Here is a 172437-nt window from a genome sequence, read left to right as displayed (position 1 = left end):
ATTCAGTCGGTTTAGTTCCAGAGCCATCTGCACTTGCTATCTTAGGTCTTGGTCTTATTGGTCTAGGTTTACGTCGTAGAAAATTAGTTTAATAATTTAAACTCAAGTTTTTTGAAGCCCGCTATATGCGGGCTTTTTTGTGCACGCAATCAGATGCCGTTTTTAAACTATTCAATGCTTAATACTTGTTGAATCGTAACCAGTATTTATAGGTTTACAAATCCAACGAGGTATAACCCAAGCGTTTTTCGATTGCCTAATTGGGAAGCTACAATGTTGTTATAAGTTGATGAGGTAAATTCTGCAAAGTAAAACTAATTCATAAAAAGTGGAAAAATATCGCTGAACGTAAATCCAATAATCAATCAAACTTGAGCAGGGTTTTAGTCGTGTGCCTATTAGTTAAAGCTTCGCGAGGAAGTGGTGTATTGACCTTTCCTATTCTTAATATCCACTGTATTTCTTCAGATGTACCTAGATAATTTCTTTGTGTTTGTATCTGTTGTTCTAGCGTGTTTTGCAGCATTTTGGCTGCACTAGCTATATTTAAAGTTTTAAGGGGAATATTAAGCAGCTCAGCACTCATAGTTGAAGGTTGGAATACATATCCACCTTGGGAAAGAGTTAGCAAAACATGCATCATTTGTTTACAGGCTTTGGTTTTTTGTTCTCTGCTTAAATTAGAGTGATAAGTAAAGACAAGAAAGCTTTTACTGGATAACCATAACTTTCTTTGGAGGTACGTCATTAGAAACTTTGCACCACAATACTTAAGTACATTAAAAAGCCAATCGTAGCGCTGTATCGCTTTAATAAGTATAGCGTCGGATTTTTTTACGCCTAAGTTTCGCCAAGGCAACCCAGTAGGGCTTTGGGGATCAAAAGCTACTGCATCCATAATATCCTTGCCAAGCGGCTTAGAAAGCCAAATAGAGCTATCGCACTCAGCAAAAAAGTTTAACGTTTCTTTTGGTGCATTGGTAAATAATTTACAAGTGCTGTAAGTCAGAAGCTCATTTAGAGGAGCTATAGAAATGTCTATTGTTTCTGATCCAAGGTAGGATCTTCTGTCGGTAAACCGTTGTTTTAAAACACTGAATAGTGAAATGCTGTTTGTTTGATTGGGTTGTTTATTAACAGTCGCCAAACAAATACTAAGTTTATCTTCGTAGGGTGAGAAGTTTTCAAAATCAAATGCTAACTCGCAACTGTACAAGTATTCCTTAAGTGAAATCTCTAAGTATTCTAATAAACTACCAAGCGTTAGCAGAATAGTATAATCATCATATACAAAGGTATGTTTAGCTTGTTCAGCGATATAATCAATATGGAAGGTTTGTGTGGCAATGTTAAAGCGATATCTAAATGGCTGGCAGTTATCACCACTCATATAAAAGCGTGCAGTATCAATTACTTTGGTCGCTAATTGTTTGTCCATAATTTCTCCGCTAGTCAGACAATACGATCTTTTTGGCAATATGAAATTTGAGTTTTTGCCATAGGCCTCTATTCCCGAATGGACACCAAGTTTTTACCATTTTATTTTTATAGGCGTCAAAATGAATTCCGTATGGCGCAGCGATAACCTTGCCACGATTCAAAAGAATTTTTAATACATAAGTGCCAGCCATTCCCGCACAAAAATCAACAGACATGGGAGTAGAGGGGCCTTTTCTAGCTTTGAAGTCAGCTTTGGTTTCGTCTACTAAATATGAACGTTGTAACATGCTAGGAGATAATCCTATTAAAAACTGGATGAATTGTTCATCTTCGGTTTTAGCATCTTCAAAGCGAAAATATTCTTCATAGTTCATCTGGCCAGGTTGAAAACAAACAAAGGCAACACCCATCCCCAATGGTGCGGCAATTACAACAGGAATGCCTTTTTCATTACATTTACTTAAAACGGTTTTTCTAGCTTCTAAGGCGAAGAAATCAAGGCTATCGACATATATATCAACACCTTCTAAAAATGCATCGATGTTATGTTCAAACACACCCTCTGGAAACGTTGTAATTTTACTTTCTGGATTAATGTCTTTAGCCATTGATTCCATAACTGCGCACTTCTCTTTTCCGATTGTAGACATGAAGGCACCAGCTTGGCGATTAAAGTTATGCACTTCAAACTCGTCGAAGTCTGATATGTTAAAATTTGAAATTCCAAGTCTTGATAGCGTTAGAAGGTGTACGCCGCCAACACCACCACACCCCGCTATGGCGACTTTTTTGTTTCTAAGTAATTGTTGTTCTGAATCTGTTACCCAGCCAATATTTCTAGAGAACGCGTTTTCATAGTTAAAATGTGACATTTCTGGTACCTCCTTGCTAAAGCGGGATTATTTATCAAAAGCTGCCTGTACTATTTTTTTGAAGAGTGATTTAGGGATTTTCTGATATCTTTTAACATCACTTGAAAACCTGGGGTTAAGTTTTCCATTAATAGCGAAGGGTTAATGTAATAAGGTGCTCTTTTCCCATGGTAGTCAACCGCAGGGCCAATTTGTTCAAATTGAATGCCTATAAAGCTCATGCTTCTTGCCAATCTCGGCTCCATCATAACAAACGTATGTTTTATGTTGTTTTCGATTACAATAGATGCGGCAGATAGATATAAACCAACTGCAATAAATGGGAAACAACGTAATTCATTTTCTGAGTATATTTGCTGGTTAATGACACCTGTCGCAGCGCCTTTGAAATTATCTGTTTGTCTCTTTCTAAATTCTTTCGGAACGGCTAGTCTGGAAATTTCACAAATTTCATGGGGAGCAAAATCCTTGGGGTTGATTTTGTCCTTGGCAATTGATTCTGAACAATATTTTTGAAGTGGGAGTGAGTGCTGATTGGTTTCGGGCCTAACCACTCTCACCGTTCCTGAAAAGCGATTTGTTGGCCTATGCTGAATTAAACAATGGGTTGAGTAACTGTCAAAATCATCAACTTCTAATCCATCTCGTCCAGTGTCTAAAAAATTTAATTCATCACAGTATACGTCATTCCGTATTCGGTATGATTCGTTACAAAGTTCAGAAGTCTCGGCAATTAAAGGGTGCAAATACGTGGAAAAATGACGAGCAACGGTTTTGACTTCGCGATTTATTGCAAAATCCATCACTTTTTTAACTAGTGGACCAATTACTGGTTTGTTTGCGTATTTTTTTAAATTTTTCACGTTTTTTGACTCGCCACCATGTTTTCTTCTACTGCAATCACCTTAGAGACACTGTCTAACCTCTTGGGGATAAATTCTAGTGCCGTTTTATATCCTATTTCATACAATGCTTCTTTCTCTTGAAGTGTCATATTAAAATCAACAGGTGAAAGCTTCCCTGTATTCACGATTATAGTATTTTTCCAATATTGATCATGCACATACTCCCTAGACATAGCCGTCATAAAAGTTCTAATTAGCATCATCACATATTGCACTAGAGGTAACCAACTTTTTTTAAATGGCTTGTCTGTCACTTGGTCGCTTTTTAATCTAAAGCAAATGGCTGGGGTTCCATTGCCTGCCCAGTCGTTAAAAATAGCATCTTCTGAGAGGATCGCCCCATCCACCAAAATGTGATCTTTGTACGATTTAAAACTAAAAAATATGGGGATCGACATTGAGAATCGCACTGCCTTGGATATTTTGAGAGCTGGCGAGTTTTCTTTATTGAAAACTATGGGGCCCCCTCCATTTACATCGGTTGCTAAAATATGTAAATTTTTAGCTATATCTTTAAAAGTTTTACCTTCTAACTTTTCATCCATCCAACGTTCGAAAATGTCACCAGAACTAAGCCCTCCTTGCAATAAAAGTGTAATTAAACTGAATCCTCTGAATTGTTTGAAATTTGTCTCTATTGCTAAAGTTTTTATGTCATTAAGCGGCATCCCAGTGCAATATAACGCTGAAATTATCGAGCCACCCGAAACTCCAACTATGTGTTGAAAGTCGATATTAAGTGTATTTATCGCGTCCAATATTCCAATGTGGGCAGATAATTTGGTACCACCGCCGGAAAAAATTGGAACTATTTCACTCACTGGGCACTTCTCCTTACGTAACCTTTCAACCTTGAATATAGTTGGGCAACTCTTTTATTTTATTGCTCTTTATCGGATATATCTTTGATAAATCAAGCCTAAATATTCATGAATAGCTCTTTCACTTCTGTATAGACTAGCAGCATTCGGCAAACCGACAACTGGCATTACATTTATTCTACTAAAATGCTCGACTGGAATGGGAAGTACTTGAATATGCTTTTCTTCGAAGTAAAAAACAGCTCTGGGTAAATGACTAGCCGAAGTGACAAGGGAAATATGCCTCCCATTGAGTATGCTTGCTAATGCCTCCACTTCAGTTTCTGTATTGACCCCTTTAGGAATAATATATATGTCTTTGCTGTCTACCCCCATTTGCTCAAAAAAATATTTGTTGTGGCTTGCCTGAGAATTTTTGTCATGACTGCCTAATATATCTCCTGCTAGAAAAATAGGCATAGGGTGTTCACGGTACATCAGAGCTGCTTGCAAGTTTCGCTGCATTGAACAGTTAGGCCACCGTGATACAAAGGGGAGTTGGTCATCTTCAAAATAGTTGCATGCCAAAACTACAATCGCTTGGGTTTGGCGCCATTGCTGAGATTCAATAGGAACAACAGGATACTTTTCTTCAAGTTTTTTTATTAATAATACGCTTGGATACGTCAAGGAACATATCACTAGCCATAAAAGTGACAAAACAGAAAGGAAGCTAAAAAATAAGGGGATGAATTTGGTACGACTTAGTATTCTGAAAATCACAAAAAGTGTTAAAGAATGAACTAAAGGAGAGCTGAAAGTAGAAGCAATCGACGCCAACATCAGTGTCAGTACCTATGTTAGAAAATAGTATTTAAGTGCCGTAACTCTCACGCACCACAATTTATAGTAGTCTATTTGCTGTAAAATGAGTGATACCAAGTAACAAATTGACGAATTCCAGTAGCCAATTCGGTTTTTGGCGCATACCCCGTATCCTTGGTTAGCGCTGAAACATCTGCGTAAGTATCCGGTACATCTCCTGGTTGCATGGGTAACATTTTCTTGACTGCCTTTTTACCTAATGCATCCTCTAAGGTTTCAATAAATTTGAGCAGGTTAACTGGATTATGCGCGCCTATATTATAAATTTTCCAAGGCGCTTTACTGGAACTCGGATCAGGATTTTTTCCATCCCACTCTTTATTGCCTGCAGCTACGTTATCTAGTGAGAGAATAACGCCACTGACAATATCATCAATATACGTAAAATCTCTATGATGGTTTCCATAGTTGAACACTTCAATAGGTTTGCCATTTAGGATAGATTCTGTAAATTTAAATAACGCCATATCCGGTCGTCCCCAAGGGCCATAGACTGTAAAAAACCTAAGGCCGGTTGTAGGGAGTTGATAAAGGTGGCTATAGGTATGAGCCATTAATTCGTTAGCTTTTTTACTGGCAGCATAAAGTGATACCGGGTGATCAACATTGTCTGTTACAGTAAAGGGGGTTGATTCATTTGACCCATAAACAGAGCTTGACGATGCATAAACTAGGTGTTTTATTTTATTGTGTCGGCATCCTTCGAGTATGTTCATAAAGCCAACTAAGTTACTGTCAACGTAGGCATGTGGATTTTCTATTGAATAACGCACTCCTGCCTGGGCTGCAAGGTGCACTACTTGGTCGAAAGCAGACTCTGCAAACAGTTTTTCAGTTAATTGCCTGTCAGCCACATCCATTTTTATAAATGTAAAGTTATCTGACAGTGTATGCTCTGCAATGGTATTTAAACGCCCCTCTTTCAGTTTTACGTCGTAATAATCATTGATGTTGTCTATGCCGATTACGGTATCGCCACGTTCCAGTAATTGCTGTGTTACATGAAACCCAATAAAGCCAGCAGCCCCAGTTACTAATACCTTCATAAAACAAACCCTATGTAATCATTATTCAAATTTAATTGGAAGAGAACTTCAATATTTGTGATTATAACCAGATAAGTAATAATAAAAATATTTAATGTCTATGTTTATCAATAAGTTTTACTCGTTATGTACGCTGTTTGTAGGGCTATTTACTTATATTTCTGAAGCAAGTTGTCATTCAATTGTAGACGTAGTTGCCAAGGTAAAACCTTCAGTAGTGGGTGTTGGACTTTATGATGCAATGGGGGCACAAACCCATCAATTGCGCGGCAGTGGTTTCGTTTTTGGTGATGGCAGTTTTGTGGCCACCAATTATCATGTTATTTCAAAAGCACTGGACCCTCAAAAAGTTCAGTACCATATCGTCTTTTCGGGTACAGGACGAAAGCCACAAATTCATAAGGCTGAAATTATCGCTAAAGATCGCGAACATGATTTGGCCATCCTTAAACTTCCGACGACGTTAACGCCAGTCGAATTAGCTGCGCCAAACTATGTAGACGACGGTACAGAAGTTCTTTTAACCGGTTTTCCAATTGGAGCGGTACTTGGACTTTACCCCGCGACACATAGAGGTATTGTGGCCGCCACTACTCCGGATGTGATACCCACTGCACATTCGAGCCGGTTATCTATAAAAATGTTAGATAGGCTTGATAAAAAATTCATGATTTACCAATTAGATATAACAGCCTATCCAGGTAATAGTGGCAGTCCACTGTATGCCGCTGACAGTGGAGAAATAGTGGGTATTCTGAACAAGGTATTTGTGAAAGAATCCAAGGAAAGCGTGCTAGAAAAACCATCAGGTATTAGTTATGCGATACCTGTTAAATATCTATTAGAACTTGCTAAACTCAAAGGCATAACTGTAAAATAGTATTATATAAAATTTAGTGTCACTATTTTTTACAAAATCTGATTTATTTATATTATTTATTGTTAAATTTCAGTTGGTTAGATTCTGGCTTGAAATTTGCTTTCGTTATTTTATTCTTAAGTCTCATGAATTCGATGGGGACTTTAAAATTTAGGGCTTTTTAGGGGATACAGATGGACAATAACGAAGAGATGCAATCCGAACACGGAAGTCATAAAAAATCAAATTCTCGCAGAAAGATTTTAAAGCGCGCATCTGCAGGGGTAGTTTTAACGTCGTTGCCAGCTCAATCTGTGTGGGGAGCTGTATGTACTTTGTCTGGTGCGCAATCAGGAAACATGTCAGGTATTGAGCGTCATAAAGACTGTGATAAACCTGTATTATCTGGGGGACGTTCTCCAGGAAGTTGGAAAGTTTTGGCAGCAGGTCAGCTTGAAAATCCAGATAAATTACGTTCGATATTTATCAACTCTCCACAATCCAAGCAACAGGGTGACTACAGTAGTCATGATAAATTGATTCGTAATTGTTATATAAGCAAGATTAAGGAAGTCGCTGAGTTTAATAGCATGGTTCGGCCAGAAAACGTTAATGATCTCATAACAAGTGATTTTAAGAATGATTTGTATAGTGCACTTGGTTTAGGGGGGGGATACAAGCCAGGAGGTCTTGACTACAATATGGCTGCGGTATGGCTAAACGTTTATTTTGGATTGTACGACAATTCCGCATATCAACGTGGAGATGCCGATTCTGCTTCTGCGGTTGTTGAACAATTTCTTTCTTATCTTATGATTCAGCATAATTCCGGTTTAGGTGGAACGATAACCGACGATGATTATGGGTTTACCGGTGGTACTACTAACTTCACTATATCTGAATGTGATTATTTACCAGAACCGGATCCGACTGTGCCAGTAGAAGAACCTGATTGTGAAAAATACAAGAATGGTCGGAAGAAAGGGCAATGTAAGAATTGATTGACTCTCTTCAGAAGTTCGCAAAAAATCAGTGAACAAGTATCGCTTACATCCCAAGGCCTCAAATGCGGTCATGGATGATGAAAGCGGTATCGCTTTATATAGCGAATGTAGTGGTCGTTCAGCTTTCTTAAAAAATCAACATCAAAAACTAGCCATTGAGATGGTATCAAATAAATTACTCGACACCTTTTCAAGTATTGATATGCAAAGCTGGTTAAATATTGACAATGAGGAACTATATAAATTAGAAAATTGGTTAGTTGAAAATAAATTCATAGTCAAACACTCGTAATAGGAAATGCCATTGGTTGTTAATACTGGATTATATGCCTTCAACGTGACCTGTGCGTATCGACAAATCATCCCAACAATTGACTCTATATACGGAGATGCAACACCTCCTAAAACTCCAGCGGATTTTGAAATCAAAGTCGCGTCGCCTTCTTTTGCAAGACGTTTTTTCCGGCCTCAAGTCTCTTTTTATTGTGATCAGCACAGCCCTTTTAAACCATTACCTTTAGCGCAGGCTTACGCATTACTAGAGTGGGGAATGAATTGGTGTATTGCCACCCATGATCATACTCAGTTATTAATCCATGCAGCAGTGTTGGTCAAAAACAATCAAGCTATCATATTTCCAGCTGTTCCTGGATCAGGGAAAAGTACCCTTACAGCCTTTATGGCTATGTCTGGATGGTCTCTATACTCTGATGAAATGGCCATAATTAATTTAGATTCTGGTTTAGTTTCGCCTTTATATCGTCCGATATGCTTAAAGAATGACTCCATTGATTTGGTAAAAGAGTGGTTTCCTGACTCCATTTTTACGTCTACGTGGAAAGATACTCATAAAGGAGATGTTGCGCACCTTAAAGCGTCAAGTTGGAAAGAATATATTCAATGTAAACCTACCGAGATTGTGGCGATTGTATTTCCTAAATTTGTAGCAAATAGCGAACTAAAGATTTATTCACTAAATCAATTGCAAGCATTCGAAACTCTCAGTAAGAATGCTTTTAATTATGGCGTGCTCGGAAATTTAGGCTTCAATGTTATTGATAAAATTATCAAGCGGGCTGCATTGTTTGAGATTGAATTTGGAAAGTTAGGTGAAGTAGAAGCTTTTTTGTTAGAAGACATTATTGAATGAGCCAATTCACGAATCAACAACTAGCTAATTTCTTAACTAAACCAGAGAGTGCAATTGACCTCCCTCTAGAGCTATGGGCCAAGTTAATTTTAATTTTTCGAGAAAGTAAACTCCTTGCTAGCTTCTATCATGTATCGAAAGCTAAAAAATGTTATGAACTTTACCCTAAATATGCCCGAAAGCATCTATATGCCGCGTTTATTCATGCCCAAAGGCAGAATGCACAGGTCTTATTTGAAAGTGAAAACGTTCGAGTTTTGCTTGCTAAAATCGATGTGGAACCTATTTTTTTGAAAGGTGCCAACTACATTCTACGCGAAAGTGAAAATAGCCGTGGAAGAATTGTTTCAGATATCGATGTTTTAGTGAAAAAGGAAGATCTTGATAAAGTTGAGTGGACACTTAAATCTGCACTTTGGCAGTCTGAAAAACTATCAGATTATGATGAGAAGTATTACCGAAAATGGGCGCACGAAATTCCCCCTTTATTTCATTTGCTCCGTGAAACTGTGCTAGATGTTCATCATAATTTTTATTTGCCTGTAAGTGGACGTTCACCAAATGTTGCTCTATTGGTTTCTAATGTAGAGACTTCAAAAAGTGGCTGTTTGGTGTTAGGCAACGCAGAAAGTGTTTTACACAGTATTATTCATTTATTTATGAACGAAGACTTCACCAATGCGTTTAGAGACTTATTTGATATACATTTGTTAATCAAGCAATATGAAAGTTACGATTTCTGGAAAAATCTCGAAGTTTTGGCAGAAAAAACCAAGTTTCAAAAGGAGCTTTACTATTGTCTGATTTTATTAATGAAAATATTTGGTTCACAAGAACCACCAATTCTTGCTAACTTAAATTTACGTTACAAAACGTTGAGAAGAGATTTCTTCATCAATACAATACTGTTTAACAGTTTAACGCCAAAGCACAGCCTACTTAATAATTACTTAAATAGTACATCTAGATTTCTTATCTTTATTCGAGGCCATTGGCTTAAAATGCCCATCCATATATTGATTGCCCATTTAGCTATAAAATCTTACAAGGGTACTCTGGAGTTTTTCTTTGGAAAGTATTTTTTAGATGAGAAATAAAATTTGGAGACTACTGATGTTGTAGCCACACAACTGTTATTTCGGTGTTGCGAGGCTACCTTAGAGTTTTAATTGAACACTAGTTTTTTATTTTCTGCTCTCTTCGCATGGCATGTAGCAACGGCTCAGTATAACCACTAGGTTGTTCCTTTCCTTTGAATATCAGTTGTTTAGCAGCTTGATAGGCGATAGAAGATTCGGTATTAGGTGTCATAGCAACATATTCACTATCGTCGGCGTTTTGGTTGTCGACTAATTTGGCCATGGTTTGCATTGATTGCTCAACTTGCTCTTTTGATACCACTTCATGCATTAACCAGTTTGCGATATGTTGACTCGATATTCTCAGAGTGGCTCTATCTTCCATTAAACCGACGTTATTAATGTCAGGTACTTTTGAGCAACCTATTCCCTGATTTATCCATCTTACAACATAACCTAGAATGCCCTGTACGTTATTATCCAGTTCTCGTTGAATTAGCTCAGGTGATAATTTTTCATCGTTGAGTAGCGGGATATCTAACATTTTTTCAAGCAAATTATCCTCTTGGATAGCCATCTTGGAGCGGATGTCAAAAACATTTTCTTGGTGGTAATGCAAAGCATGTAACGTTGCTGCGGTAGGTGAGGGCACCCAAGCAGTATTTGCTCCAGAGCGAACATGGGATATTTTCGCCTGTATCATCTCAGCCATATGGTCTGGTATAGGCCACATGCCTTTACCTATTTGTGCCTTACCCGACAAACCAGCGTTGATTCCAGTTACTACATTGGATTGTTCATAAGCGTTCAACCATGGTCTGGTTTTGATTGTAGCTTTGGTGGCGAATGCCCCGAGGTGCATTGATGTATGTATTTCGTCGCCAGTGCGGTCTAAGAAACCTGTATTAATGAATACCACTCTATCTTTTGCTGCTTTTATACAGGCTTTTAGATTCAGACTAGTGCGTCTTTCTTCATCCATTAAACCTATTTTAAGGCTATGTTCGGGTAAATCTAGAACCGCTTCTATTTTGCTAAATAGTAAACTGGCATAAGCAACTTCTTCAGGGCCGTGCATTTTAGGCTTAACAATATAAATACTGCCAGCTTGGCTATTTTTAAAAGCGCCGTTATCAAGCAAGTCATGTTTAGCAATTAAACTGGTGACTAGTGCATCCATAATGCCTTCATAAATAGGTTTGTCATCAAATAAAATGGCACCGGTTGTCATTAAGTGCCCAACGTTGCGGATAAACATTAAACTTCTTCCCAGGAGGCTGAACGATTCTCCGGTTGATGATTGATAGTGTCTGTCTTGGTTCAAGGTTCGAGTGATTGCTTTGTTACCATTACTGATGATGGCAGCTAAATCGCCTTTTATTAGGCCTAACCAATTTTTATAGACTAAGGTTTTGTCGTCTGCATCGACTGCAGCAACAGAGTCTTCACAATCCATAATAGTAGTCAGCGCTGACTCTAAAAATATATCTTTGATGTTCGCGGTGTCTTGTTGTCCAATTACACTGTGCTGGTCAAATTGAATTTCAACGTGGATATTATTATGCTTAATAAGAATGCAAATTGGCTGTTCGTGCGAGCCCTGAAATCCAACAAATTGCTGCGGGGTTTTTAAGCCAACTTTTGTATCGTTAGCTAAAGTGACCGTCAATACGCCCTCATTAATAGCGTAGTCTTTACTGTTGCTATGACTGCCCACTTCTAGTGGCGCAATGATGTCTAACCACTTTCTAGCATAGTCTATTACTTTTTGTCCTCTAGTCGCATCATAGCCTTTGCTAGTCGCACTTTGAGATTGCTCAATAATATCAGAGCCATAAACAGCGTCGTATAGACTGCCCCATCTAGCATTGGCTGCATTTAAGGCGAATCTAGCATTGTTTATAGGTACAACTAACTGTGGACCGGCCATGGTGGCAATTTCAGGATCTACATTGTGGGTGTTGATTTCAAAGTCTTCTGGCGGCGCTTGCAAATAACCAATTTCGTGTAAAAACGTTTTGTATTCTTGAACATCGAGCGTTTCTTTTGAGCGGCAATATTCATCTATTTGTTGTTGTAGGTGCTCTCTGTTTTGTAACAAGCCTTGATTAATTGACATCAGTTCCGGAAGCGCGTCGGCAAATTTATCCCAAAGCTCTTCTGCTGACACCTGTACCCCAGGTAAAACATCTTGGGTAATAAACTGATCTAGTTGTTTGGCAACTTTTAATCTGCCCTTTTGAACGTACTGAACTTGCATAAATCGCTCTCTGGTAATTCTCAATGAGACAATTTTACTCTTTCAGTATTATATCTATTAATTTATGTTGATTATTCCTTTCATTCACAAAAGAAATGATGGGGTTTAAGTTGTTAATTCTGTTCCTACTTCTGTAATTAGTCGTCTTAACCAAATATGACCAGCATCATGTTGAAGTAGGGCGCTCCACGCCATTTTTAGGGCAATAGGTGGAATATCAAAAGGAGGTACTACTATTTCAAGCCCAGGATCGTCACTATACATATTGGCTGCTTTGGTGGGTAAGGTCGCAATTAAGTTTTGAGCCTTAGCCAATTGTAAAGCGACATGGTAGTGACGAGTAAACACTCTAATATCTCGTTTCTTTCCAATTTTAGTTAACTCTGCATCTACCCACCCTAGTTTTTGAACTTCATTGGGGTCGATGCCAACGCCTACACCAAAACCGGTTTTACTGACCCAAATATGTTTGTGGTTCAGGTACTGCTCTAAATTAAAGTTTTTTACGATTGGATTGCTACTATTCACAACACAAGAAAATGTGTCATACCAAACGACCTTTTGGTGAAACGACAAAGGTAATTCTTCAAAACGGTTGATGGCCATATCTACTTTACCTTGTTCGACATCATGAAATGTCACATCACTTGGCGTTATCAAATCAAGGGTGATATTTGGCGCTTGTTTATTTAATCTTCCGATCACTTCCAATAACAAAGTCGATTCTGCGTAATCACTCGCCATGATCCTAAAAGTGCGTTCACTTTTAAGTGGGTTAAAATCAGTATCGGGTTGAATAGTCGTTTCGAGTTTTGATAGTACGTCTCGGATAATAGGTTTTAACTCTAAGGCTCTTTTAGTAGGTGTCATTCCGTCACTGGTGCGCACTAAAAGAGGATCTTTAAACAAGTCTCGCAATCTTCTTAAACCATTACTCATAGCAGGTTGTGTAATACTCAATTGGTTCGCGGCTTTTGTTACGCTGCCTTCTCTTAGCAATACATCTAAATAAACCAATAGGTTTAAATCCACTTTGGCAATATTCATTATTATTATCTCGCACTAATATTTAATATGTTTTTAGAATGTTATCAGTATTTTAAATCTTTTCCATAACTTAAATAATACTTATAAAACAGTTGGTTATTGAAAATTTTGGGAGGGGGAATAATTAGATTTTGTTATTTGGTTGCAAATGTCATTAGTTTCTTGAATGATATTGATAGCTCACAGCGTATTGCTGAAAGCTATCAATTAATGATTACTTACTTGCTACTAGGCAGCATCGAACTGATTCATTGTATTGTCTTCACCTGACGCTTTAAGCGCTTGATCCCCAGAGAAGTATTCTTTATGGTCATCTCCCATATTAGATCCCGCCATAGCTTGGTGTTTAACACATGCTAGACCTTCTCTAATTTCTTTACGTTGTACACCCTTAACGTAGGCCAACATTCCTTCATCACCGAAGTAGCCCTTAGCTAGGTTATCTGTAGACAGAGCTGCTGTGTGGTAAGTTGGTAAAGTAATAAGGTGATGGAAAATTCCAGCTTCTCTGGCCGCATCAGCTTGGAAAGTCTTGATTTTTTCATCTGCTTCTAGAGCTAATTCAGAGTCATCATAATTCACTGACATTAGGTCATCCCTAACATAGTTGCTGGTGTCTTTACCGGCTTCTGTCCAAGCATCAAATATTTGCTGGCGGAAGTTTAAGGTCCAATTGAAAGAAGGTGAATTGTTATACACCAATTTAGCGTTAGGGATCTCATTTCTAATTGCTCGCACCATGTCACCAATTTGCCCAACATGGGGTTTTTCTGTTTCTATCCACAATAGATCTGCACCGTTTTGTAAAGAGGTAATACAGTCAAGTACCACGCGGTCGAACCCAGTGTTTTCTTTAAATTTATACAAGCCGTTAGGTAAACGCACCGGTTTTACTAACTTACCATTTTGTTTAAGCACAGAATCGCCGTCTGCGAGCTCGTCAATTGAGGTTACATCGCTAACATCAAGAAAGGCATTGTATTGTGCGGCCAAATCACCAGAGCTCTGTGAAACAGGGATTTTCTGAGTTAAACCAGCACCAAGAGAGTCGGTACGAGCAACTATGACTCCGTCATCCACACCTAATTCTAAAAAGGCGTAACGCACAGCGTTAATTTTTGCTAAAAAGTCTTCATGTGGCACGGTCACTTTACCATCTTGGTGTCCGCATTGTTTTGCATCAGATACTTGGTTTTCTATTTGAATACAGCAAGCTCCGGCTTCAATCAATTTTTTTGCAAGTAAATAAGTGGCTTCTTCGTTCCCAAATCCAGCATCAATATCAGCAATAATGGGCACTACATGTGTTTCATAGTTATCAATTGAAGCTTGGATTTCTTTAGTATCTTGACCTTGTTGTTTGGCTTCATCTAATTCTCTAAATAGATCACCAAGCTCTCGAGCGTCTGCTTGGCGCAAGAACGTGTAAAGCTCTTCTATTAATGCTGCAACTGTTGTTTTCTCATGCATAGATTGGTCAGGAAGCGGGCCAAACTCTGAACGTAAAGCGGCTACCATCCACCCAGATAAGTACAAGTAACTCTTATCTGTTGTGCCTTGATGTTTTTTAACTGACAACATTTTTTGTTGACCAATAAATCCATGCCAACAACCTAATGATTGGGTATATTGGCTTGCGTCTGCATCATATTCTTGCATGTCTTTACGCATGATAGCTGCGGTGTATTTTGCAATATCTAATCCCGTTTTAAAGCGATTTTGTGCTTTCATGCGGGCAGCATAATCTGGGTCGATCGCGTTCCAAGTACCAGATTTAGTAGATTTTAGTTCTGCAATCTGTTTAACATCGTTTTGATATTGTGACATTTGAATATTCCTATAACAGTAAGGGAAAAAATAAAACAACCGATAACTTGTGGTGGGTTGCTGTTGTTAATCATCCTATATAGGAAATTTTCATATTAATAATCTATATAAAGTATTTTCATCATCATTATTGTGAATATAGGCCTCAGTAACTAAAGTGTTTATTAGGAAATACTTTTTTCAAGTGTCTTATATTGATATTGTGGGTAGGTGTACTATTACCAGTTTTATAATATTGAATAATTCATCCAGAGAGCTTGCATGTCAGAGTTAATGTCTTCAGTTGATCAGCGTACTAAACTAGTCGGTGAAAATAGACTTGAGTTACTCATGTTCAAAATGGGTACTAGGCACACATTTGCATTGAATGTATTCAAGATCAGAGAAGTCATAACTATACCTTTCATGAATCAAATTCCAGGTTCTCACGCCAACCTTAAAGGAGTCACTAACTATAGGGGGGCGTCCATACCCGTAATTGATCTGCGGGCTGCGATTAAAATGCGCGCTAAAGAAGGGGAGTATGATGCAGCCAATGTGATCATTACTGAATACAATAGAAGTGTACAAGGATTCTTAATCGGAGAAGTGATACGTATTATCAATACTTCATGGAGTGATATTCAGCCTCCACCTTCTTCTGCCGGCAAAAATAACTACTTAACTGCTATTACACAGATTGATATTAACGGTACTATCGAACTTGTTGAAATCATTGATGTAGAAAAAGTGTTGTCGGAAATTGTGGAATATGACACTAGCATCTCTGAAGATGTGTTGGACAAAGAGGTCGCAGTTCATCTCAAAGGCAAGAAAGTACTGATAGTGGATGACTCCTCTACGGCGCGTTGGCAAATGCGAGAGACTCTCAACCAGTTGGGTCTTGAAATTATTGAACAAAATGATGGACTGAAAGCCTTGAACCTTTTAAAGGGATGGGCGGATGAAGGCAAAATTGTTACCGACGAAATCTTGATGATGTTTACCGATGCAGAGATGCCTGAAATGGATGGTTATCGCCTGACATCGGAGGTTAGGCAAGATCCTCGAATGAATAATCTATTTATCGCATTAAATACTTCATTAAGTGGCAGTTTTAATGATGCTATGGTAGAAAAAGTTGGCTGTGACCGATTTATTTCTAAGTTCCAACCCGACTTGTTAGTCGATGTTGTACAGCAGAGGATGCGAGAGTTATTAAACTCAGAAAGTTAATTTTTATTGTAATAAAATGGGTTACCTTCACTTTTTGTTCATACGTATAATTTACACTTAATTTCTTCTTAATATCTAACATTTAATTCCGCAGAATTTTATTTTACTTTTTCATCAACGGAGACCCGATGAAGCAAATAACGACACTATTATTAGCCGTGTTATCACACTCTGTAGTCGCTGCTAATACACCTAAAAATATTATCATGATGGTTGGTGATGGCATGGGCCCAGCATATACTACCGCCTATCGTATGTATGCAGACGACCCAAGTACACCTGAAGTGGAACAAACTGTTTTTGACAGGTTGTTGGTTGGTATGGCTAGTACACATCCCGACAAGGACTCAGGCTTTGTTACAGACTCTGCGGCAGGAGCGACAGCTTTGTCAGCTGGAGTGAAAACTTATAATGGTGCGATTGGTGTTGATGCTAATAAAAAACCTGTTCAAACGGTTTTAGAGTTTGCCAAAATGAAAGGGCTCAAAACAGGTATTGCTGTGACTTCACAGATCAATCACGCTACGCCTGCCAGTTTTGGTGCACACAATGAAAGCCGTCAAAATTATGATCAAATCGCCGACAGTTATTTTGATGAAAAAGCTGACGGGAAATTTGTGTTTGATGTGATGTTAGGGGGCGGATGGAAATATTTTATTCGGGAAGATCGCAATTTAGTTGAACAATTTAAGTCAGCTGGATATCAATATATCGATAAGATATCGCAACTAAACACGGTATCAACAGGTAAGCCTTTGTTAGGGTTGTTTGCGGATTCAGGTATGTCTTGGGCGCTAGACAGCATTAATAAAATGCGTCTACCGGCTCTAACCAAGGCAGCTATCCGTCAGCTAGAAAATGATCAAGGGTATTTTTTACTTATAGAAGCAAGCCAAATCGATTGGGCAGGTCACAGCAATGATATTGGCTCAGCTATGGCGGAAATGCATGATCTTGCAGTGACATTAGAATGGTTGGAATATTACATTGCAGGTAACCCTGACACACTGATGGTACTTACCGCTGACCACAGTACCGGAGGACTGACTATAGGTGCTAATGGTAATTATAGTTGGAACCCGAAATGGTTGAGAAATCTAAAAGTGTCACCCACTGAAATAGCTAAACAATTAGTGTTAGAAAAAAACAAAGGGACAGTCGCTTCTGATTTATTGGGATTTGAACTCACAAATGAAGAAGTAACCAGTTTAAACGTTATTGATTCAAATGAACCAAAACCCTTTTACAAGGCTATTTCTAAAATCTTAGACGAGCGCTCAGATACTGGTTGGACTACTTCTGGTCACACCGGAGTTGATGTTCAGATATTTGCAAAGGGAAAGGCCAGTGAGCGTTTTAACGGTCATTTGGACAATACACAAATCGCACAAACTTTGTTTGAGTTGCTGGGTAAGAAATAAAAGCTATTTTATGTCTGGTAGGTTTAATGAATACTCTGGGCTGGTTATTAGTACCAGCCAATGTGCTGTTAATTTAGTCAACCCCATTCTCATCAGGTTAACCTAAAATCATCGTTCCTGCATCGATATATGCAGCAGTACTCTGATTTTATTACCGAGTTAGCATGTTGTTTAAATATCTGCTAAAAAGTGTTCTAAATCTTCGCCGGTTAGTTTTTTGATTTGCGAAAAAATGTACCACAACGCTGTAATCAACATCAGCATACTGGGGATGACGATCACTGGATAACTCAACGCTGTCATCCTACCTAATTCTTCAGTATATGCTGTTGTGCCAGGTGGGCTCACCAATATTACCTTAGCTAAAATGTAATTGAGTGCTGCAGACAAGAAAAATGACGCGGCGACAATATAAGAGCTGATTGCCATTTTTTTCTCAAATTCATTGCTTTTCCCAGAGTTTTTTAGTGATTGATTGAGATTATCCCAATTAATTATCTGTTCACTCAAAACGAATACTTTCAACAATGGTTTACTGGTTTTCTGAGTAAACAGCACCGCAATACCTATAATTGCTGGGATAGTGGCTTCTTTGATTGCAATGTATTCGGCGGGGAGTTCTAACAAGCTGATACCGCCAGTTAAGAAAACACTAACAATTCCCAATACTGAAAAAGGATTGATTTTGGATGTTTGTTTAAGATCCCAAATACCAAAACCTATAGGGAAAATAAGTGCTGCAACAATACTCCACGCAGGCCCTAAATATTCATCACCGCTGAGGTTTGTGAGAATTAGTACAGGAATTATGATGTTGAACGCTAGGTTACCTAACAAGCCCGATTGTTTTTTTGGTTTTGAATCTGACATTAATTTTCCGTTATCTTAGATGTAAAATTGCTTAAGGGTATTATATTCGTATTAATCTTCTAGGGTGAAGGTTTTGCCCACAATTTTGCACCGGCTAAGCCAACAATAAAACCAAAAAGGTGAGATTCCCAAGAAACAAAGGGAGTTGAGGGTAAAACGCCTAGAATTAAGCCGCCGTAGAAAAATGCCACTAAAATAGAAATAATCATGAGTTTAAATTTACCGCTTAAAAACCCCGCCAACACAAGGTAACCAAAATAACCGTAAATAACGCCACTTGCACCAATATGTGTGGCTGGGCGACCAAATAGCCAAACCAACAATCCGGTTATAACAACTATCCATAAGGTTATTTGCATGAATCGTTTTAAGCCATATTGCAGCAATAGAAAACTAAATATGCACAATGGAATAATATTCGAAAAATAGTGCTGTAAACTGCCATGTAAAAACGGGCCTAAAATTATGCCTCTAAGTCCAGGGACGTAACGAGGAATATTTCCTAAATGATTCAGGACTCTTCCCGAAAGAAAATTAATTATTTCTATGGCAGTGATCACCAAAAATATCACTAATACTAAGCGAATCTGTTGTTTGGTTGTTGACGCTTTGTTTGTTGCTTGAATCATCTAAATTAAACTGTGATATAAAATATTAGAGAATAGTGTGGCTTATACATTCAGCAAATGTCATGTCAAATTGTCACAAAATAATATGTGGCAAATAGCGAGACATATCTTGAGTGATAGGAGATGAGTCTTCCCGCAATGAAATCCCCGCGGCTCGATCATCCACTAACCATGATCCGATTAAGGTATGATTATTTCCAAATTGTGGCAGCGGATGGTAAGCCTGATAAATAAAGCCTTCTTCGCCGTAGGGACCATCAGCGTGTAACACGGTTTTACCTTTATCAATCACGCTAATATTGGCACCTTCTCGAGAAAAAATAGGTTTCTTAACTAGCTTGGTTTCTTTAGCTTGGCTTAATTCATCTTCAAAATAAGCAGCCAATAAATTCGGATGATTAGGAAATAGTTTCCAAAGCATAGGCATCAAGGCTTTGTTAGATAAAATCGACTTCCAGATAGGCTCAAGCCAATTCACTTGAGCATTTTTAATTGACTGACCAAATTCTTCCCTTTGCATAAATTCCCACGGATAAAGCTTAAACAAAGTTTCAATTTTATGGTCTTGCAAATCACTAAAACTACCACATTCAGCTAGGCCAATATCTTCTATAAATACAAAGTCACTTTGTAACCCCGACTCCTTAGCGCAGTCTTGTAAATACTGCACTGTGCCGCGGTCTTCATCGGTATCTTGGCAACACGCAAAATGCATCTGGTCAATATCGTAGTGTTTGGCAATAGCGGCTAACCTGTGTACGAGTTTTTCTTGTAGCGAGTTAAACTGATCTGCTTGCTTAGCTATTTTTCCTTCATTGACCTGTTCTTCTAGCCATAACCATTGCCAGAATCCTGATTCATATAAAGAGGTGGGAGTATCAGCATTATTTTCGTATAACTTCGCAGGTCCTTTACCGTGATAAGCAAAGTCTAAACGGGAATAAAGACTGGGGTCTTGCTTATGCCAAGAGTCCGCTATTTGTTGCCAAAACAGTTCTGGGATTTGAAATTTTTCTAGTAACTCCTGCGAGTTAACAACTTTGTCTACTACCTCTAAACACATTTGCTGAATTTCTTCAGTGGGTGCCTCAAGGTCGTTTTCAATTTGTTCCAGAGAAAATTGATAATAAGCCGATTCGTCCCAATAAGCTTCACCATACATGGTATGGAATTTAAAGCCGAATTCTTCGGCTTTTCTTTTCCAATTGGCTCGTTCAGGTATAGCTACTCTTAACATAAATGGCGAGCTATAAAACGTCTAAAACAGGGGTTAACCACCCCAACCACCTTTTTTAGAACTACTGCCCCAACTTGATTTAGCTCTTACGCTGCTACCAAAACCGCCTCGACTCATGGTTTTAGTCACAGTAGGTTTAGGCTTTAGAGCTTTTTCATTCACTCGCATATTCCGGGTACGTTGATCACCAAAATCGTAACCATCGGCGCCAATCCATCGATTACGATACGGTGAATACCGAGAATACGAAGTGAACATAGGTTGCGAGTAATATCCTCGAGGCGACATAATATTACTTAACATGTAGCCCGCCATAAATGGCATGAAGAAAGAACCTGAATCCCGTTGTACAACTCTACATTGGTTGTTACCGAACTCCGATTCACAATCACTTTGAGTGTTGTATTTGGGTCCAGTTCGTTCCGCTTCTAGTAACGCTTCTTCGTAGGCGGTTTTGCATTGTTCTGCAAACTCTGGATTCGCATTGGTACACTCATCTACACTTGTAAATACCGTCGCTTCTTGCTCGTCGCCACAAGCCGAAAGAAAGATTGCGGCAACGCCTAGTGCTAAAGGTTTAACACTAAAGCTTTTGCGCATATTGCTCAGATTGATCGACTTTGAACGCTTAATTTTATGGGATTGCATCGGGCTCTCCTAATAACTCATACAAGCAGCGTTAAGCAGCCCAACAGAAATAGAAACTGCCGCTAAAATTGTCCCTGCAGATATTTCATTTTTGTCAATTCTATCAGCAATTTTTGGCATAAAGGTAAAACGCAATAAGGCAAAAGCGAGAGACTGCGCTATTATCGCCACTACCCCCCAGACTACAAAATCAATCAAAAATTCTGAATTAGCCACTGCTCCGGCTAGGGCAATACTAAAACCTATCATGGCTCCACCAAACCCTATAGCAGCCGCTTGGTTTTTGTGAACCTTGACCAATGCCCATTCGTCGTGAGGGGTCACAAAGGCGTACACCACTTTAAACACAAATAACAACAAGATTGAAACTGCAAAATACAGTGCAAAGTTTCCTAAGCCTGATATTGAATTTAATACTGCGTCCATTATTTTTCCTTTTTACTAGGTTGTATTTAATTACGTAAATAATAAAAATTAATCGTTAGCCATTAATCGTAATATCTGCCTGGCCAATATTAAAGCCTGTACTGATCACTAAGCAACGGTCAAAATTATTATTCACTAGTTTTTCTTCAGCCGTCACTAATAATGTCTCAGTTTCCTCACCCTCAAGTTGACGTTCATATAACATCACAAACTGATCGGTTTCGCTGGTATCGCCATCTTGTTCATAAGTTTTTTCTGTCATAGCCACGGGAGGTGATTCGTCACCAACTGCATCCCATACTCGCTGATATTCAGCATCTTCAAGTTGATAGGTCGGTTTGGATATACCTGACGCAATGGTTTGTTTCCATTGAGAGTCGGTGCCTATGGTTTTAGTTTCGTAGAAGTACCATAGCTTTACATCTGTAATGTGATTTTCGGTATCGCCACCATCTAATATTACTTGTAAAAAGGCATCGTCGTCTGTGTAAAAGCGTAGTATTTTTCCGCCGGTATCTAAATTTACTTCACCTACCGCTTGGATCAGGTGTTGGCTCGCGGCTTCTTCAATCATTAACTCGGGTTCAATTAAACGCAGTTTAAGCGGGTCGAGTTCAAATGAACCTCCCAAGTACAATCCCATAATCTCGGGGGCTTTTGGTGTTGTCTGAGTTTCTTTTTTACCAAATAATTTACTGAACATTTGCGCGCCTATTTAATTATCTACAAAATCATCCCATTGAAATCTGATTATGCGTTCATCCGCGATATAAAAAATCTTGTCACCGGGGGAGAGCATTAAATCTAAATCTGGATTCACTTGAATATTTAACTTGTCGTCTGCTTTGACCATACCTATCAAAGTAGCGCGATATTTACGTTTAAGAGTTTCAAAAATACTTTCAATTTTTAATGGTGGAATATGTGCGGGAATGCTGACTGAGTATTGCGCCTGTCCATGATTGATATCTAAAAGATCATGATGTAACAAACTTGAGCCGGGATCAAACGCTGACTTAGCTAACATTTCAACAGCAACACTTGGGGTACATTCAACATTCGGGCAGTGTTTTTGCAATAATCCCACTAAGCTCTCGTCATTAAAATAGGCCACCATTTGTGCATTTGGATTACGCTGGCTGCAATATAACGCCGTAGTCATTGTAAGGTCATCTTCTGGGTTATCCATCAACACGACACTTGCTTTGTCCACGCAAGCTCTGTCCATATCTGAGTCGTTACTAAAGGTAGTGACTTTGACAAATTCAATTTGGCCAGGCAAAGGATTACTGATGTCTGCCCTTACACACAGCACTATAGCGGGATCGTTTTCAAATGATGTACGTTCTCGAATTAATAATTCCAATAAGCGAATCGTGCGATGGCCATTCCAACCCAGCACAAGAATGTGATCTTCAATATTTAAACTTTTCAAACCTCTTGCTCCTTTTTGCCACTGATTCGATACCCAACTCGCAATACGCCCTAAAACAAGGGCAAAAATACTCAGACCTAAAGGGATAATGTAAAAGGATACTAAGTATTTACCGGCAGTTGTACTAGGTGATAAATCACCGTAACCAACGGTTGAACCTGTAACGACTAACCAATAAATAAAATCAGCTGAATTTGTTAAGGAATCTTCACCAGCTAGGGTTAATAAAATCCAACTCGTCAATCCATAAAAAAGAAGCGCCAGTACAATACTGTACCAGCGCATCTCGGCAAACACTCGACTCAACATCTTGCGTATTTTTATAAACATCATTTGCCTTATTTCACTTCACAAGCCAACGAATTATTTGCCTAGTATTCGACTAAGTTCGTCATCTGCAGATGCACTACCACCTGCTATACCTGCTTCGGCTAAACGTTTGCTTAAGTCATCACTCGACTCTTCAGTTGCAAGTTCTTCTGCAGCTTGCAATTCAGCGTTACGTAAGTTTTGTTTGTCTTGGATTCTTGACAAAGATTCGGTCGCTGTTTTCATCTTGCTATTTGCACCTAAATGTCGAGATGACACCGCTACCTGAGCCTTTTGTACGGACTCAGTGGCCTTTACCATATCAACTTGTTGCTCTAATCGCTTCAAGTTTGATTTGGCTTGGCTGATGTTCGCAGCAAGTTGTTTTTCTGACTGCTTAAACTGGTCAAGGTATTTTTGCTCAGCTTCTTGTTCAGCACGCAAATCGCCAACTTTTTGAGCACAATCCAAGGCTAACTGACGATCTGTATCCACTGCCTTACGCGCATGAGCTTCATATTGCTCAATTGACGCTTGTAAACTGTCTACTTTTTGCTGAGCAAGTTTACATTTGGCTAAAATCTGAGTTCTAGCGTGATCAGACTTACGTAATTCGTCTTTGGCTTCACGAATTTCTTGCTCAAGAATACGAATTGCCTGACTATCGGCTACAGACTGTGCTGCTTCAGTTGCGCCGCCTTTTACTGCCGTGATTAATTTTCTCCAAACTGACATATTAACTCTCCTCGATTACTACAAGTGATCTTGATAAGCATCTAAAAATGCTTCTACATTTTGAAACAGAGTGGCTAATTCAATCGTAACGCTCTCAGCTTTCGACTGAGAACTTAGCGAACCAAACGCCGTGTAATACTCTTCACCAGCGACTTGCGATATCCCTACAGTTGTTAATGGGAATAGCATGTGGGTTTTTAAAATTTCTTCGTTCAATAGCGCGCAATCTTTGACTTCGTTCTTGGCAAACAATAATGATTCAACCAAAATCTGTTCACCACTAATGGCTAACCAGGCGTCTATTCCATCGGTATTTGCGACTAATAAACAATTTTCTTCTTTAGTGACAACCAAATCTTGATTGTCTGATAAAAGGGTCTCAAGTTGGTTAAGATCCCAAGTCATGGCTACTCTCCTGTAAGGCTAATGACTAATGTGTAATTCAAAGATGATAGCCATCGTTGATATTACGTGTCACAGTTTAGTCAGTTTAAAGTTAATATGTCAAATTATATTTTCAATATTTGATATTTATATGTTTTAAATGTAAATTATAGTTCACGTTTGGTTATTTGGTAAAAGCTAATATTATGTCCAGAAATAATGATAGAACAACTGACACTACGGTACCATCGCTAGCGGCCGATTGGCGACAACTGGTTCAGCGTTTGCTAAAGGCCGAAATGTCGAAACGCGGTACTAAGTATCAAGACCTCAGCGACAGACTATCTAATATAGGCATACATCAAAGCGCAGACAACCTAAGAAATAAAGTCAACAAGGGTATAATGGGGGCAGATTTGTTGTTACAAATCATGTACGTGCTAAATATGCGTAAGATAGAGCGAGATGAAATTATTGAAATTTTTACCGATTTAGGCAGCCCTTTGGAATAAAGAGATATTCAAAGTTTCTTTTGAAGTTGAAATAAGTTTCATCAAATTAGAAATTGATTTGCCAATACAAATACGAAAACTGTCAGTACTTCCCTATAAACACTTGTAAATCGCAACAGTACGGTTGCGGTGTTTTAAGTTTGAAGCAAAAAAAAGCCCAGTGCATTAAGCTAATGCACTGAGCGAACAACAGTTTGGGAGAAAACGTCAATAATCTAACTGTGGCTTCATGATAATTCAGTGGAATTTATGTGCAATATAATTAGGGTATGCATACTTGATTGCAGGTATTAAAAAAGATACGTAAAATGCCGAGCAAATAATGTTGAGACTACTATGAAACTATCCGACTTCCATTTCGATCTGCCAGAAAATCTAATCGCCCGTTATCCTACTCAGAAGCGTAGTAGCAGCCGTTTGATGCACCTCAACGGTGGAAACGGTGTGGTTTCACACAAAAAATTCGCTGAAATAGTCGACTTAATTGAGCAAGGTGATTTGCTTATTTTCAATAACACCCGAGTCATTCCCGCAAGGTTACTAGGCCAAAAAGAGTCCGGTGGAAAAGTCGAAGTCTTAATTGAAAGGGTATTAGATGAACATCGTGTATTAGCGCATGTTCGAGCTAGTAAGTCTCCTAAAGTTGACAGTAAACTAATCTTAGAAGGCTCTGTAGAAGTACAGATGGTGGCCCGACAAGGTGCCTTATTTGAGTTGAAGTTTTTGAGTGAAGAGCCAGTGTTAAGTTTGCTAGAGCAATTTGGTCATATGCCTTTGCCACCTTACATTGATAGACCTGATGAGGACTCAGATAAGGAGCGGTATCAAACTGTTTATAACCGCGTTCCAGGTGCTGTTGCTGCGCCTACCGCTGGATTGCATTTTGATGACGAGATTTTGCAAAAACTTAAAGACAAAGGTGTACAGTCGGCATTTGTCACTCTGCATGTTGGCGCAGGTACCTTTCAACCGGTTCGTGTAGATAATATTCTTGAACATCAAATGCATTCAGAGTACGCGGAGGTGTCGCAACATGTGGTAGAGGCTATTTTGGCCACTAAAGCTGCTGGCAAGCGAGTCATCGCCGTGGGTACGACATCGGTTCGTTCAATCGAGTCTGCAGCCCAAGCGTCGTTAAAGGCTGGCACACAATTAAGCCCTTTCTTCTCAGATACGGATATTTTTATCTACCCCGGCTACGAATTCCAATTAGTTGACGCCATGTTAACTAACTTTCATTTATCGGAATCTACATTGTTAATGTTAGTCAGCGCGTTTTGTGGCAAAGCAAATATCGAAAATGCATATCAACAAGCCATAGAACAACAATATCGATTTTTTAGCTACGGTGATGCAATGTTTTTGGAGAAGCAAAATAATTAATGTATTTATTCGATTTGGTCGCAACATTTGACAGTAAATTTCAATAAGAATACGTCTAAGGATTAGATCGAATATAAAAGTGTCACGTATTGATAGATTCATAAAACATCGATAACAAAGTTGTAAACTAGCAGATAGGTCCGCGCGCACCTTTTCAGTTCCGATATTTTCGGAATGTTATGGTAATTTATGTCAGTAATTTTTACACCTTTCTAATTTTTCAATTTTAAACTTCAACCAATCATCTCTAACATTTTGATCGTTAAATAGATTAATTTACCGGAATAGAATTTGCGTAATTTTCTTCGCCATTTACAAGCACCAATGTAGAGTGGCGCTCATTCCAGTAGTATTGAATTTTAACCTTCAGAAAATGCTTTTATTTAGTGTTGTTTTAACTGAGGACTACCAAACCGGAGAACAATGATGTTCAGAAAAAAAGTAGTTTTATCTTTATGCAGCAGTTTGTTTTTATTTTTTAGTTATTCTTTCTCGGCAAATGGGAGCTTGTTAACTGATCCCGACGGCCTAAACGTTAGTTTATATAGTGACGGTTTTCTTAGCGATAATGAATTTGGTCCGATCAGTGTCACTATGGGTTATGAACCTTTATCCGATGGCAATATTCTACCTGCCGGAATGAATGATGGTTCTGAAATGGAAGTTAGCTTTTTCGCTAATTCAATTTCGTTTATTCAGGAAGTAACCACTGGTTTACCCGATCCAATTACCACCTTGGGTTGGACCATGACTATAGATGATATAGATTGGCCAATCGGGCAGGAAATTACTTCGGTAGGCATTATTTCTAGTACCTATTTGACCAATTTTTCGGTAGATTTTACCGCAAACACTTTGATTGTTCGATACGATGGCGGTGACGCTATTGACACCGGTGATGTATGGCAAGGTGCCATTACTTTTGCTACTGAACAAACAGATGTTGCAGTACCTCCAATAGTGAGTCTAATATTGCTAGGCTGTTTAGGTGTTTGTTTTAGACGATATGCTAGCTGAGCTTTGCTAGACTTCTAAACTTGGCGGACTGGTAAAGGTTACCAGTCCGAAATTTCTGGAAAATAGGGCCTATGATTTTAAGCATTATTAATCAAGCTCCCACAATCAATTAAAAGAACACTTGTCATCGATTTACAATCACACTCTTTTTTCTTGCACTAGAACATCTAGCACATTACTTCTTGAGTAGAGAGAGCGAGCCTATTCACCTTCCTAAATTGTTATTAATTTGGATAATTAGTCGCTAGATAGTGATTGTTTAGCCTCAGAGTAGTTTCCTACACAAGGGCCCACACTAAAGGCGTACCCTAGAACTGAATCATCTTTGGTGACCAGTAAAATCAAATTTTCGTCTATCGGTAAACTGCGCTGTTCGGGGCGTTTTACACAGGCTGATTTTGGATAGGTTTCAAAATGATATATAAATCCTGCAATGACATTGTCTAACCATTTTATCTTGCCGCTTTCATCTACAGGTAGAATAAATTGGTTTCTATTTAATGTGAGTTTGATATTTTTCGATTCTGACTCACTCAATACTATTTTATCGTCAATTTTATCACTCGTTTCGTCTAGTGAATTAGCATCCTCCGATGACTCTTCTTTGATCAGTGCCATAGGCTGATCAAACAATTCGATTTGTTCAGCATATGGAACTGCAATATAGAAAATCGACATAATGACATAAGGTATCAATACCAGTCGCAATACCATGGTCACAATAACAAATACTCTGTCTTCCCAATGTACCCTAACCTTGATTTTTACCAGACGTAATAACACACCGACGATTAACCAAAGGTTTCCTGCTACCAAAGCGACAGAAAAAAACATTATGGAGCTCATTAGCAACCAAAACGGCAGCATAATTAAAGTGGCAAAGCCCAAGGTGAAAACAAAAGGGCCAGGTTCGATACCAGTGATAATATTGATTTTAAGTGCTGAAATCGCGAAAGCAAAATTGGCAGTCGCAGCGTACAAAACTAAGACAAGGCCTTTACCTAACATGTGCTCCCAGGTACGAATAAATACGTGCCAAAGCTCTCTAACAAGTCCTATACCGGCTATCGTTCCAACCCACAACAATCCAGTATCTTTTTGGATATCTTCATCTGCATGGATCATTAACATTAAAAATGCGAAAAAATACATCCATTGCGAAAGTGTTAATTGTGAAAACCTAGAACGCAGAGTAGGGATAATTTGTTTAGGCGAGCGCAACCAAAATTTCTTTGAAAAAAACTGATTGCTCTTCGTTTGTGGTGTTTCTTCAGTGTTGTCGAAGTGCTGTAACTTATTGTTTGACAAATAACTATACCGAATTTGAGAGTGAGTGATGCACCGAATGGCATTAATATAATCGATTTTTAATCAGTATGTTAGTAGCGAAGCAAAAGGTACTCATTGCGAGCAATTCTAAAGGGGGAGGTCGAGCACTAGGGCTTTCAGAGGACACTAATCAACGATTTATCTGTAGTGGTTCATTTAAGTTATCAAATCAAGCTCAAATTATCGTTGATATGTTTTTAAACCTTAAGACGATTCGTATATAATCTCGCATCGTTTTTAAGCAGGGCTTGTAAATTTGAGTATAGCGTTCAGTCGCTTTGCACACTTTTTTGCAATCTAATTTCGCCATCGGACTGTTTTCCGGTAAGCAGAGATAAATAAATGAAATTTGAATTAGATAATACAGACGGTAAGGCTCGCCGAGGCCGTTTGATTTTTGACCGTGGAGTAGTAGAAACTCCCGCGTTTATGCCTGTAGGTACTTACGGTACGGTAAAAGGAATGACGCCTGAAGAATTAGATGAAACAGGTGCTCACATCTGTTTAGGCAATACCTTCCATTTAATGTTGCGCCCCGGTACTGAAATCATCAAACAACACGGTGATCTCCATGACTTTATGCATTGGGATAAACCTATTCTGACTGATTCTGGTGGTTTCCAAGTCTTCAGTTTGGGTGATTTACGTAAGATAACCGAAGAAGGTGTGACCTTCCGTTCGCCGATAAATGGCGAAAAAATTCTTCTTACTCCAGAAAAGTCCATGCAAGTGCAACGTGATTTAGGTTCAGATATCGTGATGATATTTGACGAATGTACACCTTATCCGGCCACCGAAAGCGAAGCACGAGTGTCTATGGAGTTATCACTTCGTTGGGCTAAACGTAGTAAGGCTGAACACGGAGATAACCCTTCAGCATTATTTGGCATTATTCAAGGTGGTATGTACGAAGGATTGCGTGACGTATCTTTGGCTGGTTTAGAAGACATTGGCTTTGACGGTTATGCCATAGGCGGCTTGTCGGTAGGAGAGCCAAAAGAGGAAATGATCAAAGTACTGGATCATACCACTGACCAAATTCCAGCAGATAAACCTCGTTATCTCATGGGGGTAGGAAAACCAGAAGACATAGTTGAAGCCGTGCGACGTGGCATTGATATGTTCGATTGTGTTATGCCTACTCGAAATGCCCGTAATGGTCACATGTTTGTTACCAATGGAGTGGTCAAAATTCGTAATGCAGCACATAAAACCGATACCGGTCCATTGGATGAAAAATGTGATTGTTACACTTGTAAAAACTATTCTAGGTCATATTTACATCACTTGGATAAATGTAATGAGATACTTGGCGCACGGTTAAACACTATCCATAACCTGCGTTATTACCAGCGTGTTATGCAAGGTTTGCGGGAGGCTATTGCTGCAAACAAGCTTGATGCGTTTGTGACTGAATTTTACACACAAAAAGACTTACCAGTGCCGCCGTTACAAGACTAACTGGCACTAATACAATTAAAACTTACAAAAATTAGGGGAAATTATGAGTTTATTTATATCCAATGCGTATGCACAAGATGCAGGCGGAGCAGCTGGTGGCGGGTTTGAGATGTTAATCATGCTAGGCGTGTTTGGTTTGATTTTTTATTTTATGCTTTATCGTCCGCAAGCGAAACGTGTTAAAGATCACAAAAATTTAGTCTCGTCGCTGGGTAAAGGTGATGAAGTGTTAACACAAGGCGGCATGGTTGGGAAAATTGTTAAAGTGACCGAAGAAAAAGATTTCATAGAAATTGCTTTAAACGATAGTACAAACATAGTCATTCAAAAATCTGCAGTTTCTGCAGTATTGCCTAAAGGCACTATGAAGGCCATCTAAACATAGATAGCGACAGGGGCTCAGCGGCCCCTTTTTATTGAAAGATTGGAAGGAAATTCTTGTGTTAAATCAAACTCCGCTATGGAAGTACTTATTGGTGATTGTAGTGATCGGCCTTTGTGCTTTATATGCTTCGCCGAATTTGTATGGTGAAGATCATGCCGTGCAAATATCAGCGGGCAAAAATGCTGTTATCAATGCTGAAGTCGTCGACAAGGTGACAGCTGAATTGGCAACTGCAAATATATCTAGCAAAAGTATAGTCATCGAAAACGACCAAATTCTTGTGCGTTTGAATGATTCTGATAGTCAACTTATGGCTCGCGAAAAAATCGAGAAATCCTTAGGTGATGATTATTTTGTGGCGATGAATCTGGCCCCTGACACCCCTGCTTGGTTAGAAGGTTTAGGTGGTACCCCCATGAAGCTTGGCCTTGATTTGCGAGGTGGCGTGCACTTTCTAATGGAAGTGGATATGAAATCGGCTTTATCTAAAAATCTGCAAGATATGGTAGGCGATTTCCGTACCGCATTACGCGAAGAGGGTATTCGTTATCGTACTGTGAAACAAGTGGATGATGGAGTCGAAATTTATTTTCGCGACCAAGAAACCTTAGATTCAGCCGAGTTTTTCCTTAAAAATCGAAACCGTGATTTAGTCTTTGTTGAAAGAAACGATTTAGTTATTTTTGCGAGTATGTCGGACCAAAAACTTGCTGAAACTCGTGATTATGCTGTAAAACAAAATATCACCATTATTCGTAACCGTGTGAATCAACTAGGGGTCGCTGAGCCTACCGTACAAAAGCAAGGCCCAGACCGCATTGTGGTGCAATTACCGGGTATTCAAGATACCGCAAAAGCAAAAGAAATTTTAAACGCTACAGCAACCCTTGAGTATCGTGAAGTCGATTTAGATCATGACGTGCGTGACGCCGTAAATGGTCGTGTGCCTGCAGGTTCTGAATTGTTACCTTATGAAAAAGGTGGTCCGCAACTACTTAAAAAGAAAGTGATAGTTGCGGGTAGTTCTATAATCGATGCCAACAGTGGTGTTGATCAGTATGGCATGCCAAAAGTTTCGATTTCTCTTGATTCTAAAGGTGGAGCTAAGATGCTTAACTTCACCAAACGAGCCGTGGGTAAACCAATGGCAGTGGTGTTTATTGAGTTTAAGGCCACCGGTGAACGCGACAAAGATGACAAACTTATTTTTGAAGAAGAAAGACGCGTCATTAGTGTGGCAACGATTAATGGTGTATTTGGTAATCAGTTTGAAACCACTGGGTTAGATTCACCACAAGAAGCTTACGATTTAGCTTTGTTATTGAGAGCCGGCGCCCTTATTGCTCCTATTCAAATTATTGAAGAACGTACAGTTGGACCCAGTCTAGGACAAGAAAATATCGACTTAGGCACCAAAGCTATTGTTTATGGTTTTATTGCCGTACTCATCTTTATGTTGGTTTATTATAAAAAGTTTGGTTTGGTGGCCAATGTAGCGCTGACTCTAAACTTAGTGATGATCATTGGTATTATGTCAATGATTCCTGGGGCGACACTCACTTTGCCAGGTATGGCAGGTATAGTATTAACTGTTGGTATGGCAGTAGATGCTAATGTTTTGATATTTGAGCGAATACGTGAAGAAATTAACGATGGGCGCAGTCCACAACAAGCTATTCATCATGGTTATGACAGTGCCTTTTCAACTATTTTAGATGCCAATATTACGACTTTCCTAGTTGGTTTGATTTTGTTTGCGGTCGGCACCGGACCAATTAAAGGTTTTTCTATTACCTTAATGATTGGGATCATCACTTCAATGTTCACCGCTATCATTGTGACTCGTGTCATCGTTAATGCATGGTGGGGCGGTAAACGTCTGACCAAGTTGTCAATTTAGGAGCGCCAACATGCAAATATTAAACATGAAAGAAACCGTCGCCTTTATGACGTTGAGAAAACCAGCAGCTATATTGTCGGTGTTGCTATTGGTAGGTTCACTGACGTCATTGGCAATTAATCAATTGAATTGGGGACTAGATTTTACAGGTGGTACTCAAATTGAAGTGGGTTACGCAAATACCGCTGATTTAGAACAGATCCGTAAACAACTTGAAGCGTCGGATTTTAAAGATGCCGTGGTTCAAAATTTTGGTAGTAGCCAAGACGTATTGATCCGCCTCGCTTCTCGAGAAGGGGTGAAACCTTCTGAATTAGGTGATGCGGCAATTAAGGTGTTACAAGAAGCTGATAGCAGTGCAGAAATGCGTGGCAGTTCTTTTGTGAGCTCCAGTGTTGGCGATGAACTTACCGAACAAGGCGGATTGGCGATGTTGGTGGCGCTAATTTGTATCCTTATCTATGTAGCACTGCGTTTTGAATGGCGCTTTGCATTAGGTTCGGTAGCAGCGCTGACTCATGATGTAATCATCACTTTGGGATTATTTTCAATCTTACAGTTAGAGTTTGATTTAACCGTTTTGGCGGCTGTATTAGCAGTGATTGGTTATTCATTGAACGATACAATAGTGGTTTGTGACAGAATTCGTGAAAACTTCCGAAAAATTCGTAAAGGTGATTCCGAAGAAATTATTAATATTTCTCTTACTCAAACCTTGAACCGAACCATCATTACCTCTTTGACGACTATTTTAGTTTTACTGGCTTTGTTTTTTGTTGGCGGTGCAACTATTCATGGTTTTGCGACAGCGTTGCTGTTTGGGGTAATAATAGGCACCTATTCTTCAATTTATGTGGCAAGCTTAGTGGCTCTGACGCTAGGTATCAGTAAAGAAGATTTGATGCCTACTGAAATTGAAAAAGAAGGGGCGGATCAAGACGCGGTAATGTAGGTTACTTTGGTTCAAACTATTTAATCATACAAAAACCATATGCTCTAAGGCGCAGTTCAAAAACACTATATCATTGGTGTTCTTTGTTCTGCGCTTTTGTTGTATTGGGTGGTCGATAATATCCTCTTTTAAAACACACTTTCTAACAGTCTTTATAACCACTCGTGAACGTAAATAGGGTATATTCCACGGCATGAGATTTTTTAAATTATAACATCAGGAATTTTTATGACTTCAACGTCTCGACGCCAGTTTGCAGGGGCTTTATGGATCAGCGCGATTATATTGCTTAATGCTTGTGGTTCAACTGACTCTGGAAAGTCTGTGGTCATGTCGACACAACCCGATCCCCAAAGTGAAATTGTAAAAAGTCCTATCGATAATCGAGAATATGCCTCAATTGTATTAGATAACCAACTTGAGGTGATGTTGGTATCAGATCCTAGTATTGAAAAATCAGCCGCCGCTCTGAGTGTTGCCGTGGGGTCATTACAAGAGCCTAAAGAGTTTGGTGGCTTGGCACATTACTTAGAGCATATGCTGTTTTTAGGTACCACTAGTTATCCAAATGTGGGCGATTATAGCGAGTTTATAAGTCGCAATGGCGGTAGTCAAAACGCCTATACTGAGCTTGATCATACTAACTATATGGTGGCAGTTAATAACGATGCTTATGATGAAGCTTTATCGCGTTTTAGTGGCTTTTTCTATGAAGCCATTTTAGATGAAAATTATGCGGATAAAGAGCGAAATGCAGTGCATTCAGAATGGACCATGAAAAGCCCCAACGACTGGGTGATTTTACAACAACTCAATGGTACAACCTTAAATCCCGAACACCCTATTTCACAGTTTAACTGGGGAAATTTAGACTCCCTAGTAGATAAAGAAAACAACAAGTTGCAAACTGCATTAGAGACGATGTACAACAAATATTATTCTGCCAACTTAATGAAAGCAGCAATGGTGAGTCATTTACCTATCGAAGAAATGAAAAAACTCGCTCAAGCACACTTTAGCAAGATCCCTAACAAAAATACTCCTAGACCTCAAATGACAGTTTCGGTCGCTAAACCTGAGCATTTAAAGAAAGTTGTGCATTACATTCCACAGACTGACATGAAACAGGTACGAATTAATTTTGTCATTAAAAACAATGCTCAGCAATTTGCGGTTAAACCCAATGGTTATGTGAATTATTTGCTTGCCAACGAAATGCCAGGCACTTTAGCATCGGTTTTAAGGGATCAAGGTTTAAGTGAAGCAGTATATTCAAACTTTGATGCCAACGAATATGGTAATGCTGGTAGTTTTACTTTGTATATCGACTTAACTGAAACGGGTGTACAAAATCGCGATAAGGTGATGGGCGCAGTTGTTAAATATTTAGCTTTGTTACGCCAAGATGGGGTAAATCCTCGCTACTTCACAGAAATCAAACAATCCCTTAGTAATAGTTTTCGTTTTAAAGAAAAAACCAATGACTACAGTTATGCCATGAAAATTGCCGCCAATCTGCAGCATATTCCGGCGGAGTATGTTTTAAGCAGCGCTTATGAGTACCAGCGTTTCAATCCAGCAGTTATCCAAGACGTACTCGACCAGCTCATTTTGGACAATGCTCGCATCTTCTACATAGATAAACAGCAGCAAGGCGATCAAGATATGCAGTACTTTGCTGGGAAATACAGCGTGCATGATATCAACTCAGAATTAGAGCATAAGTGGCAAAAATTGTCGCAGCAGTTTGCATTGACGCTGCCAAGAGCCAACAGTCTGATGCCTGATAGCTTTGAATTAGTGGATGCGAAATATACTGATAAACCTCAGCAACTTGTGGCAGAAAAAGGTCACTCTGTTCACTTAGGTCATTCAGCTTTATTTCAACAGCCAAAGGGGAGGCTGACCCTTGACCTAAATACTGGATTAACCAAAACAACTGCGAAGAATCATGTTTTAGCCAGTTTATTAGGCAGAGGGTTAGGGCAAAAACTAACAGAGCTGCAATCCGAAGCGGGGGCTGCAGGTATGGGATTAAACACTAGTTTGTCGAACGGCTTGTCGCTAACCACCAGTGGTTTTACGGATAAACAAGGCTTACTAATAACGCGAGCATTGAATCAAATATTGAACTTAGACATTAGTGAGAGTGAATTAGCTAACCTCAAAGCGAGTTTTAAGTCAGATATTGAAAGCAGTAAACGTCAGATTCTTCTTAATCAGTTATTTCCTAAATTTAGCCAAGTATCGAAGTTAGATGCATTTAGTGATGAAGCTTTGCTCGCTGAAGTCGATGCAATCGTACCCGCTGATATTAAGCTATTTAGAGACCAACTGCTAAAACAGGGGAACTTGAGAGTGTTTGCTTTTGGGAATTACTCTGAACAGCAAGTACTCGAAATGTCTAACTTGGTTTTGAAGCGTCTTCCCGAAGACCGAGAAATAGCTGATGTCTATCAAACTCCACTATTGGTAGTCGCTCCCGGCACTACCTATAACTGGCAAGAAGACGTAGCAATGACTGATATAGGTTTGATTGATGCCCACTTGGCCCCTCGAAATGATGCTGACCTAGCTGCCGCTAGAGTGTTATCACAAATTATACGGCCTGCTTTGTTTAAGCAAATAAGGACAGAAGAACAACTGGCTTACGCAGTAGGTTTTTTTGGTCAAACCTTTAGAGAGCAGATGTTAGTGGCCTATTATATTCAGTCTCCAGCTAAAGGATTAGCAGAAGTGAATGAGCGGATCGCGTTATTCCGCAAACAGTTTTCTCAGCAGTTAGCTGCTGTTACGCCAGAAGAATTTGCGACAACCAAAAATAGTATCCTAATTACGCTGAATCAGCCGGCCAAAAACTTGTCTGAAGAAATGGGAGAATTCACCGGCGATTGGCGTGATCAACGCTGGAGTTTTGATAGTCAAGATAAGCTTATCGCCGCCATAGAAAAAACGACTTTAGGCGACGTAATAAATCTGTATCAACGAATACAAGGTGGTAAGGATTTTGGTCGTGTTCTCATACAAATGCGAGGTACCAAATTTGCCGATAGAGATTTTATTGAACCCAAGGGAGCCATTAAAGTCGAAGATATCGATAGCTTCCATCAACAACTTAAATAGACAATAATTTAGGATTGACGCGCAAATATTAGGAGTGAGGCTTTGTGATTCAAACATTGAGATATATATGAAATTGGTTGAAGTTACTCTGTTATGTAGTTTGGTTTTAACAGCAAATGGTTGTACCGTTTTGGGATTTGCTACCGACCTCGCGCTGTCTTCTGCTAGAGCCGATGACAGAGATGATAACGCTAGTCAGAACCAACTTATCTTTACAACTGAAGGCATTAAACATGATGCTAAGTTCATCAAACAACTCGTAACTGATGCAATCAAATCTCGCGACACTCAATCGGACAATGAGTCGCTTGTTGCAGAAAGCGCTAATAGTAAAACGTCGATGTGTGAAAATGTGCAAGGGGGGCAACAGCAGTGTTACCCACCTGAATATTACGAAGATATGTACATTAAAGTCGATACCAAAAACGAGCAAAAGACGACCTCGACAGAAAATTAATCTCCAAGAGGTCGCCGATTTACGCCAATTAAATTTCAATGCCTCGTTAACACTTGAGCATTGGCGCCCGTGTTACGGTTGATTTGCCGTAACCAAAGGCAAGCCCTCATCTATCCAACCGGTAATACCGCCAATCATTTTTTTTACAGGGCGGCCTAGTTCAGCTAACTTAATTGCACCTTTTTCTGTGCCGTTGCAATGGGGACCTGCGCAATACACTACAAACAATGTATCGTCCGGGTAAGCTTTCAACGTGTCTACTGTGAGTTTCTTATGTGGAATATTGATGGCTTGCTCAATATGACTTTGTCCAAATAACAATTCGCTTCTCACATCTACCAACACAAAGTCTTGACGATTATTGCTAATTGCAAAATGTACGTCCCAACAATCGGTTTCGAATTGCAGTAGTTTTTGAAAATGAGCTAAAGCTTGTGAGCTTGGAGCGGCGGTAACTCGTGATACAACTGAAGACATAAAATTTCCTTACTTGGTTTCGATTTTGAGTAAATTGCAGGCTCTAGTGTGCGTTAATCAGAAATGTTTGGCTGGTGGTAGGCCGGTCAATTATCGATAATAACAAGACAGGATGGTTAATATCTGCAAGGCAAAAAATGTTAGGCACAAAAAAAGCGAGCAAATGCTCGCCTTTTGACTCTATTTAATTAGTTACTTTAGTTGTTTAACTAATATCTGTACGACTTTAGGGCTACCGGCAACAATATCACCTCTTTGCATCGGGTCATTACCACCCGCAAAGTCTGTTACTAGACCACCAGACTCACGTACCAATAATTCACCAGCAGCAATATCCCAAGGTTTAAGACCACTCTCCCAGTAGCCATCATATCGACCCGCTGCGACGTAAGCTAAATCCAATGCTGCAGAGCCACTACGACGAATATCGCCTGCTTGCATAAAGATCTTATTAAAACCTTCTTGGTACTTAGGTAAACTGGTTTTGTTTTTAAAAGGAAAAGAGGTGGCTAGAATAGTTTGACTCAATTCTTTGGCTTTACTGGTACGAATTCGGAAACCATTTAACTGAGCTCCGGCTCCTCTACTTGCTGTGAATAGTTCACCACGGATAGGATCAAAAACTACGCCTTGGTCGAGGCGACCTTTGTGCATCAAGGCAATTGAGACGGCAAAATGAGGAATGCCTTTAATAAAATTAGTGGTGCCGTCTAAGGGATCAATTATCCATTTAAAATCGTTGTCACCTTCAACTACGCCGCCTTCTTCGCCCACAAAACTGTGTTCTGGGTAAGATTGTTTAATTTTGTGAATAATTGCCTGTTCGGCTTCTTTATCGACACGTGTTACGTAGTCGTTGTCGCCTTTTGCTTCAATTTGCAATTCAGCCTGATTTTCAAACCCTTTAGCAATAATGTTGCCCGCAGTCCGTGCAGCACGGATCGCTATATTCAGCATAGGATGCATAGTTAACCACCAATTTTAAAAGAACATTAAATATAGTCCAGCAAACAATAAATACCTGTATTAAAGCAATACCATTTTTCTGAACAAAAAATCGCCGCGCAGTTTAACAAAATAGCTAAATTAAGCAATCGGAATATCACTGAGGACAACATATTTTATCCCTTTAAGTCAGTTCATTTTTGTGAAATGTACGTTTTGAGGTGTTATGGGGATATGTTATTATCCGCGCCCTTTAATTGGCTAACGAAATAAAGATACGGTTCATCATGTTAGATAATATTCGCATAGTGTTGGTTAATACTTCCCACACTGGCAACATCGGCTCTGCAGCTCGGGCCATGAAAACGATGGGATTGAGTCAGTTGATTTTAGTTGATCCCGTTGCACCACCGGATGGTAAGTCCAGTGCGTTAGCTGCTGGGGCAGGTGATGTGTTAGCAAGTGCTAAAACGGTTGCTACTTTGGCTGAAGCAGTGGCCGATTGTGGTCTAGTGATTGGCACGAGCGCCCGTTCTCGGACGTTATCCTGGCCAATGTTAGAACCTCGTGGATGTGGTGAGAAGTTAATTAATGAAGTCTCTAAGTACCCTGTTGCCTTAGTTTTTGGACGTGAAAACAACGGCCTAAGCAATGATGAGTTACAACAGTGCCATTTTCACGTATGCATTCCCGCTAATCCTGACTATAGCTCGCTAAACTTAGCTGCTGCTGTACAAACTTTGTGTTACGAAGTGCGTATGGCTTATTTGAATGTCACTCGAAATTCATTTCCTGATAACAATCCTGAAGATGCAGAGTACCCTTTGTCTCAAGATCTAGAAGGTTTTTATAGTCATTTGGAACAAACCCTTATTAAAACGAATTTCATCATTGCCAATCATCCGGGTATGGTAATGACTAAGTTACGTCGCTTGTACAATCGCGCTCGCCCTGAAACTGCAGAATTGAACATATTACGTGGCATTTTGTCATCGGTAGATAAAGTCTTTAAAAATCGAGAAAAGTAGACTAATAGCCTTAGTTTGGGATAAGAAATGTTCAGCAGAATAAGAGAAGATATAAAAAGTGTTTTTCATCGTGACCCTGCGGCACGTAATACCTTTGAAATACTCACTAATTATCCCGGTTTACACGCCATTTGGATCCATCGCCTTAGTCATAAACTGTGGAATGCGAATTGGAAATGGTTAGCGCGTTCTATTTCAACTTTTTCTCGCTGGTTAACTGGAGTTGAAATTCATCCCGGAGCCACACTTGGACGACGCTTTTTTATCGATCATGGTATGGGGGTGGTGATTGGCGAAACCGCTGAAATTGGTGACGATGTGACCCTGTATCATGGTGTAACCCTTGGGGGAACTAGATGGAATGCAGGTAAGCGGCATCCTACTTTGGAAGATAATGTAGTAGTGGGCGCTGGTGCTAAAGTATTAGGACCGATCACTATGCATAAAGGTGCAAAAGTGGGCTCCAATTCAGTAGTAGTACGTGATGTACCAGCAAATGCCACTGTTATAGGGATCCCCGGTCGGGTTGTTGTACAACAAACCAAACCTGAAGCACCGACTAATGGTGATAGAGAAAGAATTGCAAAAAAATATGGTTTTGATGCCTATGCGGTAGCGACTGATAACCCTGATCCCATCGCTCATGCTATAGGTGTGATGGTAGATCACGTACATTTGGTTGATACCAAAGTAGAGGAAATGTGCAAAGCCATCAATAAGATGGGGGGAGATGTCTGTGGTAAATCACTCCCAACTTTAGAGCTAGATGATTTCGCGGATAACGAATTAGCTAGCGATATAAAAAAGGCCTGTGATGCCTTTGACCCTCAGATATAATACCCGACTAAAACACTAGGTTAAATACTTGACTAAATTAGTCGGGTATGTGAAAATTCGACTCAAGTTTGGTAGGGGATAGATTACTATGAAATTGACATCTAAAGGTCGTTACGCGGTAACAGCGATGTTAGACGTGTCGTTACATTCACAACGTGGACCTGTGTCTTTAGCTGATATATCCGAGCGCCAAGAAATTTCTTTGTCATATCTTGAGCAATTGTTTTCACGTTTACGTAGAGAACAATTAGTCGATAGTGTACGTGGTCCTGGTGGTGGATATAAATTGGGCCGTGAAGCGTCTGAAATATCTATCGGTGAGGTAATTCGAGCCGTAAATGAATCTGTTGATGCAACTAAGTGTCAAGGTCAAGGTGGTTGCCAAGGCGGTGAACGTTGTTTAACCCATAACTTGTGGGAAGGACTAAGCGATAGAATTAGCGTATTTCTGGACGGTATTACATTAGGTGAATTAATGCTTCAACATGACGTGAAGCAAGTAGCAGAAAGACAAGACAAACATAAACATCATAATCAAATAGCTGCAAACGACATCAGTATTAGCTTGCAGCTTTAGTGGAGTAACAAATGAGCGAATTAAAGCTTCCGATCTATCTGGATTATTCTTCAACAACACCGGTAGATCCCCGTGTCGCAGCCAAAATGGCCGACTGTTTAACGACTGAAGGTGTATTCGGTAACCCCGCTTCTCGTTCTCACAAATTTGGATGGGTTGCTGAAGAAGCGGTTGATATTGCTCGTAATCAAATTGCTGATTTGGTCAATGCGGATCCAAGAGAGATTGTATTTACGTCTGGCGCGACTGAGTCAAATAACTTAGCTATCAAAGGCGCGGCGAATTTTTACGGTAAGAAAAACAAGCACCTTATTACTATCAAAACTGAGCATAAAGCAGTTTTAGATACTATGCGTCAGCTAGAGCGTGAAGGATTTGAAGTTACCTATCTTGATCCTGAACCAAATGGTTTGGTTGACTTAGAAAAATTAAGTGCGGCTATTCGTCCGGATACTATCTTGATCAGTGTTATGCACGTCAACAATGAAATTGGTGTGATCCAAGATATCGCTGCTATCGGTGAAATGTGCCGTGAACGCAAGATTTTATTCCACGTAGATGCGGCTCAAAGCACCGGCAAAGTGCCAATCGATTTACAAACTATGAAAGTCGACTTGATGTCGTTTTCTGCTCATAAAACTTATGGGCCAAAGGGTATAGGTGCATTGTATGTACGTCGTAAACCGCGGATCCGTCTTGAAGCACAAATGCACGGTGGCGGTCATGAGCGTGGCATGCGCTCTGGTACTATGGCGACTCACCAAATTGTAGGTATGGGCGAAGCATTTAGAATCGCCAAAGAAGAAATGGCTGCTGAAAATGAACGTTTGATGATGCTACGTAATAAATTATGGAACGGCATCAAAGATATGGAAGCTGTTTACCTAAATGGTGATATGGACAGCCGAATCGCTGGTAACCTAAATGTAAGTTTTGCTTATGTTGAAGGTGAGTCTTTGATTATGGCGCTAAAAGATATGGCAGTATCGTCTGGCTCGGCTTGTACCTCTGCTAGTCTAGAGCCTTCCTATGTACTGCGTGCATTAGGCTTGAATGACGAACTAGCTCACAGTTCAATTCGTTTCACCATGGGGCGTTTTACCACTGAAGCAGAAATTGATTATGTAATTGATGTCATCCGTAACGCAATTGAAAAGTTACGTGACATGTCGCCACTTTGGGATATGTACAAAGAAGGTATAGATTTAAGCACAGTAGAATGGGCTCATCACTGAGTTCTCAAGCAATAAATTGCTGAATTAATATTAATGTGCTGTGGAAACAAACTTAGCAGCACATAACTAAAGGTAAAAGATCATGGCTTACAGCGAGAAAGTAATCGACCACTACGAAAATCCACGTAACGTAGGTGGTTTTGATAAAAACGATCCTAGCGTAGCAACAGGAATGGTTGGCGCACCGGCATGTGGAGACGTAATGAAATTGCAACTTAAAATCGATGCAGATGGCATTATTGAAGATGCGAAGTTTAAGACCTACGGTTGTGGGTCGGCGATTGCCTCTAGCTCATTGGTAACTGAATGGGTTAAAGGTAAGTCTATCGATGAAGCAACAGCCATTAGCAATATGGATATAGCGGAAGAATTAGCGTTACCACCAGTAAAAATTCACTGCTCTATTTTGGCTGAAGATGCCATTAAAGCAGCAGTAGAAGATTATAAAAGTCGTCAAACTAAGTAAGAGTTAAAGTAGGAGTAGTCAGTGGCAATTACCGTATCCGACACCGCAGCACAACGAGCCAAAACCTTTCTTGAAAATAGAGGTTCGGGTATAGGGCTGCGTCTAGGTGTCAAAACCACAGGCTGCTCTGGTTTAGCGTATGTACTTGAATTTGTTGACGAGGTGAATGCCGACGATAAATTGTTTGAAGATAACGGTGTGAAAATTATTGTTGACGGTAAAAGCTTAGTGTACCTCGATGGCACCCATTTAGACTTTGCGAAAGAAGGCTTAAATGAAGGTTTTCAGTTTACCAACCCAAACGCCAATGGCGAATGTGGTTGTGGCGAAAGCTTCAACGTTTAGTGCTATTTTTGTTATTCAACTCTTCAGTTAAAATACAGCAAACCTAAGTTAAATCAGATGAATTATTTCGAACTTTTTAAAATCCCTGTGTCATTTGATGTAGATTTGTCTGTGTTGCCACAAACTTATCAACAACTTCAGCGCTTAACCCATCCAGATAAATTTGCTAGCGGTAGTGAGCAGCAAAAGTTAGTGGCACTTCAAAAAAATGCCCAAGTCAATGAAGCATACTCGGTGCTCAAATTCCCTTTATCTAGAGCTGAATATTTGTTGAGTTTGCGCGGTATTGATTTACAACATGAACAACAAACCATCAAAGATACTGCCTTTTTGATGCAACAAATGGAATGGCGTGAAGAGTTGGCTGAAATAGATGAGCAGGCTGACCCTCTAAGTGCGTTATCAAGTTTGGAACATGAAATTCAACAAAGCGTTAAACATGACTTAGCTCGGTTGAGAGAAAATCTTGAAAGTGAGCAACTTGGTGCCAATGAAAAAGCTGCGGATATCATTCGCCAGCTTAAATTTTTATACAAGATGTTAGCTGAGATTGAACTTAAAGAAGACGCGTTGAGTGACTTCTAACCTTATTCATTGCAACTATAAAGAAACGAATTAGACATGGCATTACTGCAAATATCTGAACCCGGTCAAAGCGCCGCTCCACATCAACGTAAATTAGCAGTTGGAATAGACTTAGGTACGACCAATTCTTTAGTAGCTTCGGTACGAAGTGGTGAGGCTCTCACCCTACCTGACTCTCAAGGTCGGCATTTATTACCCTCAGTTGTGAGATATTTAGCCGACTCTGAAGTGGTAGGTTATGATGCTAAACAGCAAGCAAGCCTAGACCCTAGCAATACTATTGTTTCAGTTAAACGATTTTTAGGCCGCTCAGTTGCGGATATTCAAACCACCTACCCGAATTTACCTTACCAATTTACCCAGTCTCAGTCGCCAGTGATGACTGTTACTTCAGGTGACGTCAACCCAGTGCAAGTATCAGCAACAATCTTAGCTGAACTTAAAACGCGAGCCGAACAAACTTTAGGTGATGAGTTACAAGGCGCTGTTGTGACTGTCCCAGCGTATTTTGATGATGCACAGCGCCAAGGAACGAAAGATGCCGCTGCATTGGCTGGATTGAAAGTGTTGCGTTTGTTGAATGAGCCTACAGCAGCCGCTGTTGCTTATGGTTTGGATTCAGGACAAGAAGGCGTGATTGCTGTTTATGATTTAGGTGGAGGTACCTTCGATATATCTGTTTTACGGCTTAGTAAAGGGGTGTTTGAAGTGTTGTCTACCGGAGGTAATTCAGCTCTCGGTGGGGACGACTTTGACGCATTACTGGTTGGGTTTATTCGTGAAAATAGCGAACTAAATGGAGATTTGTCGAAAAGTTTACACCGTACTCTTTTAGACAAAGCCAAAGAAGCCAAAGAAATTTTAAGTCGCGAATCCGCTTGTACAGTGGAATTTGAAGACGATAGCGGTCAGCAGCATTCAGTCATTATCTCTGTAGAAAAATTTGAGTCCTTAATTGCGCCTTTAGTTAAAAACACCTTGAGAGCGTGCAAGCGAGCCTTAAAAGACGCAGGGCTTGAAAAAGAGCAAGTCATTGAAGTAGTGATGGTGGGTGGATCGACCCGAGTGCCGTTAGTTTGCCAACAAGTAGGTGAATTTTTTGGGCGTACACCTTTAACTTCAATTGACCCTGATAAAGTTGTCGCGGTGGGAGCTGCGATTCAAGCTGATATCTTAGTGGGTAACAAACCCGAAAGTGACATGTTATTGCTAGACGTATTGCCGTTATCGCTAGGTATTGAGACCATGGGAGGCTTGACAGAAAAAGTGATCCATCGCAATACCACTATTCCGGTGGCCAAAGCCCAAGAATTTACCACTTTCAAAGATGGTCAAACCGCCATGATGGTGCATGTGGTGCAGGGCGAAAGAGAGTTGGTTAACGACTGTCGCTCCTTAGCAAAGTTCGCGCTACAAGGCATACCACCTATGGCGGCTGGCGCTGCTCATATTCGCGTCACTTTCCAAGTAGATGCTGACGGATTATTAAACGTAAGTGCCATGGAAAAGTCTACCGGGGTGCAAGCGCAAATACAGGTTAAACCTTCTTACGGATTGGAAGATAGCGAAATAGCCGAAATGCTCAAAGCGTCAATGGATAACGCCGAAGAAGATATGCAGGCGCGCATGCTTAAGGAGCAGCAAGTTGAAGCCGCCAGAGTGCAAGAAAACCTACAAGCAGCCTTAGATGCCGATGGCGCGACTCTACTTGAACCAACTGAAATTCAAACGATAGTAGGTGGTTTAACTAAGTTAAACGAGTTGGCTAAAGGCACAGACAAAGAAGCGATTAAAACTGCTATTGAACAAGTAGACAAACTAAGCGAAGCCTTTGCTCAAAAGCGCATGGATCAATCCATTAAAAGTGCGTTTTCTGGGCAATCGGTTGATCGTATTTAAACCGAATCATAATACTGAATAATAGGAATTGAGCTATGCCACAAGTAATCTTTTTACCCCATGATGAGTTGTGTCCAGACGGCGCTGTTTTAGAAGGTGAAAAAGGCACTTCTGTATTAAACCTAGCATTAAAAAATGGTATCGGTATTGAACATGCCTGTGAAAAAGTCTGTGCTTGCACTACTTGCCATGTCATTGTCCGAGAAGGTTTTGATTCGCTAGACGAGGGCGACGAGTTGGAAGAAGACATGTTAGATAAAGCATGGGGGCTTGAACCTGAGTCGAGACTAAGTTGCCAAGCGATTATTCAAGACGAAGATCTCGTAGTAGAAATTCCTAAGTATACAGTTAACATGGTAAGTGAAGGGCACTAATCGCTATCACTGTAAGTAACCTAAGAGTTTAATCGTTAACCAAAAACCAGCATCTAGCTGGTTTTTTATTGCCTGCAAGCTAGACTATTTTGGATAATAATTGTAATTTAAACTGTTTAAATATACAGTGGTTGTGTTAGTCTTATCCAACAAAGTGAATCAAAAGAGAGCAAATTATGGCAGTCATTACACGTTATGTTGTTGAACACAAAGGGGTGGAGAAGTTTGTGAGCGCAGATAAAAAAGAAGCGGATCAGTACGACAAGATGTTAGATGTAGCTGATAACCTTTGTGAATATATAGAAGGCAAAGGCATCAAGCTAGAAGCCGATGTATTAGAAGACTTAGCTATTATGTTATCTAAAAATAAAGATTCACTAACCAAACTACTTAAAGGCACTGCGGCTGATACTTTGCTTAGTGACGAAAAAGCTGAAGTGGTTAAAATTGAAAAGAAAAAAGCCTAACTGGCTTTTTTTTTGAGTTGAAAATCCTAACTCTAGTAGAGGTTTACCATTATGGAGTTTTGTTGTGTATGCTTGACCATTAGCTTAATGGTTTCGACTTTTTTCTACGAGCATTAGTCACGCTAAGTGTAATTACCCAAATACAGACTTTGTCTATAAATTATTGGCTTTACTGCGATTATAGCCACTCGACACTTCGGACTTAATTGAACACTTTGTGCCAAGAGCCAACATAGAAACCAAGTATTGAATTGGTTCAATCAATCTATGGCGGTCATTATGTGCCTGTAAACAAGGTAACTCGGATAGAGTAAACATAACATCGCAACACGCGATTTATTTTTATATATGAAACATCCCCCCGCGTCATCCTTGCGAAGGCAAGGATCTACAGCACACTAAACTAAATGCAAAGCCATCCTTCTCAACTAATATTGTATTTTAAGTGCTCAATTGAAAAGGAATTCAATGACAATGAAACGGCCAAGTGTTTACATCATAACAAACCGTCACAATACAATCTTGTATATTGCTGTAACCAATAACTTGATTAAACGTATTTACCAACACAAATCGACTGGTATAGGGTTTTAGCGCTCAGTATAACCTTGATAATCTGGTTTAATCTGAGCGCTTAGAAGATATGAAAAATGCTATCACTGGTGGAAAACGATAACAGGTTGGATTTTGTATGCTTTTGGGGAGGTCCTTGCCTTCGCAAGAATGACGGAGAGGTTGTTTTGACCAAAATGACGTATAAGTTGTTTCAAACATAGTTAACCAATAAATGTAATGTCTGAGTAATTCCCATAAGAATGACTGATGTAAATATCAGCCTTCCACTCAAAAGAGAATATCAACCTGCAAAACAACCCACGACCTCAGAACTATTATTTTTGTTCTTGAATCAATTTTATCAAATTAGCTCGGCGTGTTTTATAAGCATTATTTTCAACATTTTCGCTAATACTTTTTTGGATAACGAGGTCGCGCATTTCTAATGCTTTATCTAACTGGCCATTGGCTTCAAACCCATCTGCCAAACTGTCGTAGGCATCGGCTTTGTTTGGAAAGCGTTTAACATTGTCCTTGAATATGGCTATGGCGCTAGTGAAGTCTTTTTGCTGCAATGCTTTGTAGCCCAAACTATTAACGGCACGGTAACTGGGTTTTATTTCGTAACCGTAAACTGCAGATTGTGTTTTGTAGAATTGTTTAATCGCTGCCATACCTTGGTCAATCACATCTTGTGGTGCCTGCAATGATGCGTACAAACCGCGATAGGCTAATGCTTGCCCCGCCAATGCAGTAGAGCCATGAGTTTCTGAGGTATCTAGGTCTGCATTGTATCTAAAACCTTTGGGGGCATGTGCTTTTAGTAATGCCGTATAGCGCTCATAAGAACTCAGCATATCGCCGTCTTCGTTACCCATATTAGTGTAAAGGTAATTATGCAACTCAGGTATATTGCTAAAGAAGTCTTCAGCCTGTTTAAAAATCACCTGATCGTGCCACCATAAGCTTGGACTAAAAGCAAAGTGAGCCTGAAATAGTTGGGGCCTAGACTGCAAAGCATATACAGCTAATAACCCCCCTAAAGAGTGGCCAGCCAATATTTTAAAATTGTTGGTTCGATAGTTCTTAGCCACATAGGGGATAAGTTCTTTCTCTATAAAATCTAAGAAGTTATCTGCACCACCCGATATGCCCCATTGGTTGTAACTTTGATCATAAGTTGGGGTGAAATCACGGGTGCGATGGGTGTTGTTAATCGCCACAATGATCATCTCTTGGGCTTTATTATCTTGGTTGAGTAAGTCTAAGGTGCCTGCCGTATGCCGCAGATTTCTTTGTCCATCGAGTAAATACAGCACAGGGTATTGTCGAGTAGTATGTTGGTGATAATTGTTGGGTAGATGTATCAGTAAATCACGCTGTTCATTGAGTATTTTTGACTGTAAAGCGTCAACTGTAGTGCTGCCTCTTATCCCAGCTTTCACCCCACTGGCATGTATCATTACTAACATAATGGTGACGAACGTTAATTGTCTGAACTGTTTGAACATAAGCTAATCCTCGTATTTTTGTTGTATCAGTATGTGCAACTAGGGTTAACTTTTTGTGTAAGAATGTAATGAAATTAAAGGGAAAAAAGATGATAAAAAGGTGAATTCAGATAAATTTGTATATTTTTCTAATTAAAAAAGTAGTGTGTTAAGCTCTTGTCCACACTGCATTATTCAAAACCTAGTACTCATTCTCTATGAAGCAATTTGGTTCATTTATTCTTGACCATGATCAATCACGGCTATTACACAAAGGTTCTAAAGTTGAAGTAGAGATAGATCATAAACTATTCGAATTACTCTCGTTGTTCGTTCAACAGCCTAATACCATTATTTCTAGGCAGACTATTTTGGATGAGCTGTGGGCGGGCTCAATTGTTACCGACAATGCCATCAACAAATTGATCGCTAATTTGCGTAAAGTACTGGAAGACGATGCAAAACGGCCTCGGTATATTCAAACAGTTCCGAAAAGAGGCTATCGCTTGATAAGCGACGTTACCTTACTTGCAAACCCTGAAAATGTGAAACCGCAATCCATAGGCTTAACCCCGTTAGACCTAGATAAAAACCTTACAGTCATAAAGAAAAAAACGTTATTCAAAAAGGTCGCTAACTACAGCATTATTAGCTTACTTTTGGTCTTGGTCGGTTTTTATATTTGGCAAACACTCAGTAACAAAGATAAATTTGATAGTCACTATTCTGTCGCCTTAACTCGTGCTGCAGGTGCCGAGCAGTCAGCCCAAATGCATCCAAATAATCAGCACCTGTATTACCTTAAAAACAATGAAAAAAGTACGCAGAATACACTGTGGGTAAAAAATATTCACACCTCAATAACCAAGCAAGTCGAAACAGGTGATGCACGTATAAGCGACTTAATTGCTTTAATTGACGGCAAAGCGAATACCTCAACCCTTTTGTATCTCGATAAAAGTCCTAATGGTTGTGGTGTGTACCAAGTGGCCTTTTCGGTGCCAAGTTATACAATACAAACGCACCACAAGTTATTTGATTGTGCTGATAAACGTATTAAAGATATTGCGTATAATGCTCAGCAACACACCCTTTACTACAGTGCTCAGCCTAAAAATTTTTGGCCAAATCAAGTCTACGCTTTTAACTTAAAGACTAAAGAACAGCTCTTAATCACTCAAGCAGAGCCAAAAGGCTGGGGTCATCACAATATTGATGTTTCTCCAGATGGTAACAAGTTATTAATTTTGAGTACCAATAGCGACTACAAAACTCAAGCACTGTCGCTAAATTTATTAAATAACAAAATTACCGCAGGAGTAAAGTTTAGTAATCCAGTCACGGAAGCGATTTGGCACCATGATTCAAAACAAATCTATTACTACGCCTCTGAGCCTGCACAACAAATAATAAAAAGTGAGTTCAACGGTGATAATGCTGTTGCAGTGGTGAGTGTATCAGAAGCTTTGTCGTCTAAGATGTCGCGTTTTCCAGATGGAAAAAACATACTCTTTAGTACCGAAATTAAAAACCTTAATAACCGTTGGTTAACACCTGCGAATCACCTTGCCAGTATTGATAATTCTACTGTTGCTGATACTTACCCCGGATTATTTCATCACAGTGAACAGTATCTATTTATTTCCAAGCGCAGCGGGCGCAGCCAGCTTTATCTAGCCGATTACGAAACAAACCAAGCCAAGATTGTCACTAATTTCTCTAAGGCTCATTGGCTCGGTTATCTCGTTGTAGCAGCTGATGATAAGAGTGTTTTATTGAATGTGGATAATAAGGTTTACCAGTTATCGATTAAGCAGTTAAATGTTGATCACCCACTTACCTCAATTGCAGATGCCCAGCTTGTTTATAGCAGTCAAAGCCCTATCATTGCAATCGACTGGTTAACTACAGATAAAGTTGCTGTGACCGCAGTGAAAAATGCGAATCCAGAGTTAGTGATTATTAACTTATCTGATAAGACTCTTGAGCAAATTAAGGGGATGTGGGCCTACGGGCTTAGCGATAGTGCGCAACCCCAGCAGTCTTTCTTAATTGAGCAGCATAGTAACCAATTATATCGTGCTAACTCACTCATTTCAGAAAATGATACGTTCGAGGCGCAACGTAAGTTTGCCGACACACACATCACCTTACCTAAAGGTTTTTATCACGTAAAAATAGACGCCAATACTTTGTATTATGTGACCACTGAAAACGACCAAGAATACTTACACGCAGTGTCATTAAGTAGTGACCAACGCATTAACCAAGGGATACGTAAATATCGATTAAATACCTTTTCTAGCTATGACGTAAGCAAAGGGAATATTATTCTCAGTGATATGGACAAGTTAGAAGGTGATATTCATCGTACCCTGCTTTGACTATCGGTTTGAAAACCCAGAACAACGGTGAGCATAACGTAAGGGCGAGTCATGCTTTAAAGCCCTCAAAATTACAAACTGACCACGATTTGTTATTTGTTATTGGCTTGCAGTTAGCTCTAATGACTACAGCATCAAAGTGCGGCTGTCCAATCAAGCTGCAATAATTGCGCTAAAAAGTGACAATAGATTCCTTTCTATTCAATTAATCTGAGTTACCACAGCTATCTTTGCTTATTGTTGGCATTAAAACAATGTCTAAGAATCGAGTGCCTCACACAAATGTTTTTTAAGTAGCACTTGTTCGTTATGAGTGAGAGGTTGGTCTTGCTCATTGCTAATAATAAATAAATCTTCGGCGCGCTCCCCAATGGTGGATATTTTCGCTTGGTGCAATTTGAAATTATGGGCAATAAATTGTTCACTGATATTCGCAAGTAGCCCCGGAGCATCTAATGCTTCGAGTTCAACCAAGGTCACATTGGTTTGGCTTGAGTAAAACCTAACCTTGGTTTTGACATCCAACTGCTTCATTTGTCGCGACATTTTGCGCTTGTTGACATGCTCTTCACCGGGCTTATTTAACTGAGTTTCAACTGCTTCTTTCAAACTATTTAAACGTGATACTGAGGTGATCCTATCACCGTTATGTTCAAAAATAATAAAACTATCAAACATATAACCATCATGGGTACGCATAATTTGCGCATCGTGGATGGAGCAGTTTCGACTGTCTAATACTGAGGCTATTTGCGCGAACATCATGGGTTTATCTTTGCCGTACACTATTAGCTCAGCGCCTGACTTAGAGGTGTTTGCGCTTGTGCCAACAAGTAAAAAGTCATCAGTCATAGGGTGGGCAGCCAAAATAACATTGGCGTGCCACGCTATTTGTGCGGGTTTAAAACGAGTAAAATAATCGTCGCTGAGGCGTTGCCAAAATTGCGATATTTGGGACTCGTTCATGCCGTTTTCAAGCATTGCTGTCATGGCTTTGGTTTGGTGTTCACTAATCCTATCTTGCAACGCAACTTTGCACTCTAAGCCATTATCTAACGCTTTTTGGGTCAGTAAATATAACTCACGTAATAGTGTAGATTTCCAATCATTCCATAGATTGTCATTGGTTGCCCTGATATCGGCTAGCGTCAGCACGTAAAGGTGATTCAAATTATTGTGAGTACGAACAGATTGTGCAAACTCGTTGATGACAGCCGGATCGTAGATATCTCGTCTTTGGGCAATAACAGACATTAACAGGTGACTTTCTACTAACCATCTAATCAGTTCAGTCTCTTGAGTATTGAGACCGTGGCGTTCGCAGAATTCTTTTACATCGATCGCTCCTAATTCGGAATGATCTCCGTTTCTTCCTTTACCAATATCATGAAAAATAGCGGCTATGTACAGTAGCTCTGGCTTATCTAGGTTTTTTACAATATTTCCACAGCGGGGAAATTCTTTATTTTCCGGTTGTGAATATTGATGGATATTTTTTACTAGTCTATGGGTATGCTCGTCGACCGTATAGGCATGAAATAAGTCAAATTGCATCATGCCTACTATGTGATCCCATTGCGGAATGTAAGCCTGCAAAACACCGTGTTTATGCATAATGTCCCACCCGAGAGAAAAAAAGTTAGGGTGTTTCATCAACAACAAAAATAACTCTCGGCACTCCTCTCGTTCCACATAATATTGTTTTCGAAATGCCCTTCGTGCAATACGCAATTGACGTAAACAACTCGAGTGTAAATCTTGAATATCAGGAGTGTCAGCCAATAATAGTAGAAACTTCAAAATCGCTTCTGGCGATGTAAAAACGTTGTCGTGAGTAGGAGCAATATAACCGTCAAGCAATTCAAAGTCGGCGTTGATCTTGATTTGTTGTTTAACATTGAGGCTCAACACGTCTTGACTAAAACGTTGCATTAACATCTTATTCAGTTCACTGATCCGTCGAACCGTTCTAAAAAAGATCTTCATCATTTTTTCAACGGATTTTTTCCCGTCGTCGCCATAACCTAATCGTGTCGCCACATCAGCTTGGTAATCAAAAAGCAAACGATTTTCACTGCGCCCTGCGACTATATGCAGCGCAAATCTAATTCTCCATAGAATCTCTCGACATTCTATTAATTCATCAAATTCTTGCTGATTAAAATAACCATGTTCAAGCAAATCTTTGCCATCAGTCGCATTAAAGTGTTTTTTTGCTACCCAACCAATAGATTGGATATCTCGCAGACATCCTGGACTTTCTTTTACATTAGGTTCTAAGTTGTATGAGGTGTCTTTAAATTTTGCGTGGCGTGCTTTTTGTTCGTGATCTTTTGCCACAAAAAAATCTTTACTGCTCCAATATCCCCGACCGTTTAGTTTTTGTTGTAAATCATCGAACGTTGTTTGACAGCCGTTTAATATCCGCGCTTCCACCAAATTTGTTGCGATCGAGACGTCTTGTTTCGCAAGTTGGAAGGTTTCTTTTATGGTACGTACAGATTGACCCACATCTAAACCAATGTCCCATAACAGAGTGATAAATCGGCTTATGTGTTCTTGTTGTTTGCTAGATAGAGATTTTTTGCTTAGTAATAATAAATCAATATCTGAATAGGGTTGAAGTTGGCCTCTTCCGTATCCACCCACTGCGACTAAGGCTAAATTTTTCTCTTTATGCAGCTCCATCAATTGCCAAATGTGTCTGAGTAAAGTGTCAACTAATGTGGCTCTCCCTAAAACCAAACCTGTTACTTCACCAGAGCCTAATTCGCTATCAAGCCACTCATAGCTATTCGAAACTATTGTTTTAAAGGCGGTAATATTATCTGTGCTGTTAATTAGTTTTATTTGGCTAAGTAGGCTTTGTAAAGACAATATAAATACCCTTTATGCGTGGATGGTTGATCTATAGACACAAATTACGTGAATATTGGATTATGACAAATAACTATTTGCCGTCAGCAATAATTATTTATCATAAGGTTTGAATGTACTAACTCAGATTAACCACTGAAATTAGTGGTTAATGATACGGTCTATCTCTTCGTCATCTCGTAAAGTTAATATTTCAACGCCGTTGGCGGTGACCAATAATGTATGTTCCCATTGGGCACTCAGACTGCGGTCTTTGGTTACAACAGTCCATTTGTCTGGCAACACTTTTGAGAACCGTTTACCGGCATTAATCATAGGTTCAATGGTAAAACACATACCTTCTTCAAGTGTTTCGCCTGTATTAGGCTTACCATAATGCACTACTTGCGGTTCTTCATGGAAGTTAGCGCCTATACCATGGCCACAATATTCACGAACAATTGAATAATTATGGCCTTCCGCATATTCCTGAATGGCATGACCGATGTCGCCCAAACGCACGCCGGGTTTGACCATTTTTATGCCTTTATACAACGACTCTTGAGTCACCCTTATTAGTCGCTCAGTCAGAATTGACGGTTTGCCTACCACAAACATTTTAGATGTATCACCGTGATAGCCATCTTTAATGACAGTGACATCAATATTCACTGAGTCACCATCTTTAAGTTGTTTATCGGAAGGAATGCCATGACAAATAACATGGTTTACTGAGGTACAAATGGATTTAGGAAAAGGAGGATTGCCGTAATTAAGAGGGGCAGGGATGCAATTTTGTACATCGACAATATAATCGTGACAAATTTGGTTCAGTTCGTTGGTAGTGACACCTTTTTTGACATGTTCACCGATCATTTGCAATACATCCGCTGCAAGACGACCAGCGATGCGCATTTTTTCAATTTCAGAGGCTGTTTTAATAGTGGCTGACAAGGTTATTTCCTAAATTTCAGTACGATTTATCAATTCCACTCATTGTATCTTTTCAGTTCAATTCTCGCTAGGGCTGAATAAATATCCGCTGCGAATTCTATGCTGTTTTGTTTTAGATATAGCCTGTAGTTCTTACTCAAGGTGTGCATTTTTTTCTTAGTCAATCGATGCCCAAAATTGTTCCTTTATAGCTTTTCTAATAAATAACCATAAAAAACAAATGGTTACCTTGTTGGCATGATGTTGGCTTTTACCAAAGCAGACAATTAACCAATTGGAGTACTTATGGAAATCTTTCAAGCTTTAAGAAAAGATCACGAAAAACAGCGATTACTAATGAAAATTTTAGTCGAAACATCAGGTGATACTGAAACACGAAGAGCATACTTTTCTGAATTAAAAGAGCAGCTCAGCCAACATGCTGTAGCTGAAGAAAGGCACTTTTACTCACCATTAATGGAATCTGACAAAACCATCGAGGATTCAAGACACGGCATAGCCGAACATCACGAAATTGATGAACTAGTAGAAAAATTAGATGAAACCGATATGAGCTCATCGGCATGGTTGCATCATATGAAATCCTTGCAAGACCTTGTGTTACATCATTTGGATGAAGAAGAGTCTGAGTTTTTCCAACATGCAAATAAGGTGTTGAGTCACAAACAAAAAGACCAGTTAGCGGACCAATATGAAAAAGAGATGCAGCAAGGGTAATTAACCTATTTAAGTGATGGCCAACCACGATTCAATGCCTCTGTGAGTTCATTGCAGCTGACAGGTGTATTGCCGCTTAGTCACCAAGAATAAGGATAATAACCCTTTAAAAATCAAAAATACGGAGAAACCAATATGCAAAATACAAAATTAGGAGCAGGAGAAAGTTTTCCACAAATTAACGTCAAAACTGCGGATGGGCGCGCAGTACCTTTATTTGACGGACAAGCTCAAGTAGCCACAGGTCGATGGACACTGATTGTGGTCTACAGAGGCCAACATTGTCCCATTTGTTTAAAATATCTTAACGAGTTAGCCATGCTTTCTGGTCGTTTTGAAGCACTCAATGTTGATATTGTTGCCGTTTCAGCGGATAACAAAAAACAATTAGAACAATTTAAAATTAATGGATTAGAGGTGGGCTTTCCTGTCCTACTCGAATTGCAAACTGAAGACATGAAAAAACTAGGGTTATATATATCAGATCCTACCAGCGATTCGGAAACCGACCATGTGTTTGCGGAACCAGGATTATTTTTAATTAATCCAAAAGGTCAAACGGCTATGTTGGAAATTTCAAATGCCCCCTTTATACGTCCCAATATCGACCAATTTGTTACTGGGTTAGAGTACGCGATGGAGAATAATTATCCTATCCGTGGTACTCATAGGTATTGATGTTCAGCGGTGAGACGTGAGTCTTACCGCTATTTTTCGGCTCGCATAGTTAAAGTATGGAAAAGGCCTATGACCAGCGCGCCTGTCATGATTAATATTACATCGTCACTTATCCATGGCTGCAATAATGCGTAAATGCCTCCTAATGCGAGCAAAACATATCCCACCACTGTATTAGCTGAGGCCACGTAACTTGTTCGTTTATGTCCTTGGGCAATGTCTAACATATAGGTTTTACGACCCGTCCTTATGCCTGCGTAGCCAAGATTCAACAGAAAAAACAACGCTATATTTAGCTTCCAATTATTGCTATCAGTGAAAATATAGAAACTGACAGATGCCAAAACACAGACTAAGGTGGCGATGAATAATGTCTTGATCGCATTCTTGTCTGCCAACTTCCCCAACAAATAAGAACTTAAAAAGGATGCAAAGGCACTGGCAATAATAAAATAGGGTAATTGAAAACTGTCACTATTGGTGGCTGCACCACTGACAAAAAATGGCGCTATCAGTGCCCCATGTAATAATAAACAACGACTAATAATGAGGTTTCTTAAGTCAGCTTGTTCATAAAGCGTTTTCCAGAGCCCATATTGGTTATCTATACCTTCATCATCGCTGCTTAACTGTGCTCTGAGACTACGGGAAAACAGCAAACTAAATATCATTAACGCTATTGCAAGAGCAACGAGGAGTATAATTGTAGCGCTACTTTGTTGTTCGGGTGCCATGATCATCAATACCGCGGTTAACAATGATAACAGTCCGGAAATAGATGAGGCGATACCCACTAGCTTACCTCTTTGGCCTTTTTTTACGTTTATCCCCTGAATATCTTTCATGCTTAAAGACGCTAACGATCGACCTAAACTTAGAACTAACAAAGCGCTGAGAATTAATAACCCAGCGATAAGCTGCTTGCTAAATATAGACACTAATAAAATACCGCCAATAGCAGCGGCCTGAATGACAATACCCCAGCGCCACAGAGAAACGCGGTTTTGCACATTTTGGGTTTGGCGCTTAATCGTCCATTGAGGTATCAAAGATCCAGACTCACGTATGGGCACTAATAATGAAATAATCCAAATAGGCGCACCTAAGCTAGTCAGTAACCAAGGTAAAGTGGTTTTAGCCGAAATAAGTAAGTCGGCGAGTTTTGTAAAAGTTGCGATGGCAATCAGTTGAAAAAATGTTTTGTCTTGCTGATCGTTCAAAATGACGTCCAATTTGTTGATTTTTACCATAAATTCCCCCGCTCCACTTGAACAGAGCTTAGCCTCATGCTATAAAGCGCACCGCTGAAATTAATGAAGGTGGAAACCTTTTTTAATTATCGCGAAGAGGCTAACTAGATTAGCGTAAATATCACACATACATCGACACATTTTTCGGGGTGTCTGCGTAGTGTTTCTTATTCTGAAATTACTAAGTGGATCGAAAACTGGGATGTATGGAGGCCTAACCCCATATTGAGGAATCTTTATAATGGCAAATGTATCTATGCGCGACATGCTTCAGGCAGGCGTACACTTTGGACACCAAACTCGTTACTGGAATCCAAAAATGAAACCTTTCATTTTTGGCGCACGTAACAAAGTTCATATCATCAATCTTGAAAAAACTGTTCCTATGTTTAACGAAGCTCTTAACTTTGTTGGTAGCGTTGCTGCTAAGAAAGGTAAAATCCTTTTCGTTGGAACTAAGCGCGCAGCAAGTGATGCAGTGAAAGAAGCCGCAGACAAATGCGACCAATTCTATGTTAATAAACGCTGGTTGGGCGGAATGTTAACAAACTGGAAAACTGTTCGTCAGTCAATCAAACGTTTAAAAGAACTTGAGCAACAAAGCCAAGACGGTACGTTCGAAAAATTGACTAAAAAAGAAGTACTAATGTTAACTCGTGAAATGACTAAGCTTGAAACTAGCTTAGGTGGTATTAAAAACATGGGTGGTTTACCAGACGTGTTGTTTGTTGTTGATGCTGACCACGAACATATTGCTATCACTGAAGCGGGCAACTTAGGTATTCCAGTTGTGTCAATTGTTGATACTAACTCTAACCCAGATGGTGTTGATTATATCGTACCTGGTAACGATGATGCGATTCGTGCGGTTCAATTATATTTGAACTCAGCTGCAAACGCAGTGATTGAAGGTCGTGATCAAAATCTTGAAGCGCAAGCTGAAAAAGGTGAGTTCGTAGAAGCTGCTGAGTAATTAACTTAGCGTTGAGCGACATTTTAGATAACAAAATTTTTGTTATCTAACACGAATTAATTTAACAGGGGCTAGCGCCCCTGTTTTTAAATGTATAATTTCAAATAATTTGATCAAATTATTTTGACGAGGAAACGAAAATGGCAGTGACTGCAGCCCTAGTTAAAGAATTGCGTGAGCGTACAGCCGCCGGTATGCTTGATTGTAAAAAAGCCTTAGTTGAAACTGATGGTGACATTGAGCTAGCAATTGAAAATATGCGTAAAAATGGTCAAGCGAAAGCCGCTAAAAAGGCTGGTCGTATTGCCGCTGAAGGTGTGATTTTGACTAAAGTTGCTAACGGTGTTGCAACTATGATGGAAGTGAACAGCGAAACTGACTTTGTTGCTCGCGACGATGGCTTTATCAAGTTTGGTCAGCAGTTAATTGAAGTCGCTTCTGCGAACAAAATTAACGATATGGACACATTAAATAACACTGAAGTTGACGGTGTTAAGATCAGTGACATGCGTGACACCTTAGTTGCTAAAATCGGTGAAAACATCAGCCCACGTCGTGTAATCTCGGTTGAAGGTGATAACCTTGGCGCATATGTTCATGGCGCACGTATCGGTGTTATTGCGATTTTACAAGGTGGTGATGAAGAATTGGCAAAAGATATCGCTATGCACATTGCCGCTTCAAGCCCACAGTTTGTGAAGCCTGAAGATGTACCTGCAGAAGTGGTTGCTAAAGAAAAAGAAATTCAGCTAGATATTGCAATTCAGTCTGGTAAACCAGCTGAAATCGCTGAAAAAATGGTTTCTGGCCGTATGAAAAAATTCACTGGCGAAGTCAGCTTGACTGGTCAGCCTTTTGTGAAAGATCCTTCTATGCTAGTTGCTGACTTGCTTAAATCTAAAGATGCCGATGTGATTAACTTCGTACGTTTTGAAGTTGGTGAAGGTATCGAGAAAAAAGAAGAAGATTTTGCAGCTGAAGTTGCCGCTCAAATGGCAGCTGCTAAAAAATAAAAATGCCTTTTAATGATGTTTGGGTATAATACTGGCACCTCAAAATGAGGTGCTTTTTTTTATATGCCTATGTTGTTTTGAATCTACGACTTTGAGACAACAAAGACATATATAAAATAGGCTAATTGGCCTTTTATCGTCGCCGCCTTTTATCACCTTAAGGAACTATCAATCTATGAGTATCGCACCTAAGTCCGCTTATCGAAGAATTCTATTAAAGTTAAGCGGTGAAGCATTAATGGGAGACGAAGGTTTTGGCATCGACCCTAAAGTGTTAGAACGTATGGCTCAAGAAATTAAAGAGCTCGTTGAGTTGGGTGTTGAGGTCGGTCTGGTTATTGGTGGTGGTAACCTTTTTCGAGGAGAAGGTTTGGCCAAAGCGGGCATGAATCGTGTAGTCGGAGATCACATGGGGATGCTGGCCACTGTTATGAATGGTTTGGCTATGCGTGATGCTTTGCACCGTGCTTTTGTCAATGCCCGCCTTATGTCTGCTATTCCTCTCAATGGTGTTTGTGACGCTTACAACTGGGCAGAGGCGATTAGTTTACTCAAATCAGGTCGAGTGGTGATTTTTTCTGCGGGTACAGGTAATCCATTTTTTACTACTGACTCTGCTGCTTGCCTACGAGGCATAGAAATCGAAGCCGATGCGGTATTGAAGGGCACCAAAGTTGATGGTGTTTACGATGATGATCCAGCGAAAAATCCGGAAGCCAAATTATTCAAAACCTTGACCTATGACGAAGTCTTAGATAAAGAACTAAAAGTGATGGATTTAGCTGCCTTCACCCTAGCTCGTGACCATAATGTGCCAATTCGCGTTTTTAACATGAATACACCTGGGTGTATGAAGGCTGTTGTGATGGGCGAAGATGTCGGCACGTTAATCTGCCACACTGAAGAAATAAAGCAATAATAGGAAAACTACTGTGATTGACGAAATTAATGATGACGCGCGTCAGCGTATGGAAAAAAGTATCAGTGTATTAAAGGGCCAGCTTTCAAAAATTCGTACTGGTCGGGCACATCCTAGTTTACTTGATAGCATAGTGGTACCTTATTATGGTACTGATACTCCACTTAAGCAGTTAGCTAATATTATTGCAGAAGACTCTCGTACCTTGGCTTTAACTGTGTTTGATAAAAGTTCTGCTAAGGCAGTTGAAAAAGCCATAATGCAGTCGGATTTGGGGCTTAACCCTATGAGTGCCGGTAACGTTATGCGAATTCCTATGCCAGCCTTGACTGAAGATCGCCGTAAAGATCTGATTCGAGTGGTTCGTGCTGAAGCTGAGCAAGGAAAAGTGGCGATTCGTAATATTCGTAGAGACGCGAATAGCGATATTAAAGAGTTACTGAAAGAAAAAGAAATCAGTGAAGACGATAGCCGTCGTGGTGAAGACGACGTACAGAAATTAACCGATGCTTTTGTCAAAGAAGTAGACGAAATTTTGGTAGCGAAAGAAAAAGACTTAATGGAAGTGTGATTGAGTTATATCTGATAAATGAATGCTTCTGAACAATTAGTCGAAAAAAACATCCCACAGCATGTTGCTATCATTATGGATGGCAACGGGCGCTGGGCTAAGAAAAAAGGCAAAATTCGTACTTTTGGACATCAATCCGCAGTCAAAGCTGTAAGAGCCTCGGTATCCTATGCATTAAAAAACGGGGTGCAAGTCCTAACACTTTTTGCTTTTAGTAGCGAAAACTGGAACCGACCAGCTGACGAAGTCGGGGTACTCATGGATCTGTTTAACATGGTACTTGGCAGCGAAGTTAAAAAACTGCATAAAAACAAGGTCAGGCTGAAAATCATAGGTGATACCAGTCGATTTGACAGTAAATTAGCGGATAAGATACATCAAGCCGAAGCTTTGACTGAAAATAACGACAGTTTGGTTTTGAACATTGCCGCTAACTATGGTGGCCGTTGGGATATAGTTAACGCAACTAAAGCGCTCTTAGAGAAAGTGCAAGCTGGGGAACTGGCTATAGCAGATATAAACGAAGAGTCATTTACTAGCGAAACTAGTACTGCCGGCTTACCCCCAGTCGATTTAATGATCCGCACCGGCGGGGAGCAAAGGATTAGTAACTTTTTATTGTGGCAAATTGCCTATGCAGAATTATTTTTTTCTGACACTTTTTGGCCCGATTTTAACGAAGACTGTTTCCAAACCGCAGTGGACGCCTTTGCCGATAGGCAAAGACGTTTCGGAAAAACTTCCGAGCAGGTAACCTAATGATATACCTAGTCAACAAAAACAAATATAAGGGGCTAGTGTGTTAAAACAGCGAATTATTACGGCGCTTATTCTTGCTCCTCTAGCATTATTTGCCATTTTATATTTACCACTATTTAGTTTTGAAATCATGATTGCGCTAGTCATGGGGCTAGGTGCTTGGGAATGGTCAAGCATGTCTGGAATGACACGCACTTTTACCAAGAGTGCTTATGCTGCTCTGGTAGTCGTCATATGTATGATCTTGTCTTTTTTGTTACCAACGGATTTGATCTGGTATCAAGGACAATTGAATAGTCTATACACCTATATTCTCTCGGTAGCAGCGATTTGGTGGGTTGTATCATTGGCAATGATTATTGCTTACCCAAGTTACACTTCGGTTTGGTACACCAGTAAAATACTTCGCGGCATATTTGGTTTTTTAACCCTTATTCCTACTTGGGTGGCAGTAGTGTCGCTGCGAACAAGTTTATACGACGTAGACCCCTATTACGGTGCATCCCTTATTTTTTATGTGCTGGGCATTGTCTGGGCCGCCGATATCGGGGCATTTTTTGTCGGGGTTAAGTTTGGAAAACACAAGTTACGCCCAGAAGTTTCGCCGGGTAAAACTTTTGAAGGACTGATGGGAGGAGTTTTTGCCTCTTCCGCAATTATTGCTTTTGCTGCCTTGCACTATCAAGTGGACCCGTCACGAATTTGGTTGCATATATTAGTAGGAGCCTTAACTGTAGGTGTCTCTGCGCTAGGAGATCTAAACGAAAGTATGTTTAAACGCTGCGCAGGTATCAAAGATAGCGGAACCTTACTGCCAGGCCATGGTGGTATTATGGATAGAATTGACAGTTTGACTGCCGCTTTCCCCGTTTTTGCATTCTGTTATGTCATGTGGATGGCGTAATGCAAAAAGTGCAAAAAGTGCAAAAAGTGCAAAAAATTAGCATTCTAGGCGCTACCGGTTCTATTGGTAAGAGTACAATTGATGTCATCACTCGACATCCCGAGCGCTTTAGTGTTTTTGCGCTAACCGCTAACAGCAACATTGAATTACTACTGCAACAATCCTTAATCTGTTCCCCTGAATATGTGGTCATAGCTGATTCGCAACAATTTCTGCATGCCAAAAAGTTATTCGCCGAGCAAAAACTCAGCTGTGAGGTGTTAGCGGGCCACGAGGCATTGCTACAAGTCGCTAGTGCAGAAGACGTTGACATTGTGATGGCTGCTATAGTGGGTGGCGCAGGATTATTACCCACATTGGCCGCTGTAAAAGCGGGTAAAAAAGTATTACTAGCCAATAAAGAATCCTTAGTGATGTCTGGTGAACTGTTTATCCAAGCAGCCAATCAACATCATGCTCAGTTATTACCAATAGACAGTGAGCATAATGCTATTTTTCAATGTCTTCCCAATGATTTTAAATATGGGGAGCTATGTTCTTCAGGTATTAGTAAGATTCTTCTGACAGGGTCAGGCGGGCCGTTTTTAAATAAACCACTAAGTGAACTGCATCACGTCACACCAGACCAAGCATGTGCTCACCCTAATTGGGATATGGGACGCAAGATATCGGTAGATTCGGCAACTATGATGAATAAAGGTTTAGAATTTATTGAGGCCAGATGGTTATTTGGACTCAAGGCGTCTGACATTGATGTTGTGTTGCATCCACAAAGTATCATCCATTCTATGGTCCAATACCTGGATGGGTCTGTTTTGGCGCAAATGGGTAACCCTGATATGCGTACTCCTATTGCTCATGCTCTAGCCTATCCACAAAGAATTGAATCTGGTGTTGCTGCGTTAGATTTTATGCAATTGGCTGACTTTAGTTTTAGTCAGCCAGACACTGCTCGATACCCTAACTTGGATCTAGCGATGCAAGCGAGTAACGCTGGCCAATATGCGACCACCACCCTTAATGCCGCAAATGAAGTGGCAGTGGACGCATTTTTAAGTGGGCAACTGGGGTTTATGCAAATAGCGCAGGTGAATGAAGAATGTTTGCAACAAACATCGAATCATCACTTAGGCAGTATTGAAGCGGTTCTTGAATGTGATCGACGAGCTCGCAGTTTGACTACAAATATTATTGATAGTCTTCGTCTAAGTAATACTCGGAAGGTTGGCTCGTGAGTTTTTTGATTAGTGCAGTTTCTTTTATTGTTGCTTTAGGTATTTTAGTTGCAGTGCACGAATGGGGGCATTTTTGGGTTGCTCGCAGGTGTGGTGTCAAGGTCGAACGTTTTTCTATTGGCTTTGGTAAGGCATTATGGCGCAGGACTGACAAGTTAGGTACCGAATATGTCATAGCCGCTATTCCACTAGGAGGTTATGTAAAAATGCTCGATGAAAGGGTAGATGAAGTCTCAGAACAAGATTTACCTTATGCTTTTAATCGCCAGCATGTGTTAAAACGTATTGCAATTATTGCAGCGGGCCCTGGAGTGAATTTTCTTTTCGCTATTTTTGCGCTGTTTGTTATGTATTTAATCGGATTACAGACGATTAAACCTGTAGTCGGAAATATCGAACCCGAAAGCATTTTTAGCCAAAGTCACATTTCATCAAACGCAACATTGACCCAGATTGGGGAAAGAAAAGTGGTTGATTGGGAAGATGTCGCTTATGAGTTTATGTCGTTTATCGGCCGTGATGAAATGTTAATTAAGTGGACCGACGAAAAAAGTAGCTATGAAAAAAGTGCCACAATTAATATCAGTCAATGGCAATTTGACCCAGATAAAACCTCTGTTTTTGAGAGTTTGGGACTCACTCCCTACCGCCCTAAGGTACTGACAGTCTTGGGAAGTGTAGAAAATGGCTCTGCTGCACAACAAATTGGATTACTACCAAATGACAAAATTGTCAGTCTAGATGGAACTAGTATGCAAAATTGGGAACAAATAGTGGGTTATGTTTCCTCTAGACCGAATCAACCCGTTGAGGTTGATGTGCTTAGAAATGGCCAGGTTGTCAATTTAAAAGGAACGATTGGCAGTAAAACTGAAGCTCAAAAGACTAAAGGATATATGGGATTTACTCCCACTTTGGAACCATGGCCAGAAGGCGTGGTGTTTGTGCATCAATATGGTTTAGGCAAAGCTTTAACCAAAGCAATGGACAAGACATGGCGTTTAATGACATTGAGTATCGAGATGCTTGGAAAACTGATTACTGGAGATGTATCAGTCAAAAATTTAAGTGGTCCGATTGCCATTGCTCAAGGAGCAGGGTCTAGCGCAAGTTTAGGGTTAGTGTATTTTTTAGGCTTTTTAGCATTAATTAGTGTTAATTTGGGCATAATTAACCTTTTACCTCTGCCAGTACTTGATGGTGGGCACTTACTCTATTATTTTATAGAGCTTTTAAGTGGACGGCCTGTGCCAGAATCAGTCCAAGAAGTAGGGTTTAAAATTGGTGGCGTTTTGCTGCTGCTATTAATGAGCATCGCGATAGTAAATGATATTGCGCGTTTATAATTTTTATCAGTCGATGTGACTATGCACACCACATATTTTGTGCGTTTAGGAAGAATATTAATAAATGAAGTTTAAACAGTTAGTTGTTGCCGGATTATTGTTATCCATTGCTAGCTTAGCAAAAGCAGCCCCAAGTAGTGATTTTATCGTTCAAGATATTAAAGTTGAAGGTTTGCAGCGTGTTGCCTTAGGTGCAGCTTTAACTTATTTGCCAGTAACAGTTGGCGATGAGATGAATAGTTTTCGAATTTCGCAACTTATTCGGTCGATGTATTCCTCTACTCATTTTGAAAACATCAAAATCTATCGCGATGGTAATACACTATTGGTACGAGTGACTGAGCGGCCGACTATCAGTAATATCGTATTTGAAGATAACGACGATATTAAAGACGAACAATTACAAGAAAGCCTCAATGACGCCAATATTGTAGTAGGTGAACCACTCGATAAAACGGTGTTGACCTCAATAGAAAATGGCTTGAAAGATTTCTTTTATAGCATAGGTAAGTATAACGCAGACGTTACCGCGATTATTACTCCGTTACCTAGAAACCGGGTCGACCTTAAATTGTTATTTGAAGAAGGTGACTCTGCAAAAATCCAACAGATCAACATAGTAGGTAATGAAACCTTTAGCGATTTCGAGTTGTTAGACCAAGTTGAATTGCAATTTGATACCCCTTGGTGGGACTTTTTATCAGAAACCCGCTATCAGAAACAGACTCTGACTGGGGATATGGAAACTATAACCAGTTACTACAAAGACCGTGGATATTTACGGTTTAATATTGATTCAACTCAAGTATCAATGACACCTGATAAAACTGGCATATATGTCACCCTCAACGTTGCTGAAGGCGAGCAATATACCATTTCTGAAGTTGAGTTAATTGGCGACTTGTTGGGGTACGAAGACTATATCAAACTAGTCCTTCCGCTAACCAAAGGCGAGTTGTACAACCAAGCCGAAGTGACTTATACAGAAGAGTTTATCAGTAAGTACTTAGGCCGATATGGCTATGCATATCCTACAGTGACTACTATCCCTGATATCAACGAAGAAGACAAAACCGTGAAGTTAGTGTTGTCTGTTGACCCAGGTAAACGTATTTACGTACGTCGAATTAATTTTTCTGGGAACGTGAGCACCGCCGATGAGGTGTTGCGACAATCTGTATCTCAAATGGAAGGCTCATGGCTATCGAATGCCACGCTAGAGTCATCGAAAAATAGTCTTTCACGCTTAACTTATATGGAAAACGTTGATTTTGAAACTGTTCGACTTCCCGGTGAAGAAGACAAAGTAGATGTGAATTTTACCGTTAAAGAGCAACCATCTGGTGCGTTTAACGCAGGTATAGGTTACGGTGATCGTACTAAACTTAGTTTGCAAGCGGGGATTCAGCAAGATAACTTCTTGGGCACAGGTAAACGTATCGCATTTAATGTGAGTACTGTTTCTTATCAAAAAAGTGTACAGCTGTCTTATACCGACCCCTATTTTACCATTGATGGTATCAGTTTAGGTGGATCAGTATCTTACAGTGAATTTGACGGTAGTTCCGCCAACTTGATCCAATATAACAGTAAGCAGTTTTCGGTAGGCAGTAACGTTGGTTATCCTATAGACCAATTTAATCGAATTAATTTTGGATTAACCTATAGCGTCGTCGAGCTGTTCCAAAATCAGCCTTATGTGCAAACTACTCGTTTCAATAATCAATTTGTTGATGAAAGTAATCCAGATGCAGCGATAAAGTACGATAGTTTTTTAGCGTCGATAGCCTGGTCGCGAACCACCCTAAATCGAGGTGTTTTTCCAACCGCAGGTTCGTCACAACGTGCCTCATTTGGTATCACTACGCCTAATTCAGATGTGAACTATTTTAAAACTGAAATTGATGGAAAATGGTATTTTCCACTTTCTCGTAACCAACGCTGGTCATTTTTAGCAAGATTAAAAATGGGATACGGCAACGGCTATGGAGATGTTGGAGGTATCGACCAAATCTTACCTTTTACTCAACATTTTACGGCGGGTGGATCTGATTCTTTAAGAGGTTTTGAAAACAATACAGTGGGCCCTCGTGGATTACGCGTGTCACCGTCACAAATAGTCACAGACCCTAACGGCCAAGTAATCTTAGGGGATGAGTCCAACAATACATTCTCTGTTTCTAGTCGTTCACTTGGTGGTAATGCTATGGTGCTTGGTGGCGTAGAATTGATAGTGCCAACACCTTTCGTAGAGGTAGATTTTGATAACTCAGTGCGCACTAGCTTATTTGTCGATGTGGGTAATGTGTGGGATACCGAGTTTGATTACGATCGTTATAAGCTCTTGAACAACAACTTTTCACTCAGTAATGATGAATTAATTGATTATAGCGATCCAACACTCTATAGAGCATCGGGCGGAGTTTCTGTACAATGGCTATCACCTATGGGGCCAATGGTGTTTAGTTTCTCGAAAGTAATACAAGAAAGAGAAGGTGATGATTCGAAATTCTTCACTTTTAACATTGGTCAAACATTTTAATATATGGTTGGTATCACCCAACCTTAGAACAATAAGAAGTAGGAGTTCCTTTTGAAAAAGTTTACTAAAAGTTTAATTGCAGGTGCATTGTTAACTTCAGCTATGGCGAGTTCAGCTGTATTTGCGGAACAAAAAATTGGTGTTGTGAATGTTCAAGGAATATTCCAATCAATGCCTCAGGCTGCGTCCATTCAAGATGCCATTGCTGCACAATTCAAAGATAAAACTGAAGAAGTGAGCCGTTTAGAAAAAGACATTAAGTATTACCTTGAAAAAAATCAGCGTGATGCAGCGACAATGAGCGCTAAAGAAAAAACAGAACTTGAAGGCAAAATTATTGCTTTACGTGAAGAATACACTTCAAAAGCTCAACCTTTACAACAAGAAATTCAAAACCGTTTAAAGGAAGAACAAAACAAGTTATTAGGTTTAATTAAGCAAGGAATTGATACAGTCGCTGCTAAAGAAAAATATGACATGATTTTAAATGCCAATTCAGTGGCCTTTATTAATCCTGATCTAGATGTGTCTGAAATGGTGCTTGAGCAAGTTTCTAAAATCAAATAAGTCGCTTTAGTTGTAATGTGGGAGGTGTTTTGAGTCACGCAATCAGTCTTATTCAATTGGCACAAAGCATCGGTGCAGAATTGCGCCTAGCAGGCACCGATACTCAAGATACCCTCGTTAGCGGTTTATCTACCTTAGTCAAAGCAGGTGATGGCCAGGTTTCATTTTTGTCTAATAAAAGGTATCGAGGCCAGCTGCAAAGCACCAAAGCTCAGGCTGTTATTTTGCATCCAGACGAATTACCCCATTGCAGTCGTTCCGCGTTTGTTATGAACAATCCTTATGTGGGGTTTGCTAAAGCCGCACAACTGCTCGATACCACACCGAAACCTGCCCATGACATATCTGTTCATGCTGTTATTGGTGAAAATGTTGAGTTGGGCAAAAATGTTAAAATTGCTGCCAATGCGGTCATAGAAGCGGGCGCGATACTCGGCGACAATGTTATAATTGGAGCGGGATGTTTTGTAGGTAAAGGCGCGCATCTTGGTGAAAATACAAAATTATGGGCCAATGTCAGTATTTATCATGATGTAAAAATGGGTTCAGATTGTTTAGTTCAAGCTAACACTGTAATAGGTAGTGACGGCTTTGGGTATGCTAACGAAAATGGGCAGTGGATTAAAATCCCGCAACTTGGCAGTGTGGTCATTGGTAACCGAGTAGAAATTGGTGCAAGTACGACTATAGATCGTGGCGCCTTAGACAATACTATTTTGGCTGATGGCGTAATTATCGATAACCAATGTCAAATTGCTCACAACGTAGAGATCGGTGAAAACACAGCAATGGCTGCATGTTCTGTCATTGCAGGTAGCACCGTTATTGGTAAAAATTGCAGTATTGCAGGTCTAGTTGGCATAAATGGTCACATTAGCGTTTGTGATAACGTGGTTTTTACCGGCATGAGCATGGTCACTAAAAATATTACAGAACCCGGCATGTATTCGTCAGGCATACCGGCAGAAGCCAATCGAGAATGGCGCAAAAATATGGTAGCATTGCGAAATATTACTAGCCTTAATCAGCGCGTTAAATCATTGGAAAAAAGCCAGCAGCAGTAGTGATTTGACTACTAACTGGTTTGTTTAGGAGAACACCTTTTGGCTAACAAAATTAACACTCTCGAAATAGAAGATATCATGGAATTGCTTCCTCATAGGTATCCTTTCTTATTAGTAGATAGAGTGACAGACTACACAATTAATGAGTCTATATCGGCATATAAAAATATTACTTTTAATGAACCTTGTTTTACTGGGCACTTCCCAGGTAAACCGATTTTTCCTGGTGTCATGATCTTAGAAGCGTTGGCCCAAGTAGCTGGAGTGTTAGGCTTCAAGACAGCGGGTAATTCAGATGACTTATACCTATACGCAGGGGTAGATAATGCCCGCTTTAAATTACCCGTAGTGCCGGGTGACCGTATGGATATGGAAGTTAAATTAATAAAAGAACGTCGTGGAATTTGGAAGTTTCATGGTTTAGCCAGCGTGGATGGAAAAGCCGCGTGTGAAGCTGAGTTCATGTGTGCTATGAGGAAAATGTAACTGGTGATACATTCTACTGCCGTTATCCATCCTTCCGCTAAACTAGGTGAAAATGTCTCAATTGGCGCTTTTTGCATGATTGATGCAGACGTTAGCATTGGTGATAACACTGTGCTTGAATCTCATGTGGTTGTCAAAGGTAAAACCAGTATAGGTAAAGGCAATCATATATATCAGTTTGCGTCTGTGGGTGAAGATTGTCAGGATAAAAAGTACGCTGGTGAGCCAACTGAATTAATCATTGGTGATAATAATGTGATCCGTGAATCGGTGACTATCCATCGTGGCACCGTCCAAGATCAAGGCGTAACAAGAATTGGCTCAAACAACTTATTGATGTGTTTTGTACATGTTGCTCATGATTGTGTCATCGGTGATAACAGCATTTTGGCCACTAGTGCCATACTTGCTGGGCATGTGCACATAGGTGATTGGGTGATTATGGGAGGTGCGACAGCCTCTCATCAATTTTGCAAAATTGGTGATCACAGTTTTATCGGTGGGGGCGCGATAATTTTAGCCGACGTACCACCTTTTTTAATGTTAGGAAATGACAGCAAGCCTCGAGGTATCAATGCGGAAGGTTTAAAACGTCGTGGTTTTGATAGTGATACCATATTACAAATCAAGCGAGCCTATAAAGTATTATACCGCCAAGGCAATAGAGCTGAAGAGGCGGTTGAACTGCTGCTAGCCATGCCTGGTAACACTCCTGAAGTAAAACTCTTGGCCAATTTTGTTGCTAATTCCTCTCGCGGTATTGCGCGCTAACTCATGAGCGACAAAATCTTGAGGATTGGTATTGTGGCTGGTGAAGCGTCTGGCGATATCCTTGCAGCAGGTCTCATTAAACAACTCAAAAAACGTTTTCCCAATGCTACTTTTGAAGGTATCGCCGGTCCTAAAATGCAGGCTCAAGGCTGTCAAACGCTATTCGATATGGAAGAGCTGTCAGTGATGGGCTTAGTTGAGGTATTGTCGCGGATTCGTAGATTGATGTTTGTACGTAAGACTCTAGTCAATCATTTTCTAGCTAACCCACCAGATGTGTTTATTGGGGTTGATGCACCTGATTTTAACTTAGGAGTAGAACTCAAGCTCAAAAACCACGGAATTAGAACGGTTCAATATGTTAGCCCTACCGTTTGGGCATGGCGTGAAAACCGCATTTTTAAAATTGCCAAAGCGACTCACATGGTTTTGAGTATTTTTCCGTTTGAAAAACAAGTGTACGACAAATACCAGATACCTTGTGAATTTGTTGGTCACACCATGGCTGATGATATTGCGATCAAACCCGATCAACAAAAAGCCCGCGAAGCGTTAAAAATTAAGGAAAATGAGGTCGTTTTAGCGCTGCTTCCTGGTAGTAGGAAACGCGAAGTTGAAACGTTGTTTGATGTCTTCATCCAATCGTGTTTATTGCTAAAAAGTGATATCAAAAAGTTTAAAGTGTTAATTCCAGTGGTTAATCGTCAACGTAAAGCTCAAGTTGACGAGTATATCCAAACACGCAAACCAGATTTAGATATTCAGGTGGTTATCGGCCATGCCAGAGAGGTAATGATAGCCTCTGATGCTGTGTTACTTGCGTCTGGAACGGCCACGCTAGAAGCCATGTTATGTAAGAAAAACATGGTAGCAGCTTATAAACTTAGTGGTTTAACTTATCAAATGATGAAATGGTTATATAAAGCCAAATACTTTGCGTTGCCCAATGTACTAGCGGGAGAAAAAATCGTACCTGAGTTGCTTCAAAATGACGTGACACCTGAGGCGATTAGTCAGTTGTTGGTGCCTATGTTGACCCAACAAAATACCGAAGCGCAACAGCTGCTTATTCGAAAGTTTGAAGCTTTGCACGAATCATTAAAAAAAGACGCTGACGTTCAATCCGCGGCAGTTGTCTCTAGCTTAATTGGGCAGCCTCTATGACTGAATTGATAGCGGGAGTAGATGAAGTCGGCCGTGGACCTTTAGTGGGAGATGTAGTCACTGCTGCGGTTATTCTTGATCCTCGACATACAATTAACGGATTGGCCGACTCCAAAAAATTATCTGAAAAGAAACGAAATATTTTAGCGGCTGAAATTAAGGAATATGCATTAGCCTGGTCGATTGGACGTGCAAGTCCTCGAGAAATAGATGAACTTAATATTTTGCATGCCACAATGCTGGCGATGACTCGAGCGGTACAAGAATTGTCAATCCAACCAACTCACGTAATGGTTGACGGAAATCGTTGTCCGAATTGGCACTATTCGTGTGAATCTGTGGTCAAAGGTGATGGCTTAATTGCCGAAATTTCAGCCGCTTCAATTATTGCTAAAGTCACACGAGACCAAGAAATGTTGGCTTTAGATCAACAACATCCAGAGTATGGCTTCGCTAAACATAAAGGTTACCCCACCGCATTTCATTTAGCTAAGCTCGCTGAGCTTGGGCCACTTTCTCAATATCGAATGAGTTTTAAGCCAGTGCAGCAATCTCTTGCGTTGCATGATGGTCAATTAGCAGGCTCTTAAATGACAGAACAAACTCAACAAGCCGCGGTAAATTTTGTACATTTACGGGTACATAGTGATTTTTCCATGTTAGATGGGTTAAATAAGGTCAAACCTCTTATTTCTCATGTCAAGAAACTGGGAATGCCTGCTGTTGCTATTACTGATCAAATGAATATGTGTGGCTTGGTCAAATTTTATCGCCAAGCTCATGATAACGGCATCAAGCCAATTATAGGTGCAGATTTTTGGGTCTGTGGTGATGAACTTGAAGGGACTTTGTTTCGCCTTACATTGTTAGCTTTGGATAATATAGGCTACAAAAATATCACCCTTTTAATCTCCAAAGCTTATTTGCGCGGAAGTATAAACGACAGAGCCGTAATAGACCGAGCATGGTTAGCAGAACACAGCCAAGGTGTACTTGTATTATCGGGTGGTAAGTCAGGCGATTTAGGTATGTTATTGACTAAGGGCAATATGGATATTGCTAACAACGTCACAGAGTTTTATCAGCAACACTTTCCTAATCGTTTTTATTTGGAGTTGACCCGAACAGGTCGAATAGGCGAAGAAGATTACATTCATCGCGCGGTAGATTGGGCGCAACAATATGACTTACCAGTGGTAGCCACCAACGAAGTGTGTTTTGTTGATAAACAATACTTTGATGCGCATGAAATTCGTGTAGCGATTCATGACGGTTTTACCTTGGGAGATCCTCGTAGGCCAAAAGAATATTCTGAACAGCAATACTTGCGTACTGCTGAAGAAATGATGGAATTATTTTCTGATATTCCTGAAGCAATTCAAAATACTGTTGAAATCGCAAAGCGCTGTAATGTTACGGTTCAACTAGGTACATACTTTCTACCTGATTTTCCTACAGAAGGTATGGATATTAAAGATTATCTGGTTAAGGTCTCGGAAGAGGGACTAGAGCGAAGATTGGCATTTTTGTTCCCAGACGAACAAGTTCGTTTAGAAAAACGACCAGAATACGATGACAGGTTAGCGATTGAGCTTAAGGTTATTAACCAAATGGGGTTCCCAGGTTATTTCTTGATCGTGATGGAGTTTATTCAATGGAGTAAAGACAATAATATTCCAGTAGGTCCAGGGCGCGGGTCGGGTGCGGGGTCACTTGTGGCTTATGCGCTAGATATAACCGATCTTGATCCACTAGAATACGACCTATTATTCGAGCGATTTTTAAATCCTGAACGGGTATCCATGCCAGACTTTGACGTGGATTTTTGCATGGATAGGCGTGATGAGGTGATTGATCATGTCGCTGAAATGTATGGGCGCGACGCGGTATCTCAAATTATCACTTTCGGTACTATGGCAGCAAAAGCGGTAGTGCGAGATGTGGGGCGAGTGTTGGGTCACCCATATGGTTTTGTTGATAGGATCTCTAAGCTTATTCCTGCTACTCCCGGTATGACATTAGAAAAAGCCTTTGTCGAAGAACCGCGGTTGCCTGAGTTATATAACCAAGACGAAGAAGTCAAAGATCTCATAGACATGTGTCGTATCTTGGAAGGTTGTACTCGTAATGCGGGTAAACATGCTGGTGGCGTAGTAATAGCGCCGACACTTATCACGGATTTTGCTCCGCTATATTGTGATGACGAAGGTAAAAATCCAGTCACTCAATTTGATAAAAACGATGTTGAAACGGCAGGTTTAGTTAAATTCGACTTCTTAGGATTGCGCACGCTGACTATTATTCAGTGGGCGATGGATATGATCAAATCGGGTAAAGGCATCGATATTAATATTGCGGCTATCCCGCTAGAAGATCCAAAATGTTTTAGGTTATTGCAAAATGCCGAGACCACAGCAGTATTTCAGCTCGAATCTCGTGGCATGAAAGAGTTGATAAAACGCCTAAAACCAGATTGTTTTGAAGATATTATCGCACTAGTGGCACTTTTCAGACCAGGTCCGCTGCAATCGGGCATGGTAGACAACTTTATTGATCGTAAGCATGGACGAGAAGAGGTTTCTTACCCTGATGCCCAATATCAACATGAATGTTTGAAGGAAATTTTGCAGCCCACCTATGGCATTATTTTGTATCAAGAACAGGTTATGCAAATTGCACAGGTGATGTCTGGTTATAGCTTAGGTGGCGCAGATTTATTACGTCGTGCTATGGGTAAGAAAAACCTAGAAGAAATGGAAAAGCAGCGGGAATCATTCGAGTCCGGTGCAAAAGAGAACGGAATTGATCCAACGCTAGCAATTAAAATTTTTGACCTTGTTGAAAAATTTGCAGGTTATGGTTTTAACAAATCTCACTCCGCAGCTTATGCATTAGTATCGTACCAAACTTTATGGCTTAAAACCCATTACCCCGCAGAATTTATGGCCGCTGTCATGTCAGCCGATATGGATAACTCCGACAAAATCGTCACTTTGGTTGATGAATGTAATCGTATGGGATTAACTATCTTGCCTCCGGATGTGAATGCCGGCAGCCACAAGTTTACAGTTGATGCAGAAGGACGCATTGTTTACGGTATTGGTGCGGTCAAGGGGGTGGGTGAAGGGCCAATTGAGGCGATTATTGAAGCTCGGGAGGAATCTGGAAAATTTAGCGATTTATTCGATTTTTGCGCCAAGGTGGATTTAAAACGCATCAATAAGCGTATTTTAGAAAAACTGGTTTTGGCTGGTGCATTAGACAATTTGGGACCACATCGCGCTTCATTAATGCATTCGTTACCTAATGCTTTAGCGGCAGCTGGACAGCATGCTAAAGATAAGAACTCGGGACAATCAGATATGTTTGGGTTATTGACCACTGAACCCGAGGAAGTACAACAAGCCTTTGCTGATGTTAAACCATGGCCAGAGAAAGTCTGGTTAGACGGTGAAAAGACCACATTGGGACTTTATCTTACTGGTCATCCTATCAATCAGTATCTCAACGAAATTAAGTATTATGCGCCTTGCCGTTTGGTTGATCTAAAACCTACTAATAGAGATCAAACTGCTTTTGCAGTAGGGTTAGTGTTAGGGGTAAGAGTGATGACCAATAAAAGAGGACGTCGCTGGGCCTTAGTAACATTAGATGACAAAAGTGCCAGAGTAGATGTTAGGTTTTTTCCTGATATGCTTGAGCAATATGAAGAATTGCTGCAAGAAGACAAAATATTGGTAATAAGCGGACAGGTCAGCTTTGATGAATTCTCTGGTGGCAATACAATGTCCGCCCGCGATGCAATGGACTTAGTACAAGCCCGTGAAAAAAATGCGAAAGGGTTGCAAGTGCATTTGGAATCGAGCTGGTGTAATCCTTCTACTGTCTCTAAACTGCAGTCAGTTTTGCAGCCTTATCAAGGCGGTAGTTGCCCTGTTCAGATACGTTATGTGCATCCAGATGCAAAAGTTGATTTAACCTTGGGCGCACAGTGGTATGTTACACCCCAAGATGAGTTACTATATGACTTACAACAGCTGTTAGGAAAACCTCAGGTTGATTTGGAATTCCATTAACTCGTTCAAACAAGCGAAAGATTGAAAAGCTGTAAACAATTATTATTAGGTGTTCAATGAGTGTAAATTTTTTAGAATTCGAAAAACCCATCGCTGAATTAGAAGCGAAGATTGAAGAGTTAAGGCTAGTCAATCAAGGGGGAGAATTTGATGTCAATATTGAAGAAGAGATCACTAAACTGCGAGAAAAAAGCGCAGAGTTAAGCCGCAAAATTTTTGCAGACTTAGGCGCTTGGCAAGTGTGCCAAATTGCGCGTCACCCAATGCGCCCGTATACCTACGATTACATAGAACATATTTGTAGCGAATTTGACGAGCTAGCGGGCGACCGAGCATTTGCTGACGATAAAGCCATAGTGGGTGGTTTAGCTAAAATTGATGGACAACCTGTGATGGTTATTGGTCATCAAAAAGGTCGCGATACCAAAGAAAAAATAAAACGTAATTTTGGAATGCCTAAACCCGAAGGTTATCGTAAGGCATTGCGTTTGATGGAAATGGCTGAGCGTTTCAACTTACCTATTATTACGTTTATTGATACCCCAGGAGCCTATCCAGGTGTTGGAGCAGAAGAGCGTGGTCAAAGTGAAGCCATTGCGCGTAACCTTAAAGTGATGTCTGGCTTAAAGGTGCCTATTATTTGCACGGTAATCGGTGAAGGTGGCTCGGGTGGAGCATTGGCTATAGGTGTAGGTGACCGAGTTAATATGCTGCAATATAGTACTTACTCAGTTATTTCACCCGAAGGCTGTGCCTCTATTTTATGGAAAAGTGCTGAAAAAGCGCCATTGGCCGCCGAAGCTATGGGAGTGAGCGCTGGGAAAATTAAAGAATTAGGGCTGATCAATCAAATTGTCAGCGAGCCATTAGGTGGAGCGCATCGCGACCATGATAGTATGGCTGCTAATCTAAAGGCCACTTTGAAACAACAGCTAGCGCAGCTAAGTAGTTTGTCTACTGAAGAATTGTTAGCGCAACGCTATGAAAGATTGATGTCTTTTGGTTATTGTTAAATAATCTCAGTTTCTTAAACCCTATAAAGCCATCTTTAAAGGTGGCTTTTTTATTACTGAAACTTCGCTACGATATATGTCGATACTTACAACACTTAAGGAGCAACTCGGAAGTGAGCCACTGTCATCGGCGTCACAGATAGTTGTTGCCTATAGTGGAGGTGTAGACTCACATGTGCTGTTGCATGCACTTGATAAAATAAGAAACCAACAGTCACTTCCGTTTCAACTCAGTGCAATCCATATTCATCATGGTTTAAGTCAACATGCAGACCAGTGGCAAAACCATTGTGAGCAAATTTGTAGAAGCTTAGACGTGGCATTTCAAACCGTAAATGTGAACCTTGTCGATGCCCCCAGGCAAAGCTTAGAAGCGCAAGCTAGAGAAGCGCGTTACAACCAGTTGACCGAGTTAGCACCTGCTAATAGCCAAGTATTGCTTGGGCAACATCAAGATGACCAACTTGAAACGTTTTTATTGCAGTTAAAGCGCGGTGCGGGGCCTAAAGGTTTGTCTGCAATGAATCGCTCTTGGATAGTGTCTGGTTCAACAGGCTCAGGCAAATACGTTGGATTTTATCGGCCACTATTAGACGTGACGCAACAACAAATTTTGGAATATGCGCGACATCATAACTTGCAGTGGTGTGAGGACGAATCCAATCAAAATACAGATTTTGAAAGGAACTTTTTGCGTCACGATGTGCTGCCTGTGCTTCAAAATCGTTGGCCTGAAATCGCCCGTTCAGTCGCAAGAAGTGCGTCTTTATGTGCAGAACAACAATCTTTGTTAGATGAAATCAATGAAGACAAACTTAAATCGTTACGAGCTTCAGCTAACAGTTTGCACCTATCCGGGTTGAAACAATTGTCGCAACCGTGGTTGCATCAGTTAATTCGTTATTGGTTAGCTGAACTAGGTATTCAGAATCCATCGTTAGCTATGTTAAGGCAACTTAAACCTGAGTTACTTGACGCTGCTGATGATGCAACGCCAATTCTACAATGGCAAGATTGGCAATTTAGGCGTTTTAACCAACAATTATTTGTTATCAATGTGCCCCCAGAGCGCGTTTCGTTTGGTATGCAATGGCAGGGTGAAAAGCGTGTTAATTTACCTTACAACCAAGGAAGTCTTAGTTTTTTAACCGTTAAAACCCTTACTACTAATTTAAAGTCTCAGTTTAATATTGATCCAAGTTTAGGTTCAGTTGAGATCCGTCTAGGCGGTTATGGAATTAAATTTAAACCACTAGGCAGTGCTTATTCAAAACCTGTTAAACAATGGTTTAAAGAATGGAAGGTTGCACCATGGGTGCGAGAAAGCGCGGTATTTGTGGTTCAAAACGAAGTCGTGTTGGCGTTATTAATTCAAGGTCAATGGTATTTGTCACAAGCAACTGAGTCGCTTTCTAGTGAAACAAGCATAGTGTCAGTCACCTTCGATAGTGATGCTCATTAAAGTGAATACCCCAAGTTATACCGCAACTTCTAAGGCTTTATTAATACGCGTATTGTACTCATCTAATTTCGATTGCTGATTTTCGGATAATACTACTTTTCCTAGTGTTTCTAAGCACTTTGAAACGTTTTGGCTTTCTTCTGCAGTTAGGCCTTCTTCCTCTGACAAAATGGCAAGTACTTTCAACAAGCTAATCACTATATTGATATTGTTAGGTGACAATTGTGCCGCTTGTTGTAAAAGATCATATGCCGGTCGATAGCGTTTGTTTTTGTAATGTGTAGAGGCCATTTCCCCCAATTCTTTTGGGCTATAACGAATATCTTTACGCTCATTTGATTCTTGCTCTAAATATTCCGCTAACACCTTACCAGTGAAAGTATCCAGCTCCACTTCGTTTTTCATTTGCTCTAGCAAACCTATTGATTGTTCCCATAACCCGACTTCATGAAAGGCTTTGACTTTGTCTAAGTTGTCTTCAAAGCTCATAAGTTGAGAGTCTTGATCGAGGGATAGCATAATTTGCTCTGCTTGTTTTTTATCTTGGCGTAAGTTAAGCAGTCTTACTTCAATCACCTTAATTTGCTCACCTAAATCTGCAGAGGCGCCAAAGTCTTGCTTTAACCTAGCCAGTGTTTTTTCGGTATTGATTAATAATTTGTTAGCGTCGACCTCGGGTAATGTGGCCGCAAGATCTATCGCAGAGCGCATCACATTCAATTGCAGGGCTGGGGAGTCATGAATAGAATTTTTAGCGTATTTTGCCATGTTTCTTGTGGCTAAGTATTGCCCCATTCTGTCATGATTTAAGCGAGCAAGGTTCCATGATTTCCTATTGCGCTCGATACTGCGAGGCGCTAACTTAGTTGCCTCTTGAATGATTTCATAACCTTGTTGGTAGTCTTCTTTGTCGATATGGTATTCGGCCAATAGGTCGTACGTGGCAAATTTAGTATCATCCCGCTCTAAAAGCTTAGCGGTAAGTTCGGTTGCCTCATCAATTTTATTTTGTTTCAGCAAGGTAGACGCCAATCCAACTTGTACCCATGCGTAAGTGTATATTTTAGTCAGTGAGTCGTAAAAGGCTTGAGCAGCTTCGTATTCTTTTATATTAAATAAGCTTTTGCCAATCAAACGATTAATATGAGGGTAATACAAAGACAGGGCTGCATCTTTCAACTGGCGTTCCGCATAATAAATAGCGGTAGGAAACTCACCTTGGTCATAACAATACCGCAATGCATAGAGTTTCTTTTCGATAGTGATTATTTGATGGATACGTTTTTCGACTTTTGAGCGATCTAATGGTTTAACCCAAAAATCGGTGGGCTCCATTTCTACTACGCAATTGACTAAACCTTGCGTAGTATCGGCGCTTAAAAACACCACACAAGTGGTTTTGGTGATAAAACCTTTGTACTTCAATTCTTCCAAAAGGTTAAAGCCGTCTTTGTCACTTTTTACATCAAAGGCAATAAGTATCATGTCAAAACGTGTTACTTCACATAATCGCAATGCAGCGTAAGCATTGTGGGCGCTTTGTACGTTTTTAATTCCAGCGTCAAGTAAGGCGCCTCTTACCACTGTATGTACTAAAGCCTGCCCATCAATTATTAATACTTCAATGTCAGCATTAGGTTTCTGCGCGGGTATTTTTAGCAAGTCCCCAGTCCTTTGTTATTGTTATCATTATTTACTTCCGTAGCTAATTTATTATTGTCAGCGCTGATTGTCTAGTAAATAAACACAACTGATACTGGGCATTTACTTTTTAAAACAAAGGCTTGTTAAGGTTTATTGAGCGCGTCGCTTAAATACAAACTTGGTTTCCTGTTTTTTACCGTCATTTTCAATTACCACATATACGTGAATTTCATTGTCATTGATTAATTTGTAGGTGTAGCCTTCGAAAAAAGCGGCGTTGTCAGTTAATCTAACTAACTTAAAATTCATACTTTGATCTTTTTCTTCCCAGCCTTTGAGATCTTCACTAAAGTGTTTTAGTTGCAACAATAAACTTCCTTGATGTTCTGAAATTGTTAGCAACTCATAAAACTTAACCTGATCGTTTTCAGTAAACTTAAAAGACGCCATCATTGACCCTGCTACCGGCTTTGACCAGACTTCTTCAAACTGACCACCCCAAATTTCACCTTGCCAGTAGCCTGATATCCAGTCTACCTCTTCGATTGAAGCTATTGGAGAAGAAGCACCAGCAGCTAAATACTCTGTATTGGTGTGCAACTCTGAGGTTTCACCTCGTATTGCTGAGGTGAAAAGCAGAGCAAAAACAACAAAAGAAAAGCGAATTGAAGAGGCCATTTTAGAATTCCATTAAAAGTAATTTGTAAATTACAACGAACGAGTAACAACTATTTCGACAAACTCTCTATTAAAAATATTATTGTTGCAACAGGTATGAGTGGTTTGAGATTACATTTACTGGAGAGTCAATATGCATATTTGTGGTCGACCATAGCTTTATTAGATATTTGTCATTAGAACCAACCCGTTAGATTGGGAGAGTCAGCCAGTAGCATTCAACATTAAGAAACGAAAAAACTTGTCGCGCTTAACATATGTACAAAACTTCGCTACGCTGTCAGGGTTTCTAATTCTTACTTGGTATCTAACCTAGATATACTCAACAAGACGCTACCTCTAATAAAAACCTAAATTTGTCATTAAGGAGATAAACATCGATTTCAACAGACTAGTACAGTGGATAGCGATCGTAATTGAACTCATCGGGCTGGCGTTAATTGCCGTTGAACTCTATTTCCCGAGGTTATCAGAAAACCTTAAAGCTACATTTGAAGCAACTAAACCTAAGTTTATGAAGAATCCGATCCTGTGGATAGGAAGTTACATTTTATTTTGGGTTGTATCCGTTATAGCCCTATCGATTTGGGACCAATCAATGCTTCTGGTTGCAAACATACTTTTTAGTGTTTTTACTTTGCTAGTTTTTGTTATTTTAGGAATAAGCAAAGCGCTTGTACGGTTAGGAGTTGTATTAGGCAGGGGCAATTCGGTAGGTGGTGTGGGTCTGGTATTGGCACTAATCGGCTTTTCAATAGAAGTTGTTCAATTAGTTTAATGACAGATTGCGGGTCGGTTATTGACTATAAAAGGAAATGCATTGGCTAGTTGGGTATCCTAAGTAGGGAGGATAAAAATCATTGCTACTTAGGCCAAAAGCACTAATAGAACTTAACTGTGTTGAGGTTAATTCTTAGTCGACGTTCAATAAGTTAAAAGTAAAAAAGGACATAAAATGCCGGTTAGAAAGTGGCTGCTGCAGTATTGTATAGCTTTACCAATCATCTTCAGTTTACTGACTGGAGTACAGTATTTAAAAGGCCAAACTGTTTCCTATTCAATAGCGTTTGGTGTTATTTGGTCTTTAATTACCATTGCTATATTTGCCATTCGCAGGGCTTATAATTTTCGTAAAAACATCGCTTGCGACATTTGTAATGATTTACCTACAACTAGGCAACAACAAAAATAACAGTCAACTAATTTGCCCCTGTAGCTTTTAAAGTTGCAGTCAAAACTCAAAAACGATAACTCAAAAAACGATTATTGGTGGGGCAATTCTAAATGCACCTCAACTCAATGTTATTTAAAGTCCAAGGGTGAGCAATGAAACTTATATTCGAAACCTACGCTAAATATAATGCTCGCATGAATCAACAGTTTTATGATTTAGCGAGTAAGTTAGATAGAACTCAATTAAACGAAAATAGAGGGATTTATTTTGGCTCTATCATCGCTACTCTTAATCATATTGTGGTGGGGGATATTAGTTGGCTAAAACGTTTTGCACAGCATCCGCTTCACTTTACAAGTCTAGAGTTGGTTCGCGAACTCCCACAACCACCCAGACTGAGTTCAATAATTTATGATGATTTAGTACAACTACATCAGTTAAGAAAGTCTTTAGATGATTGTATTTTGGCCTATACGCGAGAAATTGATGCAACTGCGTTAAGGACAAGTTTAACCTATTCGAACTTTAGGGGAGTTCAATCCACAAAGTCGCTTAAGTTATTAATGCTGCACTTTTTCAATCATCAAACACATCACAGAGGGCAGGTGAGTGCCTTGTTTAACCAAATGAACATCGATATTGGAGTGACCGACTTACTTTTGGAAATACCTAACCTGAGCTCGGGTTAAGACGTGCCGCGTCCTATAAAGTCAATCTAATAAAAACAATAGGTTATAATCTTACTATTTATCTAGCCGCCAATTTAATGCATCCAGTGCTGATATTATTGTGTTTATCAAGGCGAACTTGCTCTCAATAGCCAGCTATTGAGAGCAAGTTCAACGAAGATAGGCGCAATAATAGCGGTGCTGGACGGTATGGCTTATCCCGAGTTTAGGTTACCTAATACGTAACTTCATATGGCAAACGTATTAGTGTAGCGGTGCAATTGAGTGTGTAAAAACCGATAGGGGAATACCTCGCCCTAGTTAAAAGAGCAAGGCACCTGATTCTAGCCAAATTCACCGATGTATACGTTTTACTGGTTAACTTGCAACTTGTTTTCAACCGACTCTAAATATTGGTGTTGATTAAGTTTGTCCGGTTCATATTCAGGGCAATCTCTAATCTGTTCTAGCTTGATGTTGCAACTAACGGCTTGATTTTCCCAGCTCAAGTTAATAAGTTGAGCTGGTGATACTAATACTTTTTTACCACCCAGAAACCAATCTCGGGTATCAATCACTAAATATCGCAGCGACCACGTGCAAGTATCCCAAATCATATCTTTGACGTGCCCCTTTTTGCCATCTTTGGCATCAATTCCGTACCTAATGATTTCCTCAGCAGAACGCAAATGATTCTCTGTTTGTAATTCGTGTTCGACTTCCGCATTTAATAGTTGCGTCCCTTGGCTAGCTAAAGCGGTAGGATAGGCATAGTCACCCCATGAATTTGCTCCTAACCAATAATAACCATATCCAAAATAGTCGAAGTAACTTACTTCAAATTGACGAGAAACAGTTTGATGTTCTTCTAATTTTGGACTGTCCTTGACCATTTGTTTACTGATATAAACTTCAAGTTCACTATCTTCATCATTATATTCTTTTAGAGCGATTGGAGTAATTAGAGTACGTTGGCTTAGGGGAATCCATGGGCTAGTATCGACCACTAAAAAGCGAATAATCCAATTTCTATCATCAAAATAGACATCTTCAACTTCACCAATATTGCCATCTAACGCAGAAATTTGGCTACCTTTTAATTCTTTCAAACTCACTAACATAAGTTTCTCCTTTTGCTATCTGTAATAGACCTTCTTGTATCAGAGAAAGTAGATTCAAATTGGAATCACTAATACAACATCAATTCTACAACCTGTATGCCAGCCGCGATAAATTCATACCGCGCAGCTAATAATGGCTATTTGCGTTAATGATGCTGATAAAAGCATTTACTAAGTGAGTAAAAGTGGCTAAAAGTGAGTAAAAACTACAAACTAGTCTGCAACATTTTCTCAATGGTTAGGTGTAAGATAGTGTTCAGGTGAGCGTGTGAATCACAATGGTTGAGCAATTGCTTAGAAGCGACTTTTAACTTGAGTCACGAGTATTCTAATTCTTGAGTGACAGGTCCTATCTGCGAAAATTTTTCACTGCCACCTAGCATATCATCTCTATATTAATGACGTTTAAGCGGGAGAATATTTTTTATTGGCGATTGTTTTATTGGATGTTTAATGAAAAAGCGCCATTTGGCGCTTTTAAATACCTGGACAAGCTTTAAAAAACTACTGTTTTACACGCTTTTTACGTGCTGCTAAGCCTAGTAAACCAATCAGTAATAGTGCCATGGTTTCTGGCTCTGTCACTTCAGTTGCACCAGCTCCTACAATAATCTGTATCGATGTTAATGCTGCTAGTCCGCCGTTAGCATCAAATGCGGTCAATGAAATATCGTAAGTTGCATCTAGGGTTGGATCAAATCCTGGGCCAAAAAACCAATGCGCTTTCCATGAGTTTTGTGCCAGGTTGTTGGCAGATATCAGGGTAGAGTATTCGCTTGCATCTGCTGCTACATCGCCCGCGCCGTTTCCCGTAGTGTTATCACCAACTGCATGGTCCCAAAAAACAGTCCCATTGTTAGGATTAATGCCATTAATTGGGTCAAAATTAAAAAATGTGGCGTTTGCTGAAGGATCAATATCAATTCCTAATAGATAGGTAAACTCACTTAAAGCGCCGCCAGTTCCATCAAAATTTGAATTGATTGACCACTCGAAACTCCACACTGCAGTGGGCGAGCTTTGAGTCGGAGCAACACCAGCACCAAAACTATAAGTTCCGTCACCATTACTATTAAAGGTGTTTTCGGGAGCTCCCGCAGCATTGTGTCTTAGTTTTCCGCGTAGGCCTAGCTCGATGCCATTTGCTTGTTCTATAGTAAAACCACCATTGAGGTTTCCACTACCGAAGATAATATTATTAGTTACGTCTTGGTCAAATAAAAGACCCGCAGATGCGGTAGCTGACAATGTACTCGCCAAAAGTAACCCAGCAATTATAATTTTTTTCATTGTATTTCCTTTAGCTTTTTAATTGCGAATTAAAGTCAAAGACTACTTAACTGAGACCTATGATATTTTTCAACTTAATCAATAAGCAAAAAATACACCATGAAATTTAAATAACTATTTTTCAAAGGGTTGGAGTTTTGCGTTTGTTTTTTGTTAATGAGTTGTAAAATATGTTGACGGTTTGAGTTTAAATAAAAAGGAATCTTGTTTTATTGAGGCCCTGCAGGACCTCGGCTTTTAGCTTTACCTCAAAACGACCTAGGACGTGGTCTGGTCAATCAATACAGTCTATTCCTTAATATTCAAGCTACTGATCTCTTGCTCTGTTTGCGCTACTAGTTGTTGCATTGTTTTCCCATGAGCGACCGGTCTTTTGGAATCAGGATCGACTTGCACAAACACTATGTCATCGGCGAAACAGATTGTATTTTTAGTCGCTTTATTGCGAACTAAGCAAGATACTGTAATGGAAGTTTTGCCGACACTTTTGGTCTCTAATCCAAACTCTACTACGTCACCTTGAGCAGCAGGCGATTCAAAGTTAATTTCACCTATATGTTTTGTCACTAGGTAATTTGTTTCTAACTGACAAATAGCATAAATGGCGGCCTCTTCATCAATCCATTCCAAAGCGCGACCGCCAAATAATGCATTGGCATAGTTCAAATCATTGGGCATGACTAATCGGCGAGATAAAAAACGCATGGTTTTCCTTAAAAATAATTAAAACTGGTTGGCAATTATATAACGCAAACTAAAGATCTTAGAATTAATGCTTCAATCTAAGATAGATTCATGGGGTTGGCAGCGATTCGAATGACCCAATAGGATCATATGATTTTTGATTGCTGTAAATCAGTAATGCTCTTAGTGTCGTAGCCTAATAATTCGGTTAACACCGCCTCAGTGTGTTCCCCTAAGCTTGGAGGGGCTAGATGGTAGGTTATAGGGGTGCGCGAGAAATTAATTGGATTCGACACTGTTGGTACTTTGCCATTTTTCGGGTGTTTGAGTTCATTGGCCATGTTTCGGTGTTTGATTTGTGGATTGTCGAAAGTTTCAGCAATGTCATTAATCGGACCACAGGGCACCCCTAACATTTCGAGTTGTTGTAACCAAAAATCACTGTTTTTTGCTTTGATAATCTCCGCCAATTGCTCAATCACAATTTCTCTGTTTTGCACTCTTGCTTGATTGGTTGAAAATCGCGGATCCTGAACTAGTGTTTGGCATTGTGCCACTTTGCAAAAGTCTGCAAATTGAGAGTCGTTGCCGATCGTTAAAATAATAAAGCCATCGAGAGTTTTAAAAGTTTGGTAGGGTACGATATTAGGGTGAGCATTACCCATACGCTTGGGGATATTTTGACTAACTAAGTAGTTCATGCTTTGGTTAGCTAAACTAGCCACTTGCACGTCAAGCAGAGCTAAGTCGATATATTGACCTAACCCCGATTTCTCACGCTCTATTATGGCAGCTTGGATGGCTGTAGTGGCATACATACCGGTAAGAATATCTGTTAAAGCCACACCAACTTTTTGAGGGCCACCGCCGGGCAAATGGTCGGGTTCTCCGGTTACACTCATCAATCCCCCCATTCCTTGTAACAAAAAGTCGTATCCAGCTCTTTTGGCATATGGACCATCTTGTCCAAAGCCTGTTATTGAGCAATATATCAACCTTGGGTTGAGCGACGATAAACTTTCATAATCAAGACGGTATTTTTCTAAAGTGCCTACTTTGAAGTTTTCGATTAATACGTCGCAGCTAGCAATTAATTGATGAATAATCTCTTGACCTCGTGGCTGTCTAATATCAACAGTGATAGAACGTTTACCGCGATTGGCTGATAGGAAATAAGCCGATTCTGTTGTGTTCTCTCCTTGTTGGTTTTTAAAAAAAGGGGGACCCCAGCGTCGAGTATCATCACCCTCAAATGGTTTTTCTACTTTAATGACTTCTGCCCCTAAATCAGCCAACAGTTGTCCGGACCATGGTCCAGCCAAAATGCGACTAAGCTCAAGAACGCGGATATGAGAAAGTGGTGAAGACAAAAGTGGTGAAGACATAGAGTGCTCTAAAAAGTTTTGTGTCGCTAAGATATCATATAGAACTTACGCTTTGGGTCGTAAATTCGCTAGGAAACTTGTTTATCTAGCGATGGTTCATTTCAATAAACAATAGCAAGTGTTAACGATATCTATGAGTGACAACCTTTGTTGTCATCAACTCTGCTCCAAAAAAAAAGCCCTCAATAAAGAGGGCTTGGCTTAAAAAAGTATCGTTATAATTTGATGATATTGTTACCTGTATCACGGTCGATAAACCGCACAAAGGGGTCAATACCAGCAAAGTTAGGCATTTCGTCTACCGTTAATTCGATCACAGTTTCACCGCTTTTAATGGCGTGAAGTCCTTGATAAATCACTTTGTTTTCTGCTGCGAAATTATTTGGGTCTTCACTAAACAAAGCTATTTCTACCTCTTTATCAAAAGGTTGTTCTGTTTCTTGACCTTTACCATCTGCACTAAACTGTTGTGCGGATACGGTTAACATTACTTTCACTTTTCCGTCTTCAAGCTCTTCTTTAGTTACTTCTTTGGCACGCAAATCGTAAATGGTGATTTGCTCAAATAAGTCTTTAATATAAGCTCGTTCGTCAGCGTTTGCATCGATGTTCAGGTACCTTACTAAATCTAAAGTTGTAGGGTACAAGTCTTCACGATATTGAAACTCATTTAGCAATCCCTTTAAGGCTAAATTAAGACGCTCTTCACCTAGTTTATTCTCCAAGGCCATCATAACGATAGATCCTTTTTGGTAGTGAATGTACTGTTGGTTTTCAGCCCGAAGTAGTGGCATTTCTTCAATTCGCTCGGTACTGCGTCCTCGCAAATACCGGTCTAATTCATAGGTAAGGAATTGACGTAATCGGGTTTCTCCATACTTTTTCTTCATCACCATCAATGCGCTATATTGAGATAACGTTTCGGACAGTATTGCGCTACCTTGCACATTTGCAGCGTTGAGTTGATGGCCCCACCATTGGTGCGCCACTTCGTGGGCAGTAATGTAATAAACAGGATCGATGTCTTCGGGATTACGTAAGTCAGTGATAAAACCTATTTTTTCAGAATAGGGCACGGTATTGGCAAAACTTTGCGCAAAACTGCGGTATCCAGGAAATTCAATGATCCTTAACTGTTTATGTTGGTATGGGCTAAAAACTGCTTGGAAATAGTCGAGGGAATCACTACTCGCTTCAATCATGCGGTCAACATTCCAGTGATGATCGGAGTGATGGTAAACTTCGATATTGATCCCAGCATGCTGTACTTTTTTACTGTTTAGTTCAGAAGACATAATGCTGAAAAAGTTGACCATTGGCGCGTCCATTTCATAGCGATAATAGTTGCGACCGTCCTGTTTCCATTCCTTTTGAAGGTAACCTGGTGCTATGGCAAATTGATCTTCGCTAGTAGAAAGCGTGGCACTAAAATCAATAAACTCTACACCTTTGCCAAAGAAACTCTCGTTATAGCGGCTACTGTCTTCTAATTTATAAGCTCGTTGTAGAGGTTCGAGATCCCGTTTACGCCTTTCGTGCTGGTCAGTTATTTGATATGAAGTGTTGAAACCAAAAAATGGTAGCAGACTAAAGTTATCAATAAAGGTGCCGTTTTTGACCAAAGTGGTGTCTTCACCGCTATTCTTAAATCCGTTATGTTCGCGAACCACAGTCAATAAGCCAGTACGTTGTTCATCAGGCATCATAGGTTCGGAAAATTCAAACCAAGCTAGGTTGTATTTGGAATTGATATTGCCCAATTCGCCACCTTGTATTGCTACATCTGTGACTGAAGAATAACGGGGCAAATTCACCAAAAATCGTTTTATGGGAGTTGACGTACGATTGATAACTTCAATTTTAACCTCAGCCTCGATACGTCTTTTGGCAGGGAATATATCCACAGCAGCGTCAACGCTAACAATTGTAGGCATAGGCGCATCACGAAACTCAACATACTCTTTTTCGTAATCGGCTTGGAGATTTAAAAGCTCATCCTGTCCATAGAATTGATTCAATACTTTAGTGTTGTAATGAATGTAGGCACCGCTGGCCAAAAATATCACTAAGGCTGCGGCCGCAGCACTTTTGCCAGTATTACCTATATGATAACTGAGTAAACGCAGACGATGTTTAACCGAGGTTTGTGGTCCGCGTTGCCACATTCCATAGCTGATAATGCCAAGCACTATCGCTAAGGCACTCCAGTACAACATAAACCAGCTATGAGATTGGATAAACCAGCCGTAGCCATTGAGATCCGAATATTGCAGCATTGGTCCTGCGGCGAAGTTGAACATATTGTGTTCAATTCCAAGTTGGCTGAATGCTAAAGACACAAAGAAATAGCCAACAAAAACTAACATGCCGATATATTTATTTGGGCTTAGTGCCTGAATAAAAAACGCTAATATAGTCAGCAAACACCAAGGCAAGGCTCCAAAAAACAACAAACTAATCAGGTATTGGCTAAATTCTATATTTTCATAACCTGATAAGAGTTGATTGATGATAGCGGCGAACATGCCAACTAGGTGTAAGCTCACAATCACCAGCATAACTGCCAATAATTTTGATAGCCAAAAAGTCACATTCTGAACCGGCATACTGTCAACTATATCGCCCATACCAACTGAGCGTTCACGCCAAACCACTTCAGCGGTGTAGTAAGTGATAATAATGATGGTCATCAGTGAAAATGAACCCATAATTAATTCCACTAAGGTTTGAGTGAGTGGCCAATTAGGGGTACCAAACATGCCATCAATCTGGAAAAAATTAGCGATTAATTGAAAAGCCGAAAATATCAATAATATTAAAAAGGCTGGGCTTAAAAATACTTGTCGAATTTCAAATTTTGTACGTGTAACAAATTGCGCCAATCCGTTATTTTTGGAGGCTTTTACCTTGATATTATTGTTTGTAGGAATGACATCAATTTTTTCTTTCTTGGCTTTTTTCTTAAATGTAAAACTAGTTAAATTAAGCGGTTTAAATAGTCCTCCCGCCACAAATAGGATAAATGCCCCTATGCCTAACCATAATAACCTGTTCTGCAATATCATGCCGTCAAAGACAGGAACCAATGAATTTTTTTCAAAAGACGTCCAATAACGTGAGTATTCACCGAATGCCCTTAGACCAAAAGGGTCGAGTAAAGCGCGAACAGTGCGCTGTTCAGGTTCGTTAAATACTTGCCCTGCTACCGCATATAAGATGAACAATCCCATGGCACATATGTACACTGCCATGACGCTCTTAAATTTAGTGGCGGCGGCATAAAATAGAGCTGCAAACACAAAAATAGTGCTGGCAGAAAAAATCACGAAAGGTGTCAGATACATCATTAAACTATTTGGACCGATTCGCTCTTGATCTACCCAAGGCATTAAGCTACCCATAAAACTACCAAAAGGAACCATGGCAAACACCACTAGACAAATAAGGTAGGCACCGAAAAATCGCCCAAGATTATAGGGTAGTGGTTTTATAGGTTTAGTTAAGATAATTTCAGCCATCATCGACGTTTGATTTCGAGTGGCAGTATTGGCTACAAAGTTAACCACCATAAACATCGAGAAAATACTCAAAATCAACATAATCTGAGTCACAGCAAAAGGGCTGTTAAACAATACGTTTCCGCCAGAGCCAATTTGCACTTGGTCAATTGTGATGGCTAAAAATGGCAATAAAAAGAAGACCAAACAGGTCACGATAAAAGAGGGCTGGCGAGTAAAGTAGCGCCATTCAAACCCTAACATTTTAGTAAACATATCAGTGTTTCCTTAGGCTGCTTGAGTCGAACGAGAATTGTGTAAGGTAGAAAAGTACACATCTTCTAACGTCGCAGGGGCCGTTTCGAACCCTTCTGGGGCATCAGGTGCCAGCACGTGTAATACTGTGCGCCCAGCGAATAAACGTTTGGATATAACAGGTAAGGTATTTTCTAGAATGACTGCTTCTTCAATAGACACAGTTTTGCGCCAAATTTGACCGTTTAAATCAGCCGTCACATCTAAAGGATTGCCTTGAAGTAAAATTTGACCATTGCCTAACACTGCCATATTGGGGCACAGCTCCGATACGTCATCCACTATATGAGTGGATAAAATAATGACTTTTTCTTCACCTAAGGTGACTAACAAGTTATGAAAGCGATTGCGCTCTTCAGGATCGAGTCCTGCCGTAGGTTCATCTACTATCAGCAGATCTGGGTCCCCTAACAAAGCTTGAGCGATACCGAAACGTTGGCGCATTCCGCCAGAAAAACCGCTAACTGCTTTTTTTCTGTGCTGAAATAAATTGGTGTGCGCTAACAAACCATCTACCGCTTCTTTGCGTTCGCCTTTATTGGCAATGCCTTTCAATATAGCTAAATGATCTAATAACTCATAGGCACTTATGCGCGGGTAAACACCAAAGTCTTGAGGTAAGTATCCGAGTCGTTGCCGTAATTCATTGGGTTGGGTGAGTACATCTATGTTGTCGAACTGGATACTGCCAGTATCCGCTTGCTGTAAGGTGGCTATGGTACGCATCAAACTCGATTTACCCGCTCCATTAGGACCAAGTAGTCCAAACATTCCCTTAGGGATGTCTAAATTAACATTGTTAAGCGCTTTTACGCCGTTGTCGTAAGTTTTTGATATATTTTTTATTTTTAGCATGCTTAATTCCCTGATTTTAATTTTTTGTCGCTGTAAATATGCAGAATTCGCAATACTTAGTCTATAGAAGCAACATTTTATTACTAAAAACGAGAATTTAATTTAGGAGAGTGCTGATCCGGTATATACTACGCGGCCTTAATTTTTCATCAGTGTTTACGTTTTTAGAGGTCGTTTTTCATGCGCACAGACTATTGTGGCAATATCAATTCATCTTATATCGGGCAAACAGTCACCTTGTGTGGTTGGGTAAATCGTCGTCGTGACTTAGGCGGGGTAATCTTTATTGACCTGCGTGATCGCGAGGGTGTGGTTCAAGTTGTATTTGACCCTGATTTAGCCGAGATATTTGATACCGCAAATAGTTTACGTAATGAATTTTGCGTGCAGTTAAGCGGCTTGGTTCGTCCACGACCTGAAGGTCAGGTGAACAAAGATATGTCCACCGGCGAAATCGAAATGTTAGGTAAGTCTTTAACTATTCTAAATAAAGCTGCGGCATTACCCCTTGATTGGAATCAAGAAAACTCAGAAGAACAACGCTTAAAATATCGTTATTTAGACTTACGCCGTCCGTTAATGAGCGATCGCTTGAAGTTTAGAGCGAAAGTTACCAGTAGTGTGCGTAGCTACCTTGAAAACGATGGTTTCTTAGATATCGAAACGCCAATATTAACTAAAGCTACACCTGAAGGCGCGCGAGATTATTTAGTGCCTAGTCGTACTCATAAAGGTCAGTTTTTTGCGTTACCTCAGTCTCCACAATTGTTTAAACAATTGTTGATGATGTCGGGTATGGATAAGTACTATCAAATCGTTAAGTGTTTCCGTGATGAGGATTTACGCGCCGACCGTCAGCCAGAGTTTACTCAAATCGATATCGAAACTACCTTCTTAGATGCTGAAGGTGTGATGTCAATTACTGAAGGTTTAGTGCGGGACTTATTTCAAAAAATGCTGAATGTTGATTTAGGCGAATTCCCTAGCATGACTTATGCCGATGCAATGCGTCGTTTTGGCAGTGACAAGCCTGATTTGCGTAATCCCCTCGAATTGACGGATGTTGCCGATTTACTTAAAAACGTTGAATTTAAAGTATTTTCTGGGCCAGCAAATGATCCTAAAGGTCGAGTCGCAGTAATCCGAGTACCGGGCGGGGCTAAGTTATCTCGTAAACAAATTGATGACTACGGTAAGTTTGTAGGAATTTATGGTGCTAAAGGCCTAGCATGGATGAAAATCAACGATCTTGACGCAGGCATGGAAGGTTTACAATCTCCCATCCTTAAATTCTTAACTGAAGATGTGGCAAAAGGTATTGTTGAACGCGCAGATGCACAAAGCGGCGATATTCTATTGTTCGGTGCAGACACAAATACAGTGGTGACAGAAGCCCTAGGTGCACTGAGATTAAAACTAGGTGAAGACTTAGAATTGCTTGAAGGTGAATGGAAACCTTTATGGGTAGTGGATTTCCCTATGTTTGAAGAAGTAGATGGCGAATTTTATGCATTGCATCACCCGTTTACTGCGCCTCGTGATATGACACCTGACGAGTTAGCGGCTAACCCGGCGGGCGCCTTATCAAATGCCTACGATATGGTATTAAATGGCTGTGAGCTTGGTGGTGGTTCGGTACGTATTCATAACCAAGACATGCAAGCCAAAGTGTTTTCGTTGTTAGGTATTAGTGATGAAGAAGCTGAAATGAAGTTTGGATTCTTACTAGAAGCCCTTAAATTTGGTGCACCGCCGCACGCTGGTTTAGCTTTTGGTTTAGACCGTCTGGTTATGTTGATGACTGGCGCGACTTCAATTCGAGACGTGATGGCATTCCCTAAAACCACTACTGCAGCGTGCCCTCTGACAAGTGCACCGGGTGAAGCTAATCCAGAACAATTGAAAGAGTTGTCTATTCAAACTGTGATTGAAAAGAAAACCGAAGAAAACAAAGCTGATTAATTATTACTGTGAGTGTTAGCTTTCGCATCCCAGAATCTGCCCTGACGGTTGTTTACAACCAGTTAGGGCAGGTGTTGGTGATGCAGCGTAATGATGATCCAGCGTTTTGGCAATCGGTTACCGGTACCCTCGAGATAAACGAAAAACCTTATGAAACGGCTTTGCGTGAAGTGTTTGAAGAAACGGGCATCGATATTTCAAAAGATGGTTATCAGCTCATAGACTGTCAAAAAATTAATACATATGAAATCCGCGATAAGTGGAAACACCGTTATCCTCCCAACACTGCCTTTAATACTGAACATGTGTTTGCCGTTGAAGTGTCAAATGACCAAAGTGTTTATTTGACAGAACATTCCGCTTATTTTTGGTTAGATAAAATCACTGCCATGGAAAAAGTTTGGTCTGATACTAACCGTGAAGCTATTGCTTTGTACGTGCCCGATGTTAAAGGTTAAAACCATTGCAGAAACCAAAACAGCAATTATAGGTGGGCCGTTATGTCGATTATTTTAGGTATTGATCCCGGTTCGCGGATAACAGGTTATGGTGTGATAAAAAAATCCGGTCAGAAATCTGCATACATTGGTAGTGGATGTATTCGTGTTCAGGGGGATGAGCTTGCTTCTAGGTTAAAACAAATATTCGATGGGGTGAGCGAAATTATTCACCAATTCCAACCTACCGAGTTCGCGATTGAACAGGTCTTTATGGCTAAGAATCCTGACTCAGCGCTCAAGTTAGGCCAAGCAAGAGGTGCGGCAATTGTTGCAGCTACGGCGTTCGACTTACCAGTAGCCGAATATTCAGCGAGGCAGATTAAACAATCTGTAGTAGGAAAAGGTAGCGCAGATAAATCGCAAGTTCAGCATATGGTGACCTATTTGTTAGGACTCGCAGCTAAACCTCAAGCGGATGCTGCCGATGCGCTTGCGGTGGCACTTTGTCACAATCATACACAGCAAAGTCTGATTAAGATGTCTGGCCAAGCCTCTAAAACGGTACGTGGAAGATTGCGTTAGTTCCTCTGACATCATCAAAACTATTTTAGGTTAGCGCTGGATTTGAAACACAAGGAAAAACAATGATAGGTAACATTCGCGGTACATTACTTGAAAAACAACCGCCAGAAATATTAATCGAAGCGGGTGGGGTGGGGTATGAAGTACAAGTACCCATGACCAGTTTCTATCAGTTACCTGAGATTGGACAGGAAGCCAATTTATGTATTCATTTTGTGGTGCGAGAAGACGCCCAATTGTTATTTGGTTTTGCGAATAAACAAGAACGCGCAGTGTTTCGTGAGTTAATTAAAGCAAGTGGTGTAGGCCCTAAATTAGCTTTAACTATTTTATCTGGTATGAATGCACAACAATTTATGCAATGTGTAAGCATTGAAGATGTCACAGGTTTAACAAAACTCCCTGGTGTAGGCAAAAAAACTGCAGAGCGGTTAGTCATCGAAATGCGCGATAGGTTAAGTAAATTAGCAAAAGACCAAGGTTATGCCGAAACCGTACACTTAACGCCAGACTTACCGGTTGAAAATACCTTTGTACAGCGCACTGATTCAAAAGAAGAAGCGCTAAGTGCTTTGGTTGCGTTGGGATATAAAGCAGCAATTGCCAGTAAAATAATCAATTCTGTATTTAAAGAAGAGATGAGTAGTGAACAGCTTATTCGTGAGTCCTTACGAGCGATGGGATAACAACAGCAATATAATTAATACGACTTTTAAAGACGTGTAGTGATAAATTTGATACTGTATAAAAAAACACTAATACCATGATTAACGAATAAAAATGATTGAAGCCGACCGCATAGTTAAACCTACCGCAAGCCATGAAGATGAAGTGATTGATCGCGCTATTCGTCCAAAAATGTTGGCCGATTATACTGGGCAAGATCATGTATGTTCGCAAATGGAAATATTTATTGAAGCGGCAAAAAAGCGTAGTGACGCGCTTGATCATTTGTTAATTTTTGGCCCGCCCGGTTTAGGCAAAACCACTTTAGCTAATATTGTGGCAAACGAGATGGGTGTCAATATTAAAACCACGTCTGGGCCCGTTCTTGAAAAAGCCGGTGACTTAGCGGCCTTGTTGACTAATCTTGAAGAAAACGACGTATTGTTTATTGACGAAATTCATCGTCTTAGTTCTGTGGTGGAAGAAATTCTCTATCCCGCAATGGAAGATTATCAACTCGACATTATGATAGGCGAGGGACCCGCCGCTCGTTCAATAAAATTAGAGCTTCCTCCTTTTACTTTAATTGGTGCTACCACAAGAGCGGGGTCGTTAACCTCTCCTCTTAGAGATCGTTTTGGCATAGTGCAGCGACTCGAATTTTATAACATTAAAGATCTGACCCAGATCGTTAATCGCTCGGCTAGTTATTTAAATTTGGCTATGCAAGAAGATGGGGCAATTGAAATTGCGAAACGTTCTAGGGGCACGCCGCGTATCAGTAATCGGCTATTGCGCCGCGTCAGAGATTTTGCAGAAGTCAGATCCGACGGAAACATCACGCTACAAGTCGCGAGTCAAGCCTTAGACATGCTGGATGTCGATAAGGAAGGTCTCGACTATATGGATCGCAAATTACTGCTGGCAATTATTGAAACCTTTATGGGCGGACCAGTAGGTTTGGATAATCTAGCCGCAGCTATAGGTGAAGAGCGGGAAACAATTGAAGATGTAATTGAACCGTTTTTAATCCAACAAGGATTTCTGCAACGTACTCCTCGAGGACGAATTGCCTCGCAACGTGCGTTCTTGCATTTCGGCAAAGATTATTCTGTTGATTAATTAGTGCTTTTTTAATTCGACTTTGTTTCTGTCAGAAAATTTAGGCAAAAAAAAGCCCACATAATCAATGTGGGCCAAACAACTAGTGTTAAAGGAAATTAATCCAGGGAACATGTCAAATAAACTCATTGCAATATCATCTCGCCTTAAACACAAAATAATATGCAGTTCAGAAAACAACGAGAGCTATTCTAGCCATTTAAATTTAATCTTCAATTGAATTAAATTAATTTTGAAATTAGAAAAACTAATGCGAATTTGGTATGTATTGGTTTTTTATCGATAGAGAATGTATTTTTAATTGTAATTGCATGATTTACAAGGAATATTCAAATTGTTTGATTTTTAAACCATTATTATTATTGTTGCTTATTATTGTCTAGTTAAGTAAATGTTAGTTCAATTTATGTGAATAACTATTCGTATCTAAAGTATCCATAACGTGTTTTTCGTATTGTTGTAGTCACTATAAGTCTATGAAAACAAAATGATTTCGTCGGAAGCATAAAAAATCAGTTTGCAGTTACTTATTGTTTGATAGCATAACGATTCAAAGTCGATGGGTATTGGTTAGCTTTAATGGCAGTGCATAAAAAACACTGTTTTACACCTCAAATCTTAATAAAGTAGCGTTACAATGAATAAACATAGTCACAATGTGCGAGTGTATTACGAGGACACGGATGCTGGTGGGATCGTGTATTATGCGAATTATCTTAAGTTTTTGGAACGTGCAAGAACCGAATGGTTAAGGCAAATGGGTATCGAACAAGATATTCTTTTGGAACGTTCCGTGGGTTTTGTCGTCAAACGTGTTGAAATGGACAATCATGGGCCAGCTCGCTTCAATGAATTGTTGTGTATTCAATCTGAAATAGTAGAATTGAAACGAGCTAGTTTGGTGTTCAAACAGATAATAATTAGTCCAAACAATCAATGTTTGGTCAGTGCATTAATCAGAGTCGCTTGTGTCAATTTATCCAACATGAAACCACAAGCTATACCTGACAATATTTTAGGGGAATTTTCACGTGTCATCTGATATATCTTTCATTGATTTAATTTTAGAAGCCAGCCTGTTAGTGCAATTGGTAATGTTGCTGCTATTTACGGCATCGGTTGCTTCTTGGGCATTTATATTAGAACGCAGTCGCGCCCTCAATTTTGCTCGCTCTGAAATGAAAAAGTTTGAAGATAAGTTTTGGTCTGGAGTTGACCTTAACCGTTTTTATCAAGAATTAGCGGCGCGTCAATCTTTGGAAGGCATGGCCAGTATGTTTTGTGCCGGTTTCAAAGAGTTTGTCCGATCTCGAAAAAATGTGAACACACCTGCTGAGGCAGTGATGGAGGGCGCTTCAAGGGCAATGAGAGTGTCGTTGTCTCGTGAAATTGATCGTCTGGAAAGTCGTTTGCCGTTTTTGGCAACAACTGGCTCAATCAGTCCTTATATCGGGCTGTTCGGGACGGTTTGGGGGATAATGACTTCTTTTATCGCTTTAGGTGGGCAGCAGCAAGCTACTTTGGCTATGGTTGCTCCAGGTATAGCTGAAGCACTGATCGCTACCGCAATGGGGTTATTTGCTGCTATTCCCGCGGTGATTGCATACAACCGATTTAGTCACCAAGTAGAAAAACTTGAAAATAGTTATGGTAATTTTATGGAGGAATTTTCAAGTATTTTACATAGACAGGCACTGTTGTCAGGTGCAGATTCTTCTCACGCTGCGCAACACTCTTCTTAGGTTGATTGATTATGTACGTTAGAAAGCGCAGACGCCCTGTATCAGAAATAAACGTGGTGCCATACATCGATGTTATGTTGGTACTACTGATTATTTTTATGGTTACCGCGCCACTTGTTACTCAAGGTGTCAAAGTTGATTTACCCGAAGCAGAAGCTCAGCCATTAGATGAAGAATCAAAACCGCCATTAGTCGCTACTGTAAATGCCGATGGACAATATTTTTTGAATTCGGGTGAGAGTCAACAAGAACCTATGTCTGCGGTAGACTTGGCCGTTATAGTGCAAGAGCATCTTAAGCGCGAACCCAATACTCCAGTCGTTGTTAAAGGCGATGGCGCGGTCGCGTATAGTGAAGTTGTGCAATTAATGGTGCTGTTGCAGCGGGCTGGCGCACCTTCTGTTGGGTTAATGACCACACCGCCCGAGGGTTAATTAGCAGAATGTCTAAGTTGCGGATAGCTGTTATTATCTCACTTTCTATGCACCTGGTTGTTGTAGGGCTGCTAATTGGTGGGTATTTTTCAACCACTCCTAAAGAGATCCCTAACCCATTCAATGCAGCGCCAATCATAGAGGCAAAGGTTGTAGACGAAACTCAGATACAAAAACAACTTCAAAAAGTGAAGGACGAGCAAAACGCTAAACGTCTAAAAGAAGAGAATAGATTAAAGGAAATAGAGCGTAAAGCCGCACTTGCAGAACAAAAACGTAAGCAACAAAAGTTGGATAAAAAGAAGGCTGAACAAGCTGCAGCAGCGGCAAGAGAAAAACAAAAGAAAGAAAAGGCTAAAGCTCAAAAGCTTGAAGAGGATCGCAAGCGTAAAGAACTGGCCAAGAAAAAAGCTGAAGCTCAAGCTAAACGTGAGAAAGAAAAACGAGCTAAGGAAAAACGCGAAAAAGAACAAAAAGCCTTAAAAGAAGCCGAACGAAAACGTCAAGAAGCTGAGCGTAAACGTCAAGAAGCTAAAGCAAAGGCAGAACAAGAGAAAATGCTAAATGAACAACTTCAAGCAGAACAGGCCGCTCGGCAAGCAAAAAGAAGCAAACAAGTGTTGACTGAAGTACAAAAGTATCAGGCGCTGATTAAGCAAACTATCCAAAGAAACTTGATTGTTGATGATGCAATGAAAGGAAAATCTTGTCGTTTGAATATTCGAATGGCATCAAATGGGTTGGTGACGCAAGTGACTGAGCTGGGTGGAAACACCATATTATGCCGAGCTGCAAAAGCTGCAGTGTTTAAATCTGATACGTTACCAGTGTCCAGAGAACCCGATGTTTACCAACAATTACGTGAAATTAATCTAACCGTTGAGCCAGAACTATAATGTTTAAAACCATGTCTATAACTAAGCAACTATTGCTTTCATTTTTTATTTTGTCTGTTAGTTTTCGTAGCTTTTCCGCGCTGGAAATTGTAATCACTGAAGGAGTAGATACGTCTCGTCCTATTGGTGTTGTGCCTTTTAAATGGGTTGGTGAAGGGGTTATGCCTGATAAACTCACCGATGTGATAGCAGCTGATTTGCGTCGCAGTGGTAAGTTTAACCCGATTAATTCTAGAGATATGCCACAATATCCCTCTGCTGATAAAGAGGTGGATTACAGCGCTTGGGCATCTAAGGGCATTGAAGCCGTGTTAGTGGGTAAAGTTGAACTAACTGGGATTGATAGATACACCGTGACCTACGAGTTAATCGATGTATTGCGTGGTCAAATTACCGGTGGTCAGTCTCAAATGTTAAGTGGCGGTAAGCTCATTTCAAGCAATGAACATGTTTTAGCTGCGAGTAAAATGACTATTTCGGGTAGTGACTTTAGGCGCCACTCCCATCGAATCAGTGATGTGGTCTATGAAAAATTAACTGGCGAAAAAGGTGCGTTTTTGACGCGTATTGCGTATGTCATTGTACGAGATAATAAAGTACACGAGTTACCTTTTCAGTTAGTCGTTGCCGATTATGATGGCGCTAATGAAACAACTTTATTGCGTTCACCCGAACCGTTAATGTCTCCTGCTTGGTCGCCAGATGGCACTAAGTTAGCTTACGTCAGTTTTGAAAATAAACGCCCACAGATTTTTATCCAAGATATTTATACGATGAACCGAACGCAAATGACTAGTTTTCCCGGAATTAATGGCTCACCAAAGTTTTCGCCTGATGGAAAAAAACTAGCAATGGTGTTGTCAAAAGACGGTAATCCTGAACTCTATGTGATGAATATTGCGAGTAAGCAACTTCGTAGGATAACCAAAAATAGAGCAATTGATACTGAACCAAGCTGGACGCCAGATAGCAAGAGCTTAATATTTAGTTCAGAACGGGGTGGTAAACCTCAGATATATCGAGTAAATTTAGCATCAGGCAAGGTTCGTCGCTTGACTTTTGACGGTGAAATGAACTTAGGTGGGACCATAACGCCAGACGGTAAACAAATGGTGATGGTCAATCGAACACGTGGAAATTACCATATTTCACGACAAGATTTGACTAATGGTAATCTACAGGTGCTAACTAAAACCTATTTAGATGAATCACCCAGTATTGCGCCAAATGGAAGTATGATTATTTACAGCACCTTACACCAAGGAAAGCAAGTGTTGTCTTTGGTGTCTTTGGATGGCAGATTTAAAGCACTACTGCCCGCGGCCGATGGTCAGGTGAAGGCTCCGACCTGGTCACCATTTTTACGATAAATTTTACACTTTTACTTAAATTCGATAAAAACAGGAAAAAAAGAATGCAACTAAATAAAATTTTAAAAGGGTTGGTTATAGCTCTTCCAGTTGTAACTATGATGGCTTGTACTTCAACAGATGATAGTGCAGCTAGTGCGGCTACAGAAGAAGCAAGAATTGCCCAAGAGCAAGCAGAAGCCGATCGCAAAGCACAAGAAGCACGTGATTCAATGGTTGAAGCGGGTAAAGTTGCACCTATGTTGACTCCTGCAGAAGAAATGAAACAAGAATTAATGGCGCTAGAAAATAATCAGTTGGTCTATTTTGATTTTGATAGAGCCAGTATTAGCTCTAAATACTATGGTATTTTAGATCAACACGCTGCATTTTTGGTTAAAAATAGCAGCCAGTCAGTTGTCATTGAAGGTCATTGTGACAGTCGTGGTACACCTGAGTATAATATTGCACTGGGTGAATCTCGTGCTAAATCAGTACAAACTTACTTATTGAATGCAGGTGTGAGTCCTTCACAAATATCTGTCGTGTCATATGGTGAAGAAAAACCTGTTAACAATGCTTCAACCGAGGCGGCTTTTGCAGAAAACCGTCGTGGTGTTTTGGTTTATTAATAATAGAAGTCTACTATGATGAAACGTACCTTGGCGATAGGTTTGCTAGGTTTATATGGAGCCGCAGTTATTGCGGCTCCTGCGCCTGTATCAGATGTAACCAGCGCCAGTAGTGACCAACGCATTACTGAACTCGAACGAAAATTTTCGGCACGAACAGAGGCGCAGCACCGTCAGCAAGAGCAGCTTGATGTAATGCAAAACGAAGTGAATGAGCTTCGAGGTGCAATTGAAGTTCAAAACTATCAGTTAGAGAAAATCCTTGAACGACAAAGAGAACTTTATCTAGAAATAGATAAACGTATCGAGTCCGTCAAAACTCAGCCTTCTACGATACCTAGCGCTGCGGTTAACCCTGTGGCCGCGACTCCTGAAGTGCCTTACTCAGCAAATGAAAATGAAGCTTATGACAAAGCGGTAAATTTGATCCTGAAAGATAGACTATATGATCAAGCAATCCCTGAGTTTCAATTGTTCTTGCAACATTTTCCTGATTCTAGTTATGTTCCCAACGCGCACTACTGGTTAGGTCAATTATTGTTTAATAAACAAGATTGGGCGGGTGCAGGCGAACAATTCAATTCGTTAATTACCAATTATCCAGACTCGAATAAAAGAGCTGATGCTACCTTGAAGTTAGGTATTACTGAAATGGAACGTTCTAATGCCGCTCGAGCTAAACAACTTTGGGAACAAGTTGTTGCAGAGTTTCCTGATTCATCTTCAGCTAAATTGGCTGAGAATCGACTTAAAGGTCTTTAATCAGAGTTTTTGAACGTTATTATTGTTTTCTGGTTTGACTCAATATTAGGTTTGATTGTTAGTTTTTTAATCTGTTTTGGTTTGCTGAATATACGATTGTTCGGTTTTTCAGCAAACAGTTCATATTATTGAAATAATAATGCCATTTGGGTTGCACTGAGATTTCAATTGAGTATTATATGCCGCCCTCGCAGTGAGGCGGAAAGAAAATTGAAAAATGGGTCGTTAGCTCAGTTGGTAGAGCAGTTGACTTTTAATCAATTGGTCGCTGGTTCGAATCCAGCACGACCCACCAATTTTCTTGAATCACACAAGTGAGCACTGTAATAAAATTTCAATAGATGGGTCGTTAGCTCAGTTGGTAGAGCAGTTGACTTTTAATCAATTGGTCGCTGGTTCGAATCCAGCACGACCCACCATCTTTTTACATCCTCTCGAAATAAAATTTTCAAAGACTCCAGTATTTGCATAGATGTATCTTGGATCGTGCCTGTTAAATATTCGCATATAGCGCGACATAACCTATTATCGGGTCGCCAATTGTTATCAATAAGTTGTTGCCAACTAAGCTTGGTTGAGAAGTCTAAGCAATGTTTCATTTCAGTTTGGTTTTAGCTATTTAGTTGTTTCAATTGAGTAATTTACAATTTTGTAAGATTGATCATGCAGTAAAATCAAACATAGATTACAATCAGCCTAATGGACGCAAAGATGGAGTAATTTATGAATGTAAAAGAATATGCAATAAATGCTGGAGATGTTTTTGTACTGCCTGAGGCGGTCGTGAAAGTTAAGCAATTAATAGACGATGAAACAACTTGTATTGAAGATATTGCAGAGGTCATTAATTACGACCCAGCTATCATGTCCCAAGTTTTAAAAATTTCTAACAGCGCTTTGTATAAATTCCCAAACACAATTACTACCGTTTCTAAAGCGATTCAGGTAATAGGTACAGGTTCAATTTATGATTTAGTGCTAGCTTACGGAGTGAGTAGAGCATTCCAAAAAATTAGCCCCGATGTGATCGATTTAGACCAATATTGGGAACAAGCAGTAAGTTGTGCGTTGTTATGTAAATACTTTGCCGAAGAGTTGGGCTTAAATGAGCCTGAAAAATTATTTGTGTGTGGATTATTGCATAATCTCGGCGAACTGGTGTTGGTAAAATTAGATCCAGAGAAAGCCAGCCAATGCGCGGCGATTTCTAGCGAAAACACACCTTTGATGCTGCAGAAAAAATACCTAGGCTTTCCCTATGCAGCGATTTCATCAGAATTGTTAAAGCTATGGGGGATACCCAGTGATATTGTAGAAACTGTGGGAAACACTCATGTCAGTGAACATAAAGCTAAGACCAATGAAGATAAAATCTTGCAACTTGCTTATCTACTAGCCCGTAATAATATAAACAGCGGGTATTATCCAATCCATGGCGATGTGAGCGAACCGATGTACCAGAGTTTAGGACTGGATATTGAGGCGGTTAATAATGCTCTAGACTTTAGCAATTTACAGTTAATGAGTGCGTTAGCTTTGTTTAGCCCGTCTTCACTGGCGATGTTTTAACTGACAGCCTGACCTCGTTCATATTGCTGTTTCTTAGCTAGGCAAATACAGTCACTACTTGTCTACTTATAGCAACAAGAGAGCCATGCTTATCCCATATATTAGCCTCGGTATGTGCATATCCATCAGCTGCTTGCCTAGTGTTGGCTTGATAAGCAATCCAGTCGTTTCCCGCGATGTTTTGATGGGGGTGAATGAATTCCAAGTTCCAACTCATAGTACTTGCCATGGCAGGCCAGCGTAATAATTGTAAAACCGTTGGAGGCCAAATATCTATTAACGCAATTAAATGGGCGTCACAAAACTCATTCGGTTGTTCTTTAAAGCGCATCCATCCATGTAAATCACTTTCTTTTTTGCCTGTGAATGGCCAACCGCCTTTGCTTTTGGCCAATTCGAAATTTCTAATAAATTTGGGGGTAACTTTTGGGATGTTGGGCATGCCGTTAGGCTTCAGTGGATACTCCATGGTGTGTTGAAGTTGATTCGGTATATGGATCTTTGATTGACGAGCCGTACCAAAACTTGCCTGACTCATTAATGCCACTTTGCTATCTTGGGTAATTCTGGCGACTACTTGAATAACGTTTTTTCCTTCGCGAAGTACCTCTATATTGATACCGAACTCTTTATCGGCCTCGATTGGGCCGATAAAGTTAGTGCTCAACGAACGTATTATTTTATCCGGACTAACGACTTCTCGCATTGCTTGATAGGCGAGAGAGGCGGAAATACCACCGTACAGCGTCCGACCTTGCTCCCATCCACTGCTAACCGATAGTCTCACGTCATCAATATTTGATTTAACTTGTTGTTTGACCGAATTTAGCAATATATCAATATGCATAATTTATTGTGGCTCCGTTAATCAGTTGTTAACCATAATATGGTCTGATCTGTATGCAATTATGATAATGCCTAGAATTCCTTTGATGATTTCATGTCTTTATGATTGAGCATAACTGCCTGTTATATTTACAAAAACTTAACAATTTTGCTTGAAATTACTAGCTTTCAACCCGTACCATGAGGAAAACAATAAACACCTAGTTCTAAGGATACGTAGATGGTAAGTGACCAAAAAGTGAGCGGCGAGTCTCCAGAAGCGCCCCCAGCAGTGTCGAATGGATATCGGAACTATGTTCTATTTATTTTAACGTTGATTTATGCGTTTAATTTCATAGATAGGCAAATTATCGGTATATTGTCGCCTTTTATCAAAGCAGACTTAGGCCTAGATGATGCGCAATTAGGTTGGCTTAAGGGTATCTATTTTGCCCTGTTGTATACGGTAGTGGGGATCCCTATTGCTTGGCTAGCAGACAGGTACAGCAGGGTTAATATAGTGGCAATTTCGCTGACTCTTTGGAGTGGTTTTACTGCTGCATCGGGATTAGCCGGAAATTTTGCACAATTGGCCTTTGCTCGTATCGGTGTGGGTATAGGGGAGGCGGGTGGTAGTCCACCTTCACACTCAATTATTTCCGATTTATTCCCCAAGGAGAAACGAGCCGGCGCATTGGCTGTTTACTCTATGGGTATTCCATTTGGGATAATGTTAGCTTTCTTTGCTTCGGCATTTTTTTTAAGAGGAGGGGAAGCCGATTGGCGCATGGTGATGATAGCGGTAGGCTTACCCGGGATAGCGCTGGCTATCTTATTAAAACTAACGGTTAAGGAGCCTTCACGAAGTGGCAACATGCAAACGTCTTCGGCACAGGGTAAGTCTTGGGAATCAATCAAAGCATTGTTATCCATTAAATCTTGGTGGGGAATGTGTTTCGCGATATCTTTTGGTTCTTTTGGTAACTACGCCATTTCTACATGGATGATTGATTTTTATGTGCGAGCTCATGCAGGTTTAGATATCACTCAATTTCTAATTGTCTTGGGGGTAATTAACGGCACGGCTTATGCCGGTGGGGTGTGGCTTGGTGGAGTATTGGTTGATAAATGGGGGAAAACCAATCGAGGCGCATATGGGTTAGTACCTGGATTGGCGTTATTAATTGGTGCGCCAGCCTATTACTTCTCACTGCAGATTGAGTCTCTTGAACTTTCTATCGCGTTAGTAACTGTGTTGCTCTTTACCAGTGGTTTCTATTTAGGACCCTCTTTTGCACTGGCGCAAACCCTCGCTCCGGTGAAAGTAAGAGCCATGTCGACTGCATTGTTTTTCTTTGTACTCAATATTATCGCTTTAGGTGGCGGTCCTACGTTTATTGGAATTTTGAGTAATTTCTACACAGAACAACATGGAGAAGTAGAAGCCTTGAGATTGTCGCTGTCTTGGTTAGCCGTACCCTATATCATGTCCATAGTTGCTTTCTTTTGGACTGCTAAACAAATTCCAGCTGATTGGAAAGCTGCAGAAATACGTAATGGCTAGTGTTACATGCTAGTCGGTAATGTGCCGTAGTTTTATTGGTTTGGTTTTATTGGTTTGATTTTTTTGTGTTTTAGATAAAATTTTCAAAATACAATTGTCAGGTTATATGACCCCAAAAGGCTCTCATCTGAGAGCCTTTATTAATTCAAATTAGTAGGTTTTAAATGACTGGATCCGCGAAAATCAAAATACACTTTGCCCATGCGAATGGCTTTCCCGCTGGCAGTTATCAACAAATATTTAAACAACTTCCAGATGATTTTGAAGTTCATGCAATAACTAAGTTTGCTCATTCTGAACGATTTCCCGTGAACCAAAATTGGGGAAATCAGGTCGCTGAGTTATCTGAGTATTTAACTCAAAACGTTTCGGGGGCCACTTATCTAGTTGGACATTCAATGGGCGCTGTGGTGTCTTTCATGACCGCTTGTGACAGACCTGATTTAATCAAGGGAGTAATATTGCTCGATCCACCGATCGCCTCTGGACTAGCTCGAATAGCCTTTAGATTGGTTAAATACTCTCCCTTAATTGATAAACTTTCTCCTGCGGGCAAGGCTAAAGTGCGTTGCCAAAGTTGGCCCCTAGGGACCGACGTCGTGGCATATTTTAAGTCCAAGGCGTTATTTAAACACTTTCAAATAGAATGTATTCAAGATTACGTAGCTGCTGCCATCGATGAGCGTGATGGGGAATTGCAGCTTAATTTCGACGCACAGATTGAAGCCAGTATATACCGCAACGTACCCCACAATCTGAATAAGTACTACAAACGACTTACGGTGCCCGGTTTACTGGTGACGGGTAGTCAAAGTGATGTATGCACACCGTCTTTTTTAGGCTCCTTTATTAAAAAAAGCAAAATTGAACATCAGATATTTGAAAGAGGAGGGCATATGTTCCCGTTAGAATATCCACAACAAGTGGCTAAGTTGATAAGCGATAGAATTCGTCTTTGGGAAAGTGTTAGTTGTTAGATCGAGTGGCAACAAAAAAGCCGCGTGGTCGCGGCTTAGTTATCAAAAATTGACGGGTAAGTTAGTGAGGTTAATATCCCACTTTTAGCCCTAACATTTCACGCGTCACTAAAACCACTCCTTTTTCAGAGACTCTGAAACCTCGAGCTAAATCTTCTTCACGGCTATGGCCAATGGTGGTGCCTTCAGGAACGACACAGCCACGATCAACAATAGCCTTTCTAATACGACAATTACGTTGTACTTCAACGTCAGGCAATAATACAGAGTCCTCAATTTCAGAATAGGAGTGAACTCTGACGTTTGAAAAGCAAATGCTTCGGCGCAGCGTTGCTCCGGATATAATGCAGCCACCCGACACCACTGAGTTGATAGCTGTGCCGCGGCGGTTATCTTCTTCCCAAACAAACTTCGCAGGCGGTAATTGTTCTTGATAGGTCCAAATTGGCCATTTTTTATCGTATAAATTAAGGGCTGGAACCGGTGCGACTAACTCCATGTTGGCTTGCCAAAAAGAATCCAAGGTACCTACGTCTCGCCAATAAGCTTCATTCTCGTCATCACTTTCGAATTGGAAAGCATAGACTGACCCTTCTTCGATAATAGATGGAATAATGTCTTTTCCGAAGTCTCGCTCTGAGCCAGATGTTTCTGAGTCTGCTTTTAATTGTTCAAACAAAAATTCAGTATCAAATACGTAGTTGCCCATTGATGCTAAACATTTAGTAGGATCATTAGGCAGAGGTGTAGGCTTGGCTGGTTTTTCTTCAAAACCAATCACTTTTAAGTTTTCATCTACCGACATCACCCCAAATTGCCCTGCTGCCTCTTCTATCGGCACTGGCATACAGCTTACGGTCATTTTTGCACCAGATTCGGCATGTTGAGCAATTAGATTACCGTAGTCCATTCGGTAAATATGATCACCAGATAGCACCATCACATATTTGGGTAATTCATCTCGAATGATGTCAATGTTTTGAAAAACTGCGTCGGCGGTACCTTCATACCAGTTATCCGAGAAACGCTGGGATGCGGGAAGAATTTCTACTGATTCGCCTAGTTCTTTTTTAAAGTGACCCCAACCTCTAACAAGGTGACGGATTAAAGAGTGAGATTTGTATTGTGTAACAACACCTACGTTTCGGATCCCTGAATTGATGCAGTTTGATAAAGGAAAATCAATTATTCGAAATTTCCCTCCAAAATACAGCGCGGGCTTAGCTCGCCAGTTAGTTAGTTCATAAAGCCTTGACCCTCTGCCCCCAGCCAAAATAAGTGCATAGGTTTCGCGTGTTAAATTACTAATATAGCGAGATGGTTGTTTTGCCATAAATTGTTACTCCATCGAAAATAAATTGCACAGTTTTTTTTCTCTTAACATTGAGTTTACACAACACAGGTCTTAACTCAATCCAAAACAAGTAAATTATGATAAGTTATTGATGAAAGGCTAACTTTTCGGATTTCTGTAATTTATTTAATATCAAGCTAGTCTAAAAAAGGAGTGAATATGTCAAAAGTTGCTATTTTGGCGTTCCAGAACATCGCTACGTTTGAACTCGCCTGTGCCATCGAAATTTTTGCATTATCACGCCCAGAATATGAAGATTGGTATCAAACAGATGTAGTCTGTTTTGAAAAAGGGCCGTTGCGGGCAACAGGTGAAATTACACTTAACGCTAATTCCATTCAAACACTAGATGGTTATCACACTTTAGTGATCCCTTGTTGGAATATTAACAATAAGCATGTTCGTCTTGATCTAGCGGAAAAGGTGAGGGCGTTTTCTGAGAATGGCGGGCGGATTATTAGTTTCTGCTCGGGGGCCTTTTTATTAGCTCAGATAGGTTTACTGCAGAATAAGCGAGCCACTACACATTGGCGTTATTCCGAGATTTTCAAACAGCGTTTTCCCTTGGTTAATTTTGTAGACGATGTGCTCTATACTCATGACCAAACAATCAGTTGCTCTGCCGGAAGTGCTGCGGCTTTAGACTTAGGAATTGATATTGTTCGGCAAGATTTCGGTCATGAGATTGCCAATCAAGTCGCTAGGCGTTTAGTCATCTCTCCCCATAGACATGGAGGTCAAGCCCAATACGTAGAAACTCCAATCGCTAAAAATACTGGCACATTTAGCGATACCCTTGATTGGGCAATTACGCATCTTAATCAACCGCTTTGTGTAGACGACTTGGCTAAAAAAGCGTGTATGTCTAGACGTAGTTTTGACCGACATTTTAAAAGTGCGTTAGGAATTAGTCCAAAAGCATGGATTAATCAGCAAAGAATCAATCTTGCTAAACAATTATTAGAAGTGGAAAATTTATCTATTGAACAGTTAGCTCAGAAAGTGGGATACGATAATGGCATTACCTTGAGGTTTAATTTCAATAAGTATGTGGGGGTGGCACCTAGCCAATATCAGTCTCAGTTTAGAATAAACTGATGTTTTTTACTCTGTAGAATAGGCAAATAACTAGTAAAACGACTTGAAATATCAACGGTTTACTAGTTAACTATCTGACAAATGGCGTAATATTACTTAGCTATTGGCAGAGGTGGTGAAATGGGACGTTTTACTGTGCACGGAAATCTTGAATTAGATGTTCAAGACAGAATTCTACTGATTGAAGGATGCGGACCCTGGAATTTGGAAGCCGTCAATGAAGCTTATAGTCGCTTTAAACCTCTGGTTGAATCAATGTATGGCAGTCCATGGGGCTCATTAGTTGAGTTTGGTGGAGATCCAATCTATGTCCCCGATGCGGCCAACTATATTATTAAAACAATCAAACACGAAATAAAGCAAGGTCATGTTGCAAGCGCGATTCTAGTTGGTGAGTCGAACTCACCAGAATTCGCAAAACGCCATCTAAGTGAGTTACATACAAAAGCTGGTGATGTATTCCGCTTTTTTTCGAATAAAGAGGAAGCGACTTGGTGGTTATTGCAAAAAATCACGTCAGCGCAACTTTCCCAATAGTGCCTAACTGATTTAGATAGTGCGTGATTAACGTTATTTTATGCTGGTCAGTCGATTTATTTAGAGATTCCCCCCTCATTTATCTAAAAATAATTAATCGGGGGAGGAATTTCAAATCCGACTTTTCTTCCAAGCTTGTAACAAGAGATATATACCCACCGCAAAAAACGGAATACTTAAGGCTTGCCCTGTATTGATAAGTAGTTCGCCGCTGTAGGCCGCTTGTTTTACCTTTACGAATTCAATACAAAATCTAGCGGTAAAGACTAAACATAAAAACGCTCCTAATAATGCCCCAGAGTGTTTTTTAATATTTGTAATACGGTATAACAATAATAACGCCACAAAAATACTTAAGTACGACAGTGATTCGTACAACTGTGCAGGATGCCGAGGCAACAGGTCAATGCGAGCGAATATTACAGCCCAAGGTACATCAGTTTGAATGCCTATTATTTCAGAATTCATGAAGTTAGCAAAACGAACGAAGAAACCAAACAAAGCCGTAGCGATTGCGAGCCTATCTAATAACCACAAATACTCTAGTTTGTATTTTTTCTGAAAGAAGTAAACGGCTAAAATAACACCTAAACCGCCACCATGGCTTGCCAGCCCTCCTTCCCAAATGGCGAGTATTTTAAGAGGATTACTTAGGTAAAACCCTGGGTCGTAAAATAAACAATGACCCAGTCTAGCACCGACAATAATGCCAACAACACAATACATGAGTAATGAATCAAGTAACGCTAACTTGACTTTTTCTTGTTGAAATATCCATTTCATAACTTGTAGACCAGCGAAAATTGCCGCAGCAAATAATGCGCCGTACCAATGTATTTTTAATCCAAATATTTCAAGTAATACTGGGTTTACATCCCAAGTAAAAAACGCCATGAAATCTGCCTTATGTTTGTTGATATGTAGTTAACTTGAATAGCAGCATTGTACCTGAATGGTTTTAATCAGACACTTGATAGTTTATTTTACTTACGTTTTCTTAAGCCAAGGCGAGGCGGATGACCAGTGATAACCACATAGTACGCGACCGCGCACAGTAATGAAAAAATAATCATACTGATACTCACTTTTTGCCAACCGTCAACAAATAACGTGTATAGCAACATGCCTACTACTAAAAGTGTTGGTGAGGCGGTTAAAGCAATCATCACTCTGACGTTTGCTGGTAGGGGAGTGCGAGGTGGATCATGTTCAGCCAAAAAATTTTCCTTATGCGGTTAAAGCGCAAGCCACTTTGGAACTTGATTGTCTACCTAAGACTTGCATCATATTTAATCCAGCCTGTGCTAGCTTCTTAAGATTGATGCCCGTCTTGATGTTCATTCCGTCAAGCATATAGACTAAGTCTTCTGTGGCGACATTGCCAGAGGCGCCTTTTGCATAGGGGCAGCCCCCTAAACCGGAAACTGCGCTATCTACCACCGAAATCCCTTGTTGCAATGCCATTAATATATTCGCCAAAGCTTGACCGTAAGTATCATGAAAGTGTACCGCTAATTTATCTACTGATGCGTGACTTAACACTGCTTCTAACATTTGTTGGGTTTTTAGTGGCGTGCCCACTCCAATAGTATCCCCCAAAGATACTTCATAACAGCCCATATCTAGCAGTTGTTTACTCACTTGAGCCACTTGCTGTGGACTAACGTTACCCTCATAGGGACATCCTAATACGCAAGATACGTAACCGCGAACTGGAAGCCGATGTTGTTGCGCCAATTTCATTACTGGCGTAAAGCGTTCAAGGCTTTCGGCAATTGAACAGTTGATATTTTTTTGGGAAAACGCTTCTGAAGCAGCAGCGAATACTGCAACCTCATCTACTTGCGCTGTTATGGCCTGTTGCAAGCCATGCAAGTTGGGAGTCAGTGCCGTGTAGCGTACTTTATTCTGGCGATCTATCTTGTGGAAAACTTCAGCGCTATCGGCCATTTGTGGGACCCATTTAGGCGACACAAAACTACCCGTTTCGATTACGCTGCAACCAGCTTCAGCTAGTTGTTCCACTAATTTTATCTTAGCGACTGTAGGCACTAGTGTTGGTTCATTTTGTAGACCATCTCTTGGACCCACCTCAACAATTTTCACTGACTTAGGTAACATTTTTTAAGCCTCTTGCTTAGCTTGGAACGCTAATAACTCGACACCGCCATCAACTAAGTCACCCGCTTTGAAATAAAATTCGCTTACACAACCGGCAGTAGGTGCTTTTAAGCTATGCTCCATTTTCATGGCTTCCATTACAATCAGCGGTTGGCCTTTTTCTACCTGTTGTTGTGGTTCAACTAAAATAGCGATGACAGTACCGTTCATCGGAGCAGTAAAACCAAGGTCTGCGGCATTATCTTGGGTGTCTCCTAAGTCAGCTTGTAACGCTTGGAATCGGATGACCTTGCCACTACAGAATACCGAACAACCTTCTTGGTGCGCGGTGACTTTAGAAAGTGTTCGATGACCATTAATAGTGGAAGTTAATTGATCGTTTTCAAGTATTCCCGAACATCGATATTCTTGCTGGCCAATTTTCATGTCATAAACAATATGTTCACCCACATAAATTTGACTAACCTGTATGACAAAGGTGTCTTTTCCTACTATTAATTCTAATTTTTGCTGGTGCAACTCATTGGCTCGCCAAGCGTTACCTTGAGACCAAGGCGAAAATTTGTCATTCAAATTTGTCTCGAGGTGCTGTTTCTTGTTTAGCATCAGATATAACGCGGCGACCGGCAACAATGGCTCGACATCTTGCTGTTCGTTTAACAATAAGGTGTCTTGGTGTTTTTCGATAAAACCAGTGTCTATTTGTTCTGCCTTGAAAGGCGCACTGGTAGCTAACTTATATAGAAACTCAATATTAGTAACAACGCCATCAATGTGATATTCAGTCAAAGCTTTCGTTAAGCGCGCTAATGCTTTGTCTCGATTTTCGTCCCATACAATTAATTTAGCGATCATCGGATCATAAAAAACTGACACGTCATCTCCTTGAACCACACCAGTATCAACACGAACGTATTCTGACTCAATAGGTGGGTGTAACAAAGATAATGAACCCGTCGCCGGTAAAAATTCGTTGTTTGGATCTTCTGCATAAATTCTAGCTTCAAATGCATGACCATGAATACTTAAGGACTCTTGAGGTAATGGTAAAGGTTCATTATTCGCCACCCGCAATTGCCATTCAACTAAGTCTTGTCCTGTGATCATCTCTGTGACTGGGTGTTCAACCTGTAATCGAGTATTCATTTCCATAAAATAGAATTGCCCATTACTGTCCAATAAAAATTCGACAGTTCCAGCTCCTGCATAATCGATGGCCTTAGCCGCTTTTAATGCGGCTTCTCCCATCTGAGCCCGCAACTCCTCGGTCATCCCAAACGCAGGGGCTTCTTCAATTATTTTTTGATGACGACGTTGCACCGAGCAGTCGCGTTCAAATAGATATACGCCTTCACCAAAGTTGTCGCAAAATACTTGGATTTCCACATGCCTTGGTTCGATTAGATATTTTTCGACTAACATTAAGTCGTCGTTAAAGCTCGACATTGCTTCGCGTTTTGCTGCTGCCAAAGCGTCATTAAACTCTGATGCTTGCCAAACTTGGCGCATTCCCTTTCCGCCACCGCCTGCCGCAGCTTTAAGCAATACTGGATAACCCATTTTATCTGCGTGGGATTTTAAGCCATCCGCACTTTGGTCGTCGCCGTGATAGCCAGGCACTAGAGGTACTTTGGCATGCTCCATGATTTTTTTAGCTTCTGATTTAGAGCCCATGGCTTGAATTGCATGCACTGGAGGCCCGACAAAAACAATGTCGTTTTGTTGACATAAATTAGCGAAAGTAGCGTTTTCTGACAAAAAGCCATAACCTGGGTGAATGGCATCGGCACCAACCTTCAAAGCAATGTTGATGATTCTCTGTGCTTGTAGGTAACTATCTTTTGAAGGGGAGGGGCCCACATATACGGCTTCGTCAGCCATTTTTACATGTAAGGCTTGTTTGTCTATATCAGAATATAAAGCAACGGTTAGAATGCCCATTCGTTTCGCTGTTTTTATGATGCGGCAACTAATTTCTCCGCGATTCGCTATCAATAATTTATTAAACATTGCTTACTCCGTTACCCAATTCGCGCGGCGTTTTTGCAAAAACGCACTGAGGCCTTCTTGACCTTGTTCAGAAACCCTAAGCTCAGCTATCTTTTCGCTAGTCATAGCAATTAACTCGTCAGAGATCGGCTTATTCTGAACATCAAAAATAAGCGCTTTTGCGGCGCGAATGGCTGCGGGCGAATTTTTTAAAATGTGTTCGATGAGGTTTTCAATGGTCTTGTCTAGTTCTTCTTCTACTACTGCTTCACTAAGCAGTCCTAAACGTCTTGCGCGTGTGGCTGAAAATACTTCGGCCGTAGCAAAATAACGCCTTGCAATTCTAGCGCCTAGTGCGTCAATTACGTAAGGGCTTATCGTGGCGGGTGCTAATCCAAGCTTAACTTCACTTAAACAAAATTTACTCAATTTGCTGCCAATTGCCATGTCACAACAAGCAACTAAACCTACCGCGCCTCCAAAGGCAGCACCTTGTACTCGCGCAATGGTGGGCTTATTAATAGTGTTCAGAATAAAAAACATCTTAGCCAAGGCGTTGGCGTCTGCTAAATTTTGCTCGTAGCTATAGGTAGCCATGCGCTGCATCCAATTTAAATCGGCGCCAGCGCTAAAACTTTTACCTGCGGCGGCAAGCACCATGACTCGAATATCTTCGTGTTGATTTACTTGGCTGAAAATATCGGTAAGTTGCTCAATTAACTTATCGTCAAACGCATTGTGGATCTGAGGTTGATTTAAGGTGACTGTCGCCACGCCTCTGCTATCTATTTCAAATAAAACGCTATCGGTTTGATTCATTATTCTTTCATCCTTACATTCTAAAGACGCCAAACCGGGTGTCCTCAATGGTTTTGTTTAAGCTAGCGGAAATACTCAAACCTAATACCTGGCGAGTATCGGCGGGATCGATTACGCCGTCGTCCCACAATCTAGCTGAGGCATAATAAGGGTGTCCTTGGGTTTCATAGGTATCAATAATGGGTTGTTTGAACTGGGTTTCTTGTTCTGCACTCCAAGATTCATTAACGCGCTCTTTTTGTTCACGTTTGACTTGTGCCAGCACCCCGGCAGCTTGTTCGCCTCCCATTACAGATATACGGGCGTTCGGCCACATAAACATAAAGCGAGGATCGTAGGCTCGTCCACACATACCATAGTTACCAGCTCCAAAACTACCGCCAATCAAAACGGTAAATTTAGGTACTTTAGCACAGGCTACTGCAGTAACCATTTTGGCTCCATGTTTTGCGATACCACCAGCTTCATATTGTTTTCCAACCATAAACCCAGTGATGTTTTGGAGAAACACTAGGGGAATTTTGCGCTGGGCGCATAACTCCACAAAATGGGCCCCCTTTTGGGCAGATTCTGAAAACAAAATACCGTTGTTGGCCACTATGCCAACCGGATAGCCAAAAATTCTGGCGAAACCACATATCAGGGTTTGACCATACAAAGCTTTAAATTCATCAAACTCTGAATCATCTACCACTCTGGCGATCACTTCTCTAACGTCATATGGCTGCCTAGTGTCTTTTGGGATCACCCCATATATTTCTTCACCACAATAGGCAGGCTCAATGGGTTCGCGCACATCGAGATCTATGCTCTTATTACGGTTTAATCTGGCGATTGCATCTCTAGCAATTTTTAGAGCATGATGGTCATTATTGGCAAGGTGGTCGACTACTCCAGAATCGCGACAATGCACATCGCCGCCTCCTAAATCCTCTGCACTGACCACTTCACCAGTGGCGGCTTTAACTAAAGGTGGACCACCAAGAAAGATGGTGCCTTGTTGTTTGACAATAATCGATTCGTCCGCCATAGCGGGTACATAGGCTCCTCCCGCTGTGCATGAGCCCATTACAACCGCAATTTGTGGAATATTTTGTGCTGATAAGTTGGCTTGATTGTAAAAAATACGTCCAAAATGTTCTCTGTCAGGAAATACTTCGTCTTGGCGAGGTAAGTTTGCGCCTCCAGAGTCAACTAAATAGATACAAGGTAAGTTATTTTGTTCCGCGATGGTCTGGGCGCGAAGGTGTTTTTTCACTGTCAAAGGGTAGTAACTGCCTCCTTTTACTGTAGCGTCGTTGGCAACAATCATACATTCCACCCCTGAGACACGGCCAATTCCAGCAATTACACCCGCAGCGGGCACGTAGTCTTCATACACTTCAAATGCAGCAAGTTGCGACAACTCCAAAAAAGGCGAGCCGTTATCAAGTAGCGCATTGATTCGCTCTCTTGGAAGTAATTTACCGCGGTCGAGGTGTCGCTTATTCGCTTTTTCACCTCCACCAAGCTTGATTGTTGCAATTTTATCTTTCAGGTCGTTGACTTGCGCTTGCATGTGCTGCGCGTTCGCCACAAAGTCTTGGCTTTTAATATTTAGCTTACTGATTATTTTTGGCACAGTATTGCTCCAGTTTTTTGCTTTAGGAGGTTGTAAATCATTGTTACTCTGACTCTTTAAACAACTCTCGACCAATTAACATTCTGCGGATCTCAGAAGTGCCTGCTCCTATCTCATATAATTTGGCATCACGTAATAAGCGACCTGCTGAAAATTCGTTGATATAACCGTTGCCACCTAACAGTTGAATAGCATCTAGGGACATTTTTGTTGCTAGCTCTGCTGAGTATAGAATTGCTCCTGCTGCGTCCTTTCGGGTGGTTTCACCTCTATCACAAGAGCGCGCTACGGCATACACGTAAGCTCTAGCAGCGTTCATCTGGGTATACATATCAGCGACCTTTCCTTGGACTAATTGGAACTCTCCAATTGATTGTCCAAACTGTTTTCTGTCATGGATGTATGGCACAACTAAGTCCATACAAGCTTGCATAATACCCAATGGACCACCTGACAAAACCACACGTTCATAATCCAGACCACTCATTAATACACGTACACCGCCGCCTTCTTGTCCAAGAATATTTGCTGCTGGAACCTCGCAATCCTGGAACACTAGTTCACAGGTATTTGAAGAGCGCATGCCTAATTTATCGAGCTTTTGAGCTTGGCTAAAACCTTGAGTACCACGTTCGATTATAAAGGCGGTCATGCCTTTAGGACCGGCGGAGATGTCCGTTTTGGCATACACCACATAAGTATGCGCATCTGGACCGTTGGTGATCCACATCTTACTGCCATTTAACACATAAACATCACCGCGTTTATCAGCTCTTAGTTTCATGCTTACCACATCTGAACCAGCATTTGGCTCACTCATAGCTAGCGCGCCTATATGTTCCCCACTGACTAGTTTTGGCAAATATTTTTGTTTTTGTGCCTCGCTACCATTTTTGTGTATTTGGTTGACGCATAAGTTTGAATGGGCACCATAACTTAAACCTATGCCAGCTGAAGCACGGCTGACTTCTTCCATTGCAATAACATGTGCTAAGTACCCCATGTTAGAACCTCCGTACTGCTCTGCAACCGTTACGCCTAGCAGACCCATTTCACCCAACTGGGGCCATAATTCATTGGGGAAACTATTTTCTTGATCGGCTTTTTCAGCTAAAGGAGCAATTTCACCTTGGGCAAAGTTGTATACATGATCACGTAACATGTCGATGTCGTCACCGAGACCAAAATTTAAGGTTGGATAAGGGGCATTCATGCGATTTGTCCTTGAGTTAAGGCAGTCAATTCTTCTTGGCAACGGGCTTCCACGTCTTCTAGTTCAGTTTTTAACATAGCAATATCTTCAAGTTGCTGCTGCATATGAGCGCGTTTCTCAGCCGTCATTTTGAGCATTTCTTCAAGCTGAACTTTCGAATTTTTGTGACTGTCGTATAGATTAAATAAGGTTTTGGTTTCCGCTAGGGAAAACCCTAAACGTTTGCCACGCAATATTAGCTTCAGGCGAACTTGGTCCTTTTTCTGATAGATTCGATTTTGGCCATTTCGAGTTGGGTTTAATAAACCTTGCTCTTCGTAAAACCGAATAGAGCGGGGTGTAATGTCCATTAATTTGGCTAGTTCGCCTATGCTAAAAGTCTGTTCACTCATTATGTACTCATATATAGTCAATATTTTGTTAACAAGGTTTACGTTTACGTAAACTGTAAGTGAATGTAAAGTGTTAGCGTTTTAAAATCAATATTGTATTGGTGTTATTGAAAAACTCAGTGTTGGCGATAACTCACAAAGCGTGCAATTTCCTGTACGCTAGTGATATAAATACGTAGTTAATAAAGCAAAATTTAGGAATTTTTATGTCTGATGAATCAATTGTAATAGTGGCAGCAAAGCGTACGCCGTTAGGTGGTTTTGTGGGGAGTTTGGCCCCGATGACAACTACAGAATTAGGCGCTTGTGCCATACAAGCCGTGTTGCAAGAAACACCAGAGCCAGCCGCAGTTCTGTCGCAAATAGATGAAGTAATAATGGGCTGTGTGTTACCAGCCGGACTTGGACAATCACCCGCAAGACAAGCGTCTTTAAAAGCAGGCTTACCCCTAGCTACTGGTGTCACCACTATCAACAAAGTCTGTGGTTCGGGCATGAAATCCGTCATGTTGGCCCATGATTTAATTAAAGCGGGTACAGCTGATGCCATAGTCGCTGGTGGAATGGAAAGCATGAGCAATGCCCCCTATCTTTTGCCAAAAGCGCGTTCTGGTTATCGTATGGGACACGGTCAGGTATTAGATCATATGATGCTAGACGGTTTAGAAAATGCCTATGATGGTCAAGCTATGGGGTGTTTCGCGCAAGCGACGGCTGATGCTGAAGGAATTACCCGTGAACAAATGGATGAGTTTGCTTTATCCAGTTTAGAAAAAGCAAACGATGCGCAACAAGCGGGTTTGTTTAACGATGAAATTTCTGCTGTTACCATCAAAAGCCGTAAGGGGGATCTGTTGGTAGAAAGTGACGATGGTCCTAAGCAGGCTAAACCAGAGAAAATACCGTCATTACGCCCCGCATTTAAAAAAGACGGAACAGTTACCGCTGCTAATTCTAGCTCTATTTCTGATGGAGCTGCTGCGATTTTAGTTATGTCAGGAAGTAAAGCAAAGGATTTAGGGTTAACGCCTCTTGCTAAAATAGTGGCACATAGCTCCCACGCTATTGAACCTGAAAACTTCACCGTGGCACCAGTAGGGGCGATTCAAAAATTATTGGAAAAAAGTAATTGGACCCATGAAGACGTCGACTTATTTGAGATTAACGAAGCGTTTGCCATGGTCACCATGTTGGCCATTGAAAAGTTAGGTTTAGACCAAGACAAAGTGAACGTTAAAGGTGGAGCATGCGCTCTTGGACATCCCATAGGAGCTTCGGGTACGCGGATAATCGTGACGTTATTACATGCTCTTAAACAGAAAAACCTGAAAAAGGGGGTGGCTTCCTTGTGTATTGGAGGTGGCGAAGCAACTGCCATTGCAGTTGAAATGCTCTAAGTAAAAATTTGTTTCGGTTAGTACATAAGCAGTGTTACTTTGAACACTGCTTTTTATTTAAGGGACAACTATCTTGTATCGATTATTCGCATTCTTACTGTGCATTTTTTCGTGGGTCTCCCATAGTGAAGTGCCTATCGTTCAATTTCCGAAAGTAGCCAATAACGTTGATTATTCTAAAGTTGCAGAATTGTCATTTTCGGCACCTGTTGAAAAAGTAAGTTATGGTGTTGACCCATTACAATATGCCTTGCTATGGCGTACAACCTCACTTGAAAATGCTCAACGAAAGCCGCTAGTTGTGTTAATCCACGGCGGTTGTTGGTTAAGTGCCTACGATATTCAACATACTTTTGCGCTAAGTACTGGATTAGCTCAAGCAGGCTTTAATGTGTGGTCGTTAGAATATCGTCGAAGTGGCGATTCAGGTGGAGGATGGCCCGGCACTTACGAGGATATAAAAGCCGGGATCTTTGCCGCAGCCAAATATAATAATGGTGAGTTTGATTTGAGCGAGTCGGTGTTGGTTGGGCATTCGGCTGGTGGGCATTTAGCGCTGCTTGCAGGTGGAGTCATCAAACGACTAAAAGGCGTAATTGGTTTAGCTGCAATTACTGATATCGAAGAATATGCAATTGGCTCAAACAGCTGCCAACAAGTGACGAAAAATTTCATGCACGGAATGCCAAAAGAGAAGGCTCTTGATTACGAAATGGCTAATCCGAGTAAACAAGCATTACATCCCAACTCCCTTATTTTACAAGGTGGCAAAGACGCTATCGTACCTGGATTTGAACTGGATAAACTCGATAGCGAAGTCATTATGTTAGATGGAGTCGGGCACTTTGATTGGATACACCCTGGTTCTGACGCCTTCGATACGCTAACTAAACAATTAAACGGGTTACTAAAATGAATCTTGATGAAATTAGGGCCCTAGATAAGACGGACCCGTTGGCAGATAAGCGCCTTGAATTCGATTTGCCAAAAGACGTGGTTTATTTAGACGGTAATTCATTAGGCGCATTACCTCGAGCCGTTAAGACTCATTTGTCACAGGTGCTCTGTCAGCAATGGGGAAACGATCTAATTAAGAGTTGGAACGATCATCAGTGGATTGACCTTCCTGTTAAGGTCGGTGAAAAAATAGCGCCCATTATAGGCGCAGCTTCTGGGCAAGTAATCTGCTGTGATTCTACTTCTGTGAATTTATTCAAGTTGTTATGCAGTGCCTTAACCCTTAACTCAGATCGCAATGTGGTGTTGTCTACAGAAGATAACTTTCCAACTGATTTATACATGGTGCAAGGAGTAAGTGACTTACTCGGTGAAGATTTATGTCATCTACAGTTGGTTGATGAGAAGGATATACAACAAAACCTAACTGAATCGGTTGCGGTTTTATTGTTGACGCAAGTCAATTTCCGTACTGGTAAATCATTGGATATGGCAAAACTGACACAACTGGCCCATGACAAAGGTATACTAGTGATTTGGGATTTAGCCCACAGTGCAGGCGCTTTACCAGTTGAATTAGATCAATGTGAGGCTGATTTTGCTGTTGGCTGTGGTTACAAATACCTAAATGGTGGCCCTGGGGCTCCGGCTTTTTTATATGTGGCCACCCGCCATCAAGAGTTTGTTAAACAACCATTATCTGGCTGGATGGGGCACACAAACCCTTTCGCTTTTGACACTCACTACCAAGCCAGCAGCAACATTAATCAATTTCAATGTGGAACCCCAAGCGTTATCGCTATGAGTGCTTTAGATGTGGCACTTGATGTTTGGCGCAATGTAGATATGTTGACTATTCAAACCAAATCAGTGGCCTTATCACAGGTGTTTCTTAGGCTTATGCAGCAACATCAACCTTTAGATGACTTGACTTTGTGCTCTCCTGTTGACGCTAAGCAAAGAGGTAGTCAATTGGCGTTCTCACATAACGACGCCTATGCAATTTGCCAAGCGTTAATTGAAAAAGGTGTGATTGCTGATTTTAGAGCGCCTAATATGATTCGATTTGGTTTTACGCCACTTTACACGTCGTTTGAAGATGTATGGCGGGCAATAAACACCCTCCGAGACGTAGTTGAAAGCAAATTATATCAAGCACAACGTTTTAAGGTTGCAGCAAAAGTAACCTAGGATTTGAGACTTATTAGGAACCGATATGCAAACTGAAAAAATAGTCATTATCACTGGAGCAAGTAGAGGAATTGGTGCAGCAAGTGCCCAAATTTTTGCTAAAAATGGATATGGGGTGTGTATTAACTTCCTGAATAATGATCGAGCCGCACAACAACTCAAAAATGAGATCCTGCAATACACTCCACGGTGTATCACTGTGAAAGCGGACGTCTCTAAATCTGAAGAAGTAAAAGGGTTATTCGAAGAAGTTGATCATAAACTCGGGCCAGTCTCGGTATTAGTTAACAACGTAGGGATATTAAAAACGCAATGCCGCTTTGATGAAATAGAGGAGCAAAGATTTACTCAAGTCTTGAACACTAATGTGATGAGTTGTTTTTTGTGCGCTAAGCAGGCAGTTAAACGTATGTCCACTAAATACGGAGGACTAGGCGGCGCGATAGTCAATGTGTCTTCTGGTGCCGCGAAAAGTGGCTCGCCCAACGAATATGTAGATTATGCAGCTTCTAAAGGGGCTATTGATAGCCTTACAAGAGGTTTAGCATTGGAAGTCGCAGCGGAAGGTATTCGAGTTAATGCGGTTAGACCTGGTTTAATAAACACTGACATTCATACATTGGGCGGTGAGCCAAATCGAATCGATAGGCTTAAATCTAAAATTCCAATGTTAAGAGGCGGTGAAGCAACTGAAGTTGCTGAGGCTATTTATTGGCTCGCGTCACAAAATTCTTCATTTGTTACCGGCAGCTTCATCGATATCACAGGAGGCTTATAGGTCATTTTTGACACTGCAGTTAGACGCGCTGTAGCGGAAAATATCTCGATTTAAACGGATATCTTTCAATTAGATGGCTGGCTTCTGGACCAACTAATAGTATCTATCGATATCCATAAGCCGTAGTTCAAATTGCTTTTTATAAAGCGTCCAATGTCGTACGGATCTTGTGATACCTTTCTTGCTGCACATCATTCAACTTACCATTTTCGATTGTTTTAATACACTTTTTAAGTACAGAATCTGATACCGGTGTGGTGCCTAACTTTGCCGCTTTAGATGAAATAGCTTGCAACAAATTGAGCGCAATAGATGCGTTTTTGGGCATAATTGTAAAGGCTTGTGTAAACACCTCTAGGGCATTGTCGATGTCACCTTTGTGAAAATAACCGACAGCGGTATTATTGAGATCTTTTGAACTAGTTTTAATGGTAGATTTTTCGTGTTTTTCTTGGGTAATGTATTGCAAGAAGATTTCACTTTGGTCGGAATTATCACTACAACGGTCTTCGATTTGTTCCAATACGGCCTGTGAACGTTCGAACAATCCCACATCATGAAAAATTTTAGCTTTGTCTAATAAAGCATCAATTCCTTCATGTTCCCAACTGTCTTCATCCAATTTGTTGAGCAAGGATAAAGCATTATCTTTTTCGTCTTCAAGATACAATAGTCGAGCGTTAACGACTTTCATTTGCTCTTGGATATCGGCTTTAGGAAAAGCCTGTCTTAGTTGCCTAATGTACTCATTAGCTTGTTTGATGAGTTTATCTGTATCCGAGGCGTCAGTTGTCATGGCATAGTCGATGCCGGCCCTTGCTACATTTAAATAATTTTCAGGCATATCATGAATTGAATTTTTAGCAAATCTGACGATCTTTTTTGCCGCTTCAAATTGAGTTTCATAATCATGGGTAATGCGAGAAAGGTCTAAGGCCGTCTTGTGTCTTCGTATACTTCTAGGAGAAATTTCGGTGGCCATCATGACGCTCTCAAGAGCGGTATCAAAATCGTTCTGTTTGATTTGTAAGGCTGTAAGTAAATCATAGGCAGCGAGCTGCGAGTCGGGTTTAAATGCTAACCTCAAAACTAACTTTTCTGCAGATTCATCTTCATCAAGGTGCAAATAACTGTTCACTAAACCCAATTGCGCCCAGGTAAAGGTTTGAACTTTTAAGATAGCTAAATAAAAGTCTTTAGCCATCTTAAAGTGGCCGCAGGCGGTGAGCATTTCACCTTTAATTTTCAAAGCTAAAGGGAAAAACTCTGAATGTTTGGGATCGCCTAAAAACAATTCGACCTCAGATAGAGCCTGTGCATATTGATTCTTATCAATGCATAAATAGACTCCGTGCAAGGCTTTTTTGCGGGCTAATACGCGGCTCAATCTGCGGTCTAAATCTCTTACAGTAAAAGGCTTAGCCAAAAAATCGTCGGGTTGTAATTCAATTATGCTTTGCACTAAATCAGAATTGGTATCTGCGCTAATAAACACGAAAGCGGTACTGAGCGGTAGCTCTCCATTGGTTTTAATTTCATCGTAAAAATAGTAGCCGTCTTGCTCGTGTTTTACGTTATAAGAGCAAATGATCAAATCAAATTTCTGACTTCTCAACGTGGTTAATGCAAGGTTGATTTTATCCACATAGGTAATATCGCTAAACCCCAACTCCTCTAAAGAATATTTCATGTATCCCTTAGCCAAGGCTTGATCATCTACGATTAGTACTTTGGTGTTTTTAGCTAATTGTGAATTCATTGGTTACCGGTATTGCGAACGTTCTTAGAGGTTATCGTATTTAATATTGAAATAATAAGGCTAAAACAAAAGAAAATCTTAATTGATAGGGTAATATCTAAGATTCAGAGCCACCATCTTGGATAGTTGCTAGATTGGGCAACTGTCTAAATACAAGATTGGGAGATGCGCGTGGTTAACAAGGTCAGTGTTGCCAGAATTGTTATTCGCAGGGTCTAGATATGCGAGTTTATTAACAAAAATAGCGACGACTTGCTCAAAAGCGTCTTAAGTGTGGTAGACGGTTTAACTAATACATCAATTTTGTCATGTTCGGTTTTCAAGTCTGAGTGCTTCTTGTTTGAAAAAAACATACAAACTTTGAGTACCATACTCATCAGTATTCATGTCTTCACCCATTGCGGTGAGAAAAAATTCATAAGGTCCAAAAAGTTTTTTCGGAATGAAAAAGCGACCTAACAAAAGGGAGAGTTTCCGTAACCAATCTGGGTGTGTCTTTATTTTAATAGGGCGCTTCAATGCTAAAAAAGCTAATTTGGCTATTTGATGATGAGAAAAGGTTTTTGGACCACCGATATTGATTGACTGATTAGATTTAAACCCACGGTCATTTTGCAAAATTTTTAGCATTTCAATTGCGAGATCGTCTCCAGAAATAGGATTGAGCTTTTGCTCTCCACTTCCAAATAAATGCACTTTGCCACTTTTCGCCATCTTTAAAAAATCAAGCATGTCAGAGTAAAAGCCAGTTGGACGAATAATTACAGACGGAACTGTCGAATCACACAATTCTCTAACGAAGCGCTCTTTGGCTTTGCATAAAGCGACATCTTTAAAAGTATCACCTTTATATACCGAGACAAACATGAATCTTTCGATGTCGGTTATTTCTGCCTCACGTAAAATGCGAGCGTTAATTTTATAGTCAACCTCGTCATATGACAGACCATCTTTTTGTTTGGTGATCCCTAAAGTAGAAATAATGGCGTAGCAGTCATCGAGTTTACCCCTTAGTGGACTATCACTATTGAAACAGACAGAGCGTGTTTCAACATCCGCAAATTCTCCTTGTTGAAACCTCTCAATATCGCGAACAAATGCGACAACAGCTACACCTTTATTCATTGCTGCACGCACAATACATTTTCCTAAATAGCCACTAGCGCCAAAAATTGCGATTTTTCTCATTACATTCACTCCCCCGAGGTCTATATGAGAAATCTAAATCACGCTGAGTCAACTTAGGGTGAAATTATGGTGGCGTTTATCTATAAAAGTGTGTGTTTCGATTTTCGGCTACATTTCACCACTGGTTTACCTTGCTGCAATTCAACTTGTTTTAAATATCAATTTTATTAGAAGGTAATGAGAAATGAATTCAATACGCAGTGCGATGATTTACGGCATGGTATTTGTGACATGTCTAGCTGGTTGTACAAGTATCGAACCAACACAACCTAACTCGAGTTTGCACCCTGTAACAGTAACGATTTATCGAGATAGTGCATTACAAGGCAGCTTAAGTTATGCCTACGTTGGTTGGGATAATAAATATTATAACAAGTTAGCTACTAAACAATACACAGTGTTTTCAGTGCCTGAAGGTTTACAAGAGTTCAGGGTAAAAGCTCATGCGGATGTGGCTAATCAGTTGACGCTCAGTGTTTCGCGCCATTCTTCGATTTGTCTTATGGTACGGGTTAACCCGGAGAATATTGTTGGAGTAAATTGGCTAGTACCGAGTTATGAGTTGAAACAAATTGAATGTTTGTCTAGCCAAAAAATCGACGCATATGAGAAAGTGTAATTGTACTGAGTGCATGAACTAACGTTTGAGGTCTCGATGTATTCGACATCGAATACAATTCGGTTAGTTACAAATGAACGTTGTTGAAATTTGAAAGTGGTGGTCGCTACTGGGCTTGAACCAGTGACCCTCGCCTTGTAAGGGCGATGCTCTCCCAACTGAGCTAAGCGACCGTAAACTGTGACATGTTATAAAGACATCTAATCTTGATAACTAAAATTTGGTGGTCTTTACTGTGATCCGGTCCGAAGGACTTGAATCAGAGAGTTAACCTTTACCAAACTCTAAAAATGTGGTGGTCGCTACTGGGCTTGAACCAGTGACCCTCGCCTTGTAAGGGCGATGCTCTCCCAACTGAGCTAAGCGACCAAATGTCATTTTGAGATGACTAGTACGTACTTGTCTCTCCCAACAACTTTTTCTTCAACCTAGTAGCCGTGGCTAGTAAGTGGAGCGCTATTATAGGTATGGACTTTCGACTGTCAACATCTAAATGAAAAATAATGTCTGAGTGCGTAAAAACCAAGCAATATCTTTAAATTAGTGGGTAGAATGTGAGCATAATTGTAACCAAGTGCTATCTGATAATTTTTTAGGTAGTAGAGTTGGCCCTGAAAAACAGTACGAAGTTAGCCTATACTTCGAATATCAACTAGGGGGTGAGTCGACCATGTATAGACATACCATTGTTATCGTTTTTCTAATGTTAGTTGCATCGTCCTGTGGAGGAGGTGCGAATAATAGTTCGTCTGAGCCCCCCGATTTGGTCATTGAAGCACCCACACCAACTGTAGATTTAGATGCTCGTATGAAAGACGCTGCACGGCTTTTAAATCAGGCTTCGTTTGGGCCTTCAGAAGAATCCATTGAGAAAGTTGTCGAACTGGGAAGGGAGCAATGGATAGATTGGCAAATGGAGTTGCCTTTGAGTTCTCAAGTCGACTATTTAACTGAGTTGCAATCCACTTTCTCTACAGAAGATGAATTATCTCGGATGCATCGTATTGAAGCCTGGTGGCAAAACACGCTGCGCGGAGAAGACCAGTTGCGACAGCGTGTAGCCTTTGCATTAAGCGAAATTTTTGTGATTTCGGAAAACAGTAATTTTTTTGAAGAGTATGTTGGTATTGCTAATTATTACGATTTGTTGGCTAAGCATGCATTCGGAAATTATCGCGAGTTGTTAGAAGAGGTAACACTGTCACCGATGATGGGCATGTATCTCAGTATGTTGGGTAATGAAAAACCAAATAGTGAACGTAACATAAGACCCGACGAAAACTACGCTAGAGAAGTCATGCAACTGTTTAGCATTGGTTTAGTTGAATTAAACTTAGATGGCACGGTTAAGGTGGATGAAGCGGGAAGTCACATTTCTACATACGATCAATCGACGATAGAGGGGTTTGCACATGTATTTACGGGGTGGAACTTTAATGGCACTACTGAGCAAACTTGGTGGCATTGGTGGGATAATTATGACGCGCTGAATCCTATGCAAGCGGTGCAAGCACGTCATGATATTGGTACCAAAACATTGTTAAATGATGTGATATTGCCCGCTAATCAAAGTGCAGAGCTGGATTTAACTCAGGCTTTAGACAATATTTTTATGCACGATAACGTTGCTCCTTTTATCAGTAAGCAGCTTATTCAAAGACTAGTTACAAGCAACCCTAGCGCTGAGTATGTCGCTAGAGTCAGTGCTATCTTTAATGACAACGGCATAGGCCAACGCGGTGACTTGGGAGCCGTTGTCAAAGGTATTTTGATGGACGATGAAGCCCAAAATGGTCATGTTAAGCACCCTAATGTATTTGGAAAGTTACGAGAGCCGATTCTAAAGGCGACCCACTTATGGCGTGCATTTAGGGCATATTCACCTAGTGATAGATTTCAACAAGGTTACCCAGATTATTTTTTCAAGCAGGCCCCGTTAGCGGCGCCTTCGGTATTTAATTTCTTTTCTCCCAGTTTTTCTCCACCAGGCGTTATTACCGAGCAAGGGCTAGTTGCACCAGAGTTTCAGATAACCACCGAAAATTACGCGATTCGCACCAGTAACTTTTTTGCATATTCGGCGTTGTGGAGTCATTTACCTAATGGCGATTCTGAGCAGGTGATAGTCGACTTTAGTGAGGAAGTGGCCCTAGTGAATGAGACTGATGATTTATTGGAACGATTAAATATCCTATTGATGGCCGGTGGTATGACAGCTGAAATGCGTGAAATACTGTCGGAAATGCATAACGAAACTGTAAATGCGCAACCCGCGGAAAGAGTCGCTGATTTAGTATTCTTAATCATGAACTCACCCCAATATTCTGTGCAAAAGTGAGGAGCATTCAATGAAACATAACACTCTCGTTAATCTGCCCCGAAGGTCATTCTTGCAAAAATCTCTAGCCTCTATTGCGGGTATTACCTCTGCATCAGGCGTGGGATTAAATTTTTCTTTAGCAAATGCTGCCCTTGCAAATTCAACGACCAGGTTTGACGATTACAAAGCGCTAGTTTGTGTATTTTTATACGGAGGAAATGATTCCCTGAACATGTTGGTTCCCACTGATGACTATGAGTATCAAATTTATCAGCAGGTGAGGCAAGGTTTAGCGTATTCCCAGGAGTCATTATTGCCCATCAACCCCAATAGCCCGCAACCTTATGCGGTGGGTATGCCAGCTGCAATGAGCGCGGCACACTCTTTATTTCAACAAAGTAAACTAGCGGTAGTGACCAATACCGGCCCATTGATGCAACCGCTCACTAAGGCGCAAGCAATACAAGATAGAGCGTTATTGCCACCACAGTTGTTTTCTCATAATGATCAACAAAATCATTGGCAAAGCGCGAAACCTCAAAACCCTGCTTTTAGCGGATGGGCAGGTAGAATGGCTGAGTTAATTACTGACACTCAAGTAGGCTTGCCCGTTAACTTGTCTATTGATGGAATAAATTTGCTGCAAACTGGTGCTAATAGTTCTCCTTTTTCGCTAAATTCAGGAGGTCCAGAGCAATTTGCTGGACTCGATGGCACTAAAGACTGGAATTCGCAACGGGTAGCGGCATTTCAGAAGTTGCTCAATAACACCCCTCATTTATTGGAGCAGGGATTTAAAAACGTATTGCTGAGCGCGGCGACTAATAATGCCTTAATCTCCGCTGCACTTGAGCAGGCAGTCGCGACACAAATTCAATATCCCGCGAATAATTCATTGGCTGAGCAACTGAAAATGGTAGCTAACCTTGCAAGCGTGCATGAACAACTAGGACAACAACGGCAAATATTCTACGTAGGCCTTGGAGGTTGGGATACTCATGACAATCAAGCAACGTCCCATCCTAGGTTACTGCAGTCGTTGAGTGAGGCTCTCAGTGCTTTTCAGGCAAACATAGACGAATTAGGCTTATCCGAGCAAGTTACTACTTTTACGATGTCTGATTTTGGGCGTACCTTAACCAGTAATGGTGACGGTACAGATCATGGTTGGGGAGGGCACCAGCTCATTATGGGGGGAGCGATTAATGGTCGTGAGTTATATGGCACAATGCCATCCCTAGAGTTGGGTTCCGATGATGATCTAGGAGATGGCAGGATAATTCCCACCTTATCTGTTGACCAATACGCAGCCAGTTTATCCCGTTGGTTTGGATTGAGCGAAACTGAATTAAACGCGGTATTTCCAAATTTAAGTCGTTTTGATATGAGCAATTTAGATTTCTTTTAGCTGCATTTCTAATGGGTGTTTTTCAATTGGCAGAATGCGTGCAAATTGTTTCACAGGTCGCAAATATTCGCACTTATCTAAATAGATTTACCACGGATCGAATCTTCTATTTTGACGTGTTTTGGGTATATATTCCTTTAATTGGCTGATAAAATGCCGCCAATTTTTAGATCAGGCTATTTATATTCATGACAACTGTTACTCGTTTCGCTCCTAGCCCCACAGGTTACCTTCATGTTGGTGGTGCACGCACTGCGCTTTACTCTTGGTTATACGCTAAAAGTAAAGGCGGAAAATTTGTCTTACGTATTGAAGACACTGATATTGAACGCTCTACTCAAGCTGCAATTGATGCCATTCTTGAAGGTATGCAATGGTTAGGCTTAGACTGGGACGAAGGGCCTTTTTACCAAACCCAACGTTTTGACCGATACAATCTTTTGATAGACCAATTATTAAATGAGGGTAAAGCCTATAAATGTTTCATGTCTGCGTCTGAATTAGACGCTATTCGTGAAGCACAAATGGCAAAAGGTGAAAAACCTCGTTACCCAGGCACGTGGAGAGATCGTACTGATCATCCTCAAGACCAACCCTATGCAATTCGTTTTAAAACTCCGCAAGCCGGTAGTGTGGTAATTAAAGACCATATTCGTGGGGATATTGAAATTGCGAACAGTGAACTCGATGATTTAATTATTCGTCGAACAGATGGAACTCCGACTTATAACTTTTGCGTAGTAGTCGATGACTGGGATATGGGGATCAGCCACGTAGTGCGTGGTGAAGACCATATCAACAATACTCCACGTCAAATTAACATATTACTTGCTTTAGGCGCTCCTATCCCTGAATACGCTCATGTATCTATGATTTTAGGTGACGATGGTAAAAAACTCTCAAAACGCACCAATGCAGTAGGTGTAATGGAATTCAGAGATGACGGTTATTTACCTCAAGCTTTGCTAAATTATTTAGTGCGTCTTGGTTGGTCACACGGCGATCAGGAAATTTTCTCGTTAGAAGAAATGATTGAGTTGTTTTCTTTAGATGCAATAGGTCAGTCAGCCTCTGCATTTAATACCGATAAACTTATTTGGTTAAATCAACACTACATTAAGACTCTGCCTGCCACAGAAGTGGCTGAACATGCTAAATGGCATTTCGCTCAACAAGGGATTGATTTAAGCAATGGTCCTGCGTTGGAAGAGGTGATCGCTGTTCAGGCAGATCGCGTTAAGACGCTTAAAGAATTAGCCGAAATCAGTGGTTATTTCTATCAAGAGTATGATGCGTTTGATGAAAAAGCCGCTAAAAAACATTTACGTCCTGTTGCGAAAGAGGCTTTGTTACTTGTACAGAGTAAATTATCAGCAATAACAGAGTGGAATACTGAGTCTATTCATAACGCGATTAACCAAACTGCTGAAGAGTTAGAGATAGGTATGGGTAAAGTAGGCATGCCATTACGTGTTGCGGTCACAGGAGCAGGTAATTCGCCATCATTAGATTCAACTTTGAATTTGCTAAAACCTGCTCAAATTGAACAACGTATAAACAAAGCGCTCGAATTTATAGCAAACAGAGAAAATTCCTGAAAAAATCGTTGACATGAAAAGAGCAGATGCCTAGAATGCGCCCCGCTGTCACGGAACGACACCTACTTGTTGGGTAAAAGCGCAAGCTTATTTAATGAGTTTGGGGCCATAGCTCAGCTGGGAGAGCGCTTGCGTGGCACGCAAGAGGTCGGCGGTTCGATCCCGCCTGGCTCCACCAAAAAATCAAGGAGTATCTACTACCACCTAGGCCAGTAGATAGTAAGATAAGACAGGTAATTAGAAACGAACAGTTTTTATTTATTTGAGACAATATTTTAGTTGTTTGGAAAAGTTAATGCCGCTCAATTTGCAGGTTTACTTCTTCTAACAACAATTTATCAAAGCAATGTTTTGATAAACAAAATTGTTGTCCCCATCGTCTAGAGGCCTAGGACACCGCCCTTTCACGGCGGTAACAGGGGTTCGAATCCCCTTGGGGACGCCATTTAGAAGAACTGATGAGTATTACATAAGGTAATGTGTACTCAAGGGGTGAGAACCCCTAAGGTTCGACAAATTCGTCTGGAACGAATTTGAACGTGCTTTAGCACGGCCGCGAAGCGGTAAAATACAGGACGTGTTTTATAATCCCCTTGGGGACGCCATTTTTATTGAGTTAAAAGATTTAACTCAAGTATTAAAACAAGGATTATTAACTACCACCTAGGCCAGTTAATATATAGTTTGATGGAAGTTGGTTTTTGTAGGATTAGGCGCTTGGTTCGCAAGTTCGCTTCGTATTACAAAAATATATCGAAGTATATTTCGATATGCAAAGTTTCTGTCCCCATCGTCTAGAGGCCTAGGACACCGCCCTTTCACGGCGGTAACAGGGGTTCGAATCCCCTTGGGGACGCCAAATATCAAAGCCGCTTAAGCAATTAAGCGGCTTTTTTATTGCTTTAAAAAATACTGATCAATTAAGTGAATGAGAACCTATGGGGTCCGACAAAATGTCGGAATATGTTTGAACGTGCTAGAGCAAGGCCGCTGGCGGCAAATACCTATATGTATTTTGCACTCTCTTTGGGGACACCGTAAGTAAAAAAGTCGAAGAACGTAAAGGGTAATACCAATCCGGGTTGGTATAAGATCAAAGAGTAAAGAGAGTGTTCTTCATTCTCATATTTGATATCCCTTTGCAAAATTGCGGTTAATAGCTTATACCAAATAGAGAAGCACTGTGGTTGGTCAATAAAAATTTTTAAAAACAAATGTTTATACTTCACGGTTGACTTCAAAGGTGTGTATATTTTAGTCAAGCTTAAACATATAACGCCGATAGTTATATATAGTTATATAAAGTTCATCAAAGGGGTTATTCGTGTCAATCAACGATTTTTCCATCCGTGCTAAATTCGCCATTCCATTGTTATCAATCACATTAATGTTAATTTTAATCAGTATCCTCAGCCTTTGGTCTAATAATAAAATGACCGATAATGTTGATCGCCTTTCAGATACCTTTCTTAATTCTATTGAAGCTGCTTTAAATGCAGATCGGGATTTATACCAAGCGTTGACAGCAAGTCAAAATTATTTACTTAAAGTAAGCCTTGGCAATCAAGATACTAGAATTGAAATCGATAATTTTAATGAAAATGCGAAACAAGCCTTAGACCGTATGAATAGTGCTAGAGCCCTGTTAAGGGATTACCCTGAAGTAGAGCAGTCTATTTCATCATTTGAAACGCACTATGAAGCGTGGCGTTCTAAAGCGTTGGAAGTATTTAGATTAGCGGATGCTGGAAACATAAAAGAAGCTACGGAATATGGTAGTAACCAAGTATTGGACGCTTTTGAATTACTCAGAACAGATTACGATTTGATGGGGAGCAAAGCCAAATCAATAGCCGATAAGCTAACACTAGAAGCTAAAGAATCAAGTCGTTTTAAACAGCTTGTTCTACTTACGTTAATTGCTCTATCACTAATTGTGTGTGTGGTAAGCGTTGTTGTAGGCCCTAAACTAGTTACAACTCGGGTGTTCGAATTAAATGACGTGATTAAAACCATAAGTGATGGGGAAGGAGATTTACGCTCTCGGCTAAATGCTAAAGGTAAAGATGAGTTAGCGACGCTCGCGGATACCTTTAATGGGCTTATGTCAAAGTTACAAAATTTAATTATCGCAATTAAAAAAGATGCTGTAACACTTGATAATGCTGTAGAAGACCTAAATGGTTCGACCAAAAAGAATCAAACGATTTCAGAAGATCAGGCAATTAACTTACATCAAATTTCAGATGCAATGACGCAAATGGGGCAGGCCATTCATGAAATTGCACGTAGTGCCCAAACCGCTCAAAGTGAAACCGAAACGGTGAAACATAACACGGCTATGTCTACTGAGATCGTGGGTGAAACCGCAATCAATATTGAACGACTGTCTGATGCGATATTGTTTGCCAAAGAAGTTATTGGGAAACTCGCGACAGAGTCAAATCAAATAGTACAGGTACTAGATGTTATCCGCTCAATTGCTGATCAGACTAATTTATTAGCCCTAAATGCAGCGATAGAGGCTGCAAGAGCGGGGGAATATGGCCGTGGTTTTGCTGTGGTTGCAGATGAAGTAAGAACTCTCGCTAGTCGTACACAAAAATCGACTGAAGACATTCAGAAAATGATCGGCGGTTTGGAGCAAGGTGTAGACGAAGCGGTGAATGCTATTACAACCGGTTCTGCCCAGGTTGAAGATGTAGTAAAAATGTCGCAACGACTGAATGACTCACTAAAATTGGTAAACGACTCGGTTGTTGAAACTACCGGTATAATTATTCAAATTGCAGCCGCAACAGAGGAGCAAAGTGAAGTAGTGGATGATATTAATAGAACTATTGCTTTACTCAATGGGTTGTCTAACGATAGCAATGAAGTCACTGTTCAGACCAGTGCGGTATCGACTAACATTTCGCATTTAGCCAAAGACCTAAATAGCAACGTGGGACGTTTTAAGGTTTAATAATACCAATTCATCTTAACAATTAGTCACTCAGAGAACACCAGCGACTTTCAATCGAGGCGTAGTCCTGCAGGAATGGCTACACCCTTTCAAAGGGCTAGAACGAAGAGTGAAAGTCGCTGGTGTTCTCCCTTTGGGCGAGGTTTAAAAGCACCTACTCTGCGTTGCTCGAACTTACAATAGAATAACTATTGCTTCATTCGAGCGCCTTGATTAGGTGATTTTAAATCTCGCTGAGCGATCAATTGTTGACGCAGTGAAAAAAGACTCACTTTCGACGTAAATAAGGAGCTGTTAAATTTTATCTTCTTCAGTTTGTATCGCTTCAATATTAATAATGTTGGAGCGATTTAGGGTGATTTTGAAGCGTTGACTTTGTTGCTGGTTTTGCTTATCTGTATGCATCAAGACCACGTTAATTTGGTAACGACGCTCTACCGCTTGTTTGGTTATTTTACCGTTTTCGAGTGAATATAAACGGCCTTCCCCTCTTTTTAAGAATCGAATAAAGGGAGTTAAATTAAAATAGAATCGTTGTTGTATGGCCTCGTAACCGGGTAAAAAGCCTTTTGCATTGACTTTAGTATCGCTGCGAAAATGCAGTAATTGTGCTGCTTGTTTATTTTGTTGTCGTCTAGTTTGAAATAATTGATCTACTTGTTGTGGCAGATCTTTATTACGAATGTATTCTAGCCAAATAGTTTGACTAGCTATTCGGTTTTTATTCACACTGTGACGGTAAATAATCTTCCATTTTGGTAAACCTTTTTGAATTCGGCGCCAAATGATTCGGGTAATGTCGTCCTTAAATATTTCCCGTAAACCATAGATAACCCCTAACATGGCGATTAAAGCAATTGTCACTTCAGTAAAATTAGTACGAGCATTTAGTACCAGCAACATTACAAATGCCATAATCACCGCAGTGACAGTGCCACGTACAAACCGGTTTAAATTGGTATTGAGGTTTTTAACTTGTTTTTGGAATACTACACCATACTCTATTAATCGTTGTAGTAAGCGCATCTTGTTAGTGATGCGATTAGGATCACCTAAGGTGACTTGCGAATTATATTGGTTTTCTTCTCGGTATTGGTTTTCATTTCGACATAAGGTTTTTAGGAAGTTTCTTTCACTCGTAAATTCACTACTTTTGGGCGCCCTAGATAGCAGCTTTAAGAATGACTGCTCCACCTGCCAACTGAGGTAATTATCGGCATTTTCAAAATATGCCCTGAGCTTCCTATCTGGAGGCGTATATCTTCTGAGTTTTTTTAATAATCCTGTTATTTGTTCCGCCAGCTCGATTGCTCGCGGATAAAACTCCTCACATTCTTTTAATTTCAAAGTTTGTTTTATATCGGTATCTAGGGCGATGCGAATTTGATAGGAAAACAGGTTGAGGTTTAGCCGATAATCACTCTGTTCCCCCTTTTTCTGACTAATAAAGCGACTACGGACTAAGGGTAAATGAAGTTGGTCTGAATAATAAGCACTGTGACTCTGTATACTACTATGAAAGTAATGTTCTTCAGCTAGGGTCTTAGGGCTAATGCCCATTTCATCGGGTAACGAGAAATATAGGTCGAACCTTTGCTGATCGCTAGGCAATAATGGATAACTAACTTTTATAGAAAGATTCTCATCTTGGGTGAGCTTAATTTTATTCACTAATACTTTGTTCTCCTTGCGGTTATTTTACGACTCCATAGTGAAAAAGTTCTTTAATTATGCCTGAAATTTTAATTGAAGGGGCATCTGATTACCCAAAGTCTCGTTTTATTAGGTATCACCACTGCGAGTTTAAAAACACACTCTTTGCAATAAATACTTTGAGTATTGTCTAAATAGCATGCTATACAATGTGAAAGCGTTCATCAATACATTCGCCTAAGGAGATAACAATGAGCAGAGTCACAGGGATTGGCGGTATTTTTATAAAAGCAAAAAATCCTGAGAAATTACAGCAATGGTACAAGGAGCATCTGGGCATAGATGTTCAAGCATGGGGAGGCACATCCTTTCGTTGGGTGGACAGTAGTGGTAACCCCACGGCAGGGACAACTGCCTGGATGATTGGTGACGGTGGTAACTTTGCACCAAGTGAAGCGTCGTTTATGGTTAATTATAGGGTATCCGATTTGTTTGCACTATTAGAAACTCTCAGAGCCGAACAATGCCAAGTGTTGGAAAAAACTGAAGAGTCTGAATATGGAAAATTCGCTTGGGTTATGGATCCTGAAGGCAATAAAATTGAATTGTGGGAACCGCCTACAACCGAGTAAATCTTTTGACCGAGCGTCTATTGCTGCCAAGTCATTATTAAAGTAATTTTATAGTAAGTATTGAATTTGCGTTAGCAAACCCCTAAACAAAAACTATTAAAAGCGAAAAGAAAAACCAATAGGAAATAACAGTATGCAATTTCAACGACATGGTTTATCTATTGGAATTGAAAGAACAGGTAATGAATTTTTTCTGTCTTTGAAAGCCCAAGGAACCTTAACCCATAAAGATTATGAAATAATTACACCCATGATTGATTCTGCCTTGGCGGAAGTCAAGCAACCCAGAGTTAATGCCCTTTTTGATGCCACAGAATTGCAAGGATGGGAAGTAAGGGCGGTCTGGGATGATTTCAAAATAGGCTTAAAACATGGTAGCCAATTTGCGAAAGTGGCGATTTGCGGAAATAGAAAATGGCAAAAATTAGCGGCGAAAATTGGCAGTTGGTTTATTTCTGGAGAGTTAAAATATTTTGATAACGAAAGAGAAGCCATTACTTGGCTTAATGAATCATATAGCTGAGCTACTGCAGCTGAGCCAAAGCCGTTTAAGCAATTTACAATCCCCTTCCTCGCACAACAGTCAATATGATTGTGCGTAACAAATTTAGTACTCAATTAGAGTCAGGAATCCCAAGTTAATGATAGATTATTTAGCTGTTTTTATTACCTTTTTTGCCGTTGTCGACCCCATAGGAACCATTCCAGTGTTTATAGCGGTAACGGATAAATATGAACCAAAAATTAAACGTCGCGTTGCATTATTATCTGCGATTGTTTCGGCATGTATATTGTTATTTTTTATTGTCGCTGGCGAGGTGTTATTGCGGGCTTTGTCTATCCCTCTCCCTGCATTTCAAATATCAGGAGGGATCGTTTTGTTTCTATTTGCTTTAAATATGATATTTGGAGAAAGTAAACCTGAAGAGGAAATAAAACTGCTATCACAATCTCATAGGGAGACTGCTATTTTCCCTCTGGCGGTACCTTCGATTGCGAGCCCCGGGGCAATGTTGGCTGCAGTATTATTGACAAAAAATTCAGTGTTTACTGTATGGGAGCAAGCACAAACCGCTTTGGTTGTGTTGGCAGTTTTGTTATTGACCTATGTATTAATGTTACTTTCTGGTTTTATTGTAAGGTTTATTGGTAGCAGTGGTGCCAGTGTAATAAGCCGGGTAATGGGGTTAATTCTTACTGCAATAGCAACAACCAATATATTGTCAGGGTTTAATGAATACAATATTCTACTGCAACCTTAAAGATGTACGAACTCAATATATCGACACTATTAACAACAGATTCTAGATGAAATGGCTGAAGTATTGAATAGCAAGGTTAGTGACTATTCAATACTTCAGAACCCCTAATCCGCGGGTACTTAGATTATAAAAAAGACAACAAGTCTTGATCTAATTGCATCAAGGTTTTTGGGTCGGCCATCATAGTTTTCGCCAATGACTTAGTTCTAGGCAATAAACGTTCAAAATAAAACTCAGCGGTTTTGATTTTGGCTCGGTAAAAATCGCGGTTTTCAACATCACCCGCCAATTTTTCGTAGGCTGTTTGCGCCATCTGCGCCCAGAAGTATCCCATTACTATATAACCAGAATACATCAAATAATCCACAGAAGCGGAGCCAACGATGTCTCTGTCTTTCTTGGCCTTAAGTGCCAAGCGCATAGTGTATTGTTGCCAGTTCGCGACATTTTTACTTAATGCCCAAACAAATTTATTCATTTGGCGTTTGTGTGGGTTACTGGAAATCATGCTTTTATCTTTGCAAAACCCAAGAATTTCTTTACTGAACGCATTTAGAGATTTACCTCGAGTAAGTAAAACTTTACGGCCTAATAAATCCAATGCCTGAATGCCTGTTGTACCCTCGTAAAGCGTTGAAATGCGTACGTCACGAACAATTTGTTCCATACCACATTCTTTTATAAAACCATGACCACCGAATACCTGCATTCCATGGTTGGCGCTTTCGCTTCCCAGTTCGGTCAAAAAGGCTTTCAGTATTGGCGTGATGAACCCTAATCTATCATCTGCTGCTTTACGCGCGTCTTCAGTTTTAGCCATTTCAATCTGGTCAACAATTTGCGCCGTATAGTAAATCATGGCACGACCACCTTCGGTAATCGCTTTTTGGGTCATCAACATTTTACGCACATCAGGGTGGACAATAATCGGATCTGCAACTTTATCTGGATGCTTTTTGCCCGTTAATGAGCGCATCGACAAACGTTCTTTCGCATACAATAATGCGTTTTGGTAAGAAAGTTCAGATGCACAAACTCCTTGTAACGCAGTGCCTACTCTAGCTGCGTTCATAAAGGTGAACATACATTCTAAACCTTTATTCTCAGGGCCTATCAAAACCCCCTTAGCATTATCGAAATTAAGAACTGCAGTTGAAGAGGCTTTAATGCCCATTTTATCTTCAATTGCGCCGCAAGTGACGTTGTTGCTAGCACCTAAATTGCCTTCTTGGTCAACTTGGATTTTGGGCACAATAAATAATGAAATGCCACGGGTGCCTTCAGGGGCTCCTGGTAGACGCGCTAAAACAATGTGAATGATATTTTCAGTTAAATCGTGTTCACCAGCGGAAATAAATATCTTAGTTCCTACAATGTCATAGGTACCATCTTCGTTAAGTGTGGCTTTGGTTTTGACTTGTCCCAAATCTGTACCACACTGTGGTTCAGTCAAACACATGGTACCTGTCCATGTACCTTCGGTTAAACGAGTCAGGAATAATTCTTTTTGCTCTTCGGTTCCATGGGTTTGAATAGTGTTCATCGCACCATGACTTAAGCCTGGGTACATTGCCCATGACCAATTAGCCGTACCCATCATTTCTTGTTTGGCCATGCCTAAAGAGGGTGGTAAACCTTGACCACCATGCTCTAGAGGGTGCGATAGACTTTGCCATCCGCCTTCAACATACTTGTTATAAGCCTCTTTAAAACCCGTAGGTGTAGTCACAACACCATTATCAAATTTACAACCTTCTTTATCACCGCTCTGGTTTAAAGGCAGCAGTTCGTTTTCACAAAACTTTGCACATTCTTGCAATATTGCATCGACTAGATCAGGTGTTGCTTCAGCGAACTCAGGGTATTTTTCATAATGGGAATAATATTTAAATACATCTTCAATAAGAAACTTAATGTCCATTATTGGGGCTTTGTACTGCAACATTGTAGAACTCCAAAAAGGTTGGGTTGAATAAATTTGACTGAAGTATAGCAGAATTTTTTACTGGTCATACCACTGGCGCGAAAATACTTTGTTTTCGCTCGCCAACCAACATGTCGGTTGTTCGTAGGTTTTTGCTCTCTAGCTGTATTGGCGTCGATAGATCTGAGGGCAAAGACCATTTAATGGGATTTAGCGCATTTTTTGTTCGCGAAAGATTGTTTGTAGATATTAAATTACAGACAGTACAGCCACTACCAAGTATTATTACTGCTAATTAGATGCTGACAATTGGCTATGTGAACATTTTCAATGAATAACAGTAATTCCAGTGACGTTCAGTCTCCTTGTGTCCGAAACTGCTGTTTGGATGACAAGGATATGTGTCTTGGCTGCTTTCGAGTCATAGACGAAATTTTAGTGTGGGGTGAAGCAGATAATAATCGAAAAGTTGAAATACTAGCCCTATGTGAGTCCCGCAGAAAAGCTCATATAAATAGCCATCCCTTTTAGTTTTCTTTATTTGCTAGATTAATCAGCCACAGTTGTTATAGGTACAAATCCAAGCTATGCATATTACTTTAGCCCCGATGGAAGGGGTAGTTGACCACTTGATGCGCGACATGTTAACCGAAGTGGGCGGTTTCGACTTATGTGTGACTGAATTTGTGCGAATTGTCGATCAATTGATGCCTAAAAGGGTGTTCTATCGAATATGCCCAGAGTTACATAACCAAGGTTTTACCTCTAGTGGTGTGCCAGTGAAAGTGCAGTTATTAGGTCAACACCCTGTTTGGTTGGCTGAAAATGCGTATCGTGCTGTTGAATTAGGCTCCCACGGAGTAGATCTTAACTTTGGATGCCCAGCGAAAACGGTTAACAAAAGCAAAGGCGGAGCTGTGTTGTTACGAGAGCCAGAGACCATTTTTCAGATTGTTAGCGCGGTGCGTAAAGCCGTGCCTAACGATCAATTAGTCAGTGCAAAAATGCGCTTGGGATTCGAAGATACGTCATTGGCGATAGCCAACGCTCAGGCCATAGCTGATGCAGGAGCAGACTCGTTGGTTATTCATGCACGTACCAAAGTAGATGGTTATAAACCGCCTGCTTATTGGGATTGGATAGCTAAGATAAAACGAGCGGTGAATATTCCAATTGTTGCCAATGGCGAAATCTGGAATGGACTTGACGCATACAATTGCCGATTGCAATCACAATGTGAAAATATCATGTTGGGTAGGGGCGCTTTAGCCATGCCTAATCTGGCTCACGTTATTAGAAACGCTCAGGCGGCTATGCCTTGGGAACATGTTAAGACTCTATTGGTACGTTATTCAGGTTACGAACTTTATGGCGACAAGGGTAAATATTACCCTAATCGCATCAAACAATGGTTAGGGTATTTGAGCCGACAGTACCCACAAGCTGAAGAATTGTTTATGGAAATCAGAGCGCTTAAAAAGTCTGAAGAAATATTGCTACAAATCCAATCCTAGTCACCCTTTCAAAGCTGATTTAGGTTTACGTCCAGATTATACCAATCCATCCTAACAATTGATCGCTCAGCGAGATTTAAAATCACCTAATCAAGGCGCTCGAATGAAGCAATAGTTATTCTATTGTAAGTTCGAACAACGCAGAGTAGGTGCTTTTAAACCTCGCCCAAAGGGAGAATACCAGCGACTTTCACTCTTCGTTCTAGTCCTTTGAAAGGGGGTAGCCATTCCTGCAGGACTACGCCTCGATTGAAAGTCGCTGGTGTTCTCTGAGTGACTAATTGATAAGATGAATTGGTATTACCTGTTTGATTAAATAGGCAATAAAAAACCGAGTGGTATCACTCGGTTGTTTATTCTTAGACGAATCTACACACTTACGTCAACTATTGTACCGACTCGTTGGTCTGGGCTTGGGATATCAGCCTGAGTCTCTTGTGGTGCGGGAGATTCTAATACTGCTTGTTGCTCAGCTCTGTTAACTTGCTGCACAGAGCCTGTTTGAGTCGGCGCAATTTGTGCCACTGAACCGGCACCTGATGAGCCAATTTCCATACCGTCCTCCTGATTTTGAAAGAATAAATATTGAGTGGTTACTCAAGATTATTTTAGTTGGTTATTTTTTATTCCGCTAGGGGAAAATAATCTCACCTAAGGTCTTTTGCATATCTTTTGCTATCAAAATTTGTGCTTCAGCTGTTGGATGAATGCCATCTCGCTGCATTAAACTTTTATCTAAAGCGATGTTTTGTAAGAAAAAAGGTAGCAAGACTAAATCATACTCTAAGGCTAGATTTGAATAGGTACCAGAAAACATACTGGTGTATCGTTTGCCATAATTAGTGGGTATTTGCATTTGTTGTAAAATAACTTTTACCGCACTTTTATGTGACAGTTGAATTATTTTTTCTAGATTGTCGCGCATTTTATTTATTGGATGGCCTTGTAAACCGTCGTTACCCCCCAATTCAACAAAGATATGAGTGGGAGTATGTTGCTCCAATAATCTAGGTAATCTGGCAAGGGCACCATCGGTTGTTTCACCACTAATGGCAGCATTAATTACTTTGATATCTTGATTTTGCCACGCATCTTGTAACAAACTTACCCAGCCTTGCTCTTGCTTTAGACCATATGCAGCACTTAGGCTATCACCCAGTATAAGTAATTTTGTTTCTTGGGCCCGTAACTGATCTGAAATCAGTAACAAAGGTATAAAGATAAACAATATATAAATTTTATTTCGCAACGAATTGGTATTAAGAAACAACACTATGACTCCAACAACTATGATTAAGACAAACGGTATTAGCAAAACAGTTACTACGACTCAAGGTCAGTTACAGATCCTCAAGCCAATTAGCTTTGATGTCAAGGCGGGTGAGTCGGTTGCCATAGTCGGTGCGTCGGGTTCCGGTAAATCTACGTTACTTAGCCTGTTGGCGGGTCTAGACGAGGTGAGTGAAGGGGAAATTTACTTAGATGGTCAAGCCATGCAAAACATGGATGAAGAACAACGAGCACAACTTAGAGGCGCTAAAGTAGGCTTTATTTTTCAAAGTTTTATGCTGGTACAAAGTTTGACCGCGCTTGAAAATATAATGTTACCAGCTGAGATAGCTGGCCATGCTGATGCAAAAAAGCGCGCCTTGGATATTTTAGAATTAGTGGGCCTAGAGCACAGAGCCAGCCATTACCCTAATCAATTATCTGGTGGTGAACAACAGCGGGTTGCGATTGCAAGGGCGTTTATTTCTGAGCCTAAAATTCTATTTGCTGATGAACCCACAGGTAATTTAGATGCTGCCAATAGCGACAAAATTGAAAAACTATTATTTGAGTTAAACCAAAACTCAAATACAACTTTGGTTTTGGTTACACACGACTCTAAGTTGGCAGATAAATGCCAGCGTCAACTACATATGCAAGCGGGTGAGTTGACCGAAGTATTTGCAACCCCAGTTTCTGAGCAAGCTGCTCAAAAAGTAGGTTAGCATTATGACTAATCATACTTTGAGTTTAGCGTGGCGACTCTTTCGCCATGAAACTAAACGTGGTGAGCTAACCATAATTCTATTGGCTATTATTCTATCGGTTGCATCAGTGTTGTCACTTTCATTGTTCAGTGAACGACTTAAATCAGCTTTAACTGAAAAAAGTGCGGAATTTATTGCCGCCGACAGAGTGCTCGATTCAAACAAACCTGTTGACCTCGCTTGGATTGAAAAAGCGCAACAAATGGGGCTAAACACCGCGCACCAAACCTATGCTCGTTCAATGGTCTTTGCTAACGAACAAATGGACTTGGTTGACCTAAGGGCTGCAGATAAAGGCTACCCACTCAAAGGTGAAGTAAAAGTTGCTGAAAAGCCTTTTTCACCCGGAACTGCTATTAATCAACTACCCAATTCAGGTGAAGCATGGCTTGAATCTCAGTTGTTCCAAACCTTAGCAATTAACATCGGCGACAGCATTGAAGTTGGAGACAAAATATTCAAAGTGAGTAAGGTGCTAACCGAGGTGCCGGATGCGGGTTTTAGTGTGTTTGGTGGTGATCCTAAAGTTCTCATTTCTAAGGTCGATTTAGCTGCAACTAATGTCGAAGGTCCAGGCAGTAGAGTTAATTATAGTTACTTTTTTACGGGCGAAGGTGACGTCTTAGATGAGTATTATGATTGGCTGGAACCACAGCTAGACCGCGAGCTTCATGATTGGGACTCAATAGAAGATGATGAGTCTGGCATCGGTCGCGCGGTAGGGAGGGCAGGAAAATATTTTTTGTTGGCCAGTTTGTTGGCCATTGTACTTGCTGCAGTTTCGATTGCAGTAGCTGCACAGCGCTACAGTATGCGACATTATGATCCCGTAGCTATTATGAAAACCTTGGGTGCACCTAAAAAGATGGTGCAGCAAATTTACCTTCTACAAATCCTTTTTATTACCATTCTTGGTCTTTTAATTGGGGTAGTTTTGGGTTTTCTAATACAACAACTGGTAGTGGCAGCGATAGCCGATAAAGTAGATGTGTCAATAGACGTATGGCACTGGAAGCCACTCATTATAGCTATCTTTACTGGGTCAGTTTGTGCAATTTTATTTTCTTTGTATCCACTAATGAAGCTATTTTCAGTTTCTCCACTTAGGGTGTTGCGCCGAGACTTAGGTGCAAATTTAAGTTCAAGATTGATTCAGTTTGTCGCTTCGGGTGGGGCGATATTTTTATTGATGTGGGCTTACAGCCAAAACATCGAGGTAAGCGCCATTTTGTTTGTTTCAGGGATTATTCTAGTTATAAGTTTGTTAGCTATGACCTTCGGTTTGATTTGGGTGGGCCGTAAATTAGGTCAAGGTAAAATGGGTGCGTGGCAGTTAGCTTGGGCAAGAATTCATCGTCGAGCGATGGACAACAGTGTGCAACTAATCAGTTTTGCCGTCACCATTATGTTACTTCTGATTGTGTTGGTGATGCGTAACGACATGGTGCAGCAATGGCAAAATCAATTGCCGCAAGGTACGCCTAATTATTTTTTAGTAAATATAAGTCAGGCACAGCAACCCAATTTGCAGCAACACTTTGCGGATAACCAAGTGGTTATAGAGAAGTTTTACCCTGTCGTTCGCGGTAGATTTGTAGCCGTTAACGATGAAAAAGTACGTACCGCGGTGTCTAAAGAAGATCCTGATGAACAAACCCGAGGTCGTGATGGATTAGGTAGAGAAGCTAATTTAACCTGGAGTAACACCCTTCAGAAAGGTACCGAAGTGGTAAAAGGTAAATGGTTAGGTGATAACGACGATACTGACACCGTCGCGGAGCGGCCCTATGAGGTGTCTATCGAACAAGGTATCGCGGAGCGTATGGACCTTAGTTTGGGCGATAAACTGACGTTTAATATAGGGAGTGAAATTGTTGATCTTGAAGTAACCAGTATCAGAAATGTGAACTGGCAATCTATGCAGCCTAATTTTTTCTTTGTGATTGAACCGCGAGCATTAAAAAGTTTCATTCCTACTTATATCTCGAGTTTCAATTTACCGACTGAACGTAAAGCCGATATCACTGAATTAATGAAACCTTTTGCAAATGTTACTTTAATTGATGTTGATGCGCGTATTAACCAACTGCGCAATATAGTTGATCAGGTATCGTTGGCAGTGGAGTTTATATTAGTCTTGGTGTTAGCTGCAGGGGCTTTGGTACTTATTGCACAAGTACAGGCAAGTATGGATGAACGGCAACAAGAACTGGCTATTTTACGTACGCTCGGTGCTAAAGGTACCTTGATTAGAGCCAGCGTTGTTTTCGAGTTTATTATCATTGGGGTAGTGGCGGGAGCAATGGCCGCCGCCGCAACCGAATTTAGCTTATACATGTTACAAACTCAAATATTCGAGATGCCAGCCAATTGGCATCTCGAATATTGGTTTATCGCTCCAATAGTGGGCGCTTTGGTGGTGGGCGTTCTTGGCGCCTTAGGTTGCTGGCGTTTATTGTCGCTTAATACTAGCCACCTACTACGACAAATGGTGTAGGTAAAAATTAAAAAGTTGATACCTTGGGTATCAACTTTTTTGTTTTAGAAGTGAGAATAAAATAAGGCTATTAGTGAAAACATTCGAAGGCCTGAGATAGATTAGGATAGATAAATTCATATCCACTTTGTTGCAGGCGTTTAGGTACCACTCTTTGTCCATATAAAACTAAATCAGCCATTTCTCCCACCATCATTCGTAACATAAATTGGGGTACTCTCAATAGGCAAGGGCGTGACAACGCTGAAGCAAGTTCACGGCTAAATTCTTGGTTAGTGACTGGGTTGGGCGCGGTGAAATTATACACACCTTCACAGCTTTTATTGGCTATAAGATGAGCGATACCTTGTAACACATCTTCAAGGTGGATCCATGACATGTATTGGGTTCCGTCGCCAATTGGCCCCCCCAATCCTAGTTTAAAAGGCAAGAGCATTTTCTGTAATGCGCCACCTCGTTTGGTAATCACCACGCCAGTTCGTATTATGCATACGCGGGTTTTATCTGATTGAGCTTTTTGGGCTAAATGTTCCCAACGTTCACAAAGCTGATGGCTAAACTCATCGTGAATGGATGTGAAGTTTTCATCAATAATTTGGTCCTGTTGACGACCGTAAAATCCTATGGCCGACCCACTGATTAATAGATTAGGTGGATTGACCCCAGCGTTAATTAAGGACACTATCTTTTCAGTCATTGACCAGCGACTGTGTTCAATTTTAGATTTTTGTTCAGCAGTCCATTTTTTAGCCGCAATAGGCTCACCCGCAAGGTTAATCACCACGTCATATTCGTCGAGGTTGGTTAAATGCGATAAAGAAGATAAAAAGTTAATCTTATGGCCCAATATTTGTTCTGCCATTGCGACGTTTCGTGTGTAGACCGCAATGTCACATGGACGCAATATGGGGATTAAGTTTGAACCGATTAGGCCCGAACCTCCGGTGATGAGTATTTTCATATATCCCCTGTAAACAACTAAGTTTTATTGCATGACAAACATAAAGAAACTGAATCAGCGAACCGTAACGCGTGGGGCTTATCCACTTCTACCTCAGCATAGTTCACTCTGGTATGTTCTGCTGCAATGCTGAGCACATCAGCAGTGAGTTTCTCGAGTAACGAGAAGCGATTGTTTTCGACCAGTTTTATGATTCTTTTGGTAATTGTTTTGTAGTTCAGAGCGTCATTCATTTCATCTGAATCTGTCGCTTGATCGGCTTGGTAGGCAATTTTTACGTTTATGACAACATCTTGCATATTAACAATTTCGTCGTCGTTAATACCGATATAAGTGCGCAAACGCAAATTTTTAATCCTAATGGTAGCTGGGTTGAGCTTCATACTTGTCCTAATGTGAATCTTTTGGTTATGCGCTATAAAATACCATACAGATCTGCTAGTTTGCTCACAAGGAATTCATTTAGAAACTTGATATGCAAATTAAATCCCAAAGATCCGTTAAGATATTACTTATTATGGCGTCTATCGTAATCATACTAGCAGGTGTTAAAGCCGCGAGCGCTATAGTGGTGCCATTTTTATTATCTATTTTTATTGCCATGGCTTGTAGTCCAATCATAACCTGGGCAAATCGCTATAAATTGCCCAGAGCAGTAGCGGTTATCCTAGTTATACTGATTATCGTGGTGTTTGGATTGATTCTGGCTGGCTTAGTAGGACAGTCGATGAATGAATTTAGCCAGAATATGCCTAAATACAGAGAGCAATTAGTCGAAGAATTTTCATGGGTGATTGGTCAACTAGATACCTTTAATATTAACGTCGATAAAGAAGCGTTAATCTCTTATTTGGACCCAGGTGCAGCCATGAATATGGCGACAAATCTTTTAACGAGTTTAGGAGGTGTGTTAACCAACTTTTTACTGATTTTGTTAATTGTTGTATTTATGTTGTTTGAAGCTGAATCAGTACCTAAAAAAATTCATATTGCGCTAGATGATCCCAGCATGAAAATGCAACAAATCGATAAGTTTTTGCTTTCTGTCAAAAATTATCTAGTGATCAAAACTCTTGTCAGCTTAGGTACGGGGTTAATTATTGGTATTTGGTTATATGTACTCGACATTGACCACTTTTTGCTTTGGGCTGTTTTAGCTTTCTTATTTAATTATATCCCAAATATTGGCTCTTTTATCGCAGCGGTACCCGCAGTATTGTTGGCTTTTGTGCAACTCGGTCCTGCTGCGGCTGGATTTACCGCATTAGGTTTTGTCGTGTCGAACACCATAATGGGCAATGTTATAGAGCCGCGGTATATGGGGCGCGGATTAGGCTTATCTACCTTAGTCGTGTTTTTGTCGTTGATTTTCTGGGGATGGTTACTAGGAACAGTAGGTATGCTGTTGTCGGTGCCGTTAACAATGATCGTAAAAATAGCACTGGAATCCAGCCCAGATACGCGCTGGGTGGCGTTATTATTGGCCAGTGAAGATGATGAGCCTGATATTGAAGAGACTCAAGTTGAAAATGCAGGGGGATAAGAAGGAGACTAGTATCAATCCGTAATGATAACTGCTGGGGTATTCTGAGTGGGTAGTTATCGTAACGGATTGGCATAAAGCATCACAAATCAAAGACAATCTGAGTGTGTTACTGCTCCTCCAAAAAACTGTTGCTTGCTCTTAGACCTTATTGTTAAACATGGTTTTCATTTGATTGGCGAACGCGACAAACTTTTCTTTGATGGTGCGTTTTATTTTGATGTCTAAGCCGCCAAACATGACAAGTCCTTCAATGGTAAGTGTGGGGGCTTGACGTGTCGCGATAGAAGGAGCGGAATTATCGATACCGCCCAAAATACAGAAGGCTTTCGAGATAATATTAATGTCTTCGGGCACAGATATATCGGTGCCGCCAAATAAGCAGAGTATTTTTATGGTGACGTTGGGTGTAGTAAAAATTGCGTCTGTAAAATCAATATCGGCTCCACCGAATAGAGTGATGATTTTTATTTCTCGAGGTACTGTCCATTGGCCACTGCGACAGGAGCCACCAAGAATATTAATAATGGTATCGGTTTCGTCATTTTCACTGGTCGCATAGTTGATGTTGAACTGGCGTTCTTTATGGGATGCGAATTCAGAGCCTGTCGTTTTTTCTAAGTCAGCAGTTAAATTGAATATTTCTCTATGATTCTGACTTGCCATGGCTTGATCCAGTCGACGTTCAAACGCTTCACTTGAAATCACTCCATGACTGTAGTTGTAGATCAGCGTATCGATCACTTCTTCTCGGAGATTTTCAATTGGTCTGTCTTCAAGTATTACGGCCATGTGGGTTCCCTAACTATTAATCATTGAGGTTTTAGTGAAATAATTTAAAGCAGATACTATGCCAAATAAAAAGTCATTATAAATCATGTGGTTAATGATAGGTTACATTTTTAAAAAGAGTAGAAAGCGTACATTTTAGCGGTTCTCACTCCTTCTTGGGGAAAATATCAAGAACGAGGAAATACCAAAATAAGTTTGGCACCGCCTAAGCTACTTTGTTCGATTTCGAGTTGACCTAGGTAGGCAGACATTAAATCGGCCACCACTGCCATGCCAATACCTTGACCTTCTTTGTAGCTATCCAAACGCGTCCCTCGTTCCAAAAGGTGTTCACGTTTGTCTTGAGGAATACCGGGGCCGTCATCTTCAACATAGATTAACAATTTATTTTGATTCGCTAATACCGATAGTTTGACCTGCCCGAGCGCGGCTTTACAAGCGTTGTCCAACACGTTGCCTAATATTTCCATTAAATCTGTCTTGTCGCCATGAAAGCCAAGTGTGTGATTTTCAAAATTGTGGGTAAGAGTGAGATGTTTGTCTGCATAAACTTTATGCATAGCGTTAAATAACTTATCTACTACAGGTTTAATTAAAGTTGCTTGCTCAAATGTACTTGTGGTTCCGGCTACGGCTCGTTTTAGTTGACGTTGAATTTGTAGATCAATTTGATTAATAGGCTCCTTGGCCTGTTCAGGTAAATCAGCGGTACCACTTAACACGGCTAAGGGGGTTTTAAGGCTATGGGCTAAATCACTTAGACTATTTTTGTAACGACTACGTTGTTGCTGTTCGGTATCTAACAAGTGATTGATACTCTTTTTGAGCTTTTCTAATTCCGGTGGGTAACGCTGATCTATACGTTTTAAATGTCCACTTTCGGCTAAGCGTATTTGTTTGTTAAGCCTACTTATCGGCAATAATGCAGCGTTTAAAGTAACTAATAATAAAATCAATAATAACAATGCAATCAAGCCCAACCATTTCCACAGAGTGTTAGCGAATTTGCTTTTCTCGGCATTAAATACATGTTTATCTTGAAGAATATAAAAGCTAACCGGTTGGAATTCCTGATCGGTTTCGAATTCGGCGGTATAGGCATACAAAAAATAATTATTCTGCATTTCAAAATCTTCGATAAATGCTTCAGAGCCTATATCTGGCTTAGTAAATTTGGGCTGTTGTTGCCAATTTAAGGTAGACAGAGATTGCCATAATACGCCCTCATCTGATTGTATAAACGCGTACAGTCCCGAGCCAGGGATATTAAACTGATCGTTATATAGCTGTTCGGGCATGACTGCATGTTTGCCGTTGCCATCTAATTCAAACTCAGAGATTAAGGTCAAACTCTGTACCCGAAGTTGTTGCAACATTGATTGAGTTAAACTGCTGTTGAATGCTTGCTCTAAAGTGACCGCTGTTAGAGGTATAAAAATAAGCAGCGCCAAAAGCGCCGCAGCAAAACTTCTTAACCTGAGGGAAAGATTATGCACTGGCGTTTGTGTTCAAATTAGAGCTCACGATTAATTCGATATCCTCTACCCCTGAGCGTTTCGATTGGATTCACGCTACCATTGGGATCAATTTTTTTACGTAGGCGCCCTACAAATACTTCAATTACGTTACTGTCCAAATCAAAGTCTTGGTCATAAATATGTTCGGTGAGTTCAGTTTTAGAGATCACTTTTTGTGGATTCAACAACAGGTATTCTAATACCTTGTATTCATAGGCAGTCAGCTCAACATATTGTCCGTTTACACTCACTTCTTCGCTTAGTGTATCCAGAGTAATCGGACCTTTTTCGATTGTTGGGTGGGCTTTACCGGCAGCGCGGCGAATTAATGCATTTATGCGCGCTAATAACTCCTCGTTGTGAAAAGGTTTGGTTAAATAATCGTCTGCACCTGCATCTAAACCTTCGACCTTCTCTTGCCATCTATCTCTTGCGGTCAAAATTAGAATCGGGCAACTCACATCATTTTTTCGGGCCTTTTGGATAACCTCAAAACCATCTACCACTGGCAGTCCTATGTCGATGATGGCCAAGTCATAGGTATGTTCTTGCAATAAAAACAACGCTTTTGCGCCATCATCGGCTAAATCAACACTGTAGCCGTTTTTTTGCAGCAATATGTCTAACTGCGTAAGTAAACGACTATCATCTTCTACTATTAATATGCGCATTAAAAGCCTATTTGTTTTTGGTGTTTATTTTTACTGGAGCCTGTTTCCAGCGCGACGAAATCACGTTAATCTTTCCCTTTTTTTCTACTGACTTTACCTGATTTTTTGTCTACATCGACAGAGATAACCCGCCCAGACTTTTGTAACACTTTCACTCGATACTTGCTTTTATTTTGAACGACTTTTAACACTCTACCATTAACCTTTTGTTGCGCCTTTTTAGCCGCTTCAGATTTGGTTCTAGGAGGCGTTTGGGTATCTTGCGCAGAAATAGACATACTGCTTAGCGAAATTATCGCTAAGCAAATAACTATAAATCTAATGTATGGATTCTGCTTCAAAATTCAGCTCTTGTTAGTTAATGTTCTAATCTTAGTTTACCCCAATCATCAATTGACTTAAAAGCAATTGCTTTTGTTATTGTGAGGTTAAGTGACGATGTAAACATGAACCTTACTAGTAATAAATACTAATGAACCTATCAGGACGCTCATGCCTAAAAGTCTGATAGATTTTCCCCTTCACGCGATAGGTGACATTATAGCCATCTAATACACGTATTTTTTGTGGCTCGTTATATTGGGTCACACAGCGTTGTTTATGACCTTGATAAACCCTTGAATTGTGTTTATGACCGAGGTCAACTTTATGGGCTAACGAACTACCGATTACCGCACCCACTACAGTGCCTAAACCTTTATGTCTATCGTTACTCGTCGCATGTCCTATTACGCCTCCTACTACCCCACCCAATATAACCGCACGTTTATTGTGAGACTTTTGATAGGTTGTCACTACAGGCTCACAGACTGTTTGTTGCTGGGGCTGAGTGACGTAGGTATATACCGGTGTTGTTTCAATAACCCGTACTTTAAATTTAGCAGGGTTATGTTTACTCGCATGATAACTTTTTTGGTGGTCCGCTTGTGCAAAAGGTGAAACCGCTAAAAATAGTATGGTGCTTGTTATTAATAATTTCATGTAACCACTCCTGTTTTAAAGTGGTGACAAGATTAATTTGCTGGGGCTGAATTTTAGCTGAATTGAGTTTGAATAGAGTGCTACATTTCTTTCAATTTTTCGTATAGAGCTTTTGCTTCTTGTTGTTCTGAAAAGTCAACATTCTTCTCAAACAACGATTCAAGTTCAGATCGCGCCTCAGAAAATAACCCTAACTTTTCTAAACTAACAGCAATGTAGTAGCGAATCTCTGGTACTTGTTGTCCTCGAGCTGATGCTTTTCTAAGTAATTCTAAGCCCTTACTAGGCTGAGATTGTTGCGTTAGCAACCAACCATAGGTTGTCAGTATCTCTGGGTTTGTATTATCTAAGCGGTAAGCTTTTCTCGCATACTCGGAGCTTTTAAGTATGTCAGTGGGCATAAACACCAATGCCAAACGGTTTAATAATGCTGGGCGATTAGGTATAGCTTTGTGGTTCAGTAGTTTTTCATAGTGGAAAGCAGCTTTAGAGTACTCGTTAGAATAAAAGTAAAACTGCGCTAGTAAGTTACGTGGAAAATAACGGTCTGGATGAGTCGAAACAATTTCATTTATTTTATTTTTGAATGGCTCTGGCGCTGCTCCATGGGATAGTAATGAATAAAGTTTAGCGAGCGCAATTTCATGTTGGTCATTCATATTTAACGTATTTAAGTATAACTGACTTGCTTGGTCTATTTGACCTTGTTGTTCGGCTAGCCTACCTTGTAAAAACAAAACATCAGGCGAGTTTTTAAATTTACTTGATAGTAATTTCATTTGCACAACCGCATCTTCAGTTAAATCATTATTTAATAATAACTCCGCAAGTAAAATACCTACTTTTAAGCTATTGGGCTGGATTGTCTGGGCAGATTTAAGCGATTGCAATGCTTCTTGTAAATCTCCCTTTAATAATTGCAGTTTACTTAGGGCGAGTAACAATGCTGCATTTTCTTTTGCAATAAGTTTTAAACTCTCTATTTGGTATTGGCTGTTTTCATCGTCACCAAGTGACAAATATATTTGAGCTTTTTGGATCATATATTTAGGGTTCAGAGATTCAATTTTCCCCAACTTGTTCAGTGGAACAAGCGCCTCCACTCTTTCATTCTTACTCAAATATATCGATGTAACACCTTCTAAAGCCTCAATATTATTTCTATCGTTAACCAATACTTGACGATAATTTTTATAAGCTTCATCAAGTTTATTTTGCGAGTACTGAATCTTTGCCATTAATATTAATGCAGGTTCGTAACTTGGGTTGCCCCGAAGAATATCTTCTAAAATGTGAATGGAACTAAGGTAGTTGTTTTGCAGATAATAAGTACTGGCTAGGTTAATCTTAGCGGAGAGTAAACTGGGGAGAATATCTAAGGCTTTTTTGATGAAAATTTGTGCTTCATCTATTTGGTTTTGTTGAATTAAAATAGCGCCTTTAATATTTAGCTTAGTTGCATCACTTGGAGTTATTTCTAGCAATTTTGAAATGCTGGTGTTGGCTTTGGAAAACTGCTGTGTTTGTAAATTTAGTACGCTGTGCACCAATAAAATATCCTGGTCTTCCGGATATTTTGAAACTAAAAAGTCTAGATGTTCCATGCCAGATTGTATTTTTCCTCTGGCAATTTTGAGTTTGGCTTCCAATAATTGAATCGAAATATTCTCAGGGTATTTTATCTGCAGTGTTTGCAATAGTGATAGAGCTTTGAAATTTTTATTATTGTTAATGTACAAATCTGCAAGCATAACTAATACGTCTGGCAATTCGAGTAGGTCTTGTTGAGTATCTTCTAATAGCAAAATAGCTTCTTTTTCTTTACCCAAGGCGATGTAATTCTTGGCAAGTAACACCACTGCAGATATATCATTTTCATCTTTTTTACGTAAATGGATGAAATCGCGAGCAGAGTCCGCATATCTCTGTTGCCTAAAATTAACCAACCCTCTCAAGAATAGTAATGAATGTTCTTGCAGCACATATTCGTTTGGTAAATTGTTAATTTTTGCCGTAACTTCCTTAAACTTCTTCTCCGCTTTGTCTTCTAAAGCGGTATCTTTTTGTAACCAGCTATTCACCAATATTGCGAAAGGGTCATTGGGTGAAACGCTTAATATAGTATTGATCGTGTCTTTTGCGGCCTTATTGTTATTGGTGGCTAAATAGACATCAGCTAAATGGCGTAATATGTAAGGGTCGTCTGGGTCAAGTTCAAAAGCTTTCCGAAGGTGGGTCAAAGCCAATTCTAATTGATTGTTATTTTTAGCCACTAAGCCCTTTAATTGCCAAGTAATAGGATTATTCGGATCAACTTTAATGGCTTGATTTAGATACTCGTTGGCCATTTCAAACTGCTTCAAATTGAGCTGAACGCTGGCTAATCCATTTAACGTTTCTGTTCCATCTTCTGCTAGTTTGTCTATATCTAAATAGCTCTGGATCGCACAATCGTAATTTTTTGCGCTCATACAGGCGGACGCTCTTAGCCGTAGCCAATTTAATCGCTGGGACTCAGAAAAATACGCAAATTGTTGGAAGTCGATAATTTTTTGATAGGCTTTACGCTGCATCAAGGTTGCACCCCAGACATCAGCAAAAAGACTGATGTCGGCACCTTGTGTAATGACGTCTTCAAACTCCAGTTCGGCTGATTCGAAATGTCCTAATTGTGCCAATAACTGAGCCATTAGAATTTTTGAAGGTAAGTTCTCTGGGGTTGCCAATAATGCACTTTTTAAGTGAATCATCGATTCCTCAAACTGCTTTTCTTTATATGCTAAGAGGGCTTTTTCGTAGTGGATTTGAGTATTGGCAATTGTAAAAGATGAAAAGTGAATACTGAGTATTATACAAGCTATTACTAGAACATTTTTAAAACAAATACTATTCAATAAAGCGCGCATTTATTTCCCTACACCTAAAATAAAAAAGACGGATAAATCCGTCTTAAATAATAACAAGTCAAGATAATAGCTTAAGTCTAAGCTAGTGTTTTGAATTTACGGTACGCCACTAATACTAACCCAAAAGCGATAATTAAAGTACTCGCTGGAGCAGGCACTTCACTGATAGGTTTTGAGGGGGGAGGCGAATAAGAATACAACGCATGATGTAATTGACTTTCGCCGTTAAATGACAATGCGGCAACTGAACCATCAATATTGCCACCTTTCAAATTTACTACTGCTAATGGAGCTAAAACAGAGCCATACCAAGAGCCAGCATTAAAGTTCACTTCAGTGGCTTCATAAAAATTCCATAATACATTGACTGCGGTTGCTGTTGTTGCGAAGCCTCCAAGAGGCTTAGATATAATATTTATGGTACCAGTACCAGCAACGTTAATTACTACTGGGACATTTAAATTAGTCTGAAAATCATGTTCTCCATTTTGTTTTTCCAGAAAACTTTTATCTATTTCGAAAACATTCAAATCAACAGAATTATCATTTTCAAAAACGCCTCGTTTATCCTGATGGGTTCGATGATAATCGGCGTTTTTTTCTAAATTTTCAAAATATTCACTATCGTTTTCTACCTGTGCCCACAAAGTGTCAAATTCACTCTGAAGGTTTCCTTGATTCACCTGGTTTGCTGAGCCTCCTTCAAAATTAGACGCACCAGCATTGCCACCATAAATAATGTTATGGCCATTAAAGGTTCTAACAGTTTCAATATTATTAATATCACCAACTATGGTCACTGCGTCGACACTCGAAGATATTCCAAGCTTATCACCCACGATGAGATTTTTGTTATTCTGGTCAGCCTTATTGACATTTCCACCAACAAAAATTTTACCTTGAATATCACTATTGATTGCTAAATCGTTTTTAACAATTAAGTTATATGACCCTACATGTGCCGAGGTGTTCACAGTATGTGTTGTTGCGCCAAGTTGACATGAAATTAGCCCTAGAATCGCTACTGCGCTAAATAATAATTTGATATGCACCTAATTATACCTTTAAAAAACGATTGTTCACCTTTACTTACTTGAAGTAAGCAAAATTCAAGCCTGTATTTTAAGTTTTTGATTTTGATGATTAATTTGTTGTGTCGGATGATGTTGTTTCAATAGTGTGTAAAATATCCTGACGCTTTGCTCCGCTGCTGGAAGTTGCATATTATCCGGCATTTAGGGGGTTGACACAATCCACATACAAACTTTGTTTTTGTTTATGGGTATAGATATGCACACTAAGTGGAATACCATCAATCTCATTCCACATGTTAGTGTGTTTTGATGAAGGGCAAATAGCGGTGCGCAGGTAGGATTTTTGGACGTCTTTACTCATTTCCAATGGCCCTGGAATTTGAATGTAAGCGTTGATTTTTCCTTTGAAATTTCGAGCACCTTTATAACGCCATTCACCCAAAATGAAACTAGGATAAAACGCGGCATTTACTACCTTTAAAGTGTTGTCAGTAATATGTCTTTGTGACGTGCTGGAAATTGGTATGTCATTTTCAGAGGTTGCAGCCTTACTTTGAATGCAACCACTCAATAAGCACCCAATTAGTAACATTGGCAGCAGGTAAATGGTTTGACGAACTCTACAGCCTTTGAATAAATTCATATATCACCTCAGATAACTTATCAGTGTTATCGGCCAATATCTGAATATCTCTAGCTATAATTTTACTCTAAACTATCACGGGGTTAATGATGTGGGAGCTATCTCTATCTTAATAATCTACTTTTTTACGCAGTGCTTTGGTTCTTCCCGATTTTACCTTGCTATCTACCCGTTTGATTTGTGAGCTTTTGCTAGGTTTAGTGGCACGTCGCGCTTTCTGTAATTTGCCTGCCTCTATTAAGATTTCAATCAATCTGTCTAGCCCATCTTGTTTGTTCATTTCTTGGGTTCGGTGGCTCTGAGATTTGATAATCAAAATGCCGTCTTGGGTGACTCGTTTGTCTTTGCCTGATAGTAGTTTCTGTTTGACGTATTCGGGTATGGCTGCCAAACGAATATTAAACCTTAGATGGATAGCACTAGATACCTTATTAACATTTTGTCCACCGGCGCCTTGGGCGCGCATAGCCGTCATGTCAATGGCTGGCATAAGTGATTCGAGATTTGGTGTATAACTCATTGACGCTGTTTCACTGGTTAAGGTAACACTTTAATGTATGGTTTAACTGTCACCTTTTGAAATACGCCTGCTAGGGTATAGGGGTCTGTATCTGCCCATTGTTGTGCTTCTGAAAGGCTCTCAAACTCTGCAATGATTAACGATCCAGTAAAGCCTGCTGCGCCAGGGTCTTGGCTGTCTATAGCGGGATTGGGACCGGCTACCATCAATCGGCCTTGATCTACTAATATTTGAATACGCTCAAGGTGCGCTGCTCTTGTTTGTTTGCGAATAGGCAGACTGTTTTCAATGTCTTCGCAATATATTGTGTACCACATAAATATGTCCTGTAAATTGTTTAGATAAACACGGCTACTTGCGAGTAGCCGCTTTCATTTCTGTTACAAAGCTTTGAAGTTTATCAAGCATGACTTCTGGCTGACTGAGGTTTTCAGCAATGATATTCACTGTTGCCGAGCCAGAGATAGCGCCTGCAGCACCTGATTGTATGGCATCTTTGACTTGTGCAGGTGTGGATATGCCAAAGCCCAGTAAGGGTGGTGCAACTTTATATTGTGTGAGTTTATCAATAAGTGCGCTGGCTGGAATGGTCACCGCAGTTTCTGCACCTGTTACTCCGGCTCTGCCTAACAAATAGGTATAACCTTGAGATTTTTCACCAATTTCAGCAAGGGTGTCATCACTCGCATTGGGTGGTGCAATTAAAATTTGTTTTATACCCGTTTGATTTGCAACTGCAATAAAACGGTCAGCTTCACGTAGTGGTACATCGGCTATCAAAATTGAATCAACCCCTGCGTTAACCGCGTCTTGATAGAATTTTTCTATACCACGTTTAAGTACTAGGTTGCTATAAAGTAATAAACCTATTGAAATATTAGGATGGGCTTCACGCACTTGGCGGATTATTTCGAAGTTATCATCAGTTTTGATTTTATTCGACAGTGCCCGAATACTGGCTTGTTGGATAGTTGGACCATCAGCAATCGGATCAGAATAGGGGAAACCCAGCTCCAGTGCATCTGCACCTGCTGTTACTAGGGTTTTGATAATATCCACTGAGGTTGCAATATCAGGGTCGCCAACCATCACAAAAGGAACAAATGCGCCTTCGTTTTTTTGCTGCAGTTGTTCGAACAACTTAGCGTAACGATCAACATTATTCGCAACAGAATTAGTCATGGTTTTGATCTCCTAAAATGCTATGGACATGGGCTAAATCTTTATCGCCACGTCCAGATAGGTTTACCACTATTATGGTTTCGTCTTCGGCTTCATCGGCCATATTTAAGGCATGGGCAAGGGCATGGGAAGATTCAAGGGCGGGGATAATCCCTTCCTTGCGAGACAATATTTGAAACGCATTTAGCGCTTCATCATCAGTTACTGATACGTATTCTGCTCTGCCGATATCAGATAAATAAGCGTGTTGTGGACCTACCGCAGGATAATCTAAACCCGCTGACACTGAGTATGACTCTTCAATTTGACCATCGTTATCTTGCATAATGTAACTGTAAGCGCCATGCAATATCCCTTTGGTGCCTTTACCGATAGCCGCGCCGTGCTCGGCGGTATGTACACCTTTTCCAGCTGGTTCTACACCAATCAGTTTTACATTTGGTTCGTCAATAAAGTCAGCAAACATGCCAATGGCGTTTGAACCGCCACCTACACAAGCAACGACTGCATCGGGTAAACGTCCTTCTTTTTCAAGGATTTGCGCTTTGGTTTCTTCGCCTATCATTCGATGAAACTCACGTACAATGGTAGGGAAGGGGTGAGGACCCGCTGCCGTTCCCAACAGATAGTGGGCTTTGTCATAACTGGCAGACCAGTCACGCATCGCCTCATTTACTGCATCTTTTAAAGTGCCCGAACCGGCATGAACAGGAATAACTTCAGCGCCCATCAAGCGCATTCTAAATACATTAGGTGCTTGGCGTTCAACATCCTTCGCACCCATATAAATTCGAGCTTTAAGGCCCATAAGTGCACAGGCTAACGCTGTGGCCACGCCGTGTTGGCCTGCGCCAGTTTCGGCAATAACTTCGGTTTTACCCATGCGTTTGGTTAGCAATGCTTGTCCTAAAACCTGATTGGTTTTATGGGCACCTCCGTGTAATAAATCTTCTCTTTTTAAGTATAATTTTACTTTGGGGTTATTCACTAAGTTTCGGGTTAATGTCATTGCCGTTGGTCGGCCAGCATAATCTTTTAGTAAACCCATAAATTCAGCTTGGAATTCGGGATCTTTCTGGGCATCGATAAATGCTTGTTCAAGTTGGTCGAGGGCAGGGATCAGTAACTCGGGTACGTACATACCGCCATAGTCACCAAATTTACTATCTAAATGATTCATTTATTACTCACTTTTTTAAACTGATATCGCTTGTTGCGACTAATTATTTCACTTGTCGCAAAAGCAAATTGTTACCACAGAACACACCGTGTGTTTTACTTCACTGGGGTACTTAATACTCTCGAAGCTGGCTAAAAGCTTGATCAATTATGTCTTGCTGCTTAATCCCAGGTGCGCTTTCTACACCAGAATTTAAGTCGAGCATGGCAACGCCTAATTTAGCTGCCTGTTTCACATTATTTGGGGTGATGCCTCCGGCTAGTATAATGTTAGACTTGTCAGATAGTTCATCTAACAGTTGCCAACTGAAGGATTGGCCGGTACCTCCCGATTGCTCACCTACTTGGCAATCTAATAAAAAGTACGCAACACCCGTTTCATCTATACTGGGTAAGGCTTGCTTAACCCCTTTAGCTAACCAAATTTGGCAAGAGCTAGGTAGATGTATACGTAAATTATCGATATAAGTTTGGTCTTCGTCACCATGTAACTGCACCGCTTCTAAACTTAGTTCTTTAGCATAATTCGCTACCTGTTCAATAGGTGAATTGACGAATACACCAACATAATTAAAGGGCACTGCGTAAGTAATTTGTTTGGCTTGCTCTAAAGTTATAAAGCGTTTGGATTTCTGCGCAAAAATCAAACCCGCATAACTGGCGGGACTATCTTTGACTAACTTAGCACCTGATAGGCTGGTGGTTCCACAAATCTTGACTGTGCCATACACTAGTTGTTTTGCTGCTAGCTCGATGTCATTTTCGCTCATCAAAGAACTGCCTACCAAAAAACCTTCAACTAGAGGTGCTAATCTAAGTACGTCTTGATGGCTGTATATACCAGATTCTGAAATGATCACATGATCATGATTGGCATGTTTTTTAATCAAAGGTACCAAGCGTTCTGTAGTGGCTAAGTCAGTGCTTAGGTCGCGTAAATCTCGATTATTAATACCTATGATTTTAGCTTGTAACGCACATGCTCTGAGTACTTCTTGCTCATTACTGACTTCAGTTAACACGTCGAGTTGGTAATGTTGCGCCAGTTCAGCTAATTCAACATATTGTTCGTCGTTTAACACTGACAACATTAATAACACCGCGTCGGCATGATGGTAACGAGCTAAGTGAACTTGGTATGGCTCAACAAAAAAGTCCTTGTTGATTACAGGTTGAGTAACGCGGTTTCGTACATATTCGAGGTATTCAAATTTACCTTGAAAGTATTTTTCATCTGTTAGCACTGAAATACAAGCCGCGTGAGGGCTGTAGGCTTGGATGATTTCGTCTAAGTCAAAATGTTCACGAATTAAACCTTTAGAGGGTGAGGCTTTTTTACATTCTAAAATAAATCCTGCATTAGGCTTTGCCAACGCGTCGTAAAAGCTTCTATCCGATGGGGTTAATCCGTTGATAAAATCTGCTAGAGGTAAGTCAATTTTACGTTTTGCAATTTCTAACTTTTTGTCTAAGACAATTTTTTCTAATACGTTGGCCATGTCAGTTAACGTTACCCTTTACTTTTTTGGCTGATTGCAGCCGACTGTTTTATCGTGGCTAATGGTAGCTGTTGTTGCATAGCCCCGATTGCCATTTCTGCTCCTTGAGCATAACTTTGTACTTTACCGCATAGTTTGAGTAACGCGCCCGCATTCATAGCAACCGCAGCCTGGTGCGCCCGCTGTCCTTTGCCAACTAGAACGTTTTCAATTAGGAGCTTGTTTTCTTCTGGCTCGCCACCTTTAATGGCCTCTAATGGATAGTTTTCAAGCCCAAAATCTGTTGGAGAGACTACTTTCTCACTTAGTTCGCTGCCATTTACTTCTACTATTTGGGTGTCTCCGTGTAATGCAAATTCATCCAATCCACTGCCATGTACAACTAAGGCTTTTTGGTAGCCCAATAACTGTAAGGTTTTCGCAAAAGGCATTAATAATTCAGGCGCGTAAACGCCAATAATAATATGACTGGGGCGAGCTGGGTTAACTAAAGGTCCAAGCAAATTAAACAAAGTGCGGGTTTTTAAGGTGGTACGCACTGGCATTGCATGACGAATACCAGAGTGATAGTTGGGGGCGAACAAAAAACACAAGTTTGATTCGTCGAGACATTGACGTGCGGTGTTTGCTGACATGGTAAGTTCTAAATCGAATGCCTTAAATAGGTCAGCTGAGCCCGACTTACTTGATACACTGCGATTACCATGTTTCGCTACTTTTAAGCCACAACTCGCAGCCACTATAGCTGAAGCAGAAGAAATATTAATCGTATTGTGCCCATCACCACCTGTGCCTACTATGTCAGCAAAATCATAGTCAGGGCGGGGGAAAGTCGCTGAGTTAGCTATTAATGCCGCCGCGGCACCAGCAATTTCTTGCGGTTGCTCACCCTTAATTTTTAACGCAGTAAGTAATGATGATAAAACGATGTCATCCACCTGACCTGTGACTACTTTGGAAAATACTTCAGTCACATCATCTTGTTGTAAATCTTGACCTAGATAGAGTTGTTCAAGAATGTTTTGGATCATCGTGTCTGCACCTTATCTTGGGTTAAAAATTCAATACTCTGCATCAGTAGTTGACTGCCATGAGAAGTTAAAATCGATTCAGGGTGAAATTGGAAACCTAACATTTGGTCTTGTAAATGCGCCACTGCCATAGGTATTTCAGAAAAACTCGCCAAAACACTCAATTCTTCCGGCATATTACTGGCCATTAATGAATGGTATCTCGCCACGGGTAAGGGCTTTGGCATGTTGCTAAACATTTTATCGCCGCAGTGTTCAATTAAGGATGATTTACCATGCATCACTTTATCTGCGCGAATGATGTTGCCCCCATAAGATTCAATAATTGCTTGATGTCCTAGACAAATACCTAAAACAGGAAACTGGCCTTTGACTAAATCTAGCAGTGCTAGCATTGATCCTGCTTGTGACGGATTACCTGGACCAGGGGATAACATTAACATCACTTGTCTTTTTTGACCGTTTGAGTCTGTCTGCTGCGCTTTATGTTGCATCTTTTGCATCACTAATTCAGCTGGCACACTATTGCGATATACAATCAATTCAAGGCCTAGAGTTCTTAATTCGTCCACTAGGTTGTAAGTAAAGGAATCAAAGTTATCTAACAAAAACACACATATTGGGTTCGTCGCTTGAGCCGCGGATGAAGTCATTATGCTGCTCCTTGTGCTGGTAATTGAGAGCTGGAAATAATAGCACTGATGACCGCTTGTGCTTTACCGCGGGTTTCATCTGCTTCTGATTGTGGATCTGAGTCATAAACTACACCGGCACCTGCTTGAATATAAGCGGTATTGTTTTTCACAAATGCAGAACGAATCACAATACAAGTATCCATATCACCTTGGCTGTTTATATAACCTACCGCACCGCCATAACTGCCGCGCCGCTGATTTTCTACTTGTCGAATCAAGGTGGCGGCGCTGACTTTAGGTGCGCCTACTAAGGTGCCCATATTCATACAGGCTTGGTAAGCATTAAGTGCGTCTAAGTCATCGCGTAATTGCCCTACTACTCGAGACACTAAATGCATTACATGGGAGTAGCGGTCTACCTTGAGTAAGTCAGTGACATAACGAGTGCCGGGTTTAGATACTTTGGCAACATCGTTACGTGCTAAATCTACCAACATAATATGTTCAGCTCGTTCTTTTTGATCTTCTTGTAAGTTGAGTTCTAAACGACAATCCAAATCTAGGTCAATACTACCGTCTGCTCGTTTGCCTCTTGGGCGTGTTCCGGCAATAGGATAAATCTCTACCTGATTCGTCTGTTTGGTGTACTTCAAAGCAGATTCAGGGGATGCGCCAAACATACAAAAATCGTCGTCTTGTAGGAAAAACATATACGGACTAGGGTTTTGTTGTTTTAAGGCTCGATAAGCATCATGAGGGTGAGGGCAGGGTAAGCTAAATGTTCGAGACGGCACTACCTGAAAAATGTCACCAGATAAGATGTTTTCTTTCAACTTAATCACGTCATTTTTGTACTCTTGATCGGACTTATTAACCTTTAAGTCTTTCTCAGTGATGATTGTTTTTGAGGTTTCAGCTAAGGGTTTAATTGTGCCTAATTTATGTTTTACCTGTTCTAAACGCTGACTCACGGAAAAATAATTGTTGGCCACATTTTTACCGCTAAACACACTGCCAATGATTTCGCTTTGCTGTGTTTGATGATCAATAATCACTAAAGTTTCCGCAAGATAAAAAACAAAGTCTGGACAAGAATTGGCGCTGTCAGCGACTTCTGGCAGTTTTTCAAAACTGGCCAACAAATCATAGGCTAATGCGCCACCTAAAAACACTGCATGAGGATGTTGGCGTATAGCAGTGATTTTATTGGTAATCAGGCGTAACGCATCAAATACCGCTGGCGCTTTTAAGCGACTGTCTTCATCGAGGTCAGCATCTGCTGCGGGAAAAGTGAGAGTAACTAGGCCTTCAGTGGGATCCAGTTTATGGATAACGCCAACTGGACAATATTCATCAAACATCGGCAGTACTGCATGACCGTTATCTGATAATGCACGACAATAAACGTGCTGGCCATGGCACTCTATCTTGATAGCGGCATCTACCAATAGCAAACTTTTGAGGTTGTCTTTGCTATCTATTTCGGCTGATTCTAAAAGCAAGTTATTGCTTTTACCTTGGCATAAGTATTGATACGCATGTAATGGGTCGGCGACATAGTCTGCGGCGACCACTAGGGTTTCTACTTTGCCAAACTGCTCTGTTAACTGGGCTAAACTCATTTTTTAATTCTCTAATACAATTTTTATTGAAGAGCAGGCGTAAAAAAGCCCGCATTATACGGGCTTTTTTGGATATTTATTTGCGAATTTAAAATTCAAACACAAACACTCACAGCCCGTTAGTTCAGGATGTGCCACCACCAAATGTTGCGTGTTTGAATATTTTTCATTATTTATATTACTCGTTATCAGTTTAAATCGGTTATTTGGCTGTTATTCACACGGGGATCGGTATAATAGCGCTAAACAACAGTCATTTTGTGTATATAGAAGAAAACAAATTTGGCTCTATGTCAACACTCAAATTGTTCTTAACCAGAAATAATAATAATTAATAGCGAATTAAGAAAAGTACTATTCAATGAAAATCGATCTGCATAGCCACACCCATTACTCTGATGGACACCTTTCGCCAAAGGAGTTAGTTGATCGCGCTCACAACATGCAAGTAGATGTGTTAGCCATAACCGATCATGACACCATTGATGGTATTCAAACGGCTATAGATTATCAATCACAGCAAAAACGTGCCATGCAGATCCTTTCGGGTGTTGAAATATCAACGTCTTGGCATAACTTCGATATCCATATTTTGGGCCTCAATGTTGACCATACAAACGCGCAGTTTTTGGCTCGCTTGGAACAACAAAGCCAAGAGCGCGACAGGCGCGCCCAGCAAATGTCGGATAAACTAGCTAAAGTAGGCATTGCAAATGTTTTTGAGGATGCAAAAGAGTTAGCGGGTGTGGGGCAAATAACCCGTGCGCATTTTGCGCGAGTGCTAGTACAACGCCAAGTCGTAAGAGATTTTGATTCGGTGTTTAAAAAATACTTAGGTAAAGGCAAAAAAGCTCATGTAAAACCAAAATGGATCAGTATTGAACAGGCTATTACTTGGATTCATGACGCCGGAGGTAAGGCTGTATTAGCACACCCAGGGCACTATGATATGACAACCAAATGGTTAAAACGTTTGGTTGCAGAATTCGCTGATTCGGGTGGCGACGGAATGGAGGTGATTCACTCGCACCTTACTCCTGTGCGCAAAAAGTTATTGGCTGACATCGCCGCTGAACACGATTTGCAAGCGTCTAGCGGTTCTGACTTTCATTACCCTAACCGCTGGACTGAATTAGGCAAAAACCTTACGCTTCCCGAACAACTTGTGCCAATATGGCAGGACTGGAATTTAGTCAGTCAATAACATGCTGGTAATAGAAGTTAGGTCAATGAACCTACTTCACATTCGGATAAGCGATAACATTACTCTACGAGCAATACTGCTGTGATAGTAGAATAGGAATAATTTATGAGTCAGTTTTTTTATATCCACCCAGATAATCCACAAGTACGTTTGATTAAACAGGCTTGTGAGCTTATTCATCAAGGTGCCGTGGTGGTATACCCGACAGATTCGGGTTATTCCATTGGATGTCACATGAATGACAAAGCTGCCTTAGAGCAACTTTGCCGCATTCGACAAATTGGTAAAGACCATAATTTCACTTTGATGTGTCGTGATATGTCGGAACTCTCGGAATATGCAAGAGTTGATAACACGGCCTTTAGAATGATCAAAAATAATACTCCAGGGCCTTATACATTTATTCTTAAGGCCACCAAAGAAGTGCCCAAGAGGTTACAAAATCCTAAAAGAAGAACGATCGGCATTAGAGTACCTGACAACAAAATTGCGCTGGCGTTATTAGAAGAATTAGGCGAGCCGTTAATGTCGACTACGCTTATTTTACCTGGCGCATTGGTTGCTGAGTCTAACCCTGATGACATTCGCGATGAACTAGAAAAACAAGTGGGCTTGATTATTCATGGTGGCTTTTTAGGTGAACAGCCTACCACTGTGATTGATATGTCAGACGGAGAGAATACTATTATCAGAGAAGGCAGTGGTGACACTAGCCCTTTCATATAGCCAAATAAGATATTCTGAATGTCTGCAGATAATCGCTCTTTTTCAGCCTCTTCACTTGCTAAGGAACCGGTCCAACAACCGTTACCGTTGGCATTTGTCAATGGAGAAGCCTTAGTTGAAAAACCTGAAGATTTGTATATTCCCCCAGACGCACTAGAACTGATTTTAGAAGCATTCGAAGGGCCATTGGACCTATTGTTGTATTTAATTCGTAAGCAAAAGTTCGATATTGTTAACTTACCAGTATATCAAGTTACCCAACAATACATGGAATACGTGGAGTTAATGAAAGACATTAAACTTGAGCTTGCTGGGGAATATCTATTGATGGCGGCGATTTTAGCTGAGGTTAAATCTCGACTATTATTACCTAAAAGGGCGGATGCAGAGGAAGATGAGGATGATCCACGAGCTGAGCTTATTCGCCGCTTAAAAGAATATGAGCGCATTAAAAATGCCGCTCAGGAACTTGATAATATACCTAGACAAGAGAGGGATATTTTTACTGTCACTGTGGATACCGCCGACTCAGTAGAACCACTGCGAATTTTACCGGTGGTGAGTTTGCAAGAACTGGTTTTAGGGTTTCAAACAGCAATGAACAGGGCGCAAGCATTCGAACATCACCATATAGAAAAAGAAACATTATCTACTCGAGAACGAATGAGTTTGATTTTAGAGCAAATTTCGGCGCAGCACTTTACGGGTTTTGACGAACTGTTTCATGCAAGTGAAGGCAAGCCTGGAGTAGTCGTCACTTTTTTAGCTATTTTGGAGCTAGCCAAAGAAAGTTTAATTGAGTTAGTACAAGCTCAGCCCTATGCCAACATTCATATCAAAATGAGTGGACCGCTAAAATATACTGAGGCTGAATTAGATGGCTAAGATATCAAGAGCACAGCTTAAACAGTTAGTCGAAGCTGCAATATTTGTAGCTGACCAACCGGTTTCAGCGGAGCAGCTGCAACTTACCGTATTGGAAGGTTTGGAAGTGAGTAAAACCATGCTCAAAGACACGCTAAAGGAGTTGCAGTTAGATTATCAAGCGAGAGGCATACAGTTAGTAGAAGTGGCATCAGGTTATCGTTTTCAATCGGTTGACAGTTTAAGTCCGTGGCTAGGTAAATTGTGGCAAGAAAATGCTCCCCGCTACTCTCGGGCAATGTTGGAAACCTTATCATTAGTTGCATACCGTCAACCCATAACCCGTGGTGAAATAGAGGATGTACGGGGGGTGTCGGTCAGTAGTCAAATAATGAAAACTTTGAGTGAAAGAGGCTGGATCAAAGTTATCGGCCATAAAGAAGTACCAGGACGCCCTTCGTTGTATGCCACAACTAAGGGGTTTCTAGATTATTTTGGGTTAAAAAGCTTAGGTGAATTACCCAGTAGTGATGATTTTATTGGGTCTGAAGTGTCAGACGAAACAACAAACATTCTTTTAAGCGATGCCACAAAAGATGTCGCGACAAAAGGTCAACCAACAGAATCTGTAGCAGGAGAGGCAACTTTGCGCACTCCTCCAGATGAACCAGAGCAATTACATTAATGAGTGACAAATTACAAAAAGTACTGGCCAATGCCGGAGTCGGATCGCGCCGCGAGATGGAAAGATGGATAGAGGCTGGGCGTATATCTGTTAACGGAAAATTGGCAACCTTAGGTGACAGGGTCGAACCTGCAGATAAAATTCGTGTCGACGGCAACCCTATTAGCACCCCCAATGACACCCCAACTTGTCGAGTGTTGATGTACAACAAACCCGAAGGTGAATTGTGCAGCCGTAAAGATCCCGAAGGCCGACCAACTGTCTTTGATCGCCTGCCAGCGATTAAAAACGGCCGCTGGATAGCTGTAGGTCGTTTAGATATTAATACCAGTGGTTTATTGTTGTTCACTAACGATGGTGAGCTAGCGAATCGTTTAATGCACCCCAAACACGAAGTGGAACGCGAATACTCAGTGCGCGTATTTGGAACCGTAGAAGACATGATGCTCAAACGTCTAACAGACGGCGTGAAACTTGAAGACGGTGAAGCTAAATTTAACGAGATAGTTAAAAAGCCTGGTGACGAAGAAAGTCTAAATACTTGGTATAACGTGAGTTTATCTGAAGGCAGAAATCGCGAAGTTAGGCGTTTATGGGAATCTCAAGGCTTACAAGTTAGCCGATTGATCCGCGTGCGTTATGGCTCATTAGAATTGCAAAAGCGCTTACCACAAGGTGGATGGGTAGAGTTGGGATTACCAGATTTGAACACCTTACGTAAAAGTGTGCAATTGCCGGCTGAGACTGAGACCTTGATTAAGGTTGATCCCGGGAAATTGGATCATGTGAAGATTAGTCGGATGCGGAGATCGGTTAAGAAGCATAGGGTGCGGCAGGCTAATAAGAAGCGGGATTGATAAACGCTTCGCGTTTTTGCGTTAGGTAACACCTTTTAAGTTGGGTGTTACTTTTTAGTTTTTTATGCCCTAGCGGGCACTGCTATCCCGCGACGCGACCGCTTGGCAGTTTTGTCTCGAGTCCCTTCGAGCCAGTCACTTTTTCTTCTACAGCTAAGAATAAAGTAACCAAAATAAGCCGCCGCTACCAAAGTTCTTAATCGCACAAAAAGACTTATTTTATGGGCGCCAACCGCGTTGTCGCTACAAATGAGTCCCTCCAACTTTCGCTCAAATGACGTCCCGCGCGGCGTCCGCATGTCATTTGCCCCTAAAATAAGTCTTTTTGTACTGAAACTTTAACGGCGGGAAAGCAGTGGCGGAGCCACCAAAGCTGCACATTTGTGATGACGATGTTCATGTGATTTTTTGTAATATATTGATTTAATTGTAATTTTACTAGTTTGTTACAATGGCTGTCTCTGTAATTTAGTCTGAGCATAGCTAAAAACAAATAAAATTAAAAAGGTTAAGTATTTCATGATGTATAACGCCCCAAGCAGCGGTGCGTAGCATCCGACTGCCTTTGCTTGTTAAGCATTTTTGTCTGCATAGTATGTTTTTGACAGTTTATAAATGCTCCAGCACTCCTTAATAATAAACGGAGCTAAAATACCCGCTAAGACTGACAATGGATAAGGCATAATTGCGCCGATAGCTGCTGCAGCACCAGTTAAAACTGCTAGTGTAGTTCTTGCTTTCTCCATATCACGCTTGATTGAAACATTATTTTTGACTTCTTCAGACAAAATATCATCAATTTCAGGGGATGCGTTTTTTAAGCTACCCCCAAGGTTAGAGAGTTCTGATTCCATATTCTCAAGCTGTTTTGACAGCTCAAACACCTGTTGCTGAACTACAGGTATTGTATTTTCAAAATATGCCTTTCTGGCTTCTAAGGGTAGTCGTTCCTTTAGATCTTTCTCAGCAGCCTCCAATTGATCTTTCACACTCTTAACTTTTGAGTCGAGTTCATCTTTCTTTTTCTTTACAGCCGAGGCATCGGTTTCAATTTTTTCCTTTAATCCATACTCAGTGAGTATCCCTGAAAGAAGTCTATATTCTCGTTTTTGCTGAAAATACATTAAGAAGCCAGCAATAGTGAGAATTAGCATCACAATATTAAGAGCGAAAGAAACTCCAGCCCCAGTAGAACCCGATATCCATGTTATGAAGGTTTCAAACCATGGAGTTACATTACTTTCGTCCAATTCTAAAACTCCTTTTCAGGTTTGTTTTGATGCTTAACGCTTTGCATATGGGGATTTTAGGAGCGCTTTTTCAGCGAGTAAAATTCCCACCATAATGCACTTGTTAGAATCACGTGACCACCCAGTGATAGGAAGTAAAATAATACAACTCACTTTTTCCATTGTATTCGAAATATTGTGATTGCCACATATCCTTTTTAACTTCATTTCCCCAAATATCTTTTTCAATTGCATATTTGACTTGGTCTAGCAAATTGCTATAAACGTATGACGAAATGCCAATATTTCCATGCAACATATCTCCAACCTTTACGGATTTATTAACCGCATTACCTATCCAAACTAGGTCTCTATTATCCGCTCCTGCTATGCCAACTTTTGCACAGAGAATTTTACCATCGTCAATCCCTATTCCAAAATTTACTGTGGAATATTTCTCCATTTTCTTTTTCACCGCAGAGTCAGAGGACGAAAGCATCCATTTCATTTTCATAGCAGCTTCAACTGCATTACTGAGAGTTAATTTTGATGTTCCCTGAAAAAAGACCAACATACCATCACCATTAAAGCTTCTGACCTCTCCACCTAAGCTTTTAGCTATAGTAACTATCGTATGAAAATATGCTTTATGGATCTTGGCGACAGTAGTTCGATTATGATTATTCAAAACTGCTGTTGAGCCCCTCATATCTATAAATAATGTTGTTGCCTCAAATCGCAGTCCCTTATTGCCAAAAGTTAGTCTAGTATCGTCAATATTTGGAACATCCGTAATATCGGTTACATCAAATGCGTCGTCTATAATCTGCTGAATCTTGGAATCAATTCCACTTTTCATTATTTCTTCCTTAAAATAAATATGGTTGCAGCACCGATTGGAGACAAGATAGCTGATAGAGTTAACCAAACTGCAATTTGGAAGTTTCTATACTTTTCTTTGGCTATAACAGAGTTAATTATAATCTGGTTTGAAAGGTCTTTTTGATAGCCAGTATATTGACTGTTTTTCAACTCTAATTTCACTTCCAATGCTTTCAAATAGGCCTGAGGTGTGTATTTTGCTATATCCGAGAAATATAATAAATTATCGCTTCCCTTTGTTCCATTTGGCTTAGCTTCCCAAGGCATACTCAGAGAGGGTATGACGGAGATTAAGCAAATAACCAATGAAGCAACACATAGAGATGCTGACATTACTAAATAAAAACTAAACAAAATATTCATTTCGAATGTTTTTGATAGTCTAACTATTCCCCAAATTAATGCGCCATTACCTGCAATTAAAGTAGCAGACTTGGCTTCAGCATATTTGAGCCAGTCATTTATATTTGAGAATATATCGTTAAGTTTCTCGTCCATGACAAGCTATCCCCAGTGATTCTAACGCTTAACATATGGGGCAATTACTTGCTGGCTATACTGCGCGAAGTGCCAGCCAGTGAGTAATTGTCCCAGCGAGTTTACGAGCGAAATGATGTTTTTGTTAGGTGTGGCAGCGATCATACTCAATTCTCATATTAAATAATTGCGATACCCCTGAAGGCCAATCACCATCTTTTACATCAACCTCAATCATTTGTCCCCAGTGTAACCTGTCCGTAAACTCCTCGGAAAGGCAAACCTTATCGAGTAATTTTGTTTTATAAACTTGGGCAATTTCAGGCTTATTTTGTCTTCTTTTTTCATAGCTTAGTTCAGCACCATCAGAGTAAATAAAACTAAGCTTGTAGTTGTTTTCTGTTTCTGTGAAATAACTGAGCTGAATATTTGCAATATCATTTGAAAAATAACTATTAAGGATTTTTAGTTTATTTTGATATTCCCATTGAGGGTAATTCCCAAATAAAAGTACAAAAACGATACTAAACAAGGCAACGAAAAATAAAACAAACCCTCCTTTACCTGCCCACCAGTTAAGAAATCTAAAAATCCATTTCGGAGTTGACTTCACTTGAACACCTAACGCTTAACATATGGGGATTTTAGGAGCGCTTTTTCAGCGAGTAAAATTCCCACCATGATGTTTTTGTTAGGTGCACTCACTGCGCAAAACCAATAATTTGAAGTACATTGATTATGATGAGCAATACACCAATTACTATTAAAGCATTTGGTGAAACCATTGTTTTCTGATTAGTTAAGTTAGATTTTAATGCTTTACCACGCATAACCAAATAGCCACCCAAACAAACTAAAATAAGATTAATTACAACACCAGCTAAAAAGTGAGAATCCATTAAAAGTTAATCCCTAGCAAATCATTATGAGAGTATTTAGTTAAATTAATCCAACTGCTAACTGCAGTGCACCTAACGAGGCTGTAGAAAAGTCGGTTTTGACTATTCAAAGCATCGTCTTTCTATAAATTTGTAATGCCTACAACTTTGCCTTGAGCCAAGATATATTGCAAAGTTTTTTACTCGTGGTTTTGATTTTCCAGTTTTCGGCTTTTATCTCGTTGCAGGTGGCTGTTT

At 40.4% G+C, this 172437-nt stretch carries 161 protein-coding genes and 7 tRNA genes; 94 read left to right on the top strand and 74 right to left on the bottom strand.

Features of this window, described 5'->3' with window-relative positions; genetic code table 11:
• On the top strand, positions 1-92 hold a 92-nt coding region (locus tag ABJK37_RS06410), incomplete at its 5' end, for a PEP-CTERM sorting domain-containing protein (protein ID WP_348351267.1).
• 269 nt (positions 93-361) lie between these two features.
• Here the strand turns inward: ABJK37_RS06410 and ABJK37_RS06405 are convergent.
• From ABJK37_RS06405 to ABJK37_RS06380, 6 genes are all read right to left on the bottom strand, one after another.
• Entirely contained in the window at positions 362-1438 is a 1077-nt protein-coding gene (locus ABJK37_RS06405) for a hypothetical protein (protein WP_348351257.1), read from the bottom strand.
• A gap of 10 nt (positions 1439-1448) precedes the next feature.
• The gene (locus tag ABJK37_RS06400; protein ID WP_348351255.1) at positions 1449-2312 is read right to left on the bottom strand and encodes a ThiF family adenylyltransferase; all 864 of its coding nucleotides are present in this window, start codon (positions 2310-2312) and stop codon (positions 1449-1451) included.
• A gap of 50 nt (positions 2313-2362) precedes the next feature.
• On the bottom strand, positions 2363-3175 hold the full coding sequence (locus ABJK37_RS06395; RefSeq protein WP_348351253.1) for a PEP-CTERM/exosortase system-associated acyltransferase: 813 nt from the start codon (positions 3173-3175) through the stop codon (positions 2363-2365).
• Complete coding sequence (locus ABJK37_RS06390) at positions 3172-4038, bottom strand: patatin-like phospholipase family protein (RefSeq protein ID WP_348351252.1); 867 nt, start codon at positions 4036-4038, stop codon at positions 3172-3174. The genes ABJK37_RS06395 and ABJK37_RS06390 overlap by 4 nt, the downstream gene beginning before the upstream one ends.
• A 69-nt stretch (positions 4039-4107) precedes the next feature.
• Positions 4108-4707 (bottom strand): YdcF family protein, encoded by a 600-nt coding sequence (locus ABJK37_RS06385; protein WP_348351250.1) that lies wholly within the window; start codon positions 4705-4707, stop codon positions 4108-4110.
• A gap of 224 nt (positions 4708-4931) precedes the next feature.
• Positions 4932-5948, bottom strand: coding sequence for an NAD-dependent epimerase (locus tag ABJK37_RS06380; protein WP_348351248.1), 1017 nt, complete (start codon positions 5946-5948; stop codon positions 4932-4934).
• 94 nt (positions 5949-6042) lie between these two features.
• On the opposite strand from ABJK37_RS06380, the gene ABJK37_RS06375 reads away from it, so the two are divergent.
• The 5 genes from ABJK37_RS06375 to ABJK37_RS06355 all read left to right on the top strand — a co-directional run bounded on the left by ABJK37_RS06375 (position 6043) and on the right by ABJK37_RS06355 (position 10058).
• Positions 6043-6828 carry a serine protease gene (locus ABJK37_RS06375; RefSeq protein ID WP_348351246.1) on the top strand — a complete coding sequence of 262 codons (786 nt, stop codon included), beginning with the start codon at positions 6043-6045 and terminating at the stop codon, positions 6826-6828.
• 173 nt (positions 6829-7001) lie between these two features.
• Complete coding sequence (locus ABJK37_RS06370) at positions 7002-7808, top strand: hypothetical protein (RefSeq protein ID WP_348351244.1); 807 nt, start codon at positions 7002-7004, stop codon at positions 7806-7808.
• A gap of 31 nt (positions 7809-7839) precedes the next feature.
• Positions 7840-8103 (top strand): hypothetical protein, encoded by a 264-nt coding sequence (locus tag ABJK37_RS06365; protein WP_348351242.1) that lies wholly within the window; start codon positions 7840-7842, stop codon positions 8101-8103.
• A gap of 12 nt (positions 8104-8115) precedes the next feature.
• Positions 8116-8961 carry an HprK-related kinase A gene (locus ABJK37_RS06360; protein WP_348351240.1) on the top strand — a complete coding sequence of 282 codons (846 nt, stop codon included), beginning with the start codon at positions 8116-8118 and terminating at the stop codon, positions 8959-8961.
• Positions 8958-10058 (top strand): nucleotidyltransferase family protein, encoded by a 1101-nt coding sequence (locus tag ABJK37_RS06355; RefSeq protein WP_348351238.1) that lies wholly within the window; start codon positions 8958-8960, stop codon positions 10056-10058. Before ABJK37_RS06360 ends, ABJK37_RS06355 begins: the two co-directional genes overlap by 4 nt.
• Before the next feature lie 79 nt (positions 10059-10137).
• On the opposite strand, the gene ABJK37_RS06350 is transcribed toward ABJK37_RS06355, so the two are convergent.
• The 3 genes from ABJK37_RS06350 to ABJK37_RS06340 form a co-directional block, all read right to left on the bottom strand.
• On the bottom strand, positions 10138-12300 hold the full coding sequence (locus ABJK37_RS06350; RefSeq protein WP_348351236.1) for a malate synthase G: 2163 nt from the start codon (positions 12298-12300) through the stop codon (positions 10138-10140).
• Between the two features lie 105 nt (positions 12301-12405).
• Complete coding sequence (locus ABJK37_RS06345) at positions 12406-13347, bottom strand: LysR family transcriptional regulator (RefSeq protein WP_348351234.1); 942 nt, start codon at positions 13345-13347, stop codon at positions 12406-12408.
• Between the two features lie 228 nt (positions 13348-13575).
• Complete coding sequence (locus ABJK37_RS06340) at positions 13576-15174, bottom strand: isocitrate lyase (RefSeq protein ID WP_348351232.1); 1599 nt, start codon at positions 15172-15174, stop codon at positions 13576-13578.
• A gap of 261 nt (positions 15175-15435) precedes the next feature.
• Here ABJK37_RS06340 and ABJK37_RS06335 point away from each other — a divergent pair, with 261 nt between their 5' ends.
• Entirely contained in the window at positions 15436-16389 is a 954-nt protein-coding gene (locus ABJK37_RS06335; protein WP_348351230.1) for a chemotaxis protein CheV, read from the top strand.
• A 128-nt stretch (positions 16390-16517) separates the two neighbouring features.
• A complete protein-coding gene (locus ABJK37_RS06330; protein ID WP_348351228.1) occupies positions 16518-17810 on the top strand; it encodes an alkaline phosphatase in 1293 nt (430 codons plus the stop codon).
• Positions 17811-17981: 171 nt separating this feature from the next.
• Here the strand turns inward: ABJK37_RS06330 and ABJK37_RS06325 are convergent, their stop codons facing one another.
• From ABJK37_RS06325 to ABJK37_RS06285, 9 genes are all read right to left on the bottom strand, one after another.
• Positions 17982-18680: a VC0807 family protein gene (locus ABJK37_RS06325; protein ID WP_348351226.1), complete on the bottom strand. Its 699-nt coding sequence runs from the start codon at positions 18678-18680 to the stop codon at positions 17982-17984.
• Between the two features lie 59 nt (positions 18681-18739).
• On the bottom strand, positions 18740-19309 hold the full coding sequence (locus tag ABJK37_RS06320; RefSeq protein WP_348351224.1) for a rhomboid family intramembrane serine protease: 570 nt from the start codon (positions 19307-19309) through the stop codon (positions 18740-18742).
• Between the two features lie 73 nt (positions 19310-19382).
• Positions 19383-20546 (bottom strand): glutathionylspermidine synthase family protein, encoded by a 1164-nt coding sequence (locus ABJK37_RS06315; RefSeq protein ID WP_348351222.1) that lies wholly within the window; start codon positions 20544-20546, stop codon positions 19383-19385.
• A gap of 33 nt (positions 20547-20579) precedes the next feature.
• On the bottom strand, positions 20580-21194 hold the full coding sequence (locus ABJK37_RS06310; protein WP_348351220.1) for a DUF1190 family protein: 615 nt from the start codon (positions 21192-21194) through the stop codon (positions 20580-20582).
• 9 nt (positions 21195-21203) lie between these two features.
• Positions 21204-21620 (bottom strand): DUF350 domain-containing protein, encoded by a 417-nt coding sequence (locus tag ABJK37_RS06305; RefSeq protein ID WP_348351218.1) that lies wholly within the window; start codon positions 21618-21620, stop codon positions 21204-21206.
• Between the two features lie 55 nt (positions 21621-21675).
• Positions 21676-22323, bottom strand: a complete 648-nt coding sequence (locus ABJK37_RS06300; protein ID WP_348351216.1) for a YjfK family protein — start codon at positions 22321-22323, stop codon at positions 21676-21678.
• Between the two features lie 12 nt (positions 22324-22335).
• The gene (locus ABJK37_RS06295) at positions 22336-23385 is read right to left on the bottom strand and encodes a potassium channel family protein (RefSeq protein WP_348351265.1); all 1050 of its coding nucleotides are present in this window, start codon (positions 23383-23385) and stop codon (positions 22336-22338) included.
• Positions 23386-23418: 33 nt separating this feature from the next.
• Entirely contained in the window at positions 23419-24099 is a 681-nt protein-coding gene (locus tag ABJK37_RS06290) for a PspA/IM30 family protein (protein WP_348351214.1), read from the bottom strand.
• Between the two features lie 18 nt (positions 24100-24117).
• Positions 24118-24504: a YjfI family protein gene (locus tag ABJK37_RS06285; RefSeq protein ID WP_348351212.1), complete on the bottom strand. Its 387-nt coding sequence runs from the start codon at positions 24502-24504 to the stop codon at positions 24118-24120.
• Between the two features lie 185 nt (positions 24505-24689).
• On the opposite strand from ABJK37_RS06285, the gene ABJK37_RS06280 reads away from it, so the two are divergent.
• The 3 genes from ABJK37_RS06280 to ABJK37_RS06270 all read left to right on the top strand — a co-directional run bounded on the left by ABJK37_RS06280 (position 24690) and on the right by ABJK37_RS06270 (position 27395).
• Complete coding sequence (locus ABJK37_RS06280; RefSeq protein ID WP_348351210.1) at positions 24690-24995, top strand: DUF6471 domain-containing protein; 306 nt, start codon at positions 24690-24692, stop codon at positions 24993-24995.
• A gap of 336 nt (positions 24996-25331) precedes the next feature.
• Positions 25332-26378, top strand: coding sequence for a tRNA preQ1(34) S-adenosylmethionine ribosyltransferase-isomerase QueA (gene queA / locus ABJK37_RS06275; RefSeq protein WP_348351208.1), 1047 nt, complete (start codon positions 25332-25334; stop codon positions 26376-26378).
• Positions 26379-26801: 423 nt separating this feature from the next.
• Entirely contained in the window at positions 26802-27395 is a 594-nt protein-coding gene (locus ABJK37_RS06270) for a hypothetical protein (RefSeq protein WP_348351206.1), read from the top strand.
• A gap of 237 nt (positions 27396-27632) precedes the next feature.
• On the opposite strand, the gene ABJK37_RS06265 is transcribed toward ABJK37_RS06270, so the two are convergent.
• Positions 27633-28703 (bottom strand): hypothetical protein, encoded by a 1071-nt coding sequence (locus ABJK37_RS06265; protein ID WP_348351205.1) that lies wholly within the window; start codon positions 28701-28703, stop codon positions 27633-27635.
• 363 nt (positions 28704-29066) lie between these two features.
• Between ABJK37_RS06265 and tgt the strand changes: the two genes are divergently transcribed.
• The 6 genes from tgt to ABJK37_RS06235 all read left to right on the top strand — a co-directional run bounded on the left by tgt (position 29067) and on the right by ABJK37_RS06235 (position 37002).
• Positions 29067-30185 (top strand): tRNA guanosine(34) transglycosylase Tgt, encoded by a 1119-nt coding sequence (tgt, locus tag ABJK37_RS06260; RefSeq protein WP_348351203.1) that lies wholly within the window; start codon positions 29067-29069, stop codon positions 30183-30185.
• A 43-nt stretch (positions 30186-30228) separates the two neighbouring features.
• The gene (yajC, locus tag ABJK37_RS06255; RefSeq protein WP_215932630.1) at positions 30229-30564 is read left to right on the top strand and encodes a preprotein translocase subunit YajC; all 336 of its coding nucleotides are present in this window, start codon (positions 30229-30231) and stop codon (positions 30562-30564) included.
• Between the two features lie 61 nt (positions 30565-30625).
• Positions 30626-32470: a protein translocase subunit SecD gene (gene secD, locus ABJK37_RS06250; RefSeq protein WP_348351201.1), complete on the top strand. Its 1845-nt coding sequence runs from the start codon at positions 30626-30628 to the stop codon at positions 32468-32470.
• A gap of 10 nt (positions 32471-32480) precedes the next feature.
• Positions 32481-33422, top strand: a complete 942-nt coding sequence (gene secF / locus ABJK37_RS06245; RefSeq protein ID WP_348351199.1) for a protein translocase subunit SecF — start codon at positions 32481-32483, stop codon at positions 33420-33422.
• Between the two features lie 228 nt (positions 33423-33650).
• A complete protein-coding gene (locus ABJK37_RS06240; protein ID WP_348351197.1) occupies positions 33651-36545 on the top strand; it encodes an insulinase family protein in 2895 nt (964 codons plus the stop codon).
• A 67-nt stretch (positions 36546-36612) separates the two neighbouring features.
• Entirely contained in the window at positions 36613-37002 is a 390-nt protein-coding gene (locus tag ABJK37_RS06235) for a hypothetical protein (RefSeq protein ID WP_348351195.1), read from the top strand.
• A 72-nt stretch (positions 37003-37074) separates the two neighbouring features.
• Here the strand turns inward: ABJK37_RS06235 and ABJK37_RS06230 are convergent, their stop codons facing one another.
• Positions 37075-37479 (bottom strand): rhodanese-like domain-containing protein, encoded by a 405-nt coding sequence (locus ABJK37_RS06230; protein WP_348351193.1) that lies wholly within the window; start codon positions 37477-37479, stop codon positions 37075-37077.
• A gap of 192 nt (positions 37480-37671) precedes the next feature.
• Positions 37672-38445 (bottom strand): inositol-1-monophosphatase, encoded by a 774-nt coding sequence (suhB, locus tag ABJK37_RS06225; protein ID WP_215932617.1) that lies wholly within the window; start codon positions 38443-38445, stop codon positions 37672-37674.
• 266 nt (positions 38446-38711) lie between these two features.
• Here suhB and trmJ point away from each other — a divergent pair, with 266 nt between their 5' ends.
• The 11 genes from trmJ to ABJK37_RS06170 all read left to right on the top strand — a co-directional run bounded on the left by trmJ (position 38712) and on the right by ABJK37_RS06170 (position 46831).
• A complete protein-coding gene (gene trmJ, locus ABJK37_RS06220) occupies positions 38712-39452 on the top strand; it encodes a tRNA (cytosine(32)/uridine(32)-2'-O)-methyltransferase TrmJ (RefSeq protein WP_348351191.1) in 741 nt (246 codons plus the stop codon).
• 27 nt (positions 39453-39479) lie between these two features.
• Positions 39480-40289: a serine O-acetyltransferase gene (cysE, locus tag ABJK37_RS06215; protein ID WP_348351189.1), complete on the top strand. Its 810-nt coding sequence runs from the start codon at positions 39480-39482 to the stop codon at positions 40287-40289.
• 88 nt (positions 40290-40377) lie between these two features.
• Complete coding sequence (gene iscR / locus ABJK37_RS06210) at positions 40378-40866, top strand: Fe-S cluster assembly transcriptional regulator IscR (protein ID WP_215932609.1); 489 nt, start codon at positions 40378-40380, stop codon at positions 40864-40866.
• Positions 40867-40877: 11 nt separating this feature from the next.
• Positions 40878-42101, top strand: coding sequence for an IscS subfamily cysteine desulfurase (locus ABJK37_RS06205; RefSeq protein ID WP_348351187.1), 1224 nt, complete (start codon positions 40878-40880; stop codon positions 42099-42101).
• A gap of 82 nt (positions 42102-42183) precedes the next feature.
• Entirely contained in the window at positions 42184-42567 is a 384-nt protein-coding gene (gene iscU / locus ABJK37_RS06200) for a Fe-S cluster assembly scaffold IscU (protein WP_215932605.1), read from the top strand.
• A 21-nt stretch (positions 42568-42588) separates the two neighbouring features.
• Positions 42589-42912, top strand: coding sequence for an iron-sulfur cluster assembly protein IscA (gene iscA, locus ABJK37_RS06195; protein ID WP_348351185.1), 324 nt, complete (start codon positions 42589-42591; stop codon positions 42910-42912).
• Between the two features lie 57 nt (positions 42913-42969).
• Positions 42970-43497 carry a co-chaperone HscB gene (gene hscB, locus ABJK37_RS06190; protein ID WP_348351183.1) on the top strand — a complete coding sequence of 176 codons (528 nt, stop codon included), beginning with the start codon at positions 42970-42972 and terminating at the stop codon, positions 43495-43497.
• Positions 43498-43533: 36 nt separating this feature from the next.
• Positions 43534-45396 (top strand): Fe-S protein assembly chaperone HscA, encoded by a 1863-nt coding sequence (hscA, locus tag ABJK37_RS06185; RefSeq protein WP_348351181.1) that lies wholly within the window; start codon positions 43534-43536, stop codon positions 45394-45396.
• Between the two features lie 35 nt (positions 45397-45431).
• Positions 45432-45770 (top strand): ISC system 2Fe-2S type ferredoxin, encoded by a 339-nt coding sequence (fdx, locus tag ABJK37_RS06180; RefSeq protein ID WP_215932596.1) that lies wholly within the window; start codon positions 45432-45434, stop codon positions 45768-45770.
• A gap of 176 nt (positions 45771-45946) precedes the next feature.
• The gene (locus ABJK37_RS06175; RefSeq protein WP_348351179.1) at positions 45947-46237 is read left to right on the top strand and encodes a YebG family protein; all 291 of its coding nucleotides are present in this window, start codon (positions 45947-45949) and stop codon (positions 46235-46237) included.
• A 468-nt stretch (positions 46238-46705) separates the two neighbouring features.
• Complete coding sequence (locus tag ABJK37_RS06170; protein WP_348351177.1) at positions 46706-46831, top strand: GIY-YIG nuclease family protein; 126 nt, start codon at positions 46706-46708, stop codon at positions 46829-46831.
• Between the two features lie 296 nt (positions 46832-47127).
• Here ABJK37_RS06170 and ABJK37_RS06165 read toward each other — a convergent pair whose 3' ends face one another.
• Positions 47128-48303, bottom strand: a complete 1176-nt coding sequence (locus ABJK37_RS06165) for an alpha/beta hydrolase-fold protein (protein ID WP_348351175.1) — start codon at positions 48301-48303, stop codon at positions 47128-47130.
• Between the two features lie 197 nt (positions 48304-48500).
• Here ABJK37_RS06165 and ABJK37_RS06160 point away from each other — a divergent pair, with 197 nt between their 5' ends.
• Positions 48501-50666: a winged helix-turn-helix domain-containing protein gene (locus ABJK37_RS06160; protein ID WP_348351173.1), complete on the top strand. Its 2166-nt coding sequence runs from the start codon at positions 48501-48503 to the stop codon at positions 50664-50666.
• Between the two features lie 258 nt (positions 50667-50924).
• Here ABJK37_RS06160 and glnD read toward each other — a convergent pair whose 3' ends face one another.
• Together glnD and map are read right to left on the bottom strand one after the other, a co-directional pair.
• Positions 50925-53543 carry a [protein-PII] uridylyltransferase gene (gene glnD, locus ABJK37_RS06155; protein ID WP_348351171.1) on the bottom strand — a complete coding sequence of 873 codons (2619 nt, stop codon included), beginning with the start codon at positions 53541-53543 and terminating at the stop codon, positions 50925-50927.
• Between the two features lie 141 nt (positions 53544-53684).
• Positions 53685-54476 carry a type I methionyl aminopeptidase gene (gene map, locus ABJK37_RS06150; protein ID WP_348351169.1) on the bottom strand — a complete coding sequence of 264 codons (792 nt, stop codon included), beginning with the start codon at positions 54474-54476 and terminating at the stop codon, positions 53685-53687.
• A gap of 285 nt (positions 54477-54761) precedes the next feature.
• On the opposite strand from map, the gene ABJK37_RS06145 reads away from it, so the two are divergent.
• Both ABJK37_RS06145 and ABJK37_RS06140 read left to right on the top strand, forming a co-directional pair.
• Positions 54762-55193, top strand: a complete 432-nt coding sequence (locus ABJK37_RS06145; protein WP_348351167.1) for a hemerythrin domain-containing protein — start codon at positions 54762-54764, stop codon at positions 55191-55193.
• Between the two features lie 135 nt (positions 55194-55328).
• Positions 55329-55871 (top strand): redoxin domain-containing protein, encoded by a 543-nt coding sequence (locus ABJK37_RS06140; RefSeq protein ID WP_348351166.1) that lies wholly within the window; start codon positions 55329-55331, stop codon positions 55869-55871.
• A 29-nt stretch (positions 55872-55900) separates the two neighbouring features.
• Here the strand turns inward: ABJK37_RS06140 and ABJK37_RS06135 are convergent, their stop codons facing one another.
• Positions 55901-57121, bottom strand: coding sequence for an MFS transporter (locus tag ABJK37_RS06135; RefSeq protein WP_348351164.1), 1221 nt, complete (start codon positions 57119-57121; stop codon positions 55901-55903).
• Between the two features lie 241 nt (positions 57122-57362).
• Here ABJK37_RS06135 and rpsB point away from each other — a divergent pair, with 241 nt between their 5' ends.
• The 18 genes from rpsB to tilS all read left to right on the top strand — a co-directional run bounded on the left by rpsB (position 57363) and on the right by tilS (position 77986).
• Positions 57363-58094 carry a 30S ribosomal protein S2 gene (gene rpsB / locus ABJK37_RS06130; RefSeq protein ID WP_348351162.1) on the top strand — a complete coding sequence of 244 codons (732 nt, stop codon included), beginning with the start codon at positions 57363-57365 and terminating at the stop codon, positions 58092-58094.
• A gap of 140 nt (positions 58095-58234) precedes the next feature.
• Complete coding sequence (gene tsf / locus ABJK37_RS06125; RefSeq protein ID WP_348351160.1) at positions 58235-59107, top strand: translation elongation factor Ts; 873 nt, start codon at positions 58235-58237, stop codon at positions 59105-59107.
• Positions 59108-59282: 175 nt separating this feature from the next.
• A complete protein-coding gene (gene pyrH, locus ABJK37_RS06120) occupies positions 59283-60026 on the top strand; it encodes a UMP kinase (protein ID WP_348351158.1) in 744 nt (247 codons plus the stop codon).
• Between the two features lie 13 nt (positions 60027-60039).
• A complete protein-coding gene (gene frr, locus ABJK37_RS06115) occupies positions 60040-60597 on the top strand; it encodes a ribosome recycling factor (RefSeq protein ID WP_215932563.1) in 558 nt (185 codons plus the stop codon).
• 18 nt (positions 60598-60615) lie between these two features.
• The gene (uppS, locus tag ABJK37_RS06110; RefSeq protein ID WP_348351156.1) at positions 60616-61356 is read left to right on the top strand and encodes a polyprenyl diphosphate synthase; all 741 of its coding nucleotides are present in this window, start codon (positions 60616-60618) and stop codon (positions 61354-61356) included.
• A 40-nt stretch (positions 61357-61396) separates the two neighbouring features.
• Positions 61397-62260, top strand: a complete 864-nt coding sequence (locus tag ABJK37_RS06105) for a phosphatidate cytidylyltransferase (RefSeq protein ID WP_348351154.1) — start codon at positions 61397-61399, stop codon at positions 62258-62260.
• 26 nt (positions 62261-62286) lie between these two features.
• A complete protein-coding gene (ispC, locus tag ABJK37_RS06100; RefSeq protein ID WP_348351263.1) occupies positions 62287-63495 on the top strand; it encodes a 1-deoxy-D-xylulose-5-phosphate reductoisomerase in 1209 nt (402 codons plus the stop codon).
• Complete coding sequence (gene rseP / locus ABJK37_RS06095) at positions 63492-64841, top strand: sigma E protease regulator RseP (RefSeq protein ID WP_348351152.1); 1350 nt, start codon at positions 63492-63494, stop codon at positions 64839-64841. The genes ispC and rseP overlap by 4 nt, the downstream gene beginning before the upstream one ends.
• A gap of 64 nt (positions 64842-64905) precedes the next feature.
• Positions 64906-67383 carry an outer membrane protein assembly factor BamA gene (gene bamA, locus ABJK37_RS06090; RefSeq protein WP_348351150.1) on the top strand — a complete coding sequence of 826 codons (2478 nt, stop codon included), beginning with the start codon at positions 64906-64908 and terminating at the stop codon, positions 67381-67383.
• Between the two features lie 51 nt (positions 67384-67434).
• Positions 67435-67950 (top strand): OmpH family outer membrane protein, encoded by a 516-nt coding sequence (locus ABJK37_RS06085; RefSeq protein ID WP_348351148.1) that lies wholly within the window; start codon positions 67435-67437, stop codon positions 67948-67950.
• Between the two features lie 29 nt (positions 67951-67979).
• Positions 67980-69014, top strand: a complete 1035-nt coding sequence (lpxD, locus tag ABJK37_RS06080; protein WP_348351146.1) for a UDP-3-O-(3-hydroxymyristoyl)glucosamine N-acyltransferase — start codon at positions 67980-67982, stop codon at positions 69012-69014.
• 39 nt (positions 69015-69053) lie between these two features.
• Positions 69054-69500, top strand: coding sequence for a 3-hydroxyacyl-ACP dehydratase FabZ (gene fabZ, locus ABJK37_RS06075; RefSeq protein ID WP_348351144.1), 447 nt, complete (start codon positions 69054-69056; stop codon positions 69498-69500).
• 3 nt (positions 69501-69503) lie between these two features.
• On the top strand, positions 69504-70271 hold the full coding sequence (gene lpxA / locus ABJK37_RS06070; RefSeq protein ID WP_348351142.1) for an acyl-ACP--UDP-N-acetylglucosamine O-acyltransferase: 768 nt from the start codon (positions 69504-69506) through the stop codon (positions 70269-70271).
• A 3-nt stretch (positions 70272-70274) separates the two neighbouring features.
• Positions 70275-71435 carry a lipid-A-disaccharide synthase gene (gene lpxB / locus ABJK37_RS06065; protein ID WP_348351140.1) on the top strand — a complete coding sequence of 387 codons (1161 nt, stop codon included), beginning with the start codon at positions 70275-70277 and terminating at the stop codon, positions 71433-71435.
• Positions 71432-72025, top strand: a complete 594-nt coding sequence (gene rnhB / locus ABJK37_RS06060; protein WP_348351138.1) for a ribonuclease HII — start codon at positions 71432-71434, stop codon at positions 72023-72025. Before lpxB ends, rnhB begins: the two co-directional genes overlap by 4 nt.
• Positions 72026-75511: a DNA polymerase III subunit alpha gene (gene dnaE / locus ABJK37_RS06055; protein ID WP_348351136.1), complete on the top strand. Its 3486-nt coding sequence runs from the start codon at positions 72026-72028 to the stop codon at positions 75509-75511.
• Positions 75512-75567: 56 nt separating this feature from the next.
• Positions 75568-76524 (top strand): acetyl-CoA carboxylase carboxyl transferase subunit alpha, encoded by a 957-nt coding sequence (gene accA, locus ABJK37_RS06050; protein ID WP_348351133.1) that lies wholly within the window; start codon positions 75568-75570, stop codon positions 76522-76524.
• Between the two features lie 76 nt (positions 76525-76600).
• The gene (gene tilS, locus ABJK37_RS06045) at positions 76601-77986 is read left to right on the top strand and encodes a tRNA lysidine(34) synthetase TilS (protein ID WP_348351131.1); all 1386 of its coding nucleotides are present in this window, start codon (positions 76601-76603) and stop codon (positions 77984-77986) included.
• Positions 77987-78001: 15 nt separating this feature from the next.
• Here tilS and ABJK37_RS06040 read toward each other — a convergent pair whose 3' ends face one another.
• Positions 78002-79648, bottom strand: a complete 1647-nt coding sequence (locus ABJK37_RS06040) for a response regulator (RefSeq protein WP_348351129.1) — start codon at positions 79646-79648, stop codon at positions 78002-78004.
• Positions 79649-79780: 132 nt separating this feature from the next.
• Positions 79781-80308: a DUF6265 family protein gene (locus tag ABJK37_RS06035; protein ID WP_348351127.1), complete on the bottom strand. Its 528-nt coding sequence runs from the start codon at positions 80306-80308 to the stop codon at positions 79781-79783.
• Between the two features lie 1326 nt (positions 80309-81634).
• Between ABJK37_RS06035 and ABJK37_RS06030 the strand changes: the two genes are divergently transcribed.
• Positions 81635-82171, top strand: coding sequence for a DinB family protein (locus tag ABJK37_RS06030; protein WP_348351125.1), 537 nt, complete (start codon positions 81635-81637; stop codon positions 82169-82171).
• Positions 82172-82521: 350 nt separating this feature from the next.
• Here the strand turns inward: ABJK37_RS06030 and ABJK37_RS06025 are convergent, their stop codons facing one another.
• The 6 genes from ABJK37_RS06025 to ABJK37_RS06000 all read right to left on the bottom strand — a co-directional run bounded on the left by ABJK37_RS06025 (position 82522) and on the right by ABJK37_RS06000 (position 91297).
• Positions 82522-83271: a PRC-barrel domain-containing protein gene (locus ABJK37_RS06025; RefSeq protein ID WP_348351123.1), complete on the bottom strand. Its 750-nt coding sequence runs from the start codon at positions 83269-83271 to the stop codon at positions 82522-82524.
• A 504-nt stretch (positions 83272-83775) separates the two neighbouring features.
• Positions 83776-84561, bottom strand: coding sequence for a PEP-CTERM sorting domain-containing protein (locus ABJK37_RS06020; RefSeq protein WP_348351121.1), 786 nt, complete (start codon positions 84559-84561; stop codon positions 83776-83778).
• Positions 84562-84849: 288 nt separating this feature from the next.
• Positions 84850-85266, bottom strand: coding sequence for a hotdog domain-containing protein (locus ABJK37_RS06015; RefSeq protein WP_348351119.1), 417 nt, complete (start codon positions 85264-85266; stop codon positions 84850-84852).
• A gap of 125 nt (positions 85267-85391) precedes the next feature.
• Entirely contained in the window at positions 85392-86630 is a 1239-nt protein-coding gene (locus ABJK37_RS06010; RefSeq protein WP_348351117.1) for a CaiB/BaiF CoA-transferase family protein, read from the bottom strand.
• A 215-nt stretch (positions 86631-86845) separates the two neighbouring features.
• Positions 86846-90403, bottom strand: a complete 3558-nt coding sequence (locus ABJK37_RS06005) for a M1 family aminopeptidase (protein ID WP_348351115.1) — start codon at positions 90401-90403, stop codon at positions 86846-86848.
• A gap of 12 nt (positions 90404-90415) precedes the next feature.
• Complete coding sequence (locus tag ABJK37_RS06000; RefSeq protein WP_348351113.1) at positions 90416-91297, bottom strand: ABC transporter ATP-binding protein; 882 nt, start codon at positions 91295-91297, stop codon at positions 90416-90418.
• A 180-nt stretch (positions 91298-91477) separates the two neighbouring features.
• Here ABJK37_RS06000 and aspS point away from each other — a divergent pair, with 180 nt between their 5' ends.
• From aspS to ABJK37_RS05925, 15 genes are all read left to right on the top strand, one after another.
• On the top strand, positions 91478-93259 hold the full coding sequence (gene aspS, locus ABJK37_RS05995) for an aspartate--tRNA ligase (protein WP_348351111.1): 1782 nt from the start codon (positions 91478-91480) through the stop codon (positions 93257-93259).
• 8 nt (positions 93260-93267) lie between these two features.
• Positions 93268-93717, top strand: coding sequence for a dihydroneopterin triphosphate diphosphatase (gene nudB / locus ABJK37_RS05990; protein WP_348351109.1), 450 nt, complete (start codon positions 93268-93270; stop codon positions 93715-93717).
• A 42-nt stretch (positions 93718-93759) separates the two neighbouring features.
• Positions 93760-94281, top strand: a complete 522-nt coding sequence (gene ruvC, locus ABJK37_RS05985; protein WP_348351108.1) for a crossover junction endodeoxyribonuclease RuvC — start codon at positions 93760-93762, stop codon at positions 94279-94281.
• Between the two features lie 62 nt (positions 94282-94343).
• On the top strand, positions 94344-94967 hold the full coding sequence (gene ruvA, locus ABJK37_RS05980) for a Holliday junction branch migration protein RuvA (protein WP_348351106.1): 624 nt from the start codon (positions 94344-94346) through the stop codon (positions 94965-94967).
• Between the two features lie 94 nt (positions 94968-95061).
• Entirely contained in the window at positions 95062-96069 is a 1008-nt protein-coding gene (gene ruvB, locus ABJK37_RS05975) for a Holliday junction branch migration DNA helicase RuvB (protein ID WP_348351104.1), read from the top strand.
• A gap of 637 nt (positions 96070-96706) precedes the next feature.
• A complete protein-coding gene (gene ybgC / locus ABJK37_RS05970; protein ID WP_215932498.1) occupies positions 96707-97111 on the top strand; it encodes a tol-pal system-associated acyl-CoA thioesterase in 405 nt (134 codons plus the stop codon).
• A complete protein-coding gene (gene tolQ, locus ABJK37_RS05965) occupies positions 97101-97811 on the top strand; it encodes a protein TolQ (protein ID WP_348351101.1) in 711 nt (236 codons plus the stop codon). The genes ybgC and tolQ overlap by 11 nt, the downstream gene beginning before the upstream one ends.
• Positions 97812-97822: 11 nt before the next feature.
• On the top strand, positions 97823-98245 hold the full coding sequence (gene tolR / locus ABJK37_RS05960; protein ID WP_348351099.1) for a protein TolR: 423 nt from the start codon (positions 97823-97825) through the stop codon (positions 98243-98245).
• 8 nt (positions 98246-98253) lie between these two features.
• Positions 98254-99141, top strand: coding sequence for a cell envelope integrity protein TolA (gene tolA, locus ABJK37_RS05955; protein ID WP_348351097.1), 888 nt, complete (start codon positions 98254-98256; stop codon positions 99139-99141).
• The gene (gene tolB, locus ABJK37_RS05950) at positions 99141-100511 is read left to right on the top strand and encodes a Tol-Pal system beta propeller repeat protein TolB (RefSeq protein WP_348351095.1); all 1371 of its coding nucleotides are present in this window, start codon (positions 99141-99143) and stop codon (positions 100509-100511) included. The genes tolA and tolB overlap by 1 nt, the downstream gene beginning before the upstream one ends.
• A 44-nt stretch (positions 100512-100555) precedes the next feature.
• Complete coding sequence (pal, locus tag ABJK37_RS05945) at positions 100556-101122, top strand: peptidoglycan-associated lipoprotein Pal (protein ID WP_348351093.1); 567 nt, start codon at positions 100556-100558, stop codon at positions 101120-101122.
• A 15-nt stretch (positions 101123-101137) separates the two neighbouring features.
• Positions 101138-101884 (top strand): tol-pal system protein YbgF, encoded by a 747-nt coding sequence (gene ybgF, locus ABJK37_RS05940; RefSeq protein WP_348351091.1) that lies wholly within the window; start codon positions 101138-101140, stop codon positions 101882-101884.
• Positions 101885-102103: 219 nt separating this feature from the next.
• Positions 102104-102179: transfer RNA gene (locus ABJK37_RS05935), tRNA-Lys, on the top strand.
• Between the two features lie 48 nt (positions 102180-102227).
• A tRNA-Lys gene (locus ABJK37_RS05930) sits at positions 102228-102303 on the top strand.
• A 304-nt stretch (positions 102304-102607) separates the two neighbouring features.
• Complete coding sequence (locus ABJK37_RS05925) at positions 102608-103453, top strand: HDOD domain-containing protein (RefSeq protein WP_348351089.1); 846 nt, start codon at positions 102608-102610, stop codon at positions 103451-103453.
• 37 nt (positions 103454-103490) lie between these two features.
• On the opposite strand, the gene ABJK37_RS05920 is transcribed toward ABJK37_RS05925, so the two are convergent.
• Positions 103491-104300, bottom strand: coding sequence for a thioesterase family protein (locus tag ABJK37_RS05920; RefSeq protein WP_348351087.1), 810 nt, complete (start codon positions 104298-104300; stop codon positions 103491-103493).
• A 219-nt stretch (positions 104301-104519) separates the two neighbouring features.
• Here ABJK37_RS05920 and ABJK37_RS05915 point away from each other — a divergent pair, with 219 nt between their 5' ends.
• The gene (locus ABJK37_RS05915) at positions 104520-105842 is read left to right on the top strand and encodes an MFS transporter (RefSeq protein WP_348351085.1); all 1323 of its coding nucleotides are present in this window, start codon (positions 104520-104522) and stop codon (positions 105840-105842) included.
• A 164-nt stretch (positions 105843-106006) separates the two neighbouring features.
• A complete protein-coding gene (locus ABJK37_RS05910; protein ID WP_348351083.1) occupies positions 106007-106819 on the top strand; it encodes an alpha/beta hydrolase in 813 nt (270 codons plus the stop codon).
• Positions 106820-106889: 70 nt separating this feature from the next.
• Here ABJK37_RS05910 and glgC read toward each other — a convergent pair whose 3' ends face one another.
• On the bottom strand, positions 106890-108152 hold the full coding sequence (glgC, locus tag ABJK37_RS05905; RefSeq protein ID WP_348351081.1) for a glucose-1-phosphate adenylyltransferase: 1263 nt from the start codon (positions 108150-108152) through the stop codon (positions 106890-106892).
• Between the two features lie 180 nt (positions 108153-108332).
• On the opposite strand from glgC, the gene ABJK37_RS05900 reads away from it, so the two are divergent.
• On the top strand, positions 108333-109271 hold the full coding sequence (locus ABJK37_RS05900; protein ID WP_348351079.1) for a helix-turn-helix domain-containing protein: 939 nt from the start codon (positions 108333-108335) through the stop codon (positions 109269-109271).
• Between the two features lie 120 nt (positions 109272-109391).
• On the top strand, positions 109392-109808 hold the full coding sequence (locus ABJK37_RS05895) for a hypothetical protein (RefSeq protein ID WP_348351077.1): 417 nt from the start codon (positions 109392-109394) through the stop codon (positions 109806-109808).
• Positions 109809-109919: 111 nt separating this feature from the next.
• On the opposite strand, the gene lgt is transcribed toward ABJK37_RS05895, so the two are convergent.
• From lgt to ABJK37_RS05855, 8 genes are all read right to left on the bottom strand, one after another.
• On the bottom strand, positions 109920-110702 hold the full coding sequence (gene lgt / locus ABJK37_RS05890; RefSeq protein WP_348351075.1) for a prolipoprotein diacylglyceryl transferase: 783 nt from the start codon (positions 110700-110702) through the stop codon (positions 109920-109922).
• Between the two features lie 89 nt (positions 110703-110791).
• Positions 110792-111025, bottom strand: a complete 234-nt coding sequence (locus tag ABJK37_RS05885) for a hypothetical protein (protein ID WP_348351073.1) — start codon at positions 111023-111025, stop codon at positions 110792-110794.
• Between the two features lie 10 nt (positions 111026-111035).
• A complete protein-coding gene (locus tag ABJK37_RS05880) occupies positions 111036-111929 on the bottom strand; it encodes a hydroxymethylglutaryl-CoA lyase (protein ID WP_348351071.1) in 894 nt (297 codons plus the stop codon).
• Between the two features lie 3 nt (positions 111930-111932).
• Entirely contained in the window at positions 111933-113939 is a 2007-nt protein-coding gene (locus tag ABJK37_RS05875) for an acetyl/propionyl/methylcrotonyl-CoA carboxylase subunit alpha (protein WP_348351069.1), read from the bottom strand.
• Positions 113940-113942: 3 nt separating this feature from the next.
• Positions 113943-114737, bottom strand: coding sequence for an enoyl-CoA hydratase/isomerase family protein (locus tag ABJK37_RS05870; RefSeq protein WP_348351067.1), 795 nt, complete (start codon positions 114735-114737; stop codon positions 113943-113945).
• A 13-nt stretch (positions 114738-114750) separates the two neighbouring features.
• Complete coding sequence (locus ABJK37_RS05865) at positions 114751-116358, bottom strand: carboxyl transferase domain-containing protein (RefSeq protein WP_348351065.1); 1608 nt, start codon at positions 116356-116358, stop codon at positions 114751-114753.
• A 43-nt stretch (positions 116359-116401) separates the two neighbouring features.
• Positions 116402-117571 (bottom strand): isovaleryl-CoA dehydrogenase, encoded by a 1170-nt coding sequence (locus ABJK37_RS05860; RefSeq protein ID WP_348351063.1) that lies wholly within the window; start codon positions 117569-117571, stop codon positions 116402-116404.
• The gene (locus ABJK37_RS05855) at positions 117568-117963 is read right to left on the bottom strand and encodes a MerR family DNA-binding transcriptional regulator (RefSeq protein ID WP_348351061.1); all 396 of its coding nucleotides are present in this window, start codon (positions 117961-117963) and stop codon (positions 117568-117570) included. Before ABJK37_RS05855 ends, ABJK37_RS05860 begins: the two co-directional genes overlap by 4 nt.
• Before the next feature lie 206 nt (positions 117964-118169).
• Here ABJK37_RS05855 and ABJK37_RS05850 point away from each other — a divergent pair, with 206 nt between their 5' ends.
• The 4 genes from ABJK37_RS05850 to ABJK37_RS05835 all read left to right on the top strand — a co-directional run bounded on the left by ABJK37_RS05850 (position 118170) and on the right by ABJK37_RS05835 (position 122286).
• Positions 118170-119360 (top strand): thiolase family protein, encoded by a 1191-nt coding sequence (locus ABJK37_RS05850; protein WP_348351058.1) that lies wholly within the window; start codon positions 118170-118172, stop codon positions 119358-119360.
• Between the two features lie 97 nt (positions 119361-119457).
• Complete coding sequence (locus tag ABJK37_RS05845) at positions 119458-120276, top strand: alpha/beta hydrolase (RefSeq protein WP_348351261.1); 819 nt, start codon at positions 119458-119460, stop codon at positions 120274-120276.
• Positions 120273-121508 (top strand): kynureninase, encoded by a 1236-nt coding sequence (gene kynU, locus ABJK37_RS05840; RefSeq protein WP_348351056.1) that lies wholly within the window; start codon positions 120273-120275, stop codon positions 121506-121508. Before ABJK37_RS05845 ends, kynU begins: the two co-directional genes overlap by 4 nt.
• Positions 121509-121533: 25 nt before the next feature.
• On the top strand, positions 121534-122286 hold the full coding sequence (locus tag ABJK37_RS05835; protein ID WP_348351054.1) for an SDR family oxidoreductase: 753 nt from the start codon (positions 121534-121536) through the stop codon (positions 122284-122286).
• A gap of 139 nt (positions 122287-122425) precedes the next feature.
• Here ABJK37_RS05835 and ABJK37_RS05830 read toward each other — a convergent pair whose 3' ends face one another.
• On the bottom strand, positions 122426-124045 hold the full coding sequence (locus ABJK37_RS05830; protein WP_348351052.1) for a response regulator: 1620 nt from the start codon (positions 124043-124045) through the stop codon (positions 122426-122428).
• Positions 124046-124351: 306 nt separating this feature from the next.
• Positions 124352-125233: an NAD(P)H-binding protein gene (locus ABJK37_RS05825; protein ID WP_348351050.1), complete on the bottom strand. Its 882-nt coding sequence runs from the start codon at positions 125231-125233 to the stop codon at positions 124352-124354.
• A 184-nt stretch (positions 125234-125417) separates the two neighbouring features.
• Here ABJK37_RS05825 and ABJK37_RS05820 point away from each other — a divergent pair, with 184 nt between their 5' ends.
• Positions 125418-125852, top strand: coding sequence for a hypothetical protein (locus ABJK37_RS05820; protein WP_348351048.1), 435 nt, complete (start codon positions 125418-125420; stop codon positions 125850-125852).
• A 97-nt stretch (positions 125853-125949) separates the two neighbouring features.
• On the opposite strand, the gene ABJK37_RS05815 is transcribed toward ABJK37_RS05820, so the two are convergent.
• Both ABJK37_RS05815 and ABJK37_RS05810 read right to left on the bottom strand, forming a co-directional pair.
• Positions 125950-126025: transfer RNA gene (locus tag ABJK37_RS05815), tRNA-Val, on the bottom strand.
• Positions 126026-126145: 120 nt separating this feature from the next.
• Positions 126146-126221 (bottom strand) — tRNA-Val (locus tag ABJK37_RS05810).
• Between the two features lie 301 nt (positions 126222-126522).
• On the opposite strand from ABJK37_RS05810, the gene ABJK37_RS05805 reads away from it, so the two are divergent.
• The 7 genes from ABJK37_RS05805 (at position 126523) to ABJK37_RS05775 (ending at position 134143) form a co-directional block, all read left to right on the top strand.
• Positions 126523-128190, top strand: coding sequence for a DUF1800 domain-containing protein (locus ABJK37_RS05805; protein WP_348351046.1), 1668 nt, complete (start codon positions 126523-126525; stop codon positions 128188-128190).
• 10 nt (positions 128191-128200) lie between these two features.
• Complete coding sequence (locus ABJK37_RS05800) at positions 128201-129580, top strand: DUF1501 domain-containing protein (RefSeq protein WP_348351044.1); 1380 nt, start codon at positions 128201-128203, stop codon at positions 129578-129580.
• A 188-nt stretch (positions 129581-129768) separates the two neighbouring features.
• The gene (gene gltX, locus ABJK37_RS05795; RefSeq protein ID WP_348351042.1) at positions 129769-131178 is read left to right on the top strand and encodes a glutamate--tRNA ligase; all 1410 of its coding nucleotides are present in this window, start codon (positions 129769-129771) and stop codon (positions 131176-131178) included.
• Between the two features lie 102 nt (positions 131179-131280).
• Positions 131281-131356, top strand: a tRNA-Ala gene (locus ABJK37_RS05790).
• A gap of 191 nt (positions 131357-131547) precedes the next feature.
• Positions 131548-131623, top strand: a tRNA-Glu gene (locus tag ABJK37_RS05785).
• 338 nt (positions 131624-131961) lie between these two features.
• Positions 131962-132037: transfer RNA gene (locus tag ABJK37_RS05780), tRNA-Glu, on the top strand.
• Between the two features lie 465 nt (positions 132038-132502).
• Entirely contained in the window at positions 132503-134143 is a 1641-nt protein-coding gene (locus ABJK37_RS05775) for a methyl-accepting chemotaxis protein (RefSeq protein ID WP_348351041.1), read from the top strand.
• Between the two features lie 294 nt (positions 134144-134437).
• Here ABJK37_RS05775 and ABJK37_RS05770 read toward each other — a convergent pair whose 3' ends face one another.
• Positions 134438-135814, bottom strand: a complete 1377-nt coding sequence (locus ABJK37_RS05770) for a hypothetical protein (RefSeq protein ID WP_348351039.1) — start codon at positions 135812-135814, stop codon at positions 134438-134440.
• Positions 135815-136047: 233 nt separating this feature from the next.
• On the opposite strand from ABJK37_RS05770, the gene ABJK37_RS05765 reads away from it, so the two are divergent.
• From ABJK37_RS05765 to ABJK37_RS05755, 3 genes are all read left to right on the top strand, one after another.
• Positions 136048-136428, top strand: coding sequence for a VOC family protein (locus ABJK37_RS05765; RefSeq protein WP_348351037.1), 381 nt, complete (start codon positions 136048-136050; stop codon positions 136426-136428).
• A gap of 133 nt (positions 136429-136561) precedes the next feature.
• The gene (locus ABJK37_RS05760; RefSeq protein WP_348351035.1) at positions 136562-136951 is read left to right on the top strand and encodes an STAS/SEC14 domain-containing protein; all 390 of its coding nucleotides are present in this window, start codon (positions 136562-136564) and stop codon (positions 136949-136951) included.
• A 118-nt stretch (positions 136952-137069) separates the two neighbouring features.
• On the top strand, positions 137070-137690 hold the full coding sequence (locus ABJK37_RS05755) for a MarC family protein (protein WP_348351033.1): 621 nt from the start codon (positions 137070-137072) through the stop codon (positions 137688-137690).
• Between the two features lie 124 nt (positions 137691-137814).
• On the opposite strand, the gene ABJK37_RS05750 is transcribed toward ABJK37_RS05755, so the two are convergent.
• Positions 137815-139635, bottom strand: a complete 1821-nt coding sequence (locus ABJK37_RS05750; RefSeq protein WP_348351031.1) for an acyl-CoA dehydrogenase C-terminal domain-containing protein — start codon at positions 139633-139635, stop codon at positions 137815-137817.
• A gap of 309 nt (positions 139636-139944) precedes the next feature.
• On the opposite strand from ABJK37_RS05750, the gene ABJK37_RS05745 reads away from it, so the two are divergent.
• Positions 139945-140145 carry a DUF1289 domain-containing protein gene (locus tag ABJK37_RS05745; protein ID WP_348351029.1) on the top strand — a complete coding sequence of 67 codons (201 nt, stop codon included), beginning with the start codon at positions 139945-139947 and terminating at the stop codon, positions 140143-140145.
• Positions 140146-140201: 56 nt separating this feature from the next.
• A complete protein-coding gene (locus tag ABJK37_RS05740) occupies positions 140202-141128 on the top strand; it encodes a tRNA-dihydrouridine synthase (RefSeq protein WP_348351027.1) in 927 nt (308 codons plus the stop codon).
• A gap of 369 nt (positions 141129-141497) precedes the next feature.
• On the opposite strand, the gene ABJK37_RS05735 is transcribed toward ABJK37_RS05740, so the two are convergent.
• Complete coding sequence (locus ABJK37_RS05735; protein WP_348351026.1) at positions 141498-141683, bottom strand: hypothetical protein; 186 nt, start codon at positions 141681-141683, stop codon at positions 141498-141500.
• Positions 141684-141759: 76 nt separating this feature from the next.
• Positions 141760-142401 carry an arylesterase gene (locus tag ABJK37_RS05730; RefSeq protein ID WP_348351024.1) on the bottom strand — a complete coding sequence of 214 codons (642 nt, stop codon included), beginning with the start codon at positions 142399-142401 and terminating at the stop codon, positions 141760-141762.
• A gap of 1 nt (position 142402) precedes the next feature.
• Between ABJK37_RS05730 and ABJK37_RS05725 the strand changes: the two genes are divergently transcribed.
• Both ABJK37_RS05725 and ABJK37_RS05720 read left to right on the top strand, forming a co-directional pair.
• A complete protein-coding gene (locus ABJK37_RS05725; protein ID WP_348351022.1) occupies positions 142403-143122 on the top strand; it encodes an ABC transporter ATP-binding protein in 720 nt (239 codons plus the stop codon).
• 4 nt (positions 143123-143126) lie between these two features.
• A complete protein-coding gene (locus ABJK37_RS05720; protein WP_348351020.1) occupies positions 143127-145661 on the top strand; it encodes an FtsX-like permease family protein in 2535 nt (844 codons plus the stop codon).
• A 70-nt stretch (positions 145662-145731) separates the two neighbouring features.
• Here ABJK37_RS05720 and ABJK37_RS05715 read toward each other — a convergent pair whose 3' ends face one another.
• Both ABJK37_RS05715 and folX read right to left on the bottom strand, forming a co-directional pair.
• Complete coding sequence (locus ABJK37_RS05715; RefSeq protein ID WP_348351018.1) at positions 145732-146622, bottom strand: TIGR01777 family oxidoreductase; 891 nt, start codon at positions 146620-146622, stop codon at positions 145732-145734.
• 17 nt (positions 146623-146639) lie between these two features.
• A complete protein-coding gene (gene folX, locus ABJK37_RS05710; RefSeq protein ID WP_348351016.1) occupies positions 146640-147005 on the bottom strand; it encodes a dihydroneopterin triphosphate 2'-epimerase in 366 nt (121 codons plus the stop codon).
• 92 nt (positions 147006-147097) lie between these two features.
• Between folX and ABJK37_RS05705 the strand changes: the two genes are divergently transcribed.
• Positions 147098-148165 (top strand): AI-2E family transporter, encoded by a 1068-nt coding sequence (locus ABJK37_RS05705; protein ID WP_348351014.1) that lies wholly within the window; start codon positions 147098-147100, stop codon positions 148163-148165.
• 141 nt (positions 148166-148306) lie between these two features.
• Here ABJK37_RS05705 and ABJK37_RS05700 read toward each other — a convergent pair whose 3' ends face one another.
• From ABJK37_RS05700 to ABJK37_RS05625, 16 genes are all read right to left on the bottom strand, one after another.
• Entirely contained in the window at positions 148307-148957 is a 651-nt protein-coding gene (locus ABJK37_RS05700) for a LiaF domain-containing protein (RefSeq protein ID WP_348351012.1), read from the bottom strand.
• Positions 148958-149124: 167 nt separating this feature from the next.
• On the bottom strand, positions 149125-150453 hold the full coding sequence (locus ABJK37_RS05695) for an ATP-binding protein (protein ID WP_348351010.1): 1329 nt from the start codon (positions 150451-150453) through the stop codon (positions 149125-149127).
• 17 nt (positions 150454-150470) lie between these two features.
• Positions 150471-151145: a response regulator transcription factor gene (locus ABJK37_RS05690; RefSeq protein ID WP_348351008.1), complete on the bottom strand. Its 675-nt coding sequence runs from the start codon at positions 151143-151145 to the stop codon at positions 150471-150473.
• Between the two features lie 65 nt (positions 151146-151210).
• The gene (locus ABJK37_RS05685) at positions 151211-151441 is read right to left on the bottom strand and encodes a PepSY domain-containing protein (protein ID WP_348351259.1); all 231 of its coding nucleotides are present in this window, start codon (positions 151439-151441) and stop codon (positions 151211-151213) included.
• Between the two features lie 160 nt (positions 151442-151601).
• The gene (locus tag ABJK37_RS05680) at positions 151602-152126 is read right to left on the bottom strand and encodes a glycine zipper 2TM domain-containing protein (RefSeq protein WP_348351006.1); all 525 of its coding nucleotides are present in this window, start codon (positions 152124-152126) and stop codon (positions 151602-151604) included.
• 80 nt (positions 152127-152206) lie between these two features.
• A complete protein-coding gene (gene prsT / locus ABJK37_RS05675) occupies positions 152207-155032 on the bottom strand; it encodes an XrtA/PEP-CTERM system TPR-repeat protein PrsT (protein ID WP_348351004.1) in 2826 nt (941 codons plus the stop codon).
• A 77-nt stretch (positions 155033-155109) separates the two neighbouring features.
• Positions 155110-156084, bottom strand: a complete 975-nt coding sequence (locus ABJK37_RS05670) for a choice-of-anchor A family protein (RefSeq protein ID WP_348351002.1) — start codon at positions 156082-156084, stop codon at positions 155110-155112.
• Between the two features lie 172 nt (positions 156085-156256).
• Positions 156257-156709 (bottom strand): hypothetical protein, encoded by a 453-nt coding sequence (locus ABJK37_RS05665; RefSeq protein WP_348351000.1) that lies wholly within the window; start codon positions 156707-156709, stop codon positions 156257-156259.
• Between the two features lie 109 nt (positions 156710-156818).
• Positions 156819-157229, bottom strand: coding sequence for an alternative ribosome rescue aminoacyl-tRNA hydrolase ArfB (arfB, locus tag ABJK37_RS05660; RefSeq protein WP_348350998.1), 411 nt, complete (start codon positions 157227-157229; stop codon positions 156819-156821).
• 17 nt (positions 157230-157246) lie between these two features.
• The gene (locus ABJK37_RS05655; protein WP_348350996.1) at positions 157247-157546 is read right to left on the bottom strand and encodes a YciI family protein; all 300 of its coding nucleotides are present in this window, start codon (positions 157544-157546) and stop codon (positions 157247-157249) included.
• Between the two features lie 34 nt (positions 157547-157580).
• A complete protein-coding gene (trpA, locus tag ABJK37_RS05650; RefSeq protein ID WP_348350994.1) occupies positions 157581-158411 on the bottom strand; it encodes a tryptophan synthase subunit alpha in 831 nt (276 codons plus the stop codon).
• On the bottom strand, positions 158404-159591 hold the full coding sequence (trpB, locus tag ABJK37_RS05645; protein WP_348350992.1) for a tryptophan synthase subunit beta: 1188 nt from the start codon (positions 159589-159591) through the stop codon (positions 158404-158406). The genes trpA and trpB overlap by 8 nt, the downstream gene beginning before the upstream one ends.
• 112 nt (positions 159592-159703) lie before the next feature.
• Positions 159704-161089: a bifunctional indole-3-glycerol-phosphate synthase TrpC/phosphoribosylanthranilate isomerase TrpF gene (gene trpCF / locus ABJK37_RS05640; RefSeq protein ID WP_348350990.1), complete on the bottom strand. Its 1386-nt coding sequence runs from the start codon at positions 161087-161089 to the stop codon at positions 159704-159706.
• An 11-nt stretch (positions 161090-161100) separates the two neighbouring features.
• On the bottom strand, positions 161101-162120 hold the full coding sequence (gene trpD, locus ABJK37_RS05635; protein WP_348350988.1) for an anthranilate phosphoribosyltransferase: 1020 nt from the start codon (positions 162118-162120) through the stop codon (positions 161101-161103).
• A complete protein-coding gene (locus tag ABJK37_RS05630) occupies positions 162117-162773 on the bottom strand; it encodes an aminodeoxychorismate/anthranilate synthase component II (RefSeq protein WP_348350986.1) in 657 nt (218 codons plus the stop codon). Before ABJK37_RS05630 ends, trpD begins: the two co-directional genes overlap by 4 nt.
• Positions 162773-164377 carry an anthranilate synthase component 1 gene (locus tag ABJK37_RS05625; protein ID WP_348350984.1) on the bottom strand — a complete coding sequence of 535 codons (1605 nt, stop codon included), beginning with the start codon at positions 164375-164377 and terminating at the stop codon, positions 162773-162775. Before ABJK37_RS05625 ends, ABJK37_RS05630 begins: the two co-directional genes overlap by 1 nt.
• 361 nt (positions 164378-164738) lie before the next feature.
• Here ABJK37_RS05625 and ABJK37_RS05620 point away from each other — a divergent pair, with 361 nt between their 5' ends.
• The 5 genes from ABJK37_RS05620 (at position 164739) to rluB (ending at position 168713) form a co-directional block, all read left to right on the top strand.
• Positions 164739-165581 (top strand): PHP domain-containing protein, encoded by an 843-nt coding sequence (locus tag ABJK37_RS05620; RefSeq protein ID WP_348350982.1) that lies wholly within the window; start codon positions 164739-164741, stop codon positions 165579-165581.
• 105 nt (positions 165582-165686) lie between these two features.
• Positions 165687-166307, top strand: a complete 621-nt coding sequence (locus ABJK37_RS05615) for an L-threonylcarbamoyladenylate synthase (RefSeq protein ID WP_348350980.1) — start codon at positions 165687-165689, stop codon at positions 166305-166307.
• Positions 166308-166325: 18 nt separating this feature from the next.
• Positions 166326-167192 (top strand): segregation/condensation protein A, encoded by an 867-nt coding sequence (locus ABJK37_RS05610; RefSeq protein ID WP_348350978.1) that lies wholly within the window; start codon positions 166326-166328, stop codon positions 167190-167192.
• The gene (gene scpB, locus ABJK37_RS05605; RefSeq protein ID WP_348350976.1) at positions 167185-167856 is read left to right on the top strand and encodes an SMC-Scp complex subunit ScpB; all 672 of its coding nucleotides are present in this window, start codon (positions 167185-167187) and stop codon (positions 167854-167856) included. Before ABJK37_RS05610 ends, scpB begins: the two co-directional genes overlap by 8 nt.
• Entirely contained in the window at positions 167856-168713 is an 858-nt protein-coding gene (gene rluB, locus ABJK37_RS05600) for a 23S rRNA pseudouridine(2605) synthase RluB (RefSeq protein WP_348350974.1), read from the top strand. Before scpB ends, rluB begins: the two co-directional genes overlap by 1 nt.
• A gap of 572 nt (positions 168714-169285) precedes the next feature.
• Here rluB and ABJK37_RS05595 read toward each other — a convergent pair.
• The 5 genes from ABJK37_RS05595 to ABJK37_RS05575 all read right to left on the bottom strand — a co-directional run bounded on the left by ABJK37_RS05595 (position 169286) and on the right by ABJK37_RS05575 (position 172200).
• Positions 169286-169963, bottom strand: a complete 678-nt coding sequence (locus ABJK37_RS05595) for a hypothetical protein (protein WP_348350972.1) — start codon at positions 169961-169963, stop codon at positions 169286-169288.
• A 109-nt stretch (positions 169964-170072) separates the two neighbouring features.
• Positions 170073-170801 (bottom strand): adenylate/guanylate cyclase domain-containing protein, encoded by a 729-nt coding sequence (locus ABJK37_RS05590; protein ID WP_348350970.1) that lies wholly within the window; start codon positions 170799-170801, stop codon positions 170073-170075.
• Positions 170801-171322, bottom strand: coding sequence for a Pycsar system effector family protein (locus ABJK37_RS05585; RefSeq protein WP_348350968.1), 522 nt, complete (start codon positions 171320-171322; stop codon positions 170801-170803). Before ABJK37_RS05585 ends, ABJK37_RS05590 begins: the two co-directional genes overlap by 1 nt.
• Before the next feature lie 124 nt (positions 171323-171446).
• Positions 171447-171914: a hypothetical protein gene (locus ABJK37_RS05580; RefSeq protein ID WP_348350966.1), complete on the bottom strand. Its 468-nt coding sequence runs from the start codon at positions 171912-171914 to the stop codon at positions 171447-171449.
• Between the two features lie 88 nt (positions 171915-172002).
• The gene (locus ABJK37_RS05575) at positions 172003-172200 is read right to left on the bottom strand and encodes a hypothetical protein (RefSeq protein WP_348350964.1); all 198 of its coding nucleotides are present in this window, start codon (positions 172198-172200) and stop codon (positions 172003-172005) included.
• Positions 172201-172437 lie beyond the last annotated feature (237 nt).

Origin of the sequence: Paraglaciecola sp., assembly GCF_039964565.1 — a bacterium.
GTDB lineage: Bacteria > Pseudomonadota > Gammaproteobacteria > Enterobacterales > Alteromonadaceae > Paraglaciecola.
The sequence above is the reverse complement of the archived record's forward strand: the minus strand, read 5'-3'. Positions and strand labels throughout refer to the sequence as shown.

Bases quoted from the DNA above. Each gene is read 5' to 3' on its own strand.
- ABJK37_RS05615 (WP_348350980.1), top strand. From the start codon at position 165,687: ATGAGTCAGTTTTTTTATATCCACCCAGATAATCCACAAGTACGTTTG.
- ABJK37_RS05715 (WP_348351018.1), bottom strand. From the start codon at position 146,622: ATGAAAATACTCATCACCGGAGGTTCGGGCCTAATCGGTTCAAACTTA.
- uppS (WP_348351156.1), top strand. From the start codon at position 60,616: ATGAATGCTTCTGAACAATTAGTCGAAAAAAACATCCCACAGCATGTT.
- rluB (WP_348350974.1), top strand. From the start codon at position 167,856: ATGAGTGACAAATTACAAAAAGTACTGGCCAATGCCGGAGTCGGATCG.
- trmJ (WP_348351191.1), top strand. From the start codon at position 38,712: ATGTTAGATAATATTCGCATAGTGTTGGTTAATACTTCCCACACTGGC.
- ABJK37_RS05630 (WP_348350986.1), bottom strand. From the start codon at position 162,773: ATGACTTCATCCGCGGCTCAAGCGACGAACCCAATATGTGTGTTTTTG.
- ABJK37_RS06335 (WP_348351230.1), top strand. From the start codon at position 15,436: ATGTCAGAGTTAATGTCTTCAGTTGATCAGCGTACTAAACTAGTCGGT.
- ruvA (WP_348351106.1), top strand. From the start codon at position 94,344: ATGATAGGTAACATTCGCGGTACATTACTTGAAAAACAACCGCCAGAA.
- ABJK37_RS05665 (WP_348351000.1), bottom strand. From the start codon at position 156,709: ATGAATTTATTCAAAGGCTGTAGAGTTCGTCAAACCATTTACCTGCTG.
- ABJK37_RS05700 (WP_348351012.1), bottom strand. From the start codon at position 148,957: ATGGCCGTAATACTTGAAGACAGACCAATTGAAAATCTCCGAGAAGAA.
- ABJK37_RS06135 (WP_348351164.1), bottom strand. From the start codon at position 57,121: ATGGTAAAAATCAACAAATTGGACGTCATTTTGAACGATCAGCAAGAC.
- pyrH (WP_348351158.1), top strand. From the start codon at position 59,283: ATGAGTATCGCACCTAAGTCCGCTTATCGAAGAATTCTATTAAAGTTA.
- tolA (WP_348351097.1), top strand. From the start codon at position 98,254: ATGTCTAAGTTGCGGATAGCTGTTATTATCTCACTTTCTATGCACCTG.
- ABJK37_RS05830 (WP_348351052.1), bottom strand. From the start codon at position 124,045: ATGAATTCACAATTAGCTAAAAACACCAAAGTACTAATCGTAGATGAT.
- fdx (WP_215932596.1), top strand. From the start codon at position 45,432: ATGCCACAAGTAATCTTTTTACCCCATGATGAGTTGTGTCCAGACGGC.
- tilS (WP_348351131.1), top strand. From the start codon at position 76,601: ATGTCGATACTTACAACACTTAAGGAGCAACTCGGAAGTGAGCCACTG.
- ABJK37_RS06205 (WP_348351187.1), top strand. From the start codon at position 40,878: ATGAGCGAATTAAAGCTTCCGATCTATCTGGATTATTCTTCAACAACA.
- scpB (WP_348350976.1), top strand. From the start codon at position 167,185: ATGGCTAAGATATCAAGAGCACAGCTTAAACAGTTAGTCGAAGCTGCA.
- ABJK37_RS05925 (WP_348351089.1), top strand. From the start codon at position 102,608: ATGAATGTAAAAGAATATGCAATAAATGCTGGAGATGTTTTTGTACTG.
- ABJK37_RS05625 (WP_348350984.1), bottom strand. From the start codon at position 164,377: ATGAGTTTAGCCCAGTTAACAGAGCAGTTTGGCAAAGTAGAAACCCTA.
- ABJK37_RS06345 (WP_348351234.1), bottom strand. From the start codon at position 13,347: ATGAATATTGCCAAAGTGGATTTAAACCTATTGGTTTATTTAGATGTA.
- ABJK37_RS06230 (WP_348351193.1), bottom strand. From the start codon at position 37,479: ATGTCTTCAGTTGTATCACGAGTTACCGCCGCTCCAAGCTCACAAGCT.
- ABJK37_RS05745 (WP_348351029.1), top strand. From the start codon at position 139,945: ATGAATAACAGTAATTCCAGTGACGTTCAGTCTCCTTGTGTCCGAAAC.
- ABJK37_RS06015 (WP_348351119.1), bottom strand. From the start codon at position 85,266: ATGCGTTTTTTATCTCGCCGATTAGTCATGCCCAATGATTTGAACTAT.
- trpB (WP_348350992.1), bottom strand. From the start codon at position 159,591: ATGAATCATTTAGATAGTAAATTTGGTGACTATGGCGGTATGTACGTA.
- ABJK37_RS05765 (WP_348351037.1), top strand. From the start codon at position 136,048: ATGAGCAGAGTCACAGGGATTGGCGGTATTTTTATAAAAGCAAAAAAT.
- ABJK37_RS06400 (WP_348351255.1), bottom strand. From the start codon at position 2,312: ATGTCACATTTTAACTATGAAAACGCGTTCTCTAGAAATATTGGCTGG.
- prsT (WP_348351004.1), bottom strand. From the start codon at position 155,032: ATGCGCGCTTTATTGAATAGTATTTGTTTTAAAAATGTTCTAGTAATA.
- ABJK37_RS06340 (WP_348351232.1), bottom strand. From the start codon at position 15,174: ATGTCACAATATCAAAACGATGTTAAACAGATTGCAGAACTAAAATCT.
- bamA (WP_348351150.1), top strand. From the start codon at position 64,906: ATGAAGTTTAAACAGTTAGTTGTTGCCGGATTATTGTTATCCATTGCT.
- trpCF (WP_348350990.1), bottom strand. From the start codon at position 161,089: ATGGCCAACGTATTAGAAAAAATTGTCTTAGACAAAAAGTTAGAAATT.
- ABJK37_RS06020 (WP_348351121.1), bottom strand. From the start codon at position 84,561: ATGAAAAAAATTATAATTGCTGGGTTACTTTTGGCGAGTACATTGTCA.
- lgt (WP_348351075.1), bottom strand. From the start codon at position 110,702: ATGGCGTTTTTTACTTGGGATGTAAACCCAGTATTACTTGAAATATTT.
- ABJK37_RS06270 (WP_348351206.1), top strand. From the start codon at position 26,802: ATGATGTTCAGAAAAAAAGTAGTTTTATCTTTATGCAGCAGTTTGTTT.
- accA (WP_348351133.1), top strand. From the start codon at position 75,568: ATGAGTGTAAATTTTTTAGAATTCGAAAAACCCATCGCTGAATTAGAA.
- hscA (WP_348351181.1), top strand. From the start codon at position 43,534: ATGGCATTACTGCAAATATCTGAACCCGGTCAAAGCGCCGCTCCACAT.
- ABJK37_RS05585 (WP_348350968.1), bottom strand. From the start codon at position 171,322: ATGGACGAGAAACTTAACGATATATTCTCAAATATAAATGACTGGCTC.
- hscB (WP_348351183.1), top strand. From the start codon at position 42,970: ATGAATTATTTCGAACTTTTTAAAATCCCTGTGTCATTTGATGTAGAT.
- trpA (WP_348350994.1), bottom strand. From the start codon at position 158,411: ATGACTAATTCTGTTGCGAATAATGTTGATCGTTACGCTAAGTTGTTC.
- ABJK37_RS05880 (WP_348351071.1), bottom strand. From the start codon at position 111,929: ATGTTACCTAAGTCAGTGAAAATTGTTGAGGTGGGTCCAAGAGATGGT.
- ABJK37_RS05860 (WP_348351063.1), bottom strand. From the start codon at position 117,571: ATGAATGCCCCTTATCCAACCTTAAATTTTGGTCTCGGTGACGACATC.
- ABJK37_RS06035 (WP_348351127.1), bottom strand. From the start codon at position 80,308: ATGGCCTCTTCAATTCGCTTTTCTTTTGTTGTTTTTGCTCTGCTTTTC.
- ABJK37_RS06285 (WP_348351212.1), bottom strand. From the start codon at position 24,504: ATGACTTGGGATCTTAACCAACTTGAGACCCTTTTATCAGACAATCAA.
- ABJK37_RS05680 (WP_348351006.1), bottom strand. From the start codon at position 152,126: ATGAAATTATTAATAACAAGCACCATACTATTTTTAGCGGTTTCACCT.
- ABJK37_RS05900 (WP_348351079.1), top strand. From the start codon at position 108,333: ATGTCAAAAGTTGCTATTTTGGCGTTCCAGAACATCGCTACGTTTGAA.
- ABJK37_RS05740 (WP_348351027.1), top strand. From the start codon at position 140,202: ATGCATATTACTTTAGCCCCGATGGAAGGGGTAGTTGACCACTTGATG.
- ABJK37_RS06030 (WP_348351125.1), top strand. From the start codon at position 81,635: ATGAAACTTATATTCGAAACCTACGCTAAATATAATGCTCGCATGAAT.
- ABJK37_RS06325 (WP_348351226.1), bottom strand. From the start codon at position 18,680: ATGTCAGATTCAAAACCAAAAAAACAATCGGGCTTGTTAGGTAACCTA.
- tolR (WP_348351099.1), top strand. From the start codon at position 97,823: ATGTACGTTAGAAAGCGCAGACGCCCTGTATCAGAAATAAACGTGGTG.
- iscU (WP_215932605.1), top strand. From the start codon at position 42,184: ATGGCTTACAGCGAGAAAGTAATCGACCACTACGAAAATCCACGTAAC.
- glgC (WP_348351081.1), bottom strand. From the start codon at position 108,152: ATGGCAAAACAACCATCTCGCTATATTAGTAATTTAACACGCGAAACC.
- ABJK37_RS06000 (WP_348351113.1), bottom strand. From the start codon at position 91,297: ATGCTAAAAATAAAAAATATATCAAAAACTTACGACAACGGCGTAAAA.
- ABJK37_RS05655 (WP_348350996.1), bottom strand. From the start codon at position 157,546: ATGTGGTACACAATATATTGCGAAGACATTGAAAACAGTCTGCCTATT.
- ruvC (WP_348351108.1), top strand. From the start codon at position 93,760: ATGTCGATTATTTTAGGTATTGATCCCGGTTCGCGGATAACAGGTTAT.
- ABJK37_RS06320 (WP_348351224.1), bottom strand. From the start codon at position 19,309: ATGATTCAAGCAACAAACAAAGCGTCAACAACCAAACAACAGATTCGC.
- ABJK37_RS05835 (WP_348351054.1), top strand. From the start codon at position 121,534: ATGCAAACTGAAAAAATAGTCATTATCACTGGAGCAAGTAGAGGAATT.
- ABJK37_RS06140 (WP_348351166.1), top strand. From the start codon at position 55,329: ATGCAAAATACAAAATTAGGAGCAGGAGAAAGTTTTCCACAAATTAAC.
- ABJK37_RS06145 (WP_348351167.1), top strand. From the start codon at position 54,762: ATGGAAATCTTTCAAGCTTTAAGAAAAGATCACGAAAAACAGCGATTA.
- ABJK37_RS05920 (WP_348351087.1), bottom strand. From the start codon at position 104,300: ATGCATATTGATATATTGCTAAATTCGGTCAAACAACAAGTTAAATCA.
- suhB (WP_215932617.1), bottom strand. From the start codon at position 38,445: ATGCATCCTATGCTGAATATAGCGATCCGTGCTGCACGGACTGCGGGC.
- ybgF (WP_348351091.1), top strand. From the start codon at position 101,138: ATGATGAAACGTACCTTGGCGATAGGTTTGCTAGGTTTATATGGAGCC.
- ABJK37_RS05750 (WP_348351031.1), bottom strand. From the start codon at position 139,635: ATGTTGCAGTACAAAGCCCCAATAATGGACATTAAGTTTCTTATTGAA.
- ABJK37_RS05735 (WP_348351026.1), bottom strand. From the start codon at position 141,683: ATGGAAATTGGCTCATCAGGTGCCGGTTCAGTGGCACAAATTGCGCCG.
- ABJK37_RS06005 (WP_348351115.1), bottom strand. From the start codon at position 90,403: ATGTTTACTAAAATGTTAGGGTTTGAATGGCGCTACTTTACTCGCCAG.
- kynU (WP_348351056.1), top strand. From the start codon at position 120,273: ATGAATCTTGATGAAATTAGGGCCCTAGATAAGACGGACCCGTTGGCA.
- ABJK37_RS06160 (WP_348351173.1), top strand. From the start codon at position 48,501: ATGAAGCAATTTGGTTCATTTATTCTTGACCATGATCAATCACGGCTA.
- ABJK37_RS06405 (WP_348351257.1), bottom strand. From the start codon at position 1,438: ATGGACAAACAATTAGCGACCAAAGTAATTGATACTGCACGCTTTTAT.
- ABJK37_RS06290 (WP_348351214.1), bottom strand. From the start codon at position 24,099: ATGTCAGTTTGGAGAAAATTAATCACGGCAGTAAAAGGCGGCGCAACT.
- ABJK37_RS05705 (WP_348351014.1), top strand. From the start codon at position 147,098: ATGCAAATTAAATCCCAAAGATCCGTTAAGATATTACTTATTATGGCG.
- ruvB (WP_348351104.1), top strand. From the start codon at position 95,062: ATGATTGAAGCCGACCGCATAGTTAAACCTACCGCAAGCCATGAAGAT.
- ABJK37_RS05850 (WP_348351058.1), top strand. From the start codon at position 118,170: ATGTCTGATGAATCAATTGTAATAGTGGCAGCAAAGCGTACGCCGTTA.
- ABJK37_RS06315 (WP_348351222.1), bottom strand. From the start codon at position 20,546: ATGTTAAGAGTAGCTATACCTGAACGAGCCAATTGGAAAAGAAAAGCC.
- ABJK37_RS05855 (WP_348351061.1), bottom strand. From the start codon at position 117,963: ATGAGTGAACAGACTTTTAGCATAGGCGAACTAGCCAAATTAATGGAC.
- ABJK37_RS06175 (WP_348351179.1), top strand. From the start codon at position 45,947: ATGGCAGTCATTACACGTTATGTTGTTGAACACAAAGGGGTGGAGAAG.
- ABJK37_RS06380 (WP_348351248.1), bottom strand. From the start codon at position 5,948: ATGAAGGTATTAGTAACTGGGGCTGCTGGCTTTATTGGGTTTCATGTA.
- ABJK37_RS05760 (WP_348351035.1), top strand. From the start codon at position 136,562: ATGCAATTTCAACGACATGGTTTATCTATTGGAATTGAAAGAACAGGT.
- ABJK37_RS06295 (WP_348351265.1), bottom strand. From the start codon at position 23,385: ATGTTTATAAAAATACGCAAGATGTTGAGTCGAGTGTTTGCCGAGATG.
- ABJK37_RS06375 (WP_348351246.1), top strand. From the start codon at position 6,043: ATGTCTATGTTTATCAATAAGTTTTACTCGTTATGTACGCTGTTTGTA.
- ABJK37_RS05725 (WP_348351022.1), top strand. From the start codon at position 142,403: ATGACTCCAACAACTATGATTAAGACAAACGGTATTAGCAAAACAGTT.
- tolB (WP_348351095.1), top strand. From the start codon at position 99,141: ATGTTTAAAACCATGTCTATAACTAAGCAACTATTGCTTTCATTTTTT.
- pal (WP_348351093.1), top strand. From the start codon at position 100,556: ATGCAACTAAATAAAATTTTAAAAGGGTTGGTTATAGCTCTTCCAGTT.
- arfB (WP_348350998.1), bottom strand. From the start codon at position 157,229: ATGAGTTATACACCAAATCTCGAATCACTTATGCCAGCCATTGACATG.
- ABJK37_RS06170 (WP_348351177.1), top strand. From the start codon at position 46,706: ATGACAATGAAACGGCCAAGTGTTTACATCATAACAAACCGTCACAAT.
- ABJK37_RS06310 (WP_348351220.1), bottom strand. From the start codon at position 21,194: ATGCAATCCCATAAAATTAAGCGTTCAAAGTCGATCAATCTGAGCAAT.
- cysE (WP_348351189.1), top strand. From the start codon at position 39,480: ATGTTCAGCAGAATAAGAGAAGATATAAAAAGTGTTTTTCATCGTGAC.
- iscR (WP_215932609.1), top strand. From the start codon at position 40,378: ATGAAATTGACATCTAAAGGTCGTTACGCGGTAACAGCGATGTTAGAC.
- rpsB (WP_348351162.1), top strand. From the start codon at position 57,363: ATGGCAAATGTATCTATGCGCGACATGCTTCAGGCAGGCGTACACTTT.
- ABJK37_RS06280 (WP_348351210.1), top strand. From the start codon at position 24,690: ATGTCCAGAAATAATGATAGAACAACTGACACTACGGTACCATCGCTA.
- ABJK37_RS06240 (WP_348351197.1), top strand. From the start codon at position 33,651: ATGACTTCAACGTCTCGACGCCAGTTTGCAGGGGCTTTATGGATCAGC.
- ABJK37_RS05870 (WP_348351067.1), bottom strand. From the start codon at position 114,737: ATGAATCAAACCGATAGCGTTTTATTTGAAATAGATAGCAGAGGCGTG.
- yajC (WP_215932630.1), top strand. From the start codon at position 30,229: ATGAGTTTATTTATATCCAATGCGTATGCACAAGATGCAGGCGGAGCA.
- ABJK37_RS05720 (WP_348351020.1), top strand. From the start codon at position 143,127: ATGACTAATCATACTTTGAGTTTAGCGTGGCGACTCTTTCGCCATGAA.
- dnaE (WP_348351136.1), top strand. From the start codon at position 72,026: ATGACAGAACAAACTCAACAAGCCGCGGTAAATTTTGTACATTTACGG.
- ABJK37_RS05610 (WP_348350978.1), top strand. From the start codon at position 166,326: ATGTCTGCAGATAATCGCTCTTTTTCAGCCTCTTCACTTGCTAAGGAA.
- ABJK37_RS05755 (WP_348351033.1), top strand. From the start codon at position 137,070: ATGATAGATTATTTAGCTGTTTTTATTACCTTTTTTGCCGTTGTCGAC.
- ABJK37_RS06010 (WP_348351117.1), bottom strand. From the start codon at position 86,630: ATGTCTTCACCACTTTTGTCTTCACCACTTTCTCATATCCGCGTTCTT.
- ABJK37_RS06165 (WP_348351175.1), bottom strand. From the start codon at position 48,303: ATGTTCAAACAGTTCAGACAATTAACGTTCGTCACCATTATGTTAGTA.
- trpD (WP_348350988.1), bottom strand. From the start codon at position 162,120: ATGATCCAAAACATTCTTGAACAACTCTATCTAGGTCAAGATTTACAA.
- ABJK37_RS05620 (WP_348350982.1), top strand. From the start codon at position 164,739: ATGAAAATCGATCTGCATAGCCACACCCATTACTCTGATGGACACCTT.
- gltX (WP_348351042.1), top strand. From the start codon at position 129,769: ATGACAACTGTTACTCGTTTCGCTCCTAGCCCCACAGGTTACCTTCAT.
- ABJK37_RS06300 (WP_348351216.1), bottom strand. From the start codon at position 22,323: ATGTTCAGTAAATTATTTGGTAAAAAAGAAACTCAGACAACACCAAAA.
- ABJK37_RS06370 (WP_348351244.1), top strand. From the start codon at position 7,002: ATGGACAATAACGAAGAGATGCAATCCGAACACGGAAGTCATAAAAAA.
- rnhB (WP_348351138.1), top strand. From the start codon at position 71,432: ATGACTGAATTGATAGCGGGAGTAGATGAAGTCGGCCGTGGACCTTTA.
- lpxB (WP_348351140.1), top strand. From the start codon at position 70,275: ATGAGCGACAAAATCTTGAGGATTGGTATTGTGGCTGGTGAAGCGTCT.
- ABJK37_RS06330 (WP_348351228.1), top strand. From the start codon at position 16,518: ATGAAGCAAATAACGACACTATTATTAGCCGTGTTATCACACTCTGTA.
- ABJK37_RS05805 (WP_348351046.1), top strand. From the start codon at position 126,523: ATGTATAGACATACCATTGTTATCGTTTTTCTAATGTTAGTTGCATCG.
- ABJK37_RS05875 (WP_348351069.1), bottom strand. From the start codon at position 113,939: ATGTTTAATAAATTATTGATAGCGAATCGCGGAGAAATTAGTTGCCGC.
- queA (WP_348351208.1), top strand. From the start codon at position 25,332: ATGAAACTATCCGACTTCCATTTCGATCTGCCAGAAAATCTAATCGCC.
- tsf (WP_348351160.1), top strand. From the start codon at position 58,235: ATGGCAGTGACTGCAGCCCTAGTTAAAGAATTGCGTGAGCGTACAGCC.
- secF (WP_348351199.1), top strand. From the start codon at position 32,481: ATGCAAATATTAAACATGAAAGAAACCGTCGCCTTTATGACGTTGAGA.
- ABJK37_RS05820 (WP_348351048.1), top strand. From the start codon at position 125,418: ATGAATTCAATACGCAGTGCGATGATTTACGGCATGGTATTTGTGACA.
- ABJK37_RS06305 (WP_348351218.1), bottom strand. From the start codon at position 21,620: ATGGACGCAGTATTAAATTCAATATCAGGCTTAGGAAACTTTGCACTG.
- aspS (WP_348351111.1), top strand. From the start codon at position 91,478: ATGCGCACAGACTATTGTGGCAATATCAATTCATCTTATATCGGGCAA.
- ABJK37_RS05915 (WP_348351085.1), top strand. From the start codon at position 104,520: ATGGTAAGTGACCAAAAAGTGAGCGGCGAGTCTCCAGAAGCGCCCCCA.
- ABJK37_RS06355 (WP_348351238.1), top strand. From the start codon at position 8,958: ATGAGCCAATTCACGAATCAACAACTAGCTAATTTCTTAACTAAACCA.
- ABJK37_RS06025 (WP_348351123.1), bottom strand. From the start codon at position 83,271: ATGTTAGTGAGTTTGAAAGAATTAAAAGGTAGCCAAATTTCTGCGTTA.
- ABJK37_RS05590 (WP_348350970.1), bottom strand. From the start codon at position 170,801: ATGAAAAGTGGAATTGATTCCAAGATTCAGCAGATTATAGACGACGCA.
- ABJK37_RS06350 (WP_348351236.1), bottom strand. From the start codon at position 12,300: ATGCAAGTTCAGTACGTTCAAAAGGGCAGATTAAAAGTTGCCAAACAA.
- ABJK37_RS05800 (WP_348351044.1), top strand. From the start codon at position 128,201: ATGAAACATAACACTCTCGTTAATCTGCCCCGAAGGTCATTCTTGCAA.
- ABJK37_RS05910 (WP_348351083.1), top strand. From the start codon at position 106,007: ATGACTGGATCCGCGAAAATCAAAATACACTTTGCCCATGCGAATGGC.
- ybgC (WP_215932498.1), top strand. From the start codon at position 96,707: ATGAATAAACATAGTCACAATGTGCGAGTGTATTACGAGGACACGGAT.
- ABJK37_RS05690 (WP_348351008.1), bottom strand. From the start codon at position 151,145: ATGCGCATATTAATAGTAGAAGATGATAGTCGTTTACTTACGCAGTTA.
- folX (WP_348351016.1), bottom strand. From the start codon at position 147,005: ATGAAGCTCAACCCAGCTACCATTAGGATTAAAAATTTGCGTTTGCGC.
- ABJK37_RS05825 (WP_348351050.1), bottom strand. From the start codon at position 125,233: ATGAGAAAAATCGCAATTTTTGGCGCTAGTGGCTATTTAGGAAAATGT.
- ABJK37_RS05575 (WP_348350964.1), bottom strand. From the start codon at position 172,200: ATGGATTCTCACTTTTTAGCTGGTGTTGTAATTAATCTTATTTTAGTT.
- tgt (WP_348351203.1), top strand. From the start codon at position 29,067: ATGAAATTTGAATTAGATAATACAGACGGTAAGGCTCGCCGAGGCCGT.
- ABJK37_RS05895 (WP_348351077.1), top strand. From the start codon at position 109,392: ATGGGACGTTTTACTGTGCACGGAAATCTTGAATTAGATGTTCAAGAC.
- ABJK37_RS06235 (WP_348351195.1), top strand. From the start codon at position 36,613: ATGAAATTGGTTGAAGTTACTCTGTTATGTAGTTTGGTTTTAACAGCA.